Source organism: Candidatus Peribacteraceae bacterium (assembly GCA_041661065.1).
GTDB lineage: Bacteria > Patescibacteriota > Gracilibacteria > Peribacterales > Peribacteraceae > CAIKAD01.
Window position 1 is genome coordinate 628,330 of the sequence record JBAZVD010000001.1, and the last position, 225,780, is coordinate 854,109.

A 225,780-nucleotide genomic window follows, 5' to 3' on the forward strand; every position below is an offset into this window, starting at 1 on the left:
CAGGTATGTCCACAACAGACGATTTGAATGGTTTTCGCTGTATCGCGGTGCAGACGGAAGGAGCCACCATTATCATCACCTTCACGAAGCAATACTGTATCGAAGAGGAATGGATCAAGATGTTGGGGGAAGAGCTGGCTCGATTGCCAATCCCCACCGACTACAGCGTCATCGTCAACTTCGAAAGGGTCAGCACCTTCGCCTCCGCCGCCATTGGCAAGCTCATCCGCTTCACATCGCACATGAAGAACTTGGGCAGCACGATCCGCTTCTGCGCTGTCAACCCTGCCCTCACCGAGGTCTTCAGAATCATGCGATTGAATGTACTCTTCCTTACCTATCCATGTGTGGAGAAGGCACTGGTGTCGCTGACATGTGACCCCGAATGGTCATGAGCGTCCTGATCCCCTCCCCTTCCGCCGTTGCGCGTGAAGGGGATTTTTAGTCCAACGCCGCCTTCGCCGCGCTGAGTTCGGAGAGTTCAGCAGTGATTTTCTCCTGCCGCGTCTGGTTGTACGTCAGCGTGAGGTCGTCGAGGATCGAGGTGGCGTTATCGGTGGCGCTGCGCATGGCGACCATGCGCGCGGAGTGCTCCGAGGCGGCGGCTTCCAGCACCCCCTGGTACACCTGCATCTCGGTGAGCTGCGGCAAAATGGTGCGCAACACTTCCTCCCGGGAAGGCTCGAACTTGTATTCCGCAATGCCGTTCAATTCTTCCGTCGCGGCTTTCCCGCGGTGGCGCATCCCCAGGGAATCGATCATGTCCTTGAGCGCGGTCTGCGTGAAGGGCAGGAGGAGTTTGACCGTGGGGTCCTGCACCAGGGGCGAAACAAAATCGGGATAGAGGAGGACCACGTGGTCATACGTGCCGTTGAGGAAACCCTCCGTGGCCATGCGTGCGATGGGCAGCACGTCCTTGAACGTGGGGTGGTTGCTGAGCGCGGGGAACGCTGCGATCACGTTCTGCCCCGCGCGGGTGAGGAACTGGTGACCCCGCCTTCCCGTGACCACGAAATCCACCTTGGAGAAGCCGCTGACTGACTTCAAGCCGTCCAAGTAGGCGCCGACTGCGCGGAAGAGCTGCGCGTTAAGGCTGCCCGAAAGGCCGCGGTCGGAGGAGAAGAGGATGGCGAGGACGTTTGAGACGGGACGTTCCTCCAGGAAGGGATGCATGCCCGGGCTCGCGACGGCGATGCGTTGGAGAATGCGCCAGGACGTCACTGCATACTGGCGCAGCATGTGCGCGGCCCCCACGGCGCGGCGCATCTTGGATGCCGAGACCAATTCCATGGCCTTGGTCACCTGCCGCGTGGAGCGGATGGCGGTCATCTTGCGCCGGAGGTCGCGGAGGCTGCGGGCCATGTGGGATGAAGGGAGAACTTGTGTCGTATTTCGTATGATGTATTACGTATTTCGTATCAACTCGGCACTCATCATACGTAATACGTAATACGCAATACTGAATACTACTTCGTAGAAGAATATCCTTTCTCTTCCTTGAAAGAACTCAGCAGCCTCTTCAGCGTCTCCTCGGCATCGGGCGTGATCTCCTTGCTGAGCTGCTCGAGGACGTTCGCGTGCTGGGCGGCGAGGAAGGCGAGGAATTCCGTCTGGAACTTCTTCACCTGGTCCACGGGTATCTCGTCCAAGTAGCCGTTCGTGCCGGCGTAGATGACGGCGACCTGTTCGCCGACGGGTACGGGCTCGTACTGCTTCTGCTTGAGGATCTCGGTGAGGCGCGCGCCGCGGTCCAGCTGCGCCTTGGTTGCGGCGTCCAGGTCGCTGCCGAACTGCGAGAAGGCCGAGAGTTCGCGGTACTGCGCCAGGTCCAGGCGGAGCTTGCCGGCCACTTTCTTCATGGACTTCCGCTGGGCGGCGGATCCCACGCGGGAGACGGAGATGCCGATGTTGAGTGCGGGGCGGATCCCCTTGTAGAAGAGGTCGCTCTCCAGGTAGATCTGCCCGTCCGTAATGGAGATGACATTGGTGGGGATGTAGGCGGAAACGTCGCCCGCCTGCGTCTCGATGATGGGCAGGGAGGTGAGCGTTCCGCCGCCGCGTTCCTCGCTCAAGCACACCGCGCGCTCCAAAAGGCGGGAGTGGAGGTAGAACACGTCGCCGGGGTAGGCCTCGCGTCCCGGGGGACGGCGCAGCAGCAGCGAAATTTGACGGTAGGCCCAAGCGTGCTTGCTGAGGTCGTCGTAGATGCAGAGCACGTCCTTCCCCTTGTCCAGGAAGTACTCGCCCATCGCCGTGCCGGCGAAGGGGGCGATGTAGGAGAGCGAGGCGGGTTCGGCGGCGCCGGCGGTGACCACGATGGTGTACTCCATGGCGCCGTGCTTGCGGAGCGTATCCACGATCTTCGCCACCTTGGATTCCTTCTGCCCGATGGCGACGTAGATGCAGATCACGGGACGGTCGGTCTTCTGCGTGGACTTCTGGTTGATGATGGCGTCGATGGCAACGGCCGTCTTCCCCGTCTGGCGGTCGCCGATGATCAGCTCGCGCTGGCCGCGGCCGATGGGGATCATGGAATCGATGGCCATGAGCCCGGTCTGGAGCGGCGTGTTGACCCCCTTCCGCTCTATGACGCGGGGGGCTATCTTCTCCACGGGGTACATCTGGGCACGGGAGAAGGCCGGGCCGCCATCCTTGGGTTCGCCGAGCGGGTTCACCACACGCCCGATGAGCTCGTCGCCCACCGGAACGGAGAGGATCTGCCCCGTGGCTTTGACGGTGTCCCCTTCGTTGATCTTCTTGAAGTCCCCCAGGACGATGGCTCCCACGATGTCCTCCTCCAGGTTGAGAGCGCTTCCCAGCACCCCATTGCCGAAGTCCAGCATTTCCGCCGCCCCCACGCGGGAGAGGCCGTGGATCTTTGCGATCCCGTCACCCACCTCCACCACGGTGCCTACGTGTTCGTGCGCCACGTCCTTCTTGTAGGCGCCGATGCGCTCCTCGAGCGTCTTGATCAATGATTGGCTGAGCGTCATAGGGGTGGGGGGATAATCGGAGCGGCGGATCAACATGCGCCGTTACATGGTGGAGGAAAGGGATTGTTGGAAACGGTTCAGGGACCCGCGCACCGAGGCATCGAAGCGTTCGTCACCGATGCTCAGGAGCGCTCCGCCCAGGAGGGAGGGGTCCGCCTTGTGCGTGAGGGAAACCTTCTTCTTCATGGCGGCTTCGATGGCGGAGGCGATGTGCCCCGCCCCGCCGTCCTCGGCGGGCGTGACGATCTCCGCGAACACCATCCCCCGCTTCTCCAGCATGCGGCGGACGGTATGGGGGAACGTGCGCACTTCCCGGGAGAGGCCGTGGCTGCGCAGCGCGTCGAGCGCGGCATCCGCCGCCTCGGCATGTTGCGCTTGAGGGAGGGACGTGAAGGTTTCGATGAGCCAACGCGCGATGTCTTCCGCTGTGATCTTCATCGGAAAGCCGTGGAAAGTTCTTGGGTGAGGTCGGCGATGCGCTTCTTTTGGTCCGCAGGCGACCATTCGCGTTCCAGGATCTTCTCCGTCATGCGGACGATGATGGCGGCCACGTTGCCCTGCACTTCGCCCAGCACGCGCGCGCGCTCCTCCTTGAGTTGCTGTTCGCCTTTCTGGAGGATGCGGTTCGCCTCTTCCTGCGCGGTGCCCAGGATCTGCTGGCGCATTTCCTCCGCTTCCTTCTTGGAACGCTCGAAGAACGCCCCCACTTCCGCGTCGATCTTCTTCATCTGCTCCACGCGGAACGCATCCATCTCCTTCTTCTGGTCCTCGATCTTCTTCGCGTCCTCCATGGCCTTGCGGATGCGTTCACTCCGCTGGTCGATGAGATTGAGAACCGGCTTGTACACCAGGTACGTGAGCACACCCGCGACGATGGCGAAGTTCACCACCTGCGCGATGAGCAAGCCCCAGTTGATGCCTAATTTTTCAAGGAGTTCCATGAAAGGATGATGAGAAGCGGGTCAGGAATGATCTAGCACGTAGCTGCGCCCCATCGGGGCGCGGAGCGCGGCCTAGCCGCGAAAACACGTCAGAGAGATCAGACGAATTTAATGATCAGTGCTACCACCAACGAATAGATGGCGATCGCTTCCGCGAAGGCGACCGTGAGCACCAGGGCCGTCTGGATCTTGGAAGCGGCCTCCGGGTTGCGTCCGATGGCCTCCATCGCTTTGCTGGAGATCCAGCCGATCGCGAGGGCGGGCATCATGGATCCGAACACCATCGTCATGGCGACGAAGAAGTTCTTGTCGGAGAACATACCGCCTGCTGCTTGCGCCGCGACCTGCGCGACCTCTGTGGGTTCCATAGAATGATAGGGAAAAGGTAGGGGAAAATTGAGCGGGAAGAGTGTAATGATATGTCAAGAAGCAAGCAAGGGTCTAAGAAGGCACTCCTATGCACATTATTTGCTCAGGAACGCGCACCTTATCCCTTTACCGCCGCAGGCGCCAACTCCCCGTGGCCGTGCCCCTCATGCTCCTCATGTCCCCCGTGCGCCGTCACGGCCATCTTGAGGAAGACGAGTGTGAGCATGGAAAAGACCAGTGCTTGGATGAACCCTACGAAAATTTCCAAACCCAAAAACGGAATGGGCGCCACGTAGGGCATGAGGAAAGAGATGACGACGAGGAGCACTTCCCCGGCGAAGATATTGCCGAAGAGACGGAAGGAGAAGGAGATCACTTTTGCGATTTCCGCCAGAAGCTCCAGGATGCCGATGAACGTGCCGATGGGGTCCTTCCACGGCGGCACGAAGAACTTGCCCGCGTACGGGAGGATGCCGAGCATCACCACGCCGAACACCTGGGTCATAATGACGGAGATGAGCGCCACGGCGAGCGTCATGTTCACGTCCGCGTTCATGGAGCGGAAGATGGGCATGTCCACCAGGTGCCCGTTGTGCATGCCCTCGATAGTGATGGAACCCACGCCCGGGAAGATGCCCATCCAGTTGGCCGTGGCGAGGAAGATGAAGATGGTGGTGACGAGCGGGAAGAACAGCCGCGTCTGCTTCCTATCCCCCACCACGGAATCCCAGAAGTTGAAGAACCCCTCCACGATCATCTCCATCAGGCTCTGGAACCGTCCGGGCACCTCCTTGTACTTGGTGGCGCGCGTGAACAATGCGACGATGATCAGCACCGCCATCGCCAGCCACGCCATGATGAGCGTATTGCGGATCTCGAACGACCCGAGGTGAGCGATGGTTTCGGAGGCCAGTGTGGGGGCTTCGACGGATGCCATGAGTAGGCCGATTGTAATGCAAAATGCAAAATAGGAAATGCGAAATATGGTCTATCCCTCCCCATTGCGCATTTGGCATTTCAAATTTCTCATTTCCTTAAAACCTCTTCTCCAGTATCTCCTTCAATTTCCTCTTCACGCCGAGGAAGGAGAGGGCGAGCGCCAAGGCGAGGCCGAGGAGAATGAAAATTGGCGAGGTCCCCAGCCACCGATCCACATACGCCCCGAAGAAACCCAAAAGGACGGCCGGAATGGCGATGATCCACCCCATGTCCCACACCAGGCGCACCGCGAGCCAAAGGGCGTCGCGGAGGCGTTCTTCCTTCATTCTCGGCGTTTCCGGCGGTTGATCGGGCATGGAAACAGTGTACTCTATTCTCTTCGATCTTTGTCACCCCCGCGTAGGGAGCCACCTGATCCTTCTTCTTTTCTCGGAGGGGTCAGATCCCCTCCCTACTCTCACAGTGGAGAATTTGTGATGGAACATCTCGAGCTTTCGTGGGAATCGATGCCCCACCATCTCTCGTTCACGGAAACGAGAGAACGTGTCCTTGGAACGCTTATCATCAGGAAACCGGAGGGTGAACAAATCATTGATTTCGTTTGCCCCCCCGACGTCACCCTCAAGATCATCGAAGATTCATGGAAGAGCCAACGTACGCACAAGAGCCCCGATGGAAATTGGATTGAATTGACACGACAGTCCATTCCGGATGACAACGGAGGACTCTTCACGGCGACGCGCATGATCGTGCTCGGCAAAACCGGATTGGCAGTAGTGTGGTCTGTCTTCCACTATCACAACGCACCTCTTGACCAGTGCTCTGTCCTGATTTTGTCACCGGAGTTCAAGGCATTGGTGGAATCCAAGCGCATGAGCATCCCTGTGTGAGGGAAGGTGGACAGGGGCAGGACACGGATGTCCTGCTCCTTTTTTTCCGTTGCGTGAAGATTGGAGGAACATGCGTCGCTTGTCAGAGCGACGCTCCTCAGTGTGATCAGCGGCTTCGCTACTGCTCGATGCGCGGCTGCTTGCCCCGCGCCTTCTTCCTGCGCAGCGCCGCCAGCTTGGCAATCTCCCGCTCCATGATGGCCGTGGCTTCCGCGAACCCTTCCGCGTCGTCGCGCTTCTCCTTCTGCAGCCGCACGGCTTCCTTCTTGGCCTGCTCGATCGCCTCTTCCTGCAGCTCATCCGCGCGGTCCGCCGTATCCGCCAGCACGCGCAGGGAAGCGCCGTCAATCTCCACTACGCCGCGTGTGACCGCGAAGATGTGCTCCTCCCCTTTTCCGCGCACGAGGACGGTGCCGGGCACCACGATGGAAATGAGCGGGATGTGGTGCGGCAGCACCGTGATCTCGCCCTGGGGTGTGGGGAGCGAAACGGACTCGGCGTCGCCCTCGTAGAGGACGCGGTCCGGTGTAATGAGCTGGAAGCGAAGCATAATCGTGATGGTGGGATGGGCAGGACGCGGCATGCCGCGTCCATACGACGGGGACGCCTTACGCTTTCACTTCATCAATGCCACCCTTCATATAGAAGGCCTGCTCCGGCACGTCGTCCAGCTCCCCGTCGAGGATGGCCTTGAACGAGCGGACGGTCTCCTTCATGGGCACGTACTTGCCGGGGAAGCCCGTAAAGACCTCGGCGACGAAGAAGGGCTGCGAGAGGAAGCGCTGGATTTTGCGCGCGCGGTGCACGGCGCGCTTGTCTTCCTCCGAGAGCTCCTCCATGCCGAGGATCGCGATGATGTCCTGCAGTTCGCGGTAACGCTGGAGGACGCGCTGGACGGCGCGAGCCGTATCGTAGTGCTCCTGCCCCACGGTCTCGGGCGCCAGGATGGTGGAGGTGGAATCCAGGGGATCCACGGCGGGGTAGATACCGAGTTCGGCGAGGGAGCGGGTCAACACGATGGTGGAGTCCAAGTGGCCGAACGTGGTGGCGGGGGCCGGGTCCGTGAGGTCGTCCGCGGGGACGTAGATGGCCTGCACGGACGTGATGGAGCCTTTCTTGGTGGAAGTGATGCGCTCCTGCACCTGGCCCATTTCCGTGGCGAGCGTCGGTTGGTAGCCGACGGCGGAGGGCACGCGCCCGAGGAGGGCGGAGACTTCCGAGCCCGCCTGCGTGAAGCGGAAGATGTTGTCGATGAAGAGGAGGACGTCCTTCTGCTCCTCGTCACGGAAGTACTCGGCGATGGAGAGCCCGGCGAGCGCCACGCGCAGGCGCGGTCCCGGCGGCTCGTTCATTTGTCCGAACACGAGGGACGTCTTCTCCAGCACGCCTGACTCCTTCATTTCCCCGTAGAGGTCGTTCCCCTCGCGCGAGCGCTCCCCCACCCCGGCGAACACGGAAAGGCCGCTGTGCTCCTCCGCGATGTTGCGGATGAGCTCTTTGACGACCACGGTCTTGCCCACGCCCGCCCCGCCGAACAATCCCACTTTCCCACCCTTGAGGATGGGACAGATGAGGTCAATGACCTTGATCCCCGTCTCCAAGATTTCCGTCTCCGTGGACTGCTCCACGAAGGAGGGCGGATCGCGATGGATGGGGTAATACTTCTTTGCTTTCACGGGGGGGAGGCCGTCGATGGGTTCGCCGAGGACGTTGAACATGCGCCCCAGCGTCTCCTTGCCGACCGGCACGGATATGGGGGCGCCGGTGTTCTCCACTGGCGTGCCGCGCTGCAGGCCGTCCGTGGCGCCCATGGCGACGGTGCGGACCATGCCGCCTCCGAGGTGGTTCTGCACCTCCAGGATCAGCACTTCCTTCCCGACCGCCGTCTTGAGAGCCGTGAAGAGGGGCGGGAGGGTCTCTCCCTGGGGGAACGTGCAGTCGACGACTGCACCGATGACCTGAGAAACGTTACCTGGCATACGGATGTGGGAATGCGAAACAGCCGAACCATGTTAGGGGAGGATATTTTCCTTGCCAAGGGTCAAATCGAAATTGTGTAAGGACCCTTCCCTGCCAATCGTCTCCGCAGGCGACTTCCTTCTTCCTTCTCTCTCTTATGTTCACTGTTCCATCAGGCGGAAACGGGAGGGGTGCCATGCGGGGATTCCGGCGCGCTGCGGCCTCCATGACCCTTGGACTCCTCTTCCTCTCCTCCTCCATCACCACCGGCATGGCTGCGGCCCCCCTGGGCATGTCCGTCCACGCGGGACCGGCATCGCTCCGTACCTGGGAACTTTCCCTCTTCGCACTGCTCGTACAGAGGCCGCAAGCGCTCCTGCGCCCCTCGACGCAGCTCCTGGCCCAAGCGGGGGAAACGACCGACCGCGATGCCCGGGCTTTTCCTCCCACCGAGTTCGGCAGGGATTGGGACGTTTTTGCTTCGGACCCCGCGCCTCAGCCGACGTATGCCGCGTTGCCCGGTGTGAATCAGGAAGTACTTGCGCCGTCCTACCCCGCCTCGGGCGACGGCATGCCACGCACGCCTGCGGCGCCCGCCGGCGCGCTCCATGAGATTGTGCAGGCCACGGAGAACAACTATGCATGGTACGGTCCGTACATCGATTTCGACGCCGTTTCGAACACCGTCGTCAACGCCGTGCAGAATATCACCAACAACAACACGGTCACCGTCATCCAGAACTGCGGCAGCAATTGTACCCAGAACGCCGCCGCTTCCGCGCACGCCGCCACCGACGCCTCGCAGGCCATCAACGCCCTCTCGCAGAACAACGCCGCCCTGCTGCAGGTCGGCGCGCAGACGGGTTCCGGCTCCGCGGCGCCCGGCGCCTCGGTGGGGGCAAACGCCGACACCGTCGTAAACGCAACCGTGAACGCCCTCACGCAGAACCTGACCTCCATTGAGCAGAATGCCGCGGACGCCGGAGGTTCCCCGCAAACGGCCGACGTCGTTGCGGATGCCGCTGCGGACGTTACCTCACGCATCAATGCCGGCAGCCTGAACACCTCCGTCATCCTGCAACAATGATGTGATCTCTCCCCCGCATCCATCCCCTCCCCCTTTCCCCCACCTCGTATGTTCCCCGCCCCGCATGCCGCTTCCCGACGCCGGGATGCGCACATCCTCTCCCTCGCCCTCATCCGCAACACGCCTTTCTCGGTCCTGGGTGTCCTCGCCTTCATGACGCTCTTCCTCCTCAGCGCCGCCGTCGCCAAGGCCGCTCCGCTCGCCATCACCGATTTCCGCCTCCATGACTTCGATGCCGACGTGGCGGAGGCGCTCGGGTATGACCGCGCTTCGACGGTGTACTTCAGCGAGATGGGTTCGGTGACGGAGGGGGAAGCGTCCGCCAGGACGAAGTATGAGGGCATCGGCTGCTACCCCTTCTACGTCATGCGCGAAGGGGAAGTTCAGGAGGTGGGCTACAACTGCGGCACGTTCTTCTGCACGGGCTTCGTCAACGGACCCAAGCAATGCCATGACCGCGGGGGCGCTTCCTACGGCGGCGTTGCGGAGATGAACAGGCGGCTGGGCCTCACCTACATCACGGACGACCGCGCCTTCTTCGATTCCTACACCGCCGCGGACCTCACGCCGGCCATGCAGCGGCGCATGGAAGAACTGAAAGGAGTGCAGTGCCGGCCGTTTTATCTGCAGCGCTTCGACATGACGGTGGGCGAAGGGTACGAGTGCGATGAAATCGGGCGGTATCCCTACTACTCCGGCCACAACGTGTGCACCAACGACTGGCGGACCGGCAACGGCCTCCAATGCGCCATCGCCTACCGGGAGAACGAGATGGAGATCCGCCGCGAAGCGTACGGGCGCATGCAGAGCAGCGTCTCGTCCGCGGGAGGGAGGAGCAGTGCATCTGCCGCAAGCCCAAGCCCTTTCCCGGACGTGGTGCCGGGACGGTACGGCTACACGGCCATCCTGGCGCTGGCGGAACAGGGCATGGTGAAGGGGTACCCCGACGGTACCTACAAGCCTCTGCGTGCGCTCAGCCGCGCGGAGTTCACCACGCTCCTCTTTCGAAGCCTCGGCGAAGTTCCGAGCGAAGCGAGGAACGAAGCCGGGTGTTTTCCGGACGTGCGCGAAGGCCAGTGGTTCTCCGACGCCGTGTGCGCCGCCAAGGAGTTGGGATGGGTGAAGGGATACGACGATGCTCGTTTCCGTCCGCATGCGCAGATCACGCGCGCCGAAGCGATGAAGATCTTGGTCGCGGCGCTTGAACTGCCGACGAATTCCACGGCCACCTTGCCGCCGGATGTTGCGGAGGACGTGTGGTATGCGGCATCCGTGAGGACCGCCTCCGCCAACGGTCTGATCCTGGAACCCACCTTCATGCCCGGGCTCCCCTCCACGCGCGCCGACGCGGCCGTGTGGCTGTACCGCACCCTGAATCTGCTGACGAAGGGGGCGGATGCGGTTGCATCGCGATGATAATAGAAGAGTCCGAGGACTCCGACGATACCGAGGAATGTCAGGGAGAATCTCTGACACTCCAGCAACACAGTGCGTCGGAATCATCGGACTCTTCGGAATCTCCCCTGTCATCCGCTCCATCACTGCATGAACAACGGCCCGTCCTTCTGCTTATCTATTATATCCTTCGCCAGAGGCACCGCGATGGAGGAACGGTAGAAAGAGTAATCCTGTGGGGGATTGAGGACCGGGAAGATGAGCGCGGGGACGAACAGTTCCCTGCTGCTCACGCCATCCTGCTGGTACACAAGCGTGTACCCCATGTGCGGCTCGCCCAGTGTCACCGTGGTGATCTTGGCTTCCTGGGTGCCCTGCTCCGCAAGGACGCGGTACGGCAGCTTCTCCATGTTCTTCAGGTACGTCTTCACCGACTCCGCATCCTGCACGCCTGCATAGGAGGAGCTCTTGTACGTCTGGTTCTGGAGGCCCCAGACGTCGGAGACGCGGTTGTGCTTGAGGTGCACGCTCACGCCAATGCCCGACTTGGTGCCTCCCATGTCATACACGGGCTTGCCCTCCACGAGGAGCGGGTAGAGCACGCGGACGGAATCGGGGATGAAGGCATCGCTCTTCACGGCGGCGCGCTCGTACTCTTGCCGCCAGTTCATATCCACCTCCGGCTCGCCGTAATGGGAGAGGTCCACTTGATGCTCCGCAAGGAACGCGGCGGCCGTACTGATGAGCCGGTCGTCGGAGGGGACGTCGTCGATGGTGGGGCGATAGCGCTTGTAGCAGGCTTCATCCTTGCACACCGCCTCGGGGTGCGGCCAGCGTTCCCAATCCTGCGCAATGCCGATCTGCCCGTCGCGCAAGAGGAGGTTGACCATGTACCCGAAGTCCGTTCCCTGGGAGAACGTCATGCTGTCCAGGGCGGCATTGGGGAAACTCCCCAGGTCCACCATCCCCATGTTGAATCCCTTCAGAAGGGAGGTGATGGCGGGACCCGCTATGCGCCTCTCGCGCTGGAGCACGTCCACCGCCTGCGGGAGCGTAGGCAGTTCGCCCTCGTACACGTACTCGTACTGCGTGTACGCGGGGAGGATGCCATCCGGTGCGATCATGGCCGCGTCTCCCCCGCCGCCTCCTCCCCGTCCCTGGGCGGCCGAAGGGGATGCAATGGCGGGAAGATCGCCGAACGCCTGGGGCGCGGCTTCCTTGGTAATGGAGTAACTGAAGAGCGGGCTCCCCGTTTTTTCATTGAGGGGAAGAGCTCCCGGTCGAAGGACGTAGTACGTCGCGGGTGCGGCGAGGAGCGCGCCGAGCACGAGGCCGGCGAGGATGGGTGTGGTGCGTTGCATGGTGAAGAAGGAAAAGAATGGAGAGCGGGTGTTCTGGCCCGCGAGAGAATCCTCCCGCGCAAGGGCAAGGAGTCGGCTGCGCAATTCCCTCACGAACGTCTCATCCGGTTTGACGTCGGGACGGTGTTTGATCAGTTTCTCGAGCAAGGGGATGAGTTCCGTTTCATGCTCGCGCAGGGTCGGATCGATCCTGTAGAGATCATCGAGAATGTCGGAGATGGAGGAGAGCATAAAGGGGGAGGGAACGTTACTTCGTTACTTCGTTACTTCGCTATTTCGAAACATGAAAGATGGGGAAAGCGAGGAGCAGGAACAGGAGCGTGGGACCGAGTTGGGAACGGAGTGACTCGAGAGTCCTGCAGAAGATCACCTTGCAGTTGTTCTCGGTCTTGCCCGTGATCTCCGCGATCTCGCGGTAGCTGAGCCCGTCCCACAGGCGCATGAGGATGATGTCGCGCTTGAGGGGGTCCAGCTTGTCGAGTTCCTTGCGGACGTGCGCGAGCGAGACATCAATGGACGCTTCCTTGGCGGTGTCATCATCCGCAGGGACGTCGAAGGTCTCGTCGATGACGTCCGTGGGCTTGTGCGCGCGGAAGTGGTCCGTGAGCGTGTTGCGGGCGATGCGGTAGAGCCAGGCCCCGAAGTTCCCCTTGTGCGCATTGAAGGTGCGTATGCCCTCCATGGCCTTGAGGAACGACTGGCTTGTCACATCTTCCGCGAGCTGCTTGTCGAACGTGCGAAAGTGCACGTAGCGGTAGATGGGCGTGACGTACGCGTCGTAGAGGGGCGCGAACGCCTCCAAATCGCCCTGCTGGCAGGTGTGAATGAGCGCGGCCTCGTCCGCAACGGAGAGCGGGCGGGAAGGATCGGTAGCGGGAGTACTCATGGCGCCGGGAATAGAGAGGAACGTTCCTGGATCTGCAGTTCCGCCGTGTACTACGGGGAACGCGGCGATATGTTACACCATGGGGAAGATGATGCCGATTCTTCGTCCGTGAGAGGATTCCGCTTGCCCTGTACCGGAGTCCCAAAGGGACGACTGGTACAGGGAAGATTCCGACGACTTCGACTATTCCATTGTGCACGAAAACGGCGCAACTCTTTGGAGCTGCGCCGTCGGTTCAACGTTGAGAAATCTCAACCTTGAACTTCCGATGGCAAGGATAGTGCAGGTAGAATCAATCGGGAAGCGGCCAGGAACACATTGCAGTAGCGGCCGCCATCCCAGTAGCCGCCGACGCGGACGCTACCTTTGTCGACGTGCAGTTCGACGCGGAACCCGGACTCAAGCTGCTCGACACACCGGATGATATTGCCGGAGAGAGGATCCTTCCCCGTTTCCGCGTATTCCGCAAGAAGTGCGGTACCGGCTACCGGCGCGGGCGCAGGTTCGAAGCCAGGATAGGTATGGTGAAGGTACTCCACCTCCTCTCCGGTTGGCCTGTTGTTCGAATACGGAACCGGTAGGAGTACCTCGTAGTAGCCTGGGTCCGCCTTCCAGGCGAATGTGTCGTACCAGCCCTGGTGGTTGTGTTCCTGCCACATCTTCTCCAGGCCCGCCTTGGAACAGCGAAGATCCTTGAGCGTCCATCCGTCGTAGTACACGATGATGCTTCTGTACCTCGCCCTGGGAACAGGCCCATTGGCCTTTATCGGTATTCCCAATATCCTCGACATTGCTTCGGCGCCGTAGACGATTCCGGGAATAAATCCCGGCCATGCCGCCCTGAGACGCTCCATCGCCACATCATCAGCGCTGAGCATGTGATTCCATAACTCAATGTCGATCCCCGCTCGCCACAATTTTCGGATCCCCAAGTCCAACTGCCTCTCCGCGATGTTTCGGAGACTCTTCATACATCACCTCATCGGAAACAGAGAATAGCCGGATACCGCCGGTTCGGACTGCCAAACAGATGCGTAAGGCAAGCGCTCAAGACAGCATCCTGTCCTCAGTGCTTGCCTCATGTATCCAAAATCCTTGCCGATGTTCTCAAGGAACACCAACTATCATTGTATTTCTATTTATGAGTATGTCAATCTTTCTGTTTATCGCTTCAGCATAAGAAAAGAACCTCCATACCAGTGATAGCATGGAGGTTCTCTACTCGGGAATCTATGACTCCCAAGGGCAAGGTTAGGACTTCCGGGAGGCGGCATGAGCGACGTCCGGCCTGCCACGGCCATTCCAGCTGTAGCCGATCTGGATCCCATCAACATCGAAGTAGCCAACGCAGACGTAATAGCCGCCCGAGAACATGTCGGCGGTGCACACGTAGCATTCCGGTAAGAGGCGCTCACGCTCACCCGTCGCCAAAGCGTTGATCACCAGGAAGGCGACTACGCTGCGTGTGGACGGGCGTTCCTGGTCGGAGTGGAGGAGCTCTCCCCCTTTCAAGAAAGACTCTCCGAACGAACCTTCGATCACGCGGAACGTCCGCTCCTGCGGAGCATCCGCCCGCTTCGCCCAGTCATACCCCTTGAACAAATTGTGAGGGTTCACAAGATGCTTCTCACGGACCACCGGCATGGAAGACAGAACGTTAAGCGGCGTACCGGGATCGAAGAAGCGGAAGACCCCGTTCTCGAACGTAACCCCTCTCGCGGCGGCGTCTAACAGAGCCTGTTGATCCACCAGAAGAGGGTCTTGCGAGACAAACTCGACGACGCGGCGAAAGAGATTCTCATTGTGCGCGAGTGCTACATAGAATGCACGCCCGGCGCCCACCTTGCGCCCCGTCACGATCACCTCATGGATCAGTCCAATACCCCTCCCAAACTCCTCGACCTGACGCACCATGTCTTGATTTGACATGACACACCAACCTTTCTGAAAATCGGAAACCGAAGCCCGGAACGCCGGGCGCGGCCCATCTCGTAATGAGACAAGCATCCAAAGCACGCGGAATGTCCTGGATGCTTGCCTCATGTATCCAAAATCCTTGCCGATGCTCTCAAGGAACATCAACTATCATAGTATTTCTATTTACGAGTATGTCAATCTCTCTCTTTATCGCTTCTGCATAAGAAAAGAACCTCCATACCGGTGACAGCATGGAGGTTCTCTACTCGGGAATCTATGACTCCCAAGGACAAGGTTTAGGACTTCCGGGCAGCAACCAGCCGGACGATGACGCCGCCGCGTCTACCCCAACGATAGACGCGCACGCGACCCCTGCTGACGGCAAGCTCGACACGGAGCCCACCGCGGAGTGCTTCTGCGCAGCGTCCCCAGCCGTAGCCAAGGAGATCCTTTCCTGTCTGCTTGAGATGGCAGAGGAGCACGGCAGCCGCCAGTGCGACCGGTGCGACTTCCTCGCCCGAGAGCAAGAGCTTCTTCTGCTCGGCGAAGTCTTTGCAGTTGCTGTACGGCACCGGCATGCGCACGCGGTAGACGCCGGGGTTCAACTTCTCGCGGGAGAACGGGTACTCGTTGTACCAGTCCTCATCCCACATGAGGTTATGCCGCACGACGGTTTCGCACGCGCGAAGGTCGAGGAGCGACCATGCTCCGACGCGGATCACCACCTCGCCCGGGGCGGGCTCTGGCAGCGGTTCACCGCCACCCTCGCCGAAGCCGAGGAGGGCGACGGCGTCGTAGCTGAAGGACGGGAGCAAAATTGGCCACGCTTCCTCCTCCAGCCGCTTGAGACTGATACACATGACCAACACTCCTTTCGGGAGCTAGAGGTACCATTTGAATCGTCCGCATTTGGAGGACTCGCGTATAGTGAACCAGCGTGACCGCTGGCTTCGGGCTGCCTGGGTATGAGACAAGCATCCAAAGCACGCGGAATGTCCTGGATGCTTGCCTCATGAAACCAAAATCCTTGCCGATGCTCTCAAGGAACATCTTCATATATTCAATCATCTTTAACATGATTGTCAATCTTTATAAACGGCTTCCTCCTCACATAAACCATTGTCCTTTCATTGCTGCCCATTCTTCGCTGATCGTTTGCCCAGCCACTGCCTCGTCACCTCCAGCACCGCAGGGAGGAAGGACACCACGATGATCGCCAGAATCATGAGGGAGAAGTTCTTCTCCACCGCAGGGATGTTGCCGAAGAGGAACCCCGCCAGGGTGAAGAGCGAGACCCATGCGATGCCGCCGACCACGTTGTACGTGGCAAAGTCCCGGTATGTCATGTTCGCCATCCCCGCCACGAAGGGAACCACGGTGCGGAAGATGGGGAGAAACCGCGCGAACACGATGGCCTTGCCGCCGTACTTCTCGTAGAACGCATGGGCGCGGTCCAGGTGCTCCTGCCTGAGCAAATGCAGCTTCCGCATGAAGAGCTTGGGCCCAACGTACGCGCCGATGGCGTAATTTGTCGCATCGCCCAGGATGGCGGCGGCAGCGAGGAGGATGAGGAGCACGGCGACGGAGAAGGACCCGCGCGCCGCAAAGGCCCCCGCCGCGAAGAGCAGGGAATCGCCGGGGAGGAATGGCGCCACCACCAGCCCCGTCTCGCAGAAGATGATGACGAAGAGGAGCAGGTACGTGAGCGTGCCGTACTGGTCAATGAGGGTGGCGAGGTACTCATCCAGGTGGATGAAGATGTCCAGGAATTGGGAGAGGATTTCCATGACAATGAGAAATTGGAAATGGGAAATTGGAAATGCAAAATTATAAATGCAAAATGGAAGGAAACCATTTCTCATTTCAAATTTTGCATTTCACATTGTCAGTTTACCTTCGTCCGTAGGAAGAACACAGAGAAAACCGATGCGAAGAATCAGCGGAGAAGGTCCAATGCACGCGAGAGCGCAGCATCGCGGCTGGCGTCCGCCACCACTTGGATATCCGGCTTCACCCCCACGCCGTCGATTTTGTTCCCCTTGGGCGTCTTCCATTCGGCTATGGTCATCTTCAGGCTGGAGCCGTCCGTGAATTCCAGGAGCTGCTGCACCGTCCCCTTGCCGAAGGTCGGCTCCCCCACGATGGTGGCGCGTCCCAAATCCTGCAGGGCTCCCGCCACGATCTCCGCGGCGCTCGCGGAACCCTTGTTCACCAGAACCGCCATGCGCATGGTTTCCGGGAAGATCGGCTCCTCGCGCGTCTTCTCCTCGATCACTTCGTTCGACGAATGGATCTGCACGTACGCCGTCTTGAGGGGGACGAACGCGCTCACCACCCTGCCCGCCGCGTCCATGAGCCCGCCGGGGTTGTTGCGCAGGTCCAGAATGAGGGCGCGGGGGTTCTTGGCCGCCGCTTCCTTCATCGCGTCGCGGAATTCCCGGTCGGCGGTCTGCCCGAACTGGTGCAGCGTGACCACGGCGATATCGCCCTGGAATGCCGTCGTGAGCTCCTCGATCTTCACCACGTCGCGCGTGACGGCCACGTCCAATTCCATGCCGTTCCTGCGCAGGTGCAGGTTGGCCACCGTCCCCTTGGGACCGCGCACCTTGTTCACTCCGTCCTCATAGGAGAGGCCCGCGAGCGATTCGCCGTTGACGCTGAGAATCTCGTCACCCGGCTGCAGGTTCGCCTTCTCCGCGGGCGACCCCTTGAGCGGCGCCACGATGATGAGCACGCCGGCTTTCTGCTCCACTTGCGCCCCGATGCCGATCACCTCGCCCCGCAGCTGCGTCTGGAACTCCTGCGCGGAGCTGGGGCGGTAGAACACGGTGTAGGGGTCGTCCAGGCTGTTCACCATGCCCTCCACGCTCTCGAACCCCATCTCATCGGGCTTGATGCGGTCCTTGTAGAGGTACTGCTGCTCCAGCAGGTCCCACACCGTCTCCATGATCTCCTTCTTGGGCAGCTCCCGGCGAATGGCATCCACGTTGATCCGGATCGTCTGCTTGTCGGGGGAGAGAACGTTGACGCCCTTCTTGTCCATCGCTTTCTTGAGGAGAACGCGCTCTTCCGCGCGTGTGAGGAACCGGTCGAAGCCGAAGAGTGTCGCGCGGATGGGGCGCATCCACTTGCGCTCCAGCGCCACGGCCGCGGCTTCCTTCTCATCGTCGGTCGTCACGTCCCTGAACGTTTTGGTGAGCGGTTCCTTGGGATTCACCTTCGCCAGCGCCGTGAGCACCTGCAGCGCCTCGCCGCGCGTGATGGCGCGCCGGAAATCAACGGCATCCCCCGATCCCGTGAGCGCATGCAGGGCCCCGTACTTCTCGGCCGTACGCACGTACGGCAGGAATTGCGCTTGCACCCCCCGGTAGGTCCGGCTGTCCTCTCCGCCCGTCTTCTCCAACTTCAACCGCAGCTGGCTGATGGCCGCACGGAGGAAATCCGCGCGCGTCACGGTCTCCTGCACCGTGCCCGCGGCGGCGGCGCCCGAAACATTGGCGCCTCCCAGCAGGGTGACGAGGAGGAGGATGGTGACGGCGTGGCGGAAGACGCGCGTACGCTGCAAAGAACGTGTGTGGGGAAGCCGTGAAGTCGTCATGACTGCGGGAGGGGACGGGAGTGGGATGGAGGGCATCGTAGAGGGGACCTCCTGCAGAATGCAATTGGATGACCTGGAAAAACCTGCCGTGTGGTTGCGGGTTGCGTTGCGAGGCCGGAGAAGGAAGTTGGTGAGCGTGTCCATGGGCGGGTATCGGTGCGGCGGGGAGGTTCAGTCTTCCATCACGAACATTTCGGTGGAAATCACGTGCCCCCGTTCCTGCATGTTCTGCTTGCTGAGGAAGAGGGTGGTGAGCAGCCAGAAGCCTCCCACGACGTAGAAGAGGGAGGGGAGGAGCAGGAGCGCCACGTAGTGGAGCGGCGACCCCGGGGGGGAGTGCAGCAGGTCCCCGAACGTGCGCGGATTGCCCGGCAGCACGTCCGGCAGCGTGACGAGGAAATTGCTCACGGCATGGAGCACAACCGCGAGCGCGAAGCCCGTGGCGATCATCTCGCTGCGGAAGTGGAATTGCTTCTGGATCCCCACCAGATAGTGGCTGCCGTCACCCGTCCAGAACTTGCGTCCCGTCTGATGCGCCGCTTTGAGGCTGGGATCCAGGAAGAGGGCGACGCCGAAGAAGTATCCCAGCAAGCCCGTGGAAACGATGTGCACCATGCTCGTGAGGATGGACCGTCCCGCGATGTTCCCCATGAAGCCCGCCCAATCGGGCTGGCCGGCCTGCTGGAGGAATTCCTTCACGAAGGTGTAGAAGTAGCCGGTGGTGGTGATGTTCTCGGCGAACGCGAAGCCCACGGCCACCATGATGGCCAGTTGCATGGCATCGTCGATGCTGGAGAAGAACATCTGGCCGTTGCGGCGGAGGACCCAGTACTTGCTGCCTTCCTCCAGCACGCCCACGAAGATGAACGTGAGGAAGAGCGAGAGGAGCATGGCCTGCAGCGGGGGGGCTTCGCTGGCCGCGGCGATGGCGCTGTGCACCGCCACGTTGAAGCTCTCGGGAATGACGCGGAACACGAAGAACTGCAGCTCCATCTCCCGCTTCACCAGCGCGTCGTAGAACAGGATGGGCGCCGTGGAGACCATACCCGAGAAGAACATGAGGAAGACCACGCTCAACCGCTCCCGGTGGTAGCGGAGGAAGAGGGCGCACCAGATCCCCGCCGGGATCGCCGCGATGCCGATGGCCAGCCCGTGCGCCAGCCTCTCATCCGCCGTTTCCTGGAAGAGCGTGTGGAACGCGATCCAGAACAGGAACGTCCCCAGCACCGTCGCCTTCACGTTGGCGTCCCACGGGCCGAAGAGGAATTTCCACACGAGCGCAATGGCGATGACGCTGAGCGTGATGATGAAAGGGTCCTGCGGGGCGTCGCCCGTTTCCAGGAGCGCGCGCGTGAAGGCGATGAGGATGAAGCTCACGAGCGTACCGGAGATGACGGCGAACACGTACTCCTTGCCTTCCTTGAGGACGAACAGCACGATCCCCAGCACCACCGCCATGCCCCCCAGCACCAGCATGGCACGGACCTTCCCCTCGGGCCCCGCGAACGGCGCGATGGCGCCCAGCGTGCGCAGGGAAACCATGACGAGCAATACGGTGCCCACGAGGCCGAAGATGATCGTACGCAGGGAGGGAAGGTACGGCTGCCGCTTCTCTATGCTCGCCAGCGATTCCACGTCGATGAACGACACGTTGACGATGCCGATCCACACACGCGTGAGGAATCCGCTCAGGATCAGGAATCCCACGAAGATCCCCACCAGCGTCAACGCCGAAATACCGCTCCCCGCATTCGAACCGTCCAGCGATGTGGTAAACACCGGAGAAACAGTTCCCCAGACAGCTTCCGCTATCGAGCCGGCCCGCCGGAGGAATTCCAGAAGATGCATGGTGTGTTTTGTATAATTATAGCATAATTTGACATTTCTTAGTAGTCCTTTTAATGTACCCTAAATGGCGATTAGTAGCGGTTTTTGGCTTCTCCTGATAGGATCCGAGCCATGCCCACTGCCTCCCTCGACACCCTCGTTTCCCTCTGCAAGCGGAGGGGCTTTATCTTCCCCGGATCGGAGATCTACGGTGGTTTAGCCAATACGTGGGACTACGGACCCCTGGGAGTGGAGCTCAAGAACCGGGTGAAGCGGGAATGGTGGAAGGCGTTCGTCCACAGGCGGCCGGACATGGTGGGGTTGGACGCTTCCATCCTCATGAACCGGAACGTGTGGGAAGCGAGCGGCCACGTGAGCAATTTCAACGACCCGATGGTGGATTGCAAAGCCTGCAAGAGCCGGTTCCGCGGCGACAAGCTGATCGAGGAAAAGCTGGGCGTGGAAGCGGCAACGTCCCTCACGCTCGAGGAAGTGCAGCCGAAAATGATGGAGGAGAAGATCCCCTGCCCCTCATGCGGCAAGGTGCAGTGGACCCCCGCCAAGAAGTTCAACATGATGTTCAAGACGCACCAGGGCGTGCTGGAAGACGAAGCTACGCTCGTGTACTTGCGGCCGGAAACCGCCCAGGGGATCTTCGTGAATTTCCGGAATATCACGGATACCATGAGGATGCGTTTACCTTTTGGGGTAGCGCAAATCGGCAAGGCGTTCCGCAACGAGATCACACCGGGGAACTTCACGTTCCGTACGCGCGAATTCGAGCAGATGGAGATCGAGTACTTCGTGGAGCCGGGCACGGAGGCGCCCGCGTTCGAGGAGTGGAAGGACACCGTGTGGGGCTGGTACCTGGGGCTCGGCATCGGCAAGGAGCGACTGCGCATCCGCGAGCATACCAAGGAAGAAATGGCCTTCTACAGCTCGCGGACCATCGACATCGAGTACGCTTTCCCCTGGGGCTGGGGGGAACTCTTCGGCCTCGCCAACCGCTCCGATTACGACCTCTCGCAACACGAAAAAACGAGCGGCCAGGACCTCAAGTACACCGACCCGGATGACGCCACCAAGAAATTCCTCCCCTTCGTCATCGAACCCAGCTTCGGGTGCGACCGCTCCGTGCTCACGTTCCTGCTTGAGGCGTACACGGAGGAGACGCTGCCCAACGGCGATACCAGGATCGTGATGAAATTCGATCCGCGCCTCGCGCCCGTCGACCTGGCTATTCTTCCGCTTTCGAAGAAGGAACACCTGATCGGTAAAGCAAAAGAACTGTATAACAAAATTGCTCATGAAACGGACCTCGTCTGCGATTTCGACGTCACCGGTTCCATCGGCAAGCGCTACCGCAGGCAGGATGAAATCGGCACGCCGCGCGCCGTGACGGTGGACTTCGGGACGCTGGGGGAGGATGGGAAGCAGGGCGAGAAGGACACCGTGACGATTCGGGACCGGGATTCCCTCAAGCAGGAGCGACTCACGATCGGGGAGTTGATGATGAAGTTGAATGTTGTGTCGTAGTTGGATTTAAAAGTTCAACCATCCGATCGAAGTAGGAGCAGTTTCTCTCCCCGCGAAGCAAAGTCTATACGTCTCTATTTAGTCTTCAGCTCGTGGTACTGGAAACTTTGAGAATATGGGCTTAATGAATATGTGATGCAACAGGTTACTCCAACCAAGAAGTTTCTTCCGATATTCCCATGCAATCAATTTGAACTTGAACGGCATGATGTAACGCAACCACCACTGCCACTTCAGTTCCTTCATCATCCAGTGCATCCTTGTCTGCCACGGCAATCCTTTCGACAACCGAAGTTCCGTACGCATAGTACCGATCCAATGAGAGGGTACTTTCTTCAATCTGTCTTTTCTGGGCAGTGATCGCAGTACCATATTCAAGAATAGACGAAATTCATTTTCTCCAGTCTCACGATGCGCCGTTCATGGTCCTTCCGTGCATCCTTGAGAACTTCTACCTCGTCTTTGTGTGCACCCAGGTAATCGTGGCGAAGCTGTTCCGTCTTAACATCAAAATGCCTCTTTGTTTCTTCAAAATATTTCCTTGTCTCTTCCCCAGAGCGCTGAATCTCATTCGTGAGATCTACAATGTTACGTTCAAGCCCCTTCATATCCTTCTTCGTCGCCCATTGCTGGCTACGCGATCGTCTAGCCGATGATGCCTTCTTCTTCATCATGGGCCGATCATGCTACCGCAGGAAGGAGACGGGAAGACAGCTGAGATGATTTCCTTTCCGTCACCTCGATTTAACCTGATCCAGAAGCCACGAAAGACGTTCCATCACCCCATGGAACTCCCCCGATTTCTCCAAATGGGATTGCGTGATGACCGCTTTTCCCCTATAAACTCCGTGCAACCCCGACCGATCGCCGTGGTCCTGTCCTCTCCGGAGGAACCCTCCACATCCGCGCGAGAAGACGTCGAGGCCAAGCCCCAAGGATCCCCCATCACCGGTGCATGATCAGGAGCACTCCGCTCCCCTTCCCTCATCCCGAATATTCTCATCTCCATTCAATCCCCCCCTCACCCCTTTCCCCTCTCCCCCATGGCCATTCCTTCCGAGAAAGAATTGCTCGCGAGCGCCGTCCACTTCGGCCACCGCAAAGAGAAATGGAATCCCAAGATGAAGCCGTACCTGTACGGCACGCGGAAGGGCATCCACATCTTCGACCTGGAGAAGACGCGCCTGCACCTGCAGCGCATGCTCGACGCACTCAAGAAGCTCCAAGTGGAGGGGAAAACGATCCTGTTCGTTTCCACCAAGCAACAGAGCATCCCCTTCATCGAGCACTTGGCGACCGTGCTCAACCAACCGATGGTCACCAAGAAGTGGATCCCGGGACTCCTCACAAACTGGCCCACCATCAAGCGCCGCCTGAAGTACTACCTGGACCTCCAGCGCTCCTTCCAGACGGGCGAGGTGGAGAAGTACACGAAGAAGGAGCAGACCGCCCTCCGCAAAAAACTGGCGAAGTTGGATAACGCGCTCGCCGGCGTTTCCCGCATGGCGGGCCTCCCCGATGCCGTGTTCATCTTGGACGCCCTGCGCGACCGCGTGGCCGTGCTGGAAGCAGCCAAGCTGAAGATCCCCGTCTTCGGCATCTGCGATTCCAACGCCGATCCGGACCATTTCGCCGCACTCGTCCCGGCCAACGATGACGCCGTCAAATCCATCGCCCTCCTCCTGCAGGCCGTGGAATCCGAACTCGCGGAGGCGACGCACGCCAAGAAACAGGCCATGGATGCGTCGGCGGAACTCCTTGCGAAAGGGGCCCCCGCGGCCGCGGCTCCCGCTGCCGTCCTCGCCACCGAGATGCGCGAGAAGCAGGCTTAACGTATCATTATTGTAAGGACGCGGCATGCAGCGTCCCTCCCTCTCTACCCCCCCACCGTATGTCCCCCATCACCGCAGCCGACGTCGCCGAACTCCGCGCCCGCACGGGCGTCTCCATGCTGGCCTGCAAGGAAGCACTGGAAGAGGCCAAGGGCGACCAGGAGAAAGCCATTGAGATCCTCCGTAAGCGCGGCATCGCCCAAGCCGTGAAGAAGGCGGACCGCACGCAGAACGAAGGCGCGCTTTTCGTGGCGCAAGGCCAAGGGAAAGCCGCGCTCGTCTCCCTCAAGTGCGAAACGGACTTCGTGGCGCGCAACGCGGATTTCCTCTCGTTCGGGCAGGGCATCGCCGAAACCCTCCTGGAGAAGGACCTGGACGCCGCAAAGGCCGATGCCGAGAAGCGCATGCCGGAGTTCGTCCAGAAGTTGGGTGAGAACATCACCCTGGGGGAGATGCAGGAAATCACCGCCCCCGCCATCGGGAGCTACGTGCACAGCAACCGCAAGATCGCCGTGGTCATCGGCCTAGACCTGAGCGGGGCGGAGAGCCGCGCCAAGGACGTTGCCATGCACGCCGCCGCCATGAATCCCGCCTACGTGTATCCGGACGACGTGCCGCAGGAGACGCTGGAGAAGGAACGGGAAATTTGGAAGGAGCAGCTGAAGAACGAGAAGAAACCCGAGAACATCCTGGACAAGATCATGCTGGGAAAGGAGAAGAAGTTCCGGGAAGAGAACGCTCTCATCAAACAGCCCTTCGTCAAGGACCAGAACATGACCGTGGAGAAGTATCTCGACGGCGCGCGCGTGGAGAGTTACGTGCGGGTGGTGATCTGATCAGCCCTTTCTCCCCGGATATTCGATATCCGAAAGGGGAATATCCTCCAGCGTCGCAGGGGACTTCCTGCGTACGACGCTCGCGATGACGTCGAACAGCCTCTTGCGGAAGACGTACCCCACCGTGCCTGCGGCGGCCGCGGCCACTGCGGTGCCCGCCAGGACATTCCGCGCGGCAGGGCTGAGGCCGAGGAAAGTCATTTGTTTGCAGGTGTTGGTGCAGTACTTGGTGCCGTCGCACTCCTCGCCCGCATCCGTCATACCGTCGCCGCAGCGGGGCAGCGTGCAATTGGAGCGGCACGTATCCGGCCGCAAGTCCGAGTTCACATTGTATCCCTGATCACACTGCTCGGTGCGCTGCACGATGCCGTCGCCGCAGGAGGGCACCATGCACCTGTTCGTACAGTCGTCCTCGGCAACGGTGTTGGCATCGTCGCACTGCTCGGCTTTTCTCCTCTGTAGGATCCCGTCGCCGCACGCCGGCAACAGGCACTTGGAGGTGCATTCGTCGTCATCGTTCATATTGCCGTCGTCGCATGCTTCCCCCGTCTCCCGCTGCACGAAGCCGTCGCCGCACTTGGGGCTCTGGCAGGTTTCCGTGCAGGAATCGCCATCGACGGTGTTCCCGTCATCGCACCCTTCCCCCGCATCCACCACGCCGTCCCCGCAGCGGGAAGCCTTGCATGAACGCCTGCAGGCGTTCGCCTGGGTATCGGAATTCGCGGGTCCGTAGTCGCATTCCTCGTTGCGCATCTCATCCGTATCCCGCACGCCGTCGCCGCAGTACGCCATCACGCAGTTGAGACGGCAAGCGTCGGCCGCCACGTTGGAATTCTGCGGCCCGTTATCGCAATCTTCGCCGCGGCTCTTCTGTACGATGCCGTCGCCGCAACGCGGTTGCGTACAACCCATGGTGCACTCGTCGTCGTCGTTGTCGTTGCCGTCGTCGCAGCTCTCGCTGTCCTGCTTGATACCGTCCCCGCAGGAAGGCAAACGGCAGTCGTTGCTGCAGGTATCGTCGTTCACCACGTTCCCGTCATCACACTGCTCCTTGCCCGTCTGCACAACGCCGTCGCCGCACCTCGCGATCTTGCAGGCATTGGTGCAGTTGTCTTCGTTGGCGTTGTTCTCGTCATCACACTCTTCCCGCTGCGCAGTGCGGTAGTCCTTTACGCCGTCGCCGCAAAAGGGCAGGAGGCAATCCAACCGGCAGGCATCCGGGCGGGTGGCGGAATTCCTCTGGCCGTCGTCGCACTGCTCGCCCTTCTCCACGATACCGTTACCGCACATGGTGGCGAGGGGCGGGGGGACGGAAGAGGCCGCACTGCTCTTGGAGCTCGCGGAAGAGGCTTTTGCGGAAGATGCGGCGGAAGAGGATTTGGCGGAAGAAGCCGCCGCGTGCAGCGAGGAGCTGCTGGTGGACGAAGCCGCCTTGGCGGTGGAGGATGACGAGGATTTGGGAGAGGAGGATGTGGAGGAACAAGCAGGCAGTATGCGTTTCTTGCAGCCCCCGATGCACCTGCCGTCCTCATCGCACACCGGCGTGGTGCAGGAGATGCCGCAGGCGGGTGCGGAGTAGCGTGTCTCCTCGCGCCACAGCCCCGTTTGCATGTCATAGACCATCGCCTTCTGCACGATGGGTTCGCACTGTTCCCCCAGGTGCGCGGAAATGATGCTGTCACCGCATGTGAGGTACTGGCATGTGGTGGAGCAATTGTTCGTCCCGTTGAAAGACGCCGTATCACACTGCTCTCCCGCGTCCAACCTCCCGTTCCCGCATGTGGCGATCGTCTTCGCCGTACTGCTGCCGGATGCTTGTGAGGAAACGGACGATGTGACCTGCGCCAAATACGTCGCCCCCGCTTCCGTGAGGAACGCGCGGGTGTTGCGGGTTTCCAGGGTGAGCGCACCCGACGCGACGAGGAATCCGACAACGGCCAAGGCCAGAGCGCTTGATGTGCGTTTCATGTTTTCTGTTCATTATAGCAAAAATCACGCTTTGCTTCCAGGAGTGTTTCGGGTTTTGGGCTCGCACCCAAGCCCCCCCCCGCGGCTCCGGAAGGTGAGCCGGATAGGGCGGGAAGGCATGCAGATGGAGCGGTATATTCCCATTGCAACGCCGCGCACGGCGTTTTCTAGGGGTTCCTCGCCAAAAAGGCACTGGCGAAGGACACCGGATTCGTGTATACTGAGAGTTGACTTATGGCAAAAGCAACCATCCTGTTCGCGGAAGATGACACGCTCCTCCGCAACATCTACACCAAGAAATTCACCATGGCAGGGTACGATGTCCGCCCCGCGGCGGACGGAGAAGAGGCCATACAACTCCTCTCCCAACTGAATCCCGACTTGCTCGTTCTGGACATCAGTATGCCGAAAGTGGACGGTTTCCAGGTATTGGAGCGCTTCCCCAAGGAACAGCGGAAATACCCCGTGGTGATGCTCACGAACTTCGACTTGGAAGAGTACCGCAAGCGCGGCAAGGAACTGGGCGCCGATGACTTCTTCGTGAAGAAGGACATGACCATCCGGTCGTTGCTGGAGATGGTGGAACGGTTGCTGGCGGAGAGGAAGCAACAGAAGTGATGCCGAGGTTGCCGACGATTCCGAGGAATGTCTTCGATGTACTCCGCAACCTCCCCACGACAGTTCCTCGGACTCTTCGGAATCCTCGGACTCTTCGGCATCCTCTTTACAAGTTCATCCACGCCAAGATCCTCCGCAGCCAGAGGAACGCCGGCGGCCCTTGGAGGGGTCGGCATTTGAGGATATCCGCACGCAGGACGTCGCGCAGCCTCACCACTGCGCGGCTGTAGCGGCCGGAGATGAGCACGTTCGTCTCGCCCATTTCGTCCAGGGAAGACTCCATCATGTTCGTAGATCCCACGAACGCCCGCTCGCGGTCCACCAACATCACCTTGCCGTGGATGATGCCGGGGTACAGGAACACACGGACGTGCTGGGGCGATCCTTCGTTGAGCAGCCGCCCCATGCTCTGCATATTGCTGTGGTGGTGCACGTCCACTTCCGCGGGCAGGATGACCGTGACGTGGATGCCTTCGCGGCTGCGTTGGGCGAGCGCACCCACCACCTTCGCATCGCTCAAGTAGCACTGCTCCAATACGATGCTCTCCCGCGCGGAGGCCACGAGGGACATCACTGTTCTCCGCATCTCCTTGCGGTTTTCCGTATTCATCACCAGGCGCACGGCATCGGAGGGCGCCTGGTCCCTGTTGCCGAGGTAGCGTGCCACCCCCAACCCGCCCTTGAGTTCCACCATGTAATCATGCCACCGCTCGTTGTACTCGTCGGCGATGTTCATGCCCGTCACGAGCATGGTGTGTTCGTCAATGATGAACACCTTGGAATGGTCATTGTGCGTCTGGTGCGAAATGCGGATGTGCGGATGGTTCCAGAAACGATGCCAGACGCCCTCACGTTGCCGCTTGGTGGAAAGAAAATCGCGTTCCAATTCGAACACGTCCCCCACCGCTTCCTTGTTGATGAACACCTTCACGCCGCGGTCGGCCACCTCCAACAGCACTTCCGCCATCTTCCGTCCGATGGTGTCATCCTTCCAGATGAAGGTCTGGATGATCACGGTGTGGTGAGCGCGCCGCAGGAGCACGATGGTGCGCGGAAACACCTCGCCGTCCACCCACAGGCGCGCGCGCGTCATGCGCGAAGTGGCCTGGGCCGCCTGCCGCGAGAAGAGCGACACCATGGTACGCAGGCGGAAGTACATGCGAAAACTTGCCACGCGACGCTGCCCGCGCTTGCCGAACATGTAGCGCGTGGCGCCGCGCCACATGGCGCGAATGGACCGCCGTCGGAGGATACGCGACCACTGCATCTTGGGAGAGATGATAGGACGGGGCGGGAGAGAGCGGAAGGCGAAGGAAAAGGATGCCGATCCCGAGGATGCCGAGGATCCCGAGGATGCCGAAGATTCCGACGAACTTTTGCAGAGTTGGAGCTTCTTCCCGACTTTCCTCGGAATCGTCGGAATCCTCGGAATCGTCTTAATAATCCCCTCTCAAAAGAGCTACAAACCTGCTATAATGGTACGATAGTCCTGTGACCCCTTCTCTCGTCGCCTTCGGCGTACTGCTCGCGCTGATCCTGGGTGTGTGGATCGGGCTCTTCGTGCTCCGCTTCTTTGCGGACCGGAGGCGGGAACACGAACTGGTGTTCATGCAGCTCCTCGTCCCCAAGAAGGAGAGCAAAGAGGACAAGGAAGTGGAATCCGAGCAATTCAGCACCGGCAAGGACTTCCGCGAGGTGTTGGGGGTGATGGACCACCTCTTCCAATCGCTGCACGGCATCCGTTCCAGCCGGTTCTCCCGCTTCTACAAAGGCCAGCCTTTCCTCTCGGTGGAGTACGCGGCGCTGGCGGGGGAAATTCTCTTCTTCATCGTCTGCCCGCGGAAGATCGCGCACCTGGTGGAGAAGCAGATCACGTCCTTCTACCCGGATACCATCGTGGACATTGTGGAGGACTATAACATCTTCACGGAACAGTCCGTGGCCACCGCGGACATCCTCCTCCCCGGCAAACCCTGGACATCCGTGTTCAAGACGTACCAGCAGCTGAAGAGCGACCCGCTCAACAACATCACGAACGCGTTCTCCAAACTGAAAGTGGAGGAGGGCGCAGCCGTGCAGTTTGTCATCCGTCCCCTGGCGCAGGGATGGCAGAGGAAGCTGCATGACGAGGCGCAGAAGCTCATCAACCCCAAGCGCCTCTCCCGCAACTGGTGGAACCCCCTTACGTGGATCGTGGCGGTCGTCGACCTGTTCACCCCCGGAGGGGAGAAGGACGAAGCCAAGGAGAACACCCCCACGGGCGAACGCGTCTCGCAGATGGTGGAGGAGTACAGCAAGGCGATCGACGACAAGGCGTCGGATCCCGGCTACCGCGTCGTCGTCCGCATTATCGCCTCGGCGCAAACGGCGCCCCGCGCCCAGCAGATCTTGGACGACGTGGCTGCGGGCTTCTCCCAATTCAACGCCGTCCTGGGCAACAGCTTCCGCCGCCCCCACTTCCGGGACCGCAAGGCGGTGGTGGAGCGGTTCATCCGACGCTGCCCCCGCCATACGCCCTGGTTCACGCTTACGGCCCACCGGATGCTCCTGGGCACCACGGAACTGGCCAGCTTTTTCCACCTGCCGAACATCAAGTACAACAAAGTGGAGACCATCAAGTGGCAGAACTTCAAGATGGCTCCCGGCCCCAAGAACGCCCCCAATGAGGGCCTCTTCCTCGGCTGGAATAACTTCCGCGGCGAACGCCGGAAGATCTACATGAAGAACGAGGACCGCTTCCGCCACTTCTACATCATCGGCCAAACGGGCACCGGCAAATCCTCCGTCATCCAGCTCATGGCGCGGCAGGACTTCAACACGCCGGGACGCGGCGTGGCTGTGGTGGACCCGCACGGCTCGCTCATCGAGGACCTGCTCCCCTACATTCCCCGCTCCCGCGCGGACGACGTGATCTACTTCAACCCGGCGGACACCGAACGCCCCATGGGATTGAACCTGCTGGAAGGAAGGACGCCGGAGGAGAGGGACCTCATCGCGCTGGACGCCATGAACATGATGGTGAAAATGTTCGGGGAAGAGATCTTCGGGCCGCGCATCCAGGACTACTTCCGCAACGGTTGCCTGACGCTGATGGAAGACGAGGAGGAGGGTGGCGCGATCACGGACCTCGTGCGGCTCTTCACCGACGACGAATGGCAGCGCTTCAAGGTGTCGCGGGTGAAGAATCCCATCGTGAAATCGTTCTGGGACAAGCAAATGGCCGCCACGGGCCAGCGCGAGAAGCAGGAGATGATCCCCTACTTCGCCGCCAAGTTCGGGCAGTTCACCACGAACACGTTGATCCGCAACATCGTGGGCCAGACGAAGAGCGCCTTCGACATCGCGGACGTGATGCAGAGCGGCAAGATCCTCCTCATGAACCTCTCGAAGGGGCTCATCGGCGACATCAACTCCACCCTCCTCGGCCTCATCGTGGTGAACAAGATACAAGTGGCCGCCATGCGCCGGCAGCGGCAGGATTCCGCCGCCCGCAAGGATTTCTTCCTCTACATCGACGAGTTCCAGAACTTCGTCACGCCGTCCATCGAATCCATCCTCTCCGAGGCACGGAAGTACCGCCTGGGGCTTATCCTCGCGCACCAGTACCTGGACCAGTTGGAAAAGGACAGCAAGCTGAGCGGCAACGTGAGCCTCAAGGGCGCCGTGTTCGGCAACGTGGGCACCATGATGTTCTACAAGATCGGCCCGCAGGACGCGGAAGTGTGCGCCAAGGAAATGGCGCCGGTGTTCAGCGAGCAGGACCTGGTAAACATGGACGCCTTTAAGGGCGCCATGAAGCTGAGCATCGAGGGCCAGCCTTCGCGCCCCTTCAGCATCGAAATCCCCCGCCCTTGGCTGGACCACACCTACACCAAGGACGCGCAGGCGGGCGAAGCCTTCAAGCAGCTCTCACGGCTCAAGTACGGGAGGGCGAGAGAATTCGTCGACAGGGAGATCCTGAGAAGGATAGGGGGGTGATACAATGGAAAAATGCAACAGCTCTCCGTCATCGTTTTTCGTACTACCGAAGGGAAGATCCTCCTCCAATTCCGTGACAGTGCGGCGCCCACGTCGCCGCTCGGATGGAGTTTCTTCGGCGGCATGGCGGAAGGCGAAGAAACCCCTGCCCAAGCCGTGATACGTGAAGTGAAGGAGGAACTGGAGAAAGAATTGTCCCCCGGGGACTTCCGCCTCATCGTCGAACGCGTATGGGACGACGAGAGCTCCGGGCAAAAGATCAACGTCCATCTCTACGAGGGGCTCCAACCCATGCAATGGGGTGATTTCGTCGTCCACGAAGGCGCGGGAGCGGCGTTCCTTACGAAGGACGAGATCGAACAACTGCCCGGCGTCTCGCTCCTGGCGAAGACATGGGTGAGGGATTATTGCTGAACGGCTTTCTTCCGTTGCGAGCGCGGACAGGGAGCGGGCCTCTCAGGCCGCCTTCCCCAACGGGAAAGGGAACGGGAATTGATCTTCATTTTTCCTGAACTCCTCCTCCAGCTGCTCGTGCGCGCGCAGGGAGAGTTCCGCGAGGTGCGCCGCGGACTGCGCCGTGGGATGGAGCAGGTGGGAACCGCAGGCGGACCACGCTTCGCGCGACGAGAGGTGGGATCCGTCATCGCTGGGCAGACGCCCGCCGTCCTTGCCGTAGAGCCCGAACCGCATCTTCATGCCGTACTGCCACTCGAAGTTGTCGGTGAGCGTCCAGAGCAGGGCGCCGGTGACGGGGACGTCCCCGTTCGCCGCCCGGATGATGGATGCCACGGAATCGAGGATCCACGCCGGACGCTTGCGGTCGGTGCGGTCGGCGAAGCCGAACTCGGAAATCCACAGTGGCATCCCCGGAAACATATGGGAGGCGCGCCGGAGGATATCCTCCAAGCCCCGGGGGTAGACCTCCGTATCGGGGAAATCGCTCCACGTGTGCGGGTTCAAGCCGCGAAGGGTGAGGAACGGCCAGTGCAAGCGGAAGTTCAAGCGGCTGCGGCAATAGTACTGGAGACCGACGAAATCGCTCGCCACCCCCCACTGCATCCGCTCCACCAGTCCCCACCCCGCGAAGTCATTGAGGAAGGGGACCATGGACCCCGCCACGTTGTGGGTCATCCCCACGTGCACCGTCCGCTCATCGGGGAAACCCGCTGCGCGCGCGGCTTCGTGGAGGGCCTCGTAGGCGATGCGATGCATGGCCTTCAGTTTCCCCTCCAGCTTCAAGGCCTTGAGGAAGCGGTGACGCCGGTAGGGCGGAAAATCGCCCACGACGTAGGGCGTCACCGTCATGCAGACGGGTTCATTGAGGGTGATGAAATGGGTGACGAGCGGCAGTTCGCTCCAGAGCGCCGTATCCACGCCCGGTTCCCCCGCCAGCGCTTCGCGTATGGCGACGCGGTCGAAGAGGGAGGCGGCGACGTTCTGCACGTAGAAGCGGAAGTGCGCCACGATGTCCGGGTGCTCCAGAGCGCCGCGGCGCATGCCGCCGCGGGAGTCGTACGCCGCGAAGCGCTTGGGGTACGTCCAGTGGTGGAGCGTGACGATGGGTGTGAGCCCCAATATGCGGCAGCGGACGATGGTGCGGATGGAGCGCGCCATCACGTCCGGGAGGAACAATCCCGGCTCGGGGCAGAGTTCCGCAAAGTCCAGGGAGATGCGGATGGCGTTCCCCCCCAGCTCCGCCGCGGCATCCAGGATCTTCCGCTCGTGGAGGTACGAGGACGGCAGCTCTTCGCGCATCACGGGCACTTGGATCCCCGTCTCCTCCCCGCGCAATGCGCGCTTGACCTCCTCGCCCCACTCGCTCTGGTCATGCGACGGGTTCATCTGCCAATCGCTCGTTGCGGTGCCCACGAACCTCAGAGGACGCTGCAGGAGGAAGGATGATCCCGACGCCTGATTTTTGTGATCTGTTTGCGACATTCGTCTAATACATATTATATCACTGATTTCTTTACCTGTCTATCTCCTGCCTATCGCTCTCCTTCACTTCTTCGCCACGCTGTTCACCGGCACCGCGTGCACCAGGTAGCGCTCTTTGATGCTGTCCGGCGGCCAGCAGGTGTAGAGAATGAGCTCTTCGCCCTGGCCGGAGAAGTACTGCAGATCGTTCACCGGGACGGAATGCTTGTAGGTCACCTCATACACGTGCATCACCCCTTGATGCGTCACGTACACGCGGTCGCCCTTGTTGAGCTTGTTGATCTGGCGGAAGGCTTTGGTGAACTTGGAGACGTCCCAGGAGTATCCGCTGGAGTGCCCGTAGATCATGATCTTCCCCTCGCCGCCCGGATAACTGAAGAGGTGCCCCACGCCGTTCGCCAGCACGGCGAGGAGGCCTTTCTGCGTGGTGGGGTCGGCGGGGTGCGTGATGGAGAGGTCGTTGATCTCGAGCGTGGGGATGGTGATGGCGAAAGGCTTGGCCGAAAGCGACACGGTTTCCGCCCGCGGCACGGGCTGCGCCACGGACGTGTTGGGGGGGCGGGGAAGCGACGGGACGGTGACCACGGCTGCGACGGGAGGAGGGGTGATGGTGGCGACGGAGGGCTGGCGGATCACCGGTGATGCCGGGGCGGGGACGGCGGCAACGCGTGGGGAAGCGGGCGACGTCCAAACCGGTTCCGTGAAGGCCGTGAGCTTGCGTGTGGTGACCTCATCCTGACGGTACGCCATGTCGATGAACTGCCCACGCGTGAGCGCCGAACCCAGACGAAGCTTCTCGGACGAAGCAACCACATTGCGGGAGAACGCCTTGGCCACCGCATTGGCGTACCAAGCCTTGCCCCCAAAGGGAGCCTCTTCGGGGCCGGCGTTAAGCCGGGGCGTGTCCTCCCCGTACGCACGCTGAAGCATGACGATGCCCTCCTCGGCACGCACGGTGGCCGTGGGGCGGAAGGAACGGTCGGGGTACCCGGTGATGATGCCCGCCTCGAAGGCCGCCTCCACGTAGGGAGCGTACCACGCATGCTGGTCGAGGTCGGGGAAGAGCGGGAGGGGCGGCAGGTTGTTTGCGAACCACTGCGCGCGGTTCTTCAAGTGCGGCCTCAAGGCGACGATCACCTTCAGCGCTTCCACCCGTGTGATGCGGTCGTACGGCCGTCCCGTGTTCCCCAGGGCACCTTTCTCCTGCAGGGCGGCATACGCCTGCGCGTAGCGCGTCCCCTGCGTGTCACCCGGCGCGGCCGCAGAAACGGTTGCCTGCCCAATCCAAGAGAGCGCGAGTATGGCGATGAGGAGGGCTGCGGGGTGATTCTTCATGAGCGACAAATACTTACACATAATTCACTAACTGTCAATGTTCGCTTCCCAGGCCTCCTCTACGCTATTCTCCACCCACGATGCCATTAAGGATTGGAATAGTCGGCCTGCCCAATGTGGGAAAATCCACCCTGTTCAATGCGCTCACAAAGACCCGCGCCGCGCCCGCGGCGAACTACCCCTTCTGCACCATCGATCCCAACGTGGGCATGGTGGAGGTGCCGGATGAGAGGCTCGCCAAACTCACGGACCTCGTGAAGCCGGAGAAGACCGTGCCCGCCACGGTGGAGTTCGTGGACATCGCGGGGCTGGTGAAGGGGGCGAGCAAAGGGGAAGGGTTGGGGAACGCCTTCCTCAGCCACATCCGCGAGGTGCACGCCATCTGCCATGTGGTCCGCCTCTTCGAAGGGGGCGACATCATCCACGTGGAGGGGACGGTGGATCCCAAGCGCGACCGGGAGACGATCGAGACGGAACTGGCGCTGAGCGACCTGGCCACCATCAACAAGCGCATCGATAAGCTGGAACCGAAAGCGAGGATGGGAGACAAGCAGGGGGTGCTGGAGCTTTCCGCCGCCCACAAGATCAAGGAATTGCTCGAGCAGGGGAAAGCGGCGTCGAAGGCGGCGCTGGCGCCGGAGGAGGAAGCCCTGGCGCTCCCCTTCCAGCTCCTCACGCAGAAACCCGTGATCTACGCCGTGAACGCGTCGGAGGAGCAGGTGAAGGGCGTCACGGAAGCGCAGGCGCGCGAACGGCTGGCGCTCCCCCCGGATGCCGACGTGGTGACCATCTGCGCCAAGATCGAGGAAGACTTGCAGGAACTGGGGGAAGACGAGGCCAGGGAATACCTGAAGGAATTGCAGATGGAATCGTCGGGCTTGGACCGCCTCATCCGCGCCGCCTACCACGCGCTCGGCTACATCACGTTCTTCACGGCGGGGCCGAAGGAAGCGAAAGCTTGGACCATCACGCGGGGGATGACGGCGCCCCAAGCGGCGGGAACGATCCACACCGACTTCCAGAAGGGCTTCATCGCGGCGGAAACCATCGCGTATGACGATTACGTGACGCTGGGAGGGGAACAGAAAGCCAAAGCGGCCGGCAAAATGCGCGCGGAAGGGAAGGGGTACGTGGTGAAGGACGGGGATGTGATGCTGTTCCGCTTCAATGTCTGACGCTTCACAACGCCCCTTGACGCACCTATCATTCCCTTGATGGATGCTCATGCTACACCCCCTCTCAGCGACATCGAGCTTGCCGATATCGCCCCTTCCCTTCATGGCCTTCCGCAGGAAGACCTTGAGCGGGTGGTGCAGGAACTGCATCAAAGGACTGCGGATCCCCACAAGTCTCCTGAGAAACGGCTCAAATGCCTCCGCCGATTCCGCCGGCTGAGCTCGAGGCAACAGGAAGAGGAAAACATCCTCCATTCGACCGCCCAGCGCATCCATCAACTCACTAAACTTCCGGGGAGCGGTTGCCCTTCGTTCCACTTCCACAACCGCGCTGTTCGATCCTCCATCGCTCATCTGCTTTCCCCTTCGTGGAAAGGACCCCTCCGCGGAGGATTAAACGGATTGGATCATACGACGCTCATTCCTCCTGAACTCTACGAACAAACATTACTGGCTGAGGAGACCGAAGAGGATTTGATACGGAGAGCGGAGAATCTCCTTCATGAACTGGGCCTGGACGATCCAGCGTATCCCTACATGAACCGACTGCATCTGTTTGAACAAGCCACCATCTCATCATGCCATTCATAGCCCGTCAAGAACCGTTCACCTGCGGGCACTGCAGTGCCGTCGTCACTCCCCTGCCGCACGGAACCTACCGCAACCACTGCCCGCTGTGCCTGTGGAGCAAGCATGTGGATGACCAAGGGCCGGGTGACCGTTCGTCGCTCTGCCAAGAGCTCATGGAACCGGTCGCCCTGGACCAGGACGGCAAGAAGGGATGGATGGTCTTGCACCGCTGCACGGCATGCGGAAAAGAGATACGCAACAAATGCGCACCCGATGACGATATCTCCGCCTTCACTTACCGCTAACCTGTATACGCTCTAGAAATGTGATCAGTTTCTCCTCCTCTTCGTGCATGGATGATACGTAATACGTAATACGTGATACGAAATACGCCTCAACTACAACCAGAAGTGGCGCCACAATCCAAACACACCTCACATGACCCGTTCCGCTTCATCCGCATGCTTCCGCAACCCGAACACATGGTCCCCGTGAAGCCCTGGAGCTTGGCATGGACGGTCTTCCCCTCGCTCGCTTCCACCTTGGACACCACTTCGGTGATCTCCTTGTGCGTCTTCTCCTCCACGAGAGTGCCTAAATCCCGCTGCTCCGTGTGCGTGCCCTCATCCACCACCGGCAGGCGCATGGCGAAGGCGGACTTGCTCATGCTGCCCTCCGCGTACGCGCGCTCCACCAGCTCCGCATTGTGGAACTTCCTGGCCTTCTCCTTGGTGAGGAACTTGAGCGCCAGCCACCGGCCGAGGTAATCCATGATGGATTTGACCATGGGGATCTCCTTGTTGGCCGTCATGCCCATGGGCTCGAAGCGGGTGTTGACGAGCTTCTCGCACAGCACCTCCAGCGGCACGCCGTACTGCAGGTTCATGGAGAGACTGAGCGCCAAGCCGTCCATGACGCCGGAAAGCATGGAGCCCTCCTTGGCCATCTTGATGAAGATTTCGCCGGGTGTGCCGTCGTCGTACATGCCCACGTGGACGTAGCCCTCATGGCCCGCCACGGAGAACTTGTGGGCGATGGCTTGCCGCTCCTCGGGCAGTTTGCGCCTGCGCGGGACTTCCTTGATCACCAACTTCTCAATGATCTTGGTTTCCACGATTTTCTCCACCGTTTTTTCGTCTTTCTTGTCCGAGGAATTGGAGAGCGGCTGCGAGAGCTTGGAACCGTCGCGGTAGAGGGCGTTGGCCTTGAGCCCCAATTTCCAACCGATGAAGTAGGCGTTCTTGATGTCCTCCACGGTGGCCTCGTTGGGGAGGTTGATGGTCTTGCTGATGGCCCCCGTGATGAAGGGCTGCGCCGCCGCCATCATGCGGATGTGGCCTTCGGCGGAAATGAAGCGCCTCCCCAGCTTGCCGCACTTGCTGGCACAATCGAACACGGGCAGGTGCTCCTCTTTGAGGAGCGGCGCGCCCTCAACGGTCATGCGGCCGCACACGGCCACGTTGGCTTCCTCAATCTGCGCCGCCGTGAACCCCAGTTTGCGCAACACGTCCAGCGCGGGGTCGGCGAGGTCGGCATCCGTAAACCCGATGCGCTTGAGCGTCTCTTCCCCCAGCACCCACTTGTTGAACGTGAACGTGATGTCGAACACCTGCGGCAAGGTCTTCTCCACATTGGCGATGTCCTGGTCCGTGAAACCCTTGTCCAGGAGCGCCTTGCGGTTCACGTGGGGGGCGCCCTCCAGCGTGAGCGTCCCCATGACGTACGTCATGATGTCCCGCACCTCGCCCTCCGTGTACCCCAGGGCGTGCAGCGCCGGCCCCACCGACTGGTTGGCGATCTTCATGTAGCCGCCCCCCGCCAGCTTCTTGAATTTCACGAGCGCGAAATCCGGTTCCACGCCGGTGGTGTCGCAATCCATGAGGAGCCCGATGGTCCCCGTGGGGGCGATGACGGTGACTTGCGCGTTGCGGTACCCCTCCTTCTCCCCCGCCCGGTACGCGCGGTCCCATGCGTCCTTGGCGGCATGGAGGAGCTCCGGCGGGCAGGCGTTCTGGTCCAGACCCACGGGCACCACGCGCAAACCTTCGTACTCCTTGGCCGGCGCGTCGTACGCGGCGCGGCGGTGGTTGCGGATGACGCGGAGCATGTTGTCGCGGTTGCGCGCGAAGCCGGCGAACGCGCCGAGCACCGACGCCATCTCCCCGCTCTCGGCGTACGACTCGCCCGTCATGATGGCCGTAAGGGCGCCCGCGATGGCGCGCCCCTTGGGGGAATCGTACGGGATCCCCATGCGCATGAGCATGGCGCCCAAGTTGGCGTACCCCAGCCCCAGCGTGCGGAACGCGTAGCTGAGGCGCGCAATCTCCTTGCTCGGGAACTGCGCCATAAGGACGGAGATCTCCAGCACGATCGTCCACAGGCGCACCGCATGCTGGAACTTCTCCACGTCGAAGGAACGGTGCTCCTCATCGAAGAACTTCAGGAGATTGAGCGAGGCGAGATTGCACGCCGTGTCATCCAGGAACATGTACTCGCTGCAGGGATTACTGGCGTTGATGCGCCCGTCGGCGGGGCAGGTGTGCCAGTCGTTGATGGTGGTGTCGTACTGCAAACCGGGATCCGCGCACGCCCACGCCGCGTATCCGATCTGGTCCCACAGATCCCGGGCCTTGAGTGTCTTGCTGGGCTTGGGGGGACGGGTTTCCTCCGCCGCCTTGCGCAACTCCGTGCGCCAGTACAGGTTCCAATCGCCGTCCTTCTCCACCGCTTCGAAGAAGTCATGGGCCACGCGGATGGAATTGTTGCTGTTCTGGCCGGAGACCGTGAGGTACGCCTCTCCGTTGAAATCGGTGTCGTAGCCGAATTTCGCCAGGGCAGCCACCTTCTTCTCCTCATTCACCTTCCAGTTGATGAAGTCCTCGATATCCGGGTGGTCCAGGTCCAAACAGACCATCTTGGCGGCACGGCGCGTGGTGCCGCCGGACTTGATGGCCCCCGCCGCGCGGTCCCCGATCTTGAGGAAGCTCATGAGCCCGGAGCTCTTCCCGCCGCCGGAGAGTGGTTCCCCCATGCCCCGCAGCTGCGAGAAGTTGGTGCCCGTGCCCGAACCGAACTTGAAGAGGCGGGCCTCCCGGGTCCACAGGTCCATGATGCCGCCTTCGTTGACCATGTCGTCCCGCACGGACTGGATGAAGCACGCGTGCGGCTGGGGATGGGTGTAGGCGTCTGCGCTCTTCTTGATGTCCCCCGTCTTGGAATCGGCGTAGAAGTGCCCCTGCGCGGGCCCCGTGATGCCGTAGGCCGTTTGGAGCCCCGTATTGAACCACTGGGGGCTGTTGGGCGCCGCCATCTGGTGCACCAGCATGTAGCTCAGCTCGTCCTCAAAGGCTTGCGCGTCCTGCGCCGTCTCGAAGTACCCCTCCTGCTCCCCCCAGTGCCGCCAACAACCGACCAATCGGCGGACCACCTGCTTCACGCTCCGCTCCGGCCCCTTGACCACGCTGCCGCCCGCATCCATGAGCACGTTGCCCTTGTCGTCGTACTGCGGTACGCCCGCCTTGCGGAAGTATTTGCTCACCATGATGTCCGTGGCCACCTGGCTCCAGGCGGCGGGTACCTCCGCGCCCTGCATTTCGAACACCGTGGAACCGTCGGTATTGACGATGCGGCTCGTCCGCTTCTCGTAGCGCACTTCCTCCAGGGGGTCGTTCCCGGGCGTGGTGAACACGCGGGAAATGGAGAGTCCCTTGCGAGCTCGTTGGCCCAGCATCTGTTCCTGCTCGACGGCGGAAGCGGGGGGGATCGCCCCCTCTTTCTTCGCGGAACGGGATGACGCGGAAGAGACTTGGGAACGTGAGGAAGGCACTGGGCCGGAGGAGCCCCGAAGGGACGACGAAGGATTCATAGGGCTGTGGAATGAAACACAATCTGTAGGAGTCTTTTATGAACAACTACACAAGATATTGTGTCACGCGGGTGCGGTCAAGCATTCCGCGCGCTAAGGATCGGGATCGTACCCCACCCTCTCGGCGGAGGGGAAACTGAATGCGTTGACGGCTCTTGGGAACTCCCGCGCCGTGTTCACTTACCAACCATCACCACTTCCTCATCCACCATTCCCGCCTCCCGAAAAACCTCCCAGGTCCGCGCTCCTCCTTCCACGAGGATGCTCGTGATCCCGTGGAATGCCCCTTCCGGACGGGAGAGGACACCCCAAAGCTCGGGGAAGTCGAAGGAGCCGTTGAAAACGGGGACGTCCCAAACCTGCACTCCCCTCCCCTGCAGTTCCTTGCGGCGGTCTTCCTTGCCCGCCTCCAAGGTGGGCGACGTGATGATGACGGTTCGCGCGCGGTTGTCGTCACTCACGACACGCGCCGTAAGGGGCGTACGGAGATGCGAGTCGAGGATGATGCGCCATGGCTGATACCGTTGTAGCCCTGCCCTGCCCGCCGCATTCTGACTCCATCTCGTATCCAACCTCGGATCATCACTGATCACCGTCTGTACCCCCACAAGGATGGCGTCCACCCGTGACCGTAAGGACGTATGCGCCCACCGGTCCTGTTCCTCACCCGTGATCTTGAGGGGGGAACCGTCCTCCGCCGCACTGCGCCCCTCCGGAGTCCTCGCGCTCTTGAGGATGATCCAGGGACGGTGGCGCTTCCGCAGGCTGGCGAAACCGCGGTTGAAGTACTCGCATGATGGACGGGCAACGGGACCGATGACCTGCACCCCTTGCCCGCGGAGCAACGCCTCCCCCCGGCTGCAGACCCTCTCATCCGGATCCCGCATGCCGAAGCAGAGGCGCTTCACCCCCTTGCCCAGAATGATGTCCGTGCAGGGTGGTGTCTTGCCCACATGGCAACACGGTTCCAGGTTCACGTAGAGGATGGCGTCTCGAGGAACGGTGCCGGGAAAGTGCAGAAGAAGATCGCGTTCCGCATGCGCCTTGCCGAATCCCTTGTGCAATCCTTGCGCAATTATCTTGTTCTCCAATACGAGTAGAGCCCCTACCATAGCCCCGTTTCCCACTTCACCTCTCCCCTCCTCCGCCAACAGAAGACACTCCCCCATAAAGTGATCATGGCGCGGATCATCGCCGGTGCGGATATCATTTGCGATCAAGGTACTTCTGAAGGACGGAGACGGGATGTGGCCGCGCTCCTTTCGACGCCGGTGTGGATTGGGGGGAGCCGGATGGGACGTTTCTCGTTTGCTCGTCTATTCGTTTTTCGTTTGGGTCATTGGTGCTTGGCACTTGGTTGTTGCTCTGTTCATTCACCAATCGATGGTGTCGATGGGCATGCAGCACTTTGCGGTACCCTCCCGTGCCGTTTTCGATGAACCGCGCCACGCGGGTGACCGTGGTGGTGCTGGCCCCCGTGACGGCCGCCACCTGGCGGTAGCTCAGCCCCCGGACGAGATTCTTGGCCACTTCCAGCCGTTCGCTCCACGCCTGCAACTCACTCAACGTGCCGATGTCCCGGAACAGGTTCGCCGCATCCTCCTCCGACCGGCAGGTGAGGAATGCCTGGCACAATGCCTTGAACCACGGCTCACGCCGGAAGGAATCATCGGTGAAGCGCTTCTTGGGGGGCATGGAGAAAAAGTTACAATGTTGTACTACAATGGTACAAGAGAAAAAGTATCAAGTATCAACAATCAAGTGTCAAACAAGACTGCATATTTTCAGACGCGAGTTCAACCGCCAAGCGCGACACCTGAGAGTTCCCTACTCTCCGTATGCGCACTTACCATCATCTTTCTCCCGTGGAAAAGTGCGGCGCAATGAAGGCCTGAGTGGGTACCGTGCCTGCTCGGCAGGACGACGTGCCTGGCGGCGCACGCTCATTCCTCGCCAGGAGCCTGCCACGGTGCTCCGTCCTGCCTTCTGGCAAATCGTGCAGGACACGCTCAAACAGATCGCCCGCGAGTTCTTCGCGTTTGACCGCAGGTGCATGAAGCACTTGCGGGAGCAATACTTTCAATGTTTGAAAATTACATAGTTATACGATCAGCCCTATTTGTAGATTCTTTAGTAGAACTATATTAGTGTTCAAGGAATGATGAGGCACCAACGTCCGTTTCACAACATTCTTCTGCTCTGCTTAAGCCGGATACTCCGCAATCTTTCCTCATTGGTCTCAATTTTCCATTCCCTATGACCATGAAGAATTCAGGCGGGTCGGCAAGTGCATTTTCCTCCCATTCGGAAAATACTATGCGTATGGCAAGACCAAAGACCTCCCGCAAGAAACGTACGACGATGCTCATCACCAGCCTTGTGCTCTTCGTCATTACAGCCGTAACGCTGGGCATCACTACCACGCGACGAACGAACGATGCCGATGTGGCGCGCACGTTTGAAGCGGAGAATCTGGAGATCGCCCTCATGCAGTACCTCTTGGACCACTGATCACCCCTCTCGCTTCCCCGCTATCCCCCCCTTCCATGCGACGTACGAAACCCGGTTTCACCGTCATCGAACTCCTCCTCGCCGTGAGCATTCTCAGTACGCTCAGCAGCGTGGTGATCATGGCCATAGCTCCACGCACGCAAATCCTCAAGACACGGGATGTGGAGCGGTCGGAGCTCTCCCAACAGCTCAGTAACTCCATGGAGAGCAGGATGCTCGACGAGCAGACGATCGCCGAATGGAACGCCATCCCCGAATGCACGGAAGAGAACAGGCTCACCTGCGCCAAGCGGATCTGCAAGGCGGGAGCAGGTTGCCCTCTGGACGAAGCGTTGAGCCTAGAATCGCTCGTTCCCGCGTACATCACGCACCTTCCGGTGGATATCGTGATGGATATGGACGACGTCTGCACCGGCTTCATGGTGTACAAGCAGCGCGGGCGCCCCCGCGTGTTCTCGCCCAACCACGGCAAGCTTCCTGGGGAAACGCCTCGGGGGGGATGCAAGCCGCAAGTTGCGTACCATCACATTTTCTACAACAATTCTTCCTACGACGGCTACGATGCTTCGCCTTCCCCGGAGGACGATGCCGCCATTGCGCCGGACAAGGTTGTCCTTTTGCCCGGGGAAACCTCCTCCTTTGTCAATTACACCAATTACGAAAAAGGCCTCAACGGCATCATGGTGGACCTGGCCTTCTCGCCGAATCCCGCCGGGATCACAGCCGCGGACTTCACGTTCCAGCAGTCGTTTACTTGGGCTGTGACTATGGCCCCTTCGAGCGTGACCGTGAGGGAAGGAGCGGGCGTGGGAGGCTCCGATCGGGTCACCATCATTTGGCCGGACAATGTTCTTCAGAGGAAATGGGTGCGAGTGACCGTCCTCGCCACGCCGAACACCGGCCTGGAAGAAAACGAGGTCCACTACTGGGGGAATGCCATCGGGGAAGCGGATGTGGGGAATGAACCCTTGCGCTATAACGTAAACTATCTTGATGAAGAAGAACTGCGGGCCCGTGTGACGAGCTCCGCATCCATCACCAACAAGTACGACGTGAACCGGGACGGCGTCGTGGATGCCGTGGACGAGCTCATCGCGCACAACAACCCCGCCGGTTACGCCCCCGGTTCAACTAATCCCGGAGGACCGTACAGGACTCTCAGGGTCCTGACAGCGACAGAGGAAGAGCCCGAATTTGTCTACGAATAATTGCACTCCTGCCGGTTCGCGGACCTTTGCAGCGGATATCGGATGGATGATTGCATCGCGAGGGCGTTATGGGGACGTTCCGTGTTACACCGGACGAGTCACTCCAGGAGGATGACGCGGGATTCCTTGAAGACCGGCTGGATGGCGCGGGAGCACGGCAGGCTTACTTGCCTCCGCTGCGCGCCGCGATCACTTCTTCCGCCTTATTCTTGGGGACCTTGGCGTAGTGGCTGGGCTCCATGGAGTAGCTGGCGCGTCCTTGCGTCATGGAGCGCATGTCCGTGGCGTAGCCGAACATCTCGGCCAGCGGCACGTGCGCGTCGATCACCTTGGCCGTGCCGCGCTCGCTGGTGCCGAGGATGGTTCCGCGCCGGGAGTTGAGGTCGCCCATGATGTCGCCGAAGAACTCCTCGGGAGTGACCACCTCCACCTTCATCACCGGCTCCAGGATCACGGGGTCCGCTTTCCGGGCGGCCGCCTGCAAGCCGATGGACGCCGCCATCTTGAAGGCGAATTCGTTGGAGTCCACGTCGTGGTACGAGCCGTCCGTAAGGTCCACCAGGATATCCACGAGCGGGTAGCCCGCCAGCACGCCGCGGCTCATGCCTTCCTGGAAACCCTTGTCGCAGGCGGGGATGAACTCGCGCGGGATGCGGCCGGAAACGATGTTGTTCTCGAAGGTGTAGCCCTTGCCCGGCTCCTGGGGCTTGAGATTAAAGACCACGTGGCCGTACTGCCCGCGCCCGCCCGTCTGCTTGATGTACTTCTCCTCGTGCTCCACTTCCTTCTGGATCGTCTCGCGATAAGCCACCTGCGGGTTGCCGACGTTGGTTTCCACCTTGAATTCGCGTCGCATGCGGTCGACGATGATATCCAGGTGGAGCTCGCCCATGCCGTGCAGGACGGTCTGGCCCGTCTCATCGTCGGTGCGGACACGCAGGGTGGGATCCTCTTCCGCCAGTTTCTGCAACGCCACGCCCATCTTCTCCTGGTCCGCCTTGGTCTTGGGCTCCACGGCGAGGGAGATGACGGGTTCCGCGAAGGTGATGGATTCGAGCTGGACGGGATGCGCCTCTTCGCAGATGGTATCGCCCGTACGCGTGTCCTTGAGGCCGATCACCGCGCCGATGTCGCCCGCCTCGATCTGTTCGATCTCCTGCCGCGAGTTTGCATGCAGGCGTACGATGCGCCCGATGCGCTCCTTGTTGCCCGTGCGGGAGTTGGTGACGTAACTGCCGGACTTGAGGACGCCGGAGTACACGCGAACGAAGATGAGCCTCCCCACGAAGGGGTCCGTGGCGATCTTGAACGCGAGCGAGGTCATGGGCTCGTCATTGCTTGGCTTGCGCAGCACCGGTTCCCCCGTCTTGGCGTCCGTCCCCTTCACGGGAGGCAGTTCGATGGGGGAAGGCAGGTACGCCACCACGGCGTCCAGCATGGGTTGCACGCCCATGTTCTTCAGCGAGGACCCGCAGAGGACGGGATAGAGCCTGTTGGCAACGGTGGCGATGCGCAGCCCCGTGCGGATCTGGTCATCCGTGAGTGCGCTGTTCTGCAGGAATGCGTCCATGAGCTCGTCGTTGCTGTTCTCCGCCACCTTCTCCATGAGGATGAGACGGTACTCCTGCACTTGGTTCTTCATGTCCTCCGGGACGGGGATCTCCTTGAGCAATTCCCCGTTCTTCCCCTCGAACGCGTACGCCTTCTGCGCGATGATATCGATGAGGCCGGAGAATTCGGCTTCCGCGCCGATGGGCAGTTGGATGGCCACCGCATTCTTGCTCAGGCGGTCGAAGATGCTGTCGAGCGACATGAAGAAGTTGCCGCCGGTCTTGTCCATCTTGTTGATGAACGCGAGGCGCGGCACGTGGTACTTGTCGGCCTGGCGCCATACGGTCTCGCTCTGCGGCTCCACGCCTTGGGAACCGTCGAACACCACCACGCCGCCGTCCAAAACGCGGAGCGATCGCTCCACCTCGGCGGTGAAGTCCACGTGTCCCGGGGTGTCGATGAGGTTGATGACCGTGTCCAACTCGGAGCCGTCCGGCTGCTTGGTCTTCCAATGCGCCTGCGTGGCGGCGGAAGTGATGGTGATGCCTCGCTCGCGCTCCTGCTCCATCCAGTCCATGGTGGCTTCCCCCTCGTGCACCTCGCCGATCTTATGCGTGCGGCCGGTGTAGTACAGGATGCGCTCCGACGTGGTGGTTTTTCCCGCATCTATGTGCGCGATGATCCCGATGTTGCGTACGTTCTTGAGGTCCATAACTCTCAGGTGAAAAGAATGGGAAGGTGCGGCGGGAAGCGTTGCGAAACAACACATCCGGAGGGGATGCTGGCGACTCTGTCCTTTCCGCATCCTAAGCCCGCAGACTATAGAGGAATTCAGGCTTCACCGCAAACGGGATTCGCCTCCAAATCCCTCATGGTAAGAGGAATTCCCTCATCCCCGGGATGTTCGAAGCCGCGCGGAAGACTCCCGCGGCGTTCCGCCTCCGTTTGTTCACATACCTCGCCGCCGACGATGAGCAGCCGCAGTTTGTCCTCCATCACCGAGCACAGGCACCGGCATACCGTCACGTCCACCACTGCACGGCCTTGCCGCACTTCCACGGTTTCCCCGTTCTCCAGCACCTCCAGCAGCGCTTCGCAGAGGATCTCTTCCCGCGCTTGCGCAAACACCGACGTATCGGGGATGGGGAGGGCGGCCGCCACCAGGAGCACGGCTTCGTGATACGCCTCTTCCGCAGCTTCACGGAGGCATCCGCGCTCAAAGAGGGAAAGACTCAGGGAATCGAGTGTGAGGGAGAAGGTGTGCATGTGTGTGTGGAAGGAAAAATGGGTGCGAATATTATACTTATTTTGTATAGTTTGTCAATGGTCAGAAGCCCCCTGCCCCTCACTCCCCTCGAAGGTTCAGGTTGGCTTAGGACTTGGCCAAATGCGCAAAAGCCTTGTTCGCCTGGGCCATCTTCAGCACATCTTGCTTCTTTTTGATGGCTGCGCCTTGGTCGGCGGAGGCGTCCAGGAGTTCCATAGCCAATTTCTGCGCCATGGGCACCCCCTTGCGGGCGCGCGCGGCGGTGAGGATCCAGCGGATGCTCAACGCCACCTGGCGCTTGGGGGTCACTTCCACGGGAACCTGGTACACGGAACCGGCGATGCGCTTGGGGCGCACTTCCACGAGGGGTGTGGCATTGAGGAGCGCCTTGGAGAACACCTCCATGGGGGCGTCTTTGGTGCGCGTCTTGATGACCTCCAGCGTGTCCGCGAAGATGCGGCGCGCCGTGGACTTCTTCCCCCGCAGCATGAGGCAGTTGATGAACTTCTCCAGCAAGGGGTCGGAGTTGGCGGGGATGTAGGACTTGATGGGCTTGGCCATGGGAGGAGGAGGTTACGTGGGACGGGTAGGGACGTCCCAGCGGGACGTCCTTACGACATGTTATTTAGGACGCTTGGCGCCGTAGAGGGAGCGTCCCTGCTTACGGTCGCGGACGCCTTCGGTATCCAGGATGCCGCGGACGATGTGGTAGCGGACCCCCGGAAGGTCTTTTACGCGGCCGCCGCGGACGAGGACCGTGGAGTGCTCCTGCAAGTTATGCCCCTCCCCCATGATGTACGCCTTCACCTCGTACCCGTTCGACAGGCGCACGCGCGCGATCTTGCGGAGGGCGGAGTTGGGCTTCTTGGGCGTCATGGTGGTGACCTTCACGCACACCCCGCGCTTGAACGGCGCGCCGTGGGGCAGGTCGATATCGCGCATGTTGAGGGCGTTCCAGGCGGTCTGGAGCGCGGGCGCCTTGGACTTGCGGCGCTTGTCCTTGCGCGATTTTCGGATGAGCTGGTTGATGGTAGGCATAGGGACGATGGGAGGGGATGGTAGGGACGTCCCAGCGGGACGTCCTTACGACAATACGTTTGACGAGGCGGGGAGATAGTACGGAAGAGCAGGAAAGATGTAAAGGAGTCGGATGCGGCGGTTATGCCGGTTCGGCCTCTTCACCGTCACCGCGGCCGGGGACGGCGGGAGACTCCGCTTCGTCCTCGCTTACACCCTCTTGCTTTTCCGGCTCGAGACCCCTCTCCCGCAGGTAGCGGACGCGGTACACCTCGCCGGTGGGGATGAGGCGGCCGATGATGACGTTCTCCTTGAGGCCTTCGAGCATATCGATCTTGCGGGTGGTGGCGGCCTCCACGAGCACGCGGATGGTCTCCTGGAAGGATGCGCCGGCCAGCCAGCTGTCCGTGGCGAGCGCCACGCGCGTGATACCGAGCAGCAGCTGCTCCACGGTGGCTTCCTTGCCGCCGTCCTTCATCACCTTCTCGTTCTCAAACTGCAGGTCGCCCACATCCACCGTCTCGCCCGGTAGGAATTCCGTGTCCCCGGCGTCGATGACGCGCATCTTGCTGAACATCTTCTTCACGATGATCTCCAGGTGCTTATCGTTGATGGTCTGCCCCTGGGAAGCGTAGATGTGCTGCACTTCGGAGACGATGTACGTCTGCACCGCGTACGCCCCCTTCTTCTCCAGAAGTTCCTGCAGGTTGTAGTGGCCCACGTTGAGCGCTTGCCCGGCCTCGATGGGCTGGCCCGTCTTGACGAGCATGGATTCGCGCGGCCCGAACTCGTACGTGCGCTCCTGGCTCTCCTCGTGGCGCAGCTTGAGGATGCCGCGGTCCACGGAGACGATCTCGCCGGGGATCTTGACCTTGATGGTCGTCTTGTCCGAGAGGGATTTGGCCAGCACCGCGCGCTCCTTCATGCGATCCCCTTTCTTGGCGATGACCTCGTACCCCGACGGGACGTAGTAGGTATCCTCCCCCGGCGTCTCGGCGATCACCTGCACGGTGGTCTTGCCGCCCTGGTGCGTGACCTTCACGCGGCCGGCGATATCCGAGAGGGAGGCGGGTGTGCGGGGGTTGCGTGCCTCGAAGAGTTCCTCCACGCGGGTGAGACCCTGCGTGATGTCCGCGGTGTCGGCGACGCCTCCCATGTGGAAGGTGCGCATGGTGAGCTGCGTGCCCGGTTCCCCGATGGATTGGGCGGCGATGATGCCCACGGGGGTGCCCACCTTCACGGTCTTGTTGTCGCCCAGGTCCCGCCCGTAGCACTTCTGGCAAATGCCGTTACGCGTGCGGCACGTCATCACGGAGCGAAGCTCCACCTCGTTCACGCGGTGCTCCTTGAAGGTTTGGATGAGGCGGTTGTCGATCTCGTCGTCGCGGCGGGCGAGCACGTCGCCGTCCGCTTCCACATCGCGGGAAAGGGTGCGGCCGAAGATGCGCACCTCAAACTTCTCGCCGATCTTCTCGCTCTCCTCGCGGGTCACCTTGTGCCCCTGTTCGCCGGTGCAGTCATCCTCCCGGATGATCACGTCCTGCACGGCATCCACGAGGCGGCGCGTGAGGTACCCGGCCTCCGCCGTCTTGAGGGCGGTATCGGATTTCCCCTTGCGTCCCCCGTGCGTGGCGATGAAGTACTCCAGGACGGAGAAGCCGTCGCGGAGGTTGCTCTGCACCGGAAGCTCGATGGTGCGGCCGGAGGGGTTGGCCACCAGCCCTTTCATACCGGCGAGCTGCGTGACTTGTCCCCAGTTGCCGCGGGCGCCGGAGTCGATGACGTACGTGATGTCGTTCTCCTCCACCTTGAGGAACTCGCGGATCATGACGTTCGTGACTTCGTTCTTCGTCTGGCTCCAGATGCGGATGGCGTGGTTGTAGCGCTCGTCCGCGGTGACCATCCCCTTCCAGAAGAAGTTGTTGATGAGGCGGATCTTCTCGTTGGCTTCCTCGAGCAGCTTCTTCCGTTCCTGCGGGACGACGATGTCCGAGGCGGAAATGGAGATACCGGATATGGTGGCGAACTCGAAGCCCAGGTCCTTGACGCGGTCTGCGAACGCCACCGTCTCTTCCCTGCCCACCGTCTCCAGTGCGATGGAGATGAGGTCGGAGAGGTCCTTCTTCTTCATGGTCTTGTTGATGATGCCCAGCCCCTTGGGGACCACTTCCTGGAACTTCAGGCGCCCGACGGAGGTTTCGATGACCTCCCGTGCGGGAGCAGCCTCCTCCCCGTCCCCCTCGGGTACGGGCATGCGCACCTTGATCTTAGCCTGCAGGTGCACCACGCCGTGGTCGTACGCCATGAGGGCCTCCTCGGGGGAGCTGAAGAGCATCCCATCCCCTTTCTTGCCGTCGTGGATGCGCGTGAGGAAGTAGCACCCCAGCACCATGTCCTGGATGGGGTTGATGATCGGTTCGCCCGCGGACGGCTTGAGGACGTTATTGCCCGCGGCCATGAGGCTCGCAGCCTCCTGCTGGGCCTTGACGGAGAGCGGCACGTGCACGGCCATCTGGTCGCCGTCGAAGTCGGCGTTGAAGGCGGCACACACGAGCGGATGGAGCTGGATGGCCAGCCCTTCCACGAGCTGCGGTTGGAACGCTTGGATCCCCAGGCGGTGCAGCGTGGGCGCGCGGTTGAGGAGCACGTACTTGTCCTTGATCACCTCCTCCAGGATGTCCCACACCTCCTTCCCCCCGTCCTGCACCAGGCGCTCCGCGGATTTGACGTTGTGCGCCAGCTCGCGGCGGATGATGGAGCCGATGACGAAGGGCTTGAAGAGTTTCATGGCCATCTCCTTGGGAAGCCCGCACTGGTTCATCTTGAGGTGCGGCCCCACCACGATCACCGAGCGGCCGGAGTAGTCCACGCGCTTGCCGAGCAGGTTCTGGCGGAAGCGCCCCTGCTTCCCCTTGAGCATGTCCGAGAGGGAGCGGAGCTTGCGGCGGTCGCCCGCGGTGAAGAGCGTCTTGCCCGCGCGGGCGGAGTTGTTGAGGAGCGTGTCCACGGCTTCCTGCAGCATGCGTTTCTCGTTGCGGCAGATGACCTCGGGGGCGCCGATGGACATGAGCTTCTTGAGGCGGTTGTTTCGGTTGATGACGCGGCGGTAGAGGTCGTTCAAGTCGGAAGCCGCGAAACGCCCTCCGTCCAGCTGGACCATGGGACGCAGGTCGGGCGGGATGATGGGGAGGCGCGTGAGGATGGTCCACTCCGGCTTGATGTTGGACTGGATGAGGGAGCTGGCCAGCTTGATGCGCTTCATGAGCTTCTTGAGCTTCTGGCCGCTGGATTGCTCGCGGTCCTTCCCCAGCTGCACCAGCAGCTCCTGCAAATTGACCGCGGCGATGATCTCGCGCAGGGACTCCGCACCGGTGCCGGCGCGGAACACGTGCCCGAACTTCATATTCATCTCGCGGAACTTGAGCTCCGAGAGCACGCCCCCCATGCGGAGGTTCTTGAGGTCGTCCAGCGCGTCCTTGTGGTTCTGCTTCAGTGAATCCATGCGGTCCGCCACTTCCTTCTCCAGCGCGTCCATCTGTTCGCGCGAGGCCTTGCTCTCCTGCAGCTTCTTCTTGGCTTCCTCGTAATCGCGCTTCACCTGGTTCTTGCGCGCCTCCATCCCCTGGCTCACTTCCTTCTCCGCCTCCCCCTTGGCCGCGTCATCCACCTGGATGACGATGTACGCGGCGAAGTAGACGATCTGCTCGAGCGTCTTGATGGGAAGGTCGAGGAGCAGGCCGAGGCGGGACGGGGACGAACGGAGGAACCAGATGTGGGTGACGGGGACGGCGAGGTTGATATGTCCCATCCGCTCGCGGCGAACGATGGAGCGCGTGACCTCAACGCCGCACTTCTCACAGACAACGCCCGAGTAGCGCACTCCTTTATACTTGCCGCAGAAGCACTGGAAGTTCTTCGTCGGCCCGAAGATGCGTTCGCAGAAGAGGCCGTCGGGTTCGGCGCGCTGCGTGCGGTAGTTGACGGTTTCCGCCTTGGTCACTTCTCCGCGCGACCACGCGAGCATGTCTTCGGGGCTCGCGATGCTGAGCGCAACGGCATCGAAGGAATCGGTGGCGGATTGCTTCTGCTGGAACGGCGAGGGCATGGTGGAGGGAGAAAAGAGGGTGGGAGACTTGAACGCACGAAAGTCCGCCGCTCCCCCTCTCTGGGCGTCTGAACCAGTGGGGGAACGTCGGTGATTTCGGGAATATTGTATATCAATGCTTCTTCCTGGCAAGAGATTTCTTTGCTGTTTTAGACGGAAGAATCCGATGAAACCGAGGAATCCGAAGAAACCGAAGAGATGATACAACATCCTCCTCTGACCCCTCTGCATCTTCTGCATCTTCTGCTTCCTTCCTCCCGTCACCGCACATTCCCCGACCCCGCAGCGGCCTCCTTCAACAGCCGACTCCCCTCCTCCACCCGCGCCCATCCCTCCTGCGCCTTCCGCATCCGTTCCTTCGCGTCTTCGGCGGTCTCCGCCGCCGCCCTCAACCCCTCCTGTGTCTGCTCAATGACGACGGGCAAGTTCTCCTTCGCCCGTTCCACGCCGATTTTCCCCAGCTCCACCACACTCTTCGTCTGTTCCACCGCTCCCTTGATGGAGCCGCTTGCAGTTCTGATCGCACGCCCGATGTCTTCGGGAATGCTTCCTTGGAGGCGGCAGGAAGAGAGGGGTATGAGAACAATAACGAGCAGCACAAAACGGCGCATAGAATAACTGTAGCGGTTATCACCTTTCATTTTCCATTTTCCATTTTCAATTTTGCATTGTCATACGATCCTCGTATCCGCCCGTGAGGCTCCCTCGTCCTTCCCGCCGTACTTCTTGAAGAGCTGCTCGAAGGACCCGTCGGATTGCGAAATTGCCTCGCGCAGCATCTTAAGCTCGTGGTCCTTGAGGTGGAGCTCGGAAGACGCGTTGACGGTGGAATCAAGCTTGTGCGCCAGCCGCTCGCCGCCCTGGAGCGTGGCATGGAGGACAATGAAGGCGTCGCAGGTATCGCACTTGAGCTGGAGCAGAAGGAAATCGTCGCCCATGAGCCGCACGGACGTGAAATCCACGGGTACGCGCTTGCCGCACTGCGGGCAGCGCATCTGCTGCTCAATCCTGCGGATGATCTGCTGCAACGTATGGGGATCGAGATCCATGGTTGAAGTATAGCGTTTCCCTGTTGGGTTGGCGCAAGGAAATGATTGTTTTGAGAAAGGACGAAGGACCTAGGACTGAGGAGCGCACATATTTCTTCCGGACATCGATCAGACCTGCCCTAAGTCCTCTGTCCTAAGTCCTAACCTGTGGAGCTCCGCCGGCTTCCACAGTACTATACTGCTCCTGTGTCCAAGATCTTCCCCCCCCTCGCCTTCTCCGCCATCGTGGCGGCCATGGTGCTGGCACTCGCTTCCGCCGGAGGGACGGGCGGTGCGGATGCCAAAGGAACCGTGGACATCGGCGTGGAGCACGGTGCCTCCGCCCGCCTGATGCTCACGATGAGCATGGGGACGGAACCGGGATTCCTGGAAGTGTCGCAGGAAGGGGAGGAGGCACTCCGCTTCAGCGTGCCGCAGGAATGGCAGCGCCGCGAGGTGCGCAACGCCTCGATCAAAGACGTAACGGCGGATTCCCCCGCCTTCGGCTTCGTCCGGTGGAAGCTGCCCCCCGGAGCCGTCCTCTCGCTCACGGTGCCCCGTATGCCCGCGGGCCTCGTGGTCCACAACCCCTCCCGCACACCCCTCAGCATACGGCTCAAGAGGGTCAACGTGGAGACGGGTGACGTGCAGACGGACGTGTTCCTCCTCACGCAGGAGAGTCTGCGCCTTTTTTAACAGGACGCCATGCCATGGCGTCCTTACACTATGCCCATCATGCAGCTGATCCCCATCCACACGCCGGTCCTCAAGCGCGGTGACGACATTGCGGCCATCCTCGCGCAGTCCGAACGGATCCGCCCGGGCGATATCGTCGTCGTCTCCTCCAAAGCCGTGGCGACAGTGGAAGGCGCGGCGACGGATTTGGGCGCGCGCTCCCCTTCCCCCGACGCCGAGCGATATGCGAAAACGACGGGACGGACAGCACCCTTCATGCAGGCCGTGTTGGACGAGACCGCGCGGCTCAACGGATCCGTGCGCGGGACGTGCCCGGGCGCGCTCCTCACGGAAGTGACACCACAGGGCTTCCCGCACGGGACCATCCTCACCGCCAACGCGGGCATGGACCAGTCGAACATTGAAGACGGCTTCGCCATCGGCTGGCCGAGGGATCCCGTGGCTTCTGCGCGAAAGCTGAAAGAGCACCTCGAAGCACTCATCACTCCCACTTCTTCGGCATCGTCGGAATCCTCGGACTCTTCGGACTCTTCCCAACACAACCCTCAACCCCCACCCGCTCTCGCCGTAATCCTCACCGACTCCGCCTGCCGTCCCCGCCGCTGGGGCGTGACCGCCTTCGCCCTCGTGAGCGCGGGCTTGGATCCCCTCCTCCCGCAGAAGGGCGCACGCGACCTCTTCGACAAAGAGCTGCGCATCACCACCGAAGCCGTCGCCGACCAGCTCGCCACCGCTGCGAACATGGTGATGGGCAACGCCGGCCAGCGGATCCCCGCCGTGATCATCCGTGACCACGGGTATCCCCTCAGCGGTTTCGAAGGATGGGTGCCGGGGATTGAGCCGGAGGAGGATTTGTTTCGAGGGGTGATTTGATGTTTTCCCTCTCCCCTAGCCCCTCTCCCGAAGGGAGAGGGGGATGTTTTGTTTGTTTCTTCGTATTGCGTACTCGAAGTGAGAAACAACCACAAAACAGAAACATGCCCCTCCCCCCGTGGGGGAGGGGTTAGGGGAGAGGGAAGGAACAAGAACAACGAACATCGCACATTCCTGCTACCATACCTCCATGCATTTCATTGTATTAAGTTCTTCGAGGGGAACCACGTTCCAGGCGATCCTCGACCGCATCGCAGAAGGCGCCCTGACCATGCAGTGCCTTGGCTTGATCACGGACCGCGCGGATCGCGGATGCATCCAACAGGCGCAGGCGGCGAACGTTCCCGTCCGCATCGTGGAGAAGGAAGCCGACACAACCAAAGAGGACTATGAGCGGCGGCTCACTCAAGCCGTCGCAGAACTCCAAGGTGACGTCCCCGCCGCTGAGATCATCCTCGCCGCAGCGGGCTGGATGTGGATCCTCACGCCCGCTTTCGCGAAGGAGTGGCGCATCATCAACGTGCATCCCGCCCTCCTCCCCAAATACGGCGGCAAGGGGATGTACGGCCACCACGTGCACGAGGCGGTGCTCGCTTCCGGCGACCAGGAGAGCGGCGTGACGATTCACCTGATGGATGGCGGCGTGGATACGGGGAAGATCCTCCTGCAAAAGACCTGCCCCGTCCTTCCGGAAGACACGCCCGCAACCCTCCAGGCGCGGGTGCAGGAGCTGGAGAAGAAGTGGTACCCGGAGGTGTTGGCGATGATTGAGCGGGGAGAGATGAGGCTTTGAGAGGACGGGAGGAATGTGAAATGGAAGAAATGGGAAATGCAAAATGAAAGCCGCATAACGTACACGTACGAGTGTCACTCCCAACATTTTTCATTTTGCATTTCTAATTTCTTCATTACTTCATCTCCTTCCTCAACATCCCCACAAACTCATCGAACAGGTATCCCGCATCCTCCGGTCCCGGTGTTGCTTCCGGATGGAACTGGACGGAGAAGAAGCGGCCGCTTTCGTGCCGGATGCCTTCCACCGTCCCGTCGTTGCCGTTCGTGAACCACACGCTCCACCCCTTGGGGAGCGTCTTCTCATCCACCGCGAACCCGTGGTTCTGGGAGGTGATAATGCATCGTTTACTCATTTCCCATTTCCCATTCTCCATTTTCCATTCCAAACACGGTTGATTAACCCCCCGGTGCCCGTACTTCAACTTGTACGTATCCCCACCCACGGCGAGCGCAAGGAGCTGGTTGCCCAGGCAGATGCCGAACGTGAGGATGTCCTTCTCCAACGCGTACCGGATGCTCTCGATCGTCGCCTTGCACATCTTGGGGTCCCCGGGGCCGTTACTGATAAACACGCCGTGGTACGGCTTGTCGTACGCGCTCAGGTCAAAGTTCCACGGCACGCGCACCACGCGCACGCCCCTCTTGAGCAGGCTGCGGAGAATGTTCCTCTTTATGCCGCAGTCGTAGGCGATGAGCGTGGGGATCTTATCAATGGCGCCCTTGGGGTCGTACGTGATGGGTTCCGTACAACTCACCTCCGCAACGAGATTCGTACGATTCGGATCGGGAATAGGAACCAATGTGTGCGCCCCTCTCCCCTCGGGGGAGGGGGTGGGGGTGGGGGTTTGGACGATTCGGCCAAGCATCACCCCATGCTCCCTCAGCTTCTTCGTGAGCGCCCGCGTATCGATCCCCGTGATCCCCGGAATCTTGTGCTTCTCCATCCAATGCTGGAGCGAACTCACCGCCGCGTGATGGCTGAACCCCTCGCTCACCTGCGCCACAATGACCCCGCGCACGTGGATGTTCTCGCTCTCGAAGTTCTCGCTGAACCCCCAGGCGTTGAGCTTCTCCGTGGGCACGCCGTAATTGCCGATGAGCGGGTACGTGAACGTGAGGATCTGCCCGCGGTAACTGGGATCCGTTAGGCTCTCGTTGTACCCCGCCATCCCGGTGTTAAAGACGACTTCGCCGTCGGCATCAACGGTTGCACCAAAAGATTCCCCCTGGAACACCGTGCCATCTTGCAGGATCAAGGAGGCCATAAGCGTGGGAAGGAAGCCACTTGCCCGGCGAAGCTCCGAACGGAATGAGGAACGAAGTCGGGTCGGACGGGATACTAAAGGAGGAAGGTGCGAGAAACAAGGAAGGAACGGTACGGCATACCGTCATAGATCGGTATCCCTTGACGTCTATCGTATATTTGACATACTGTATTCTTTTGTTCTTTTACATCATCACAAACCCCCACACATCCTGTCTCTCTGGTGAGGATAGGTCCCAACCGCGGACTGCTTTCGAAAGCCGCTCAGGGGACCTTGGAGCGGAAGACGGAGGCAGGTCAGTGGGGGGACAACAGTGTTTCTCTCAAACGAAAGGACAGAGGAACCATGCGATACTGCATCATTTGGATCGTCCTGCTGCTCGCGCCCGCATGGGCTGCGGCGGAAGAAATCAGCGTCACCATCACCGTAGGTGGGGTGAAGATTACGTACGAAGGATGTGATGGAACGTTCCTGGAATCTTCCAGGCAATCGGAGTCCGTGAGCATCACGGGCAAAGGCATGGAAGACGGCTTTACGCGGATTACGCGCGAGGCGCGGAAGATTGCGAAGGGCAAGGAAGAAACGCGCGACGCGTTCGTGAAGGATACGTACGCAAAGTTCTGCATCCCTCCGAGGGTCGTTACGGTGCGTGAGCCGTACCTGGTGGATAGGCCGGTGTATGTGGACCGTCCCGTGGTTACGGAGCGCGTGGTATATGTGGACCGGCCGGTGCCGGCATGTCCCGCACCGATGGCGATGTCACCCTGCCCCTACGGTCCCATTCCGTGCCCGGTGCCTTCGGGAATCCACGTCCGCCGATGGATCTCCAACCGCTCGTTCATTTGCACGGGTGGCCATACATGGACATGGGATCCTGTCCGCTGCCTCTGGTTCGATCCTTAGTTTTGGCTCTCTTAAGGGCTAAACCGCAGTTGTCCCCCTGCGGTTTATACATATTGACTTCAATCCATTTTATTCTATATTACATATTAGCTCCTTGACATAGATTACAGGGTGTACCTGTAGTCAATGATGTACGTTTGGCTCATCTGAGAAAGGAAGTGTCATGAACCCGCTCGTTCTTCTATGTCTGTCGATTGCTTTTGGTGTCGTCTCTGGAATCGGAATCTTCATATCTGTCACGAAGAAAAAATACGGATGGACGGCATTATGTTCTGTCTTGTTCGTCTTGTTCTTCGCGTGTGTGCCTACGTTCTACGACCTTTTGGGGCGCAACATCCCCGTACTTGACGCAGTGGTACAAGCAATGAAGTACCTCAGGCCTTGGGGCTGGCTCATCCTTGCCCCTTGGCTTGGGTACATTGCATACCATGCATATGGAAACAAGAAGGTCGTTGATGGAAGCGGCATACATGATCCGGCGACCGGTACAACGGCTAAGTCGCAGCCAGTACTTGCCGGATTGATAGGCCTTGTCGCAATGATCAGCCTAGTCATCGGTATTGTCTTGCTCAGCAAGGACTACGAAAGCACTCCCCATCCCGAGGCCGCTCTCCGAGAGCTTTCGAAAGTTGCAAACAAGGCTGATCGAAAGATTGGGAAACCGGTGTACCGAGCGAGAATGGAACCTGAATTCGGTATATCGATACCAGCGGATCAAATTGATGCCACAGCCTTGCAAAAAATTAAGGGGGATGTAATGAAAGAATTGACTACTTTAACTGATTTTGCGGGACTGAAGGACATCCAGATCGTCGTCGTACGACATGAGAGTTCTACAAGCCATTGGAATCTCACGGACGCTATAGTGGACTTTCAGAGAGACAATCCGGATAAGCCTGGCGAATTCTTGCCAGGTATCGAATGGTTTGAGCTTGAATGCGTCCTTTCGGAACAAGAAACAGTGGAATGGGCTGAAAACGCCAAACACTACATCGTTAATCAGTACTTCGGGGATGAATTACAACAACCCGAAGAAATCGCTACAAGTTCCTATACTGCAACTTCTAGAGGTCAACTATCTAGCCCTGCAGTATTCAGTAGAACAGGACATCGTGATTAACTGTTCACGCTTGTGGCAGAACCCGGGACACAGGAGCATCCCGGGTTTTTTTATGGATGCAAAGGATCTGTACTGGTAGCAGGACGTCCCACATTGCTTACCCACGCTTTATATTTTTGCAGTATTTCATTACTACGTAGCTGGATGAATTCGTATATCGATGATCGTCCTACGCTGCCTGATCCTCCTGCACCTCCTGGTCTTCCATACTCAACCCATTCTTGTCCGGCTGGCAATGAAATTGTGAAATCTGGATACGAAGGTACTGCTAATGGTAGTAATTCCGAAGACTTCTTTACGATTGCCGTTTGCCTCCAATTTTCTACCCATTCATCCAACTTCGCCGCATTAGCTGATGCAAATTCGGAAGCGGGAACCGTAATGCTGGTTTTATTTCCCCGGAGGTACGTATCACCCGGCACATAATCCAGCGGCGTGAATTGGCCGATCACCACTTCCTTCGTGCCAAGGATAGACGCCCTCAGGCCTGCATTCGTCCCATTGTATTCAAGCCCTTCAATATGCTGCACATTCAGTACGTACTGTTCGTACTTCTCTTTCGGCACGCCATGGAGGGCATAGATCTCTTTTACTGCATCCGTGTATGTATCAACGGTGAAGGTGCCAATTGCCGCACCTGCAGAATTAAGGACCTCAACCACATACTTACCGGCTTGCCCCGTCACTCTCACTATCGTACCGGGCAAATCCTTGAGCGCAGGCCCCACTTTATCAATGAGCTTTTGAATGAGGGCATCGGTTGCATTGATGGTATTCGCAATGAGGATGCGTCCGTATCCGGCGGCCTCAACTGCGCGGTACTTTAACTGCTCCAACATCGTCGCGGGCGTGGCAGCCTCGCGGCCCATTTTGCGCAGTGTTGCCGGATCCGCTTCCAGCAGGAAGATATTCCACATCGGCCAATGCGCCATGTCCTGCTCCTGCTCTTGAGCCGTATACTCTTCCATGCGGTTCTCCGTGACGCTCCCCGGTACAAGAGTGGTAGTTCTGCGTGTCCCACTCGTCAAATTTTCTCTCACCTCTGTAATCGGCTCTATCTCGTTTTTGTAACGGAGCGATCCTGCGATAGAAGTAACAATGCGGCGGGTGATGTACTTTTCGTAAATGTAGTGGTAACCGAGGGTGGCGGGGTCGGTGAGCTTCTCGCGGTCCGCCAGCGGCCCGCCTTCCTTCTTCACGGCCTCGCCGCGGTTCTTGAAGAACTCCTTGAGCGTCGTGTAGAAGAGGAGCGCGATCTCCGTGTTGCTCTTCTGCCCGAACACGCGTTCCTTTGTGGTGGAATCCAAGCGGAAGGGCAGTTGAAGATCCGCGGGAAGGGATGCGTTGTTCCGCACCTTCCCCGCCAGTAACGCCTGGTCCATGCGCCCGTACCAATCGAGCGTTTGCTTGCTGTCCTGCTCCTCTATGAGCAGCATGCAATCGCGCTTCTGCGGGTCGGTGATCTTACACTCGGCGGACCAGTAGCGGGGAAGCATTTGGTCCTCGGGCTTCAGGGCGCGCTCCTTGCCCCTCCACTGTTCCACCTTGTTCCACGCGCCCTCCCACCACGCCTTGCCGGTGGTGTTCTTCTGGTAGAGACCGATGGCAAGGCCCAGGAGGCCGCCGCGCACCGCCCATTTGACGAAGTTGTTGTGCTCGTTCTTGAAGAGAAACTTGTAGATGGCGCGCAATGCGACGAACGCCGCCCCGGCGACCAGCGCGGAGCCCAGGGGATGGTCGCGGTACTCCTTGATGTATTCCCAAACGCCCCGCGCCTGGCCTTCGATCTTCTCCCCTATGTTCTCCCGCAGCTTGATCTCCGTCCTCTGCCGCGCGCTGTTGCCGAGCATGCGCTCGTACTCCAGCAGGCTGAGGACGATGAGGTTAAGGATGGCCTTGGTGGCCTCCTCGGAGATCTCCGGCTCGGTCTGCCTGTCGCCGCGGCTCTCGGGGTCGTTCCAGTACTGCAGGGCATCCAGGAACTTTTTGTTCTCCGGCTTGCTGATGAAACCCGTTGCGGGATCTTTGAGGAATTCCCACGCCAGCATGGGGTTATCCAGCCAGGCTGCCGCGGATTCCCCCGGCCTCAACACCGGCGCTGCGGCATCCGCCGCCTGCGGCGCTTCTCCAGGCTTGACCCAAGCCCCGTCGGTTCCGCTGCGCAGCTTCCAGTAGGCGTTGCGGACGGCCGGGCCGGGGACGAAGCCGTACATATTGAGCGTCTCGGTGCTGCCCAGTTCTTGGGGGACCAATTCCTCATACACGCGGCTCGCCCTCCCTAGCCTGCCTGCTTCGCCGGTAAGGAGCGCGCGCAAGCCTTCCAACCCGCCCTGCGCGGATTTTTGGACGTCCTCAGCCTTCCCTTGCGATACCAGGACGAGGAGACGGAAGTATTCCTCGCGGAGCAGATCGTCCTTCGCCCACGGCGTGTCTTGGGATTGCTTCCGCGGCACGCGGATCCCCTTCTCCCCCAGCACGGCATCCAACTGTGCGCGCCACGCCAGGTATTGATCCGCCGTCTTCTCCATCAACGTATTGTCCAGGACGCCCTCCATAACCCACTTCTCCTGCGCCCCGGCCACCGCATCACGGTCCGCATCCGCTTGATTCATCCGATCCTTTGCCTGCGCAAGCGCCTCATCCGCTACGATCGCCGCACGCTGCGCCGCTTCCGCCGCTTGCCGCATCCGCATGATGTCCTGTTGGCTCTCTTGCCGCTGCTCCGCTTCGTCCTTCTGCCGCGTAAGAAGCTCGGACCGCTGTTTGGCCGCCTCCGCCTCCGCCGTCAGTTTCTCCACCTCCTCTTGCATGTTCTGCCGGTTGAGGAGATCGAAGGGATCCGCCGCGCGGATGTTCTCACGACGGTAGGAGCCGTAATCAATGCGCCCCTTTTCCGGCCACAACGCCTGTTGATCGCGCTGTTCCCACGCGGGGAGGAGCATTTCGTTGGTGACCATGGCCAAAAAGTACGTGCGGTCCGGCTGGTCCAGAAGCTCCGGGCGCTTGATGCGCAGGAACGCCTCGTAGGCTTCCTTCGCCTGCATCACATCCGGGTTCTTCACCATCTCCTGCTCCGCGCGCATGGCATCGGGGAGCTGTGAGGGCGAGGATTGGTTTTGATAACACAAGCGCGCCTCGGAGAGGGAGAAGGATGCCGCCGGGAAGGTGTTGTGTGTATTCATAGATGTGATCAGATGATTCTGCCTTTCTGGTGGAAGAGGTAGTTCCATGCTTTGCCAAAGCCGGCACGCGCTTTGTTCACGCCCCTCTTCCCCAGATTGTACGTTCCACGGACGGCCTTCCCCGGCCACGTGACCGGGTTATATGCCGCACCGTTGCCGATGGTCCAACCGCCCGCGCGCTGTATGCCCCGTCCCACCGCCCTGCGCTTCCATGCGGTTTGGGAAACGGCGTAGGAGATGGCGCCGTTCACATCGCCGGCGTAGGTAGAAGGGACATCACCGGCCAGGAAAAGGCGGATCTGTTGGCGGGTACGTGCAGTGTCATCAACGGACAATTCCAATTCCCGGCGCCTCTCCTCCTCCCGCTTCTTTTCATCACTCGCATCCGAGCGGTCAAAATCACGCACCATGTTCTCCGTATGGCGCGAGAGGAGAAGCCTGCTTACTTCGTTGAGTTGGTCCCGTATATAACCGGTATTCCTCAAGTATCCCTGCCGCTCAGCCTCACGGATGGCGAAATATGCTGTTACGAGGCGCGGATAATCGTGGGCAATCATGCCCCAGGGCGGTCTCGCTCCCCACTTGCGGTGCAGAACCCACAATCTCCGTCCCGATTCCGGCAAGGCAAGAACGGGGCTCTCCGCAATATGACAGAGGAAGTCCTCCTGCGATCCCGTTGCGAATCCTTTCAAAGCGCGCCACTCCTCCTCGAACCATGACTGCGATTTGTCCGGCAACACTTTCCTGCTCTCCCCCACCATGTACTTCTGCAACCGTATTTCCTGGCGACCCAACGCATTCCTGCCATACAGCTCTTCGGCTGCTTTCCGCGCTTGGTCAGGGGAGAGCTTCTGTTCCAGTTCAAAGTATTTGGCATACACCGCCAATACCGCCTCCTTTCCTGTCTTGGTTTTTTGATTCTTCTTTTCCTCACGCAGCTTCACTATCTGGGTGTTATATTCCTCTTTTGAGCTCAGTCCTGCATCCTTCAACAGCGACGCAGCAATAACTTTCGGATCATCTGTCGCCTTGAATTTGTTCCAATCAACCTTGCCGTTTTCGATGAAGTTCGCCAGTATTCCCGGATGATCTGTTTTCAAGAAGTCATAGATACGATCGAGTTGATTTGCCAATTTCTTATACTGAATAACCATCTTACGTATCTCCACTTGTCGATCCCTGATCTTATTCTTCATATTTTTCACGTCATCAGCACTCCATGTGGATTGGCTCCCGTACACGCTCTTGAGCCATTCAGATAGCGCTTGCCCCGGACGCAGTTCATATTCGTTTTGTCTATTTTTAACAGCAACCAAATTATGTACTGTCTTCTCGTCCTGAGAAAGTGTTTGTTCTTCCGTATCTATATCCTTTGCGTCTAGTTCTGGTTTGTTATGGGGAAGATTTCCGACATCCTCGATGAGTTGGACAATGTCGAATTTATCCTTTGCATCGGCCATTTTATTGTCTATCTCCTTCGCCTTACTGCTCAATTCTTGAATGGCTGCCTCAGGAATATTTTTCGTAATCTCCAGTGCTGTTCGCACATTGGCGGCATTCACTCCATTCGCTTCAAAAGCCTTCCTGAGGACGTCACTATTGTTGCCTTCATATATCTTTTTTTTCTCAATAAATATTTCAGCAATTCGTTGCGCTTCATTCTCTTTGATGCTTTCAACCATTGGATCTACTCTAATACCATTCTTTGTCCAGTAATCTCTATCGGTCACCTTTTCTTTGATGGAATTTGCAGAGTTCTCTTTCTGTAAAACATCGCTATCTTGAACACGAAACTCAATTTCTATATCGACTAGGGTGGTTGTTCCTGCTTGATTCTTTCTCTCTCCTTTTCCTTTCACTTTGATGGAAGAGGGCCAAAAGATTTCCCTTGGATGCTTACGTAATTCGAGTTCGTCCGTGGTAGTACGAATAACCGTAGCTTCCACCGCTGTCTGAGGAAGTTCCCGTGGATTTTCACGTGCTTCCCTTCTCACTTCTTTCCTCATGTCTTTCTCTTCCCTATGGAGCTTCTGTGCCTGGAGCGGATGCACCACTTTCCACAATCTTCCGCGTGTACTTTGTACCTGGGAATCAATGGCATCCCATACTTGCTTCTCCACCGTGGATACCGCATGAATCCGGCGCACGTCAGGCGCTTCGTAATCGGAAGCGGTATCGGGATTCAATATTGGCATATTTCTCTATATTGTAGCAGATAATGCATTTTCTGTCTAAGGCAAAGAATGCACGCATTCCTTCAATAGAAAGCCATATCTTAGGTTCATCATTTCTTTTCTGCCGGGGTCTTTTCCCCCTTTTTCTTCTCCGCTTGCTTGTCTGTTGCCGGTGCCTCCTCCGGTTTCGTATCTGCAGGTTTTTCCGGTTGAGGTGCAACGACCGGTTTCTCTTCGCTGGAGATACCGTATACCGCTTTTAAAGTCTGTGCCCGCAGTCCTTTACCAAGCCATCGCACATATTCCTTGGACCGCTGAAACTGTGGCAGCGGGATGGTAGAGGGAGTGTTGTTCGCAGATTCTGAAGCCATACGTATAATGATATTGTACTTCTTACCATATGTTTTGGCAACTGCTGGATATTGATCATTTCCTTCACTCTGCACCCCTGTTCTCGCTCTTTCCTCTTCTCTCTCCCGCTCCCCTTCCTCCCCCTCCATCAACCTCACCATCCCCCTGTAGATTGCGGGGACGATCACGCGCTCGCTCCTTGTTCTTAATAAGTGTTCATAGTTCTCCCCTTCCCGTAGGGCTCCTGCCTTTTTCAATGCCTCTCGTAGTAGCGACGCGTTATCCCTCTCTTCAGAAAGACCAAACTGCATACGCAGCCATCCCACCCACTGCTCGTACTGCGGCTCATCCGCATACATCCTTCCCCGCCATGCCGTGTACGTCTGCAACGCTTCTCGCGCCGTAAGGTCATCCACGTCCGCATAATCATCGCCCTCGTAGTTCCAGCGGAGCACGGCGGAGACCAGCTGGCGGCTGAGCACCGCGCGCGTTTGCGCCGTGCGGGCAGCGATGTTGGAGCGCACGTGTTCTTGCGCTTGATCGCGGAGGAGAAGGAGCCGGCGCCCGTATTCTTCAAGCGCCCGCCCCTCCTTCATCCTCATCCCGGTCGATGAACAAGGTTCGCTGGTCAATGTATTTGCCCGGATGGGCGGCAAGTTCCTGGGGATCGGGCGCGGTTCCCGGCATTTCCGCGGTATACGCCAGCTGCCCTTCGTGCTTCGTGAGCAGCACTTCCTCCATCCTGTCCCCGACGCACATCTTCACTTTGATCCTTGCCCCGTCCGGCGTGGATTCCAGCGCCCTCTTCATCTCCTTCTCGTCATAGAGGTGCGCCCGGAGCGGGGCGGAGGTGGCGTGGCGAACGTCATCGGGATCCGCCTCCGCTGCCAGCGCATCTTCCAGGGATAGATCGCCGTAGGACGAGGGGAGGCGGACTTCCAGTTTCGTGAATGTTCCTTCCTCCGATACGTAGAACACTCCCGCGGTTCCCGTATCCGTTGCAAAGTCCACCATCTTACCCTTCGCCTGCTCGCGGAGGGATTCCAACCAACGTGTTTCCGGAAGATCGGCTTTGGAGGGCGTCGCCGCCTTCACCATCACGATCCCCAAATGGTCCGAACGAATTTCGGAAAAGTACTGCTCAAAGCGGAAGAGATTGGCATGCGCATCATCCAGGAAGGAGAGGATTTGCTTGCGTCTCTCCGTTGCCTCCAATGCTGCCGCCAATGCCGCGCGGGCGCTTCGGCTGTCGCGGAAAAGATAGTTGCGCACGTCTTCCTCGCTGATCTGCGCGCCACGATCCGCAGCCGCAATCACCGATTTTGACACCAAATCCTGCAGCTCCTCCGACTGTTGCACGGGCTGCAGGTGCCCTTCCCTCCGCACCCGGAACGATTCCGAGAGGTGCTGCTGCAGCTTGAGAAGCCAGTCATTGAGTTCCCGCAGGGTCGCGTTCTCCGCATAGCGAGTCGCCCTTCGGTCCTCTCCAAATCCTTTCAGCGCATCCTCCGCCTCGGGCTGTCCTTCCTCCGCTTTCCTCCGGAGGTATTTGATCAGCGTTTGCTCCGCATCCATGAGCGACCTGTTCTGCCCCTCCGCGGTCATCACGACCGTACGCAGGCTGTCCCGCGTGGCGATTGTCGCTTTCAGAATCGCGCGCGCTTTCTCCTTCACTTCCTCGAGCGGAACTTCAGCCTGCGACAACTGCGTCCGTGTTTCATCAATCAATGCAACAATGCGCCTCTCCGCCTCGCTCGCCGCATCCTGCGCCTCGGCTGTGGACACGTACTCCCTCTGCAGGATATCCAACTGTTCTTGAATGGCACTCGGCATACGCAAGGGGGGGAAAGTACCCGTGTTCATCTTCCGAAGACGCGCAGCGGGAAAGCGGCTTACGAAAATCCCTCCCTACCCTCCTCTCTTCGTCTTCCACCAGATGCCCGCGCCGATGAGGAGGGCATTGAGCAGTATGGATGTGGCTTCCACGGGCGAGGTGTTTCCCAGCACACCGCCGCCCTCCTCCCCCTCCAACCCCGCCAGAAGCGGCGCTCCTTCCCGGAGGTTTGACTTGGATGATGCCGAACTCTTCTTGCTCGTGGATGCAGTCGTTTTCTTCTGCGATTTTTTTGACGAAGAGCTGGAGCTTTTCTTGGTTGTTTTCTTCGCAGTCGTTTTCGTCTTCAGCCCTTCCTCTTGCTCTTCCTCTTGTTCTCCTTTTGTACTCTCCTCTACTCCTTCACCGAAGGTGTTCGCCGTTCCCGGCGTCATCTGATCCGTCCAGATGTAGGTGCCGTTTTCCTGCCTTGCATACGATTTCCCTACTTTCGCCTTTGGATACGTCACTTCGTGCACCGCCTTCGTCGCCCCCGATGAACCGACAACGGAAAGCTTCAACGTCTCCCCGCCGTTGCGCAGCGCCATTTTGCTCACGGAGTAGGGAAGGAGAAGGTATCCCCCGGCATCCAGCGTAAAGGGTGAGAGAGGAACCACCCGGGGGGACGATGCGCCGCCCAGGGACCACCCGCAGAGCGATAGGGCATCCTCTGACATGTTCCGCAGTTCCATCCATTCCCCCTCCGTATCCTTCCCCTCGGGATCCGGGAGGAACTCGTTGATCACCACGCCTTCGGACGTGACGGGCGTACAGGAACTTGCCGGCTCCGCCCGTGACAACAGGCCGACACTGGATGAAGTTGAATACATTTGTTGATCAGATTGCCGTACGGATGAAGCCGCTCCTCCACCCCCACCCTGTGAGAGACTCGTGGAACCTGCCGACGGCTTTGCGTACACCTCAATCGTCAGCTCCTGTGTTGATGTGTTACCACAGTAACTCACCATGTCTGCGCGCAGTATGTAGCGTCCCACGCGGTCATACACATGGGAAGAGGGGTTGCAGTTCTCGGATCCGAAACCGTCCCCAAAATCGAAGCTGCACCGCGGCTCGCCGGCGAAGGTGGCGGGAATGTTTGCCTCCACGTTGATGGTCACCCGCTCCTCGCCGCGCACGTTCCCCGACTGGATGACCAGGGAAGGATTCCACGGGAACTCCCTGTTCGCCGCCGCCTCCGTTGGCACACAGAACTGCAGCAGCCACGTGGGATCATCCACGCCCCTTCCGTAGCTCACGCCCTCTTCCGCCGTGGGATACGTGAGGGTGTCCACCGTCACAGCATCGCGGAGTAAGGTGACGCTGCCGCCGGCATTGGGGAGGGAGAGCTTGCTTTCCAGGGAACGGAACGCCACGTGCCCTCCCGGCGCCAAAAGGAAGCCTGATGCGGAGGATGCTGGAATGACGTACTGCCTGGTGCCTGTCCTAAGCTTCCAGCCGGCAACGTCCACGCTCTCCGTTCCCCTGTTCCCGATCTCCACCCATTCCGCATCGTCGCTCCCAACGGCATCGGCGAGCACTTCGGTGATGATGATGGATGAGTCTGAGGATTCCGAAGAGTCCGACGATTCCGACGAAGATGATCCGTCTCCGTTTTCTGGCTTGTGGTAGGGCTGTATCGTAATCGCCACTCCCACGGACACATTCCCTTTGTCATCTTCAGACTGCAACGTGACCGTGTAGCCGCTCCCTTCGGGGATGGATGGAAAAGCGAAGGACATCTCTGCGGGCGGAAGGTCAACCGCAGAACGCCCATCCGGTAGGGCAGGATCGAAATTCAGGCGCTGTGCCGCAAGGTCCGTGGAGACGCTGGGGATCCAGGAGAGAGAAAGGTCAGCGCCTGACGCAGCCGGTATCCATGCCCCCGTGAACGCCATCGCCTCAATGGGAGGGTCCGTATCCGGCGGAACAGGACGTGCCGATCCCGGCGTCCCCAGTAGGTTTGCCCCCTCGTCGAAACCGGAAGAGAGGAATGCCGTCGCCCAATTCTCCTGAACGGTCCCCGGCATAAGGAGATCGATGCGCTCCATGCTCGCTTTGGTGCCACCGGAGGGGTTCTCCCCCGCAAAGGGAATGCCGACGCCGTCATCCACTTCATCGATGATGACGCCATACGCGTCACGCAGGCGCAACAGGAGCTTGGTATTGGGCAGGCTCACCGCTTCCGAGACGAACCGCGGCTCCAAAAGCAAACGTGACTCTTCCGCGCCGAAGTTGCTCACCGTAAGGTACTCGCCGGAACCGATCGTATCCCCTTCCCCGAAGCGGTAGAGGACCACTTCTTCCCCGGAAGAATTGAGCGACGTGAGCGTCCATCCCGAAAGGGTGCCGCTCCCCGTTCCGGCCATTTCCACCCACTCATCCGCCGTGGAGAGATCGGACCCCATCCACAGCACCTCGCTGATGACGGCGTGGGCGAGGGCGATGGTGGGGAAGAGGATGAAGGGAAGGGCGAGGAGGAAGAGGGCTGTTCCCGTTTTGTTTCTGTTTGCTGTTTTTTCCCTCTCCCCTAGCCCCTCCCCCGAAGGGGGAGGGGTATGTTTTTGTAGGTGTTCTTGGATCGTCGATAACACGTATCTCAACCTGTGATGAACGTCAGAGTTTCGAAAACGCAGAATGGTGATCCCATAGACCTCAGCAATTCCTTCCGTACGTTCTTTATCCATCTTTTGTTGCCGTTGCGAATCATGCACTCCCCCATCGAGTTCAATGCCCAGTTTTGCGCTATCACAATAGAAATCGAGGATATAGTTCATCCGAAGCGGGTGTTGCCTCCTGAAAAGCGCTCCCATACTTTTTCTGCGCAAATGCTTCCACAGATTTTCCTCAGCTTTCGTTGGCTTGCGACGCATATGCCGAGCAAATGAAAGCACCAGTTTGTTCATAGGTTTCTTACAAACACATACACTCCCCTCCCCCCGTGGGGGAGGGGTGGGGGGAGAGGGAAGAGAAGCTTCGGCAGGGGGAAGGCCTGGGGAAGGAAGAGGAGAGGAGTTCTTTTGCATACCCATACCTAACCATCTCCCAAGGGGTGCCGGGAGAGTCTTTTTGAGGGATTGGTCGGCTGCATCCCCGATTCTCCGCTACATGTACAGTAAAATAGACGTTCCATAAGGGTGTAGAACGGTTTGTTACACCAGAGTTGTGATTTCGTGTTCAGCCCTTCTGTAAGCCAATATCAAAAATTCCTCGATTCCCCGCAAGAAAGACTGTACACTGTGTTCATCCCACCTGTTTCACCCCACTTTGATCTCATCTCTTGATTGAAACTCCCCATGGCACCATCCCTATCCATGTGTCGGCGGAAGAGAGAATGACCTTTTAGTGCGGGCAGCAGGGTCTCTTACCTGCCCCCATGTATTATGGAAAACATCATCACGTTTCTCGGAGTCCTCGGCGGAGGACTGATCGGCTTGCTCGCCGGTTGGTTCTGGTTCAGCAAAGGGAAGAAAATCTCCTCGCGGCTGCAGGCGGAAATCAATGAGAAGGAACGCGCGCTTGATAAGTTGGAGACGCGTTTGGCGGAAGTGAAGAGTCAAATCCGCACCGCGGAAGCGGAGGCCAAAGTGGCGGCCAAGGAAATCGTCAGCGAAGCCAGGCTGCAGGCGACGGAAATGGAAGCGCAAATCAAAAAGGAACAGGGCCGCATTGAGGAGAAGGAGAAAGGAGTGGAACAGAAGATCAAGGAAGCGGATGATAAATCCGCGAGGCTCACCAAGGATTTGGAAGAGGTCCGCGCGCTCAAGGAAGAGCTCTCGGTTTCTTCCCAGAAGCATCGGGAAGCCCTGCAGAGCGTCGCCAAGCTCAGCGAGGAGCAGGCCAAGCAGCAGCTCCTGGAGGAACTGGAGAAGGAATTCGCGGATTACTACGCGAAGCAGCTGAAGCTGAAAAAGCAGGAGATGGAGAACGAGGTGGAAGAGAAGGCCAAGAACCTCCTCGCCGAGGCCATGCAGCGCTACGCCTCCGAGGTGGCCGCCGAATCCACCGCTACGGTGGTGCAGCTCCCCAGCGACGACATCAAGGGGAAGATCATCGGAAAGGAAGGGAGGAACATCACGGCGTTCGAGGCCGCCACGGGCGTGGACGTGATCATTGACGACACGCCGGGCGCCATCATCCTCTCCGGCTTCGACCTCGTGCGCCGCTATGTGGCCAAGCTGGCCATGGAGAAGCTCATCCAGGACGGACGCATCCAGCCCGCGCGCATCGAGGAGGTGGTGGGGAAGATGAAGGAGCAAGTGGGCAAGATGATGCTGGAGTTCGGCAAGCGCGCCACGGAGGAGCTGGGCATCACCGGTTACCCGCAGGACCTCTTGAAGATCATCGGCCGCCTGCGCTTCCGCACCAGCTACGGGCAGAACGTACTCAAGCACAGCGTGGAAATGGCCCAAGTGGGCAAGATGCTCGCCGAGGAAATCGGCGCGGACCCCATGGTGGTGGCCGAGGGCTGCCTGCTCCACGATATCGGCAAGGCGCTGGACCACGAGGTGGCCGGCACGCACGTGGAGATCGGCGTGGAGATCTGCAAACGCTTCAAGGTGCGTCCCGAGGTAGTCCATTGCGTGGCGGCACACCATGAGGACAGCCCCATCGAATCCCCCGAAGCATTCGTGGTCGCCGCCGCCGACGCCATCTCCGGTGCCAGGCCCGGGGCGCGGCGCGAGAGCATTGAGGAGTACTTCAAGCGGCTCAAGGCGCTGGAGGACGTGGCCAAGAGCTTCGAGGGCGTGCAGCGCGCGTTCGCCGTCTCGGCCGGCCGCGAGATCCGCATCTACGTGGACACGAAGAAAATCGATGACCTGCGTCAGGTGGAACTGGCCAAGGACATCGCCAAGAAGGTGGAGGCGGAACTGACGTATCCCGGTGTTATCAAAGTGAATGTCATTCGGGAGCGGCGGATTGAGGAAGTGGCTAAATGAAACATTCACCATGACAAAGAAGAGGCGCTCCCCCAGGGGCGTCTTTTCAGGTGAGCGTATACGTGCCTCGCACGCTCCTGATCATCCCGTCACGAGCAAGCTTCACGAGGATGCCCGTAAGCCACTCGCGGTGTTCCTCCACATCCCAATCGATGCACACGTGGGCGCCGATGTCGCTGATGGAAGCGCCGTGACGGTCACGCAGGTACTCCACCACTCTCCCGCGGATGATGCGGTTGGGGACAAACTTTCCCGCGATTTCGCGGCCGGGTTCTTTCGCTTTCCTCACATCCCGCGTGATCTTGATCCTTCCTGTGCTCCTGCAAAGGTTGTTCCTCCCCAGAGGACAACTGCCGCACTTGGGTAACCTCTTCGTGCACACGAGCGAACCGAAGTCCATGAGCGCGGCATGCCATTGGGAAGAGGCTGAGGAAACAGAAGAAGCAGCAGAGGAGTCGGAAGCAAGAAGCAAATCCGAAGCCAGTGCCAGCAAGAGGTGATCCTTCTTTTCGAACGTCCCATCCCTCCTCTCCGGACCGTAAAACACGCGATGGATGATCCTTCTGATATTCGTATCGAGGCAGGGCGTGGGGATGTTAAAGGCGAAGTTGAGGATGGCAGCGGCCGTGTAAGGTCCAATACCGGGGATGCCGGTCAGTTCTTTCATTGTTCTGGGGAAGACGTTTTTCGACTGAACGTTATTCGTTTTTCGTTCGGCTGCTTGTGATCGAGAGACGAGAAATGGTCGAACAACGAGAAACGAATCCATGATCAAACGCGCAGCGTCCCGCAGCCTCAGAGCCCTGGAGTTATAACCTAAGCCTCTCCACGCGAGGATCACCTCACGGTTCGTCGCCTTCGCCAGGTCATGGATCGTCGGGAACTCCCGCAGGAACCGCCGGAAGATGATTTCCACGCGCGGCACTTGCGTCTGCTGCAGCATCACTTCGGAAACCAGGACCATATACGCGCGCTGCGTCTGATCTTTGACCTTCAAATCGCGCCAGGGAAGTGTCCGCTTGTGACGCTTGAACCATCCCCATAGCTGCCGGCAGAATTCGTCCCTGCGGTCCGCACGGTTCATGGTGGGGATCGTAGCAGAATAGCAGCGGCGCATACGTGCCTTCCTCCTGCGCTAGTTCTTGAACTCATTTATTGTTCATACAGTTCAGGCATCCTGCCGCCACTTCCCGCGGAATATGAGAGTGAGACGGAAAGACATCTGGGAAACAACGATTAATTCTTGAATACTTGAATTTGATATCAGCCCTTCGTACTAAGGAATTATCTGAGTAACAGATTTATTTTTACACTCGCTCTTCCCCTCTCAAACAGACTTGCGAACAATTATTTTGATCATAATGGAAACTGAGACTACAATGCCTTCTCCGGCCTTCCTGACGCTTCCACCGCAGACAGGAACGGCTGCAACCTGAACCAAAAGCATGAAGCTCATCCTGCATCTCCTCTGGCAATACACCCGTCGCTATCCCTGGCGATCGGCCGTGGCGCTGGCGCTCACGCTCGTCATCTCCGCGCTGTGGGTCATCGAGCCGCTGTACTCCGCCTTCGCCATCGATGCGCTCCTCAAGATCCGGGAGGGGCAACAGGTGAATATCGCCTCGATCTTCCTCCTCTGGGGCGCCCTCTTCGTTTTCATCTCCGTGGTGCAGTCGCTCCAAAAGCTTGCCTCGTGGGAACTGCAGAACCGCGTCTTCCTGGCGCGGAGGGAGGAGACGTACGAGCACCTGCTCCGGTTGGACATCGTCTACCACACGGGGAAGAAATCCGGCGAGACCATAAAGATCCTGGATGAGGGCGCGGATAACTTCGTGGATTTGCACCGGTTCTTCTTCTCGGAGATCGGGCCTTCCATGCTCTCCTCGCTGGCGTTCTTCGCCATCAGCTTCACCATTCAACCGCTCCTCGCGGGCATCTTGGTGACGGTGATCCTGGGGTACCTGCTCATCGTGGTCTTCGGCGTCAAGAAGACCATGCAGCTGCAGCTGGACATCAACAAGCTGTGGGTGGAGGCCATCGGCCGCGCCTACGACGCCGCCGCCAACGTGTTCTCCGTCAAATCGAACGCGCAGGAGGGGTACGAGATGCGCCTCATGGAACGTTCGGACGGCAAGGCGCACGGCAAGCAGAAGCAGGTGAACCTCCGGTGGGCGCTGGTGGAAGCCATCAATTTCTTCATGCTCGCGCGCCTGCTGCTCATCGGCGTCGGCATCCTGCTCTACGTGCGCAATGCGCTCACGCTGGGCCAGCTCTACTTCTTCCAGTTCTCCTTCTACCGCGTCCTCACGCCCTTCGAGATTTTGGCCAACATGCTGCCGCTGTGGAACCGGGTGGTGGGGAAGGTGCGGCTGTCGCAGGACATCCTGGACACGCCCGTGTCCATCAAGAACGCGGACCATCCGGCGGTGCTGCGGGGCTTGAAGGGGGACATCGGATTCGAGGAAGTGTGCTTCGCGTACGGTGCCGCCGCATCGCACAGGAAACCGGAGGACGTCCGGGAACCGCCGGCGCCGGCGCTCCAGCCTTCCCTCGGATCCGCGGAGGAAGAGGAGACCGCGCGCTCCCCCAACCCCATCGAGAATCTGGTGGAGACGGAAGAGGCGCAGATCCCCGACGGGCACGCGGATGACGCCGAGCAGGAGAAGGAGATCCTCCGCCTGCAGAACCCGCCCCATGGCAGGGAAGTGCTGCACGACATCCTGTTGGATATCCGCGCGGGCGAGCACATCGCCTTCGTGGGCCACTCGGGGGCGGGCAAGACCACCATCGCCATGCTCCTCAACCGCTTCTACGATGTCACACACGGGCGCATCACCGTGGACGGCACCGACCTGCGGCAGCTGGACCTGGGATGGTGGAGGAGCCAGATCGGGCTGGTGCTCCAGGAGAACATCATGTTCAACGATTCCATAGAGGAGAACATCCGCTATTCCCGGCGGGAAGCCACGACGGAGGAGGTGCGGGAGGCGGCCGGGCGCGCGGCGGCCGGGGAGTTCATCGAGAACCTGCCGGAAGGGTACAAGACGCTCATCGGCGAGCGCGGCATCCGCCTCTCCGGCGGCCAGCGCCAGCGCATCGCCATCGCGCGGGCGATCCTCAAGAATCCGAAAATCGTCATCCTGGATGAAGCCACGAGCGCGCTCGATTCCGTGACGGAGCGGAAGGTGCAGGAAGGGATCCGGGAATTGGTGACGGGGCGCACCGCCGTGATCATCGCGCACCGGCTTTCGACGGTGAGGTCCGTCAACCGCATCGCCGTCCTGGATAAGGGAAGACTGGTGGCCGCCGCCCCGCACGAGGAGCTGGTGAAGACGTGCGGCATCTATAGGGAGATGGTGGAACTGCAAAGCCAGGGGATGCTTGCGGAGTAATGGGAAATGCAAAATGAGAAATGTGAAATAATGGGATTGTGTCCTGCGCGACTGGAATCATGCAATTTTGCATTTCCAATTGTGCATTTTGCATTACTCCCATACTTCATTCGCTTCCTCATTCCCCTACTCCACGCTATACTCCCCCGTCCCATGAAGGTCGATTACCACGTCCATCCGAACCTCCCTACGAGGCATCCGGAGAAGAAGCTTGCGAAGCTGTGGCAAGCGGTGGAGCGGCACCGTTTGGACGCCTTCATCTGCGCCGAGCACTCCTTTAAGGATGCGCCCGGGGCGTACCGCGCATTGGTGGCTGCCAAGCCCAAGCACGTGCGGTGCCAGGTGTTCCCCGGCGCGGAACTCGCCACCAGCGACGGGGGCGGGGGCGTTGATGTGGTGGCCTTCGCGAGGGAGGACTGGTACGACGAACACCCGCGCCTCCTGGAACCGTTCTCCATGACGTTGGCGGAAACGGTGCGCACCCTGGAAGCGTCCGGCCTCCGGTGGTTCATCCCCCACCCCACCATCATGGGCACCGCGCTGCGCCGGCAGTTCCCCGGGCAAGGGGAGATGAGGGAATTCCTGGCCTCGGTGCCCGCCTTCGAGGCGCGCAACGGCACGCACCTGCTCATCGAACACCTCTGCACACACCCCCTCGCGCGCCCCTTCCTGCGCGGCGTGCGGGACCGCCTGCGCGCCAGCGCCGAACCGCGGCTGGATCTCTACTTCCGGGAACATGCGTTCCTGGCCGTGGGGAGCGACGCGCACCACCCGCGTGACTTGGGGTACTGCGTGGAATTCCCGGGACGCGCCGCCGGCCGCCGCCACGTCTTCGAGCGCCTCACGCGCAACACCGACATCCAAACCCTCCACCTCCCCGCCTTCTCCTACGCCCTCCCCCGCCTCCTGGCCACGGCGGGCACCGCCTTCCATGAATGGTGCATGCGGAAAGCGGGTCGTTCGGAGACGGTGCAGGAACTGCGGACGATGTGGAAGGCGGAGGCGGAAAGCTGAGAATCTCCTGTTGACGACCATGCCGTTTATTCCGTAGACTGCTTGGGCTTTTGAAGCGTGCGCTTTTCCGCGCCTTTCCTTCCTCCCTCATTTCCCCTCCTCTGTATGGCAGACCAGAAGAAGTTTGACCGCTCGAAGGTCCACGTGAACGTCGGGACCATCGGACACGTCGACCACGGCAAGACGACGCTCACCGCAGCGCTGTCCATCAACTTCTCCCCTGAAGGCGAAAAGAAGACCTACGCCGACATCGACAATGCCCCCGAGGAGAAGGAGCGCGGCATCACCATCAACACTGCGCACGTGGAGTATGAGACGGCCAAGCGCCACTACGCGCACGTCGACTGTCCGGGACACGCCGACTACGTGAAGAACATGATTACGGGCGCCGCCCAGATGGACGGAGCCATCCTCGTGGTCTCCGCCGCCGACGGCCCCATGCCGCAGACCCGCGAGCACATCCTGCTCGCCCGCCAGGTGAACGTGCCGTACATCTTGGTGTTCCTCAACAAGTGCGACATGGTGAAGGATCCCGAGCTCATCGATCTCGTGGAGACGGAAATCCGCGAGCTCCTCACCAAGTACGAATTCCCCGGCGACAAGACGCCCATCATCCGCGGTTCCGCCCTCAAGGCCGTGGAAGGGGACGCCGGCGAGCTGGAGAACATCAAGAAGCTCCTCGATGCCCTGGACACCTACATCCCGGATCCCAAGCGCGAAATCGACAAGCCCCTCCTCATGTCCGTGGAGGACGTGTTCTCCATCAAGGGACGCGGCACCGTGGCTACGGGCCGCATCGATACGGGCAAGGTGAATGTCAACGACGAAGTGGAACTCGTGGGTATCCGCCCCACCCGCAAGACGGTGGTGACGGGCGTGGAGATGTTCCACAAGCTCCTGGACTCCGGCATGGCCGGGGACAACGTCGGCCTGCTCCTCCGCGGCATTGAGCGCGAGGACATCGAGCGCGGCCAGGTGATCGCCAAGCCGGGCTCCATCACCCCCCACACGCAATTCGAAGGGGAGATCTACGTCCTCACGAAGGAGGAAGGCGGCCGCCACACGCCGTTCTTCAAGGGGTACAAGCCCCAGTTCTACATCCGCACCACGGACGTGACGGGCGCGGTGGAACTCCCCGCCAACGTGGAAATGGTGATGCCGGGCGACCACTTGAAGGTGAACGTGGAACTCGGCGCCCCCATCGCATTGGAACAGGGCACACGCTTCGCCATGCGCGAAGGCGGACGCACCGTCGGCTCCGGTGTTGTTACCAAGATCATCAAATAATGTCATGGTCGTTGTAAGGACGTCCCGACCGGACGTCCTTACAACACCCCCCTCCCCCTGCTCTTTCCCCCACAGCTATGAATCCCTCCGCCAAGAAAATGTCCGCCCCCAGGAAGACCCACAAGTCTCCGGCCCCCGCGAAGGGATCCAAAGCTGCTTCGGCGAAGGCCAAGGACGCCGCTGCGGTCAAGGAACCGTCGGTGCACGCCGCCAAGGAGAAAACAACACCCAAGATGTCCCTCATCCGCATCCGCCTCTCCGCCTTCGACCATACGGTGCTCGACGAGGCCGCGCTCAAGATCGTGGAGACCGCGGAACGCAGCGGCGCCATTGTCCACGGCCCCATTCCCCTCCCCACCCGCATCCGCAAGTTCACGGTGAACCGCTCCACGTTCGTCCACAAGGACGCGCGGGACCAGTTCGAAATGCGCATCCACCGGCGCCTGATCGACCTCACGGAAACGACGTTCAAGACGGTGGAGAGCCTGCAGTCGCTCAGCCTCCCCTCGGGCGTGGACATTGAGATTAAAATGGGTTAGTTCGTATACCGTATTACGTATTACGTATTTCGTATACTATTGAAGCAAGGTCCATACGTAATACGTCATACGTGATACGTAATACATTTTATGTTATAATATACACGTGAACAAATACAACCACCTGCTACTGCTCCTGGTTGCCTGTATGGCGGCGTATCTCCTGTATATCACGGGAATACTGGATCTTCTGCACTTCTTCAAAGGATACGGATACATCTCCGTGGTGATCGGCGGAATGCTCTACACGTTCGGATTCACGGCGCCCTTCGGGGCAGTCATCCTGTGGGAAATTTCGCCGGATGTGAACCCCATCACCGCAGCCGTGGTTGCGGGGACGGGCGCGCTCGTCACCGACCTCCTCATTTTCCGCATCATCCGCAAGCCGTTCTTTGAAGAGGAGCTCCGGCGCTTCCGCACGAGCCGGCTGATCCGCGCGATCCACCGCCTGTTCCACCATGAAACCGTTTCCGAACACCTCCGCCTCTACGCAACCTGGCTCTTCGTCGCCTTCGTGATCGCCTCGCCTCTCCCCGACGAATTCGGCGTCTCGCTCATCGGCGGGCTCACCGCCATCAAGGAACGGTCCTTCGCATTCCTCAGCTTCATCTTCAACACGTTGGGCATCCTCGCGCTGCTGCTGCTGGCGAGACTGTAGCCTTCCCCCTTCGTTGACACAAAAGGGAAAGCGGAATAGCTTACGCTCCTTTCCCCTTCACCCCATGGCATCGGCACATATCTTCGTCCGCATTCCGGACGGTCAAGATCCGCAATCGTTCTGTCTAGAGCTCATCGCAAATGGCATCGACATCGTCAGTTCAACGCCAGATCCGACCGTTGCGGAAATCGACTGTCAATGGAATGCGGCTGCTGTGCGCAAACAACTGCAAGAAATCGGTATAGAGACGGTAGATGATCCGCAGACTTCCGAAGAGGAGCGCAACGGGAAGTTATGACTTCTTGAACCGCTCCATCACCTCCTTCTGCCGCTCGATGACCTCTTGACCGGGCTTGTGGACCTGTTCACCGAGCTTCCGGAACTTCCGCTGGTGGTAGGCGAGGGGCGGATTCTCGGGGAAGACGTTCACCGCAAGCACCTCGCCGATGAAGATGGTGCGGTTGCCGGGCTGGAGCTGCTGCAGGAGCTTGCATTCGAATTGGATGGAGGCGCCGTCCACGAGCGGCGGCCGGATGTGCTTGGAAGGGACGAACGTGAAGCCGATCTCCTTGAGGAAATCGATCTTCCGGATCTGCCGCCCCTTGGTATTTCCCGCCAGGCTCGCCAGGACATTCTGGCCTTCCGAGGCCAGGCTGACGCCGAACTCCTTCGTGGCCTGCAGGTTCTCATGGTTCGCGTCGACCAGGTCGATGCACACGGCGATGAGGCCGGGCGTGTAGGAGACGAGATGCGTCCACTCGATGGTGGAAACGTTGGGGCCCAGCGGGCCGTCGGTGGTGACGAGGCCGAGGTTCGTCACGAAGCTGCCAGCTTCGGGAGTGCCAAAAAGGAGATCCATAACACTCGTGATGACGATGTTGATGTGCAATGATGTCGCCTCTTTGCCTTGTCGTATTTCGTATTAAGTATGTCGTATTTCGTATGACACACGTAAAGATACGCGATACGGAATACTCAATACTTCTACTGGATTCACTTCCACCCTTTCACTTTCAAAGCCGCTTTCGCCGCGGCTTGTTCCGCCTTCTGCTTGGAATTCCCCTGCCCTTCCGCGATCTTCTCCTTCTCGATGTACACCGCGCTCGTGAAGAGCTTCTCGTGGTCCGGGCCGATCTCCTCCAGCACCTCGTAGTGCGGCGTGATGCCGCTCTTCTCCTGCGCCATTTCCTGAAAGAGGCTCTTCTCATCCTTGTGCTTCCCCTGCGCCAGGAGCTTCTGGAGATCCTGCAAAATGAACTTCTCGCAGAAGGTGCGCGCCGCCTCGTAGCCGCAGGCCAGGTAGACGGCCCCGATGAGTGCTTCCACGGCATTGGCCAGCGTGGAAGGCTTGTTGCGCCCGTCGCTCGCCTCCTCCCCGCGGCTCATGAAGAGGTACTCCCCAAGCTTGATGCTCTTCGCCACTTCCGCCAGGTGGTCACCCTGTACCAATGCTGAACGCCAGTTGGTCAGCTCGCCCTCCGCGCGCCCCGAAAGGTGGTAGAGGTATTCCGTGGTGGCCATCTCCAGCACCGCATCCCCCAGGAATTCCAGCCTCTCATTGTGCCCGTGCCGGTTGGACTCGCGCACGGCGGAACGGTGCGTGAGGGACTGGAGGAGCAATTCCTTGTCCTTGAAGCGGACACCGATCGTTTTCTCCAGGAGGACGTGGGACTGGGGCATAGGGGAAGTGTAGGGTGAAGTGAGGGGAGGTGGAAGAACAGAAAATGCGGAGGAATGATAAATGAGAAATGCAAAATGCAAAATGCAGTCCGAACTGGTCGTATCGGCGATTTCTGACATGTATCATTTTGCATTTCAAATTTCCAATTTGGTCACTTCCTATGGGCAATCGCATTCAACACCCCATTCACGAACTTCCCCCCTTCGTCGGTCCCGTACTCCTTGGCGATCTCGATGGCCTCGTTCATCACCACGGCGGGCGGGGCATCTTTGGCGAAGAGGATCTCGTAGGCGCCGATGAGCAGGATGCAGCGTGAGATGGGGTCCATGCGCTCCATGGGCCACTGCGGCGCATGCTCCTGGACGGCGGCCTTCACTTCGCTCTCGCGGGATACGACCCCCTCCAGCAACACGCCGGCGAATTCCATATCCGCTTCCCCCAGTTCCTCCGCATTCTTTTGGAGCGCTTCGGGTTCCGGCAACATTCCCGCATGCTTCTCGCGCTCAAAGAGCACTTGCATGACGGCAATGCGCGAAAGGTGTCGGCGGCGAGCCATATTACGCCTTAATACGCGTGATGCCTTCCAACGCCTTCTTCGCCTTGTTCTTCCCGCTTGCGGGGGAACCGAAAGGCGAGTTCTGGCGGTTGCGCAGCCTGCGGACTTCCTGGAGGATGAACACGCTGTGTTGCGTGCGGCCGGCACTCTTTGCCTTGCGCTTCTTTGGGGTGGGACGCTTTGCCATGGACTGGGAGATTATGCGATTTTCTGAGCCTTGTAAAGCGATACTTGACACACTGAGCGTTTTTTTGTTATTTCGTTAGTTTGTTATTTCGTGGAATACGTCTCTTCTTGACCTTCGAAAGAAGGAAGTAACGAATCCACGCATCTCTCAACCTTCAAGAAATGATCATAAACCGCTATAATAACACGATTTGAAGAAAACACTCTTCCTGCTCGGCTTGCTCCTTGCCCCTGCGGCTGCATGGGCTTTGGAGGTGACGCCTCCCGCCGGCGGGATGGGCGGCGGTTTTGCGGGATTAGTCGCCTACATCTGGTTTCATGTAGTCCCCATGTTGCAGGGGGTATTCGTGGCGTTCGCGTTCTTCTTCCTGTTCCTCTACGCCGCCACCATGGTGCTCTTCAGCCACGACGAGAGCGCCATGACGGAGGCCAAGTCGGCCTACACCTACGCCATCGTGGGCATGCTCATCGTGGGGGCTTCGACCCTGATTGCGCAGGCCATCATGCCGGGGTCGGCGGAATTCATCCATGCCGAGCCCCTCACGCCCGTCCTCGACAACATCATCGCCTACGGCAAAGGCGCGGTGGCCGTGGTGCTGGTGGTCAACGTGGTGATACAGGGGTTCCGGCTCGTCATCTCCCACGGGGAACAGGAGTACGTGGACCGCGCGCGCAAGCGCCTCTTCATGAGCTTCGTGGGGACGATCCTCGTGATCCTCGCACAGGCGATCGTGGTGGCCGTCAACCCGGGCATGGGCGCCAACCTCAACTTGCTCAACGAGGAAGCGGTGGGCCTTGCGAATTTCCTCCTGGCATTCATCGGCGCGGGCGTGGTGATCGCCATTATCGTCGCGGGCATCTACCTGGTGGTCTCCGTGGACGAATCCCTCAAGGACCGCGCCAAGGGCATCATCAAGACGAGCATCATCACCCTCATCGTCGTGCTCCTCTCCTACGCGCTCGTCAACACTTTCATCCACATCGCCAGCAACGCCTGACCATGCACCTCCTCTCTTCCCTCCTCGGCTTCCTCCTCCCCCGGGCGCATGCCATTACCGCTGGCGAAATCTACGGGATTATCGGCAGCGTGGGGAGCGCGCTCCCCGGCATGGGGGATTTTCCCGTGAGTGTCAACGGCATCACATCGGAGTACGGCATCGGTTCCATCATGGTCTCCCTCGCGCTCCAGATGCGGCCGTTCCTGGCGTACGCCGCCATCTTCACCATCATGTACGCGGGGTACCGCATGGTGATCGGGCAGGATGACAATGCACGAGAGAAGGCGAAGACCATCCTCACCATGAGCATCGCCGGCCTCATCCTCGCCTACCTCATCGAGCCCATCATCCTGGCGTTCTACGGGGCGACGGGCGAAGTGGCGCTGGGCGGGGGGGCGTGCGAGGGGGTGACGGTGCTCGCCACCACGGTCACGGAATTCATCGATTGGGCGCTCACCATCCTGGCCGTGGCGGCCATGCTCACCATCATCTTCGTGGCGCTCAAGTCCGTCTACACCTACACGAGCGACGAGGGGGTCACACAGCTGCGCAAGACCGTCATCAGCATCGCGTTCGGCATTGCGGTGCTGGTGTTGCGCCTGGCCATTTCCGCAACGCTCACGGGCAACATGCTCTGCGCCCCCGCCGCGCCTTCCGCCGGCATCCTCATCGCCAAGGCGGTGAACATCGTGGCGGCCGTCCTCACGTTCGTCGGCCTCGCCGCCGTGGCCGTGGTGATCTACGCGGGCATCCTGTACCTCACCAGCTTCGGCAACGAAGCGCAGGCCGAGAAGGGCAAGTCGCTCCTCATCCGCTCGCTCATCGGCCTCGTGGTGATCCTCCTCAGCTACGGGTTGGTGGTGTTCGTGATCGGCGCGGTGGGAGGAACGTAAATCCTCTACCGGTTCACCCATGCCTTCGCCTGGTACTCCTCCACGGCGCGTTGGGACGTGAAGGTCCCCATGAGGCCTATGGCGCGCTTCATACGCCGGATCCACCGCTCGCGCCCGGGGTATTCGTACTCGGGGATCACTTCGTACTGGATCTGGGTATACAGGTCTTCGGCATCGGTCTTGCGCGTGTCGTCGGTCCCCACGGCCTCCGCCAGCGGCCCGATGCGCCAACCCGCCTCGGGGTCCATTTCGTATCCCTCCGCCCACCACCCGTCGAGCGTGGAAAGGTTGAGGGCGCCGTTGAGGCACGCCTTCATGCCGGAGGTGCCCGACGCCTCGTGGAGGCGTGTGGGCGTGTTGAGCCACACGTCCGCCCCCGCGACGAGGAGCTTGGCGAGGTCCGGGTTGTAGTTGGGGAGGTACGCGATGTCCACGGCCCCCTTGAGCTGGCGCGACCGCTCGATGATGTGGCGGATGACGTCCTGCGAGAAGGGATCGTGCGGGTGAGCGTTGCCCGCGTGGATGATCTGGAGCTTGCCCTGCGCCACCTCCCGCAGACGCTCGAGGTTCTCGTACAGGAGCTCCGGCCGTTTGTAGGGGACGATGCGCCGTGCGCTCACGATGGTCAGACGGTCCTCGCGGAATCCGCCGCCGCCCTGCGCGTTCACCGCTTGGATGAGGCGCCGCTTGGCCGCCTGGTGCGCCGACCACAGTTCCTGATCCGGTACTTCCCTGCAATGCGCGGCAAGGAGGGCGGGATGCCCGCGCCACCCCGGGATGCGCGCGTCGAAGAGCGCCTGGATCTCCGGCCCCGCCCACTCCGCGTGGTGCACGCCGTTGGTGATGTAGTCCACGTCGGGATTCCCCAAGAGCTTGCGCGAGACCGAGGCGTGGATGCGCGAGACGCCCAGCGTCTTGTGGCTGAGGTGCATGGCCAGCTTCGTCATGGAGAGCGCATCCTCACCCGCGAGCAGCTTGATGTGCCACGGGAGCTGGTCCCCCGCGATGCGCCACGCCAGGTCGTAGGGGAAGACGTCGTGCCCCGCCTGCACGGGCGTATGCGTGGTGAAGGTGCAGGAACGCCGGACCGCGTCGTCCTTGAAATCGCGTTCGCGCAGCAGTTCCAGCGTGAGAAAGGCGCAGTGCCCTTCGTTGAGGTGGAAGTTATCCACCGTCGCATATCCCAGCGCCCGCAGCATCTTCACCCCGCCGATCCCCAGCACGATCTCCTGCTTGATGCGCATCGCCTGGTCTCCCCCATAGAGCCCCTTGGTGATGTCCCGTTCCACAGCACCGTTCTGCGGAAGGTTGGTATCCAGGAAGTAGATGGGGACAACGCCGTGCCTGCCCTTGAGGAGGAGCTCCCAACATCCCACCAGGACGTCCTTCCCCTCAACCTTCACCGTGACGGTTTCCGGCCGCTTCTTCAATTTTGCCGCGGGATCCCAGGACACTTCACCGTACTTTTGCGTGCCATCGGCATGGAGTTCCTGGTGCAGGTACCCGTATCGCCAGCAGCCCGTCACACATGCGGCGCTCACGCCCGTATCCGCGCAGGAACGCATCAAATCGGCCGCCAGTACGCCCAATCCCCCCGCGAACGTGGGAATACCGCTCTCGAGGCCGATTTCCATGGTGAAGTACGCGACGGAGAGCTTGGAGGGCATGGGGTGGATATTTATTGTTATTATAACACATTTCTTAGTAACTTACCACACCTGAAAGCGCCTGCAATCGGCTATGGATGCGATCGAGCACTGCGGGAAGACCGCACCGCACATCCGCATTCTTCACGCGGACAACTGTGAAACCACGCTCCCGTAAGTATGCATCTCTTCCGGCATCGTGCTCCCGCTGTTCCCTGGATTCATGGATGCCTCCATCCACTTCCACGATGAGACGATGTGCCCTGCACAGAAAATCCGCGATGTAGGGGCCGATGTTCACCTGCCGGCAGAACTTCTCTCCCCGTGATCGCCTTCCGCGCAAAACATTCCAGAGGATGCTCTCTTCTTCCGTCATATTCCGGCGCAGCCGCTTGTTGAAGAGCATCTTGTGCTTCCTGTAGAGTTTATCGCGTATGTCGTCTTTCATAGGATGGGAGACTGTAGCACCGTTGAAGGCCTCCATCCATACACGGGCTTATTCTTCGTAGTTCGTGTTTTGACTTCACGTCCCTTTTTTTGTGTGCTGTTTTTTTTGACCTCATCCCCTGCCCTTCTCCTCTGCGGAGGAGAAGGGAGCTGTATGTTATTTGTGTGTTTCCAATCAAACAAACAACAAACAACTACAATTCCCCTCTCCTTTGCGAAGGAGAGGGGTTGGGGGTGAGGTCAACAAAACACAAACAAACAAGAACACATGAACTTTATACATACAACCGAAAGGGCGAAACTTTATAATGTTTGACTTCCTCTGCGACGCGGTGACGGAGGGGTGGAAGACCGTGGAGCGGGAGTGATCCTGCTGCTAAGCTCTCCCCATGACTTCCCTCAACCCCCTCATCTTCCGCGCTTACGACATCCGCGGAAAGGCCGGCACGGACATCACGCCGGAAGGGGCGCGCCTCATCGGCCAAGCGTTCGGCACCGTCCTGCGGGAGAAGTACCAGAAGGACCGTCCGGACGTCGTGATCGGCTGGGACGCGCGGACGCACAGTCCGGAGATCGCGGAAGGGGCCATTGCGGGGCTGATGGCGGCGGGATGCCATGTGCTCGTGATGGGCAGCACCCCCAGCCCCCTCAACTACTTCACCATCGTCCGCATGGGGCTCGATGGCGGCGTCCAGATCACCGCGAGCCACAACCCCAAGGAGGATAACGGCCTCAAGCTGCAAATCCGTGATGCGGAAGCCTACAGCGGGGAAGACCTGCAGGATTTGCGGGAGAGGATCGCGGGGGGGACGTTCACGGAGGGGACGGGATCGCGGGAGGAGATCGACGCCGCAACGCCCTACCTGGACCATCTTGCAGAGGTCTTCAAGGGGAGCGCTGAGGGGCTCTCCGTGGTGGTGGACACCGGCAACGGTGTGGCGGGACCCGTGTACGCGGAAGCCTTGAAGCGGGCGGGCGCCGACGTGGAGGGACTCTACCTGGAACCCGACGGTACGTTCCCCCACCATGCCGCGGACCCCAGCAAGCGCGAGACGCTCGCGGACCTGCAGAAGACGGTGGCGGAGAAGAAGGCGGCGATCGGACTGGCATTCGACGGGGACGGCGACCGCATCGGCATCGTGGACGAGCGGGGCGAGATCCGCAGTTGCGATGAGACGCTGCTCCTGCTGGCGCGGGAGGAACTCCGGCGCGTGCCGGGCGCCGCGGTCATCTTCACGGTGAGCATGTCCTCCGCGCTGGAGACGGAGATCACCAAGTGGAGCGGCAAGCCCGTGATGGTGGCGGTGGGGCATTCCGTGGTGGAGCACGCCATGCGCGAGCACAAGGCCCCCCTGGGCGGCGAGCAATCCGGCCACTTCTTCCTGGAGGAGCTGGCGCACGGCTACGACGACGCGCTGGTCGCGGGCTTGCAGGTGCTCAAGATCCTCAAGGCGTCGGGGAAGCCGTTCTCCGCCCTCCTCGCGGCGTTCCCCAAGGTCTACCTCGCCCCGGAGCGCCGGCCGCATTGCCCGGACGAGGCGAAGTTCGGGGTGGTGGCGACTGTGGTGGAACGGTTCCGCAAGGACTATCCGGTGGTGACGCTGGACGGCGCGCGCATCGACTTCGGCGAGGGCGCATGGGCGAACATCCGCGCCAGCAACACCAGCCCCAGGCTTTCGGTGTGCATGGAAGCGCGAACGACGGAGAAGCTGAAGGAGGTGGAGAAGATTGTCATGGGTGAGATGAAGAAGTATCCGGAGATCAGGTGGTAGGTTGTAGGTGGTAGGCAGTAGGTGGTACCAAAATGGTGCCATTGCTCAATTGTTCGTAAACGGATGTACTACAACCTACTCCCTACCACCGATGATCTTTGGGGTTCTTTACCTCCCCAACCCCCCAATTTGATGCTAGCATTCCCTCCGATGTGGCCTTTCCGACGCCGTAAAAAGCAAGAGGAGGAAAAGAACAAGAAAGGGCACCTCGCCCGGCGGGTGATCGTAGGGCTCGTGATCGGCGGGGCGATCAGCTCCATCATCGGGGCGAAGTTGCTGGAAAAGAAGGAGAAGGAGGAAGAGGATGATGAAAAGGAAAAATGACCAACAAGCAAGTATCAAGATTCAAACAAGCACCAAGTGCCAAGAAACACATTGTTCCTTGTGTCTTCATGCTTGAAACTTCTTTGATACTTGATTCTGGAGACGTGGTCTTTCCCCTACTCATCCAACTCCCCCACCAAGCTCCGTTCCATCAATTCCCTCAACCGCAGCGGCGTCCTCGCCTGCGTGAGCGCCCACATCAGTTTGACCGTGGCGCACTCGAAGCTCATGTTCTTGCCGGAGATCACCCCCAGCTCCTCCAGCGTGAGCTGCTTGCGGAAGCGGTGAAGGTCGATGGCTCCGCGCAACGTCTGCGAGACAATGACCACGGGGATGCCTGCGCTCTTCACCTCCCGCAGCCAGGGAAAAAGCCTCTCCGGCAGCATGCCCGGACCGTACGCCCGCAGGACGATGCCGCCGGGTTTGGCGACGATCGCCGCCGCCAGATAGGCATCGGTGATGCCGGGAGTGAGGGTGAGGATGACCACGTTGCCGTCGAACGAGGGGCGAGCGAGGAGAGTGCGCTTACGCCGCACCTGCCGCCAGGGATGGAGGCGTATCCCCGTGCCGAATTCCGCGAGCGCAGGGAAGCGCGGGCTGTCGAACGTCTGCAGGAGCGAATCCTCCACCTTCTTGGCGCGCGTGCCGCGAAGGACCTTGGGCCCCAGCGCGACGCACACCTCCGCCAGGTCCAGCTGCGCCGCGCGGATGGCGAAGATGAGGTTCATGCGCCCGTCCCCCGCGAGCTCGTTGAGGGGCAGCAACGCGCCCGTGAGAATAACGGGCTTACTGAGGTTCTGGAGCGCGAAGCTGAGTGCGGCCGCCGTGTAGGACATGGTGTTGGTGCCATGGATGACCACGAATCCGTCGAACTGATGGTAGAGCGCCTTGATCTTCTCCGCGATCTCCACCCAGTGGTCCGGTGTCACCTCGGACGACCCCACGTTGCTCAGCGAGTAGAAGTGTAGCGACACTTCCCGCTGCATCTCCGGTATGGAGCGGTGGATCATCCCCAGGGACTCCATGGGCTCGATGCGCCCGGTCTTCTGGTTCATCACCATGCCTATGGATCCGCCGACGTAGAGGATGGCGATCTTTGCTCTGGGCATGGCTGTAGGGTACAGGATGCTTCACAGTGACAACAACCGAACACAAACATCCCCCTCTCCCGCTGGGAGAGGGGCTAGGGGAGAGGGAAACAAAAAAAACCCCGCACCGTCCTGATCTCCAGAGGTTGGTCCGAAGACCAGGATGGTGCGGGGTGTCGCACACTCTGAGGCCCGAAGGCCATCAAAAAGTGAGCAGTTTGCAGTGCGACTTTCACTGCATACTCCCTACCCTTCGCACAATGGGGAGTGTGCGGCTCGTGTGTATGTGTGTAGTTGCCCTTTGCCGGGCAGGCCTCCCGTTGCCCCGGGAGAAGGGTTTGTGTGTTTGTGTACCTTCTGCTGCTCCGATGGGAGAGAGAAGAGTTAGAGAGAGATCCCTCAGTGAGGGAGCCTCTCGTGCGCGGTAGTCGTGTTGCCGCGCTTGCTCCGCATCATCCCGAGCGGAGCAAGGGATGTTGCGGGGGCAGAGGCAGGGAGGGTGGAAGGGTGAGGGTTATGAGCGCTTTCGTGCGTCTGCGAGCGCATCACCCCTTCACTCTCCCTGCCTAAAGGGTAGGCGAGTTTTCAAAGAGCAAATCCGATAATTGTAGCATGTTTAAGCGAGAAAGACAAGTATCCTTGCCATGCCTGGATTGCAGTGTTATCGCCTTCCTGTAGCATTTACGGTATGCCTCGTCCTTCCACTCCGCACAGGCACAAACACCCCCCCCGCGGCAAATTGGTCCTCATTATCGGGCCGAGCGGTGTGGGGAAGAGCGTCATTCTCCAGCAGCTCCGCGCGCAGCATCCGGAACTGGTGTTCCCCAAATCCGCCACCACGCGGGAGAAGCGCAAAGGCGAGGGAAACGACCTCTACCGGTTCCTCACGGAGGAGGAGTTTGACCGCTCGCTGGAACAGGGCGCCTTCATCGAATGGGCGCGGGTCCACGGCGGCGCGCGCTACGGAACGTTGAAGGAGGAGATCATCCCCGCCATCGAGCAGGGGAAAACGGTGGTGCGCGAGGTGGACGTGCAGGGGTTCCAGAGCATCCGCATGAATCCCCTCTTCACCGGCGACAGGGCGCCCTACCGCTTGGTCTCGGTGTTCATTCTCCCCGAGGACCGCGAACGCTTGATCAAGCGCATCAAAGACCGCGCACCCATGGCGGAAGACGAACTCGCCCGCCGCCTCGCCAGCATGGACCACGAACTGAGCCTCGCCCCCCTCTGCGATATCCAAGTGTTGAACAGGGAGGGGAAGTTGGAAGAAACCCTGAGAGACGTAGAGGAGGCGCTGTCGAAGTGATGGTGGAGATGAGGGGACTTGAACCCCTGACCTTCTGCATGCCATGCAGACGCTCTAGCCAGCTGAGCTACATCCCCACGATGGTGCGCCCGGCAGGATTTGAACCTACGACTTCCAGATCCGCAATCTGGCGTTCTATCCAGGCTGAACTACGGGCGCACGAGAGTGAAGAAAATGAACAATAGAACCCGTAACAGGGTATCAGCCTGGAAGGCTGCCTGTCCCGCCGAAGCCCGAACGGAGTGAGGGCGAAGGGGGAAACTACGGGCGCACGGGAGAAGGGAAAAGACCAACGAGAAGGAACGATCCGGGGAAACTACTTGTCCACCGTAGCTCCGAGCGGAATGAGGAGCGAAGGTGGACGGGCGCACGGGAGAAAAGAGCGGCGTTCGCTGCAGACAGCGTACCATTGCCCCTTTCCCGAAACAAACAAGAAATCGCTCTTCCTTCCTCTGTTTCTTCGGTTTCCTCGGTTTCTTCGGTCTCCTCCGTTATACTCTTCCCATGCACGTCACCCTCCTCCTCGGCAGCAAGTCGGACATGGAAACGGCGGATAAAGTCGCCGCAGTCCTCCGGGAATTCGACATTCCTTCGGAGACCGTGGTGGCCTCCGCGCACAAAGTGCCGGAAAAGGTGGTGGAGTTGGTGCGGAATTTGAACGAGGACCCCGAGCCGCGCGTGATCATCACGGTGGTGGGGATGAGCAACGGCCTTGCCGGTGTGGTGGCCGGAAGCTCCGTGCACCCGGTGATCAACTGCCCGCCCTTCAAGAACCTGGAGGAGTACATGGTGGATTTGAACTCCAGCCTCCGCATGCCTTCGGACGTCCCCGTGATGACGGTGCTGCACCCCAAGAACGCCGCCCTTGCCGCCGTGAGGATTTTTGCGGAGAGGAACAGCGACCTGCGCGAGAAGCTGGTGAAGAGGATCGCGAAGATCAAAGCATCGTATTAAGTATTGCGTATTGCGTATATCGTATCTTTACACTCCACGCCTCTTTGAATACGTCATACGAAATACGTACTGCGAGATACGACTATGGTACTATGCACTCCATGACCGATCCGATCACGCTGGACATGCTCCGGGCAAAATTGAAGGAGTGGAAAGGCTGTGAGCTGCATACGACCGCCAATCCGGTGCTCGGCGAAGGGAACCCCAAGGCCCGCGTGATGTTCATCGGGGAGGCGCCGGGGCAGAGGGAGGACGAACTGGGCAGGCCGTTCGTGGGAGCGGCGGGACAGTTCTTGGACGAACTCTTGGGGACGATCGGGCTTGAGCGCTCGGACGTGTACATCACGAACGTGGTCAAGTACCGCCCGCCCGCCAACCGCGACCCCACGCCGGAAGAGAAAGAGCAGTGCATGCCCTGGCTCATGCTGGAGATCGCCGTCATCAAGCCGCGGGTCGTGGTACCGCTCGGCCGCCATGCGCTGGGCCACTTCTTCACCAAGCTGAGCATCACCACCGCGCACGGCAAGCCCCAGACCCTCACCGATACGGTGACCGCTTTCCCCATCTTCCATCCGGCCGCCGCCCTCCACAACGGCAACCTGCGCCAATCCCTGTACGATGACTTCAAGGCGCTGGGCGCGTTCCTCAAGAAGGAGAAGATTTCCTGACCCATGCATAGCGGCGTAGCGGCATCGCCCTCCCCGCTTTAACTTCTTCCGCACCTTACTCTGAAGCTCTCTCACTGCGAAGCCGTATGAACTCACTCGTCTTCGGCATCATCGTCTCGGCCCTCCTCTCCACCACCTCCCTCCTCGTGGTGGTCTTTCGCGTGAGTCCCCTCACCTCCCCCGTGCAGGCGCTCACCGCTTTCTTCGCCGCACTCTTCCTCTCCGTGAGCTCCGTGGGCGCCCTGCTCTTCCTCGCCCTCTGGCGCCTGATCCCCCTCCACACCTGGGACGGCGGCAAAGTGCTGGGGATTTCCGTACGGCAGGGCATTTTGCTCGCGCTAGGGACCGTTGCCCTTGTGGGCTTCCACATACTGGGCGTCCTCACGTGGTGGATTGCGGTGATCATCTACCTGGTGTTCGTATTGGTGGAAGTGGCTTTGAATGCATAAGGAGGAAGCCGAGGAAACCAAAGAAACCAAGGAAACCGAGGGGCGAATACTGAAACACACTTCGGTTTCTTCGGTTTCCTCGGTTTCGTCGGTTTCTTATCTCCAAACCTCCATCAACGTGCAATACGCCCACAACAGCGCTATCCTTCCCGTATGACCTCTTCCCCCACCTTCGACAACCTGAAGGCAGCCATTGCCAACGCCTCTTCCCTCGCCGAGCTCGAACGCGTGGAGCAGGAGCTCTACTCGCGCAAGCACGGCGCCATCACGCAAGCCATGAAGCGCCTGGGGACGCTCTCCCCGGAGGAGCGCGCAAAGGAAGGCAAGGCGCTCAACGCCGTTAAGCAGGATTTCACGCGGCTGCTGGAGGAACGGAAGGGGGCGCTGGGCGCCGCCGCGCTGGGGTCGCTGGCGGAGACGGACGGGATTGACGTGACCTTGACGTTGCCGGAGCGCGAGCACGGACACCTGCACCTGATCCCCGAATTCATCCGGCAGGTGGAGGAAGTGTTCGGCCGCATGGGGTTCGAGGTGGCGGAGGGGCCGGAAGTGGAGACCGAGGACAACAACTTCAACCTGTTGAACGTCCCGGAAACGCACCCCGCGCGCGACGCGCAGGATACCTTTTGGATCGCGGAGGATTCCCTTCCTGCCCACCGTAGTCCCGCAACGCGGGACGAAGGCGAGCCGCCGGGAGGCCGGTACGTTCTGCGGACCCATACTTCCCCCGTGCAGGTGCGCTACATGCAGGACCACAAGCCCCCGCTGCGCATCATTTGCCCGGGCAAGGTGTACCGCAAGGATGCCGACGCCACACACTCCCCCATGTTCCACCAGTTCGAGGGGCTGATGATCGGCAAGGACGTGTCGCTCGCCAACATGAAGGCCGTGATGGTCACCGCCATACGCGAATTGATCTCCCCCAAAGCGGAGTTCCGGTTCCGCACGGGCTTCTTCCCCTTCGTGGAGCCGGGGCTGGAAGTGGACATGAAGTGGCAGGGGGAAGAAGGCCAAAGCCGCGAGGGCAAGTGGCTGGAGATTGTGGGTTGCGGACTGGTGCACCCCAACGTGCTCCGGAACTGCGGCATAGACCCTAAAGAGTGGCAGGGCTTCGCCTTCGGCTTCGGCATCGAACGGATGATCATGATCAAACACCAGATACCGGATATCCGCGCGCTCTATAACGGAGACTTGAGGTTCTTGCGACAGTTCTAAAAAACCGCCTGTCCGTATGGGCAGGCGGCTTCCCTTGGTCAGCGGAGATGGTTTTCCTTGATCTCCTCTTTCTTGGCCTCCCGAATGATCCGATCTCCTTCTTTCATCTGACCGGTATTTCGGAAGTGGAGATTTCCTTTTCGATCTCGTACCAGCACCGGCTTGTCATTCTGTTCAGGCTTGCCCATAGATTTCTCCCACGTCCAAAGACAGTAAAGAACCAAGGTAACCAGCGCATGCTGACATTATCAATCTATACTAATTTTATGTATTGTCAATATCACTTCTTCATCCAACTCTCCGGTTCCGTAACGAATTCGTGGACCATCCGCGATTCCTCGTCCGTGATCCTCCCGTCGCCCATCGCCACATGCAGGAGCGTGGAAATGGTGGTGAGGGGGTGGAAGGAGACGTTCTCGCACAGGGCGTTCTCACGCGCGGCCAGGAACTCGTAGCTGAAGATGGAGACGATATCGGAAACCGTCCCTTGTCCCTCGTTGCGCAGCGCCTCCACCGTAGAGAGGGAGGATCCGCCCGTGGAGATGAGGTCCTCGATCACCACGATGTGCTTGCCCGGTTTCATATCCCCCTCGATCCGCTTCTTGGCGCCGTGGTCCTTGGCCTTGGCGCGCACGTACACGAAAGGCAGCTTCATCCTGTCCGCCACGAGCGCCGCCCAGCCGATGGCGGCGGTAGCCGTGCCGGCAATGACGTCCGCGGGGACGTGCAGCCCCTTCACGCGGGAAGCGAGCGACTGCACGATGTAATCCCGCGCGTCCGGATGACTGTAGATCATCCGATTGTCGCAGTAGATGGGACTCTTGATGCCGCTCGCCCAGGTGAACGGTTCCCGGGGGCGGAGCTTGACGGCTCCGATGGAGAGCAGGAACTGCGCGATGCGTTCACCGTAGGGCATGGATACGCGGGAGGAGTGATTGGAGAATAGCGCCTCTCCCGGGAGGAAACAAACGAGAGGCTCAGGAAAGGGATTTCTCCGCAGGCACGTCACACATTTCAAGAATTTCATCCATGGCGCGCCGTAATTCCCGACTTGCCGCCCCGGGGGGAAGATAATCCAGCATGGGCTCCAGTGCGCCGCACTCGCTCCGTACGTCGTGCCTCTTCATCGTGCAGAGAGCATCCCTCAAGACCGTCCCATGATGGCCGTTGCTGGTGACAAATCCGAATATCGCCGCGTACTCATCATGCATACGGGAACTGAGGAACGTCTCCAACGTTCCCCGCATCACCTGTGCGTTGTCTTCGCTGCCAAGGACCTTCCCCACATCCTCCAAGAACGAACGTCCGAAGGAAACGTACGTGGGGTCGCTCGTAATCGCGTAATAATCGGCAGTATCAATCGTCCCTTTCTGCAGCATGAAGCACTATTCTACTCCTCTCTGTTTCCCATGCAGGGAAACCGTTGCCCTTCTCACTTTTCCTTATAGGGAAGCCATAAAGTCATTGCTTCCGCCGCTTGTTCTTTGACCAATCCCCTCCCCCGATTGCCCTATCCGCAGTCACCATCGGCTGATGGCGGAACAGACGCGCTCCGCGCTCGCAGCCCATGGTCCGGAAGTGCAACTGGCGGCGCGGCAGGAGGGCGAAAATGCTCTATGATGTCCCCATGGTGCCTCCCGCGTTCGAACCCCTCCTTCGCCCCTTCGGGGACTTCGGAGGGCAGGCGCAGCTCCGGCAACTCGTCTCCGCCTTCCTGGAGGAGAATGCGAAGGTGAACCTCTCCGCGTTCCGCACGGAGGAGCAATGCTGGATAGGGAACGTGTTGGATTCGCTCGCGGCGCTGGAATTGCCGCAGGTGACCGAGGCGAAGACCATCCTCGATCTCGGGACCGGCGGCGGCTTCCCCCTCCTCCCCCTCGCCATCACGCTCCCCGGTACGCAGTGCACGGGTCTCGATTCCGTGCAGAAGAAAACGGATGCCGTGGGGCGCATCGCGGCTTCCCTCGACCTGCCCAACGTCCGTCTCGTGACCGGACGCGCGGAGGAATTCGGACGGAACACGGAATATCGCGAGCAGTTCGATGTGGTCACCTCCCGCGCCGTGGCGGAACTTAACGTGCTCCTGGAGTTCGCGGCGCCGTTCGTGAAGCCCCAAGGACACATCGTCCTGTGGAAGAGCGTGACCATCGAGCGGGAACTGCAGGATTCGCTCCTTGCGCGGGCGGAACTCTCCACGCATTTGATCAAACAGCACGTGTACGACCTGGGGGAGACATGGGGCAAACGGCAGTTGCTGGTGTTCCAAAAGACGGCACCCCTGAGCGGAAAGTACCCGAGGGAGGTGGGCGTGCCGGGGAAGAAGCCCTTGGAGTGAGGAAACCGAAGAAGCCGATGAAACCGAGGAAACCAAGGGGTACACTGAGCTTCTCTTCGGATTCTTCGGATTCCTCGGTTTCTTCGGACTCCTCTCCCATGCCCAAGCCCTACACCCCCAACGACAAGTGGAGCCAGAAAGCGGCGGCCGAAGGCTTCCGTGCCCGCTCCGTCTACAAGCTCATGGAGCTGGACCGGCGCTTCACGCTCCTCGCCCCCGGCATGACCGTGCTGGACCTGGGCGCCGCGCCGGGGAGCTGGCTGCAGTACGCCTCCCGCCAGGTGGGGGAAGGCGGGAAGGTGATCGGGGTGGACCTGCAGGCGATTGAGGAAGTGGCGCCCAACGTCTCCGTGCACCGCTTCGACATCACGAACGACAAGAAATTGGAGGAGATGCTGGAGGAAGAGGAGACGGGTTTCGTGGACCTGGTGCTCTCCGACATCGCACCCAATACCAGCGGCGTGAAGGACATCGACCAGTGGCGTTCCGTGGAACTGGCCCACACCGTGCTGGCCGTGGCGGTGCGGCACCTGAAGAAGGGGGGTTTCTGCGTGATCAAGGTGTTCCGCGGCGGGGATTTCGACGAACTGCTGCGCGATATGAAAGTCACCGGGCACTGGCGCGACATCCGCGTCTCTAAAGTCCAGGCAAGCCGCGACAGGAGCAGGGAGGTCTACCTCGTGATGAGGAAAGCATAGTATTGCACCTAATAAACGAAGATACGCGATACGCAATACGCGCCCTCCTGTGAAGTTCCTTGTAGCAGCTTTTTCCGCTACATTCTCTCCCGATGCTTTCGCTGCAGCAAGTGACGGTGCGCCACGGGAAGAATACGGTCCTTTCGGACCTCTCGTTCTCCATCGAGCCCGGGGAGTTCGTGTGCATCGTGGGCGACGGCGGTTCGGGGAAAACCTCGCTCCTCTCCCTCTTCATCGGCGCGGAGAACCCCTCGGCCGGCACGGTGGAAGTGGACGGCGTGGACCTGCGCGTCATTCCCCCGCCCGCCATGCAGCTCTACCGCCGCCGGGTGGGCATGGTCTTCCAGGACCGCAAGCTCCTCCCCCACCGCACGGTGGCGGAGAACGTGGCGTTCCCGTTGGAAGCGGGAGAAATGAACGACCGCACCATCCGCAAGCGCGTCCCCGCCGTGCTCACCTACCTCGGTCTGGAGGGGAAGGCGCGCGCGTTCCCGCAGGAGCTCTCCGCGGGAGAACAGGCGCGCGTCGCGCTGGCGCGCGCCATCATCCACAAGCCCGCCATCCTCCTGGCCGATGAGCCTCTCGCGGACCTGGACCCGGTGCAGGCGAAACTGGTCCTCAAGGTCCTGCGCGACCTACACACGCTCGGCTCCACGGTGGTCCTGGCCACGCACGATGCCGCACTCGCCGCTGCGCTCAAAGCGCGCACCATCACCCTCAAGGACGGCCGCGCGTTCGACAGCGCGCGGAGGCAGGATCCCCCGGCCCAAGCTTCCGCCCCCGCGGAACCCACGACGGAAGAGGAAGTGACAAAGGCGCAGCGGAAGGCCGTCTCCCGGATCCACCCGGAGCCCGGCCGCAGGGTGAAGATCACGTCGATAGGGGCGCTGTGATGTCTTCCCTCTACCCCAGCCCTTCCCCCAAAGGGGGAAGGGTGTGTTTCTGTTTGTGGTTGTGCGTTTTAGGTGCATCTTTCGGTAAGAACAAACAATACACATTCCCCTCCCCCCGTGGGGGAGGGGCTAGGGGAGAGGGGAAAAACCCGCTACACTCTTCCCATGAAGAAGCCCCCCCAGCTCTCATATAAGGAGGCCGGCGTGGACATCGACGCCGCCAATGCGACGAAGAAGGAGATGGCAAATGCGATGCAGAGTGACGACCCCCGCGTGATGAACAAGGTGGGGGCTTTCGCCTCGCTCTTCGAAGCGTCCTTCCCCGGCTACAAGCATCCCGTCCTCGTCTTCAAGACGGAAGAGCCGGGGAGCAAGCAGCTCCTCTCCATTAAGCACGGGAAGGTGCGGGAAATCTGCGAGGACATGCTCCACCATCTCTTCAACGACATCGCGGTGATGGGCGCCGTCCCTCTCACGGTGCAGGACCTCATCGTCTGCGGAAAAATGGAACGCGATGTGGTGTCCACCATGGTGAAGTCCATGGCGGAGATCTGCCGCAAGAACGGGTGCACCCTTACGGGCGGCGAGACCTCGGAGCAGCCGGGGACCCTGGCGGCGGGAACGTACGTGCTCGGTTCCAGCGTGGTGGGGATCGTGGAGAAGAGCGGGATCATCGACGGGTCCAAGATCAAGAAAGGCGACCGGGTGATCGCCGTTGCTTCCAACGGCCTCCACACCAACGGCTACTCGCTGGTACGCAGACTGATGGAGGAGAAACCGGAGATCGTGAAGGAGACCATCAACGACGGCGCCACGTCGGTCGCGACCGACCGTGGCGGCGAGAGCTTCCTGGACGCCATCCTCAAGCCGCACACCAATTACCTTCCGGGCATCCGCGACCTGTTCGACCTCCCCGAGCTCCACGGCATGGCGCACATCACGGGCGGGGGGATCGCGGAGAACCTCGACCGCGTGCTCCCCGCGGACCTCGACGCCGCCTTCGACCTCTCCGCCCTCCGCATCCTTCCCATTTTCCGCGTGATCCGCGAAGCGGGGAACGTGTCCGATGCCGACATGCTCCGCACCTTCAACATGGGGGCGGGACTCGTGATGGTCGCCGACCCCAAGAGCGCACAACTGATCCGCAGCCATTTGGACGGGAAGGGGCTGGAAAGCGCCGTGATTGGGGAGATTGTGGACGGGAAGAAGAACGTACGTTTCACCGGGAACCTCGTCTGGTGAAGGAGCGGGACGCGTCGCTGTTATTGAATACTATTTTTATACATATTTCTTGCCTTTCCTCCCTCACCGTTCCATTCTGCTCCGTCCCTATGGGAACCGCGATCCAACTCAACGTCCCCCTCCCCAACGCGCCGGGCAACCTGGCCGCCCTCAGCGACCTGCTGCGCACGGCGGAAGTGAACATCAACGCCATCAGCCTGTCCGAAGGAAAAGTGTCGAGCATGGCGCACCTCATCGTGGATGACCCCGAAACGGCCAAGATGACGCTGCAGCCGCAGTACAAGGTGACCGTCACGCCGGTGCTCTCCTTCCGCATGAAGAACAAGCCCGGCGCCATCGCCCTCATTGCGCGCGCGTGCGCGGCGGCCAAGCTCACCATTCGCACCATCTACGCCACGGCGTACGGCAAGGAGGCGGCGGTGTACGTGGCGGTGGATGACATCGTCAAGGCGCAGGAGCTGCTGAAGACGTGGCAGAAGAGCTTCGGCAACATACTGGCGAGGAAGTGACGGGGAATTTTCTCATAAAAAGAACATATCCCCCACGATGCCGAAGAGGAATACGTACGCCACCACGACATGCAGCGCGGCCATCCCGTATTCCACGGTGCGCGGGTACCGTTCGCGGAAGAGGAGGAAGAGCGTGAAGGGGATGAAGTAGTACCGCTGTTCCACCAGCCACGACGGCACCAGGAAGAGGAGCGTGACGGGGTAGAGGAGCAGGAAGACCGGCTGCCGCATGCGCGTGACGGCGAGCGAGAGGATGGAGAGGACGGCGGGGAGGAGGTAGAGCGCGCGGTTCATCGGAGACGATGCGGCGAAGAGGAGGACGCGGTTGCGCAGGAAGAACGCGTGGGATTCCTGGTTGTAGGGATGGTCGTTGGCGAAGGTGAGATAGAAGAAGAGGAAGAGGAGCGAGAGGAGGGGAATGACCCAGGCCTTGCGGCTTACGAGACGGAGGATGCGCGGAATATTGGCGATATGGAGCGGGAGCAGGAAGAAGAACGTCAGGAACAGCGCGAAGGTGACGTTGCCCAAGTGGAACGAGGGGAAGGGATGCGCGCCCTGGTCGCCCAATGCCACGCCGCCATTGAGGAGCACGAAGGCGCCGAACGCCGCAAAACCGAAGACGTACGGTGCGCTGACGGTAAGCCATGAGCGGACGTTGCGTGAAAGGCGCAGAAGAATGAACAGACTATGATGCGCAGATACCACGCTCTTCTTGTCCCGGAGTGTGCCCCCTCTCCAAGCTGGCAGGCGGAGGGGCTGGAGAGGGGGATAGGGGATGAGGCTAAGAAGCCCCTCGCGCCACAAGGCGAGGAGGAATAGGAACGCCAGCCACGGGATATCCGTCTGCCGCACAAGCACCGCGCCCACGCCGGCGATGCCGCCCCACACGGGGTGCCGCCTCCACACGAGGAGGAACCCCAGCACCACGAGGAGGAGAGAGAGCAGGTCGGTGTAGAGGAGAAAGAAGAATGGGAGAAGGATGGGAAAGAAAACGAATTGGACCGTTCGCACGAGCGCGCTTTGCTCATCCAATGCGCGGGCGGTGAGGTACACGATGGGGAGCGCGGACAGGCTGAGGAGGAACGTGAGGAGGCGCAGCAACGGAAGGTCCTGCACACCGAACAGCCGCCCCGGCAGCGCGATCACCGCATGGTACCCGGGCAACTGCGTGATGTAAGGATTGAGCCCGAAATCGCCTCGGATGAAGCGTTGGATCTGGTCCGCGTGGAGCGGCTCATCGCCGAAGAGCCCGTGGCGCGCCACGACGAGGAACGTGAGGAAGAGCGCGATGGGAATGGCGAGCACCACCCCTTCCCGTCCTGCTCTCCGTATCCAATGTGCGTGTTCCATGACCCTCAAGTATCCACAGGAGACCCCCCTGCGTCGAGGAGAAGGGGGACTTTCCTCCTATTATTGTTAGGATAGTTGTTTTATGTTATAATTACATTAAACACATGATACGCGTTGATACCCACTTCCACCCGAATTTCTCGTTCTGGCTGCCGGAATCTTGTATCCGTCGCCGGGCGCGCAACATTTGGGAAACATTCCGCAAGCGGAAGCTGGACATGGTCTTCGTGTCCGAGCACGCCTTCAAGCATCCCCGGCGCTCGTACGAGGCGTTGATGCGGTACCGTCCGCGCAACGCGCGCACGCACCTGGTCCCCGCGGTGGAGGCGCTCACCAAGGAAGGGATAGACGTGGTGGTCTTCTCGCGGGATACCTACGTCTACGGGAAGAAGGACATCCTCACCCCCTACCGGCTCACGCTCGAAAAGCTCGTGGCGCGCGTGCAGAAGGACGGCCGGCTCTACGGCGTGATCGCGCACCCCTACGTCCCCAGCGATTCCGGCATCCTCCACCACCGCTCCGAGCGCACGGCGCGCAAGGAGGAACGGGAGCTGCACTTCGTGGAGAAGTACAACTCCTCCCTGGTCGCCCTGCGGACCGTGGTGTCCCTGCTCCACCTGAGGGGGCTCTTCAAGCGCCTCACGTTCCAGATGAACCGGACCATCCGCCTGCCGGGCGCACTCATCCCCCGCGGCGTCATCTGGCTCGGCGGCAGCGACGCCCACCACCTGTGGGACATCGGCAATTGCCTGTTGGTGCACGCCCCCCGCCCGCGCGATTCCCGCCGCCTGTTCGACCGCATCCTCTCCCCGCGGTACCGCCGCACGTTCTTCTGGCAACCGCCCCGCCACCCGTTCTGCTCCATCGCCGCCGACGCGGTGACCGATTACCGGGAACACCTCATGCGCAAACTGCGCCTGTACGGCGTGGACGGCATACCCCGGACGGAGGCGTTGCGCGGCTGACCGGAAGGGGATCAGCGGGCGAGGCCGAGCTTCTTGAGCAGTGAATCCGGTGCGGTGAGCAGGAGGGTCGCCAAGCAAGCGCCCAGCAGGCCGAAGTTCGTGGCGAGCGCGCCGGAAGCACCGGTGACAACAAGTGCAGCCGTGAGCACCACCACCCCCACTGTCGCGGCGATCCAGGAGCCCAGGTTGAGGATCAACGCCGCACCCACCAGGATGTCCAGCACCGCAACGGCTTGGAGGACGGGCTTCAGGGAGCCGCCGACCGTAAGGAGCCGCTTCGCCCACGGGAGAATGGGGTACGCCCACATGCTCGTGTCGCGCAGGATCAGGACGCCGACCCAGATGAACGTGATGGCGAGGCCGGTCCGAAGGAGAAGGAGAGCGTTGCGCTGCATAGAAGAAGGGGAAGAGTGCGCTGGTACAGTAGCACAGACAGGGCGTATTGCGTATTGCGTATTACGTATTGCGTATACTTCGTTCTGCATACGTAATACGTCATACGTCATACGTACTACGTCATACGTACTACGTCCTACGCCTCCCGTTTACCATCCCCTCCAACCGTTTTACCCTCTCTTCCACGGGCGGATGGGTGGAGAAGAGCGAGAGGAGGAACGAAGGCTTGAAGGGATTCATGATGAAGAGGTGCGCCGTCGCCTCGTAGCGGGGCTGCGGGATGAGCGGCCGCGCGCGCGTGGAGGCATGGATCTTGCGCAGCGCACTCGCCAGCGCCAGCGGGTCGCCGCTTATCTTGGCGCCGCTCTCGTCCGCCAAATATTCGCGCGAACGGCTGACCGCCAAATGCAGCAGCGTGGCGATGAGCGGAGAGAGGAGGATGAGGACGATGGCGCCCGCTCCCCCGCCCCGGTCCCTGTTGTTGCCCCAGCCCCCGCCGCCCCCGAGCCCGCCCCAGTACGCCATCTGCGCCAGATACGAGAGCGCCCCCGCGAGCGTTGCGGCTATGGTGGAAACCAGCATGTCGCGGTTCTTCACGTGCGAAAGCTCGTGCGCCAGCACCGCGCGCAGCTCCTTCTCTTCCAAGACTTCCAGAATGCCGCTGGTGACGGCCAGCGCCGCATGGCGCTCGTTGCGTCCGGTGGCGAAGGCGTTGGGGACGGGCAGATTGACCAGGTAGAGGCGCGGCATGGGGAGCCCCGCATGCTGCGCCAGTTCGCGCACCATGGCGTGGAGGCGGGGATTGCCCGAAGAGGAAATTTCCTTCGCCCCGTACATGGCCAGCACGATGCGGTCGGAGAACCAGTAGGAGCCGATATTCATCACGGCGGCCAGCCCCAGCGCCAAGAATGCCCCCTGTCGGCCGCCGAAGGAGTAGCCGATGAAGAGGAAGAGCCCGGTAAGGGCGGCGAGGAGGAGGGTGGTCTTGAGTCGTGCCATGGGGGAGAAGTGTAGGAGAGAGGAGAGGGTTGTGCGAGTATTCTGTTGAGTTGGAAGGATGCAGAAGAAACAGGAGAAGCAAAGGAAAGGTATGCATGCCCGCACAGCCTGAATGTTTCATCTCTTCTGCATCTTCTGCATCCTCTGCATCTTTTCACCTTTATTTGAAAGACAAACATACTATCTCCGTCACTGAATACGCACCTACCCTCTGAGGCCACTGTACCGAAAGGTACACACCTCATGAGGATAGGCGCAATGCTCCCCTCTCCCATGGCCACCCGAACGCGCATCGCCGCGGAGGACGCACGGAGGAAGCTGGAAGCCCGCATCGAGCTGATGCTGGAGGAAGCGCAGGACCGGTGGAACGCGCTGGAGACAGTCCCCACGGAACGCGCGGAAGGCCGCGAGGAATTCCGCATGAAGGTGGAAGAGCTGCACGAGCACCTGGCGAGCGTGCAGGAGGATTTGCAGCATCTCCACGAACTGAACAGCGAAGAGGCGTTGTCGGAGGAATAACCCCGGAGGAAATGCGGCGCGTGGGTCATCATGCGCGCAGCCGAGGGATCGTGCGGGCGGGCCGAGAAGGATGGAACGCGCAGGATCAAGCCGCAGTGGAACGAGCAGGCTGCCGGAAAGAAGACTATTGACTGTGCATTGCCTGCAGAGTATCATTTAGACATCTTTCGAATTATCGAAATGTCCGATTCTGTCTTCAAAGCCCTCTCCGACCCGCAGCGGCGCCAGATCCTCAAGCTCCTCAAGAAGCGGGACCTCAACGTCTCGGAGCTCCGGCAGTACTTCCGCTTCACCGGCCCCACGCTCAGCCACCATCTGGACATCCTCAAGCGCGCCGGCTTGGTGGCTACCGAGCGCCGCGGCAAGTTCATCTACTACTCCCTCAACACCTCCGTCCTGGAGGACGTCCTCGTTTCCTTCTCATCCTTCTTCTCCCGCTGACCATGGCGCACTCCCCTCTCCAAGGCTCCCCTCTCGGCTCCGCACCCCTCTCCGGCGCACGGGATATCCGGCAGGACATGCGGTGGGGCCGCCGGCCTCTGGTCATCATCCGATGGCTCCTCGTCGCCGGGCTGTTCGCGCTCGCGGCCTATCTCTACCCCGGCCTCCCCGAACACATCCCCACGCACTGGAACTTGGAAGGACAAGCCGACCAGTTCTCCCCCAAGACGTACGGTACGTGGCTGATCCCGGGGATCACGCTCGTCATGGCGATCCTCTTCCCCGTCTTCCAACGCTTCGACCCCAAGAGCGCGAACTACGCGGAGTTCCTGCACGCGTGGGACGTGCTGCAGACCGCCATCGTGGCGTTCATGGCCTACATCTTCTGCATCACCATGCTCGCGACGCTGGACCCCGCCCAATCCCCCCTCGTGGGACGCTACGTGGTGTTCGGCGTCGGTGCGCTGTTCGTGGTGATTGGCAATTACATGGGCAAGATCCGACAGAACTGGTTCGTGGGGCTGCGCACGCCCTGGACGCTCTCGGATCCCGAAACATGGAACAGAAGCCAGCGGTTCGGCGGCTGGACATTCGTGCTCGGCGGCTTGGCCGTGATGGGGGAAGCGTTCTTCTGGTTCCATCCGGGCTGGGTGTTCTTCTCCATCCTGCTGCTCATCACGCTCCTCCCCATCGCCTACTCCTTCCTCATCTTCCCGCGCACAAACGCCCTCGCCACGCGCGGGGGGAAGAAATCCTTCCTCCTCCTCATCGTCTTCTGCGCCGCGGTGGCGTTCGCCGTGGCCGTAGGCCTCCGCCTCCTCTCCTCGGAAGACGATTGGCTCTGCAACAACGGCCAATGGATAAAGCACGGGAACCCGCAAGTTCCCCAACCGACCGTCCCCTGCCTATGATCCCTGGAAGAAAGCAGGAAACAGGTAGAAGAGAGGTGACCGGGACCACAGGATCTGTCTGCCTTCCTTCATCCTGAAATCTCTCTGTACTTCTGCAACCTGAATTCTTCTACCTTTACGCAAGGGCTAGCCAAATATACCCTCCTCTCTCCACGTCCCATCCTCTAGACATGACGTGACATCCATAGTGAAAAAGGACTAGTATGACCGTCCGCATGGAACAGCTCTTCGACGAGTACCCCGGCAATTTTGAAGCGCAGGTCCCCGCGTTGCCGGATGACCCGGAAGACCTGCCTCTCCCGGGGGACATGGGGAGGGAGTACGATGATGCGGAGTTTGAGGAATACCTCAAAGACCTAACCGATGAGGGAATGGAGCCTGACGAAGAAGAAGAGGAGAAGAAGGAGGAGGGCCCGCTTGCGGAGGAGGACGATAATGACTTCATCGATGATCCCTTGCGCATGTATTTGAAGCAAATGGGGAAAATCCCCCTCCTCCGCAAACAGGAAGAGATTTCTTTGTCAATGACCATGGAAGAGAACCGCGCTCATTTCCGCAGAGAGGTACTGGCGAGTCCGTACGTCATGCGAGAGGCAATGAGGATTCTGAAAAGAATGGAAAGCGGCAAGGGGCCGTTGGACCGCTCCATGCAGGTCAGTAATAAGGATGAAAAGGGAAAACACCGGCTGAGAAAGCGCCTTCCCCTGAATGTGCGTACGATCACGGACCTCCTGCAGAGGAACAAGACGCTGTTCGCAGAAGCAATACGCAACAGAGAAAGGAAGGAGGAACGACGCAAGGCTTGGAAAGCCGCAAAGCGCGGCCGCCGCAAGGTGGTTCGGTTAATGGAGGAGCTGAGCCTCCGCACGAACCGGATCGAGCAATGGGCGAAGCAGCTGGAAGAGTTCAGCCGGCGTGTGGATAACCATCGGCGGCGCATCAAGCACTTTGACCAGAAGAGGGATAATCCCGCGGACCGCGAAGAGTGGATACGGGAAGTCCAATGGATCTTGCAGCAATGCCAGGAGACACCCACGCAACTCCGTGACCGTGTTGCGCGTATGGCCCCTCGTTACGCGGAATATATCGGCGCGAGGAATAAGCTCATAACGGGGAACTTGCGCCTCGTCGTCTCCATCGCCAAGACGTACTGCAACCGCGGCTTGAGCTTCCTGGACCTCGTCCAGGAAGGGAATTCCGGCCTCATGCGTGCGGCGGAAAAGTTTGAGTACCGCAGAGGCTTCAAATTCTGTACCTACGCCACATGGTGGATACGACAAGCGATAACACGCGCCATCTCCGACCAGAGTCATTCCGCGAACCTTGCCGCCAATCCAACGCAATTGCGCACAGTCATCAACCGCCTCTGGCATCAATACGAACGCGAACCGACGACGGAGGAGGTGGCCGAAGCCGGCGGATTCGCCCTGAAAGATGTGGAGAAGTACATGCGCAGGAAAAGAACTCCTCTGAGCCTCGATTACCCCGTCGGATCCAAACAAGAGGATACCATCGGTTCGATGGAGGAAGATTTGCGGTATGAACCGCCCAGTACCCGCGCCGTGCAATCGGAACAGGGAGCGCGTATCGCGGAGGTGCTGGAGAGTTGTTCCATACGGGAACGGGCAATCATCCAAATGCGTTACGGTTTGAAGGACGGAATTGACTATACCCTCAAAGAGGTGGGTCAAATCTTCGGCGTGACCCGCGAACGGATACGACAGATTGAAGCGAAAACCATCCGGAAGATGCAAGGTCCATCCCGGAGTAATCAGTTGAAGGGCTTGATGGACGATGGGGGCGAGGGACGCGAGGCGCTCTCCTACAAGTTCAATTCCCTCCAGCAAAACATCCTGCGCACCGTGCATGAACTTGAAGGTAAACCACCTGTCGCTCGCAAGCGAGGGGAGGAACCCCCTGCGGACGAGAAGATCATCCGTAGGCACATCCAACAATTGATCCAAGAAGGTTTCCTTAGGGAGAGACACCTCAAGGGTGAGTATCCTCCCCTCATGAGCGTTTGCCTCACGCGGAAAGGAAAGGCTGAGTACTTCAAACTCCCTGCCGAATCACCTGGGAATGCGTGAGGAACGCGAACCGCGCCCCCTTCCCCTCACCCCTCGAACAGGAACACGTCGTCCAAGGAAGCGTGAAGCGCCTTGGCCACGTCGTGCGCGAGGCGGAGTGACGGATTGTATTTCCCCTGTTCCAAGTAGAGGACCGTTTCCCTCCGCACGCCCACGCGCCGCGCCAGCTCTTCCTGCGTCAGGTTTGCCTTCGCCCGGAGCTCTTTGATGCGGTTCTTCATGGGAGATCCGGAACACGGGAGTAGTGCCAGCGAAAGCCGACCATGAGCAGCGCCATGCCCACCACCATACACAGGATGAACTGGCCGACGGTCAGCGGGAGCGGGCGAAGGTAATCCACCCACCACAGGAGCAGCAAGGCGAAAAGCATCATTTGGAACGACGCGGCCAGCGACGTGTATGCGATCTTCCGCGTGCGCTCATCGCGCTCCACGGGCTCCTTCTTCAGGTGGAGAAAGCGCACGAGGCTGACGAGGACCATCACCATGCCCGCGTTGAGCATCACCGTGGTCCCCATGCCGGAGCCGCCGGTGAAGACCAAAATGAGGCCGCCCAGGATCAGGAGAACGCCGCCCAATAGGCCGGCGCGGTAGCGGTACTGCATTGGAGAAGGGGGAAGTGTGATATTTCTAACGTTACATATTTCTCATATGGAACGCAAGGAATCTCGGGGAATCCCCCTCACCGCCCCGGACAGAAGTTGCGGAAGTGATTCACGTCCCTACGGTCCGTGCCCACCTTGCGGAACGCGGCCATGGTGGGGAACGGCGTGCGCACCGCGCGGTAATCCTTGCGGTTGGTGCGGATGAACGACGTGACCATCCGCATGGAGCGTAGCCACAAGTCATGGAACACAATGAAGCCGCCCTCTTCCAAGAGCAGGTCCGTGTAGAACCAGTCGATGAAGATCTCGTCGTAGCGGTGGCCGCCGTCCAGGAAGGCGAAATCGAACGTCGCCCCATGCACGTAGATTTCCGGCAGCGCCGTCTGCGAGGGCTCGTTGATCCATCGCAGGTATGTGTCAAAACCCAGCTTGCGCATGTTCCGCACTCCTCCTTTGCGGTAGTACTCCTGGTACGGGTCGATGGCAACGTGCATGGACCGCGTCGCCGCGATGATGTGGGCGGTGGAATTGCCGTACCCGAAGCCCGTCTCCATGGTGCGGGAGAGGCCGTGTTTGATGAGGAAACGGTAGAGGTATTCCGCCTCCTCCTGCGGGATGGCGGTGTTGCGGTCCTTGGGAGGAATATCGAGTTGGGCGTAGAGATCCATACCCTTGTTGAACATCTTGCGGGCGTACTCTTACCCGGAATCCTGCCAATGTCCGCGCCCAAGGGTCTGCATGGCACTTCTGAACAAAATTATTGTTCGATTCTCACCTCCCGTACCTGCGGAACATCCACCCGCATACGGGGATGGAGACGAGCGTGATGGCGGTCCACCACGTGAGGGCGATCCATCCGTGCGCGCCGATGGGGGTGCCCACCGTGAGCGCGCGCAGCGCCTCGATGGTGTGCGTCACGGGCTGGTTCTCCGCGAAGATCCGGAGCACCCAGGGCATCCCCGCCGTGGGGACGAACGCGCTGCTGGCGAAGGTGATGGGGAAGATGAGCATGAAGCTGATCCACATCACCGCCTCCACCGACCGCGCGAGCAAGCCCAGGATGGCGGAGACCCAGGAGATGGCGAACGTGAACGAGAGGAGCAGCCCCGCCGCCAGCAGCCATTCGCGCACACCCGCCGTGGGGCGGAAGCCCACGAGGAGGCCCACGAGGATCATGACGACGGTGGAGATGAGGTTGCGCGCCAGGTCCGCCGTCACGTGGCCCACGAGCACCGTGGAGTTGGACATGGGGAGGGAGCGGAACCGGTCCACGATCCCGCGCTTCAAATCCAGCGCGACGTTCATGGAGGTGGTGGTGGCGCCGAACGCCGCCGTCTGCACGATGATCCCCGCCATGAGGTAATTGACGTACGTCACGGGCCCCGTGTCTATGGCGCCCCCGAACACGTAGCGGAAGAGCAGCATGAACATGAGCGGCTGCATGACGAGCGAGAGCAGCTGGTCGATGTTCTTGAAGATGTGCTTCCAGCTGCGCACGATGAGCACCGAAGAATCGCTCAGGTACCAGTAGGCCGTGGAGTGCTTGGAAGAGGCGTTCATGGGCGGGAGGGGGGAACAGCCGCTTCTTCCTTCACTTCTTCCGCAGGACGGTTTGCCGTGTTGCCTTGCGGTTCACGGCCGGTCAATTGCAGGAAGACGTCATCGAGTGTCGGCTTATGCAACGACAGGCTTTCCACGGCGATCGCCGCTTGCTCCAGGCGGTCCAGGAGGTGTTTGACCTCCCGCACGTCATCCATGGGCAGGCTCACCGTGCGCTCCTCCTTGCGTACGGTCATGTCTTCCCTTCCCAGATTCCGTACGGCTTTCTCGATGTCGCGCTCTTCCTTGAACACCAGTTCCAACCGGTCCTTCCCCACCTTCCCCTTGAGCTCCGACGCCGTCCCCTCCGCGATCACCTTGCCGCGATCGATCATCAGTATGCGGTCCGCCAGCTTATCCGCTTCCTCCAAGTACTGCGTGGTGAGGAGTATGGTGGCGCCCCCGCGCAGGAGCTTCTCGATCACGTCCCACATGGCCAAACGGCTGCGGGGATCCAGCCCCGTGGTGGGCTCGTCCAGGAAGAGGATGGGAGGCGCCGCCACAAGGCTCACGGCCAGGTCCAAACGCCGCCGCATACCGCCCGAGTACGTCTTCGCCGCGCGCTTGGCGGCATCCGTAAGCTCAAACTGCTCCAACAGCGCCTGCGCCCGCCTCTTGCTCTCTTCTCTGCTCAAGTGATACAGCCGCCCCATCATCACCAGGTTCTCCCAGCCCGTGAGGGCATCGTCGATCGCAGCGTACTGCCCCGTGAGGCCGATGGTGTGGCGCACCTCATCCGCATTTCGCACCACGTCGTACCCGTTCACCCGCGCCTCGCCGCCATCGGGCAGAAGGAGCGTGCTGAGGATGCGTATGATGGTGGTCTTCCCCGCGCCGTTGGGCCCCAGCAGCGCCAGCATGGTGCCGCGCGGGACGGTGAAGCTGATCCCCTCCAGCACTTTGAGCTTCTTAAAGGACTTGGTGAGGTTCCGTACGGTGATGGCGTCTGTTTCTGGCATGAGCGGCCAGAATACGGTAAAGACGAGAGGGGTTCAATTCTTTAGACGGGGACTTGAGAAGGAGGAGATGCACCTACGCAGCTACGGAGAATGTGACGCACCCAGAATAACCCTGCAAAGCTTGCGTAGCAGGAAGGCTGGGCGTACGGGACTGACCCTAACCCGAGCATTTTTTCGATGCCAGTTTGGAGTTTTGTGATGGGGTGTTTTCGAGGTTGAGGACAAACGGGTCAATCGGAAGAAACTGAGACAAATGAGACAGTCGAACCTAGAAGGTGTACAAATTAATTGCTCATCTAAAGCCAAGGGACGTTCCACGTACGTATGGAACGTTTTTTGTGTCTTCCTGAAGCGGAAAAGCCGAGAAGGTTCGGAGAATATCGATAGACACGGATGTCTCGCTTGCCCCCATTCTGGCACAATACCGGAGTTTCCCTTCTTTACACCCTTATGAAGCCTTTCTTCCCCATTCTCTGCATAAGCACGGTCCTGCTTCTTTCTTCTTGCGCCAACCGAGTCGTAGTTTCACCTGTTCCTTCGCCTTCGACTTCCTCCTCGTCCAGCGCAAGTGTCGAGCCTGAGGTGTCTGTGTCATTCTTTATCCCGCCGGACTACAAGTATGCCCGTGGCGTTTCCCGCGGCGTCTTGCAATTCCGCGATCAGCCCATCCAGTTTCATTCTGTGGGTGTCACGCAGGACAGGGGCGGCGAGACCGCGATGATCACTGCAATGTGGACGCGCGATCCACGAATTTTGGAGTACGCGGTGGCGTACTCCCCGTTGGAAAGCGTGACGGTTGATGGCATACAGATGCAGCGGTACAAATTCGTCGGCATGGGGGATGTCGTGGGATACATACGGCGAGAAGGGAAGACCTTCGTTCTCGTGCAATTCACGTTTCCTCCGTCTGAGGACGTGATGCGCCAGGTCGTTACGTCGGTGGAAACGATGGGAGACGAATGACCTCGCATCGCCTGCTCAGTGACAGAAGCAGATCCCGCTCGGCTTTCGTGAGCTTCGCAGACCACTAGTTGCATGGCTTCGGGCGGGGAAGTTTGAGGTTTGAGAATTCTGGCCCGTGCTGGTGGATGATCTGCGAAATCACCATCTAAGATCTCTGATTGTAAGTTGCTCTGGCTTTGTATTCCCAAAAACAAGATGATATATGCCAGTAGCATTGGGTATTTCAAAAGTCGTGTAGCCATTTTTTACCTTAAAATCGTACCAAGCTCTATCGCCTGTTACTGTGTCATTAAATAGAGCAAAGGGTTCTTCCGGTCTCCATACTGAATCGGGAACCTTCACTGTGAGGAAGAACTTTGCGATCGGATTTGGTGTTATGATTTCTAATTCATATTCTGAATCATGTCCGATTTCTGGATTTGAATTCTGACTGTTTATTTTCACTGGCCTAAGTTCAACTCTTGGCTTGTTAAAATAATTATCGCCTTTTAAATTGATGAAAATACCTTGAATGTTTTTTATATATGAATAGATAGTAGGCTCCCGTCGGATAAATGAGAAGGTGAGTCCTGTTAACAGGACGATAATTCCAGCTATTTGAAGAACAAGACCCAAATTCATACTTGTATTATATACAATGGCTGGGATTTGTGGATGACTTAAGAATAATGAAATGGTTTTAGTATTTGATGTTTTCTGCTTTGCTCATTCAAGAATGAATCTCATTATCTGATTCCAAACCAAAGAAGTCCGTGCCCTGCAGATTTAAAACAGACTACAATTAATTTGATCGAGCAGGCTTTAATGCCCCTTCCTTACTCATTATTCGGCAGCGCAGAAAAGTGTATCTTGCCTCGGTCACCTCTTATTGTTATTAGTTGTATTCAACTGATCATCAATTTTATCCAAGGGTTGCAAATACTCACTATTAACTATGTAGAAGACATACCCCAGAAGAATCAAACAACCCAAAAATACAACTAACCGTATATGCGGATAATTTATTCCAGTCCACTCTTTTAAAAATTCATGAAAAATAGTTACTGCCTCGGACAGAATCGCACTCGTAGTCATACCGAGCAAAAACATTATAAATGGCATTGCTGCTTTATGTAACCTCTTCTGCTCTGCCCTCAGTTTTCTCTGATTACTCATAATTTTCTGAATGTGGCTGGGGAGGAGGGATTCGAACCCCCGAATGCCTGCTCCAGAGGCAGGTGCCTTACCACTTGGCTACTCCCCAACACGATGATACGAGTGAAATCTGCAGGGCACGGATTGTACCGCAGCCCGCAAGATTGTACCAGCTTCCCGGCTTTTCCATCACCATTTTTCACCCGGCCAATCCCGGGCAAAGCGGCCGTTCCTCTGCTAGAATCGCCTTCCCATGAACCGCGGCATACGTTCCGTACAAATCGGCCTCGTGATCAACGCGCTCATGGCTGCGGTCAAATTTGCGGCGGGCTTTTTTGGGCACTCCTACGCCCTCATTGCGGACGGCATCGAATCCACCACGGACATCGCCTCCTCCCTCGTCATCTGGGGCGGCTTGCGCATTTCCGCCGTACCTCCGGACAAGGAACACCCGTACGGGCATGGGAGGGCGGAAGCCATCGCCGCCTCGGTGGTGGCGCTCACGCTCCTCGCGGCGGCGGCCGTCAACGCCTACGCGGCGGTGCGGGAGATCCTCACGCCGCACTCCACGCCCGCCCCCTTTACGCTCGTCGTCCTCGCCCTGGTTGTGATCACCAAGGAGACGCTTTTCAAGAACGTTTACAAGGTGGGCAGCGAGACGGGCAGCCACGCCGTAAAGACGGACGCCTGGCACCACCGCAGCGATGCCATCACGTCCGCGGCGGCGTTCGTGGGCATCACCATTTCCCTCATCGGCGGCCCGGGATGGGAGGGGGCGGATGACTGGGCGGCGCTCGCCGTCACCGTGGTCATCGCCATCAACGCGTTCCAATTGCTGCGGCCTTCCGTGCATGAGCTGATGGATAAGGTCCACGCCGGCCCGGAAAGCGAAGCGCTCATCGCAGCGGCGCTCGCAGTGGAGGGCGTGCGTGCGGTGGAGAAGATAAGGGTACGCAAGCTGGGTACGCAGTACCACGTGGACGCCCACGTGCATGCGGACGGCTCGCTCTCTCTCCGTGACGCCCACATCATCAGCGGCAAGGTGAAATCCGCCTTCCGCGTATTCCTGCCCAACATGGTGGACGCCTCCGTCCACATGGAACCGTACGGGGAGTAAAAGGCCGAACAGGAAGCGACCATCATTGCCCGTCCTCCAATTCCTTGAGACGCTTGGCCATCTTGCCCAGTATCTCCTGGGTGCGGGCAGGATCGTTCTCCACCTGCGCGCCAAAAGCCGCCAGCTGCTCCTCGGTAACACCGAAACTCGCGAAGAAGCGCTCGCGCCCGCCCCCCACGCCCCACGCCTGCAGATCCGTCTGGCCATGGTAAATGTCCTGGGCGGCGATCTCCACCCACACGTCTTCCGTCACCTTTCCAACGTCCCCCGCCTGCGAAGGGGTTGGCGCCGCCACCGTTGGCGCGCTTGCGGCCGGGAGCTCTCCCGTGGTCTCGGGGGATGAGGGTGGCGTGGACGGCGCGCAGCCGGCAAGCAGCAACAGTGCGCCTGCTGCGAGCGCAACGCGGAGGGTCTTACTCTTCATAGAAAGGAGGGGAGGGATAGGGAAATTAATTGCCTTACAACATCACCTCCAGCTTCCCCACCATGGAGTTATTGACGGAGAACGTCATACGCAGCGACCGGCCGACTTTGGAAACATTGAGCACCCCGCCCTCCGCCTCATCCACCTTGTATCCCAGCGCCACATACTCCTTCTGCATCGCCTCCCTGTCCGCCACGGTTGCCTGGCGGGGGAAGTAGTAGGTGAGCCACAGGCCGCCGGTGTTATCGGTCATCTTCACCCGGTCCCCGACGACCTTCTTGAGGATGGGGAGCAGCTCCTCGTGGATTTGGCGGCTCTTCTCCGTTTCGATCTTGGCCTCCTTGACGCTCTCGTACCGGATCTGCGGATACGTGGAGGCTTGCGGCACGGCTCCCCGCCCGGCTGATGCCGTGCCGGCGGTGCCGGCATTGAGGAGGGAACACAGGGGGGTTACGGACTTGTTGGCGTGGGGCACGATGGTGCGCTGCTTATCCTCGATATTCGTCACCGCGGGCTTCACGGTTTTCTTGACCGGCAGCTGCATATCCGCCGTCGCCCCCACGCTCATCGTCTGCATAATGAGCAGGGAACTCTGGTCCGCCACCTCCGCCTGCGCGCTCTCCGTCACCACCCTGGCGCCGCTCACGTTGCCGTTGGCGTCCGTTTTGACGAGGAGCGCCTCTTGGTACGGCTCCAAGCTGCCCATGACCATGTGCTGCTCTTCCGTAATCACCCTGCCCGCCAGCACTGCGCCGCCGTCGCGGGTGGCGCGAAGGTGGTACCCTGCGGCGTCCCGCTCGATGTCGATCTTCCGCACCCACCGCGGGTTGAAGTTGGCGTCCACTTTCATCAGCTCCACAGTGCTTGCCATGTCGCTGATGTTCGTGAAGTTCGCCTTCCGCGCGACATTACGGGAGAGGATGAATTCCTTGTCAGCCGTCTGCACGGCCTGGAGATCGAGGTCCAGGGCACCGAACGCGGTCTTGACGCTCTTCGCCCACAGGTACGTCCCCTGCGCATCCACCTTCACCGCCACGGAGGGGATGGGATCCGTGGGGCTCTTGATCACTGCGTTCGCGTTACCGCCCACAAATTGTGCGGCGTTGAAGTAACGTCCGAAGGCGATGAAGCCCCCGTCCGGCGCCTGTTCCACCGACGTAAAATCACCGCCGGGCACGCGGATCTTCGCCTTCCGAATCCGCATCGTCTCGCGGGTGGTTCCGGTGGGCACGGCGTACTCCAAGGACGGGGCCTCAATGCTCTTCGCCCACAGCACCGTGAGCGCGCCGTCCATTCTGATAATCGTCGGGATTGCACTCGTCGCCCCTTCCGCGCCGGCAGTCGTCTGGCTCGAAATGCGCGTATCGATGGCGGCCAACGCCACGAAGCCGCCGTCGGGCAGATACTCCATGTCAACCACGGTCCAACCCAACTTCTTGCTCCACTGCACGCTCCCCTTGGCATCGAACTTGATGGCTACGCTGTACTCCGACACGGCGTCGAAATCCGCGATCTCCCCTTCGTAACCGGTATTTTTGAATTTTGCGAGGAGGATGGTTCCGCCGTCCGGGGTCGCCCACAACCTCTGCGGAAAATCCATGCTGTAGTCGCCGACCATGGTGGACCACATCCAGTTCCCGCTTGCGTTCAGCTTCGTCACCATCACGTCGCCCCAGAGTTCCTTCCTCTCCTCGTAGGCCGCATCGTAGAAATCGATCATGTCCCCCGCCACCACGTAGTTCCCGTCACTCGTCTGCGCGGAGAGGCGCTCCGTCTCCGTCTGCACGCCCTGCGCCGCGCTCATGGGGCCGAACTGTTTGCTCCATGCGGCGACGCCCTTAGCATCGGTCTTGATGACGAAGGCGTTCCACACCCCCATGCCGGAGCTCCACGTGGTGTCGCCGGTGAGGAGGTACCCGCCGTCCTTAGTGGGCAGCATGCCGAACCCCAGCGCGCGATCGCGCATGCGGTACGTTTTGATGAACGTGTCCGTTTGCACCGGCGCACCGGCGCATCTCCCCGTGAGTTGCGCACGGTATAAGGAAGCGGTGCCGGCAACGATGCACACCAGCCCCGCCAACGCCAAAGTGGCAATACCCAAAATATTCCGTGAGATTCCGTCGAATTTCATTCGTCCAGTATAGCACGCCCCGTCACGGTGAAAGAGAAGGCGTTCCATGCGGGTGTGGAACGCCGTTCTGGAAGCGGCTTGATCACACCTCCCCTTTTTGATTCCTCAGACCGTCGTTCGTTGCCTTCATGGGTTGAGGCGGCAGCTTCCAATCCACGGGCACCGACAGTATGCGAACGGTTCCGCGCCGTATCGCCGAACGCATCTTCTCTATCGCCCGCGCTTCAATGGTCCGTACCATCGTCTCGCACACCCCCATCCGAGAGCCGATCTCCTCGCGGGTGGGCATGTTGCCATCGTGAGCGAACCGCCACCGTATGATGCGTTGCTCCCTCTCGTTGAGCTGGGCAAACAATGCCGCCACCTCCCGGCGCCTCCCACCAACGGTAGCTTCGATATCCAAAGAATCGTTCCGGGAAGGATGGCTGCGGGATCCGACCGCCGGGAGCTCCTCTTCCGGAAGAGGCAGGTGTGCCTGACGCCATTCGGCAATCTCCAATCGTATGAACGCACGCGCAACGGCGCTCCCGAGATAGGTGGAAAACTTCGTTCCTCTCCCGTAATCAAACATACGGACGGACCTGCAGAGTGTCACCGTGCCTTCGCTCAACAAGGATGCGAAATCCAGGGTACGGGACTGCCGCTTGCCGGCGAAGGTGTAGACAAGCCGGAGGTTGGCAAGGACGATGGTCTGCAGGATGTCATCCCCTCTGCTTTTCCACCGTGCGATGGTATGGAGAGACGCGGTGCGGGGATTCCCTCTGCGGGCACGGAGCGCAAGGCGGAGTTGCTCCGCGCGGTACAAGCAGTAATGCGCCTGGCGGAACAGATGGTGCTCCTGCTCCGCCGTGAGGGTCCGATATTCGTTGAGCGCCGCCCGGAACGGATCCGAGCCGTCGGCCCTCTCTGTGGGAGCGCGACGAATGTCCTCCCGGAGCGGAGCGAGTATGTGCTCTTCCGGCACATCGTCGAACTCACGGTTGTACACGTACGCAATCGGATCCCGGAGGAGGGAAGGTTGTGCGGGTGACGCATGTGCTTCGGCACCCGTAGGGGTGAGCGCCACCGGCGTCTCTTGCCTGCGCGCGGATACGACACCCTGGGGGAAGATCTCATCTTCCTCCGGGCTTCGCTCACTAAAGCTGATCGTAGTGGACATGATTATTTCAAAGCGTGTTGGTATATATGTATGGACTGCACGGAGCAAGGAATTCTCCCGGAAATCCACGGCGAGAGCTTCCACAAGCCCGGAGAAGGATCCCCTATCTGCCGTGGTGGGAGCCAAACTTCCTGCGGGACCCGAAGGATCTGCGTTGCCCCGTGGAACTCGATTGGCCGGGGCGGGTATGCCGGCGGGGGCCCGTGTGTTGATGGTGATGGTGTGTGTTCCGCTCTTCCCGCGCGTCCCGTTCGTACGGTTGCTGTTGCGGAGGGAGCGAGAGCTTCGCGGATGCGAGGGACGGGAGCTGGCGGCGGCGGAGGGTGCCGCGGATGAGCTGCTCGATGGAGCGGATGTCCTTGGCTTGCTCCGGGCCCGCAAAGGAGATGGCCAGGCCTTCCCTGCCCGCCCGCGCCGTGCGCCCGATGCGGTGCACGTAGTCGGAGGGATCGTCCGGGAGGTCATAGTTGACCACTACTTCGATGCCCGTCACATCAATGCCGCGGGATGCGATGTCCGTGGCGATGAGCACGCGGTACCTGCCGGTCTTGAACCCTTGCAGGGCTTCCTTGCGCTGGGCGAGGGAACGGTTGGCGTGGATCTCGGCGGCGGTGTGCCCCATGGCGCGCAGCTGCCTGGTGATCTTCTTGGCGCCGTACTTGGTGCGGGAGAAGACGAGGATGGTGCCGGAGTGTTCCTGGAGGAGCGAGACGAGGAGCGGAAGCTTCTCTTCCCGCCGCACGATGAAGAGCTCCTGTTCCACGTTCGCCGCGGCGGTGCCGGTGGGCGCCACTTCGATGCGGAGGGGGGAGGTCATGTGCGCCGAGGCGAGGCGCAAAATTTCCGGCGGCATGGTGGCGGAGAAGAGCATGGTCTGCCTCTCGCGCGGCACGTGACGCAAAATACGCTCGATTTGCGGCTTGAAGCCCATGTCCAGCATGCGGTCGGCTTCGTCCAGCACGAGGATCTTCACCTCACGCAGCGTGATCGTGCCTTGCTCAAGATGGTCGTTGAGACGTCCGGGCGTGGCGATGAGCACGCGGGGATTCCGACGCAGCATCTCCCGCTGGCGGTGCATGGAGGCACCCCCGATGAAGACCGCCGTGCCGATGCCGAGCGTCTGCGCGAAAGGGAGGAGCGCCTCCTCCACCTGCGCGGCAAGCTCGCGCGTGGGCAGCACGATGAGCGCCCGCCCGCCGTGTTGCGAGAGTCGCTGGAGGAGCGGGATGCCAAACGCCCAGGTTTTGCCCGTGCCGGTCTGTGCGATGCCCACCACGTCCTTGCCTTCCATGGCCACCGGTATCGCCCGGTGTTGGATGGGCGTAGGTACGGAAATTCCCCTCCCATCCAGCACCTGTAGGATCTTCGGATGGATTTGCAGGTCGTTGAAGGTGCTGGAGTGGGGAGAGGAATTTGGAGACATGTTGGTTATTACGCCACCAGGGTCACACTGTCGGCCTTCGGACCCTTGGGGCCGCTGCCTTCCGTGTATTCCACGGTCTGCCCTTCGCGCAATTGGTCGAACGGAACGCCCTGCACAGCCGAGTGGTGGAAGAACAGGTCGCCGTTGGGGGCGGAAATAAAGCCAAAGCCCTTGTCTGTAATGATTTTCTTAATAGTTCCTTGCGGCATGAAAAAGAAAAGAAAGAAATGAAAAGAAAGAACGAAGACATCTACAATACTCTTCCCACCGCCAAATACCAAGCAAGATCCCTCCGCTCTTACGCCCTCTCACAGCCATTTCTCGAAAATGGGGTGTGGAAGGAATGGAGATGGGGACGAAACGTATTGCATCGGTGATGGATTCCGTTTGCCATGGCAGAACGTGAAGCTCCCCGGCCTGATGGGGGCATCTCCTGATACGCTTCGCTGTTCCTTTCGTGCGGAACCCCGCACCGGAGGCCCTGACCATTCCTCCCCGGCCTGATCCGACTCCGCCAAGCCTTCGCCGGACAAGCGGCCGGGGCCTCCTGGTGCGTGGGTGACTATCCACGTCGAATAGTGGACGCCCCGCACGGGAAGAGGGACAATGCTCCCCTTCCCCTCCCTCCAAAATGCCGCAAGCAAAAGTGAGCGACTGCTACCTCTTGGATACGTACAGAACGGGGAACGGGACCTACAGCCCGGGCGCCATCACCTTCTGCGGGCGCAAGAGGATGGAAGTGCTGCGCTGGAAGGAAGCGGAATTCGAAACGGAAGAGGAGGCGAACGCGTACGTACGCCGCAAGCTTGCCGGTTCCGACATGCGGGAATTGGGCAACGAGGGGGAGCTGAGGGCGAAGGAGTGAGCCCTCCCGCCTTCACGGATGTGTCATCAATCTGCTGCGCTCCACGCCTTGGCGTATCTTTTCAATCAGTTGCAAGATATTCATCCACGCATTGGACCCTTCCGCCGTGCAAGGGAGCGCGCGGGTGAGCTCCTCCAACACCGCCTCCCCCACGTAAACGGCTTGCGCAGGATCATAGCCGGCACAACCTTTACTCGCTTCAAATACGCCTCGACAGGCATGATAGAGCAGATAGGCCAATGTATCCTCTCCCACCGTTCTCGTCCGCTGTTTGGTTTCCCGCAGCTGACCCACCCACCAAGAGAGGTCGTTGCAATACTGCGGTGATTCAGGGTCGCACGCTTCTTCTATGAAATGGGTGGTCCGGGGGTCTTCCATAAGGGTGACAAAGGGTACCTTCCCATCCGCTCCGCTGCCACCCCTTTCCCAATCCCCTCTTTTCCTGTAAAGTATATGGGATTCCGGCATCGCGGCGTTCAAGTCCACTCGTGTCTCCCTGACCTTCTTGAACCGCAACATCGCCACCGCTCCGCCGAGACCTTTTCTTTCGTTCTGAATGTCCATCAGGAATATCGCCATCACCCGGCTTCGCCCGGCCTCACTCCGTTCGGTCGAGGCTACGCCGCGGTGATCTTTCCCTCCTCCTTCTCATTCCCTCCCCGTCCCAAGAACCCTTTTCGCCCTCATAATGTCCATCAGGAATATTGCGATCATCGCGCACGTAGACCACGGCAAGACCACGCTCGTGGACGCGCTCTTGAAGCAAGGCGGCGCGTTTGCCGCGCATGAGCAGGTGGGCGAACTGATGATGGACAGCAACGCGCAGGAGAAGGAGCGCGGCATCACCATTTACGCCAAGAACACCTCCATTAAGTACAAGGACTGCAAAGTGAACATCGTAGATACGCCGGGACACGCGGACTTCGGTTCCGAAGTGGAGCGCATCCTGCGCACGGTGGACAGTGTCCTGCTGCTCGTGGACGCACAGGAAGGCCCCATGCCGCAGACAAAATTTGTTCTAAAAAAGTCGCTTGAACTGGGGCTCCGTCCGATTGTGATCATCAATAAAATTGATAAGCCCGCCGCCCGTTCGCTGGAAGTGGTGGATGAGGTGTTCGACCTCTTCGTGGCGCTCGGCGCAAACGACAAGCAAACGGATTTCCCGTACCTCTTCACCGCGGCGCGGGAAGGCATCGCCAAGCGGAAGTTGGAAGACGACTCCAAGGACCTCACGCCGCTCTTCGAGGTGATCATGAAGCACGTGCCCGAGGCTGAACAAAAAATTGATACGGCCTTCCGCATGCAGCCGAGCTCTTTGGCCTACGACAACTACTTGGGAAGGTTGGCCATCGGGCGCGTGTATGAAGGCATCGCACGGCCGGGGGACGCGGTGTTCGTGAAGACGCCGGACGGGAGCATGCGCAAGGGGAAGATCAGCAAGGTGTTCGTGTCGCAGGGGCTCAAGCGCGCGGAAGTGGCCGAGGCGCACGCGGGCGACATCGTCACGTTGGCGGGCATCCCGGACATCTACGTGGGGGAGACGATCACTACGGATGAGAATGCCGAGCTGCTGCCGGCCATCAAGATCGACCCCCCGACGATCACCATGAACTTCCTGGTGAATAATTCGCCGTTCGCGGGCAAGGAAGGGACGCTCGTCACCACCCGCCATATCAAGGCGCGGCTGGAGAAGGAGAAGGAAACCAACGTGGGGCTGCAGGTGGAGGAAATCCCGGGTACCGATTCCTACAAGGTCTCCGGCCGGGGCGAGCTGCACCTCTCCGTCTTGATCGAGGACATGCGCCGCGAGGGTTTCGAGCTGCAGGTCTCCCGCCCGCAGGTGATCCTCCGCGAGGAGGACGGCGTGCAGAAGGAACCCATCGAGCACGCCATCATTGATGTGCCGGACGAGTTCACGGGAACGGTGATCGAAATGCTGGCGAAGCGGAAGGGCGAGATGCTGGATATGAAATCGCAGGAGGGGCACACCCGCCTGGAGTTCAAGGTCCCCACGCGCGGGCTCCTGGGCTTCCGCGGCGACTTCATCATCGAGACGCGCGGCGAGGGCATCCTCACCCATTCGTTTTTGACCTATGAGCCGTACAAGGGGGACCTCTCCGGGCAGATGCACGGTTCCATCATTTCCATGGTGAGCGGCGTGGCCGTGGCGTTTGCGCTGTGGGGCTTGCAGGAGCGCGGCAGGCTCTTCATCACACCGCAGACGAAGGTGTACGAGGGGATGGTGATCGGGGAGAGCGCCAAGGATGAGGAGATGGCGGTGAACCCGTGCAAGGAGAAGAAATTGACGAACATGCGCGCGTCGGGTTCTGACGAGGCGATCGTGCTGACGCCCGTGCAGCCCATGACGCTGGAGCAGGCGCTGGAGTACATCGGGGACGACGAGTTGGTGGAGGTGACGCCGGAGAGCATCCGCCTGCGGAAGAAGTTTTTGACGGACAACGATCGGAGGAGGGCGAGGAGATGAGGAGGACTTAGGACTTAGGAATTAAGAATTATGAATTAAGAATTTAGAATGAGGACCAATGGCCAAGGGCTGCACAACCACCCCCTATTCCCCGCCCTTCTTCGTGACAGCATTCTTGCGTGTACGTAGCATGGGAGTTTCTGTCACCTCCAGACCTCCATGCGTACCTTTTTCGCTCTCATCGCCATCGTTGCCGCGGGGATCATCGTCGCATGGACCCGGCAGTCCTGGTCCCCTTCCCCGCAGCCAAACGGTAATGACGGCGGGGAGCTTGCGGTGGCATCGTCTTCGACGGAGGGGGATCCTCCCCGTGTGGGGACGAACGAAACGGGCTTGCCGCTCTCGCTCCCCGCGGGCTTCTCCATCGCCGTATTCGCGGAGGACCTCTCCGACGCGCGGGTGTTGGCGTTGGACCGCAGCGGAAACGTGTGGGTGAGCCGGCCTTCGGAGGGAACCGTGAGCGTGCTGGAAATGGAGAACGGGACGGTGCGGAGAATTGTTGCGGCGCTGAGCGGCCTCAACCGCCCGCACGGCTTGGCCTTCGACCCGCGGGATAACCGCACCCTCTTCATCGCGGAAGAAACGCGGATCATCGCCGTTGATACGGAGGATCCCGCGCAGCGCCGGATGATCCATGCGCTCCCCGCCGGCGGCCGCCACCGGACGCGGTCGCTGGCATTCGGCGCGGACGGCAGGCTCTACGTTTCCATCGGCTCCACGTGCGATACTTGCGTGGAGGCCGACGATCGGCACGGGAGCGTCCTCTCCCTTGAGCCGGACGGGAGCGACGCAAAGACCGTAGCCGCGGGACTGCGCAACGCCGTGTTCATCACGCGAGGTCCGGACGGAAACATATGGGCCACCGAGATGGGGCGGGATTTTTTGGGCGATGCGCTTCCGCCGGACGAGGTGAACGTGATCGCGGAGGGGGGACGGTACGGCTGGCCGTTCTGCTACGGCAACCGCGTGCGTGACGGTACGTTCCGTCCGCAGGAAGCGTTCGATTGCGCGCAAACCGTGCCGCCCGCGGCGGAGTTGCCCGCGCACGGCGCCCCCTTGGGGCTGGCGTTCATACCGGACTCCTGGCCCGCTGCGATGCGCGGTGACCTATTGGTGGCGCTCCACGGTTCCTGGAACAGCTCGCAACCCGTGGGTTACACCATCGTGCGCATTCCTCTGGACGCGAACGGCAAGCAGGAGGGGCCGGTGCAGGATTTCGTCTCGGGGTGGCTGCAGCCGAACGGGACCATCCTCGGCAGGCCCGCGGGCTTGCTCTTCCTCCCGGACGGGAGCTTGCTCGTGACGGATGACCGGGAAGGGACGGTCTTCCGCATCACCCCTCCCTGAGTTCCGCCCCTCTTCCCCCCTCTGCTATACTCCGCACACACTTCCTACACCCGCCATGCATCCGCATACCGCCAAATCCAAGGGAACCAAGAACTACCTCCTCCTCGTCCTCTTCCTGCTGCTCCTGGGCCTCGTAGGATTGAGTTTGCGCCAAACGGCCATTACACGGCAGCATTTGGACGCCCTCACGGTCCGGCTGGACCAGGCGTACGGCGTGGGGAGCGCGCAGGAGAAGATGGTGAGGGAGATCGTTGCGAAGGTGAGCAAGCACGTAGCCATCCCCGGCGATGTGCAAGTGACGGTTGCCACCATCACCAACGCGGAAGAGCTGAAGAAGGACAACCCGTTCTACGCCTCCGCGCAGAACGGCGACAACATCATCATCACCCCCGACCGCGCCATCATTTACCGGCCCTCCGAGGACCGCGTGGTGGATATGGTCAACGTATCGGCGCCGCAGGGCTCATCGGCCGCGCCGGGCATCCGCTGAGGGAAGAACGCACGCCCGGCTGCAGCATTGCACGTGAATTCCGGGGAAGTACCAGGTGCCAGGGACGCGGATGTCGTGTAGAATCTTCGAAGCTGGGACACGTGCGTTTGTCGTGTCTCCCGCTGCACACCCAACGTCCGCCCCACCTCCTCCACTCCCCATGGATATCAGCGTCGTCATCCCCGCCTACAATGAGGAGAAGTACATCGGCGGCTGTATTGAGAGTATCCTGGCGCACAAGCCCGCGAACCTGAAGGAGATCGTGGTGGTGGATAACGCCAGCACGGACGGGACGGCGCGCGTCGCCTCCTCTTATCCGATGGTGCGCGTGGTCCGCGAGACGCAGAAAGGCCTCACCAAAGCGCGGCAACGGGGATTCATGGAGTCCCACGGCGACGTACTCGCGTACGTGGACGCCGATTCCCGCGTAGCGGAAGACTGGTTCGCGGTCATGAACCGGGAATTCTCCCGGCACCCGGACATGGCGTGCCTCAGCGGCCCGTGCGATTACTACGACCTCTCCAAAGGGAAGCGTTTTCTCGCGCGCGCGTACTGGAAGTTCCTGGCCATGCCGGCGTACTACGTTACGCGCGCCATGGTGCTGGGGAGCAACTTCGTGGCAAGGCGCACCGCCCTAGAGCGCATCGGCGGCTTCGACACCACCATCAGCTTCTACGGGGAAGACACCGACATCGCGCGGCGGCTCAAGACGCAGGGCAAGGTGAGGTTCATTCCCGCATTCACCCAGTGGACGTCCGCGCGGCGCTTCGCCGGCGACGGCATGATGAAGACGGGCGTCGTGTACGTGGCGAACTTCCTCAGCGCATTCCTCCTCCACCGCCCCGTCACCACGCAGTACCGCGATATCCGTTGATGACGGGATGTTTTCGTTTTTTCTCTTATGACCATCAGCGTCGTCATCCCCGCGCACAATGAAGAGAAGTACCTTGGCACTTGCCTGGAGAACATCCTGGCGCACCGGTCCCCGAACGTCATCGAAGTGATCGTGGTGGACAACGCGAGCAAGGACAAAACGGTGCAGGTGGCCGGTTCACGCCCCGGAGTCACGGTGCTCCACGAAGCGCGGAAGGGGGCGCAGTACGCCCGCGAGCGCGGATTCCGTGCGTCGCGGGGGGAACTGGTTGCATGCATCGACGCCGACGTGTTGGTGCCGGAGGGATGGTTTGAGAAGGCGGAGCAGGCCTTTGCGGAGGATCCGGAGGTGGTGGGCGTCACCGGACCCTACCACTACCACGACTTGCCGCCCTTCAGCCGTTACTGCACCAACGCGGTCTGCGACATGAGCGGCCTGGTCCATTCCGTCACGGGCGCGCAGCTGTGGGGAGGGAACTGCGTCATCCGGCGCGCCGCACTGGAACGCATCGGCGGCTTCGACACCACCATCGCCTTCTACGGCGACGACGTGAACACGGGGAGGCGCCTGAGCGACGTGGGGACGGTGCTCCACCTGCCGGCGCTCACCGTGAGCTCCTCGGCGCGGCGACTCAAAGGCCAAGGCATGATGAAGACGGGGATCGCCTACATCATGAACTCCCTTTCGGAACTGATCCTCCACCGCCCCGCGACAAAGGAATACCGCGACATCCGTTAATGACACCATCCCTCACTCCTAATCCCTAAGTCCTAATCCCTAAGTCCTCAGTCCTCATGCCCATCCGCCTCCGCCGCCTCCTCGGCCCCCTCCTGAGCGTCATCTTCCTCCTCGCCGCGCTCGTGAGCATGCGCGACGTCATCCGGGAAGTCAGCCTGGGGCAGGTGCGCGACGCCATCCTCAACACCCCCACCTCCCGCCTGCTCCTCGCCCTCCTGTGCACGGCGGCGGTCTACGGCATCTTGAGCGTGTACGACGTGCTCGCCTTCCGCTACTTCCGCATCCGCCTCCCCCTCCGGCGCATCATGTTCGCGTCCTTCGCGGGAAACACCTTCGGCATGACGCTGGGTTTCGCCCTCCTCACGGGCGGCTCGCTGCGGTACCGGCTCTACTCCGAGTGGGGCTTCAATCTGTCGCACGTGGCAAAAGTGACCGCCTTCAGCGTGGCCACCTTCATCCTGCTGCTCCTGCTCACCTCGGGCATCGGCCTTACGTTGAACGCACATGACCTGAGCCTGTTCCTGCCCCTTCCCTCCGCCACGCTCCGCCTCATCGGCATCCTCCTGCTCACCCCCGTTTTCCTCTATTTGCTCTCCAGCGTCGTTTTGCCCCACCGCACCTTCATCTTCCGCTCGTGGGAACTCCGCGTCCCCAACTTCCCCATCGCGCTGGGCCAGCTGCTGCTCACGGGCGTGGAAGTGGCGCTCACGGGAAGCCTCCTCTACCTGCTCCTGCCGGAATCTTCCATCCCCCTTCAGCTGTTCCTCAGCCTCTACGTGCTCTCGCAGCTCATGAGTTTCGTGAGCCAGGTGCCCAGCGGCCTCGGCGTGTTCGACGCCACCATGATGCTCCTCCTGCGCCAATACTACGGGACAAGCGTCATCTTGGGCGCTCTCGTGATGTTCCGTCTCCTCTTCTACGCGCTCCCCCTGCTGCTGGCGTTGCTCTCGCTGTTCTCCTACGAGGTGCGGCAGTACGTGCGGGAAACGGGAAACGGGAACACCGTCCCCGCCGTCCCCCCGCAGGAAGGGTGATGCGGCCGCGGCCCGCTCACTCCAGGAGCAGCATCAATCCCATGGCGCCCATCCCGCCCACCATGCAGAGGAGCTGGAAGAAGGACTGCCGCAGGCGCTGTTCCTTGTGGAGTTCGGGGATGAGGTCCGTACCGGCGATGTAGAGCAGGTTGCCGGCGGCGAAGGGCAGCAGGTAGGTGTTAAGCGGAGCGAACGCCTGGTTGCCCAGGAGGACGAACAACGCCCCCGCCACGGCCACGAGCGCGGAGAGGAAGTTGAAGAGAAGCGCCTTCTTCCGCGTATACCCGCTGTGGAGGAGCACCGCGAAGTTCCCCATTTCGTCGGGGATCTCGTGGAAGACCACCGCGATGGTGGTGGAAATCCCCACGGGGACGCTCACGAGGAAGCTGGAAGCGATGGCGAGGCCGTCGATGAAGTTGTGGATGGAATCCCCCACCAGGCTCATGGCGCCCACGTTGTGGGAGTGTTCATGCTCCTGTTCGTCTTCGGGCAGAAGGTGGCAGTGCCGCCAGTGCACCAGCTTCTCGACAATGAAGGAGAAGACGATCCCGCCGAGCACCACCACGAGTCCCGGCGCCAGGCTCCCCCCCTCCGCCACCTCCGGGAGCATGTGGATGAACACGTCGCCCAGAAGCGCCCCCGAGGAAAAGCTGACGAGGTAGAGGAGCATCCCCCGCAGCACTTTCTCGCGCAGAAGCAGGAACGCCGCTCCCACCAACGAGATTGCGCTCACCAGAAAGACGCTGCCGAGGGTGTAGAGGATTGTTCCCATGTGAAGGTATCATAGCGATACTTGACGGGAAGATGGAATGCCAAATGGGAAATGCAAAATGAAAAATGAGGCATCACAATCCTCTCCGCGTCATCATTTTGCATTTTTTCATTTCCAATTTCGCATTGTTTCATGCCGTTTGGTCTTTCCCCTGCTCATACTGCGCCTGCTCCTCCACCTTCTTCTCCTGCTCCTCCTTCTTCATGAGAGCCTCGGGGCCGGTCTTGGTATGCACGGTATCGGTGGCCTGCCTCATCTCCTCTTCCCGCGTCCGCGTCTTGATCCCCTCCCCCTTCCCGTCCCCCCCCTTCTCCTCCGGCTTCAGCGGCGCCATCCCTTGCCGCAGCACCTGGAGCTTGAGTATGGAGAGCTCCTTCTGTTCCTGCGCCTGTTTCTTGGCATCCTCCTTCTCCCGCTTGCCGTGGTCGGCCCTCTCCAGCGCCTTACGGCCGCTGAGGGGCTCATCCAAATCATCATCATCAAAACCCATGGAAGAAGTATACACTTTTGTCACGCCCCCGTAGCTCAGCTGGCTATGGGACGCTTGCGGACCATGCAGAAAACAACTCGCCTGGCGCGGTAGTTCGTGTACCCTATGCAGAGCAACACTGCCCCCGTAGCTCAGCTGGCTATGGGACGCTTGCGGACCATGCAGAAAACAACTCGCCTGGCGCGGTAGTTCGTGTACCCTATGCAGAGCAACACTGCCCCCGTAGCTCAGCTGGATAGAGCGCCTGGCTTCGGACCAGGAGGTCGTGGGTTCAACTCCTGCCGGGGGTACCAGAATATCCGAACAGACAATAAGAACGCCTGAAGCCCACTTCTTCCTCCGAGGCCCTGCGTAGCCGCCCTCCGATGAGCCCGAGAGGAGCAAGCTATCAAACGGTCATTGTATAGAGGGCGAAGCACGGGCCGGGGGTACCGCTCTTCTTTGATGATGTCCGGCTCGGAAAACCGGCCTCTAAGACCCTTGATTTTTCGGGGAATATTCGTACTCTATTTTGCAACGTTTTCCCCCCTCCCTCCATGTCCGAAACGCCCCGAGAGCAGCCAGAATCCTTCCCCCGTGCTTCGCACGAAATGACCCGGCGTGAATTCCTGGAAACCGCCGCCGTGTCCACAGCCGCCGCAACAATCCTCACAGCGGACGGCGCCGCCGCGGAGGGAAAGTTGCCCGCAGGGGAAGAGCATGGTAAAGAAGGGCATATGGACCACCACAACATTGAGGAAATCGCACAGCCCTACCTCGAGAGGGACGGAAAACTCTTCGCCGCCATCAAGGAAGCCGGCGGCTGGAAACAGTTTGTGGAACAGAACGCAGATCGCATCCGAGAGGACGCATTCTATCCCGCAGGGATGGAAAAAGCCGTGGCTTGCATGGATGAAGGGGATGATGAGACGGAGGTGAATGGGAAGGCAGTCCATCTCATCCGCCTGGCGGGCTCCGGTATCCTGGATATGGACTTGGAGGACTTGCTGGAGAACAACCCGCTCTCCTCCGCGCACATCGAAAAAATGGCCGATGCGTTCATCGCGGAGAACATCACGGTCATCCAATCCCATGGCGGATGCGGTGCCGGAGGGATCGCGCTTGAGAAGCTCTGGGAGAAGAAGCTGGGCAGGAAACTGACGCCGGAGGAGAAGAAACTCCATGTCGCACCCGAAGCCGTTGACGAGCTGGTGCAAACATACTCGGAGGCCATCGTGGCCGCCATGCAGCGGAAGCTCAAGGCTGCCGGAAAGGAAGATGATGCCAGAAAGGTCCGTGCGCACTTCAAGCCTCTGGAGCAGATGTCCCGCCCCGCAGCAGCCCACATTGCGCAAGTGATCTACTACGACGGGACGAATGCCTTCAAGACGTCCGGCGATATGTTGCCGGCGGGCTTCCTCGTGAGCGCGCGGAATATCCTGAGCGTCGTTTCCGGCAACAGGACCGTCGACCTTGCCAAACAAATCAGTTTCGGAGGACACGGCCTCGGTGAGCTCCTCACGGAAGAGCGTCCGTTGCACATCGTCGTCATCGGCAATCCCGCTGACCCGGAATTCAGCGAGCAAGCGCTTCTCCGGCGCGCGAACGAATGGAAAGCCTCGCTGCCGGAAGACATGCAGAAGCGCGTGGTGATCGAGAGCTTCACAGCACCGCTCGCCGCGTAGCGTTCTCCCGGCAAAACACTGGACGCCATTTTTCTCGCGGATATGATGAGGCCGATGCGCCTCACGTTCCGCCCCACGGCCTTCCTCAGGAACTGGAAACAGAACAGGGACGCCGCCGCGGAAAAGCGCACGGTGGGGAGCGTGCGCAAGAAGCGCGACTGGTTTGCGCTGCTCACGGAGGAACGATGGGATGCGTCCGGGGAGTATGCGGAGGAAGAGGAATAGATGGTTGTTTGTTCCTTGCCCCCTTTGCACTCTCGCGACAAAGAAGGTGGATGTGAAGAGCTGTATATCGTTTTCGTATTACGTAGTACGTAGTACGTATTACGTATGACCTTCGCAGATACGCACTACGCGTTCAATCCGCTTCCACCTCCTCCGCTTTCTTTTTCGCGAACCCGAGGACGAATCCCAACACGGTAGACACGATGATGATGGCGAACGGCAGGATCTGGTCCAAGCTGAACATAGACCGGGGGGGAAAGGACGTGAGAGGCGAACCTATGGAAGGGCGGCTGCCGGAGCAAGGGTGAATGCAAACTTTTTGCGAGAAACTCAAACAATGTCGGAGAACAATTATCCCATCAGATGCGCCGAATGCATGCCATAAAACTGGCGGAGGGAAGCGCCTGCGCCTACAATTCCTTTTAACTTCACCACCACTCCATGAAACATTCGTTCTTCCTCGCTCTCGCCCTCTCCCTCGTGTTGGCCGTACCCGCTTCCGCGGCCACCTTCCGCGGCGGCGATGTGGTGGCCCTCACGGCCCCCGTGATGGACGACCTCTACGTCTCGGGCGGCCAAGTGAACATCGAGCGCGAAGTGAACGGCGACCTCTTCGTGGTCGGCGGCAGGGCGGATGTGCAGGCGCCGGTGAGCGGCGGCCTCCACATTGCGGCGGGCAACGTGACCGTGACGAGCAACGTGGGGAATGACGTGCGCATCGCGGGCGGAGAGGTGGTGGTCCGCGGCATGATCTCCGGAGACCTGCTCATCGTGGGCGGCAACATCACCGTGGGGAGCGACGCCGTGGTGCTGGGGGACGTGTTCGTGACGGGCGGCAACGTGACGTTGCGCGGGCCCGTGGGGAAGAATGTGACCGTACGGGGCGGGACGGTTCTGCTCGAGGGGATCTTCCACGGCAATGTGGATATCCGCACCGGCCACGCGGTGGTGGCGGGGCCTGTGGAAGGCAATGCCATCCTCATCTCCGAGAACCTGGAGATCGGGCAGGACGCTTCCTTCCGCGGCGGCGTGGACTACTGGTCCCGCTCGCGCGAAGTGGACTTCGGCGACTCCCTCGTCACGGGGCAAACAGCCTCCTTCCATCCGGAATACGAGCGCGAACTGCAGAAAGACCGGCCGCCCCTCGCTTCCGCCATCGGAGGCTTCGTAGTGTTCTCCCTCCTCTCGGGCTTGGTCACCATCCTCTTCTTCTCGCTCGTCACCAAGACCTTCTTCACGGATGCGGCGAAGGCGCTCCTGCGCAAGCCGTGGTGGAGCCTACTGTGGGGGACGATCTTCGTCATCCTCACGCCCGTCGTCACGCTCATTCTCTTCCTCACGGTGCTCGGCATCCCCCTCGCGGTGCTGCTGCTCTCCTCCTATCTCCTCACGTTGCTCTTCGCCACGCCTCTCACCGCCTTGGTGACGGCACGTTGGATTGAAGTCACGCGCAAGGCACACTTCAATCGGTGGACGTTCTTCGGGGTGAGCATGGCGGCATTCGTCGCACTCAAGCTCCTCAACTTCGTCCCTCTCATCGGATGGTCGGTGAAGGCGGTGATCATCCTCTTCGCCCTCGGCGCCCTCATCATCACCAAGGTCGCGAAGTGGAAGAAGGTGCGGTGATCGGAGTCGGTTTATGTTTTCCCGCAGCTAAAAAAGCGCCATCCCGTTTCACAGGACGGCGCAGGCTTTGAAAGACTATCTCCTCTTCTTGGTCTTCTTCGTCTTCTTCACCTTCCTCTTCGCTGCCTTCTTTTTCTTGACCATACGAACTGGGGGAAAAAACTAATGTACTAAATTTTACTTCAATGTGTGCAATTGTGAAGATGCGAAAATAAAAATGGGATGACGCATCGCGTAATGTCATTCTTGTTATGTTTTCAGTTTTTTGAAGTTGTAAGTACGTGTTGTATAGACAATGTATATACATTCACTCACAGGTGCCTCAACAAATGCCCCAACTTCTCCTTCTTCGCGCGCAGGTAGAGGCGCTGCCGCTGCGAGGGCGTGGTGATCTCCACCGCCACCTGTTCCGTCACGTCCAAGCCGTAGCCGCGCAGGCCGGCGATCTTCTTGGGGTTGTTGGTGAGAAGGCGGATCTTCCCCACGCCCAGGGCCTTGAGGATTTGCGCTCCAATGCCGTATTCCCGCAGATCCACGGGCAGGCCAAGGCGCTCGTTCGCCTGCACGGTATCCAGCCCCTCGTTCTGCTGCAGCGAGTAGGCGCGGATCTTGTTGGTGAGCCCGATGCCGCGGCCTTCCTGCCGCAGGTAGAGGACGGCGCCGCTCCCCTCCTCCGCAATACGCTCCATGGAAAGCGCCAGCTGTTCGCCGCAATCGCAGTGGCGCGAGTGGAAGACGTCGCCCGTGAGGCATTCGGAGTGCACGCGCACGAGCGTGGGAACCTCCGGCACAATGACCCCTTTGACGAGCGCCACGTGCTCGCGCTTGTGCAGCGCGTCCTCGAACACCTTGATGCTCCACAGGCCCGTCTCCGTTTCCAACGGGCTCTCCGCTTCCAGCCGCACGAAGGTTTCGCGCGTGCGGCGCCACGCGATGAGGTCCGCGATGGAGACCATGGCGATGTCGTGCTCTTCCGCGAACGCATTGAGGTCCAGCAGGCGCATCATGGTGCCGTCGTCGCGCATGAGTTCGGAGAGGAGCCCGCCGTGTTGCAGGCCGGCCAGGCGGCACAAATCCACCGTCGCCTCCGTGTGCCCGGCGCGCACGAGCACGCCCCCGTCTTCCGCGCGCAGCGGGAACACGTGGCCTGGGCGCCGCAGGTCTTCCGGCGCGGCGTCGGGACGGATGGCGGCGAGGACGGTTGCGGCGCGGTCCTGCGCGGAAATGCCGGTCGTCACGCCCTCCGCGGCCTCAATGCTTACCGTGAACGGCGTGCCGTGCAGCGACGTGTTGCGCGCCACCATGGGGGGAAGTTCCAGCCGGTCCGCGATAGCGTTGTCCACAGCCAGGCATACCACGCCGCCCGTGTGTCGGATCATGAACGCCAGCTTCTCCCCGGTGGCGTGTTCCGCCGCCAGCACCACATCGCCCTCGTTCTCGCGGTTCTCATCATCCACCACGATGAGGAAACGGCCCTCACGAAGACGGTCAAGCGCTTGGGGAATGGGGGTGAATGCCATGGAAGAGGCAGTATAGGGAGAAAGTGATGTTTGTGGAAGTAGTTGATCGTTTGGATGGATTCCGACGAGTCCGACGATTCCGATGAGTGTCTACGAGTGGTTCCTCGGTATCATCGGAATCCTCGGAAACCCTCGCAGGAAAATCATCAGTGATTCCCCTACCCGGACCTACTTCAATTCCAAGGTATACGTCTGCTTGAGCTCCCGGGGGATGGCGTGGCCGATGCCCACGTAGTACGTGCCCACGGGATACGCGTAGGCGGTGCCGCAGGAAGGGCCTTCGAACCCGAAGAGGTCCACGTCGCTCGAGGGGTAGATGAGGCAACGGAGGCTCTCGTTGCTGGAGAGGTCGAGCGTCATCTCCTCCTCCTGATGGACGGTGAACGTGAACCAATCTTCCAGGTCGTTCGCCTCCAGCATGTCCACGCGCGTCTTGCCGAAGAGGAGCACCGGCGCCTGGATGAAGCCGTCGTTCCCGTCGCCGGATCCCACGCCCGACTCCACGAGGTACGAGGTGTCCGCCACCGTCGGCTGCAACTGCAACTGGTAATCACCCGGCCGCACGGCGACCTTGAGGCGGCACGCCCCCTTCTCTTGATACCCCAGGTAGTACTCCGTGGAGAAGCCTTCCTTCTCCATGCGGAACAGCGTGCAGGAGACGTCACCCTGCCCCCCGTCGCGCAAACCGACCGTGAACTCCGCCACTTTGGAACTGTCGACGGTGAAGCGGTAGGAGAAGGGCTTCTTCCCGTGGAAACGCTGCGTGTCCTCGAAGGGAAACGTGGGGCTGAGCATGTCCGCCGTGGCGCCCGTATCGTCGAACTCCGCCTGCGTGCGGGAAGAGGCCTGGCCGGAGGAAGCGGCGCTCGATGCGCCGTCACTGCTCCCCGCGGAAGCGGCGGAAGAAGAACTCCCCTGCAGCGCGTTCCAAATGAGGGCGGCGGCTTCCGCGCGGTCGATGGGTTCCGCGGGAGCAAGCGCGTTGTCTTCCTCTTTTCCGGTGAGGGGGAGGATGCCCGCCTGCAGCGCTTGGGAAACGTACGGAAGGAACCATGCGTCCGCGGGGACGTCGGTGTAGGGGACGGAACCCCCCGCCGCGGAAGCGTTGCCCCGCACCACCAGGACCATCTTCAGCGCTTCCGAGCGCGTGACGGGGCGGGACGGCTTGAAGGTGTTATCCGCCGCATACCCCATCACGTATCCCTTGGCCGCCGCATCGCACACGAACTGTTCGTACCAACTCCCCTTCTGCACATCGGGAAAGCATCCCGTGGAACTTGCGGCCGGCGTCTTCCGGAACGCCAGGTAGAGCATCTTGAGCATGGCCGCCCGGTTGACGGGGTCGCCCGGCCGGAACGTGCCGTCGGGGTTCCCGCTGATCACGTTGAGGCGCACCAATCCCTCGATGGCCGGACGGAACACATGCGTCGCCGCAACATCGGGAAACACTCCCGCCTCCGCCAAGGCTGCGGTGGGCAAACCCGCCTGCGCGAGGGAAGAAACGATGAGGAAGGAAGCGAACAGGACGGAAGAGAGCCGGGGGCGGCGCATAAGGGACAGGGTAAGTGCCTGCACTGTAATTTGAACACGAAGTTTGTTCAATGAGTCAAGAATGCATCCGCGTACCTAACGCAAGGGAATGTTAGAGGCGCTCGATCAGCGCGAGGGAATGCAGGACGCATCGTGCGGCTTCCTCCCCCTTCTCCAAGCGCGCACGCGCCAAGGCAAGGTCCTGCACATAGAGCACCTCGAAAGCGAAGGGGACGCCGGAGCGCACCTGCACGTCCATCATCCCCCGCGCCGCCTGCTCGGCGATGAGGCGCGCATGGTGCGTCTCTCCCTCCACAATCACCCCGATGCCGATGAGGGCGTCCACTTCCTGCTTCCGCGCCAGTTCCGCGCCCACGAGGGGGATTTCGAAGGAGCCGGGAACGGCGTACGTCTTGATGTTGGCGGGGGGGATGCCCGCATCGCGGAGGGCCTGCGCCGCGCCGGAAACGAGCGCCCCCACTTCCTCCTTATAGTAGGAAGAGTGGACGATGCCGATGCGCCAGCCGCGGTTGATGCGGGAAGGGAGGCCGGTGGGTGTGTCCTGTTTCATGGGTGGGGGAGGAACCGACGGACGTACCGTCCCAGGAGATCCGTCTCGATGTTCACGCGGTCCCCTGCCCGGAGCGCACCGAGCGTTGTCACGCGGAGGGTGGTGGGGACGAGCGCCCCGGAAAAGGATTCTTCGGACACATCCGCGACGGTGAGCGAGACGCCGTCAATGGTGACGGAGCCTTTGGGAAGGATGAAGGGTACGAATACCGTGGGAAGCTCAATCGCGAGTTGGACATCGCTGTCCGCTGAAAGCTGTCCGCTGATCGCTTTCACCTTCCCCACCCCTTCAACATGCCCCTGGACGATATGCCCCTCGAACCTGCCATCCGCGCGCATCGCCCGCTCCAGGTTCACGCGGTCGCCCGCCTTCAAAGCGCCGAGCGTCGTTTTGCGGAGCGTCTCGGGGACCACGTCGAACGCCATTTCCGCCACCGCCAGCGCGGTGACGGTCAAGCAGGCGCCCGCAACACATACGCTCGATCCGGGCGTGAGGTCATGGAACGGCGCCGGGCGCCGCAGGACCAGCTTCCCGTCTTCGTTCTTCAGCACGTCCGCCGTTGCCTCGACGATTCCCGTGAACATGGAGGAACAGTGTATCACGAGATCCCCCAAACCCTAGACAGGAAGCTATATTTGTGATAAGCTCAGGGCTCAGCCCTCGCGCACGCGCGGGCATTGTTTTCGTATGTTCCCACGGGGGTGGCTCCCCCCGCTTCCGTCCGACCTGCCATCTCTCCCCCCCCTTCCCGCCATGCAGAATACGGATAACATCGTCATCCGCGGCGCACGGATGCACAACCTGAAGGGCATCAATGTGACCATTCCGCGCAACAAGCTGACGGTGATCACCGGGCTCTCGGGCTCGGGGAAATCTTCCCTGGCTTTCGACACCATCTTCGCCGAAGGACAGCGCCGGTACGTGGAGAGCCTCTCCGCCTACGCACGGCAGTTCATCGCGCAGATGGAGAAGCCGGAGGTGGAGAGCATCGAGGGATTGAGCCCCGCGATTTCCATCGATCAGAAGACGGCCCCCCGCAACCCCCGATCAACGGTGGGGACCGTGACGGAAATCTACGACTACATGCGCCTCCTGTGGGCCAAGGCGGGCAAGGTGCACTGCAGCGTGTGCGGCAAGGAACTGAGCAAGCAATCGGCGAGCCAGATCGTGGAGACCGTTGCGCGGATGCCGGAGGGGAGGAAGATCTACCTGCTGGCGCCCATCGTGGAGGGGCGCAAGGGCGAGCACGTGAAGATCGTGGATTCCATCCGCCGCGAAGGCTTCGTGCGCATGCGGATCGACGGCGGCATCGTGACGGTGGACGAGGACATCAAGCTGGACCCCAAGAAAGCCCACACGATCCACATCGTGGTGGACCGGTTGGTCATACGGGATTTGCAGTCTTCCCCTCCTCCGACGGCGGAGGGGGCGGGGAGTGGAGGGAAAAACACACCCAACATCAACCCCAACCGGACGCGCCTGGCGGACTCCGTGGAGCTGTGTCTGAAGAAAGGGGAAGGATCGCTCATCGTGCTGGATGCCGACAGCGGCAAGGAAACGCGCTTTGCTGAATCGTTCGTCTGCCCCGACCACCCCGAACAGGACATCCCGGAAATCGAGCCCCGCAGCTTCTCCTTCAACTCGCCGCACGGCGCGTGTGAGGAGTGCCACGGCCTGGGGTCCATCCTTCAAGTGGATGAGCATGCGGTGGTGCCCAATCCCCGCCTCTCCTTGTCCGAAGGCGCCGTCCATCCCTGGGCCACATCCGCCAGCCGCAGCGGGTTTACGGGACAGCTCCTGGAAGCGCTGTCCGAGGAAGTGGGCTTCAGCATGGATACGCCGTGGGAGGAACTCACGCCCGAACACCGGAAGATCGTACTGTGGGGACATGAGAAGCAATTGCACCTGAGCTTCAACACCGCCAAGTTCGGCGGCACGTACCAGACGACGTACGAGGGCGTGATCCCCAACCTCCGGCGCCGCCATTCCGAAACCGACAGCAGCTACATCCGCATGCAGATCGAGGAGTACATGGAGGAGCTCCCCTGCGCGTCCTGCGGGGGGAAGCGACTCAAGCGCGAAATCCTGGGCGTGACGGTGGGGGGGAAGAACGTCGTGGAAGGGACGGATATGGACGTGGAAAGTGCCGAACGTTTCTTCAAGAGTTTGATCCCACAGACGGACGGTCAGCCTTCAGCGGAGAGCGGCCAGAAAGACGTACCGCTAAAAATCGTAGAGACGTCCCGTCGGGACGTCTCTACAGCGTTAACAGCCTATGAATATACCATTGTGAAGAAGGTCCTCCACGAGATCATCGCGCGCCTCTCCTTCCTGGAGAACGTGGGCTTGAAGTACCTCACCCTCTCGCGCTCCGCCAACACGCTCAGCGGCGGGGAGGCGCAGCGCATCCGCCTGGCCACGCAGATCGGCTCCGCCCTGCAGGGCGTGCTGTACGTGCTGGACGAACCTTCCATCGGCCTCCACCAGCGCGACAATGCCCGCCTGATCGCCACGCTCAAGAAGCTCCGCGACCTGGGGAACACCGTGATCGTGGTGGAGCACGACGAGGAGACCATCGCCTCCGCGGATTACCTGCTGGAGATCGGGCCGGGCGCCGGCAAGTACGGCGGGGAGATCGTGGCGGTGGGGACGCCCGCGGAGCTCACGGGCAACGCGGCTTCCATCACGGGGCAGTACCTGAGCGGCAAGAAGAGCATCGCGGTGCCCAAGGAGCGGCGCGGGGGAAACGGCCAGCGCATCCGCATCCGCGACGCATACCACCACAACCTGCAGCACGTGGACGTGGAGCTGCCGCTCGGGACCTTCATCGGCATCGCGGGCGTTTCCGGCTCCGGCAAGTCCAGCCTCATCCACGGCATCCTTGCCCCCGAGCTCCTGCACGTTCTCAATAAGGCGCACACCAAGCCGCAGGACGTGGGGAGCATCGAGGGATTGGAGCACTTGGACAAGGCGATCGTCATCGACCAATCCCCCATCGGCCGTACCCCGCGCAGCAACCCCGCCACCTACACTGGCGTCTTCACGGACGTCCGCGACATCTTCGCCACCACGCCGGAAGCGAAGCTGCGCGGATACAAGCCCGGCCGCTTCAGCTTCAACGTGAAGGGCGGCCGCTGCGAAGAGTGCGAGGGGGACGGGCTCAAGCGGATCGAGATGCATTTTCTCCCCGATGTGTTCGTCACGTGCGAGCTCTGCCACGGCGAGCGCTACAACCGGGAGACGTTGGAAGTGACCTACAAGGGGAAGCAGATCGCGGAAGTGCTGGACATGACCATCAGTGAAGCGTTGAACTTCTTCGGCGCCATCCCCGCCATCAAAAACAAGCTCCAGACGCTGGAGGACGTGGGGCTGGGTTACATCCACTTGGGACAGAGCGCCACCACGCTCTCCGGCGGGGAAGCGCAGCGCGTGAAGCTGGCCACGGAACTCACGAAGCGCGCCACGGGCAGGACGTTCTACATCCTGGACGAACCGACCACCGGCCTCCATTTCGATGACATCAGCCGCCTCTTGGAAGTGCTCCAGCGCCTGGTGGAGAAGGGCAACACGGTGCTCGTGATCGAGCACAACCTGGACGTGCTCAAGAGCGTGGACCACATCATCGACTTGGGGCCGGACGGGGGCGGGGGCGGGGGCCGCGTGATCGCCAAGGGCTCGCCGGAAGAGGTGGCGAAGGCGAAGGAGAGCTACACGGGGCAGTATTTGAAGAAGGTGCTCGGCAAGAAGAAATCGTGAGCGTGCGGCGGTTCTTCCCTCGGACAATGGGAAATTGGAAATGCGAAATGCAAAATGATGAAGCATAGAGCGTGTTGAGGATTCATTTCTCATTTTGCATTTCCAATTTTGCATTTTTCATACGTCACTCCCTGCTTCATACTGCTCACCACATGTTCCAACCGAGCACCTTCCCCTGGGATTTCGCCATCCTCCTCCTCATCACCGGACCCCTCTGCTTGCTCTTCACGGTGGCCGTTGCCCTGCGGCGTCCGCGCGGGCGGTTCGCCAAAGCCTTCCTCTACGGCACGGGTCTCCTCTCCTTCGCCGTCTCCATGGCCGTTCTGTACGGCTCCTTCCTGGAACCGCGGATCATCACGGTCACGGAGCGGAGCGTGCCCTTCCCCTATCCGGAGCAACTCACCATCGCCGTCTTCAGCGACCTCCACGCGGGGCCGTATAAAGGGGAAGCGTTCCTGTGGAGGGTGGTGGACAAGATCAACGCGCTGCGCCCCGATCTGGTGCTCTTCGCCGGAGATTTCCTCTTCGACGGCAATTCCTCGCCGGAGGACCTGGCGCCGCTCGCCGAACTCTCTCCCTCCATCGGCACTGTGGCGGTGTTCGGCAACCACGACATGGGACGCATGCGGGATTTTTTGGGACAGCGCTTCAACATGAAGGACCGGTCGCGGGACCTGCGGCAGTATTTGCAGGAACGCGGCGTATTGGTGTTGGAGAACGAGAACGTGCTCTACCGCACGTCCAAAGGCTCCTTCGTGGTGGCGGGGACCGGGGATCTGTGGGCGGCGGACGTGGATTGGGAGAAGAGCTTTGCGAAGGTTCCGGAGGACATCCCCGTCCTCCTCCTCGCGCACAACCCCGACGTCACCCTGGAACCGCAGAGTTTGCAAGCCGATGTGATCGTCTCCGGGCACACGCATGGCGGCCAGTTCCGCTTGCCTTTCTTCGGCCCCATCGCGCCCATCCCCCTGAAAATCGGGAGGGACTACAGCCAGGGAATCTTCACGCTGACGGGCGGGACGACGCTCGCGGTCACGCGGGGCATCGGCGAAACGCGCGCCCGTGCTCGCCTCTTCGCATGGCCGGAAATTTTGCTCTTGAAGACGGCACCCCGTTGAGGAATGATGCGGAACCGTATGGTGCCGAGCCTCGAGGAGACCATGGAACGGTTCGTGGAAAACACGTTTCGTGCCGAATCGTCGCAGTCTTTTCCCGAACACGTGAGACAGGCTGCAATGATGCAAGGTTTGCGCGTGGCTATCCGCAGTGGAACCGTGAGCAACTATGAACAGGACTTGACCGAGGAACAGCTGCGCACCGCCCAAGAACTGTCACAGCTCTTCAGGAAGGAACAATCTTGGCGGCCGGCTCATTCCCCTTCTTCCACTTGATGGAACAGCCGATGGCGTCCGCCTGTTTGACGGGGGGCGCCTTGCCGGCGAGGAGCGCCGTCATGGCGTCGTGGAGCTCGCGCTTCTTCACCTTCCCCGGTTCCTTCCAGTTGTCATCCACACGCCCCTTGTAGCGGAGGCGGCGTTCCGCATCAAACACGAAACAGTGGGGCGTGCAGAGCGCCCCGTACGCCTTGGCAACTTCCTGCGTCTTATCGTAACAGTAGGGGAAAGGGAATTCCTTCTGCCGCGCATGGGTGCGCATGTGCTCGAACGAGTCCTCGGGGTAATCCGCGGGGTCGTTGCTGCTGATGAGGACAAAGAATGCGCCCTTCGGTTGCAATTCGCGCGCGAGTTCCAGAATCCGCCCCTCGTACGCCTGGGCGTAGGGGCAATGGTTGCACGTGAAGATCACCGCCAGGACGGGATCCTTTATTGCCGCACTGTCCACCGTGGAACCGTCCGTCGCCGGAAGCTCAAATGCGGGAAGCTTGCTCCCGATCTTGAGCACGCGGGAGTTGTCGACCACGAGGACCATACGGCTGCCATTGTATCCCTTCTCCGTTCCCGCCGAAAGGAAACCGACGGCACCGGAACCGTCCGAGCCGGCAGACGCACATCCTTCGGGTGTTGGGCGCATGAATGCAAGCGGCCTGCTCACGCGTGTCCTTCGCTCCTCAGTGACTCCTCATAGGACTCCGGTTTCTGGAGGCGCGCTGAAAGGACGTTGACGGTATGGTGGTGAGCGGGTTCATCCTTCCAAACCCACGGTTTTACATCGAGATTCCTCGAGACCAAGATGCCTTCTTCCTCAAGATTGCCGATGAGTTCATCCACAATCAGCCGAGGCAACTCCCCCACATTCAACCGCTCATCATCATACGTCGTGGAAACATCCGTTACGGCAAGGAGAGTGGCGCGGGGATTATCCACAAGTATCTTCTTGAAGATGCGTTCGGCAACGGCGGTGTTGTAGGCCGCAATGATGCCGTGGATACGGCGCAGCACCCGCCGACGGCTGATGAGCGTTGCTTCGCTCGGTTCGCCTTCCTTCGAATCGTTGGACATGATGGTGTCCTCATAGACGCCCCAAACACGCTTCTCCCCGGGCACGCCGGTACCCGCGATCACCATGGGAAGGTAGACGAGATCGAGCGGCATGCGCTTTCCGCCTTCGCTGAGAATCATGCGCCGGTCCCTGTTCAACGGCTCCTCGAACGTCCGTTCCCCCGCGAGCGCACACGTATCTTGCCTGGCTGCCGCTGCTACGGCATCCGAAACGCGTGCATCAAGCTCCATGACAATATCGGCTTTGTGCAAAACATCCATTGTCTCGCAGAGCTCTTCCTCCGTATTGATGCTTCCCAATTTCTCCTCCCAGTACTGGTCATACACGGTGCTCAATCCTGAGGAAATGTCGAACCGCATTTCATACATTTTCTCTTTTGATACGCCTCCCTCCAGAAGAGCGGTCATGGCCGCACGACGAATCCTGGTTGCGAAATCGATGGTGACCACGGCCTGGTACCGTTTCACCAGCGTGTCGATGATGCGTTGGTCATGGTCAAACGGCCCGCGCCCGATATCCGCCGTGAACATACCTTCGCGTTTCTTGCCCGATTCCAACAGACGCAGAACTGTGGCTTCGTAGGCGGTCCTCATCTGCTCATAATGGGCGTTCCATTCTGCGGCAAAGCGCATTCGATTGGTTTCGTATTCTCTCTCGAGATACGTATCATACGATTCTGCCGTCTGCTCGTAGAGCGGCTCCCAAGGATCCCGAAACTGATCGACATAGTTGAGCTTCATCTCTTCTGCGGATGGAAGCATTGTGGAGAATATCTTTGACTTTGACAAGTGCATTATTTATTTTCTTCGTCTAATTTTTTTCACGCCGGAGACCTGAAGGAGAGCATCGTACAATTCGCTGAATTCATGAAAATCCTTCACTTCCAGGCGGATTTGATAGAGGGCGTCTTTGGGGGGAACCGCGTAGACCGCGAACTTCGAAATGTTGATTTTTCGGTCCGCAATGGATTTGGAAAGGTTGTAGATCATCCCCGGCTGATCCACGCTGTAGACGTCGATATCAATGACGGAAGCTTCCCGATTCAGGACGCGTGAACGGGGCAGCAAGCGCAGCATCATGAGGAGACGCTGCAGAAACGCGGGCTTGTTGAGCAGCGCCCTATACGCATCGATGACCTTCCCCACCGCCAATTGCCCGCTGCCCACTTTCTCCAGGAGGGTATCGAACGATTCTTCTCCGAGCGCCTGCGTCAGCCTGACCTGCGTCTTCGCCCAATGGAAAAGCCACCAGAGGGGAAGGCGCCACTTCTGCGCCTCATACTCCAGCATCACGCGACCCTGGCTGCGTTTCTCCAAGGGCGGCTGTTCTTCCAGTGATTGCTGGAGCATGGCTCGTGCCTCGATGGATTTCACCTTATTCAGCCAGAGGGCGCTCCGCTCCGGACGACCGCCCGTTTCCAGAAGCATGAGCTCAACGGTATCGCCATCCCGCAACTGCGTGGTGGTCTCCCGTTCCTCGCCGTTCACACGCACGCCTGCCAGGGAAGAGAGGGTATTGGGATTGATGAAGAAAGCAAAATCCACGCCCGTGGCGCCACGGGGCAGCGAGATCACTTCGCCGGCGGTCGTGAAGACGTTCATGCGGTCAAGAACCACCTGCTTGAGGTCCGTCACGTACCGATCCTGGTCAAACGTCGGCTTGTGGAGGGAAGAGAGGGCAGTGGTCACATCGGAATGCCCCGCACTGATCCAATTCCCCACTTTCCGCTTCGTGGCGAAATCGAACATCTCCTGCGTCTGGATGCGCAGGCGGACCTCGTGATCGCGGGAGAGGAAAATGGTGGTATGGAGGGCTTGGTAACCATTCGGCTGCGGAGCGTTGATGAAATCACGGAAGGAGAGAGACCGCACCGGATGACGCGTATGCACTGCGCCGAGGATTTGGTAGCAGTCGGCGACCGTGGAGGAGTTGCTGATGACCAGTTGAACGTAATCCCAACGGCTCGTATCCCTGAGGCGCGAGAGGTCATGGAAGAGACGCTGGTAGATTTCGAAGTCCGTCATGTGCACGAGCGTGGGATGGACGCGCTTCGGAGTGAAGTTGTTGGCGCTTTCCACGAACGCGAGCCGCTCCTGTTCCAGCTCCGCCCGCTTCTGCTGGATGGCCGCGTGCCATACGGCGCTCTCTTCCGGCAGGGCGATGGGGAAACAGTGCTCTTCCAGCTTCCTGCTCCATGACCGGAGCCCCACGATGCGCGCAAAGGGAATGTAGATATCCAATGTCTCCTGCGCGATGCGCTGCTGTTTCTCCGGCCGGAGCACCGAGAGCGTTTCGACGTTATGGAGCCGATCCGCCAGCTTGATGAGGATGACGCGGATATCTTCACTCGCAAGGAGGAGGAGCTTGCGCAGCGATGCGACCTGGCGGAAAGAGGGATTCCCTTCCTGACGTATCTTGCTCAATTTCGTAAGACCTTCCACCAGACGCACGACATCATCCCCGAATTCCTTGCGGATCTGTTCGCGATCCGCCCGTTCATCTTCCACCACGTCATGGAGGAGGGCTGCAACGAGCATGTCCTTGCCGGCATCCAGTTCCACCAAGTACAGGGCGGCGGAGAGGGGGTGGATGATGAAGGGATCTCCCGATTCCCGCTTCTGCCCCTCATGCCAACGCTCCGCAAATTGAAGCGCACGCAGAACCGCTGAACGCTCCTGTGGCGGCAGATAGGCCAAGGACGCCGAGAAGCGGGACCGTAAGTCCTCCATGAGCACCTATGCTACCACATCTCCCCGTCCTTCTACCTCTCTGAAGCCGGTTTCGCATGATCGCGAGAAAAGCCCGACGTGGAGAGGAGGCGCGAAAGGATGATGCGGATGAATGTGACGATGTGAGAAGACTCTTGCCGCACCGTTTCTCCCCGCTCCTGGTGCTGTGCACGGAGTGCTTGCACCTGGCTGCGTACATTCGCAACGGCTTCGTGGTGCGAAGTTATGCCGTGCCCCAATGCCCCATATCCCACGCCCATCCGATGCAATTCCGACTGGAGAATATCGTCAAATTGCCCTGAATCGTACAGGGAATGTGAATCATGGGGTTCCCCTTCCGCAGGATGTTCTCTTGCAGCTCGGGTGCCTTTGCGGGATTCCTGATTCTTAGGCATAGAAAGCCAAGGCATTATCAGTATGGCGCATTGAATGTCAATAGAGAAGAGAAATATGCATTTTCTCATCTGCAGGATTCCTCTCTCCGGCCGGTACTCGTGGAGTGCCGAACGGCGCTTCCGAGACGTGCCTACACAGCACAGTCAACAAAAACTATGCTATTCTGCTCTGCGATACGTCTTTCCATTCTCCCCCCTCAACCATCTCGCCTTTGCCCGGATGCGCTCCGGGTAGCACCGCTTCCCCTTGACCTATGTTCGATCCCGTCGACCCCAAACAATCGTTCCCGGCTCTCGAGCGCGCCATCCTCCGGTATTGGAAGGAGGAGGATACGTTCAAACGGAGCATCGCCAAGCGGCGCGGCGTGAGCGAAAAGGCGGGGAAGAGGAAGAAGAAGGAGAGGAATGATTTCAGCTTCTACGACGGCCCGCCCTTCGCCACGGGGCTCCCCCACTACGGCCACCTTCTTGCGGGCACCATCAAGGACGTCATCCCCCGCTACCAGACCATGCGGGGCAAGACGGTGCAGCGCCGGTTCGGGTGGGATTGCCACGGGCTCCCCGTGGAGTATGAGATCGAGAAGGAGCACGGCATCCAGACCAAGAAGCAGATCGAGGAGATGGGCGTGAAGGCGTTCAACGACCTCTGCCGCGAGGCGGTGCAGCGCTACGCAAAGGAATGGCGCACGGCCGTGGAACGCATGGGCCGGTGGGTGGACATGGACTGGGACTACCGGACCATGGACCCCGATTACATGGAAAGCATTTGGTGGGTGTTCAAGAGCCTGCACGACAAGGGTCTCCTCTATGAGGGCGCCAAGCCCATGCACGTCTGCCCCCGCTGCGAAACGCCCCTCTCCAACTTTGAAGTGACGCAGGGATATAAGGAGGTGACGGATATCTCGGTGACGGCGATGTTCGAACTGACGGAGAAGCCCGGGACGTACGTGCTGGCCTGGACCACCACGCCCTGGACGCTTCCGGGGAACCTGCTGCTCGCCGTGAACCCCGCCATCCGGTACGTCTCCTTCCCACGAGGGAACGCAACTTTCATCGCCTCGGAACAGTTCGCGCAGTCCCTGGGGCTGGCACCCTCCGCGGATACGCCCAGCGAAGCGACCCCGGGCGCCCCGCCGCTCAAGACCATCCCGGTGGAATGGCTGCTCGGCCAGAAGTACAAGCCGCTCTTCCCGTACTTCGCCGCCGCGTACGCGGAGAAGGGTTTCCGCATCGTGGAGGGATCCTTCGTGACCACGGAGGAAGGGACGGGTGTGGTGCACATTGCGCCGGGGTTCGGGGAGGACGACTACAACGTGGGCAAGCGCGAGGGGCTGCCGCTCCTGCAGCACGTCACCCTGTCCGGCCGCTTCACCCCCGAGGTGAAGGACTTCAAGGGCGCGGACGTGAAGCCGGCGGATGACCCCGCCAAGACCGACCGCAAGGTGGCGGAATGGCTGAAAGGGAAAGGCCTTCTGTTCGGCGAACCGCAACCCTACCGGCACTCCTACCCGCACTGCTGGCGCTGTGATTCCCCCCTCCTCAACTACGCCACCTCCTCCTGGTTCGTTTCCGTGGAGAAGATCAAGGAGCAGATGCTGCAGGTGAACAAGGAGACGGAGTGGGTGCCCGGGCACATCCGCGACGGGAGGTTCGGCAAGTGGCTGGAAGGGGCGCGTGACTGGGCCGTTTCCCGCAACCGCTACTGGGGGACGCCGCTCCCCATCTGGCGCAACGAGGAGAGCGGGGAGATCGAGGTGTTGGGCAGCAGGGACGACCTGATGCGGAAGGTGACCGACCGCTTCACCAAGGTGACGGCGCTGCGGCACGGCGAGAGCGAGGGGAACATCGCCCCCGTCTACCAGGGCGAAGTGCCGGGGACGGACCTCACGGCCGCGGGCAAGAAGCAGGCGAAGGAAGCGGGTTTGTTCCTCAAGGAACAGGACGTCGCCGTCATCTACTGCTCCCCCCTGGCACGCACCCGGCAGACCGCAAAGATCATCGCCAAGGCCACGGGGGCGCCCATCGTGGTGGACGAGCGGTTGAAGGAAGTCTGCTTCGGGGAGTACGAGGGCAAGCACATCGACTTCAGCGACCTCGCCTTCGTCAAAGCGCGCCGCGCGCACCGCATGCAGACGAACCAGGTGGAGAGCATCTACCACTTCCCCGGCATGGAGACGTGGAAGCAAGTGCACGAGCGTCTGCAGGGCTTCCTCAACGACACGCTCCCCAAGCACCGCGGCAAGCACGTGGTGGTGGTGACGCACGCGGACCTGATGTTGAACATGAAGCACTTCTTCACGCAGGAGGATCCCGCCAAGCTCACGCACCAGCCGTACCCGGAGTACGCGGATACCGAACAATTCTTCTGGGACCACCGGACGGGGACGCAGCTCGACCTCCACAAGGAGACGATTGACCCCATCACGTGGCCGGCGTCCGGCGACGGCAAAGGCGCTCCCCTCTTCCGCCGCATCCCCGACGTGCTGGACTGCTGGTTCGAGAGCGGCGCCATGCCCTACGCGCAATCGCACTTCCCCTTCGACAAGGAGCACATCACCAAGAAGGGGACGGCGGAATTCCCTCCGGGCTTCCCCGCCGACTTCATCGCGGAGGGAATCGACCAGACCCGCGGATGGTTCTACACGCTCACCGTCCTCTCCGCCGCCCTCTTCAACCGCCCCGCCTTCTTCCATTGCATCGTCAACGGGACGGTGCTGGCCGAGGACGGGAAGAAGATGAGCAAGAGGCTGAAGAACTACCCGGAGCCGCTGGAAGTGGTGGAGAAGTACGGCGCCGACGCCATCCGCCTCATGCTCATGGGCTCCCCCGCCGTGCGAGGCGAGGACATGCGCTTCTCGGAGAAGGGCGTGGAGGAAGTGTTGCGTTCGGTGCTGCTCCCCCTGTGGAACGCCTACGTGTTCCTGGTGACCTACGCCAACGCGGCGGGATGGGAGCCCAAGGAGACGCGGACCACCTCCGGTCACCCGCTGGACACCTGGATCCGCGCGGAAGTGCAGGACCTTGCGAACCGCATGACGGCGCAACTGGAGAAGTACGACCTCTCCGCCACGTGCGGCGAGCTCTCTGCTTCCATCGATGCGCTCACCAACTGGTACGTGCGCCTCTCCCGCCGCCGCTTCGCGGGGAAAGGAAGCATGCATGAGCGGGAGGAGATGGGTGCCGGCCAGGAGGAGGACCGTGCGGCGGCCTGTGCCACGCTCTACGACGTGCTCCTCACCATCAGCCAGCTCCTGGCGCCCTTCGCGCCGTTCATCGCCGAGTCCATGTACCTCAACCTCGTGGGGGAGGAGCACGGCTCGGTCCACCTGACGGATTGGCCCGCCGAGCGGGAACTGACGGAGGAGGAACAGGCGCTGCTCAAGAAGACGCGGCTGCTGCGCACCATCGTCTCGCTGGGGTTGAAACTGCGCGCCGAAGCCAAGGTGAAGCTGCGCCAACCGCTCGCCAAGGCCACCATCGCCATTCCCGCCTCCCTCCGCAAAGACCCGCTCACGGACGAGGAGTTGCGGCTGCTGCAGGAGGAGCTGAACGTGAAGGAGGTCGCGCTCATCGATGATCCGGGAGCACTGGGGACACCCGTGGCGCAGGTGGACGCCCGCAAGGTGGGGCCCCGTTTGGGCGCGCGCGTGCAGGAGCTGATCCAAGCGGGCAAGCGCGGGGAGTTCACGCAGGGGAAGGACGGGTCCGTGGTCATCGGGGAAGAGCGGTTGGCCCCCGACGAAGTGACGGTGGTGTACGTGGGCAAGGAAGGACAGAACGTGGCGGGCGACCGCGGCGTGGTGGTGGGCTTGGATACGGCGATCTCCGACCAACTGGTGCTGGAAGGCTGCGGCCGCGATTTGATCCGGGCGGTGCAGCGCGAGCGGAAGGAAGCGGGGTTGAACCTCCACGACCGCATCAAGCTGCAAGTGGAAGGCGCGGACGACGTGCTCAAGGAGTGCGGGAAGATGATCGAGGAAGAGACGAACGCCACGCTGACTCATGTAAAGGGGGACGACCACGAGACGGAAATGAGCGGGAAGAAGGTGGTTTTCCGCTTTGAAAAGCTTTGAGCTACCAGCCTCCAGCTTTCAGCTTTCAGTTCTGCCACTGACCGCTGTCCGCTGAAAGCTGACAGCTGACCGCTGAGAACTGACCGCTCTCCCGGTTATGCTATACTCCCTCCAAACATGTCACTCCCTCTTCGACTCACCCTCCGCTTCGCACTGAACATCGCCCTGGTATGGGCGCTGGTGGCGTTCGTGCCGCAGGCGTTCGTGATGGACGGCGGGTTCCCGGCCTCCATCATCATCGGCGCGCTCCTCACGCTCATGAACTTGGTGGTGCGGCCGCTCCTGGACGTGGTGACGCTGCCGCTCAAGCTGGTCGCCACCCTTTTGGCCTTCATCCTGGTGAACGGCCTCTTCGTGTGGCTCACGGTCTGGGCCGCCCAGCGGTTGGATCCCTCCCTCGTCTCCCTCCAAATCGACGGCGGCCTCCCCGGCTGGCTCTCCGTGATCCTCGTGTTCGGCATCGGGAACTGGCTGATGAAGATGTTATTGAGGTGAAGGAGTGTTTGAGGGAAAGAGAGAATTGGAGAAGTATTGCGTATTTCGTATTGTGTATCGAGTATGACAGCCAAGGACGCTTGGGAGCACATACGCGATACGTAATACGCAATACTAAATACGTAAACCAGTCCACTATCAACCTTTGCCCGTTCCGCTGAAGAATAATACAGTTCCCACCATGCGACGTATGGGCCGCACCGGGGTATTGCTCACCGCGCTCGTTGCGGTTGCGCTGATTGTGCCTGCACTCTCCTTCGGCACCTGGAAAGCGTTCGTCGGCCAGACCGCCCCTTCGGACATCACGTGGAAACTTCTCTCGGAACAATCCCTGGGCAGGCTGCAGGGGGTCGCCGTCGCCACGGACGGGACCCAACTCTACGCCATCGGCGGGGCGCGCATCGGCGCTTCGTTGGCCGAGAAGGCGGCGCACGTGACGGCGAACGGAACGGAGTGGAAGGTGCAGCAGCTCTCCTTCCCCATCCGGGACACCGTACCGGTGGTCCACAACGGCGAAATCCTGCTGTTGGGAGGACGCTATTGCAACGCACAATCCTCCTGCGCACCCACGCAGAACATCTTCCGCTTGAAAGGGATCGCCAAGGATTTCCCCGCTCTTCCCCTCAACCTGGAACGCATGGCGGCCGTCTCCTTCGGGGGGACGCTCTGGCTCCTGGGCGGCACCGAATACGACAAGGGGGCCTCCGGCTACACGTACAAACTGCAGCAGAATGAGTGGCGAAAGGTGGGGCCGCTCTTCGCGCAGACGTCGCGCGGCTTGGCGACGGCGTTCGGCGACCGCATGTACTACATCGAGGACGCCAAATCCCAGGGGGAACGCCGGGTGTTCTCCTCGGCGGACGGCGCCACCTGGACGCAGGCTTCTTCCTTGCCCGCTTCCTTCTCATCGCTCGAAGACCTCCACATCGTCGTCTTCCGGAGCAGCCTCTGGGTCATCGACGGCGCCTCGGGCAACGTTGCCCAATCCCGGAACGGCGTGCAGTGGCAACTCGTTCCCGCGGCCCAACCCCTCTCTTCCGACGCGCAGGAATGGGACACCTTGGGAGCCGTGGCTTGGAAAGGAAAGGTTGTGCTGGTGGGGGACGGTCCGCTCACCGGGGAAACGATGCGCAAGGTCTTCGCGTACCCCCCCTCCGTCTGCGGCAACGGAGTGGCGGAAGTGGGAGAGGAGTGCAACGAGCCGGGCTTGTCGTGCACAACGGCGGAAACCTGCGCCCCCGCCGCCTGCCTCTGCAATCCCGCCGCCGATCCCTGCGGCAACGGCGCCCTTGACGCGGAAGAGGCCTGTGATGACGGGAACGCGGGGAACGGCGACGGCTGCAACGAGATCTGCCGGGTGGAGGACGGGTGGGCGTGCACCGGAACCCCTTCCGATTGCCTCCAGTCGCGGGGGGACGTGCGCCTGGAATTCACCGGCCCCTCTACCGTGCAACCGGCGCAACCGAAAACGTTCTCCGCACAGGTGACCAATGCGCGGGATGTCTCCGCCGCCCTGGTGCTGGCGTTGTACTTCCCCCCCGGCCTCACGGTGACGCAGCAGGAACAGGACCTCCCCTGCACCACCGCGGAAGTACAGGGGACCATTTGCCAGGGCAGGATACAGCTTGAAGCGGGCTGGAGCAGGACGTTCGGCATCGCCGCACAGCCGGCTCCCGCAGAAACGTGCGAAGACGGCCTCTCCCTGTCCGTGTCGGCGATGATCTCCACCGACGAGGCGGATGCGGACGCTTCGAACAATACGCAGAGCTTGGAAGTGAAGGTTTCCTGTGATGCCCCCTTGTCCGTCTCCTCTGCATCCTCTGCATCCTCTGCTTCCTCTGCTTCCTCTGCTTCCTCTGCTTCCTCTGCTTCCTCTGTCTCCTCTGCTTCCTCTGTCTCCTCTGTCTCCTCTGCTTCCTCTGCATCTTCTGCATCTTCTGCATCTTCTATCTCCTCTGCATCTTCCCTGTCCTCCGTAGCTCCGTCAGGAGCGGAGGAGGATGCTTCCTCTGTCTCTTCCTCCTCTTCGCGCAGGAGCAGTGCATCCTCGTCTTCATCCTCTTTTTCTTCCGCCCCCTCCGTTATCACCGCGCCCGCAACGTCCTCCTGCAACGGCGCCATGAGCTCGCTCTTCTGCACCGTGGAGAACGGCAAGAGGAGTTGCAAGCGCCTGTGCATCAACCTCCCCTCCACGCCGACCATGAACGCCTTTCTCTGCCCCGCCGGGGAACGGCTCCGCTCCTTCGAGTGTACCTTGCGCGGCACTCCCTCCTGCACGTACGACTGCGTACGGCGCGACTCGTAACTTTTTCCCGATGTCTTCCCCCCTCCCGCCTTCCCGGCTTCCCTCCCGCCGCCTCACCGCGACGGTCCTCGGCACAGCCATGCTGTTCACCTGCGGCTTGCTCTGGTCTGCGCACACGGGCCGTCTTCCGCAAGAACCCCGCACACCCGCACAGCTGAGCGCCACCACCCTCGCCACCGGTGCATCGCAGGATATCACCATCCACATCGGCATCCCCTCCGCACAACAGGGCGGCTTGCTGTCGCTCCTGGTGATGGTGGTCAACCGCAGCCAGACGCCGGTGGAGGACATCGTGGTTTCCCACCGGATGCCGGCGGGCTTGCAATTCCTGCAGGAACAATCTGACGAGCGTTGCATGCAAGTGGACGGTGAAATCCTCTGCTCGTTGGCGGGTGAGGGGAACGGTTTCTCCTTGCACGGAAGCCAATCCATCACCTTCGACCTCGTGTTCCGGGTGGAAGAGTGCGTCACGCCCTCCCAGCATTCCACGTCCGTCCGGAGAGTGGGAGGGGAGGAATACACCCGCCGCTCCACGAACATCGCCTTCTCCTGTGAGGAAATGATGAAGCCGGACCCCGCTGCATCTTCTTCCCGCGCCTCCTCCCTCCCCGCTTCCCTCCCCGCTTCCCTCCCCTCTTCTTCCTCCGTCCGCTCCTCACTCCGCTCCGCCGCTTCTTCCCGAGTGGCCAGCCAACCCCAAGCCTCGCAGGAGGAACCGTGCGTCTCGTTCTGCACCACACGCGACGGCGCCCCCGCCTGCAAGCTCATCTGCGCTTCCCTGGACACGCAACCCTCCCTCCCGGACTACTTCTGCAACGGACGGAAGGTGGCCTCCTTCCGCTGCACGGTGTTCCCCCCGACGGAACGGGACGGGGCCTTCCCCCGCTCAACCTGCGAGTACGAATGCAACTGAGACGTGACCGGTTTGCCGGGCTCCCCCCTCCCCCATGACGTCCTCCACCGCGTACCTCACCATGGACGTCCCCGCGCGCCGGGGCTTTGTGAACATCACGCCCCGGGTAGAAGAGGCGGTGCAGAAGAGCGGGATCCGGGAAGGCCTGTGCCTGGTGAACGCCATGCACATCACCGCGTCGGTGTTCATCAATGACGATGAAGCGGGTCTCCACCGGGACTTCGAGCGGTGGCTCGAGGAACTGGCGCCCTTCAACGCATCGCCCGAACACTACCGCCACAATCGGACGGGCGAGGACAACGCCGACGCGCACCTCAAGCGCCAGATCATGGGGAGGGAAACGGTGGTGGCCGTGACGGACGGGAAGCTGGACTTGGGGCCGTGGGAGCAGATCTGCTACGGGGAGTTCGACGGGATGAGGAAGAAGCGTGTCCTGGTCAAAATCATCGGGGAATAACCGGTGCGGACATGCGAGGAAGAATTGACTACAAGCTACCTTGCTAAGCAAGGTACCATGCGCTACATTGTACACGCTTATGACCCGCGACCTCCCCACCGAGAACGCCCAAGCGCAGATGCGCAAAGGCATCCTGGAGTTCTGCACCCTCCTCATCATCTCGCGCGGTTCCGTGTACGCCACGGACATCCTGCAAACATTGCAAGCATCGGACTTGCTCGTGGTGGAAGGCACGCTCTATCCCCTCTTGAGCCGGCTCCGCGCGGACGGGCTCGTGGCCTACGAGTGGCGCGAGTCCAAGAACGGCCCCCCGCGCAAGTACTACACGCTCACGGCCAAGGGCAAGACGGTGCTGCGCGAACTCACCCGTACATGGAAGTCCCTCAGCGATTCCATCCATTCCCTCCTCTCCCATGCATAAGACGGTCACCATCACCCTCGGCGGCATCCTCTTCCACGTCGAAGACGACGCGTTCGCCGCACTGGACTCCTACCTCTCCTCCATCCGCGCCCACTTCCGCTCCTACCCGGACAACGACGAGATCGTGGCGGACATCGAGAACCGCATCGCGGAGGAGTTCGGCGAGAAGCTGAAAGGCAAGCGGAAGGCCGTGACGCTCGCGGACGTGGAGGAACTTACGGCGCGCATGGGGACCGTGGAGGACTTCAAGAAGTTCGATGCCGGGCGCGCCGATGAGACGGAAACGAAGGACCAAGCCCCGAAGGGGCCCTCGGGGGAGCCGCTCTTCAAAGGCCGCCTGTACCGCTCCGCGGATGACCAGATCCTGGGCGGCGTGAGCGCCGGCATCGCCCACTACTTCGCCATCGACCCCGCCATCGTGCGCCTGGTGTTCGCCGCCACCATCATCTTCGGCGGCATGGGCATGATCGTCTACATCCTCCTCTGGATCATTCTGCCGGAAGCCAAGACCACCACCGAGAAGCTGGAGATGGAGCAGAAGCGCGTGACACTCTCCGCCATACAGGAGCGTGTGCAGGAGAAGGTGCGCAACCCCGCCACGCGCAACGCGGCGCGCAAGATGGTGGCGGTTCCCGTGCTCATCCTCCGCCGCCTCATCGAGGCGTTGGGCAAGGTGCTGCGTATGGCGGTGCCGCTGTTCATGCGCGCCGCGGGCTTTTTCATCATCCTCGGCATCGCGCTGGCCATTGCGGGCCTTACTTCCGCGCTCGTGTACTTCATGCTCAACCCTTCCTCCGCCTTCGCCGATTTTCCGCTCCAATCCGTGGTGGGACGGCCGGGCTTCCTCACCCTCATGCTCTCGGGCTACGCCCTCGCCTTCCTGCCCCTCATCTTCTTCCTGATGGCGGGCTCGAGCCTGATGGACATGAAGAACACCTTCTCCGTGCGGAGCGTCTCCACGCTCATCGCCCTGTGGGTAGTCGCCCTCGTGGCGTTCACGGTGACGGGCTTCTCCCACGCGCCCGCGCTGGAAGCGGCGGCCCGCAGGATCCAGAGCGAGCGGGTGGAGACGGTGACGCGCCAAGCGGACCTGAAGGATTTCCGCAGCGTGGAAGTGGGCGGTTCGGCGTTCCTCACCGTGCACCGGGGCGATACCTACGCCGTGACCATGGAAGCGGCGCCGCAGGACTTGGACCGCGCAAAGGTGCGCGTGGAAAACGGCACGCTGAAGATGGACTATGAGGGATGGCGTTCATCCTGCTTCTTCTTCTGCGGCAACCGGCGGGTGAAGCTGGATATCCGCATGCCCACGTTGGACGGAGTGGATCTCGACGGTGCCTCGCACGGCGAAGTGAGCGGCTTCGAGGGCGACAGGATGACGCTCAAGGCCTCCGGCGCCTCTTCCATCACCGGAACGCTCACCGCAAAGAACCTCACGCTCGACCTCAGCGGCGCCTCCCGCGCCGTCCTCCAAGGCTCCGCGGACGCACTCGGCTTGATGCTGAGCGGCGCCTCCCGCGTGGACGCCGTCCGCTTTCCCGCGAAGAACGCCACGGTGGACCTGAGCGGCGCCAGCGCCGCGCAACTGGACGTGAGCGAATCATTGAAAGGCGACATCTCCGGCACCAGCAGCGTGACGTACAAACAGCGCCCGCCCGCGGTGGACGTTTCCACCTCCGGCGCCAGCCGCGTGGAGCAGATGGAAATGGAACCGGAAGAGCAGGAATTCCAGGAGTTTGACGAATGGCAATGAGCCCTAAAGGCTCTTGAAAAGTCTGTTCTAATTATTTGTTCAAAGTACAAAACAGAAACACCAACATGGCCGGAGCCGTTCGCCGCAGGCTGACTGCAAATCTATCTTCAAGAAACAGCGGGAGAGGTACCGCCGCCGCGGGGGGTGAAGGGGAAGGCCCTGCTTCGACATGGCCTGCCGACGAGTCAGCCCCGAATCCTTGGAGGGGCTGAAGAGGAGGCACAGGGCCGGGCGGGGGGGCTTCGGCGGCGGAGCGCTTTTCTTTGCCCCTTTCTTTTGTCGCCCTGACAAAAGAAAGGGGGGATTTCCTCAATCAGAACTGCACCGGCACCTGAACGCTCGCGTCATTCTCCGGCAATCCCGAGGGATTATCCCGCTCCAGTACGAGCGTTCCGGCGGATGTTGCGGGCGGGTCGAAGGTGAGGGTGGCCATGAACGGCACGAAGTCCGCGGTCATCCAATCCCCCTGCGCTTCCGCAATCCCCTGCGCGATGATGGCGCCGTCGCCATCGAGGAGCTTTACGGGGAAGCTGGCCTCAAAGAACCAGCGTCCGCGCGCTTCGCCGCTCACCGTGAGCGGGCTCGAGACGGTATCGCCGGGCTGCGGCTGCGTGAGGGTGACGTCCGTGGAAGCGACGCTGGAGACGCTCGAAACGGAGGCCTCCGATGCCGCGGAGGACGAGGAGACCGGCGGCACAGGGTCGCCGTCGTTCGGCGCCGCGGAACAGGCTGCGAGGAGCGTGAGGGAGAGGACCGAGGTGACGAGGAATGTGGTACGCATAGACCCCTATGATCGCGAATGACGCGGTCTTTGTCAAAGACATGGGCTGCTTCGCAAGCCGCACTGCTTGTGTGTCGACTCTCCCCCTTTATGATGGGAGCCTCCTCTCCCTCTCCCCATGGAAATCCGACCCCGCTCCCTCCTCTGCATTCCCCTCCTCCTTCTCCTCGCTTCCTGTGCGCCAAGCGAGAGGAGCATACGTGCGGAACTGGCGCAGGCGAACCGCTGCGAACGGGCGGAGGACTGCGTGATGATCGGGAGCAAGTGCCCCTTCGGCTGCGACATCTACGTGCATGCGGACGAGGCGGTACGGATGCGGGCGATGGTGGAGGCATACCGATCCGACTGCATGTACGGCTGCGCGCAGAGTTATGGCGTGGAGTGCGTGGAAAGCGCCTGCCGGCCAGTTCTGCAGCAGCCCCGGGAGGAGACGGACGGGAACGTGGGCGCAGCCTGCACGCGGGATGACGAGTGCCAAACCCCCATGAGCTATTTGATTCGTTCCAACTGCCCCTTCGGCTCCAAGTGCGTCGAGGGGAGCTGCGCCGTGGTGTGCCCCCAGTGGACGCACGCGCAAGACCCCGCCGTCAGCGAGAGCCTCCCGACCGCCTGCACGCAGGACAGTGATTGCGATTGCGGAAGCTACGTGGCGCAGGATGTGAACGAATGCCGCTGCATCGGGAACGCGTGCTTCGCGGTGATGAAGAAGTAGGAAATATGCTTCAATGCACAGTATCACCGACTGTTTTTCGTTTCCGCGGATGCGGCCAGTCGCTCAGCTTGCCCATCCTCCGTTCGATGGGATCCGCGCGCCGCAAACGCGCAATCTGCGCCCGGGTGAGGATGGGGTAATGGCGGACGGCGTCGATGTGCGCGTAGATATCCCAGATCTCCCCCTCCCGCGCCATCCAGCCGACGGCATCGAAGCGCGAGAGGTCGATGGCGCCGGAATAGGAGCGCAGGGTCTTTTCCCCGTTGTCCAGGAAGTACTCGTGGAAGAACGAGAGCGCCAGCTCGCGGACGCTCCGGTAGACGGCCTCGCGGTACCGCAGCACCCCGTGGTTCGTCTTGCTGATGGCGCCCCAGCACCCGTCGATGCGGAAGAGGGCAATGACGTGGTCGAAATCGTGTCCCACCGCGCGCAGATCCATGACGAGCGGGCGCCATCCGGCCACGCGCAGCATGGCGGCCGCGAGCGCCGCTCCCTCCACGCAGTGCGCGCGACGCTCCCGCAGCACCTGCCGCGGGGAGAGGCACGTGTGCTTCCCGTGCTCGAAGTTATGCGGGATCGTGCACAGGAAATCCTGGATCTTCCGCGGTGTATTGCAGGGACGGATGATGGCGAGCTCTTCGCGCGAGAAGCCGTGGTTCATGGGGAGGAGTATAGCGCGGTCCACGGCCCAGACGTTGCATTTCGTGCTATCATGCACCCATGGAGACTTACACGTGGTACCAACAGCTGATCAAGCCCTCATGGGCTCCTCCATCAACCGTGTTCGGGCCGGTGTGGACCGTGCTTTACATCGGCATCATCATTTCCTTCGGCGCCGTCTTTGTGATGGCGGCACAGAAGAAGATCGTGATGATGATTGCACTGCCGTTTGTGCTGAATCTCCTCTTCAATTTCGCATTCACGCCACTGCAGTTCGGGCTCAAAAGTAACGTCCTTGCGAGTATGATATCCTCCTCGTCCTCGGGACGCTGATCTGGGCGATGCGAAGTATTTTTCCGTATGCTCCATGGGTTACGTACGCCCAGATTCCGTACCTGTTGTGGGTGACGTTTGCCACATGCTTACAGCTCACGATTACGTATTTGAATTTCCACTGAACCTCTGATCATCCAACTCTACGCCATAGAGCAGACATTCGCATGACCCGCCGCCGCCACGATGACATGGCAAAGAATACTGTCGTCACGGTGAACGATCTTCTGCAGCAAAACTGTCGATACATCCTTACAGAAGCCGAAGGCTCTCACTTCGATCCTCGCTTCAAGCCCCAGCTCACGCCGAAGCAGATGCTCGAGCTCGGCGTCTTCGGCGGGAAGTACATGACGGACTGCATAGATGAGTTTCCTGCCGATTGGTTTACAAAAGCGAAGCTCTGCCACGAGCGACACGATGCCGCTCTCAATTTCTTCGGCGTGAATGCAAGCCAGGCGCTATCGGTGTGGAAGAGGAAGGGATGGATTCATCCCGCCGATCCGCGAGGGTGGTTTCAGTGGTACTGTCGCTACTATCTCGGTCGTCGTATGCCCGAGGAAGATGATCGGCAGATTCGCAGGTGGCTTGCGATGAAGCGACACATCACGCAGGTGAAACATAACTGTGATCGCGGCGATCTCTCCTGCAGGCGAAGGCAGCGGCAGGCTTTGCTGCACTGGGCGTATGACAGCAGACAAATATGATGTCGATATCGCTGCACTGGGCGTAATTGTTATACACTTGAATTGATGAACAAACATGTCCATTGCCCTTCAACCTTTTTTCGCTTTCGGTCCGCGATGCGGACAACCCCGCCAGCAACACGGTCGGCGCTTGCCTTCAAGAAGTTCCGCTTGCAGCCGCTCAATATGATTTTTTCTTGTTTCCGGCTGCTTCACGATAGTAGTCCAGCAAATCCACTCGTTACGTGCCAGAGAGGTGAGTCCATTCCATTTTTCCAACAGATCCGGATTGAGAACCAAAGCTTCTTTTACATCGGTCGGGACACGATGGACTACGCCAGTGGCAACCCTGTTATCTGCCAAATATGCGCTATGAAGAGAATCCTCATCATACAAGCGTTGTGCAGGACTTCAATTATTTGGGAGTGAATAATGGTGGACACTATACGAAATAATTGGAATCGCTTGGAGGAGTTGATTTTCCAGTGGTACGAGATTCTGAAAAATGCCAAGGTACAAGCACTTGGTGGGCTTTCAGAAGCGTAAGTTCCTTGTTTAGTTACTCACTGGAAGAGAGTGGAAGCACAAACAATAAGCATCTAGATATCTATATCATCATGAAGAAGCACTAGTATGGCCCGGTATTCCTCTCTTCGTAAGGCATGAGTAGGCATATTTGCCACTCTCGTTTCAGTCTTCAGTTGTTCCAGATCTTCTTCACGGAGCTCTCCAACCTGAAATATATTCTTGTTTTCAAAAGCGGATTTGAACATTTGAAAGGGGAGAAATTGAAGAAAGGTTAAATTCAGATAAGTCTTTTTACGAAAACAATCGTAATTGATTAATTCTATGCAATGATCGTGTTTCCCATGATCCGTCTGCGTTGTTGTTATTGCCACGGGTACTCTTTGTCTTGCATGGTCTAAATCTGTTAAGCAGATAATATATTTATCGTTAATTAAATCTCTGTCCTCGGGACTTTTGTATTTTAATCCTAGACACAAAAATATTGCCCCTTTCCTAATTGAAACTGCGAGCCACTCATCAGGAATTTGAAGGGCCAAGGGTCTTTTGTGTAATTGTTGAAAAATCTAATAATTGCTTGTTGGCATTCCCGTTTGGCTTAGCCCCAATTTTTTTCATAGGCTCTGTGCTATATGCAACTTTAGTTAATTCATTAAAATCAATGTTATATATCTTGTTAACAACTTTTTTTACGAAAGCAGCTTCAATATCTGAAAGAAGATCGATTTTTACATAAGCCACGCATTTATGACCATGCTTCGAATCAGCAACTTCTTGAGAATCAAGAAAACCGGAATAGGAGCAGTCCTTTCTATAGTCATAAACCGAAGGATCAAAAGGGCCGTTAGGCCACCATCTCCACTGAATGTTGGAAATTTTTTTACCAGTATATCTGTAGCAAGCTACATCAGCTAAATACATTGCTTTTGCTAATTGGAACGTATCACACGTTGCGTTGTTTTCAGTAAATTGAATGTAAATGTAACGAGCAAGATCCCGCGTTTTTGCATCCAATGTTGGCCACCCAAACATTGAATAAAACCTATCAAATACTTTACTCATAGCTGAAGAGTATCACATACATCGACTATGGCTGGTAGCATATCCCAATGATTTGTAGGGATAGGCCATCAAAATACTGCAACAAAGAACTCATATTTGGTTAACCGCAATTTGAGAAAATGCAGGCAAATGGCCAAATCCCTTTCATTAAAGAGTAGCAATTCTGTTTTGTTTCTCTTATTTCCTCGTTTTTGCTGATTTAGCATTGAGCATTTTCGCACCTTGTAAATTGCACCTACTGCTTCTCGTATACCTTCACTGCGATATTCCCATGCACACGATATCCTGCTTGTCTGTGGCCTCTCTTCAGCAGAGGCAGATTTTCTTCTTGCTGATTGAATGGTCTCAGGACACCAAAAGAAAAGGAACATTCATTGAGAACGGCAATAGCATCTGTAAGTGCAAGTAAATATCTGCCAACACCTTTTCCGCGCTGAGATTCTGCTACTGCCCTTTCTGCAATGAAAAGAATATTTCTGACTTTCTTTCGTATTCTTGTTTTGACTAACAACAGATTCAAATTGCATTGAAGGCCTATATCATTACTGCAAATCCACCACCCCTGACACTTGCCCTCTTCATTTCTTATCAACTGAGATAGTTCCAATTTCTGATAGAGAGATTTTTCGAAGTCCCGAAGTTTCAGCAAATGAGACAGCGGAAATACGTCTCCATCATTCGAAATATGAGGAAGCAGTACTAACAAACGGTCGGGAGTGGCAAATATGTAATTATCCCCACTAAGAGCCATCTGCAAATCAGCTCCATTGGAAGAAACCGTTTCTGATTTCTTTTCGAGCTGTTTCACTATGGCTTGGTATTGTCCTTTTTGCTGCTTCGAGATGCCGTAAATCATCTTCATTGAGAATTGCAACAACAAGTCATGTCGTATCCGAGGCGGCAAAGAAGACAGTTCCTCAAAGTGATCTTCGCACCATTGTATTGATGCCTCTTCGCCGCCGTGATGCTGTTGGATGCCAAACATAAGGGAATAGTTTGGCAGAAATGGCTTTGATTTCAAATTCGTATTTGTTACACAAGGATAGCCCCTTCCATGTACTACTGGAGACAAGTTCTACTGTTCTCGCTTAATCCTTGGATCAGTCTCTGCTTTCTTCTCCCGTTCCCTCTTGAATGCGAGAACATCTTCTTCAAGAAAGATCTTTCCTGAAGATGTCTGCTGGTATGGCAGCTTTCCTTCCTTCGCAATACGATCAAGATACTGATAAGAGATCCCAAGAAGCTTGGCGACGTCTCCAGCCGCCATTACCTTAAGGGGTTTCTGCTTGGACTTGCGCATAAGCGTGACAACTCACGCTAATGCCTCCCTATTAGCAGATATAGTTGAAACATTACAACCATGGATCTATGCTGAGCTTGCTTTCCCCCTTCTTGTATGCGGCGACTCTTTGCGTCGGCAGCTTTACTGAGTGCAGTATATTCTCTGCAACTTCTCACTCTTCCGAAAGCCAACGCGGAGAGCGTTGTTGACCGTGTGTGTGTCCGTGTTGTGAAAAATTACGCTAGCGATACAAAGATGTGGGATAGAGTGAATGACCGTGTGGAGAAAAGATTTGGAGTTCGTTGTCAGATGATAAATGTACAAGACCTACCTTCTTCTTCGACTTCATCTCAAAGCAGCCTTGCACAGAAACAAGATGACTCCCATGTAAGCAGAAGAGTATTACGAGATAAGACAGTATCTTGCGATTTGGCGGGGTGTAACAGTCGAAGGACTATCAATACCGTTAGTCAGACAAGCAATAATGCGTTTCTCAATCTAATTGCAAATCAGAAGTGGAAGATCCGCCTTGTTAGTGATCCTGAGGTGGTATTAGGAAATACTTTCAATGATGGCTATACAATTGATGTCAGTAGGAATGGAGATAAGATGACTGTGAAGGGTTATAACAACGATGGGAAGACGGGTGAAATCAAGTGGGATAGCAGCGCGGATTGGTCTGTGTATTTTTCCAAAGCTTGTGCTAAAGATCAGAAAGAATGTCTCACATTATCTCGAACAACATATAAATATTATGACTATAAGCTTGGTAACTATACGGATATGTTCTTTTTCCCTATTGATCTCACTCCCACAACGACAGCCCAGCAATATAGCTCCACCTACTATACCGTTGGAGAAGGAAATTATTCAGATAGAGAATTTAAAGTGAATATCCTATCGAAAGATGCATCTGATATTTCTTGTGTTGTGCGTGGTGAGACGCATGACGGACAACTCATTTACTACACCCCCGATAGTCAGTATTTCAATGACCTATATAAGTTCAAGTGCTTTCCAAGTGAGGAGGAGGCAAATAAAGCTGGCTACAAGAAGAGTCTGAATTAGCTCTTATCATGGGCTATTGAGAGTTAGGGCGTATGATATGCATATGAAAGGGAAAGTCGGTAGACCCACTAAATACGGTTCGGACATTGTCGCGAGCGCAAGGCGCTACGTGGAGAATTGTGCACGTACTAAAGAGATTCCTTTTATCGAAGAACTGGCACTTCAATTAGGGGTGGATGATGACACAATTGTGGAATGGGCAAAGAAGCATGATGAATTTTCCGCCACTATAAAACAGTTGCGACTTCTTCAGAGGCTGTATCTCCAAAAGGACTCTCTTTCGCGTAAAATCCACCCTACAAGCGCGATTTTCCTCCTCAAGGCCAATCATGGCTTCATGGAAGCCGAGAAGCGACAGGAGGCCAATACTGTCACAACATACGAGGATCTTATAACGGCTGCGGAGAAGGATGGTGAGTATGCAGAATGGGATATTGCCGAAGCCATAAATAATCAGTCGCTACACTCTGTTCCAGACGCCCTACAAAAGAAGATCAGATAAGTGAATAATAGTGAACGAATGGCATTCAATGAGAAGCTTCTTCGCGTGGTCAATCTGCTCCTTGAAGAGGAGGAAATGGCCGATGGAAAAGAATTGGTCGCAATCTCCTATGAGCGGTTCAACCATGATGCAGATATGACGGAAGACGAGGCAAAAAAACTTCTGAAGATCCTGCACAAACATGGCTGTATTGAGAATGACAAAGCAGCATGGGGTGACTATATGGCCGAGATTATCCCTGCCAGATTGCCACCCTATTCCACTGTTGTTAGATTTCTTCCGGGAAAACTACTGGAAGAACGGGCTTGCCTTCTCCGCGCAGAACAAGGGATGGCTCACCCTGAGAAGAAATCGTCCGGCTCACGTTTTCACTTTCATGGTGGAGTGTTACACATGGATGGTATCGATACAGTGCTTAAGTTTCGAGAGCGGGAAAAACAATACAGTCTTCTCGCAGCCGCCTTTGCACTTCCTCTACATACGAGAATTGACGGAGGAACGGAGGGTATCGATCTGAGAGATCGCCAGCTTTATGATGCTGCACGGTTAATCAATGAGAAGGTGCGAAACAAATTTGGATATCAGGGCGTACTATTCCGTTGTAACTATGCAGATAGGTATGTGGAAAGAATCGTATGAGTAAGCCAAAGTCACCGTTGAGTCAATGAGCGAAGAGCAAGCTTGCCTGCGATGCTCAGCGCTGACGATTGCAGGCGCATACTCAAGAGGCCTCAACTTACTGATGAAGAGGCAATGGAGCTGCTCACGCTTGCCCGTGCATGGGTCAACCGCGCTCTTGATGAATACTTCAAAGATGAGTTCACGTAACAAGCCTTGTAAACGAAAGTTCATCTTAGTATATTCCAGTCAATTACCATGATTTCCTCTCAATCATCAACTCGTGAGTTCTACACATTGGCAGAAGTCGCAGAAAAATTGCATGTCAGCAAGATGACAGTGTATCGCAATGTGAAATCGAAGCATCTCCCTGCGTACAAAATGGGAAGAGATTATCGGATTAAGAGTGAGGACTTGGACAGTTTCATTTCTTCGCTCAAAGTTACTTGAATTCATCACATGGTTGAACCATCCGAACAACGGCACGATCTAACGCAAGTCCTTACTCAATTTGCTGACAAATTGATGGAGATATTTGATGAGTTTGCCCGTGCCAACACTGAGAATAAAAATGAATATCTCCGTGAGCAAACATATCGTCCGACCAACTTCTTTATTACGCTCAATGTAGCAATACTGTCTGCTTCTTCCTTTTTCTTTTCCCGTACCGATCAAATCAATTTGCTCTCGAAGCTTCTGTATATTGGTATTTCTCTTGCATTCGTTTCCATCATACTCGAAATATTTAATCGGAAAGATTATCTGCGGATTATTGATCTTGATGCTACAAAGCGCGTCATCAACGCTGATTCTCGAAGAAAAGAGCTTGGAGAGATCATGAAGCAGTTTCATGCGAAAGGATTTCTTGAGACCTACAATGCACTGATGCCATTGACTCAAACTCTAGATGATACAAACAAACTGATCGAGACAGAGACAACAAAAATGCTTTTGCCCGTTCACAGGAGAAGAAACGTCGCAATGGTTTGTATGATTGCTGCTTTAATTTCCCTATTTTCAGTAGGCCTTTCTCAGCTTGGCGTTTTCAGATGGATTCTTCAGCAACTACTACGCACAACTTGAAGCCATGAACCAAAAAGCAGTCATCTATTGCCGGGTATCTTCCGAGAAACAAGTGAGAGAAGGGAACGGCATCAAGAGCCAAGAACAACGATGCAGGCAGTATGCAAAGGCGCAGGAATACAGTGTATTACGCGTCTTCAAGGATGAGGCGATTTCCGGAGGGCTGTTAGAGAGACCGGGGATGCAGGAGATGCTCGTGTTCCTTGAAGAACAGCCCTTCGATGCTCCCACTATCGTTATTGTGGATGACATCAAGAGATGGGCGCGTGATGTGCAGGCTCATTTTGCATTGAAGACCGCGATTTATACGCGCAATGCAAAGCTTGAAAGTCCGAGCTATAAATTTGAGGATTCTGCGGAAGGAAAATTTGTGGAAACCGTGCTCGCAGGAGCTGCGGAGCTTGAGAGAAACCAGAATAAGAGACAGGTGTGTAACCGCATGAAGGCACGTCTCGAAAGCGGCTATTGGTGCTTCGATAATCCCCCCGGCTACATATTCAAGAACATACCGGGGCACGGAAAAATGCTCGTTCCTGATGAGTCAAAGGCAGGAGTTATCAAGGAGGCATTGGAGGGTTTTGCTTCAGGGAGATTCCTTGAACAGATGGACGTACAGCATTTCTTGGACTCCAAGAATTTCCATCATCGTAAGCAATGCGGGAAGGTGCATTTGGAGCAAGTGAAGCGCCTTCTCACGCGCATTCTCTATGCGGGATACGTGGAATATCCCAAGTGGAAGGTGGAACGCAGGAAAGGCCACCATGATGCGCTGATCAGCCTTGAAACATACGAGCGCATACAAGACCGCCTCGGATTGAGGCAGGGAGTATCCGAGCGCAAAGACTCTGATCCTGATTTCCCTCTGCGTGGTTTTGTTCTCTGTAATGGGTGTGGGAAGCGATTGACGGCAAGTTGGACACAGAGCCGGGGCAACCTGTTTCCTTACTACCGATGCAAAACGCGAGTCTGCGCGTTCGGGCAAAAAAGCGTGAAACGGAAAGTAATGGAGGATGCTTTTAAGAAAATCCTCAGCGATGTTCGTTCAACGGAGGAGGTATTGGAATTTATAAAAGCAGTAATGACGCAAGAATGGAACTCCCGGATGGCGGATGTACAGAGCGCCAGGAGAGAGCGTGGGAACCGCTTGGAGGCGGTTAAGAGCGAGATTAAGGCACTCACCAAGAGAATCTCGCAGACGGAGAGGGAATCGCTTGTAGGGGCATATGAGGAGCAAATTGAGGAGCTACAACAAGAGCGGCGAAATTTGGAAAAGAAGGTGGGCAAGTCCAAGAGAGACTCAGATGAGTTTGGAACCGCCTTGGATCATATGCTCGGATACATCAAAGATCCCTATGGGATGTGGCAAACTCGAATCTTTGAAGATCAGCGGCTTGTGTTGAAGCTCCTTTTCGATGAGCCGCTACGCTTCGATAAGGAACGCGGATTTGGAACCGCTCGTTTTTCGCTTCCCGTAACCATTTCTGAGGAAGGAAAACGCTCAAAAAGTCAAATGGTGGAGATGCCGGGAGTCGAACCCGGGTCCAACGTGTCGACTGGTTGTCTGTACCGTCATGTTCCTTCTGGTTCTTCCGGATTCTCAAGAAGGAACGAGAATGAACCCGGAAGGGTTGACGCGGAAAGGTCAGATCACCGTTGCGTCAGGCGATGACCTGTCTCGCTGATGACGCCTCTTCCTCCCAGCGAGAATCAAAGGAGAGACGTGTTCCCGCAAAGGGGAACTTATTACGCATAGGCCGGAACGAACGCAAACACGGGCTTCAGAGAAGCCGCGAAGCGACGTCCGGTTACGCGGAACGTGTCAGATAGTCTGGCACTTATGGTTTGCAACGTTGGGTGCGGGAACCGTTGCCATCCCGGACGGAGACGAAGCCAGACGAGTATCACGCTGTCGAAAGCCTGTCATCCCCAGTGGTGTTAATGAACGCGAGCACTGGAGGAAGAAATACTACCTCCTCCCGCCTCGGCGCAGTCCCGCAGGACAAAGCCGGGTCATCCCCTTTCACGGTACTGCAAGAAGATGCACGAAGAAGTATACCTGTTTCCCGCAGCCATTCCATCAACTTTTATCCTTTCCTAAGCGATTTTCCTCATGCGTTACACCCACACCGACCCCCTGTAGAATCCCCCCATGCATTTGGAGAAAGGCAAAAAGCGCCGATGGTTTGAGACGGCATTCGTGGTCCTGATCGGCTGGATGTTCGTGCGGCCCTCCAACGACCGGGACTGGTCCCCCGACCAGGCGGTTCTGCCTTCCGCGGAAGTGCGGGGCGACACGGTGCACATCCGCAACATCCGCAATTTCACCTACCGCACTGTGACGGAGTATGACATCGCCTACGAGGACAAGGATTGCCGCCTCAGCGACCTGGAATCCCTGTGGTACGTGGTGGAGCCGTTCTCGCACTGGAAGGGGGCGGCGCATGCGTTCCTCAGCTTCGGCTTCCGGGGGGGCGGTTTCATGGGGATCTCCATCGAGATCCGCAAAGAGAAGGGCGAAAAGTTCTCTTCCTTGCGCGGGTTGTTCAGGCAGTACGAGCTCATGTACGTGATCGGCGACGAGCGGGACCTGGTGAAGCTGCGGTCCAATTATCGGAAAGACTCCGTGTACGTGTATCCGGTCCGGGCCCCCCGCGAGGTCATCCGGCGCCTGTTCCTCTCCATGGTGGAGCGCGCCAACACGCTCCGCGAGAAGCCGGAGTTCTACAACACGTTGACCAACACCTGCACCACCAACATCGTGCGGCACATCCATGAATTCTCGCCGCGGCGGATACCGTTCAGCTTCAAGGTGCTCCTCCCCGCCTATTCCGACCGCCTGGCGTATGACCTGGGTCTGATCGATACGGATTTGACGTTTGAAGGGGCGCGCGCGCGGCACCGCATCAACGACGCGGCGCTCCTGTACGCCGAACACCCCGATTTCTCCCTGAAGATCCGCGAGGGTTTCGGTACCATGCGCCCATGAAGCGGAAGAAAGCGCCTGCATCGCAGCGGCCGTTCGTGGAACGCGTCCGGGAACTGGAAGAGCGGCTCTTCGCGGGGAAGCTGCGTGAGGACGAACCCGGCATGATGCAGGAGGAACGGAAATTCTGGCGCTTCCGCCCCAGCCACCACGCGGCTACGGGATTGCTGACGCAGGAGGACGTGGCGCTCCTCTCACAACCCGGAAAGCGCCTGTTGAGCGTGGGCGCGATGCCGGCGTACCTCGAGCGGCTCCTGCCGGAGCTCGGCGTTCCGGCGGAGAACATCCTCGTGACGGATACGGACCCCGACATTACGGACGCGGCGGCGCCCCTCCCCGCACTGGCGTTCGACATGCACGGGACCTGGCCGGAGACGGGGACGTTCGACCGCATCATCTTCCCGGAGAGCCTGTGCATCGCCATCAGGGACCGCTTACCGAAGGAAGAGAACGATGACCATCACCTTGATGAGCGTGAAGCGGAACTCCTCACCGCCATCCTCAAGCAAGCGCTCATGAGACTGCGTCCCGCGGGGATCCTCCGCGCCAACGGCCCCATGAGCCACCCCAACGTGATGCACGCCGTCGCCGCAACGCTGCAGGAAGAGGGTCTCGCGCCCGTGATGGACTGTAAGCGGTTCTTCCTCACCGTGCAGAGGCAAGACGAAACACAGGGAACTCCCGCGTGACGATGTTCCCGCTGCCTCACGCCATCTTCACCTCCCGCTTCACCTCCTCCGGCTCCACCGGCAGTTCGAACGTGAAGGTGGTCCCCTGCTCCGCGTCCGACTCCAGCCAAATGCGCCCGCCCATGCAGCGCAGGATCCCCTGCACGATGAAGAGCCCCAGGCCGTTGCCGTCCGGCCGGTGGAGGCGCGCGTTGGTGCCCCGCACGAACTTGGTAAAGAGGCGCGGGAGATCGGCGGGGGGGATGCCGTACCCGTGGTCGCGCACGGCGATGCGCACGCGGTTCCGCAGGCGCTCCGCCTTGACGGTGATGAGCGTCCCCTTGGGGGAGTAGCCCATGGCATTGTCCAGGAGTTCCATGAGGATGCTCGTGACGAGGTGGCTGTCGGTCCACGCGCGCATGTCGCCCTCCACCGCGATGTCCATGGTCTGTTCCCGGCGGCGCAGGTACGGCTCGCACGCCACCCGCACGTCGCGGATGAGCGCATCCATGTAGAACCACGCTGGGTGCACCTCCACCCCCTGCTCCTCTATCTTCGCCGCCTGCTTCATGACGTTGAGGATGTTGTTCATGCGATACACGCCCTCGTTCAATGAGGCGATGTGGTCTTTCACCGCATCCTTGAGCTGGGAGGAGCCCAATTCATCCTGCAACGCTTCCGCGGAGTACTTGAAGATGGTGAGCGGCTCGCCCAGCTGGTGCGAGGCGAGGAGCAGGAGCCCCATGCGCTCGCGCTCCAGTTGCTGGTACATGGTCATCTTGCGCTCGAGCAGGAGCAGCGCGATGCCCCCCGCTATGGACGTGGCGCCCACGAGGAGGAGCAAGAACAGGAACGAGGAGAACACGCTGCCCGAGAGGCGCACGTAATCATCGGCGTTCATGTCGATGCCCAGTATGGCCTTCGCTTCCCCCTTGGCGTCGCGGATGGGGGCGTAGCCGGAAATCACCGTCCCCCACTGGTCCGAGTTGATCCCCTCGTCCACGGCGGGCCCCAGGAAGGAGAGTTCGCGCAGTTCGGGGAGCGCGCTCACGTCGTAGGGGTCGCCGGGTTGAGGCGCCTCTTCATCCGGCTGCAAGACTCCGTCGCCGTTGGTGTCCAGTTCACGGAAGGAATCGAGGGAAATGGCGTCCGCCACGAAAGCGAGGGTATTGGGGTCCTCCGTCTTCCGCATGATGTACACGGAACTCACGTCCACGGCGTTCTTCATGATGCCCTTCATCCGCTGCACCACCTCCCGGAACGCCGGGCCGGTGGTATCGGCGCGCGTGTTGATGCGCGCCACGTCTTCCGCGTCAATTTGCGACGCCGCCACGGCCGCCACCGAGCGGAGCCTCTGCTTGAGCTCGAATTCCATGAATTCCCGCCCGCGCATGAAGAGCAGCATCAGCGTGGTGACCGTGATGACGGCGGCCAACACAAGGAGGATCACCGTGATGCTCTGTGCACGGTTTCCCCGGGCGTTAAAGGAGACTGGCGGATTGGGCATGTGTCTTTTGAGATAATTATAGCAGAATTGCGTCTTTTTCGCTACTCTTGATTCACCCGATGTACGGGAGAAATAGCCCCGGTAAGGCTTTTCGCTCTACACTCTCCCCCGCGTATGCGCCCCCTCCTCACCGACCAGCTCCGGCAGGCGTACCTCGACTTCTTCCGGTCCCACGGACACGCCGTCATCCCCGGCGCGCCGCTGGTGCCCGAGAATGACCCCACCGTCCTCTTCACCACGGCCGGCATGCACCCGCTCGTCCCCTACCTCCTGGGGGAACCGCACCCGGCGGGCAAGAGGCTCACGGATGTGCAGCGCTGCGTGCGGACGCAGGATATTGATGAGGTGGGCGACGCTTCCCACCTGACGTTCTTTGAGATGCTGGGGAACTGGAGCCTGGGCGATTACTTCAAGGAAGAAGCGATACGGATGAGCTTCACGTTCCTCACGGAAGCGTTGGGGATCCCCGTGGAAATGCTCGCCGTCACCTGTTTCGAGGGGGATGAGGATGCGCCCAAGGATGAAGAATCTGCCGCGGTTTGGAAGAAACTCGGCATCCCCGAAGAGCGCATCGCCTTCCTGCCCAAAGCGAACAATTGGTGGGGCCCCGCCGGCCTCACGGGACCCTGCGGGCCGGATACCGAGATGTTCTACTGGGTGGGCGTGGGCGAACCGCAGGGGAACCCGAAGACGCACGAGAAGGAGTGGATGGAGATTTGGAACGACGTCTTCATGCAGTACGAGAAGAACGCCGATGGGACCTTCACCCCTCTCAAGCAGCGGAACGTGGATACGGGAATGGGATTGGAACGGACGGCTGCCGTGCTCCAGGGCGTGAAGAGCGCGTACGAGACGGACAGGTTGAAGCCGATCTTGGAAGCAGTCAGCCTTCAGCTTCCAGCCGCCGGCGGCAAGGCGGACCTCCGTCACCAGCGGATCATCGTGGACCACCTGCGCTCCGCCACCTTTATCATCGCCGACGGCGTGAAACCCTCAAACGTGGACCAGGGATATATCCTGCGCAGACTCATCCGCCGCGCCATCCGCTCGGCGCGGAGCGTAGGCATAGAGCATGGTGGAACGTTCACGCCGCGCATCGCTGCGGAAGTGATCAACCAGTACGGCCACGTGTACACGCACCTCAAGCAGAAGGAGGCGGAGATCAAGGACACCCTCCAAAAGGAGGAGGAGCAATTCGGCAAGACGCTCCAGGACGGATTGAAAATTGTGAGTAAATTTATTGCTCAGGCTTCAGCTGTTCCATCAGGGCTCCGCACAATTCCCGGTGATGCTGCGTTCCACTTCTACGACACCTACGGATTCCCGCTGGAACTCACGAAGGAGATCGTAGGGGAACAGGGATTCTCGGTGGATGAAGAAGGTTTCCGGAAAGCGTTTGAAGCGCACCAATCCCTCTCGCGCGCCGGTGCGGAGAAGAAGTTCAAGGGCGGCCTGCAGGACCACTCGTCGGCGACCACCAAGCTCCACACCGCCACGCACCTCTTGAACGCCGCGCTGCGGAAGGTGCTGGGCGACCACGTTTCCCAGAAGGGATCGAACATCACGGCGGAGCGCCTGCGGTTCGATTTCAACCACTCGGAGAAGATGACGCCCGAGCAGGTGAAGGAAGTGGAGGAGCTGGTGAACCGGGCGATTAAGGATGACCTTCCCGTCTCCTTCCACGTGACCACGGTGGAGGGCGCCAAGGAGGAAGGGGCCATGGGAGTCTTCGACGCCCGCTATGGCGCCGAAGTGAAGGTGTATGTGGTGGGGAATGACGCCCAGGGGATCTTCAGCAAGGAAATCTGCGGCGGCCCGCACGTGGCGCGCACGTCCATGCTCGGCGGCTTCAAGATCCGCAAGGAAGAGAGCTCCTCGGCGGGAGTACGGAGGATCAAGGCGGTGCTGACCGGGGGACCGGAGGAGATCGGGGTGGCGGGGGAAGAGTAGAGCAAGGGGAAATTTGAAATGGGAAATGCAAAATGAACGTTACGGCAATTTCCAATTTTGCATTTCGCATTTTGCATTACAATCCCTTCGTGATCCGCCGCTTCCTCCCCGTCACACTCCTTCTGCTGGCCCTCCCTGTATCCGCGGTCGCCATGCAATCGAGCCTGTGGGATTTTTCCGGCGGAAGCATGCCCGGGCAATGGCAGATGAAGGGATGGACGGGTGCGCAGCCGACGGAACAAGGCATCCGCATCAACACCGCCGCCGAGGGGAGCATGGCGCGGCTCACGGATTTTCCGCATCCCGTGGACATCATCCAAATCCGAACCAGCGCCCCGCGGGAAGTGAGCGGCCTCCTGCTGTGGCATGAGCCCGGCACACCGGAAAACAACGTGTACCAGCTCCCCCTCGCGTTCCAGGCAGGCTCCTCGACGGTGAACCACGTGGACCTCACGATCTACCCCGCCTGGAAGCGCCACCCCGACCTGCTGGGCTTCGCCTTCCCCGCCGGTACGGACATCACCGTGGAGACGATGGATTTCTACGGGTACAACGCGTTCGAGAGGATGGGGAACGCCTGGAAATCCTTCTGGACCTTCGATACGTTCAACGCTTCCGCCATCAACTTCCTCTGGGGTCCCATCCTGCGTTCCGCGCCGGTTTCCCGCGCCGCGCTCTTCGATGCCCCTCCGCCCCAAGGCTGGTCCGCCAACCGTTTGTTCTACGGCGTTCTCCTCATCGGAGGATTGCTCCTGTGGCTCTGGCAATGGCGTTCCAAGCGGGAGAATGCCCGCCGACGCGCTTTACTGCTCTTCCTCGCCCTCGCCGGAAGCCTGTGGCTCTTCTACGACGTGCGCATGGGGGCGGAATTCCTGAGCTACGCCAAGTGGGATTACGATACGTACTTCACGCGCGCTCCGGAGGAACGCGAATTCCGGCGGTTCGAGAACTTCTACCGCGCGGTGGATCTCAGCCTTCCCGCGCTCACCGCCTCGTCCACGTACGGTTTCCTGTGCCCGCCCGGATTCCCCTTTCCGAGCCGCGTACGGTACTTCACGTACCCCAGCATCCCGGTGGAAACCGATGCGCTCCCCCGCCCCGCCACGTGGCTGGTCTTTCGCCGCAACGACGTGCGCGTGGATGGCCAAGGCCGCCTTCTCGAAGGTGACAAAGTGATCGCCGAGGGAGGGGGCATTCTGCAGCAGTTTGACGAAACGTCTTTCCTCTACGGGACAACCCCATGATCATCCTCACCACCGCCTTCCTCATCGGCATCATCCTCCCGGCGCTCAACGGCTGCCTGTTGCTGCGGTTCCTGGAGGGGAGGACGCCCGTCCTCCTGCGCTTGGAGCGCTGGACGCTGGGCTTCCTCGCCGGCCTCACGCTCACCATGACGCTCACGTTCTTCCTGGCGGTGCTTGCGGACCTCCCCTTCACGCTCCCCGGGTTCCTGGCCGTGCAGCTGGGTTGTCTGCTCCTCCTCACGGCACTCGTGCTGTGGTGCTGCGGCAAGGAATTCTGGCGTACCCCCGCGGTACCGCTCCCTTCCTCGCCCCGCCTGCGGCCGTGGCTGCTTGCCGCGCTCGTCCTCCTGGGAATATGGACGGCGGGGAAGGCGGCCACCGGCGGCTTCCTCCTCCTCACACTGCCCCCCGCCTTCGACGACACCGTGAAGAACTGGAACTTCCGCGGCAAGATCTTCTACGAGATGAAGACGGTGAGCAACACGGCGCCCGGCCGCACGGAGGACCTTCTGGGGCAGCTCAACGCGTACCCTCCCGCGGTCTCCCTCAGCAAGGCGTGGCTCGCAACCCTGGCGGGACGCTGGAACGAGGGGCTGGTGGACAGCGTCCACCTGGTGTGGTTCCTGGCGCTCCTTGTGCTGCTGTACGCCACCGTACGGCGGATGGCTTCGGCGCCCTGGGCCTTCCTCAGCGTATACGTCGCCGTCAGCGTGCCGCTCCTCCTCGTGCACGGTACGCAGGCGTACGCGGAGGTGTTCCTGGCCACCCACATCTTCGCCGCGCTCACCATGCTCCTCCATGCCGCGCGCACGGATGATCCCGCGGAGCGCCGCTCCTTCCTGCGCCTCTGCGCTCTGCTCACCGCCCTCCTTCCCCTCACGAAGAACGAGGGGCTCGTGCTGTACCTTCCCCTCGCCCTCCTCACCGTCGCGGGGACCCTGATGACGTTCCGGCGCCTCGAACGCCTGTACCGGCGCGACCTGCACGTGGCGGCCGCCTGGTTCCTCGGCTCCCTCATCGTCACGGCCTTCCCCCTCCTCCTCTATAAGTGGAGCCACAACATGACGTTCGGCAACGCGCATGCTTTGAGCGAATTCACGCTCCAATGGCAGCCGGAAGCCTTGCAGGCGATGGCGATCATGCTCTTCTTCGAGGGAAGTTGGCTCCTCCTCTTCCCCCTGCTCATCGTCCTCATCGTCCTCGCCCGCCGCACGGCGTTCTTCTCCCCCCTCGCCGTCCTCACGGGTTTCCTGCTCCTGGCTTTCGTCCTGCAGGCGACCCTGTTCTCCCTCACCGCCCTCTCCTCGGAAGCGCTCAACCAGACGGGGTTCGGACGAGGCCTCGTCCACCTCCTGCCGGTCGCCCTGACGTTGGGGATACTGTTGGCGCACAGGCTTGTTTCTCAGGATGAGAGAACGTGAGAAATGCAAAATGAAGAAATGCGAAATTGGAAATGCCTCTCCAACTTGCTTTTCCGCCCGTATTTTGCATTTTGCATTTTGCCTTCCCTTTCTGGGCTATGATCCGCTGTCCAAGAACGATATGCTAGCGCCATGCCTTCCTACGCCGCCTTCCTCGGCCACCAACCCCATATCAGCATCGCGGAACTGAGCGCTTCCATCCGCGACTTCGAGCTTCAGCGCGTGCTGGGGAGCGAAGTGGTGATCTTCGGGAGCACGCTGGACTTGGACGCCACGTATCTGCAGACGCTCGGCGGCACCGTGGCCATTGCCCGCAAGGCGCACGACAAGCCCGTGACGCTGGAAGACGTGCCGGGACTCCTGCGTGGCGAAGTGAAAGGCGTGGCCGGCAAGGTGACCTTCAGCCTCCGCGGCTTCGGCCTCCCCCCCAAGCAGATCCGCGACCTGTACCGCACGTGCAAGAATGAACTCCGCAGCCACGGACGTCCCGCGCGCTACGTGGGAACGGAGCGGACTCCCGCCGTCTCCGTACTCCTCCACGACGAGGGACTTTTGGACGGCTCCCACGGGTGCGAGCTGGTGCTGATCAAAGAGGGGGATGACCTGTGGGTGGGCCGCACGGTGGCCGCGCAGGACGTGAACGCCTACGCCAAGCGGGACATGGAGAAGCCGGCGCGGGATACGCGCGTGGGGCTGCTGCCCCCCAAACTGGCGCAGATCCTCCTCAACTTCGGCGCATGGCTGGTGCACGGGACGGTGGGAGGCAACGCCGAGAAGGAGCTCACGGTGTTCGACCCTTTCTGCGGCACGGGCGTGGTGCCCATCGAGGCCATGCTCCGCGGCTGGAACGTGCTCGCCTCCGACGACTCCCTCAAGGCGGTCCATGCCTGTGAGCGGAACTTGCAATGGCTCCGCAAGGAGCACGGCATCCCCAAGAAGGAGGTGACGAGCAAGGTGTGGAAGCAGGACGCGCGGAAGCCGTTCGAACTTAAAGCGCCCCCGGACGTGATTGTGACGGAGACCACGCTGGGACCGCCGCTGGAGAAGAAGGCGCCGCTCAAGGAAGCGAGCAGGCTGAAGACGGCCATGGAGGACCTGCAGGAGGAATTCCTCCGCAACGTCGCCGCCACCCTCCCCGGCGTGTCCGTGGTGGCCACGTGGCCGGTGTGGTACACGAGTAAAGGCCAGGTGCGCCTGGAGAAGGTGTGGGACAAGCTCCACGACATGGGCTTCCGCGTGGCCATCCCCGCCGCGGTGGACCTCGAAATTACCGGCCGCCCGACGCTCGTCTACCGCCGCCCCGGTCAGTACGTGGGGAGGGAGATCGTCATGCTCCAGAGCACAAGGAAAGCTTCCTAACGCCTCGAGAGGATAACCATGGGGAACGCGATCGCGGCGTAGTCTCGTCCGCCACGGCGGACGGACGCAGCCGGATGCTCCAGAGCACGAGGAAAGCCTGAGGGAAATTGCCCGACGCCTCACGAAGGGATACACTGCCCTCCATGATGAACACGTTCAACACGCAAGACCCTTCATTCTGGATGCTGTGGATGGTGCCGCTCATCGCCATCTTTGTCCTCCTCGTCATCACGGACGCGGTGTTCAAGGCATGGGGCATGTGGCGGGCGGCGCGCATGGGGAAAATGGGGTGGTTCATCGCGCTCCTCCTCGTCAACTCGCTCGGCATTCTGCCCGGCATCTTCTTCCTGCTGACCAAGGAGGAATACCGGAAGGGCAAACACCACAAGAGATAGAGGGAAAGGGATGGGGCGCGAAGCAGCAGAAATCAACGTACGTTGGCATTACTTCGTGAACGCTTTCGCCAACTGTTCGATGTCGTACAGCTCCACGTACGCCTTGAGGTGCCGGCAGAGGTCTTCCCGCATGTCCAGGTCCATCTCTTTGCCCTGGTATAGGGAGAGCTCCCGCTGGAGCCCCTCCAGCCCCCGTGCCAACTCGTTGAATGCGCCGCTGTACCGTTTCAATTCGTGGTCCGGGAACACCTGGTACGTGGTGAAGAGCTGGTACAGCGCGTCCACGAATGCGCGGATGTTGCGTACGGAAACTTTGCGGGCATCCACCATGTCCTCCTTCAGCTTCTCAAACCAGCTCCGCACCGCTTGGAACTTGCCGAACACGTGCATGCGGACGGCGGTATCAATCACCCCCGCCCGGTCGCCCCGTTCCAGGGACGCATCCAGGCTCCGGTGCATGGCGGTCAGGTGTTCGCTGTAGAAGCGGAGAGGCTGCAGGGTCACGCGTTCCAGGCTCTGCGGATGCGCCGCCGCGAGAGGTTGCGCATTCCCTTGGGCGAGTTCCTTGCTCCCCGCTTCCAAAGACTTGCGGTACTGGAACAGGCTGTCCTGCTGCTGCTTGATCTGCCTCCCCAGCGTCATGCGGTCCTGTGCGTTGAACCCTCCTTTGGGGGTGGCATCCGCATAGCGTTTGTTGAAGCGGTTGATGATGGCCACCATTTTGCTCATGGCGGCGGAGATGTTCTCGCGTCCGAGGCCGTCCCGCAGCCCCTGCGCCTGCCGCGCGAAGTCACGGGCTTCCACTTTGTACTTGTTTGAGCAGCGCTCCAGCGCGGTGATGCACTCGCCAACGATGGCACCCGCCTTCGCGCGGAGGTCCTCGCGCTGTTCGGGATGCTTCCACATGGCATCGCACTCCTGGATAAAGTCTTCCAGTTTGGTCTGCAAAGCGGTGAGGTCTTCCAGCTCCTTTTTGTAGAGGCGTTCCTCATGGAGCGTCTTGCGGTAGGCGCCGTAGGCGGATGAAAAGTGTTGCGCCGTGCGGGGGTGCGCGGCGTCCCCGTTGCCGTTCTCGCGGACGTAGAGGATGGTGCCGAGCGCATCCGGATGCGGGCCCTCCACACCTGTATACCGTTGCGCCACTTCTTCCGAAGGGGAAGAAATGACGAGGATGCGATGGTGCTTGGGCTGCAGCGGTTCGGCGGCTTCCCACATCATCTTCAACCGCTCCACCGCCGCATGCTTCTTCCGCAGCCGCAGCTCGGGTCGGCGGTATTCCTCCTCCGTGAACTCGCACAAGCGCATGTTCTGCGCCAAGTCATCCGGAATCCTGTCCGGGCTCACCAGGCACCCCCGCAGGCTCATGGCGTGGAAGTCGGTGCCGCGCCCGTAGGAGACGACATTCTTCCCCACGAAGCGGAACGGGGGAACCACGTACTCCTCGGGCTTGCAGAAAAGTTCCTGGAACCGCTTGAAGCGGGAGTTGGGCACCTTGCTCCACAGGAATTCCCGCAGTTCCCGGCCTTCCTTCTCCGTCCCCTCGCAGCGCTCCACGTCCCCCAACCGCATAAAGTCCTGCTCCCACTGCTCCGCGCCGTACGCCTGCCGCTGGTTCCGGGTGGAGGCGAGGACGACCAGCTCCTCCCGCTTCGAAAAGAGATCCAACACTTTGCGGCGCTGCCGCCCCGTGAGGCCTTCGATCGTTTCCCAGATATTCTTCAAGGTTTCGGGGTCCACTCCCTTCTTCTCCAATAATTTCCCGTTGCGTTCCAACAGTGTCTCGAAGGTGATGGTGGTGAGTGCCATGGTAGGATTATGAAATGCACCGTGGGAGGGCGCAAGAATGAAGCTGCCGTATGTTTGCGCAATTTCTTTGTTCATCGTTCATCGCTCCCCGATTGCCTTTCCCTCCTTCTAGAACTCCGCATTCCCCGGCGTCCTTGGGAACGGAATCACATCGCGGATGTTACCCATGCCGGTGATGAACTGCACGAGGCGCTCCAGGCCGAGGCCAAACCCCGCATGCGGCACTGTTCCGTACCGGCGCAGGTCCAGGTACCACCAGTAATCCTTGGGGTTGAGCCCCTGCTCCACCATGCGCTTTTCGAGAACCTCCAGCCGCTCCTCGCGCTGGCTGCCGCCGATGATCTCCCCCACCTTGGGGGCGAGCACATCCATGGCGCGCACCGTCTTGCCGTCCTCATTGAGACGCATGTAGAACGCCTTGAGGGCGCGTGGGTAATCGTAGAGGATCACGGGCTTCTTGCAGTGCTCCTCCGCCAGGTACCGCTCGTGCTCGGATTGGAGGTCCGTCCCCCACTCTACCGGGAACTCGAAACTCTTCCCGCTCTTCTGCAGGACCTCGATGGCCTCCGTGTAGGACATACGCGCGAACGAGGACGTGCTCATGGCCTTCAACGTCTCCAGCACGGTGGTATCGATGCGCTCATTGAAGAACGCCACATCCTCCGCGCACTGCGCCAGCACGTCGCCGCAGATTCTGCGAAGGAACCGCTCGGCCAAGTCCATATCCCCCTCCAAATCGCAGAACGCCATCTCCGGCTCTATCATCCAGAACTCCGCCAGGTGCCGCGTGGTATTGCTGTTCTCCGCACGGAACGTGGGGCCGAACGTGTAGATCTTCCCCATGGCCGTGGCGCACGCCTCCCCTTCCAGCTGGCCGCTGACCGTGAGGAAAGCCTGCTTGCCGAAAAAATCTTGCGCGTGATCCACCCCACCTTCCTCCGTCCGCGGCGGCTTTTCCGCATCCAGCGTGGTCACACGGAACATCTGCCCCGCCCCCTCGCAGTCGCTGGTGCTGATGATGGGCGTGTGCACGTACAGGAACCCCTCCTCCTGGAAGAAGTTGTGGATGGACCGGCACACGCAGTTGCGAACTCGCAGGAGTGCGCCGAAGGTGTTGGTGCGGGGGCGCAGGTGCGCCCACTCGCGCAGCACCTCGAAGCTGTGGCGCTTCTTTTGGAGCGGGAACGTTTCGTCCGCCCATCCGTGCACCGTGAGCTTCTCGGCCTTGAGCTCCGTGGCTTGCTCACCTCCCACGGACTTCGTCACCGTCCCCTCCACCGAAACGCTGCAGCCGGTCATCAGCTTGAGCACTTCGGACTCATAATCGGGGAGCGACTTCTCCGCTATCACCTGCAGACCGTGGAGCGAGGAGCCGTCGTTGATGTCCAAAAAGCTAAAGCCTCCTTTACTGTCCCGCCGCGTGCGGACCCATCCTTGGATAAGGACATGCTGGCCGATGGATTCGGGCTTGCGGGCTGAGGAGACGGATATTTTGGTAGCTTGCATGAGGGGAGGATAGCATATAGTGCCTCCACTATCGGTTTGTAACTTTGTAGATGCTGAAGCACTAACAGTAAGTGATGCCTTACAAATGCTATGTCAAATCAATGGATAGATCGGGCCTGATAAGTAACAATATCGCTTGCCACTCTTCTCGACGCTTTGAATCGGTAGGAATTGGATATATTTTTGTGGCATTGATAATGGCTTCGATATCTTTCTGATCAATATCACCATATTTTTCAACTTCTCGAGCCAGCGCTCTATTCTTGAAAAATTCAAAATTCATCATTTGCACAAAACGTAAATTCACAAAGGTTGCCTTTGGGAAAAGGGTGCTACTCAAAGTTATACAATACTTTTCACCCTTGTGGTCATCTTGCGATGTACAAATTGCTATGGGAACTTTCTGGAGATTCAAATCAAAATCAGAAAGACAAATGAAAAATTTATTCTTTACCTGCGAAATTGAATTTGGAAGAAGATACTCCAAATTGTTGCAATGAAAGCAGGCACCTCTCGCCAAGGCTTGTGCCAAGAGAGGATCAGGAAATTTGTGTAGTAAGCCCAATCTCCTTGCGGGTAATTGTATTAAAATCTAATTTGGCTTTCACTCCAGGCTTCAGTCCTTTTTGTTGTGCAGCCTCTATCGGCGGTGTCTTATACGCTAAATTCTTCAAGCCATTGAAATCTAAATCCTTAACTTGTAACACGACCTTCTTAGTAATTGCGGCTTCTAAATCCGAGAGTTTTTGGATATGAACGTAAGCAACCGATTGATGTTTTATTTTACTTTCAATGTCATTAGGACCTAGAACACCTCTATGTATTAGATCCTTTCTGTAATCATAAATTTTAGTATCAAAAGGACCATAATCCCACCACTCCCAACTTAGATTAGTAATTTGCCTACCTGTATATCGATATGTTGCAACGTCACAGAGATATAAAGTCTTTGTTAGAAAAAAAATGTCACACTTCACTCCATTCTCTGTAAGTAAGGCATAAATATAGGTCGCTAGATCCCTAGTTTTTTCGTCCAACCGTTGACCGAAAAATCTTTCAAACATGTTACGTAGAATAGACATAAATTTACGTGATAAAACTCTGATAGACAACACCAAATATTGAAGACGCCTATGTACTTCTTGAATTACTTCAATTTACGTTTCTAAGTGATATTATATCGTCTGCTCTCAATAATGACTTTATTAGAAACAGCCAAACAATGCTATTGTGTGTATGAATCATTCTGACCCCTCTCCATGTTTGAACAGGCCTTCAAGAACATTGACGATATCCTGCGGGAAGATGCTGGCGTGGGAACGGAACTGGATTACATCGAACAAACGTCATGGATACTCTTCCTGAAGTACCTCGACGATTTGGAAGAGACGAAAAGGAAAGAAGCGGAGCTGGCAGGAAAAAACTACAGCAACATCATAGAGTCGCAGTATCGCTGGGAAAAATGGGCAGTACCCAAGACGAAGGATGGGAAGATTGACCACCAAAAGGCACTCACGGGCGACGACCTGAAGGACTTCGTTGATAACAAGCTGTTTCCGTACCTCAAGAAGTTTAAGCATGAGGCCGAGAGTCCCGATACGATTGAGTATAAGATTGGCGAAATATTCAGCGAACTGAAGAATAAAATCCAAAGCGGCTATACCCTGAGAGGCATCCTGGACACCGTGGACAGCCTGCACTTCCAGACGAGCAAAGAGAAGCACGAATTGTCACACCTCTACGAAAGCAAAATACAGAAGATGGGGAACGCAGGAAGGAACGGAGGCGAGTATTACACCCCCCGCCCGTTGATTAAGACCATTGTGAAGGTAGTTGCCCCTCAAATCGGGGAAACTATTTATGACGGCGCGGTGGGGTCAGCGGGATTCTTGGTGGAGGCGTATGAATACCTGAAGCACAGCAAGAAACTCTCCACCAAAGACGTGGAGACGCTGCAGAAGAAAACCTTCTACGCCAAAGAGAAGAAATCCCTCGCGTACATCATCGGGATTATGAACATGATTCTGCACGGTATAGAAGCCCCCAATATCCGCCATACCAATACGCTTGCCGAAAACATCTCCGATATACAGGAGAAAGACCGCTACGACGTGGTGCTGGCGAACCCCCCCTTTGGAGGGAACGAACGTGCGGAGGTGCAACAGAACTTCCCCATAAAAACGGGGGAAACGGCGTTCCTGTTTCTCCAGCACTTCATTAAGATTCTGAAAGCGGGCGGCAAGGCGGGCATCGTCATCAAGAACACCTTCCTCTCCAATACGGACAATGCCGCAGTGTCTTTACGCAAGCACCTTCTAGAAACGTGCAATCTGCACACGGTATTGGATTTGCCTGGCGGGACATTCACGGGGGCAGGGGTGAAAACCGTCATTCTTTTCTTTGAAAAAGGGAAGTCTACGAAGAAAGTGTGGTACTACCAACTCAACCTAAAACGCAATTTAGGTAAGACGAATCCCCTTAATGAAATAGATTTAGAGGAGTTTGTGCAGCTACAGAAAACCAAAGCGGATTCTGCAAACTCATGGAGCGTGGATGTTGCTGATATAGACCAGAGTACTTTTGACCTTTCCGCGAAGAACCCGAATGGGGGTGGGGAGGCTGTATTGCGGGACCCAAAAGAGATTTTGGAGGAGATGAAACATTTGGATATGGAAAGTGCAAATCTATTACAAGTAATCAGTAACAGTGTTATTCACTGAAGTTTCATATGAATCATTTTGTTAGGAAAGAAATTAAGGCAAAAAAAATATGTGAGAAGGCGCATTTCAAAGTTTCATTGGTTGAGATACAAAAGAACAAATATTTGATTGCATCAGAAGCAATTGGCAACCCCCCACAGGGAAACATAATTGAAATGCAGAGTAGTTATAAAGAAGGAGAGGCATGGAAACACACTGTTTGGGTCAGGGAAGACATGCACGAAAATTTCCTCAAGGCGTATTTAGATATGGTGCAAGCAGCTTCTTGGCAACTGCCAAATCATGAACTGATTACTCAGCTTGTGAATGCTGAAAAAGATTCTGAAGGCGGGAGTAGCGTCATAATAATTACTGACAAAAATAAAAAGGATATAATAGAAAAACTGTTGTTGCTAGGCTATTCCGAAGACTTCTGGGCCTCTCTTAGCGAATCGGACCCTGATTTAGCAGATAAAATAGTTGCTGGTCAATTAGTGCTTCAGCGGAAGAAAGTTATTGATAATCTTAAGCAACGCCTTACGCAGAGCTATCCCGAAACGGATGGTTCTGATTCTTGGCAGAATTGGATATATGCAAATAATTGGCTTTTTGGTGCCAACTACAAAAAACCTATTGAGAAACAAAAAATCAACATTAATGGAATAATGCCTGATTATTTATTTCCAACACTCGATAACTTTGTTGATATTCTCGAGATAAAACTACCCTCTTTTGAAGTGCTTGAAGAAGATAAAAGTCATCGAGGGTCATGGGCTTGGTCAAGAAATTCGAACATTGCTATCGGTCAAGTAGCAAATTATTTATGTGAGATTGATAGGCAAGTATTAGAAATTGAAAAACAAATTAAGAAATCTTACGGCATCGAGGTTTCATTACTAAAACCAAGAGCCTTTATCCTCATTGGAAATAGCAGTACATGGAAGGTAGAAAAAAAAGAGGGATTGAGAAGGCTTAACCATACCTTACATGGTATAGAAATATTAACTTATGCAGAGCTTATTAGACGAGGTGAAAGCTTTGTTAGTGTTCCTTCTGACCATCTATGAAATCAGAGTGGCAAACCCAAAAACTCGGCGAAGTTTGTAAGATTATTAAAGGTCGCAAGCCTCTAATATTAAAAGAGAGAAAAGAAGGTTGTCTTCCATATCTCACTGCAAAGTTTCTTCGAGGTACAAGTAATGCTGAATATGTCTCGATAAAGGATAGGAATTCAGTGCAGGTGAATACAGATGAAATGATTATTATTTGTGACGGTTCCAATTCTGGTGAAATGTTTCAAGGATTTAATGGAGTATTGGCTTCGACAATGGGGAAGATTAAACATAATAATGAATTAGATTCACGTTTCTTACATACTTTCTTGGATTTTCAATTTTATTTATTCAATTCTAAAAAAACTGGCGCTGCAATTCCGCATTTAGACCAAAGCCTTCTGTATTCTCTAGAAATCCCCCTTCCCCCACTTCCCGAACAAAAACGCATTGTCTCCATTCTCGATAAATCCTTTGAAGCGATAGAAAAGGCAAAGGAGAATGCTGAAAAGAATCTTCAAAATTCTAAAGAACTTATTGAAAGCTATCTAAATGCGGCCTTCACCGAAGGCAGAGGAGAATGGCCGAAAAAGTCGTTAAAGGAAGTTTGTGCATTTGAGAACGGAGACCGAGGAAAAAACTACCCGAATCGAAAGGAGTATGTGTCTTCTGGAATACCGTGGATTAACACAGGACACATTCAACCAGATGGGACTCTATCCCAGAACGAGATGAATTATATCTCACGGAAAAAATTCGACACGCTACGAAGTGGAAAGATCCGGGAGGGAGACTTGGTCTATTGTTTGCGTGGTGCAACGCTTGGAAAAACTGCTTTAGTTGAACCATTCACTCAGGGCGCGGTAGCATCCTCTTTGGTCATAATTCGTCCTTGCGAATCGCTAAATCGCCATTTTCTTTTCTACTTTCTTATCAGCCCACACGGTCAAGGAAAAATTAAGGAGTATCAAAATGGCGCTGCCCAACCGAACCTTGGGGCGAAAAGTGTTGCAAAATTTGTAATTACGCTGCCACCGCTTTCCGAACAGGAAGTCATAATCAATAGAATCAAACATTATTTCGAGACGACCCGCTGTCTCGAATCCATTTATCTGAAAAAAATAGTTGCACTTGATGAGCTGAAGCAATCCCTTCTTTCTAAAGCCTTTGCTGGTGAGCTATAGTCCTTCCAAAATATGAACGAATCAGAAACACGCGCCGAACTGATAGACCCTAAACTCCGCGAAAGCGGCTGGGGGGAAGTGGATGGTTCAAGAATCCGTCGTGAGTTCCATATTAACGATGGAAGAATCCAAGTGGGAGGGACGCGCGGCAAGCGCGATATTGCCGATTACATCCTTGTGTTCAACAACCAAAAGGTGGCGGTGGTGGAAGCCAAGAGCGACAGGGAAGAGGCATCGGAAGGCGTAGCCCAGGCAAAGGCCTACGCGGAGAAACTGCACATTGATTACACCTATGCCACCAACGGAAAGGAGATTTATGAGATATGCATGAAAACAGGAAAGGAAGGGACGGTGAAGGCATTCCCGACCCCCCAAGAGCTTTGGACGAGGCTGTACCCGCATGAGAATAACTGGAGAGACCGATTTGCCGCCGTGCCGTTTGAGAACTTATTTGGGGACGCAAACATGCGGTTTTACCAAGAAATCGCAGTGGAGAAGACGCTGAACGCCATAGCCAACAATAAACAGCGGATGCTGCTGACGCTTGCCACGGGGACGGGTAAAACGGCAATCGCCTTCCAAATTGTATGGAAGCTGTTCCAATCCCGCTGGAACCTGAAACGGGACGCGGAAAGGCGGCCAAGAATCCTCTTCCTTGCAGACAGGAACATCCTTGCAGACCAAGCGTTCAACACCTTCTCAAAATTCCCTGAAGACGCGCTGGTACGCATCAGCCCGCTTGATATACGCAAGAAGGGAGGCGTCCCGACGAACGGTAGCATCTTCTTCACCATCTTCCAGACCTTCATGAGTGGGCCGAAAGGGACGCCGTATTTCGGTTCCTATCCTTCTGACTTCTTTGACTTCATCATCGTGGATGAGTGCCATCGTGGAGGGGCGAATGACGAAAGCAACTGGCGGGGGATATTGGAATACTTTTCCCCTGCCGTACAACTCGGCCTCACGGCGACCCCGAAGCGGAAGGACAACGTGGATACCTACAGGTACTTCGGCGAACCCCTCTATGTCTATTCCCTGAAAGAAGGCATCAACGACGGCTTCCTTACACCATTCAAGGTGAAGCGCATCAAGACCACCCTGGACGAGTACGTGTACACCTCGGACGACCAGATTATTGAAGGGGAGGTTGAGGAAGGGAAGATATATGAGGAGGAAGACTTCAACCGCATCATCGAGATAAAGGAACGCGAAGCAATGCGGGTGCGTCTTGCACTTGCCGAAATAAACCAGAAGGAGAAGGCCATCGTCTTCTGCGCAACCCAATCGCATGCGGCGGCCGTGCGCGACTTGATTAACCAATACAAGACCAGCACCGACCCCCGCTACTGCGTGCGCGTGACGGCAAATGACGGAGCAAGGGGAGAACAGTATCTACGGGAGTTCCAGGATAACGAGAAGACCATCCCTACCATCCTCACGACCTCGCAAAAACTCTCTACGGGGGTGGATGCCCGAAACATCCGTACCATCGTTCTCATGCGCCCCGTGCACTCCATGATTGAGTTTAAGCAGATTATCGGACGCGGGACGAGACTCTTCGAAGGAAAGGAGTACTTCACCATTTTGGACTTCGTGGATGCTTACAAGCATTTTGCCGACCCCACTTGGGACGGTGAGCCGATAGACGAGACGACTGAAAAACCGCCAAAGGAGCCTGAACCGCTTGAGCCGCCGATGGATGATGGGGGAGGACAAGATGACGATGAGGAACCGCCTCCGAGAAGAATCCTGAAAATAAAATTGCGCGATGGAAAAGAGCGGGAGATTCAGCACATGGTTGCCACCTCCTTCTGGAGCGCGGACGGCAAGCCCATTTCCATTGAAGAGTTTTTGCAGAATCTCTTTGGTTCCCTGCCTGATTTCTTTTCCAGCGAAGAGGAGCTACGAAAAATTTGGTCAAACCCAAGCACACGAAAGGCGTTTCTGGAGAAAATTGCTGAACTGGGATACGGCAAGGACGAACTGGAAACGTTGCAGAAGCTGATTTCTGCGGAAGATAGTGACCTCTTCGATGTCCTGTCCTACGTGTCCTTTGCCATCAAGCCGATTACCAGAGAAAAGAGGGTGGAGGGCGCAAGCGAAGCCATTTACAAGGGACTCGACGACAAGCAGCAGGAATTCCTGGAATTTGTATTGAGTAAGTACATAGATAGTGGCGTGGAAGAGTTAGACGAAGAGAAGCTGCCAAAACTCCTGAACCTGAAGTACCACGCCATCGCAGACGCCGAAAATGCCCTCGGAAGCGTTGCGAAGATTCGTTCGGTATTCATTGGATTTCAGAAGTTATTGTATGGTCGTCAGCTAGCGAAACTATCCTGAAACAAACGAACAACACAAGTAGAGGAAACTGCTTGTGCTAATTTAATAGTCCTCTCCCACTCTCCCCTACCCCACCGAGAGAACACTATTGAACCCGCCGAAGGCGTTGGGTTCGCGATCTGCGCAGGAGGGATCCTCCCGCCAATCGCTGCCATCCACCACAAACCGGTAGGCGTGGCGGCCGGGGGGAAGCACAAGAACCGCCGTCCACTGCCCGTCCTTGCCGCGCTTGAGCGGCTTGGCCGCGGGGTTCCACTCGTTAAAGCTGCCCGCCACGCTCACGGACGAGGCGTGGGGATGGGACTGGTTAGGCTCACGTAATTGCCTTTCTCTCAACCTGCTGAACGGCATGGTAATCATTGAGTGGGTAACTTGCCATTCCAGAATTGAAACGCAGAAAGTCATTTGCCAACGCCTGTACAGAAATACGCTGACATCTACGGGCGGTTCCAGATGCAATATACATGCCTGCCAGGCGATCGGTACCGCAAGGAACCGCATGCTCTCGTAACGGCATTTCATATCTTTCAAAGATAAATTGATAATCGCTTTTGATTTCCGAGGCGGTATCTCGCATGCATTGACGGACACTCTGCAATAAGAAAGCGGCGCTGGCATTAACGTCTTGATAGAGTTGTTTTGGCTTTTCCACTACCGCTAAATTAGTGAAAAATGGACTAGGCGCTTTACCAACACGACTCAAATACTTGTACTTTTCTAAAGCCGTAATTTGACGGAGTCCTATATGTGAACACAAAGCGAGAGCATCCCAACTGTAATACAACTCACTGTCTCCTAAAAGTTTCCCTGCGTGCAGCCATGCTTCAACGCGGTGAATATCTGGACCGAATATTTTCGTGCACGCCCTAGAAAGTATAACGTATTTATTCATTGAGTCCGTCCGACCTTCAGCAACATCAGTTGGATGAAATGGGAAAGGCGTAAACATATTGTTGAACTTCCACTGCTGTTCATTCAAAGCTCCGGCGTGACGCATGGCGGACCAAAGGGTGACATCTCTTACTTCCTCGGATACAGGTTCAAATTTTTCTGAGATAGCTCGATCTGTCTGCCGCCTTGTCTCCTCAGCCAAATGAAGAAGATGTGCGTCCGTCGCATTCTGAAGAGTTGTTGAGCGTTCAGTCGTTACTGATGGTCTGCGTAACAGTTCTTTCTGTATGCGAGACTGCTCACTTCTATGAGTACCATCATATTGCATCTTCAATTGGCTTAATTCCTCTTGAATTTCAGCACTTTCTCTCTTTGCCAGCATATTAAGGGAAATAATCGCTCTGTCCTTCAGTGGAAGTGTATGTAAAACGCGAAGGTTTGCTTTACAGAGCTGTCCAAGGAAATCAATACAGACAATATCAAAAGGAACCTGATGAGGAAGAATCTCTTGAAGGTCTCCAAATACCGGACGTATTCCAACAGAACGACAATTTGATTCAAATTCTCCCCAGGCAGCCTTCTCGCGCTCGACAGCCAAAATGTTTTCAGGCCGAATACCTTTACTCAACAAATGTTGAACTTCTTTGTAGCATTTAATGCCGGGCGTACAGAGCACTCTCATTTGTGCCCTCTTGGCAGGATCTTTGTCAATATGCCTGTCGATAAAGTCCGCTTCGACTTGTCTCCATTGTTCTTTTATCTCACTATTTTCAAAATCGACCCAAGCACCACTGAGAGGTGATACTTTTATTTGATGAGATTTTGAGGAGTTTACTTTCGTGCCACCTTGCTCCGAGGAAGCCTCTTTATTACACACTCTCTGAGCCCAAATTTTCGTCCAAGCGGTAATCGCGGCAATAGTTTGCCGCGAAACCTGGAACCGTTCTGACATTTCTGTCCTCCTTTTCATTTTGTCTTGATCGGATTCAGCGGCGGAAACATAGTCACGTATAAGCCGCTTGTCCTCAAGAGTCAGATTAGATGACATACAATAGTATTTTATACTAGTTATAATTTATTTTGTCAACTAACTCAGAATGTGAAGCTCAAACTAACAAAAAAGCAGTATTTTGGCTTACAGAAAAAAATATCTGGATGATCTCCGAAATCGTCTTCCTTTCCAATCTGGCTCCCCCACCCAGCTTTAACCAGCAGCCCCCACCCATTCTCCCCTACCCCACCGAGAGAACACTATTGAACCCGCCGAAGGCGTTGGGTTCCCGCTCCGTGCAAGAGGGATCCTCCCGCCAATCGTTGCCATCCACCACAAACCGGTAGGCGTGGCGGCCGGGGGGAAGCGCAAGGACCGCCGTCCACTGCCCGTCCTTGCCCCGCTTGAGCGGCTTGGCCGCGGGGTTCCACTCGTTAAAGCTGCCCGCCACGCTCACGGACGAGGCCTGGGGATGGGTAAAGGAAAGGCGGACGCGCTTCTTGCCACCCTTCCGGAAGGATGAAAGGACCATAGTAATGGTAAGTTCTACTCCCCCCACCTTCCCGCGCAAGCCATCCTCCCCCGGTGCGCTTGCCAGAATCACCAACTCATCCAAAACAACCAAGCGCCCGGGAGGAAGATGACGAACCCCCACAGCGTCTGCTGCTTTTTGAACATTTGCGCTTTCTTGTGGACGTGTTCGGGAAACGCGACCTTGGTGATGCCCTTCAAGAGTGTGACCCAACCCAAGATCGTCACGGCCACCCTCCAATCGGCGACCCAGATGTTGTGCAGAATCACCGTAACGAGCCCCAACAGGAAGGTGATGTACCCGGTGGAGATCGTGATGGTTTTATCTTTAGTGTAGTCGATCACCCTGCCCAACAAATGCGCCCCCATGGAGGCCAGACCGAGGATGGCAAACAGGCTGCCCCAGAACCGCGCGAAGAAGACGGTGACGTCCATCAAAGAGGAACTCTACCCAATCACCGATCCATACGGCAACCGCATGCATCCGTGTCAATCGTTATACGATATGTATTTATTGATATTCGATAAATGGTGTGCTTCAATACGCCGTACCACCATCCACTCCTTCTATGCATACTACACCCGTCAAGCGCGCCTCCACGTTGTTCTTAAAAGCAGTCATCATCCTTATCGGTGGCGTCGTACTCGTCCTCTGCGCGGTGGTGTTCCCGCAGATCTACACGGCACTCCGGAACGTACCGGAAGCCGCGGCGGTGATGTATCCCGCACTCATCGGTTTGTATGCCACTCCCCTGCCGTTCTTCTTCGCCCTGTACCAGGCCTTCCGATTGCTGCAGTACATTGATGCGAACAACGCCTTCTCCGTCTCGTCCGTGCAGGCGTTGATGCTGATCAAGTACTGCGCCATTGCCATGAGCCTGCTGTACGCAGCCGGAATGCCGCTGGTTGCCGTCCTCGCCGAACTCGATGACGCGCCGGGGGCCATACTCATCGGCGCTGCCATTGTGGCCGCCCCGCTGGTCGTTGCGACGTTCGCAGCCGTTCTGCAGAAGCTGGTCCGGAATGCCGTGGACATGAAATTGGAACATGACTTAACCGTGTAACCCGAGCCTATGCCCATCCTCGTCAACCTCGATGTCATGCTGGCCAAACGGAAAATGAGCGTCACCGAACTTTCGGAGAGGGTGGGCATCACCATGGCCAATATTTCCATCTTAAAAAACGGGAAAGCCAAAGCGATCCGGTTCCCCACGCTGGACGCGATCTGCAAGGCGTTGGACTGCCAGCCGGGAGATATTTTGGAATACACGAAATGACGCTTCCCTCCCTTCCCTCCTCTCTGATGAAATTTCTCACGACGACAAAGGGCAAGCTCGCCGCGCTGTTCGTTGCGTATATTCCGTTCTTCTGCGCGCTCTTCTTCCTCTTCTTTGAAGGCAAAACGTATGAGTCGCCGATCGGCGGTTGTTGCATACCGATGGAGGGAGTGGTCGCCGCGGGATACGCCCTGTTTTCCGTTTGGATCCTTGCGCCGCTCCTGTTGATCTACTCCGTCTATTTGATCTACATACTATTCTCCAAGAAGGGAAGGAGATGAGGCACCCCCTCCTTACTTCTTCTTTGACCTGCTTTTGACAATCCACGATCCCCCGACAACGCAAGCTATCAGCGCAATCCAAAAACCTATTTCAGCGTCACTCATACACGTATGGTATCACATGCTCCGTCGTATCAGCTCTACGAACGCCCAAAGGGCGCTTGCGGTTGACTGGTTCATGGCTCCCCCGGCTGGATTCGAACCAGCGACCTTGGCGTTAACAGCGCCCTGCTCTACCGCTGAGCTACAGGGGAAGAAGAATGACCGATATGTAAGGAACGAGTGTAGAGGAGAACTCTCGCCCTCCGTAGCCTCCACCTGATTCTTCTCTCACATCTGTTAACTGTGGAGAAGTGTAACCAGGGGCGAAGGTGGGAGCTACAGGGGAACGGGAACGATGGAAAGTATAACCAATATTTGCCCTGTGACCAGTGCTGAAGACGAGTCATCTGCTCCTTTCTTTCAATCCCCTTCCCTTCCGCTTCCCTCCTCTTCTATACTCCCTCTCCTGTCCAGCCTACGGTTGATGGTGCCGTCAGTCGAAGGCTGCACAGCGCTTCGGTGGCTTACGGCTGTCAGCAGGGGGATCTCGCGATGGACTTGCGGGATCCCCCGCCCCTTTTACCCCAGCGTACCCGCTGGTAGAGGGCAGTTCCACTCACCCCCCCAACTGCCCCGGAGAGGAAGTCCGTCATCGCATGGACTTCCTCTTTTTTCTTTGCGCGAGCGTTTCCATTCCGTCATTCTCTTGCCCTCTCCTCCCTTTTCCTTATACTCCCCTCCCTGTCCAACCTCCGGTTGAGGGATCCGTCAGTCGGAGGCTGGACAGCCAGTGCGTGACTGTCCAGTAGGAGGTCTATATCACCCTATAGACCTCCATTTTTTGTGCCCTCCCCCGCCGCCTCGGCTCCCCCGCCCCTGTTCACTCCAACGTACCCGCTGGAAGAGAGCAGCCCCTCGATGATAACGGACACTCTCCTTGCATCGGACTTCTCACGCGTTCTACACTGCCCTATTCGCCCGTCGGATTGGTTGGTCTGGTGGCACGACGCGGGCGCGGCTCCCTGTCTTCACGGGCAGGGAGCCCTTTTTGAACCGCAGCCCCCATGTTCCTCCCGCCTCCGAACAGGTGGAGCTGTCCTTGGAAATGATCGTGAAAAGGGACTAGAGTAGGGGCCGGTACGCGAGCCGGACGCGCCATTCCGGAATTCTCCCCTCCCCATGCCCGTATCTACGCTGGATAGCGAACGCAACCTGGCCGTCTTCATCGATCTCGAGAACCTCGCCCTGGGGTTCCAGCACCAGAAGAAAGGGCAGTTCCAGATCCAGAAGGTGCTGGAGCGGCTCCTGGAGAAGGGCAAGCTGATCGTCAAGAAGTCCTATGCGGATTGGAGCCGGTTCCCGGAATACACCAAGCCGTTCCACGAAGCCGCCATCGAACTGATCGAGATCCCCGTGCGCGCCATGACGGGCAAGAACTCCGCGGACATCCGCATGGTGGTGGACGCCATGGACCTGGCGTGGAGCAAGCCGCACATCGACACGTTCGTCATCGTCTCCGGCGACAGCGACTTCTCGCCGCTCGTCTCCAAGCTGAAGGAGAACGGCAAGCACGTGATCGGCATCGGCATGCGCGGCTCCACCTCGGAACTGCTTTCCGATAACTGCGACGAATTCATCTACTACCAGGACTTGGAACGCCAGGAGGAGGAACACGAGGTGGTGTCGCAGCTGGAGGCGCAGCTGCCGGAGAAGAAGCGCGAGGCGTTCGCGCTGCTCCTGGACGCGGCCGCGGCCTTGCGCCGGGAGAACCACGAGGTGCTGTACGCCTCCATGATCAAGGACACCATGAAGCGCAAGAAGCCATCGTTCGACGAGAGCTACTACGGCTACCGCAGCTTCACCCACCTGCTGCAGGACGCGGCGAAGCTGGGCGTGGTGAGCGTGGAGCGGGACCCCAAGAGCCGCAGCTTCGTGGTCACGGGCTTCGGCGCACAGGAGGAAGCAACCCCTCCCGCAAAAACACCGCAGACGCGGCGGCAGAGGAGATGAGTGAAGGGTGTGGGGATCAGTCCCGCAGCTGCGCCATGAGGATGGCCATGTGCGTGTGCCAGCAGCAGGCGGCCTTGCACTTGATGCAGTACTGCTTGCCGTACTCGTGCCGGTCGCCGTCAATGACGGGCGCATTGCAGCAATCCGAACGCATCCGCGCGCGCTGCTCCACGGAAATCACCACCGTCTTCCCCTTGTTCTTGTTGTGCGCGTGGCAGTAGGTCTTGCCGTGCGTCTGGGCGGAACAACCTTCCACGAGGCAAGACTTGTGCAACGGATGGTGCATGGGAAAACGGGGGGAAAGGCGCGCGCAACGCACTCTGTGATGACGGTAGGCGCATTGGACGCGAAGTACAATGAGAAAGGGGGGATTCTTCCCATGCGATCGATGCCGGAGAGGACGGAACGGCGCGGGTGTGGTACACTGCCCGTCTTATGTTCCTCTCCACATACACTCCGCAACTCGTCACCGCCCTCGCCGTCCTCACGGTTGCGGGCCAAGCGATATCCCTCGCGCTCCTCGCGCTGCTCCTCCAACGCGTGCTGAAGAAAGGGGAAACGGGGGAAGCGTTCCTCCAACGCCATGGATTGCTGTTGATGTTCATCGTGGCGCTCATCGCCACGGGCGGCAGCCTCTTCTTTTCCGAAGTTGCGGGATGGTCCCCCTGCAAGCTGTGCTGGTTCCAGCGTATCTTCCTGTACCCGCAGGCGCTGCTGTTGGCGGTCGCCCTGTGGCGCAAGGACCGCAACGTCGCGTGGTACGTGCTCTTCTTGAGCGAAATAGGGCTGCTGTTTTCCGTCGCCCACTACGTGGAGCAGGTGCAGGCTTCGCTGCTGCCGTTTACGGGCGATCCGCTCAAGCCCTGCGACGCCAGCGGCATCTCCTGCGCACGCACGGAGATCACGTTCGCCTTCGGGTACATCACGCTCCCCCTCATGGCCCTCACGGCATCCCTCATGAACATCCTCACGTCCGTCCTGGTCCTCTGGAAGAAGAGATAGGGGGAGGGGTATTGATAGAAAACAGCGATTCTGCTGTGAATTTTGATGTACAGTACCCACTTGCTAATATAGGGTGGGGGGTATATGATTCCCCTGTCTATTCCCTCTCCCGACCCATGCCGAAGAAGACACTTGCACGCCCCTGCGCCCGTCTCATCGGGCACCTGAACCGCATCCAAGGGCAGATCGACGCGCTCAAAACGTACCTGGAAGACGGCCGCCCCTGCGAGGAGGTGTCGCACCTCACGCACTCCATCTCCACCTCGTTCGCCTCCGCGCGCGCAAGCATCGTGGAAAAGATGCTGCGGGACGAGTTCCCGGGCACCCATCTGCCGCGCAAGAGCGCGCGCCTCAAATCCATCGTCGCCCTCGCTAAATCATAATTCTTCATTCTTACTTCTTCATTCTCCATCCCTTATGCCTACCGCAGTGACCGACGCAACCTTCGAGCAAGAAGTGATCAAGTCTTCCCTCCCCGTCCTCGTGGACTTCTGGGCGCCGTGGTGCGGCCCGTGCAAGGTCATGGGGCCCGTGGTGGACGAACTCTCCGCCGAGTACGAGGGCAAGGTGAAATTCGCCAAGGTGAACGTGGACGAAAACGGGGCCGTCTCCGGATCGCTCAACATCATGAGCATCCCCACCTTCGTGCTCTTCAAGGAGGGCAAGCCCGTGAAGGGCTTCATGGGCGCCATGCCCAAGGACACCGTCAAGCAGTTCCTGGAGGAACACACGGCTGCCTGAGCGTTCCCCTGCCGCGCGATACGAAAGAAGCCGCTTCCCGCGGCTTCTTCCTTGTATTCCGAACTCCGGATCATGCCCGTACGTGAAGGGTTCAGTTGCTTCCGGCGCTTGTGTCCTGGCCGGATTGGAAGGAACCGAAGTGCATGCGCATGCCGCGGCCGGCCTTCTCCGGCAAGGTGACGCCGTGCTCTTCTGCGATTTGCTGGATGGTCTTGCCGCTCTCGAGCGCCGCCTGGAGCTCATCGGCCGTGAGGCCGAGCTTCTCGGCGAGATCGGCGGGAGCGTTTCCGCGCATCTGGAACTGGCCTTTCTCGCCACCCCCGAACATGCCCATGCCCATGCCCATGCCGCCGCGCTTGAAGCCGAAGCCTTCACCGCCGCAGGATTCCTGCATGGCTTCCATTGCCGTCTTCATGGCATCGGACTGTTGGACGGATTCCATCGCGGAGCGGAAAGTTTCCTGCGCCTTTTGTACCGCTTCCTGACGCGCCGTGTCATCCGCAAGGGAAGCAGCGGCATCGAGCGCATCCTTGCGCGCTTGCAGCGCTGTCTTGTGGGCGGCTGTCATGGCATCCATGACCGCGAGGTGCGCCCCGTCGACGCCGGACATCGCCTCCACGCACGCTTGCGTGGAGACGGGGGGCGTCCAATCCGCCCGTGCGGACGTGCTGCTGCTGGACGCCGCACCCGCCATTTGGGCGAGGAGGGGGACGGCGATGGCGAGGGACGATACGCCTGCAACCATTCCTAAGGTGAACTTCTTCATAGTGAGAGAGGGGAAAGAAATACGGTCGCGACAGTGCGAGTATAGGAGGGGGGCGTTAAGAGGAGATTAAGGGGGATGGAGGATGCCGACAAAGAGGATGCCGAGGTTGCCGAGGATTCCGACGAACTGCTTCCCATGGAAAGACCGAGCGTATTTCTGACTTTCCTCGGAATCCTCGGAATCTTCGGACTCTTCCCCTCTTCCTACTTCCCGAACTCCACCACGAACTCCGTCCCTTCATGCACCTTGCTCTTCACGCCGATCTTCCACCCGTGCAGCTCCACGATGCGCTTGGCCAACGCCAGCCCCAGCCCGTACCCTTCGCCCGCACGGGAGGAATTGGCCTGGTAGAAGCGGTTGAAGATGTGCGGGAGTTCCTTCTTGGCGATGCCCACGCCCGTATCCTGCACGGTGAACGCGTGCTTGGTGAGGCGGACCGTGACGGACCCGCCCTTCTCCTTATTGAACTTGATGGCGTTGGAGAGGAGGTTGCCCAGGACCTGGCGGAGCAGGGGCACGTCACCCGTGACGGAGACGCCCGGCGTAACGTCGCCCTCCAGCGCAATCCCCTTCTCCTTCGCCAGCGGACGGAACTTCTTCACTGCATCGGACACAAGCGCGGAGAGGTCTACGGGGGCGGGTCGGAGGACGAACCGGTCGAGGCGCGCCAGTTCCAGGAGCCTGTCGACGAGCACGGTGACTTCCTTCACGTCCTCCTTGGCCGAGACGATGCCCTCGCGGTACTTGCCGTTGTGCAGCGCCAAGTCCAGGGAGGAACGGAGCGCGGCGAGCGGCGTGCGCAACTCGTGGCTGGCGTCCTGCGTGAACTGCTCCAGCCGCTCCACCATCTGTTCGGCGGGCTTCAGGCTGCGCCGCGCGAAGAAGAGCCCCACCAGGAACGTGAGGGCGGAGACGGCAACGCTCACAAGGAGATAGAGGGTGATGCGTCCTCCCCAGTCCTTGCGGGGATACTGCAGCACATCAGCGATCTGCACGAACCCCGCCCTCCGGCCGTCGCGCAGGAAGGGGTCCGTGAGGATCACGTACGCCCGGTCCCCCACCGTCACTTCCGCCCAGGGATGGTGGGCATCCACCGGTACGTCCTCGAAGAATGTGCCCGCAAAGAGCGTCTTCCCCTCCGCATCCAGCACGCGTACCTGCTCGCGCAGGTTGGGTGGCATGCCCATCACCTTGAACGGCATGCCCTCCAGCTCGAAGCGCACCGCGACGGTCTGCGCCATCCTCTCCAGCCGGAAGCGCATCTGGCGGTGTGTGCTGAGTACGTCCGCGGCCAGGAACAGCGCGCCGTTGACGAGGAACAGGAGGAAGACAAAGGCGGTGAACTGGAGCGCGATCTTGTAGCTGATTCTGCGGAACATAGAATGAGAGCGTATGACGTATGACGTATTACGTATAACGTATGCTAGCGCTGGATGGGGAGATACGTACTACGCAATACGTCATACGCGATACGGGAGAAGAAAGATGCATGGTATTAAGCGGGAACAAGGTATCCCTTCCCCGGAACGGTCTTGATCGCGTCCTTCCCCAGCTTACGCCGCAAGTACGCCACGTGCACATCCACGGTCTGCGAGAACATGAGCTCGTCCCTGCCGCCCCACACGTGCTCGATGATGCGCGGGCGGTCCTGCACCTGCCCCTTGTTGCGCAGGAGGAACTCGAAGAGCGCGTACTCCTTGGGGGAGAGCTCCACTTTCTTCTTCCCCTTCCATACTTCCTGCGTGTTGGTGTCCACCGTGACGCCGGCGGCGGAGAGCCGCGCCTGCTTCTCGGGCGCCTGGCGGCGCAGGAGGGCGCGGACGCGCGCCAGGAGCTCGTCCAAATCGAACGGCTTCACCAAGTAATCGTCCGCCCCGATGTTGAGCCCATGCACCACCTCCTGCTGCTTGCCGCGCGCCGTGAGCATGAGGATGGGCATGGTCTTCTTATTCTGGCGCAGCATGTGGCAGATGAGGTACCCGTCCATGCCGGGAAGGTTGATGTCGAGGATGAGGAGGTCGGGTTCCTGCGTCATGGCTTTCTCGAAACCCTCCTTGCCGTCGTGCGCCACGGTTACGGCATAGTGCTCCAGTTCCAGGAACTGCCTGATGTTCCCCGCCAGCTTCTTCTGGTCTTCAATGAGGAGGATGTGCATAGGGAGAGGGATAGTATAGGATAAACCGACGAGATTAAGGAGAGATTAAGAAGCAATCTCCGGCCCATGCGGTTCCGGATACCAACAGGTGAGACAGGCCTTCCGTGTCACCGCGCCGGCGTGACGGTCAACAGGTAGAGGTACCCTTCCACGCCGTCGCTCAGGCGCACCCGCAGCCAGGGCTTGCCGGGGATGGAGGAGAGCAGGAGGACTTCGGTGTCTTTGGTGAGCGTGGCGAGCACGCGCCCTTCGGAATCGGGGGAGGCGCGGAGCATGGTGGAGTGCACGGAGATCTTGTAGCGCAGGGCGGCCGTGGGCACTTCCCCGGTGGAAGAGGAGGATGCGGAGGAGGCGGGTGCCGAGGAAGCCGATGAGGAGGGCGACTGGAGCGCGATGAGGAGGGCGAGGATCTTGCTCGTTTCCGCACGGTTGATGGGCTGGGTGGGACGCACCGTCCACGTGGGGTTCCCCTTGTCATCCTTGTCCCCCGAAACGATGCCGAGGCGGGTGGCCGTAAGGATGGCGGGGGCGCACGTATGGGTGACGGGGAGATCCGTGTACGGGGAGGCCGTGGGCGTATCCAGGTTGTAGCCGAACGCCTCCAGGAAGGTGAGGACCACGGCGCAGCGCGGCGCGGGAATATCCAGGGTGATGGGGATGCTGTACGCCGTGAAGTGCAGTTCCTCCGCCTGCGCAACGTAGCGCTCCGACCAGTGCCCCCTCGCATGGGGGTTATCGACCGACAGCGGTTCCACGGAGGCCGGTGCCGCCTGCCCCGAAGCCTGGATGGCCATCTTCGCTATCTCCGCGTACGTCACTTGGTTGGCGGGACGGAACAGGGAGAGGAGGTTCCCCATGCTGTCGGCGTACCCGGAGACGATCTGCCGGGTGACGAGCGCGAAGACGTGGGGGGCGTACCACTCGGTGACGAGCACATCCGTGAAGGAGAGGGTCTCCCCTCCCACGACGACGCGCAGGTAGCCGCGGTACGAGGGGAGTTCCGATGCGGGATGGGTGGCTTCCTCCTCCGAAGAGCTGGAACCGGCCGAGGAAACGGAACTCGCCGGAACATACCTGCCCCCTCCGCCTCCTCCGCCACCGCCCCCGCCTCCACCCCCGTCCTCGGAGGAAGATGAGGAAGAGGACGCCGCGGGCGCGGCAATGGTGAAGGTGATGGAGTAATCATCCGTATTCGCATTTCCCGCCCCGTCCTCGCAGCGGACGTAGTACGTACGGGATCCGGCGGTGAGGCCGGTGAGGGCGCCCGTGTGCGTCAAAGCGGAGCCGGAGAGGGTGCGAGTGAGGGCGGCGAACGCGGTGGCCGCGACCGTGCCGTACTTGCACGTGGCGTTCTCGTTCGTGGTCACGGAGAGGGTGGCGGCGGTCGTCCCTGCGGCCAACGTTCCGGAAGGCGAGCCGGCGGAGAGGACGGGAGGAGTGGATTCCTGGTAGCGGGTGAGGGACACGGAACCGCTGCCCACGTTCCCCGCTAGATCCGTGTCGCGCACGGTGAGCGTGAAGGTGGAACCGGACGCCACGGAATTCCAACCGGTGATGTTTCCGAGCGTCGTCGTATTGGAGACGCAATTGGTCCACGTGGCGCCGTCCACCGAACACTCGGGGTCCAGGGGATCGCTGTTCGTGAAGCTGATGACAGTGCCACCCGTGGCGGTGGATGCACCCGCGGGCGCCGTGATGGCGACATTCGAAGCCGCGGTATCCACCGTAAAGAGCGTTACCGCCAAGGCATTACTGGGATTTTCCGAACCGTCGGTGACGGTGATGGTACAGAGGGCGTAGGTGGCATCGGGAAGGGTGGAGAATGCGATGGTGTTGGAACCGGTTGCGGCGGCGGCGGTGAGCGAGGTGCAACCGCTCCCGTACGTGATGGCACCGGCTTCGCTGGTGGTGAAGGTGTAACTGGGAGTGTTGTCACGGGTGGGGTTGGTGACGGGGGTCACTTCCTGGAGGATGGGCGGGATGATGTCGGGAACGGCGATGGAAAAGGAGACAGTGTAGTCGGAGCCGTTGCTGTTCCCCGCGGCGTCCTGGCACCGCACGTGGTAGCTGTACGACAAGCCGTCAAGAAGGCCGGTGAGTGCGCCCGTGTGTGTGAGGGCAGAACCGGAGAGGGTTCCGGGAATCGCGACGTAGGCGGTACCGGGGACAGTGCCGTACTTGCACGTGGCGTTCTCGTTGGTAGTCACGGAGAGGGTGGCGCCCGTGGTCCCCGCGGGGAGCGTGCCGGAGGGAGCGCCCGCGGAACGGACGGGGGCGGCGGTATCCACCGTGAAGCTCGTGAGGGTGAGGATGTTGGAGGGGTTTGTGCCCGCGTCCGTAACCGTGATGGTGCAGGCGGCGTAGGTGCCGTCCGCAAGCGTGGCGAAGGTGATGACGTTGCTCCCGCTCGCCGCCTCCTCGGTGAGGGACGTGCAGCCTCCCCCGTAGGTGATGGTGCCGGGTTCGTTGCTGGTGAAGGTGTAGGTGGGAGTGTTATCCAAGGTCGGCGTGGGCACCGGCACCGCCTCCTGGATCACGGGCGGTGTGCTGTCCGCGCTCACGCTGAAGGTGACGGTGTAGTCGGAGCCGTTGCTATTCCCCGTGGCGTCCTGGCACCGCACGTAGTAGGTATAGGTGATGTCGTTCGCCAGGCCCGTCAACGCGCCCGTATGGGTGAGGAGCGTGCCGGAAAGGGTGTTGGGGAGCGCGGCATAGGCTGTCTCCGCGACCGTGCCATACTTGCAGGTGGCGTTCTCGTTGGTGGTCACGGAGAGGGTGGCGCCCGTGGTCCCCGTCGGGAGCGTGCCGGAGGGAGCGCCCGCGGAACGGATCGGAGCAGTGGTATCCACCGTGAAGCTCGTAAGCGTGAGGAGGTTGGAGGGGTTGTCCCCCGCGTCCGTGACCGTGATGGTGCAGGCGCCGTACGTGGCGTCCGCAAGCAATGAGAAGGTGATGGTATTGCTGCCGCTCACTGCATTCGGCGTCACGGATGTACAGCCTCCCCCGTACGTGATGGTACCGGCCTCGGTGCTGGTGAAAGTGTAGCTCGGGGTGTTATCCAGAGTGGGTGTGGGAACGGAAACGGCCTCCGCGATCACGGGGGCGGTGCTATCCGCGCTCACGCTGAAGGTGACGGTGTAGTCGGAGCCGTTGCTGTTCCCCGCGGTATCCTGGCACCGCACGTAGTACGTGTATGTCGTATCGTTGACCAAGCCCGTCAGTGCGCCCGTATGGGTGAGGAGCGTGCCGGAGAGGGTGTTGGGGAGCGCGGCATAGGCTGTCTCCGCGACCGTGCCATACTTGCAGGTGGCGTTCTCGTTGGTGGTCACGGAGAGGGTGGCGGTGGTGGTATACGCAGCCAGGGACCCCGTCGGCGACCCGCCGGATAGGATGGGTGCAGCCACATCGATCGTAAAAGACGGCACGCCGAGGGCAAGGCTCGCATTCCCCGCCGTATCCGTTACGGTGACCGTACAATCGGCATACGTCCCCGCCCCCAGTACTGAAAAACTGATGGCATTATTCGCCGCAACGGCGTTGGTGGAGGCGGACGTGCAGGAACCCCCGTACGTGATGGTGCCCGCTTCGGTGGAGGAGAATGTGAAGCTTGGCGTGGTGTCGTAGGTGGGAGTGGTGACGGGCGAGACCACGGCGAGCACGGGAAGAGTGAGGTCAACGGTAAAGGTGGAAACCGCCAGCCAGCTGGAAGGATTAGTGGCGCCATCGGTCACCCGGATGGTGCAACCGGAGTACGTCCCTTCCCCCAAAGCACTGAAAGTGATGGTGTTGTTGCCGGGCACGCCTGCCGTGGTAGGGGATGTGCAGGAGCCCGCGTAGGAGATGGTGCCCGATTCGGTGCTGCTGAAGGTGTAGTCGGGCGTGGTGTCCTTGGTGCGCGTGGGCACGGGTGTCACCTGCGCGAGGGTGGGAGGAGTGGTATCCGCGCTCGTGCGGAACTCCAGCGACCCCTGTGCACTGTCGTTCCCTGCCGGATCCCGGCAGACGATATAGTAGGTATATGTGGTGTTTGGCGTGAAGCTGGTGAAGGTGTGGCTGTGCGACATGGTTCCCGTGGTTTCGAAGGGGGTCATGCTGGCGTACGGCGTGCCGGAAACGACGGAGAAACGGCAGGAAGCGTTCTCCGTTGTGGTGACGCCTATCGTTGCGGTGGTGGCGGTGGTGGTGCTGCTGAACGAATCGATCACCGGTGCCGACAAGTCCACGGTAAAGGAAGTGACGGGCAAGGCATCGGACGTATTGCTTGAACCGTCCTGCACGGTGATGGTGCAACCGGCATACGTCCCCGCCCCCAACGCATTGAACGTAATGGTGTTGCTGCCGCTCTCGGCCAGCGTCGTTACGGAATTGCAGGAACCACCGTAGAAAATCGTCCCCGTTTCGGTGCTGTTGAACACGTACGAGGGCGTGGGGTCGTTCGTGGGGGTGGTGACGGGGGTCAATTCCGTGAGGACGGGGGGCGTGGCATCCGCGGCGGCGTGGGGGATCCAATGGAACTCTATCGTCCAAGAAAGGACGATCAGGATGGCCAGGAGGGAGAGGAATCGCTTGATGCGCATGGGACTGTTCTTGAGCCTTGGGGAAGCCGAAATCAGAGCATTCGTATCCATCATCACTCTAAGCATTCCATCCCTCTCCCGCAAACCGCGCGCTGCTATGCGGCCATGATGCCGCCCCCTCCACAACCCGATCCTTCCGCCGCGGATTATCGCTTCCGCGGGAGGCGTCCCTTAATCTCACCTTAATCTCTTCACCCTACAATGGTAGTATTCTCCCTTTTCTATGAAAACCTTCCATCCCCTCTCCTTCGCCCTCGGCCTCGCCTCGGGCTTGCTCGTCCTCCTGATCCTCGCGGGAAGCTGGCGGCTCATCCGCCCCGCGCCAAACCCCGGCTCCTTTCCGATGGGTGGCAACTTCCAGGAAGGCGGAGCCGGCCTCTCGCGTATGGCGGAGCGGTTGGGGATGACGGAAGCGGATCTGCAGAAGGAACTCGACAGCGGCAAGACGTTGCAGGAAATCGCCGCCGAGCGCGGCGTGGAAATGCCTGCCGGCGGAAGGGGGATGCGCACCGGGCGCCCTTCCTCCGCGAGCGGAACCGTCCTGGGGACGGGAACCGGCACCGCATCACTCCCTTCCGCGGATGACGGTAGAGCAGTGTCTAGTCCCCCCTCCCAACAGCAATGATGACCCGTGACGTCCTCCTCCGACGTTTGGCGCCACTGGTGACAGTGCTGCGCGGCGTGATGCAACGCATCGTACTGCGGAGCTACCTCCTGGGATGCGGCGTCGCCGTGGTGCTGGGCGCGGCATACCTCGCCTTCGGCGGCGGGAACGGGCAGGAACAAGCGTCGGCGGAGACGCTGGCGCAGGTGGGGCGTCGCACCATCTCCTCCTCGGTGAAAGCGACCGGCACGGTGACGTTCGCGAGCGAGCAGGAACTGCGCTTCAACCAGAAGGGCAAAGTGGCGAACGTGTACGTGAAGGAGGGTGACCGCGTGCAGAAGGGGCAACTCATCGCCCAATTGGACGCATCGACGGTGACAGCGGACATCCGCCAGGCGCAGCTCTCGGTGGCCGCCAGCGCGCTCCAACTGCAGCAGTTGCACACGGAGAAGGAGAAGTCCCTCATCGATGCGGAGAACGCCCTGCGGGAAACCGAGCGCCAGGCGCTGGAAGCGCAGAACTCGCTCGCCGTTGCACTGGAGAAGCTTCCCACCGATATCGCCGGCGCCGAGCGCGCCGTGAAGGAGAAGGAGGCCGCCCTGGAACAGGCGCAAGCGGCGCTGGAGCAGGCGAGGACCACCACGCTCCAGGACTTGGGCTCCACGGCGCAGTCCGTCCTCTCCGACAGCGAGGATTTGCTGGACACCATCTACGGCATCCTGGTGAACGACACCGTTGCACGGCGCATGTCCGGGACCCCAAGCATCGAGATCTACCACCGCATCGCGAACGACGTGTCGCTCAAGAACCGGACGGAACAGACATACTATGCCGCATTGGAAGCCGTTGCGCAGATGCGCAGCGCGTACGGCAGCACCCTTCCCACGCTGCGGGACACCACCGCGTTGGGCCTTGCGCTCTCCCACGCGCAGGCCGTGGCACGGGCGCTCTACGACGTTGCGGACAGCACGTACCAAATCCTCCAGGGCGCCGTGAGCGACCCCAATGACTTCACCGTGGCGGACATCAACGGCCTCAAGCAGGCGGCCATGGCCGCGCGCACGTCCGCGACGACCCTCATGGACCAAGCGGAAACGGCGCAGGCAAGCCTGACGGGCGGGCAAGACGGCCTCACGAGCATCACCATCCAGCAGAAGCAGGATGCGCTGGATACCGCGCAGCACGCGCTCCTCTCCGCGCAGGAGAACCTAAGCTTGCTCAAGACGCAGACGCCGGGCGACCTGCAGAAACAGGAGGCGTCCCTCCAGAAGATCCGGGACGACGCCCGCTCGAAGCAAGCCGCCTTGAACGTGACCACGAAGAGCGTGGACGTGAACGTGAAGCTGAAACAGAACGACCTGGCGCAGAAATCCACCTCGCTCCAGAAGACCCAGAAGACGATGGAGGACTACCGGCTCGTGGCGCCCTTCGAAGGTGTGATCCGCCGGCTGGATTACCAGGTGGGGGATAACCTTCTCGACACGGGAGAGGAGAAATACGTCACGCTGGAGAATCCCGACTTCCTCATCGTCACCGTCCTCCTGGATCAGGTGGACGTGGTACGCGTGAAGAAGGACATGGCGGCGACGATCGCCTTCGACGCGCTGCCCGGGCAGGAGTTCACGGGGACCATTGACGAGATCAACTCCACGCCCGTGGAGGAATCCGGCGTTGTCTCGTACGAAGTGGCCATCCGCCTCGCGACGCCCGCCGACCTCACCATTCTCTCCGGCATGACCGCGACGGTGGAGATTGAGACGACGCGCAAGGAGAGCGTGCTCGCCGTGCCCAACCTGGCGCTCAGCCGCACGAACGGCGTCGCTTCGGTGCGGACATCGGACGGCCGCACATTGAGAGTGGAGCCGGGGGCGACGGACGGGCAGTACACGGAAATTCTCTCCGGCCTGGAGGAAGGCCAGAGCATCATCTCCCTCAACGTAATCACCACCCAATCCCAGACGAGCAACGCGAACGCCGCACAGATCTTCCGCATGGGGGGAGGCATGGGGGGACCCATGGAAGTGCGGACGGGCGGCGGAACCAGGAACACTTCCCGTTAGCCCGCATGATCGCGCTCCGCAACATCATCAAGGCATACCCGCTGGGGAAGGAGCGGCTCACGGTGCTCAAGGGCGTATCGCTGCACATCAAGAGGGGAGAGTTCGTGGCGGTGATGGGGCCTTCAGGCTCCGGCAAATCCACGCTCATGAACATCATCGGCCTGCTGGATACCCCCACGGACGGCTCGTACTTGCTGGAGGGGAAGGAGGTGGGGAGCCTGCCGGAGAACAGCCAGGCGGACGTACGCAGCAAGCGCATCGGCTTTGTGTTCCAGTCCTTCAACCTCCTCCCGCGCATGGACGCGTTGCGCCAGGTGATGCAACCCCTCCTCTACCAGGGGATCCACCGCACAGAAGCGGAGCGACAGGCGCGCACGGCGCTCCATGCGGTGGGGCTCACGGAACGTTTGGCGCACAATCCCAACGAGCTTTCGGGAGGGCAGCAGCAGCGCGTGGCTATGGCGCGGGCACTGGTGACGGATCCCGCCATCATCCTGGCAGACGAACCCACCGGCGCGCTGGATACGCAGACCGGCGAGGAGGTGATGGGCCTCTTCACGCAACTCAACCGCAACGGGAAGACGATCGTGATGGTGACACACGAACCCACGGTTGCGGCGTTCGCCCATCGGACGATCCACATCCGCGACGGGTTGATCTCCCCGCTCCGCACATGATCATCCTCCAGAGGACGCGGCATGCCGCGTCCTGCCCCTGACCCACACTCCGCCCCTCCTCCCATGAATATTCTAGAAAACATGAGGAACGCCCTCGGCGCCATCGGCAGCAACAAGCTGCGGTCCGCGCTCACCATGCTCGGCATCATCATCGGCGTGGCGTCGGTGACGCTCATGATCGCCATCGGGCAGGGCGCGCAGCGCAGCGTGACCTCGCGCATCCAGGGGTTGGGGACGAACCTCCTCACCGTCTCGCCGGGCAGCCCCACGCAGACCAACGTGCGCTTGGGCGGCGGGAGCTCCACGCTCACGAACGACGACGTCACCGCCCTGCGGAACACCCTCGCCGGGCTCAACGGCATCTCGCCGGAAACGAGCAGCCGCGTGCAGGCCATCGCGGGATCCCTCAATATGTCCACAACCATGATGGGTGCGGCGCCGGACTACCTCACGGTGCGCAACGCCGTCCTCGCGTACGGGAGCTTTGTGACGGAGGAAGACCTGGCGGGGATGGCGAAGGTGGCGGTGTTGGGGCCGGAGGTGACGGCCACGCTCTTCCCAAACGAACCGAATCCGCTGGGGCGGGATATCCGGATCGGGAACATGATCGTCACCGTCATCGGCGTCCTGCAGTCCAAAGGGCAGCAGGGATTCCAGAACCAGGATGACATGATCATCCTCCCCCTCTCCACCATGCAGCAGCGCGTGACGGGGTCGGACACCGTGAGCTCCATCAACGTATCGGTGGAGGACCAGGGGGAGATGGAACGGAAGCAGGCGGAGATCACGGCCGTGCTCCTCAACGTGCATGGGATCACGGACACGGCGGACCAGGACTTCACCGTGATGAACCAGGCGGACGCGGTGGAGACGCTCAACGAGGTGACGGGCATCTTCACGCTCCTCCTCGGCGGCATCGCGGCCATCTCGCTCCTCGTGGGCGGCATCGGCGTGATGAACATCATGCTCGTCTCGGTGACGGAGCGGACGCGCGAAATCGGCATCCGCAAGGCCATCGGCGCCAAGCGCCGGGACATCATGCTGCAGTTCCTGGTGGAATCCGTCGTGCTGAGCGTGCTGGGCGGCCTCATCGGCATCCTCATGAGCTGGGGGGGATCGGCGCTGGTCAAAACGTACGCCAGCCTGGACGCCAGCCTCAACCTCTCCTCGGTGCTCCTCGCCTTCTTTTTCTCCGCATGCGTGGGCATCTTCTTCGGCATGCTGCCCGCGTACAAAGCTTCCAAGCTGCGGCCCATAGAGGCGTTGCGCTACGAATAGACTGTGCGTGCCCACCGCAGCCTCACCGCCCTCACGCATCCAGTTCCTCCATCAAGCCGCTCTCCGACAACTCGAAGCCCCGTGCCGCCGCCTCATCACGCAAGCGGCTCAATGCGCGCTGCTCCAGCTGGCGGATACGTTCCCTGGAGACGCCCAGCAGATTGCCGGTTTGCTCGAGCGTGAGCGGTTCATCTCCGGGCTCCAGCGCATAGCGATAGCGGATAATCTTTTGTTCGCGCTCATTCAAGCGCCCCATGAGACGGGCGATCGTACGTGCCACACGTTCCTGATACGCCTCTCCGGCCCTGGGGCCGGAACGGTGGTCCGGAACGGATGCGTTCACGATAGCCTCCTCCGCCGATACGAATGAGATGATGCCAAGCCTCTGTTTCCGTCTCTTTCTATTCCTAGAATAATCATGTTGGATCGCATGGATAGCATAGGTGGAGAATTTGTTCCCTGTCCGGATGTCAAATCCTTCCACGGCTCTCATCAGTGAGAACAAGCCATCACTGATGCACTCTGGCAGATCCCCTCCTCGTTGCACGAATCCTTGTACACTGAACGTCGTGAGCCGAAGGTTCGCCATAATGATCGTATTACGCACGTCCTGGGCTTGCGCGAGCAAATTCTGGACGGTATCCATGAGGCGTGGATCCGGTTGGGACAGATCGATGGAGTTTCGCATCCTCGCCGCTCTGTACTTGAGGTAATTCATGTCCAGAAACAGCTGCGCTTCCTGCGCCGGCTCCAGCAAGTCATGTTCGTACGGTGTTGCCGGAGAGTCGGGGAGCCTCGCAGGTTGAGGGCCCGGCTCTCCTTGGCGTGGCAGCCCGGTGCCGGGAGGAAGCGCTCTCTCCTCCCCTTCCTCTCCTTCTTCCATCGCTGCAAAGGATGCATGGGGCATGTACCTGATGGGCAATGCGAGGATGTGCTCCATCCGCACGCGCACAATGCCGCCGCGGATCTTCGGGACGGTTGTACCGAAACGTTCCGCAAGGTCCTGTTCCGCGGCCCCTTCCGCTGCGGCGGCGGCAATCGCTTTTTCTTCTTCCGTACAGGGAAGCCAGAGACGCCGTTGGCGCTCCGCATCCGATTCCCGCTCCTCCTTCTCCCTCCGTCGTTTCAACTTGTCGGACACAAGATCAACCCGCCTCCGTATGCCGTTCGACGTGCAAAATGCCGCAACCTCTCGCGGTCGGTAGAAGAGCCGCTCGGGGCTGCTATCCGGCAATGGACGCGGAAAAGATGCTTTCTTCGCCCAGAGGAGAATGGTCGACACGCTCATCCCCAAACACTGTGCGATTTGCGACCGGGTGATGGATTCCCCGTGTTCCAAGATCCGCCGCACCCTTTCCTCAAACGCCCGCGTCTCCGGAGAGGTGAGATCCCCTTCGCCAGCCGGCTCCCCGTCCCCCACCGGGAGTACGGGTTCTTCCTCAGGCCGATACGCGGGCGAAACCATGGTCATGGAACCAGCCAGTCAATAGCTCCCGCCCGCTCTTGTCAATGCAGAGATGCCACGGGCCATGCCCAAAGCTTCTACTAGCCGCATTTTCGCCTCCTACGGCCTCTCCTGCAGAAATACCGGAAGTGCGCTAGCATGAGGGCATGCGCCTCTCCCTCCGGTTCCTGGTGCCGCTCGCGGCCATACTGGCGCTCATCGCGTACGCCGTGGTGCCGCTCGTGGACGGGATGATGGTGCAGTGGTTCGTGAAGGACCTGGACTTGCGGTCCAAGCTCATCGGCACCGCTGTGGATGATTCGTTGTTCGAGGTGTACGACAACGACCGCACCAAGACCAAGAAGAAGGTGCAGGCCTACTTCGACCGCATGATGCAGGACGAGCGCCTGTTCGCGCTGGGTTTCTGCGACACCGAGGCCGCGCTCACCTACAAGACGGAGAAGTTCCCGGAGACGGTGGCGTGCCCCGCGCGCACCGCGGAGACGGCCGTGGAAGGGACGGAGGGGACCGCGGAGGGCACGGAGGAGGAGCCGAGCGACGTGGTGGAACTGCCCAAGGGCCCGGTGCACGTGGCGTACCATACGGTGCAGGGCTCCGGCCGCACGCTGGGAAACATGATCCTGGTGCACGACATGAGTTTCGTGCGGAACCGCAGCGAGGAGACGCGTCGGTACATCATGCTGTTCATCGCGGGGGTGGGCGCCCTCATCGCCTTCATCACCGTCATCATCGCGCAGCTCAGCTGGCGGGGATGGGTCTCCGGCATGCGGGGGCTCCTCCACGGGGAAGGGCTGCTGCGCCCGCTCCTGCCGCCCTCCACCCCGCCCGAGCTCCAGCCCGTGGCGCGGGACCTGCGCAACCTGCTGCGGGATTTGGAGACGGACCGGCGCCTGCGGGACGACATCCAGACTGCCTGGACCCCGCGCACCCTCAAGGACCTCCTGCAGAAGGAATTGGCGGGGGACGAGGTGGTGGTGGTGAGCAACCGCGAACCCTACCTCCACGTGCGCCGCGAGGGGAAGGTGCTGCTGCGGACACCGGCGAGCGGCGTGGTAACGGCGCTGGAACCGGTGATGCGCGCGTGCTCCGGCACGTGGATCGCCCACGGCTCCGGCGACGCGGACCGGGAAACCGTGGACAGCCATGACCACATCGCCGTGCCGCCCGACCACCCCCGGTACCGCCTGCGGCGCGTGTGGCTGACCAAGGAAGAGGAGGAGGGATACTACTACGGATTCTCCAACGAGGGACTGTGGCCGCTCTGCCACATTGCGCACGTGCGGCCGTCGTTCCACAGCGGGGACTGGGAGCAGTACAAGAAGGTGAATGAGAAGTTCGCCAAGGCCGTCCTGGAGGAAGTGAAGACGGACGATCCCGTGATCCTCATCCAGGATTACCACTTCGCGCTGCTGCCGCGCCTCCTCCACGAGAAGCTCCCCAAGGCTTCCATCATCACGTTCTGGCACATCCCCTGGCCCAACCCGGAGGCGTTCGGCATCTGCCCGTGGACGGAGGAGATCCTGCGCGGACTCCTGGGGAGCAGCGTGGTGGGGTTCCACACGCGCTCCCACTGCAACAACTTCATCGACACCGTGGAGCACTTTTTGGAGTGCCGTATCGACCGCGAGCACTGGACCGTGTCGTACGGCGGGGAAGCCACCGGCGTCCAGCGCTACCCCATTTCCATCGAGTTCCCGGGGCGTCTGCTGCGGCAGGCGAAGCCCGTGCAGGAAGCCCGCGCGGACGTGCGGGAAAAGTTCGGGTTTCCGGCGGACCGGCTCTTGGGGCTGGGCGTGGACCGCTTCGACTACACCAAGGGCATTTTGGAGAAGTTCCGCGCCGTGGAACGGCTGCTGGAATTGCACCCGGAGTGGATCGGCCGCTTCTCCTTTGTGCAGATCGCCGCGCCCACGCGCGGGAAGATCGAGCAGTACCAGCGGTTCCGGGAGGAGGCCACCGTGCTCGCCAACCGCATCAACAAGCGCTTTGGAAAGAACGGTTACGAGCCGATCATCTTGCGCGCGGAACATGCCGAGCAGCCGGAGGTGCTGGAACTCTACCGCTCCGCGGACCTGTGCTTCGTGGGGAGCCTCCACGACGGCATGAACCTGGTGTCCAAGGAGTTCGTGGCCGCGCGGGATGACGCGCGCGGCGTGCTGCTCCTGAGCCAGTTCACGGGCGCCGCGCGCGAGCTGCCGGAGGCGCTGCTCGTGAATCCCTACTACGCCGACCAGTGCGCGGAGGCGCTCCACGTGGCGCTCACCATGCCCCCCGCCGAACAGCGCGACCGCATGCGCAACATGCGCGGCATCCTCCACGACTTCAACGTGTACCGTTGGGCGGGACGCATGCTCCTGGATGCGGCACGCATGCGACAGCGCCACCGCATCCCCCGGCGCATCTTCGGGAAGGTGTTCTCCCCGCCGCCCGCCTCGGCATGATCCCCCTCTTCTCCGCCCAAGGCGCCGCCGCCTTGCGGAAGCTGGCCGCGGGACGGCCGCTCCTCGCGTTCGATTTCGACGGCACCCTGGCGCCGCTCGCCGCGCACCCGGAGGACGTACGGTTCCCCGAACGCACGCGGCTCCTCCTGGAACGCCTCAACGCCCTCACCCCCGTCGCCATCGTCTCGGGGCGCTCCCGCGCCGCCGTCCTGGCGTTCTTCCCGCGTCCCCCCGCATTCGTCATCGGGAACCACGGGATGGAAGGACTGCCCTCCGACGTCGCAGGCAAGGATGCCGTCGGCACATGCACGGTTTGGAAAACCCGCCTCACCCCCTTGCTGCAAGGGACGGACGCCTGGATGGAAGACAAAACCCTCAGTTTCTCCGTCCACAGCCGCGATGCCGGCTTCCTCTCCCGCATAGGCGCAACGGTAACGGAGAACGCCTCGTCCCTCCCGCCGCTGCGCGTGCTGCCCGGCAAAGCCTGCGTGAACCTTCTCCCGCGCGGCGCCCCGTCCAAGGCCGACGCCGTCCTTACTCTACGGAAGCTGACGGGATGCGGCTGCGTCCTCTTCGTGGGGGATGACCTGACCGATGAGGATGTCTTCGCACTGGAAGACCCGCGGATCCTCACCGTCCGCGTGGGACCCGGACCCTCGCGCGCCGCGTATGCGCTGGGGAAACAGGAGGACGTGGAGCAATTGCTGGAGACGCTCGTGACCCTCCTGCAGGGGACCGGACACCGGGCGTGACGGGGAACGGGGCTCTTACCGGACCTTCCGCATCCCCCACTTGGCGATTTCCAGCACGGGTGTGACCGTGAAGGCGAGGAGCGTGACCAGGAGCACGTCATCCAGGGGGAGCGCCATGGTACCGAAGGGCTTGTGCAGGACGGGGACGTAGAGGATGAGTGCCAGCAGGGGCAGTTCCAGCAGGATGGCCACGTTGAGCCACATGTTCGCGAACGGCTTGCGGAGGATGGAGACGCGGTCGGAGCGGAAGTTGTACGCCTTGAAGAACTGGATGAGCGCCAGGGAAAGGAAGGTCATGGTCATGGCCTCCGTGAGGCTCCTCCCGTCCCGCAACGCCCACGTGAAGATGCCTAAGTTGACGATCATGGACCACACGCCACCCGTCATCATCAGCGCCACCACGCGGCGGCCGAAGATGCTGCGGCGGGGATCGCGGGGCGGGCGCTGCATGAGGTCCGCATCGGGGGGATCGAAGGCCAGCGCCAGCGCGGGCAGGCCGTCCGTGACCAGGTTCACCACCAAAATCTGCACGGCGGTGAGGGGGAGCGGCTGGCCGATGACGGTGGCGCCCACCACCAGGAACATTTCGCCCACGTTGGAAGAGAGCAGGTACGTGAGGTACTTGCGGATGTTGCCGAAGATCGCCCTCCCCTCCTCCACCGCCGCGACGATGGAGGCGAAGTTGTCGTCCGTGAGCGTCATGGCGGAGGCTTCCCGCGTGACGTCGGTCCCCGTGATGCCCATCGCTATGCCGATGTCCGCCTTCTTGAGCGAGGGCGCGTCGTTGACGCCGTCCCCCGTCATGGCCACCACGTGGCCGCGCTTCTGCAGGGCGGTGACCACCTGCAGTTTGTGCGCCGGGGACACCCGCGCGAACACCGCGATGTCGTCGAGTTCCTGCTCCAGCGTCGCGTCGCTCATGTTCTCCAACTCGGTACCCGTGACCACGGCATGATCGCCCATGATACCCAGCTCCTGCGCGATCGCTTGCGCCGTTACGGGATGGTCCCCCGTGATCATGATCACGCGGATGCCCGCCCGCCGGCACTTCTCCACGGCCGCGCGCGCCTCCGGCCGCAGCGGATCCATCATCCCCAGGAGGCCGAGGAACACCATCCCCTCCTCCGCATCCGCCAGGCGCGCGTCCTCCTTGGAAGCCACGGCCAGCACGCGCAGGGAGGATTCGGCCATGTGCTTGGCCACCCGCAGGATTTCCGCCCGGCCTTCCTTGGTGAGCGCTTCCACGCCCCCTTTCGTCCGCACGCGGTCGCAGCTTTGCACCAGCACTTCCGGGGCGCCCTTGGCGCAGGCCATTTCCCCTTCCTTCGTGCGGTGGAGCGTGGTCATGCGCTTCGTCTCCGACGTGAAGGGGATCTCCGCGATGCGCGGCTGCTCCTCGTCCAGCACGTCCTTCTGCAGCTTGGCCTTGGCCGCCGCCACGATGAGCGCGCCCTCGGTGGGATCGCCCTTGATGTCCCAACCGTCATGCTCATGGTGGATGAGCCGCGCGTCCGAAGCGAGGCAAGCGGCGCGGAGGAGATCGAGGAGGGGCGCGTCCGCGTCGATGCGCTTGGCCCCGTCAGGATCCTGCACCGAGAAGATGCCGTGGGGCTCGTAGCCTGCGCCGGAGACGGTGATGGTCCTTCCGGCGGAGAGGATCCGGCACACGGTCATCTCGTCCTTGGTGAGCGTGCCGGTCTTGTCGGAGCAGATGACGGACGTGGATCCCAGCGTCTCCACGGCGGAGAGGCGCCGCACCAGCGCGTGGCGCTTGACCATGCGCTGCACACCGATGGCGAGGGAAATGGTGACCACGGCGGGGAGCGCTTCCGGCACCACGGCCACGGCCAGCGAGACGCCGAATACGAACATGTCCAGGAGCGGCTGGCCGCGGAAAAGGGCGATGATGACCACCACGAAGACGATGCCCAGCGCCACGTAGGCCAGGGTCTTCCCCAGCTGGTGCAGGTTGCGCTGGAGGGGCGTCTCCCCCGCTTCCACGCCCTGCAGCATCCCCGCGATCTTCCCGAATTCGGTATGCATGCCCGTGGCGGTGATCACCGCCATCCCCCGCCCATAGGTGACCGCCGTCCCCCCGTACACCATGCTTTTGCGGTCCCCCAGCGGAGCATCGTGCTCCTCAATGGGTTCGGTCTGCTTCTCCACCGGGAGCGACTCCCCCGTGAGCACCGCTTCATCCGCCTGGAGGCGGACGGATTCGATGAGCCGTCCGTCGGCCGGGATGCGGTCGCCCGTGGAGAGGATCACCACGTCGCCGGGGACCAGTTCGCGCGCGGCGATCTCCATTTCCTCCCCGTCCCGCAGCACGGTGGCCGTGGGCGCCGCCATCTTCCGCAGCGCATCAATGGCTTTCTCCGCGCGGTACTCCTGCAGGAACCCGAGGAGCGCCGCGAAGAGGACGATGACCGCGATGGCGCCGGATTCCAGCCCGTGCCCGAGCACGGCGGAAAGCACGGCGGCGATGAGCAAAATGATGATGAGGACGTTCTTGAACTGCGCCAGGAGCAGCACCCAGGGGGACGCCCGCTCGACGGACTTGAGCTCGTTCACCCCGTACTCCGTCAGCCGGCTGCGCGCTTCGGCGGTGGAGAGCCCCGTTTCACTGTTGGTGCGGAGGGCGGAGAGAAGGTGCGGTATGGCATAGGTATGCGCCATGACCGAGAGGGAGGGGTGCTGGTTCATGGGGAACATTGTCGCTGATTTCCCGGGGAGGGGAAAGGAGAGCTTTTTAGGCTTGTGGAAGCCGGAATGAATCTGGAGATTGACATAGAGATCTACCATGTCATCATATCCGCATGAAAACCACACTTTCCCTCATCACCTCTCTCCTCCTTATTATAACGGGCATCGTGCCGGGCAACGCCTTCGCGTACTACAGCGACGTTCCCTCCCAGTACGCCGACGCCGTTTCCTACCTGGAAGAGGAAGGGATGGTGAGCGGGTACCCGGACGGTTCCTTCCGCCCCGGAAACTCCGTGAACCGCGTGGAGTTCCTCAAGCTCTCGCTCCGCGCCACCTTCACCGATTGGGATATCCGTTCGTGCCCCCCCTACGACACCTACGACTTCACCGATACCAGCAGGGAGAACTGGTACGCCCCCTACCTCTGCATGGCCGTGCGCCACGGCATCGTGAGCGGGTACCCGGACGGCTCCTTCCGCCCCGCGCAGACCATCACGCTCGCGGAGGCCGCCAAGATCCTCGCCACGCTCGACTACGACTACGTGGACGGTGTCCGCACCGCCCGCGACCCCCTCCCGTTCGAAGCGGGCGATGAGTGGTACGGCCCCGCGGTGCGGTACCTCGCCTCCCGGGGCGCCCTCCCCCGCAGCATCTCCTCCGTCCACGCCCCCCTCACGCGCGGCCAGGTGGCGGAAATCATCTACCGCCTCCACAGCAACCGCACCGATCTCGCCTCCTCCACGTACGAGGACCTCATCGAGGGACGCAGCGGCAACTCTTCCTCCTCGCGCTGGCGCAGGAACGACGAGCGCCCCGCCGGCTTCACTCCGCTCTACCTCAACACGGACATCGCCATCCTGCTCCCCGCCGGCTGGGTGGGCGTGATGATCAAGAAGGAGAACAGCCACATCTTCCGCATCGACACGGACACCGTGGTGGAAGCGCGCTGCCCCATCCGCTCCATCGGCCATGACCTGGTGAACACCGAGGTGGAACGCCGCATCGACACCGTGGGCGAGTACCGCTACGACTACACCTTCACGGTGGGCACGCCCAAGTCCATCGCCGGCAACGCCCGCGCCGCCGTGATCTCCATCAAGCGCTACGGCGGCACCCGCGACGAAGACGCCGCCGCCACCTGCGAACTGTGGGGCCCCGTGAACGGAGCGGTCCCCCTGGACGTGTGGGAAGCCATTTGGGACTGGGCGGACGTGCCCTCCACGATGGGGATTGAGTGAGGAAAGAACCGTCAGAGTTCGAACTTCTCGTAGTGCAGCTGCTCCGGGGGAAGACCTAGTGACCGCAGCGCCGCGATGACGGCTTCCATCATGGGGAGGGGGCCGCAGAGGTACACTTCGCGCTCCGGGACGTCGGGGACGAGCATGCGGATCTTCTCCGCGTCCAGCTTGCCCTTCTCCCCGGGGAAGGCGGGTTCGTTGCTGACGATGGGGATGAAGCGCGCATGGGACGCTTCCGCAACCGCCTTGAGCTCCTCCGCGAACACAATGTCCGCCGCCGTGCGGTTGGCGTAGAGCAGCACCGCCTTCCTCCCTTGCCCCAGCACCTGCTCGAAGAGGGGGCGGATGGGCGTGATGCCGATGCCTCCGGCGATGCACAGCACATTGCGCGTGACGTCCCCCCGGTCCGTGAAGATGCCGTACGGGCCGTCAATGACCACGGACGTTCCGACGGGGATCTCCCCCGCGCGCTGCGTGAAATCCCCCAGGGCTTTGATGGTCACGCGGAGGTGCCGGTCGTTGGGGAGGCAGGAGAGCGAGAAGGGATGCGCCTGCCACCACAGCCCCCGATGGAGGAACCGCAGGACCATGAACTGGCCGGGGAGGATGCGGAACCGGGAGAGGCGGCTCCCGGTGATGGTGACTGACACCGTGTTGTGGTTCTCCCGCACCACGCGCTCCACCGTGAAGCGGTGGCGGGCGAAGAGGAGGAGGGGACGCGCGAAGCGGAAGAAGAGGTGGCTGCCCAGGATAGCGGCGTAGAGGGCGATCCAGTACGCGTAGAACGCCTGTTGCCGCAGGTCGGAGCCGAACCGGATTTGGTGGAAGAAGGCGAAGAGGAGCGCCGCGTACGCCATGAGGTGCACCAGGTACCAGTGCTCGTAGCGCACATTGCGGCGCACGAAGACGATGGACGTGACGATGAGGACCGTGAAGAGCGCCAGCGCGAACGCCGCGAAGGCGATTTCCCGCACGCCGAGGAGGAGGGCGGCCTGCGCAAGGAATCCCGTGCGGGAAGACAAGGCGCCGCCCAGGAGAAGGAGGAGCGGATGGAAGAGGAGGAGCGCGTACCCTAGCGTCCCCGCGCGGTGGTGGATGCGCGTGAGCCGGTCCAACCCGAACGCGCGCTCCAGCCACGGCATGCGCCCTATGGTGAAGAACTGGATGAGGATGAAGTACGCGGCAAGGAGCCCCGTCATGCGTCCCAAGCCCGTGAGCACGGAGGGCGCATCGGCGAGGGAGGATCCCGTACCCCGCCACCAGAAGGCGAGGATGAGGATCACGTTCGCCGTGTGGAGGATCTGCCAGAACCCTCTCCACAGGCGCAACGAGCGTTCGGTGGGGGCAACCTGCATGGGGACATGATGAACTCGGGTGCCGCAGGAAAACAACCCCCGATCCGCAGAACGCGAAACGGGGGTCGTTGATGAGTCTTCAACGTTCGAGGTCGATATCCCAGGCAACCCGGGTATCGACGTTCTGCGGCGGCAGGTAATGGACGATTTGCACTTGTCCTCGCACGTTCATATTCAGGCGTGATCGGAACGTGCAACCCGTGAGCAGTACGCAAGCCGCCAACAACAGAATCATCCGTGAACGCTTCATCTTTTTGCCTCCCTGAGATGAACAAAGACCCGACCTTCCTCCTCCGTACATCGTTGGAGGAAGTATAGTATTGTATACTTCTTTACCATCTTGTAAATACCATTGATTTTCTCTTCTACAAGCCAATATTTGATGATTCATATCTTCATGAAGTACACAAAAGATTCCACAGATCCCCGCAATATTCTGAAAGTGCCGGGGGGAGTGTTCCGTCACGTATGGTGTTCCCTTTCCCCCTTTTTCTATGCAACTGACGTGGAAATCCTTTGTGGCCGCGATGGGCGCCGCGGTATTGCTGCTCGCGCTCCTCGGCTCCTTCAACCTTGCCTTTGCGCAAGACACGACCACGGACACAACCGCGAGCGACGGCCTGTTCGAAACGACGAGCGTGGGCGGCGGCGCGAGCTCCGTAAGCGTTTCGAGCAACGGGACCGTTGTGCCTACGGAATTGCCGGAGACGGGCGGCGGCTTCCGCGCTTCCCTGTGACGGGACCATGACAGCGCCAAGAGGCCTCCGCTGGATGTGAGGCCTCTTTCGGATCCCCTTCCTCCCATGCCACTCCGGACCATCATCGCCGTGCTTCTCTTGGCGCCCCTCGGCTTCCTGGCGCTCGTGGGCGTTTGGTCAACCGAAGGAGGCAGCGCCTCATCCCTCCCCTTCCCCGCCGTCCGCAATGAATTGCGTGGGGGGGCACAACCCGCGGCGGGCGATCCGGTGCGCCTGCGCATCCCGGCGCTCAACGTGGATGCGGCGGTGGAGGACGTGGGGCTCACGGCGAGCGGTGGAATGGACGTGCCCAAAAATTGGAACCATGCGGGATGGTTCCGGTTCGGCGCGCGACCTGGTGAAGCGGGGAACGCCGTGTTGGCGGGCCACCTGGATTCCCCGTCCGCACCGGCGATCTTCTGGGACCTAGCCAAGCTCCGGCCCGGGGACGCGGTGACGGTGGAGGACGCACTCGGCCGAATCCACACCTTCACCGTCACGAATTCCGTCCGCTACACCGGCGGTGATGCACCGATGGAAGAGCTCTTCGGCCCCACCCCCCGCTCCCTCCTGCGCCTCATCACTTGCGAGGGAGAGTGGGATAAGGAAAAAGAGACGTACGGGGAAAGGTTGGTGGTAACGGCGAGAATGAAGACATAACCCTCGTAATGTGTATGTGTATTGTTTCCTCCACCCCTAACCCCTCCTCCGAAGGAGGAGGGGAATGTTTGTTGTTTGTGCTCCTTCTATTCTCCCCTTTCTCCTCCGGAGAAAGGGGTAGGGGGATAGAGGATAAAAAAAACACAAACATCTACTCCACCACCTCAATCCTCCTCACTTCATGCAACCCCCCTCCCCTCGCCTCGATCGTGAACTGACCTATGCGCGGCGGCCAATCGAAGCGGAACGCAGGAGCCGTCCCTTGGCCCACCTCTTTCCCGTTCACGTACCACGTGACGGTACGGACGGAAGGATGCGCTTCGGCGCGGAAGATGATCTTCTCGTTCGCATCAGGGACGAGCGGATCCAACCGGAAACTGTCTCCCTGCTGCGGCTTGAGGATGGTGAGCCAGGGGGAGGCGGAATCCTGCGTTGACGGATCTCCCGCTTCGCCGCCGCCGTCGGCCGCGACCGACGCGGTGCCGCAGAGCGGTGAAAGTTCCCGGGGAGGCGCGGTATAGCCGTTCTCCCGCGCCCATGCGGTGAGTTCCGGCGGGAACACGGTGAAGACGCGGGACTCCGTGACAGCCGGAGGACAGGATGTATCGGCCCCTCCGGGGGCGAGGAGCCCGTTGCGCGTATCGATCACGATGCGTTGATACACGTCATCATCTTCCGTCGGTTCCGTTCCCGCAATGAACCACTCCTCGATGGTATGGGGGCAATCCTGCGTGGGGAGTTTGCCGGAGAGTCTGCAGACTGATTTTTTGATCAGCCCTTGTGGTCGTGGAAATTCTTGAATCACTTTGTTACTCGTAACGGCGAGCATCACATCGTGGAAGATCGGCCCCGCTCCGGTGACGCCGGAGGTGCCGCGCATGGGGGAATTATCCGCGTTCCCCACCCACACACCGACGATAACATCGGGCGTATACCCCATGGTCCAGTTATCGCGCGAGTTGCGCGTAGTGCCGGTCTTGGCGGCAACGGGACGGCCAATGGAGAGGGGGGAATCGGCCCCGAACTCCGGGAGCCGCGCGCTCTCGTCGCTCAGGATGTCGGTGATGAGCCAGGCGACGCGTTCATCCAGCACCCGCTCGCCGGGGAGGACGGGATCTTCCGGCGCCAGCCGCGGCGTGAGCGTAACTCCTCCGCGCGCGAGCATGCCGTACGCGCGGGTGAGGTCGAGGAGCGTGACTTCCGCATCGCCCAGTGTGAGCGCCAGGCCGTAGTGCTCCGGCTTCTCCGTGAGCGTGCCGATGCCGATGCTCCGCAGGAAATCCAGGAGCTCCGGAACGCCGACCTTCTCCAGGACACGCACCGCCGCGATGTTGTAGGAGTTTGCCAGCGCCTCGCGGTAGCGGACGAGGCCGTGGTAGCCGTAGTCGTAGTTGCGGGGGACGTAGGGGTTCCCCTCCTGCGTATAGAACTGCGTTTCAATATCCCCCACCGTGGTGGCCGCCGTCTCCCCGCGCGCCAGCGCCAGCGCGTAGGTGAAGGGCTTGAGGGCGGATCCCGGCTGGCGGGGGGAGAGAGCCACGTTCACGGCACCATCATGCTCGGCATCGAAGTAATCCGCGGAGCCCACCATGGCAAGGATGTCCCCCTGCCGGGCGTCGAGGACCACCACAGCCGCGGAAGTGACGTTGAGGTCATGCAGTTCCGCGAGTTTCCGCGTGACGATCTCCTCCACCTCGCGCTGGAGGGAGAGATCGAGCGTCGTGCGGACTTCTCCCCCCTCCTCGAACGCACGGGGACGTTCCTCCTGCACCCAGAACGCGAAGTGCGGCGCTTGGATGAGGACCTTCCCATGCGCGTACCGCAAGGGCTCCGCCAGCGCTTCCCCTTCCTGCGCGGCGCCGATCACCCCCGCCTCCCGCATGGCGGCGAGCACCATCTTTTGCCGCTCCTTGGCGCGCGCGGGGTTCTTGTACGGGTCCAGGCTGCTGGGTGATTGGACGAGCCCGGCCAGAAGCGCGCTCTCCGCAGTAGAGAGTTCCTGCGGGGCCTTGTCGAAGTAAATGCGCGACGCTGCGGCGATACCGTACGCCTGGTGCCCGAAGGGAACGGTGTTGAGGTACGCCTCCAAAATCTGTTCCTTGCTCCGCATCCATTCCAGTTTCCAGGCCAGGAGCGCCTCGCGCGCCTTGTAGGGGAAGGTGCGGCGCCGGGGATGGAGGATATTCCGTACGAGCTGCTGCGTGAGCGTACTCCCGCCGGAGATGATCTCCCCCGCGGCGATGTTCTGCCACGCCGCGCGGGCGATCGCCCTGTAATCGACGCCGCCGTGCTCGTAGAACCGCCGGTCCTCGATGGCGAGGAAGGCGGACGTGAGGGAGGGAGGCAGGTCCGCAAGCGGAATGAACCGGAAGGAGCCGCTCTCCGCCCCGCGCGCCTCGTAGAGGAGGCGTCCCTCGCGGTCCAGTATCTGCACCGCCTGCTGCGGGACGGGATGGAGGAGGGCGGGAGGGAGGGGCCAGGCAAGAATGGCGATGGCTGCCGCTACAAGAACCCCGGAGAGAATCCGAAGAGTCCGACGATTCCGAGGAGTCGCTTTGACTGACTCCTCGGTTTCTTCGGTTTCCTCGGTTTCCTTTCTCAAACGAGCCAGTAAGGACCGCAGACTCTTCATTCACTGATTGTTACCAATTTCCCCTCCGTCTGCCCGAACGTCTCCGGGAAGTACATCTCGTACGCGCGGGCGGGACGCTCATGGAAGGTGCCCGGTGTGGTGGCGCGCACGAGGTAGTGGTACTGGTACGCGCCGGGGGGCAGGTTCTCCGCGAAGAGGAAGAGCTGGTCGTCGCGCACTTCCCGATGCGTGAAGTTCCACAGGCCGCTCTCCCAGTAGCTCTCGCTCCACCACTCCTGCTCGCCGTCATCCGCTTGGGAGAGGAGGTTCTTCTGCGCGGTGGCCAAGGTGAGGTCGATCACCTCCATGCCGGCGGGGACGGGGCTCTCCACGGCTACGAAGTGGCGCTCCTGCGGCACCGTCACCGTGAGGGTGACCACGTAGGTCTCGCCGATCCGTGGCTTCTCTCCCGTGCCCTTGGCATCTTGGGAAAAAGGCTTCACTTCGCGCAACACGCCGATCCCCTCCTCCGCGGGCTCAATGCGCTCGCCCGTGAAGAAGTAGGAAAGGAGGAGGTCGTAGTAGAGCCGCCCAGAGCCGTTGATCCCCACACGCACCTCATTCTCCTTGCCGCGCTTGAGCTCATCCAAGGTCTTGGTGAGTTCCCTCCGTTCCAGGACTTGCGCCTTCCCCACCTCCCAATCGAGGATGCGTTCCCCGTCGAGGAAGACCCCGGCGTTGAAGGACGCATTGAGCTCACCCGTCTGCTGCAGGAACTGCGAGAGCGCCAGCAGGGACTGCACCGTGGATTGCGTAGTATCCCAGTGACCGTCCTTGCGGACCGAGAGGAGGTAGCGGGTGACGTTGGGGAGGAGGGCGTTGCCGGAATCGCTGCGCAGGAACGCCTGCAGAACCAGCGCGGTGGTGCGCTGCGCCGTGTTCATGTAGGGGCCCCACGCCGAGGCGTCTTCTTCCTCAAAGTGCGTGCCGCGCGCGTCCACCCGCGTGTAGGCCGTGATCTCCTTGAGGAGGTCTTTGGCGCGCGGGGAATTGGGCGCCGCCCTCCCGTACGCCAGCGCCAGCTTGGCCTTGGCAAAGAGGGGGAGTTCGGTGCGCTTGTCGTACAGGTTGTTGAGGAGGCTCACATCCCCGCGCCCCGCTTCGGCGAGCGCGTGGAGGATCTCCGCGCGGGTGGTGAGATGGAGCGTCTGCTCCCCGTCTCCGTTGCGCAGGACCCCCCGCAGGTACTCCGCCGCACGGTCGATGGAACCCTGGTCCACCGTAAAGCCGCTCTCCTTGGTGAGCGTGAGCCCGTAGAGGACGTAGGCGGTGAGTTCGGGGTAGCTCCGGCGGCTCTCGGGGAAGTACCCGAACCCGCCGTCACCGCGCTGCAGCGTGTACAGGCGCTGGAGGCCGACGGTCACGGTGTCGCGGAGCTTTGCGCGGTCCATCCCCACCACACCCTGCTCCCCCAGCCGCGTGAGGACCACGCTGGGGAGGAAGCTGCTCACAATCTGCTCCGCGCAGCCGAAGGGATACTCCACCAAGTAATCGAGCGCCTTGGGGAGGTAGGCCGCCAGGGAGGGCGAGACCGTCACGCTGAGCGTCCCCTCGGGGGCCTCGCGCGCCGGCGGCGGAATCACTTTCTCCAGCGCCACCTTTTCCGTGAAGCCCGTAGTGGCGACGGATTGCGGCGTGCCGAAGCGCAGGACGGGGATACTCTCCGTGATGTCGTCCACGGCGCCATCCGCTTCCGCGCGGAACCGGATGGACATCCTGTCCGTGATGCCGGCCGTGACGGGGAAGGCGAGTTTCACCTGCCCTCCGCTCGCCACGGTGGCGATGCGTGTCGCGGGTCCGTCCAGTGTGAAGCCGGAGCCGCTGAGGGTGACGGTGAAGGTTTTCTGCTCCGGAAGGAAATTATGGACGATGGCGGCGAGGCCGATGCGGTCGCCGTGCACGGCGAAGCGCGGGCGCACCGGCCGCACAATCACCTTCTTGGTCTCCAGGACCGTGACAGCCTTGGAGCCGAAGCGGTGGTCCTTCGTGGAGCCGATGGCCAGGAGCTGCCACGTAGTGAGGTTATCCGGCAGCGTGAAGGAGAGCGTGGCTTCCCCCTTGCCGTCGGTGACGACGGCGGGCATCCAGTACGCCGTATCCCGGAACGTGCCGCGCGCGCGGCTCTCCGGATCCACGCCGCCTCCGCCTCCCTTGGAGCCTGGCTTGAAGCGCTCCAGGAGCTGCGTGAGCATCTGCGCCGTATAGACGCCGAGTCCCCGCTCCCCGTAGAAAAGACGGGTGAGATCGGGCGTCTCGAAGCTGCTCAACGCGAGCAGGCTCATATCCACCACGCCCAAGGACACTTCCGCGGATACGGGTTTACCGTCGGCGCCCGTGGTGCGGAGGGTGACGGCGACCTTTTCGCCGGGGCCGTACCGCTGCTTGTCCGTGTGTACCTCCACTCCGAGCCTCTTGGAAGAGACGTCCACCGCCAGCTTGGCGTAGCCGATCTTAAAAGCCGGCGCGCCGGTATCCAGACCGTTCTCGTTGAACGTCTCGCCCATGCGGGGCTTGAGGACCACCACGGAGACGTAGGCGTTGGGGATGAACTTCTCCGTGACGGGAATGCGAATGGTCTGGGCGTTGCTCTCGATGTCCACTACCTGCTTGCTGATGATCCCCTCCCGCTCCACGGTGACGAGCGCTTTGACGCCCTTGCCCTGGTAGGGGGACTTGAGGAGAAGGGAGGCGGTGTCGCCCGGCTTGTACTCGGGCTTGTCGGCGATCACGTCGAAGCGGTCGTTATTGGAGCGCGGCCAGTTGACGTAGCTGCTGGAGTACCCGTACACGCTCACGGCCGCCTTCGCCTCGCGCCCCTCGCCATCGCGCGCGGTCACCAGGATCCGGTACTCCCCTCCCGCGGGCACGGCCAACGTCGCCTTCCCCTTACCCTGCCCGTCGGTGGAGACGGTGATATCCCGCAGGAACGTGTCCTTAGGCTCGTTGTCGTAGTAGTACTCGCCGTCCACGTTTTTCTTGCGGACGGTGTTCCACATACGCGAGTACAGCGCCGCTTTGACCGACTGGTTGGGCAGGGGGGAGCCGTCCGGCTTGACGGTGATGATACTCACCGTGGCGCTCTTGCCCGGTGTGACCACGTACTCCTCCGTCTTCACGCCCACGTACACGGCGGCCTTGTGGACCAGCGCCGAACCGCGGCTGCTCACCACCTGGTTGTTGGCATCGGTGATGTCCGCCTCGATCGTTAGCACCTGGCTCAGCGCCTTGGTACGGAGGTCCACGGGGACGGAGAGGGTGAAGTTGCCCGCCGCGTCCAGCGTCCCCTCCCCCTGTGCTATGGATTCCGTCTCGCGCTCGCATCCCCACCAGCACCATGTATCCTCCGCGGAGAAGGAATACCACCCGTCCGTAACCTTATTGAAGAAGTAGTCGGTGGTCACCGCGCGCCAGGCCACCTTGGCGCCGCCCATGGGCGCGCCGAAGTAGTATGCGCCGCCCACCGTGGCTTTCACGTTCTGCCCGGAGAACACATCCTCCCTCTCGGGAGTGACCTCCACCTTGTATTCGGGCTTGCGGTACGCCAGCACGGAGAACATGCCCCCGGCGGTGGGGTTCTCCACCTCCGTCTCCGGCGTGAGCGCGGCATTGAGGGAGTACTGGCCAAGGGACGCCTTGGCGTCGATGGGCAGCGTGCCGTGGAAGCTCCCGAATGCGCTGATGGGGAGAATCTCCTTGTACACCTCCTTCCCCTCGGGGTCGTTCACCGTCACCTGCACCTTGCGGTCAGCGGGGATGGTGAAGCGGCCGTCCCAATCGCGCAGGCGCACCATTCCCTTGAAGGAGACGGTATCCCCTCCCTTATAGAGGGGGCGCTCCGTGTACACGTAGGCGTCGAGGCGGAACGTCTTGGCGGAAGCGCCGCGGAACTCCACGGGATAATCGAAATTGTAGGGGCGGATACCGTCGTTCCAGTCGTTGCCCACGAAGGCGAAGTCCGCGTCCGTCTGCGCCGTGACCCAGAACTCCGGCTCCCAGTCGTACGTCTCCCTCTTCATGTCCGGGAGGGGCAGGTCGGATTCGAAGAAGCCCTGCGCGTCGCTGGTACCGCTCTTCACTTCCCTCCCGTCCAGCGCATGTATGGCCACACGCGCCCCTTTGACGGGTTGGCCCGTCTGCATGTCGGTGACCCACACCAGCGCCCTGCTCCCCGAGTACTTGAGCGTAAGCGCCATGTTGGTGACGGCGAAGTACTGCTGCTCCACCGCCTGTTCGGTTTCCTTCCAGTAGAGCCGGTGTTCGGGGGCGCGCAGGTGGAGCGCGTAGATGCCGGGGGGAAGCTCCTCGCCGAACATCTCCCGCACGTCGAATTCCTGCACGCTCCACGTGTCCTTCTTCTGCGGAGGCGTGACGGTCCATGTACGGTACAACTCTGAAGCGGAGAGGACGGGCACAAAATCACCCGCCTGGCGGCGCGTGCTGCGGATGGTGAGGAACTCCGGGAGCGAGAGCTTGGCGAACGCCACGTCCATGCGGCTCACGTTCACCGCGTTGAGATAGTAGACGGGCGGTTTGCCCTTCTCGAACACCCCGAACTCCCCAGGAGCATGGATGAAGACGCGGGGACGGATGGGCGGCGTGGTGAAGGTGAAGGTGTAAGGCCGGGGGAGCGCTTGCCCGTACGTGTCTTTGACCTCGGTGCCCACCGTCACGGTGTAGGTGGTGCTCGGCCGGAGTTCCGGATAGGCGCGCACCTCGCGGCCGTCGGTCCAATCGAGCGCAGACCACACGGGCCCCTCGGTCTTGGGGAGCGGCGGGCTTACGGTGATCCCCTTCTCCAACGTCTCTGCATCGATGGGATTGGAGAACCGGATGAGGATGGACCCTTCATCTTTTGGGAAGGAGGCGGCATTGATGCCGAGCGCTCCCACCGTCTTGAACCGGAGGAGGAAGCCGCTCTGTGTCCCCAAGTCCCCTTCCAGCCCTTTGATGCCCGCCGCGCCCTGCACGGCGTACCGGCTGTTGAAGGTGAGCGGAACACCCGGGACAAGGACGAGCTGCCGCTTGTTGGTCGTTTCCTTCTCCGTCTTCTCATCCTTGGTGACGCCGTAGCGCACGTCCTTCCAGCCGATCTTCTCCCCCCGGGGTGCGGCGGTTCCTTGGGCACTCTTCGCAACGCCCGAAACGGAGGATGCGGATGGGCCCTCCCGATAGAGCGAGAGAAGTTCCCGCGCGCTCTTGAGCTCCATCTCCCGGTTGAAGGTGAGGGTGATGCGCGTGGAAGGCCCCGCCGTGTCGCCCCCCTCCGCCGGTTCCGTCGTGACGATCTCGGGCCGCAGCGTCTCGAAGCTCCACGTGAACTCCTGTTCCGTCCGATCGCCGATCACCGAGGTGATCCCCGTGGGGACCGTGACGGTGTACCGCGTCCCCTCGGTGAGGGATGTTGCGGGGATGAACTCACGCGCCACCGTGCTGATCCAGCGCCAGCGCCCTTCCGTCGCGGGCGTGACGGTCACCGGCCATTCGCGGAGGGCATCCTTAGCGAATGACCCCTGTACTTGAGACAGGGGAACCATGGGGCGGTCGAAGATGAGAGTGATGCGGGAAGATTTGCCGATGCGGGAAGCGCCCGCCGGCGGTACCTGCGTGACGACCCTGGGCGGCCCGGCCACCATGAACGCAAACTCGATGTCGCGCCCGATCCCCCTGCCCTCCGCCGTCTTCGCGAGGGCGGGGAGGAGGAACGTATACGTGGCGCCCGCCGCCAGGGGCTGTGCGGGGCGGTACACGAGCACGTCATCTTCCCATCCCATCTCCCCCGTGATCCCCTCCGGCACGGAGAGGGATTCCTCCACGCTCCCGTGGTCCATCCGTTCCGGGAAGCTCATGTACAGCGCGCTCCTGCTCGTCACGTTCTGGCGCTGCGCGAAATGCTGGCTGCTCCCCCCTTGCAGTGTGAGGGAGACGAGGGCGGCAAGAATGACGGCAATGAGGGCGACGGCCCCGATGAGCAGAGGTACCCGGATGGTCACGGCTTTCTTGAGCCATGCAACCGCGCGCTTGTGTGTGGACATGGACGGGGAGAGGGAAGTACAGGGAGTGTACGAGCAAGGGCTTTTAAGAACAAATACGATAGACCGTGCCATTCGTTACATCAGGAAAAAACGGGACCCGCCGAACAGCACTTGCCGCAGAAACGGATTGTGCACTGATACATGATCCATGCGTTACACTGAACCGCACATTCCCCCCGGTCCCATGCCGTCGACTCCCCGTTCCCGTTTCGTCCCCGCACGTCTCCGGAGGGGTTTCACGACCATCGAGCTTCTGGTGGTCCTTGCCATCATCGCCGTCCTCGCCGGCCTCACCTTCCCGTTCGCGCGCAGTCTCTTCTTCAAGAATGACCTCTCCCTCTCCGCGGACCAGGTGAACACCGCGCTGAACCGCGCGCGCACGCTTGCGCTGGAAGGGATGCGCGGCGACTCGTGGGGATACTCGGTGGAACACGGCGTGATCTTCAAGGGGGCATCGTACGCCATGCGCGAGCCCGCATTCGACGAGAGCTTGGGCATCGTGGGGGGCGTGGCGGTGAGCGGCATCCCGGAGGTGACGTTCCGGCACATCGAAGGGGCGCCCAGCGCGACCGGCAGCATCATCCTCACCAACCTGCAAGGGGACACGGTGGTGGTGGAGATCCTGGGTTCCGGCATCGCGTATGACCCCTCGGACGGCGTGGAAGTGTGCACCACGGATGACGCCGGCCAGCCCCAAACGCTCCTCATCGCCCAATCGCTCCTCCAAATCCACCTGGCGCAGGGAGATACGCTGGGGCCGTGTCCCACGTCGGAAGAGAGCAGCGTCAGCGGAGGGTCGAGCGCGAGCGGCGGAGGGGGAAGTTCGGGAGGGGGAGGCGGAGGGGGAAGCTCCTCCGTTCCCTACACATCCCTGCTGGGGATGGTGTTGCTCAGCTCCTCGACCCCCGGAAGCCTTACGCTCTCGGGCAACGCACGCCTTACGGTGTCGCCCGGCGGCGGTGCGCAGATCAACTCCGCCAACGCTGCAGCGGTCAAGTTGAGCGGGAATGCGGTGCTCACCATCCCGACGCTGAATGTGGGAGGCACCCCGGGCACCAGCGTCTCCGGGAACGCCGTCCTCAACGGGACGGTCCTGAACGGCGCCTCTCCCGTCCCCGATCCCCTCGCCTCCGTTCCCGTTCCCACCCCCAGCGCCACCCCCTTCCCCAAAGCAACGGTGAACGGAAACAATGTACGCACACTGGACCCGGGAACGTATAACGGCGGCATTGCGGTGAGCGGCAACGCGCAGGTGACCCTCAACCCCGGCGTCTACTACCTGGACGGCGGGCTCTCCGTTTCCGGCAACGGGAGGCTCACGGGGAGCGACGTGATGATCTACTGCACCGACGGCGTCTTCAAGCTGAGCGGCAACGGCATCGTCTCCCTCTCCAACCGGACCGTGGGGCCGTACGCGGGCGTCACGTTCTTCCAGGAACGCACCTCCACGCAGAACGTGCAGATCACGGGCAACGGCAACCTGGACTTGCACGGCATCTTCTACGCGCGGGACGCGGGCTTCACCCTCTCGGGCAACGGCACCTCGGACGTGGTGGGCACCGCGCTCGTGGGGAGCTCCCTCACGATGTCGGGGAACGGGGCGTTCACCGTACAATGATCAAAAGCGGGAGAGTTTCCTCTCCCGCTTGGGACAGAGGGTCATACGTTACAGGGGTGCCCCCTCGCACCCGTTGGCGTCATTGCCGTCCAGGTTCCTCCACCCCTCCATGCATCCGCCCAGGACGCACGTAGCGTTGCTGCAGATCCCGTAGGCATGGTTGGGATGGGGGCAGATAGTGCCGCAGCTGCCGCAGTGGTACCTGTTCGTGTTCAAGTTCACCTCACTGCCGCCGCAGGTGGAGATGTTGGCG

Annotated in this window: 204 protein-coding genes, 5 tRNA genes and 1 other RNA gene; 106 read left to right on the forward strand and 104 right to left on the reverse strand. The window is 60.0% G+C overall.

Going from position 1 to position 225,780, the window contains the following annotated elements:
• Window positions 1-5 precede the first annotated feature (5 nt).
• Window positions 6-395 carry an STAS domain-containing protein gene (locus tag WC698_02875; GenBank protein MFA6039179.1) on the forward strand — a complete coding sequence of 130 codons (390 nt, stop codon included), beginning with the start codon at window positions 6-8 and terminating at the stop codon, window positions 393-395.
• Between the two features lie 46 nt (window positions 396-441).
• Here WC698_02875 and atpG read toward each other — a convergent pair whose 3' ends face one another.
• The 7 genes from atpG to WC698_02910 form a co-directional block, all read right to left on the reverse strand.
• Window positions 442-1,362, reverse strand: a complete 921-nt coding sequence (gene atpG, locus WC698_02880) for an ATP synthase F1 subunit gamma (GenBank protein MFA6039180.1) — start codon at window positions 1,360-1,362, stop codon at window positions 442-444.
• A 104-nt stretch (window positions 1,363-1,466) separates the two neighbouring features.
• The gene (atpA, locus tag WC698_02885; protein ID MFA6039181.1) at window positions 1,467-3,029 is read right to left on the reverse strand and encodes a F0F1 ATP synthase subunit alpha; all 1,563 of its coding nucleotides are present in this window, start codon (window positions 3,027-3,029) and stop codon (window positions 1,467-1,469) included.
• A 6-nt stretch (window positions 3,030-3,035) separates the two neighbouring features.
• A complete protein-coding gene (locus WC698_02890; protein MFA6039182.1) occupies window positions 3,036-3,431 on the reverse strand; it encodes a F0F1 ATP synthase subunit delta in 396 nt (131 codons plus the stop codon).
• Window positions 3,428-3,934, reverse strand: coding sequence for a F0F1 ATP synthase subunit B (atpF, locus tag WC698_02895; GenBank protein MFA6039183.1), 507 nt, complete (start codon window positions 3,932-3,934; stop codon window positions 3,428-3,430). Before atpF ends, WC698_02890 begins: the two co-directional genes overlap by 4 nt.
• Before the next feature lie 98 nt (window positions 3,935-4,032).
• On the reverse strand, window positions 4,033-4,302 hold the full coding sequence (gene atpE, locus WC698_02900; protein MFA6039184.1) for an ATP synthase F0 subunit C: 270 nt from the start codon (window positions 4,300-4,302) through the stop codon (window positions 4,033-4,035).
• A gap of 119 nt (window positions 4,303-4,421) precedes the next feature.
• A complete protein-coding gene (atpB, locus tag WC698_02905; GenBank protein MFA6039185.1) occupies window positions 4,422-5,240 on the reverse strand; it encodes a F0F1 ATP synthase subunit A in 819 nt (272 codons plus the stop codon).
• A 97-nt stretch (window positions 5,241-5,337) separates the two neighbouring features.
• Window positions 5,338-5,598, reverse strand: a complete 261-nt coding sequence (locus tag WC698_02910; GenBank protein ID MFA6039186.1) for an AtpZ/AtpI family protein — start codon at window positions 5,596-5,598, stop codon at window positions 5,338-5,340.
• Window positions 5,599-5,748: 150 nt separating this feature from the next.
• Here WC698_02910 and WC698_02915 point away from each other — a divergent pair, with 150 nt between their 5' ends.
• Window positions 5,749-6,132, forward strand: coding sequence for a hypothetical protein (locus tag WC698_02915; GenBank protein MFA6039187.1), 384 nt, complete (start codon window positions 5,749-5,751; stop codon window positions 6,130-6,132).
• Between the two features lie 118 nt (window positions 6,133-6,250).
• Here the strand turns inward: WC698_02915 and atpC are convergent, their stop codons facing one another.
• The gene (gene atpC, locus WC698_02920; protein MFA6039188.1) at window positions 6,251-6,682 is read right to left on the reverse strand and encodes an ATP synthase F1 subunit epsilon; all 432 of its coding nucleotides are present in this window, start codon (window positions 6,680-6,682) and stop codon (window positions 6,251-6,253) included.
• 58 nt (window positions 6,683-6,740) lie between these two features.
• On the reverse strand, window positions 6,741-8,111 hold the full coding sequence (gene atpD, locus WC698_02925) for a F0F1 ATP synthase subunit beta (protein MFA6039189.1): 1,371 nt from the start codon (window positions 8,109-8,111) through the stop codon (window positions 6,741-6,743).
• 206 nt (window positions 8,112-8,317) lie between these two features.
• Here atpD and WC698_02930 point away from each other — a divergent pair, with 206 nt between their 5' ends.
• Both WC698_02930 and WC698_02935 read left to right on the forward strand, forming a co-directional pair.
• Window positions 8,318-9,178, forward strand: coding sequence for a hypothetical protein (locus WC698_02930; GenBank protein MFA6039190.1), 861 nt, complete (start codon window positions 8,318-8,320; stop codon window positions 9,176-9,178).
• A gap of 48 nt (window positions 9,179-9,226) precedes the next feature.
• Window positions 9,227-10,594: an S-layer homology domain-containing protein gene (locus WC698_02935; GenBank protein ID MFA6039191.1), complete on the forward strand. Its 1,368-nt coding sequence runs from the start codon at window positions 9,227-9,229 to the stop codon at window positions 10,592-10,594.
• A gap of 122 nt (window positions 10,595-10,716) precedes the next feature.
• Here the strand turns inward: WC698_02935 and WC698_02940 are convergent, their stop codons facing one another.
• From WC698_02940 to WC698_02975, 8 genes are all read right to left on the reverse strand, one after another.
• The gene (locus WC698_02940) at window positions 10,717-12,165 is read right to left on the reverse strand and encodes a hypothetical protein (protein MFA6039192.1); all 1,449 of its coding nucleotides are present in this window, start codon (window positions 12,163-12,165) and stop codon (window positions 10,717-10,719) included.
• A gap of 40 nt (window positions 12,166-12,205) precedes the next feature.
• Window positions 12,206-12,820: a sigma-70 family RNA polymerase sigma factor gene (locus tag WC698_02945; GenBank protein MFA6039193.1), complete on the reverse strand. Its 615-nt coding sequence runs from the start codon at window positions 12,818-12,820 to the stop codon at window positions 12,206-12,208.
• Window positions 12,821-13,071: 251 nt separating this feature from the next.
• Window positions 13,072-13,791: a hypothetical protein gene (locus WC698_02950; GenBank protein ID MFA6039194.1), complete on the reverse strand. Its 720-nt coding sequence runs from the start codon at window positions 13,789-13,791 to the stop codon at window positions 13,072-13,074.
• A gap of 280 nt (window positions 13,792-14,071) precedes the next feature.
• On the reverse strand, window positions 14,072-14,734 hold the full coding sequence (locus tag WC698_02955) for a hypothetical protein (GenBank protein ID MFA6039195.1): 663 nt from the start codon (window positions 14,732-14,734) through the stop codon (window positions 14,072-14,074).
• Window positions 14,735-15,033: 299 nt separating this feature from the next.
• On the reverse strand, window positions 15,034-15,597 hold the full coding sequence (locus WC698_02960; GenBank protein MFA6039196.1) for a hypothetical protein: 564 nt from the start codon (window positions 15,595-15,597) through the stop codon (window positions 15,034-15,036).
• A gap of 267 nt (window positions 15,598-15,864) precedes the next feature.
• Entirely contained in the window at window positions 15,865-16,524 is a 660-nt protein-coding gene (locus WC698_02965) for a DedA family protein (protein MFA6039197.1), read from the reverse strand.
• A 149-nt stretch (window positions 16,525-16,673) separates the two neighbouring features.
• Complete coding sequence (locus tag WC698_02970; protein MFA6039198.1) at window positions 16,674-18,335, reverse strand: S41 family peptidase; 1,662 nt, start codon at window positions 18,333-18,335, stop codon at window positions 16,674-16,676.
• Window positions 18,336-18,506: 171 nt separating this feature from the next.
• A complete protein-coding gene (locus WC698_02975; protein ID MFA6039199.1) occupies window positions 18,507-20,183 on the reverse strand; it encodes a PrsW family glutamic-type intramembrane protease in 1,677 nt (558 codons plus the stop codon).
• A gap of 111 nt (window positions 20,184-20,294) precedes the next feature.
• Between WC698_02975 and WC698_02980 the strand changes: the two genes are divergently transcribed.
• Window positions 20,295-21,698 carry a glycine--tRNA ligase gene (locus tag WC698_02980; protein MFA6039200.1) on the forward strand — a complete coding sequence of 468 codons (1,404 nt, stop codon included), beginning with the start codon at window positions 20,295-20,297 and terminating at the stop codon, window positions 21,696-21,698.
• Window positions 21,699-22,072: 374 nt separating this feature from the next.
• Here the strand turns inward: WC698_02980 and WC698_02985 are convergent, their stop codons facing one another.
• Entirely contained in the window at window positions 22,073-22,372 is a 300-nt protein-coding gene (locus WC698_02985; GenBank protein ID MFA6039201.1) for a hypothetical protein, read from the reverse strand.
• A 111-nt stretch (window positions 22,373-22,483) separates the two neighbouring features.
• On the opposite strand from WC698_02985, the gene WC698_02990 reads away from it, so the two are divergent.
• From WC698_02990 to tsf, 3 genes are all read left to right on the forward strand, one after another.
• Window positions 22,484-22,657, forward strand: coding sequence for a hypothetical protein (locus WC698_02990; protein MFA6039202.1), 174 nt, complete (start codon window positions 22,484-22,486; stop codon window positions 22,655-22,657).
• Between the two features lie 84 nt (window positions 22,658-22,741).
• Window positions 22,742-23,530 carry a 30S ribosomal protein S2 gene (gene rpsB / locus WC698_02995; GenBank protein MFA6039203.1) on the forward strand — a complete coding sequence of 263 codons (789 nt, stop codon included), beginning with the start codon at window positions 22,742-22,744 and terminating at the stop codon, window positions 23,528-23,530.
• 59 nt (window positions 23,531-23,589) lie between these two features.
• Window positions 23,590-24,366 (forward strand): translation elongation factor Ts, encoded by a 777-nt coding sequence (gene tsf / locus WC698_03000; protein ID MFA6039204.1) that lies wholly within the window; start codon window positions 23,590-23,592, stop codon window positions 24,364-24,366.
• Here the strand turns inward: tsf and WC698_03005 are convergent, their stop codons facing one another.
• Window positions 24,367-26,334, reverse strand: a complete 1,968-nt coding sequence (locus WC698_03005) for a DUF4215 domain-containing protein (protein ID MFA6039205.1) — start codon at window positions 26,332-26,334, stop codon at window positions 24,367-24,369.
• Between the two features lie 234 nt (window positions 26,335-26,568).
• Here WC698_03005 and WC698_03010 point away from each other — a divergent pair, with 234 nt between their 5' ends.
• Window positions 26,569-26,952 (forward strand): response regulator, encoded by a 384-nt coding sequence (locus WC698_03010; protein MFA6039206.1) that lies wholly within the window; start codon window positions 26,569-26,571, stop codon window positions 26,950-26,952.
• Between the two features lie 106 nt (window positions 26,953-27,058).
• Here the strand turns inward: WC698_03010 and WC698_03015 are convergent, their stop codons facing one another.
• Complete coding sequence (locus WC698_03015) at window positions 27,059-28,177, reverse strand: phosphatidylserine/phosphatidylglycerophosphate/cardiolipin synthase family protein (protein ID MFA6039207.1); 1,119 nt, start codon at window positions 28,175-28,177, stop codon at window positions 27,059-27,061.
• A 7-nt stretch (window positions 28,178-28,184) separates the two neighbouring features.
• On the opposite strand from WC698_03015, the gene WC698_03020 reads away from it, so the two are divergent.
• The 3 genes from WC698_03020 to WC698_03030 are packed head-to-tail and all read left to right on the forward strand — an operon-like array spanning window position 28,185 to window position 31,344.
• The gene (locus tag WC698_03020; GenBank protein MFA6039208.1) at window positions 28,185-28,439 is read left to right on the forward strand and encodes a hypothetical protein; all 255 of its coding nucleotides are present in this window, start codon (window positions 28,185-28,187) and stop codon (window positions 28,437-28,439) included.
• A gap of 4 nt (window positions 28,440-28,443) precedes the next feature.
• Window positions 28,444-30,930 carry a type IV secretion system DNA-binding domain-containing protein gene (locus tag WC698_03025; protein MFA6039209.1) on the forward strand — a complete coding sequence of 829 codons (2,487 nt, stop codon included), beginning with the start codon at window positions 28,444-28,446 and terminating at the stop codon, window positions 30,928-30,930.
• 12 nt (window positions 30,931-30,942) lie between these two features.
• Window positions 30,943-31,344: an NUDIX domain-containing protein gene (locus WC698_03030; GenBank protein MFA6039210.1), complete on the forward strand. Its 402-nt coding sequence runs from the start codon at window positions 30,943-30,945 to the stop codon at window positions 31,342-31,344.
• 42 nt (window positions 31,345-31,386) lie between these two features.
• Here the strand turns inward: WC698_03030 and WC698_03035 are convergent, their stop codons facing one another.
• Window positions 31,387-32,868, reverse strand: a complete 1,482-nt coding sequence (locus WC698_03035) for a family 1 glycosylhydrolase (protein ID MFA6039211.1) — start codon at window positions 32,866-32,868, stop codon at window positions 31,387-31,389.
• Window positions 32,869-32,931: 63 nt separating this feature from the next.
• On the reverse strand, window positions 32,932-34,203 hold the full coding sequence (locus WC698_03040) for a sortase (GenBank protein ID MFA6039212.1): 1,272 nt from the start codon (window positions 34,201-34,203) through the stop codon (window positions 32,932-32,934).
• An 80-nt stretch (window positions 34,204-34,283) separates the two neighbouring features.
• Between WC698_03040 and ychF the strand changes: the two genes are divergently transcribed.
• The 3 genes from ychF to WC698_03055 are packed head-to-tail and all read left to right on the forward strand — an operon-like array spanning window position 34,284 to window position 36,253.
• Window positions 34,284-35,378, forward strand: a complete 1,095-nt coding sequence (gene ychF, locus WC698_03045) for a redox-regulated ATPase YchF (GenBank protein MFA6039213.1) — start codon at window positions 34,284-34,286, stop codon at window positions 35,376-35,378.
• A 39-nt stretch (window positions 35,379-35,417) separates the two neighbouring features.
• Window positions 35,418-35,969: a hypothetical protein gene (locus WC698_03050; protein ID MFA6039214.1), complete on the forward strand. Its 552-nt coding sequence runs from the start codon at window positions 35,418-35,420 to the stop codon at window positions 35,967-35,969.
• Window positions 35,957-36,253: an RNHCP domain-containing protein gene (locus WC698_03055; GenBank protein MFA6039215.1), complete on the forward strand. Its 297-nt coding sequence runs from the start codon at window positions 35,957-35,959 to the stop codon at window positions 36,251-36,253. Before WC698_03050 ends, WC698_03055 begins: the two co-directional genes overlap by 13 nt.
• A gap of 89 nt (window positions 36,254-36,342) precedes the next feature.
• Here the strand turns inward: WC698_03055 and WC698_03060 are convergent, their stop codons facing one another.
• The 3 genes from WC698_03060 to WC698_03070 all read right to left on the reverse strand — a co-directional run bounded on the left by WC698_03060 (window position 36,343) and on the right by WC698_03070 (window position 41,508).
• Window positions 36,343-39,774 (reverse strand): vitamin B12-dependent ribonucleotide reductase, encoded by a 3,432-nt coding sequence (locus tag WC698_03060; protein MFA6039216.1) that lies wholly within the window; start codon window positions 39,772-39,774, stop codon window positions 36,343-36,345.
• A 215-nt stretch (window positions 39,775-39,989) separates the two neighbouring features.
• A complete protein-coding gene (gene ribD / locus WC698_03065) occupies window positions 39,990-41,033 on the reverse strand; it encodes a bifunctional diaminohydroxyphosphoribosylaminopyrimidine deaminase/5-amino-6-(5-phosphoribosylamino)uracil reductase RibD (protein MFA6039217.1) in 1,044 nt (347 codons plus the stop codon).
• Window positions 41,020-41,508 (reverse strand): YerC/YecD family TrpR-related protein, encoded by a 489-nt coding sequence (locus WC698_03070; protein ID MFA6039218.1) that lies wholly within the window; start codon window positions 41,506-41,508, stop codon window positions 41,020-41,022. The genes ribD and WC698_03070 overlap by 14 nt, the downstream gene beginning before the upstream one ends.
• A 627-nt stretch (window positions 41,509-42,135) precedes the next feature.
• On the opposite strand from WC698_03070, the gene WC698_03075 reads away from it, so the two are divergent.
• A complete protein-coding gene (locus tag WC698_03075; GenBank protein ID MFA6039219.1) occupies window positions 42,136-42,324 on the forward strand; it encodes a hypothetical protein in 189 nt (62 codons plus the stop codon).
• 35 nt (window positions 42,325-42,359) lie between these two features.
• Window positions 42,360-43,532 carry a type II secretion system protein gene (locus tag WC698_03080; protein ID MFA6039220.1) on the forward strand — a complete coding sequence of 391 codons (1,173 nt, stop codon included), beginning with the start codon at window positions 42,360-42,362 and terminating at the stop codon, window positions 43,530-43,532.
• Window positions 43,533-43,695: 163 nt separating this feature from the next.
• On the opposite strand, the gene fusA is transcribed toward WC698_03080, so the two are convergent.
• The 7 genes from fusA to WC698_03115 all read right to left on the reverse strand — a co-directional run bounded on the left by fusA (window position 43,696) and on the right by WC698_03115 (window position 52,521).
• Window positions 43,696-45,795 (reverse strand): elongation factor G, encoded by a 2,100-nt coding sequence (fusA, locus tag WC698_03085; GenBank protein ID MFA6039221.1) that lies wholly within the window; start codon window positions 45,793-45,795, stop codon window positions 43,696-43,698.
• Between the two features lie 119 nt (window positions 45,796-45,914).
• Window positions 45,915-46,349 carry a hypothetical protein gene (locus WC698_03090; GenBank protein MFA6039222.1) on the reverse strand — a complete coding sequence of 145 codons (435 nt, stop codon included), beginning with the start codon at window positions 46,347-46,349 and terminating at the stop codon, window positions 45,915-45,917.
• A gap of 106 nt (window positions 46,350-46,455) precedes the next feature.
• Window positions 46,456-46,911: a 30S ribosomal protein S7 gene (gene rpsG / locus WC698_03095; GenBank protein ID MFA6039223.1), complete on the reverse strand. Its 456-nt coding sequence runs from the start codon at window positions 46,909-46,911 to the stop codon at window positions 46,456-46,458.
• Window positions 46,912-46,971: 60 nt separating this feature from the next.
• Window positions 46,972-47,388 carry a 30S ribosomal protein S12 gene (rpsL, locus tag WC698_03100; GenBank protein MFA6039224.1) on the reverse strand — a complete coding sequence of 139 codons (417 nt, stop codon included), beginning with the start codon at window positions 47,386-47,388 and terminating at the stop codon, window positions 46,972-46,974.
• A 121-nt stretch (window positions 47,389-47,509) separates the two neighbouring features.
• Window positions 47,510-51,472 (reverse strand): DNA-directed RNA polymerase subunit beta', encoded by a 3,963-nt coding sequence (gene rpoC, locus WC698_03105; GenBank protein MFA6039225.1) that lies wholly within the window; start codon window positions 51,470-51,472, stop codon window positions 47,510-47,512.
• Window positions 51,473-51,732: 260 nt separating this feature from the next.
• Window positions 51,733-52,083: a hypothetical protein gene (locus tag WC698_03110; GenBank protein MFA6039226.1), complete on the reverse strand. Its 351-nt coding sequence runs from the start codon at window positions 52,081-52,083 to the stop codon at window positions 51,733-51,735.
• A 60-nt stretch (window positions 52,084-52,143) separates the two neighbouring features.
• On the reverse strand, window positions 52,144-52,521 hold the full coding sequence (locus WC698_03115) for a hypothetical protein (GenBank protein MFA6039227.1): 378 nt from the start codon (window positions 52,519-52,521) through the stop codon (window positions 52,144-52,146).
• A gap of 186 nt (window positions 52,522-52,707) precedes the next feature.
• Between WC698_03115 and WC698_03120 the strand changes: the two genes are divergently transcribed.
• The 3 genes from WC698_03120 to purN all read left to right on the forward strand — a co-directional run bounded on the left by WC698_03120 (window position 52,708) and on the right by purN (window position 54,862).
• Complete coding sequence (locus WC698_03120; GenBank protein MFA6039228.1) at window positions 52,708-53,196, forward strand: hypothetical protein; 489 nt, start codon at window positions 52,708-52,710, stop codon at window positions 53,194-53,196.
• A 39-nt stretch (window positions 53,197-53,235) separates the two neighbouring features.
• Complete coding sequence (locus WC698_03125; GenBank protein ID MFA6039229.1) at window positions 53,236-54,069, forward strand: coenzyme F420-0:L-glutamate ligase; 834 nt, start codon at window positions 53,236-53,238, stop codon at window positions 54,067-54,069.
• Window positions 54,070-54,259: 190 nt separating this feature from the next.
• A complete protein-coding gene (purN, locus tag WC698_03130) occupies window positions 54,260-54,862 on the forward strand; it encodes a phosphoribosylglycinamide formyltransferase (protein ID MFA6039230.1) in 603 nt (200 codons plus the stop codon).
• 115 nt (window positions 54,863-54,977) lie between these two features.
• Here purN and carA read toward each other — a convergent pair whose 3' ends face one another.
• The gene (gene carA / locus WC698_03135; protein ID MFA6039231.1) at window positions 54,978-56,129 is read right to left on the reverse strand and encodes a glutamine-hydrolyzing carbamoyl-phosphate synthase small subunit; all 1,152 of its coding nucleotides are present in this window, start codon (window positions 56,127-56,129) and stop codon (window positions 54,978-54,980) included.
• Between the two features lie 345 nt (window positions 56,130-56,474).
• Here carA and WC698_03140 point away from each other — a divergent pair, with 345 nt between their 5' ends.
• Entirely contained in the window at window positions 56,475-57,032 is a 558-nt protein-coding gene (locus tag WC698_03140) for a hypothetical protein (GenBank protein ID MFA6039232.1), read from the forward strand.
• A gap of 163 nt (window positions 57,033-57,195) precedes the next feature.
• Window positions 57,196-58,152 (forward strand): hypothetical protein, encoded by a 957-nt coding sequence (locus tag WC698_03145; protein ID MFA6039233.1) that lies wholly within the window; start codon window positions 57,196-57,198, stop codon window positions 58,150-58,152.
• Window positions 58,153-58,202: 50 nt separating this feature from the next.
• Here the strand turns inward: WC698_03145 and WC698_03150 are convergent, their stop codons facing one another.
• From WC698_03150 to WC698_03170, 5 genes are all read right to left on the reverse strand, one after another.
• Window positions 58,203-61,334 carry a hypothetical protein gene (locus WC698_03150; protein MFA6039234.1) on the reverse strand — a complete coding sequence of 1,044 codons (3,132 nt, stop codon included), beginning with the start codon at window positions 61,332-61,334 and terminating at the stop codon, window positions 58,203-58,205.
• A gap of 8 nt (window positions 61,335-61,342) precedes the next feature.
• Window positions 61,343-63,529 (reverse strand): hypothetical protein, encoded by a 2,187-nt coding sequence (locus tag WC698_03155; protein ID MFA6039235.1) that lies wholly within the window; start codon window positions 63,527-63,529, stop codon window positions 61,343-61,345.
• An 89-nt stretch (window positions 63,530-63,618) separates the two neighbouring features.
• Window positions 63,619-64,461, reverse strand: a complete 843-nt coding sequence (locus tag WC698_03160) for a hypothetical protein (GenBank protein MFA6039236.1) — start codon at window positions 64,459-64,461, stop codon at window positions 63,619-63,621.
• A complete protein-coding gene (locus WC698_03165; GenBank protein ID MFA6039237.1) occupies window positions 64,433-65,692 on the reverse strand; it encodes a hypothetical protein in 1,260 nt (419 codons plus the stop codon). Before WC698_03165 ends, WC698_03160 begins: the two co-directional genes overlap by 29 nt.
• 75 nt (window positions 65,693-65,767) lie before the next feature.
• Window positions 65,768-68,761, reverse strand: coding sequence for a lamin tail domain-containing protein (locus WC698_03170; GenBank protein MFA6039238.1), 2,994 nt, complete (start codon window positions 68,759-68,761; stop codon window positions 65,768-65,770).
• A gap of 351 nt (window positions 68,762-69,112) precedes the next feature.
• On the opposite strand from WC698_03170, the gene rny reads away from it, so the two are divergent.
• On the forward strand, window positions 69,113-70,669 hold the full coding sequence (gene rny / locus WC698_03175; protein MFA6039239.1) for a ribonuclease Y: 1,557 nt from the start codon (window positions 69,113-69,115) through the stop codon (window positions 70,667-70,669).
• 46 nt (window positions 70,670-70,715) lie between these two features.
• Here rny and WC698_03180 read toward each other — a convergent pair whose 3' ends face one another.
• Entirely contained in the window at window positions 70,716-71,753 is a 1,038-nt protein-coding gene (locus WC698_03180) for a hypothetical protein (GenBank protein ID MFA6039240.1), read from the reverse strand.
• 361 nt (window positions 71,754-72,114) lie between these two features.
• On the opposite strand from WC698_03180, the gene WC698_03185 reads away from it, so the two are divergent.
• From WC698_03185 to WC698_03210, 6 genes are all read left to right on the forward strand, one after another.
• Window positions 72,115-74,061 (forward strand): ABC transporter ATP-binding protein, encoded by a 1,947-nt coding sequence (locus WC698_03185; GenBank protein ID MFA6039241.1) that lies wholly within the window; start codon window positions 72,115-72,117, stop codon window positions 74,059-74,061.
• A 153-nt stretch (window positions 74,062-74,214) separates the two neighbouring features.
• The gene (locus WC698_03190) at window positions 74,215-75,075 is read left to right on the forward strand and encodes a hypothetical protein (GenBank protein MFA6039242.1); all 861 of its coding nucleotides are present in this window, start codon (window positions 74,215-74,217) and stop codon (window positions 75,073-75,075) included.
• A 105-nt stretch (window positions 75,076-75,180) separates the two neighbouring features.
• The gene (gene tuf / locus WC698_03195) at window positions 75,181-76,362 is read left to right on the forward strand and encodes an elongation factor Tu (GenBank protein ID MFA6039243.1); all 1,182 of its coding nucleotides are present in this window, start codon (window positions 75,181-75,183) and stop codon (window positions 76,360-76,362) included.
• A gap of 233 nt (window positions 76,363-76,595) precedes the next feature.
• Window positions 76,596-76,901, forward strand: coding sequence for a 30S ribosomal protein S10 (gene rpsJ, locus WC698_03200; protein ID MFA6039244.1), 306 nt, complete (start codon window positions 76,596-76,598; stop codon window positions 76,899-76,901).
• Between the two features lie 106 nt (window positions 76,902-77,007).
• Window positions 77,008-77,559: a hypothetical protein gene (locus WC698_03205; GenBank protein MFA6039245.1), complete on the forward strand. Its 552-nt coding sequence runs from the start codon at window positions 77,008-77,010 to the stop codon at window positions 77,557-77,559.
• Window positions 77,560-77,623: 64 nt separating this feature from the next.
• Entirely contained in the window at window positions 77,624-77,857 is a 234-nt protein-coding gene (locus WC698_03210; GenBank protein ID MFA6039246.1) for a hypothetical protein, read from the forward strand.
• Here WC698_03210 and WC698_03215 read toward each other — a convergent pair.
• The 4 genes from WC698_03215 to WC698_03230 all read right to left on the reverse strand — a co-directional run bounded on the left by WC698_03215 (window position 77,852) and on the right by WC698_03230 (window position 79,983).
• Window positions 77,852-78,418 carry a flavin reductase family protein gene (locus WC698_03215; protein MFA6039247.1) on the reverse strand — a complete coding sequence of 189 codons (567 nt, stop codon included), beginning with the start codon at window positions 78,416-78,418 and terminating at the stop codon, window positions 77,852-77,854. The two genes, WC698_03210 and WC698_03215, sit on opposite strands and share 6 nt — an antisense overlap.
• A gap of 134 nt (window positions 78,419-78,552) precedes the next feature.
• Window positions 78,553-79,239 carry a ribonuclease III gene (gene rnc, locus WC698_03220; GenBank protein MFA6039248.1) on the reverse strand — a complete coding sequence of 229 codons (687 nt, stop codon included), beginning with the start codon at window positions 79,237-79,239 and terminating at the stop codon, window positions 78,553-78,555.
• A 152-nt stretch (window positions 79,240-79,391) separates the two neighbouring features.
• Window positions 79,392-79,796: a transcription antitermination factor NusB gene (nusB, locus tag WC698_03225; protein MFA6039249.1), complete on the reverse strand. Its 405-nt coding sequence runs from the start codon at window positions 79,794-79,796 to the stop codon at window positions 79,392-79,394.
• Window position 79,797: 1 nt separating this feature from the next.
• Window positions 79,798-79,983, reverse strand: coding sequence for a hypothetical protein (locus WC698_03230; protein MFA6039250.1), 186 nt, complete (start codon window positions 79,981-79,983; stop codon window positions 79,798-79,800).
• Window positions 79,984-80,173: 190 nt separating this feature from the next.
• On the opposite strand from WC698_03230, the gene WC698_03235 reads away from it, so the two are divergent.
• Together WC698_03235 and WC698_03240 are read left to right on the forward strand one after the other, a co-directional pair.
• Window positions 80,174-80,980 (forward strand): hypothetical protein, encoded by an 807-nt coding sequence (locus WC698_03235; GenBank protein MFA6039251.1) that lies wholly within the window; start codon window positions 80,174-80,176, stop codon window positions 80,978-80,980.
• Window positions 80,981-80,982: 2 nt separating this feature from the next.
• Complete coding sequence (locus tag WC698_03240) at window positions 80,983-81,873, forward strand: hypothetical protein (GenBank protein MFA6039252.1); 891 nt, start codon at window positions 80,983-80,985, stop codon at window positions 81,871-81,873.
• 5 nt (window positions 81,874-81,878) lie between these two features.
• Here WC698_03240 and glgP read toward each other — a convergent pair whose 3' ends face one another.
• Together glgP and WC698_03250 are read right to left on the reverse strand one after the other, a co-directional pair.
• Window positions 81,879-83,540 carry an alpha-glucan family phosphorylase gene (gene glgP / locus WC698_03245; protein MFA6039253.1) on the reverse strand — a complete coding sequence of 554 codons (1,662 nt, stop codon included), beginning with the start codon at window positions 83,538-83,540 and terminating at the stop codon, window positions 81,879-81,881.
• A gap of 34 nt (window positions 83,541-83,574) precedes the next feature.
• Complete coding sequence (locus WC698_03250) at window positions 83,575-83,967, reverse strand: DUF559 domain-containing protein (GenBank protein MFA6039254.1); 393 nt, start codon at window positions 83,965-83,967, stop codon at window positions 83,575-83,577.
• Between the two features lie 388 nt (window positions 83,968-84,355).
• On the opposite strand from WC698_03250, the gene WC698_03255 reads away from it, so the two are divergent.
• Both WC698_03255 and WC698_03260 read left to right on the forward strand, forming a co-directional pair.
• A complete protein-coding gene (locus WC698_03255) occupies window positions 84,356-85,738 on the forward strand; it encodes a phosphomannomutase/phosphoglucomutase (GenBank protein ID MFA6039255.1) in 1,383 nt (460 codons plus the stop codon).
• Between the two features lie 150 nt (window positions 85,739-85,888).
• A complete protein-coding gene (locus WC698_03260) occupies window positions 85,889-86,062 on the forward strand; it encodes a hypothetical protein (protein MFA6039256.1) in 174 nt (57 codons plus the stop codon).
• Window positions 86,063-86,178: 116 nt separating this feature from the next.
• Here WC698_03260 and WC698_03265 read toward each other — a convergent pair whose 3' ends face one another.
• Window positions 86,179-87,171: an asparaginase gene (locus tag WC698_03265; GenBank protein MFA6039257.1), complete on the reverse strand. Its 993-nt coding sequence runs from the start codon at window positions 87,169-87,171 to the stop codon at window positions 86,179-86,181.
• A gap of 667 nt (window positions 87,172-87,838) precedes the next feature.
• Between WC698_03265 and WC698_03270 the strand changes: the two genes are divergently transcribed.
• Window positions 87,839-88,456, forward strand: coding sequence for a hypothetical protein (locus WC698_03270; GenBank protein MFA6039258.1), 618 nt, complete (start codon window positions 87,839-87,841; stop codon window positions 88,454-88,456).
• On the opposite strand, the gene WC698_03275 is transcribed toward WC698_03270, so the two are convergent.
• A tRNA-Ala gene (locus WC698_03275) sits at window positions 88,457-88,533 on the reverse strand.
• Between the two features lie 4 nt (window positions 88,534-88,537).
• Window positions 88,538-88,615, reverse strand: a tRNA-Arg gene (locus WC698_03280).
• Between the two features lie 345 nt (window positions 88,616-88,960).
• On the opposite strand from WC698_03280, the gene WC698_03285 reads away from it, so the two are divergent.
• The 4 genes from WC698_03285 to pheS all read left to right on the forward strand — a co-directional run bounded on the left by WC698_03285 (window position 88,961) and on the right by pheS (window position 91,742).
• Window positions 88,961-89,410, forward strand: a complete 450-nt coding sequence (locus WC698_03285; protein MFA6039259.1) for an AIR carboxylase family protein — start codon at window positions 88,961-88,963, stop codon at window positions 89,408-89,410.
• 101 nt (window positions 89,411-89,511) lie between these two features.
• On the forward strand, window positions 89,512-90,078 hold the full coding sequence (locus WC698_03290; GenBank protein ID MFA6039260.1) for a uracil-DNA glycosylase: 567 nt from the start codon (window positions 89,512-89,514) through the stop codon (window positions 90,076-90,078).
• An 86-nt stretch (window positions 90,079-90,164) separates the two neighbouring features.
• Window positions 90,165-90,527 carry a hypothetical protein gene (locus tag WC698_03295; protein MFA6039261.1) on the forward strand — a complete coding sequence of 121 codons (363 nt, stop codon included), beginning with the start codon at window positions 90,165-90,167 and terminating at the stop codon, window positions 90,525-90,527.
• Between the two features lie 153 nt (window positions 90,528-90,680).
• Entirely contained in the window at window positions 90,681-91,742 is a 1,062-nt protein-coding gene (gene pheS / locus WC698_03300) for a phenylalanine--tRNA ligase subunit alpha (protein MFA6039262.1), read from the forward strand.
• Window positions 91,743-92,022: 280 nt separating this feature from the next.
• Here pheS and pyrE read toward each other — a convergent pair whose 3' ends face one another.
• Complete coding sequence (pyrE, locus tag WC698_03305; protein ID MFA6039263.1) at window positions 92,023-92,658, reverse strand: orotate phosphoribosyltransferase; 636 nt, start codon at window positions 92,656-92,658, stop codon at window positions 92,023-92,025.
• A gap of 61 nt (window positions 92,659-92,719) precedes the next feature.
• Window positions 92,720-93,121: a hypothetical protein gene (locus tag WC698_03310; protein MFA6039264.1), complete on the reverse strand. Its 402-nt coding sequence runs from the start codon at window positions 93,119-93,121 to the stop codon at window positions 92,720-92,722.
• A 248-nt stretch (window positions 93,122-93,369) separates the two neighbouring features.
• Here WC698_03310 and rsmG point away from each other — a divergent pair, with 248 nt between their 5' ends.
• From rsmG to WC698_03335, 5 genes are all read left to right on the forward strand, one after another.
• Complete coding sequence (rsmG, locus tag WC698_03315; protein ID MFA6039265.1) at window positions 93,370-94,077, forward strand: 16S rRNA (guanine(527)-N(7))-methyltransferase RsmG; 708 nt, start codon at window positions 93,370-93,372, stop codon at window positions 94,075-94,077.
• Between the two features lie 98 nt (window positions 94,078-94,175).
• Entirely contained in the window at window positions 94,176-94,775 is a 600-nt protein-coding gene (locus WC698_03320; GenBank protein MFA6039266.1) for an RlmE family RNA methyltransferase, read from the forward strand.
• Window positions 94,776-94,867: 92 nt separating this feature from the next.
• Window positions 94,868-95,668, forward strand: a complete 801-nt coding sequence (locus WC698_03325; protein MFA6039267.1) for an ATP-binding cassette domain-containing protein — start codon at window positions 94,868-94,870, stop codon at window positions 95,666-95,668.
• A gap of 165 nt (window positions 95,669-95,833) precedes the next feature.
• Complete coding sequence (gene purM / locus WC698_03330) at window positions 95,834-96,910, forward strand: phosphoribosylformylglycinamidine cyclo-ligase (GenBank protein MFA6039268.1); 1,077 nt, start codon at window positions 95,834-95,836, stop codon at window positions 96,908-96,910.
• 89 nt (window positions 96,911-96,999) lie between these two features.
• A complete protein-coding gene (locus WC698_03335; protein MFA6039269.1) occupies window positions 97,000-97,419 on the forward strand; it encodes a hypothetical protein in 420 nt (139 codons plus the stop codon).
• A 12-nt stretch (window positions 97,420-97,431) separates the two neighbouring features.
• Here the strand turns inward: WC698_03335 and WC698_03340 are convergent, their stop codons facing one another.
• Window positions 97,432-98,769 carry a hypothetical protein gene (locus WC698_03340; protein ID MFA6039270.1) on the reverse strand — a complete coding sequence of 446 codons (1,338 nt, stop codon included), beginning with the start codon at window positions 98,767-98,769 and terminating at the stop codon, window positions 97,432-97,434.
• 104 nt (window positions 98,770-98,873) lie between these two features.
• On the opposite strand from WC698_03340, the gene WC698_03345 reads away from it, so the two are divergent.
• Window positions 98,874-99,734, forward strand: coding sequence for a hypothetical protein (locus WC698_03345; protein MFA6039271.1), 861 nt, complete (start codon window positions 98,874-98,876; stop codon window positions 99,732-99,734).
• An 11-nt stretch (window positions 99,735-99,745) separates the two neighbouring features.
• On the opposite strand, the gene WC698_03350 is transcribed toward WC698_03345, so the two are convergent.
• Complete coding sequence (locus WC698_03350; protein MFA6039272.1) at window positions 99,746-100,129, reverse strand: hypothetical protein; 384 nt, start codon at window positions 100,127-100,129, stop codon at window positions 99,746-99,748.
• A gap of 130 nt (window positions 100,130-100,259) precedes the next feature.
• The gene (locus tag WC698_03355; protein ID MFA6039273.1) at window positions 100,260-101,129 is read right to left on the reverse strand and encodes a zinc metalloprotease HtpX; all 870 of its coding nucleotides are present in this window, start codon (window positions 101,127-101,129) and stop codon (window positions 100,260-100,262) included.
• A gap of 273 nt (window positions 101,130-101,402) precedes the next feature.
• On the opposite strand from WC698_03355, the gene WC698_03360 reads away from it, so the two are divergent.
• From WC698_03360 to WC698_03375, 4 genes are all read left to right on the forward strand, one after another.
• Complete coding sequence (locus tag WC698_03360) at window positions 101,403-101,648, forward strand: hypothetical protein (protein MFA6039274.1); 246 nt, start codon at window positions 101,403-101,405, stop codon at window positions 101,646-101,648.
• Between the two features lie 180 nt (window positions 101,649-101,828).
• Window positions 101,829-102,089, forward strand: coding sequence for an autorepressor SdpR family transcription factor (locus WC698_03365; protein ID MFA6039275.1), 261 nt, complete (start codon window positions 101,829-101,831; stop codon window positions 102,087-102,089).
• 2 nt (window positions 102,090-102,091) lie between these two features.
• Window positions 102,092-103,000 (forward strand): SdpI family protein, encoded by a 909-nt coding sequence (locus WC698_03370; GenBank protein MFA6039276.1) that lies wholly within the window; start codon window positions 102,092-102,094, stop codon window positions 102,998-103,000.
• A 203-nt stretch (window positions 103,001-103,203) separates the two neighbouring features.
• Window positions 103,204-105,087, forward strand: a complete 1,884-nt coding sequence (locus WC698_03375; GenBank protein MFA6039277.1) for a sigma-70 family RNA polymerase sigma factor — start codon at window positions 103,204-103,206, stop codon at window positions 105,085-105,087.
• Window positions 105,088-105,113: 26 nt separating this feature from the next.
• Here the strand turns inward: WC698_03375 and WC698_03380 are convergent, their stop codons facing one another.
• From WC698_03380 to WC698_03400, 5 genes are all read right to left on the reverse strand, one after another.
• Window positions 105,114-105,308, reverse strand: coding sequence for a helix-turn-helix transcriptional regulator (locus tag WC698_03380; protein MFA6039278.1), 195 nt, complete (start codon window positions 105,306-105,308; stop codon window positions 105,114-105,116).
• The gene (locus WC698_03385) at window positions 105,305-105,691 is read right to left on the reverse strand and encodes a hypothetical protein (protein MFA6039279.1); all 387 of its coding nucleotides are present in this window, start codon (window positions 105,689-105,691) and stop codon (window positions 105,305-105,307) included. Before WC698_03385 ends, WC698_03380 begins: the two co-directional genes overlap by 4 nt.
• Before the next feature lie 77 nt (window positions 105,692-105,768).
• Entirely contained in the window at window positions 105,769-106,359 is a 591-nt protein-coding gene (locus tag WC698_03390; protein MFA6039280.1) for a class I SAM-dependent methyltransferase, read from the reverse strand.
• Window positions 106,360-106,462: 103 nt separating this feature from the next.
• Window positions 106,463-107,251 (reverse strand): ABC transporter permease, encoded by a 789-nt coding sequence (locus tag WC698_03395; GenBank protein ID MFA6039281.1) that lies wholly within the window; start codon window positions 107,249-107,251, stop codon window positions 106,463-106,465.
• Window positions 107,248-108,249 carry an ATP-binding cassette domain-containing protein gene (locus WC698_03400; GenBank protein ID MFA6039282.1) on the reverse strand — a complete coding sequence of 334 codons (1,002 nt, stop codon included), beginning with the start codon at window positions 108,247-108,249 and terminating at the stop codon, window positions 107,248-107,250. The genes WC698_03395 and WC698_03400 overlap by 4 nt, the downstream gene beginning before the upstream one ends.
• Before the next feature lie 588 nt (window positions 108,250-108,837).
• Here WC698_03400 and WC698_03405 point away from each other — a divergent pair.
• Window positions 108,838-109,212 (forward strand): hypothetical protein, encoded by a 375-nt coding sequence (locus WC698_03405; protein MFA6039283.1) that lies wholly within the window; start codon window positions 108,838-108,840, stop codon window positions 109,210-109,212.
• A gap of 138 nt (window positions 109,213-109,350) precedes the next feature.
• Here the strand turns inward: WC698_03405 and WC698_03410 are convergent, their stop codons facing one another.
• A complete protein-coding gene (locus tag WC698_03410) occupies window positions 109,351-109,833 on the reverse strand; it encodes a hypothetical protein (protein ID MFA6039284.1) in 483 nt (160 codons plus the stop codon).
• Window positions 109,834-110,380: 547 nt separating this feature from the next.
• Window positions 110,381-110,455, reverse strand: a tRNA-Gln gene (locus tag WC698_03415).
• Between the two features lie 144 nt (window positions 110,456-110,599).
• Between WC698_03415 and WC698_03420 the strand changes: the two genes are divergently transcribed.
• Window positions 110,600-111,463, forward strand: coding sequence for a cation diffusion facilitator family transporter (locus WC698_03420; GenBank protein MFA6039285.1), 864 nt, complete (start codon window positions 110,600-110,602; stop codon window positions 111,461-111,463).
• Window positions 111,464-111,485: 22 nt separating this feature from the next.
• Here WC698_03420 and WC698_03425 read toward each other — a convergent pair whose 3' ends face one another.
• The 5 genes from WC698_03425 to WC698_03445 all read right to left on the reverse strand — a co-directional run bounded on the left by WC698_03425 (window position 111,486) and on the right by WC698_03445 (window position 116,809).
• The gene (locus tag WC698_03425; GenBank protein MFA6039286.1) at window positions 111,486-111,887 is read right to left on the reverse strand and encodes a hypothetical protein; all 402 of its coding nucleotides are present in this window, start codon (window positions 111,885-111,887) and stop codon (window positions 111,486-111,488) included.
• A gap of 34 nt (window positions 111,888-111,921) precedes the next feature.
• Window positions 111,922-114,018 carry a hypothetical protein gene (locus WC698_03430; GenBank protein MFA6039287.1) on the reverse strand — a complete coding sequence of 699 codons (2,097 nt, stop codon included), beginning with the start codon at window positions 114,016-114,018 and terminating at the stop codon, window positions 111,922-111,924.
• 82 nt (window positions 114,019-114,100) lie between these two features.
• On the reverse strand, window positions 114,101-115,177 hold the full coding sequence (locus WC698_03435; GenBank protein ID MFA6039288.1) for a sigma-70 family RNA polymerase sigma factor: 1,077 nt from the start codon (window positions 115,175-115,177) through the stop codon (window positions 114,101-114,103).
• Between the two features lie 103 nt (window positions 115,178-115,280).
• Window positions 115,281-116,600: a DEAD/DEAH box helicase gene (locus WC698_03440; protein MFA6039289.1), complete on the reverse strand. Its 1,320-nt coding sequence runs from the start codon at window positions 116,598-116,600 to the stop codon at window positions 115,281-115,283.
• Between the two features lie 8 nt (window positions 116,601-116,608).
• Complete coding sequence (locus tag WC698_03445) at window positions 116,609-116,809, reverse strand: cold shock domain-containing protein (GenBank protein ID MFA6039290.1); 201 nt, start codon at window positions 116,807-116,809, stop codon at window positions 116,609-116,611.
• Window positions 116,810-117,231: 422 nt separating this feature from the next.
• Between WC698_03445 and WC698_03450 the strand changes: the two genes are divergently transcribed.
• Window positions 117,232-117,465, forward strand: a complete 234-nt coding sequence (locus tag WC698_03450; GenBank protein ID MFA6039291.1) for a hypothetical protein — start codon at window positions 117,232-117,234, stop codon at window positions 117,463-117,465.
• Between the two features lie 12 nt (window positions 117,466-117,477).
• Here WC698_03450 and WC698_03455 read toward each other — a convergent pair whose 3' ends face one another.
• The gene (locus WC698_03455; protein ID MFA6039292.1) at window positions 117,478-117,843 is read right to left on the reverse strand and encodes a hypothetical protein; all 366 of its coding nucleotides are present in this window, start codon (window positions 117,841-117,843) and stop codon (window positions 117,478-117,480) included.
• 310 nt (window positions 117,844-118,153) lie between these two features.
• Here WC698_03455 and typA point away from each other — a divergent pair, with 310 nt between their 5' ends.
• The 6 genes from typA to WC698_03485 all read left to right on the forward strand — a co-directional run bounded on the left by typA (window position 118,154) and on the right by WC698_03485 (window position 124,433).
• Window positions 118,154-119,950, forward strand: coding sequence for a translational GTPase TypA (typA, locus tag WC698_03460; protein ID MFA6039293.1), 1,797 nt, complete (start codon window positions 118,154-118,156; stop codon window positions 119,948-119,950).
• Between the two features lie 159 nt (window positions 119,951-120,109).
• Window positions 120,110-121,297 carry a PQQ-dependent sugar dehydrogenase gene (locus WC698_03465; GenBank protein ID MFA6039294.1) on the forward strand — a complete coding sequence of 396 codons (1,188 nt, stop codon included), beginning with the start codon at window positions 120,110-120,112 and terminating at the stop codon, window positions 121,295-121,297.
• Window positions 121,298-121,352: 55 nt separating this feature from the next.
• Window positions 121,353-121,787, forward strand: a complete 435-nt coding sequence (locus WC698_03470) for a hypothetical protein (GenBank protein ID MFA6039295.1) — start codon at window positions 121,353-121,355, stop codon at window positions 121,785-121,787.
• Between the two features lie 160 nt (window positions 121,788-121,947).
• The gene (locus WC698_03475) at window positions 121,948-122,661 is read left to right on the forward strand and encodes a glycosyltransferase family A protein (protein MFA6039296.1); all 714 of its coding nucleotides are present in this window, start codon (window positions 121,948-121,950) and stop codon (window positions 122,659-122,661) included.
• Between the two features lie 27 nt (window positions 122,662-122,688).
• Window positions 122,689-123,399, forward strand: a complete 711-nt coding sequence (locus WC698_03480; GenBank protein ID MFA6039297.1) for a glycosyltransferase family A protein — start codon at window positions 122,689-122,691, stop codon at window positions 123,397-123,399.
• A 56-nt stretch (window positions 123,400-123,455) separates the two neighbouring features.
• Complete coding sequence (locus WC698_03485) at window positions 123,456-124,433, forward strand: lysylphosphatidylglycerol synthase domain-containing protein (GenBank protein ID MFA6039298.1); 978 nt, start codon at window positions 123,456-123,458, stop codon at window positions 124,431-124,433.
• 16 nt (window positions 124,434-124,449) lie between these two features.
• Here the strand turns inward: WC698_03485 and WC698_03490 are convergent, their stop codons facing one another.
• Window positions 124,450-125,205, reverse strand: a complete 756-nt coding sequence (locus WC698_03490) for a ZIP family metal transporter (protein MFA6039299.1) — start codon at window positions 125,203-125,205, stop codon at window positions 124,450-124,452.
• Between the two features lie 130 nt (window positions 125,206-125,335).
• A complete protein-coding gene (locus WC698_03495; protein MFA6039300.1) occupies window positions 125,336-125,695 on the reverse strand; it encodes a hypothetical protein in 360 nt (119 codons plus the stop codon).
• A 216-nt stretch (window positions 125,696-125,911) separates the two neighbouring features.
• On the opposite strand from WC698_03495, the gene WC698_03500 reads away from it, so the two are divergent.
• The 4 genes from WC698_03500 to WC698_03515 all read left to right on the forward strand — a co-directional run bounded on the left by WC698_03500 (window position 125,912) and on the right by WC698_03515 (window position 129,210).
• Window positions 125,912-125,988 (forward strand) — tRNA-Arg (locus WC698_03500).
• Between the two features lie 297 nt (window positions 125,989-126,285).
• The gene (locus WC698_03505; GenBank protein MFA6039301.1) at window positions 126,286-127,359 is read left to right on the forward strand and encodes a hypothetical protein; all 1,074 of its coding nucleotides are present in this window, start codon (window positions 126,286-126,288) and stop codon (window positions 127,357-127,359) included.
• 54 nt (window positions 127,360-127,413) lie between these two features.
• Window positions 127,414-127,584, forward strand: a complete 171-nt coding sequence (locus WC698_03510; GenBank protein MFA6039302.1) for a hypothetical protein — start codon at window positions 127,414-127,416, stop codon at window positions 127,582-127,584.
• Window positions 127,585-128,025: 441 nt separating this feature from the next.
• Window positions 128,026-129,210, forward strand: coding sequence for a polymer-forming cytoskeletal protein (locus WC698_03515; GenBank protein MFA6039303.1), 1,185 nt, complete (start codon window positions 128,026-128,028; stop codon window positions 129,208-129,210).
• Here the strand turns inward: WC698_03515 and WC698_03520 are convergent.
• From WC698_03520 to WC698_03540, 5 genes are all read right to left on the reverse strand, one after another.
• On the reverse strand, window positions 129,176-129,454 hold the full coding sequence (locus WC698_03520; protein MFA6039304.1) for a hypothetical protein: 279 nt from the start codon (window positions 129,452-129,454) through the stop codon (window positions 129,176-129,178). The genes WC698_03515 and WC698_03520 overlap by 35 nt on opposite strands.
• A 67-nt stretch (window positions 129,455-129,521) precedes the next feature.
• Complete coding sequence (gene ribB, locus WC698_03525; GenBank protein ID MFA6039305.1) at window positions 129,522-130,730, reverse strand: 3,4-dihydroxy-2-butanone-4-phosphate synthase; 1,209 nt, start codon at window positions 130,728-130,730, stop codon at window positions 129,522-129,524.
• A gap of 168 nt (window positions 130,731-130,898) precedes the next feature.
• Window positions 130,899-132,281, reverse strand: coding sequence for an S-layer homology domain-containing protein (locus WC698_03530; protein MFA6039306.1), 1,383 nt, complete (start codon window positions 132,279-132,281; stop codon window positions 130,899-130,901).
• 91 nt (window positions 132,282-132,372) lie between these two features.
• Window positions 132,373-132,831, reverse strand: coding sequence for a 6,7-dimethyl-8-ribityllumazine synthase (gene ribH, locus WC698_03535; protein MFA6039307.1), 459 nt, complete (start codon window positions 132,829-132,831; stop codon window positions 132,373-132,375).
• Window positions 132,828-133,415, reverse strand: a complete 588-nt coding sequence (locus WC698_03540; protein ID MFA6039308.1) for a riboflavin synthase — start codon at window positions 133,413-133,415, stop codon at window positions 132,828-132,830. The genes ribH and WC698_03540 overlap by 4 nt, the downstream gene beginning before the upstream one ends.
• Window positions 133,416-133,584: 169 nt before the next feature.
• Between WC698_03540 and uvrA the strand changes: the two genes are divergently transcribed.
• Together uvrA and WC698_03550 are read left to right on the forward strand one after the other, a co-directional pair.
• Window positions 133,585-136,587, forward strand: a complete 3,003-nt coding sequence (uvrA, locus tag WC698_03545) for an excinuclease ABC subunit UvrA (GenBank protein ID MFA6039309.1) — start codon at window positions 133,585-133,587, stop codon at window positions 136,585-136,587.
• 152 nt (window positions 136,588-136,739) lie between these two features.
• Window positions 136,740-137,705, forward strand: coding sequence for a metallophosphoesterase (locus tag WC698_03550; GenBank protein ID MFA6039310.1), 966 nt, complete (start codon window positions 136,740-136,742; stop codon window positions 137,703-137,705).
• A gap of 223 nt (window positions 137,706-137,928) precedes the next feature.
• On the opposite strand, the gene WC698_03555 is transcribed toward WC698_03550, so the two are convergent.
• The 3 genes from WC698_03555 to WC698_03565 form a co-directional block, all read right to left on the reverse strand.
• Window positions 137,929-138,516 carry a thioredoxin family protein gene (locus WC698_03555; protein ID MFA6039311.1) on the reverse strand — a complete coding sequence of 196 codons (588 nt, stop codon included), beginning with the start codon at window positions 138,514-138,516 and terminating at the stop codon, window positions 137,929-137,931.
• A 119-nt stretch (window positions 138,517-138,635) separates the two neighbouring features.
• Window positions 138,636-139,640, reverse strand: a complete 1,005-nt coding sequence (locus WC698_03560) for a hypothetical protein (GenBank protein ID MFA6039312.1) — start codon at window positions 139,638-139,640, stop codon at window positions 138,636-138,638.
• A gap of 204 nt (window positions 139,641-139,844) precedes the next feature.
• Window positions 139,845-141,776 (reverse strand): HD domain-containing protein, encoded by a 1,932-nt coding sequence (locus WC698_03565; GenBank protein ID MFA6039313.1) that lies wholly within the window; start codon window positions 141,774-141,776, stop codon window positions 139,845-139,847.
• 56 nt (window positions 141,777-141,832) lie between these two features.
• Here WC698_03565 and WC698_03570 point away from each other — a divergent pair, with 56 nt between their 5' ends.
• The 8 genes from WC698_03570 to WC698_03605 all read left to right on the forward strand — a co-directional run bounded on the left by WC698_03570 (window position 141,833) and on the right by WC698_03605 (window position 152,588).
• Window positions 141,833-142,078 (forward strand): hypothetical protein, encoded by a 246-nt coding sequence (locus WC698_03570; GenBank protein ID MFA6039314.1) that lies wholly within the window; start codon window positions 141,833-141,835, stop codon window positions 142,076-142,078.
• A 347-nt stretch (window positions 142,079-142,425) separates the two neighbouring features.
• A complete protein-coding gene (locus WC698_03575; GenBank protein MFA6039315.1) occupies window positions 142,426-146,244 on the forward strand; it encodes a class I tRNA ligase family protein in 3,819 nt (1,272 codons plus the stop codon).
• 117 nt (window positions 146,245-146,361) lie between these two features.
• Complete coding sequence (locus tag WC698_03580) at window positions 146,362-146,739, forward strand: phage holin family protein (protein MFA6039316.1); 378 nt, start codon at window positions 146,362-146,364, stop codon at window positions 146,737-146,739.
• 190 nt (window positions 146,740-146,929) lie between these two features.
• A complete protein-coding gene (locus WC698_03585; protein MFA6039317.1) occupies window positions 146,930-149,044 on the forward strand; it encodes a hypothetical protein in 2,115 nt (704 codons plus the stop codon).
• 10 nt (window positions 149,045-149,054) lie between these two features.
• Window positions 149,055-149,957 (forward strand): hypothetical protein, encoded by a 903-nt coding sequence (locus WC698_03590; protein ID MFA6039318.1) that lies wholly within the window; start codon window positions 149,055-149,057, stop codon window positions 149,955-149,957.
• A 34-nt stretch (window positions 149,958-149,991) separates the two neighbouring features.
• Window positions 149,992-150,414 (forward strand): secondary thiamine-phosphate synthase enzyme YjbQ, encoded by a 423-nt coding sequence (locus WC698_03595; protein MFA6039319.1) that lies wholly within the window; start codon window positions 149,992-149,994, stop codon window positions 150,412-150,414.
• Window positions 150,415-150,493: 79 nt separating this feature from the next.
• The gene (locus tag WC698_03600; protein MFA6039320.1) at window positions 150,494-150,835 is read left to right on the forward strand and encodes a PadR family transcriptional regulator; all 342 of its coding nucleotides are present in this window, start codon (window positions 150,494-150,496) and stop codon (window positions 150,833-150,835) included.
• Window positions 150,828-152,588, forward strand: coding sequence for a DUF2807 domain-containing protein (locus WC698_03605; protein MFA6039321.1), 1,761 nt, complete (start codon window positions 150,828-150,830; stop codon window positions 152,586-152,588). Before WC698_03600 ends, WC698_03605 begins: the two co-directional genes overlap by 8 nt.
• A gap of 313 nt (window positions 152,589-152,901) precedes the next feature.
• Here the strand turns inward: WC698_03605 and WC698_03610 are convergent, their stop codons facing one another.
• Window positions 152,902-153,369: a Gmad2 immunoglobulin-like domain-containing protein gene (locus tag WC698_03610; protein ID MFA6039322.1), complete on the reverse strand. Its 468-nt coding sequence runs from the start codon at window positions 153,367-153,369 to the stop codon at window positions 152,902-152,904.
• Window positions 153,370-153,487: 118 nt separating this feature from the next.
• Between WC698_03610 and WC698_03615 the strand changes: the two genes are divergently transcribed.
• Window positions 153,488-154,081, forward strand: a complete 594-nt coding sequence (locus WC698_03615; GenBank protein MFA6039323.1) for a hypothetical protein — start codon at window positions 153,488-153,490, stop codon at window positions 154,079-154,081.
• Between the two features lie 10 nt (window positions 154,082-154,091).
• Here the strand turns inward: WC698_03615 and WC698_03620 are convergent, their stop codons facing one another.
• On the reverse strand, window positions 154,092-154,742 hold the full coding sequence (locus WC698_03620) for a hypothetical protein (GenBank protein MFA6039324.1): 651 nt from the start codon (window positions 154,740-154,742) through the stop codon (window positions 154,092-154,094).
• A gap of 59 nt (window positions 154,743-154,801) precedes the next feature.
• Between WC698_03620 and WC698_03625 the strand changes: the two genes are divergently transcribed.
• Window positions 154,802-155,074 carry a TspO/MBR family protein gene (locus WC698_03625; protein MFA6039325.1) on the forward strand — a complete coding sequence of 91 codons (273 nt, stop codon included), beginning with the start codon at window positions 154,802-154,804 and terminating at the stop codon, window positions 155,072-155,074.
• Between the two features lie 167 nt (window positions 155,075-155,241).
• Window positions 155,242-155,778, forward strand: coding sequence for a hypothetical protein (locus WC698_03630; protein MFA6039326.1), 537 nt, complete (start codon window positions 155,242-155,244; stop codon window positions 155,776-155,778).
• A gap of 578 nt (window positions 155,779-156,356) precedes the next feature.
• On the opposite strand, the gene WC698_03635 is transcribed toward WC698_03630, so the two are convergent.
• The 4 genes from WC698_03635 to WC698_03650 form a co-directional block, all read right to left on the reverse strand.
• Window positions 156,357-156,821: a hypothetical protein gene (locus WC698_03635; protein MFA6039327.1), complete on the reverse strand. Its 465-nt coding sequence runs from the start codon at window positions 156,819-156,821 to the stop codon at window positions 156,357-156,359.
• Entirely contained in the window at window positions 156,802-157,344 is a 543-nt protein-coding gene (locus WC698_03640) for a Panacea domain-containing protein (protein ID MFA6039328.1), read from the reverse strand. Before WC698_03640 ends, WC698_03635 begins: the two co-directional genes overlap by 20 nt.
• Window positions 157,345-157,579: 235 nt before the next feature.
• Window positions 157,580-158,329: a hypothetical protein gene (locus WC698_03645; protein ID MFA6039329.1), complete on the reverse strand. Its 750-nt coding sequence runs from the start codon at window positions 158,327-158,329 to the stop codon at window positions 157,580-157,582.
• 90 nt (window positions 158,330-158,419) lie between these two features.
• Window positions 158,420-158,644 carry a hypothetical protein gene (locus WC698_03650; protein MFA6039330.1) on the reverse strand — a complete coding sequence of 75 codons (225 nt, stop codon included), beginning with the start codon at window positions 158,642-158,644 and terminating at the stop codon, window positions 158,420-158,422.
• A gap of 96 nt (window positions 158,645-158,740) precedes the next feature.
• Here WC698_03650 and WC698_03655 point away from each other — a divergent pair, with 96 nt between their 5' ends.
• From WC698_03655 to WC698_03670, 4 genes are all read left to right on the forward strand, one after another.
• Window positions 158,741-159,694, forward strand: a complete 954-nt coding sequence (locus tag WC698_03655; GenBank protein ID MFA6039331.1) for a hypothetical protein — start codon at window positions 158,741-158,743, stop codon at window positions 159,692-159,694.
• 43 nt (window positions 159,695-159,737) lie between these two features.
• Complete coding sequence (locus WC698_03660; protein ID MFA6039332.1) at window positions 159,738-160,196, forward strand: terminase small subunit; 459 nt, start codon at window positions 159,738-159,740, stop codon at window positions 160,194-160,196.
• Window positions 160,197-160,214: 18 nt separating this feature from the next.
• Window positions 160,215-160,835 carry a hypothetical protein gene (locus WC698_03665; protein MFA6039333.1) on the forward strand — a complete coding sequence of 207 codons (621 nt, stop codon included), beginning with the start codon at window positions 160,215-160,217 and terminating at the stop codon, window positions 160,833-160,835.
• A gap of 438 nt (window positions 160,836-161,273) precedes the next feature.
• Window positions 161,274-161,897: a hypothetical protein gene (locus tag WC698_03670; GenBank protein MFA6039334.1), complete on the forward strand. Its 624-nt coding sequence runs from the start codon at window positions 161,274-161,276 to the stop codon at window positions 161,895-161,897.
• 1,511 nt (window positions 161,898-163,408) lie between these two features.
• Here WC698_03670 and ssrA read toward each other — a convergent pair.
• Window positions 163,409-163,825: a transfer-messenger RNA gene (gene ssrA / locus WC698_03675) on the reverse strand.
• A 221-nt stretch (window positions 163,826-164,046) separates the two neighbouring features.
• Here ssrA and WC698_03680 point away from each other — a divergent pair.
• Together WC698_03680 and WC698_03685 are read left to right on the forward strand one after the other, a co-directional pair.
• Complete coding sequence (locus tag WC698_03680; GenBank protein MFA6039335.1) at window positions 164,047-164,883, forward strand: DUF4105 domain-containing protein; 837 nt, start codon at window positions 164,047-164,049, stop codon at window positions 164,881-164,883.
• The gene (locus WC698_03685; protein ID MFA6039336.1) at window positions 164,880-165,569 is read left to right on the forward strand and encodes a hypothetical protein; all 690 of its coding nucleotides are present in this window, start codon (window positions 164,880-164,882) and stop codon (window positions 165,567-165,569) included. The genes WC698_03680 and WC698_03685 overlap by 4 nt, the downstream gene beginning before the upstream one ends.
• A 16-nt stretch (window positions 165,570-165,585) precedes the next feature.
• On the opposite strand, the gene WC698_03690 is transcribed toward WC698_03685, so the two are convergent.
• Entirely contained in the window at window positions 165,586-167,055 is a 1,470-nt protein-coding gene (locus tag WC698_03690) for a HAMP domain-containing sensor histidine kinase (protein MFA6039337.1), read from the reverse strand.
• Window positions 167,056-167,169: 114 nt separating this feature from the next.
• Here WC698_03690 and WC698_03695 point away from each other — a divergent pair, with 114 nt between their 5' ends.
• The 5 genes from WC698_03695 to WC698_03715 all read left to right on the forward strand — a co-directional run bounded on the left by WC698_03695 (window position 167,170) and on the right by WC698_03715 (window position 173,424).
• Entirely contained in the window at window positions 167,170-169,005 is a 1,836-nt protein-coding gene (locus WC698_03695; protein ID MFA6039338.1) for an alanine--tRNA ligase, read from the forward strand.
• 89 nt (window positions 169,006-169,094) lie between these two features.
• Window positions 169,095-170,249, forward strand: coding sequence for a hypothetical protein (locus WC698_03700; GenBank protein MFA6039339.1), 1,155 nt, complete (start codon window positions 169,095-169,097; stop codon window positions 170,247-170,249).
• Window positions 170,246-171,670, forward strand: coding sequence for a hypothetical protein (locus tag WC698_03705; GenBank protein ID MFA6039340.1), 1,425 nt, complete (start codon window positions 170,246-170,248; stop codon window positions 171,668-171,670). Before WC698_03700 ends, WC698_03705 begins: the two co-directional genes overlap by 4 nt.
• A gap of 132 nt (window positions 171,671-171,802) precedes the next feature.
• Window positions 171,803-173,029: an RsmD family RNA methyltransferase gene (locus tag WC698_03710; GenBank protein ID MFA6039341.1), complete on the forward strand. Its 1,227-nt coding sequence runs from the start codon at window positions 171,803-171,805 to the stop codon at window positions 173,027-173,029.
• A gap of 143 nt (window positions 173,030-173,172) precedes the next feature.
• A complete protein-coding gene (locus tag WC698_03715; protein ID MFA6039342.1) occupies window positions 173,173-173,424 on the forward strand; it encodes a DUF5652 family protein in 252 nt (83 codons plus the stop codon).
• A gap of 48 nt (window positions 173,425-173,472) precedes the next feature.
• Here WC698_03715 and WC698_03720 read toward each other — a convergent pair whose 3' ends face one another.
• The 4 genes from WC698_03720 to WC698_03735 form a co-directional block, all read right to left on the reverse strand.
• Window positions 173,473-175,230, reverse strand: coding sequence for a hypothetical protein (locus WC698_03720; GenBank protein ID MFA6039343.1), 1,758 nt, complete (start codon window positions 175,228-175,230; stop codon window positions 173,473-173,475).
• A 108-nt stretch (window positions 175,231-175,338) separates the two neighbouring features.
• Window positions 175,339-176,736, reverse strand: coding sequence for an asparagine--tRNA ligase (asnS, locus tag WC698_03725; protein MFA6039344.1), 1,398 nt, complete (start codon window positions 176,734-176,736; stop codon window positions 175,339-175,341).
• Between the two features lie 88 nt (window positions 176,737-176,824).
• The gene (locus tag WC698_03730; GenBank protein ID MFA6039345.1) at window positions 176,825-177,268 is read right to left on the reverse strand and encodes a hypothetical protein; all 444 of its coding nucleotides are present in this window, start codon (window positions 177,266-177,268) and stop codon (window positions 176,825-176,827) included.
• A gap of 7 nt (window positions 177,269-177,275) precedes the next feature.
• Window positions 177,276-177,800, reverse strand: a complete 525-nt coding sequence (locus tag WC698_03735; protein ID MFA6039346.1) for a type II toxin-antitoxin system antitoxin SocA domain-containing protein — start codon at window positions 177,798-177,800, stop codon at window positions 177,276-177,278.
• Window positions 177,801-177,995: 195 nt separating this feature from the next.
• Between WC698_03735 and WC698_03740 the strand changes: the two genes are divergently transcribed.
• From WC698_03740 to WC698_03755, 4 genes are read left to right on the forward strand one after another with little or no spacing between them, the layout of a single operon-like run.
• On the forward strand, window positions 177,996-179,456 hold the full coding sequence (locus WC698_03740; GenBank protein MFA6039347.1) for an N-6 DNA methylase: 1,461 nt from the start codon (window positions 177,996-177,998) through the stop codon (window positions 179,454-179,456).
• An 8-nt stretch (window positions 179,457-179,464) separates the two neighbouring features.
• On the forward strand, window positions 179,465-180,502 hold the full coding sequence (locus WC698_03745) for a Shedu anti-phage system protein SduA domain-containing protein (GenBank protein ID MFA6039348.1): 1,038 nt from the start codon (window positions 179,465-179,467) through the stop codon (window positions 180,500-180,502).
• Complete coding sequence (locus WC698_03750; GenBank protein MFA6039349.1) at window positions 180,499-181,671, forward strand: restriction endonuclease subunit S; 1,173 nt, start codon at window positions 180,499-180,501, stop codon at window positions 181,669-181,671. Before WC698_03745 ends, WC698_03750 begins: the two co-directional genes overlap by 4 nt.
• A gap of 12 nt (window positions 181,672-181,683) precedes the next feature.
• Window positions 181,684-184,011, forward strand: coding sequence for a DEAD/DEAH box helicase family protein (locus WC698_03755; GenBank protein MFA6039350.1), 2,328 nt, complete (start codon window positions 181,684-181,686; stop codon window positions 184,009-184,011).
• 66 nt (window positions 184,012-184,077) lie between these two features.
• On the opposite strand, the gene WC698_03760 is transcribed toward WC698_03755, so the two are convergent.
• The 4 genes from WC698_03760 to WC698_03775 all read right to left on the reverse strand — a co-directional run bounded on the left by WC698_03760 (window position 184,078) and on the right by WC698_03775 (window position 186,859).
• Window positions 184,078-184,362 (reverse strand): isoamylase early set domain-containing protein, encoded by a 285-nt coding sequence (locus WC698_03760; GenBank protein ID MFA6039351.1) that lies wholly within the window; start codon window positions 184,360-184,362, stop codon window positions 184,078-184,080.
• Entirely contained in the window at window positions 184,325-185,950 is a 1,626-nt protein-coding gene (locus WC698_03765) for a hypothetical protein (GenBank protein ID MFA6039352.1), read from the reverse strand. The genes WC698_03760 and WC698_03765 overlap by 38 nt, the downstream gene beginning before the upstream one ends.
• A 184-nt stretch (window positions 185,951-186,134) precedes the next feature.
• Window positions 186,135-186,425, reverse strand: a complete 291-nt coding sequence (locus WC698_03770; protein MFA6039353.1) for an isoamylase early set domain-containing protein — start codon at window positions 186,423-186,425, stop codon at window positions 186,135-186,137.
• Between the two features lie 68 nt (window positions 186,426-186,493).
• Window positions 186,494-186,859, reverse strand: coding sequence for a hypothetical protein (locus WC698_03775; protein MFA6039354.1), 366 nt, complete (start codon window positions 186,857-186,859; stop codon window positions 186,494-186,496).
• A 134-nt stretch (window positions 186,860-186,993) separates the two neighbouring features.
• Between WC698_03775 and WC698_03780 the strand changes: the two genes are divergently transcribed.
• Genes WC698_03780 through WC698_03790 form a run of 3 tightly spaced genes read left to right on the forward strand, consistent with a single transcriptional unit; the run spans window position 186,994 to window position 187,982 of the window.
• Window positions 186,994-187,488, forward strand: coding sequence for a DUF2975 domain-containing protein (locus tag WC698_03780; GenBank protein MFA6039355.1), 495 nt, complete (start codon window positions 186,994-186,996; stop codon window positions 187,486-187,488).
• 9 nt (window positions 187,489-187,497) lie between these two features.
• Window positions 187,498-187,701 carry a helix-turn-helix transcriptional regulator gene (locus tag WC698_03785; GenBank protein MFA6039356.1) on the forward strand — a complete coding sequence of 68 codons (204 nt, stop codon included), beginning with the start codon at window positions 187,498-187,500 and terminating at the stop codon, window positions 187,699-187,701.
• Window positions 187,702-187,727: 26 nt separating this feature from the next.
• Window positions 187,728-187,982, forward strand: a complete 255-nt coding sequence (locus WC698_03790; GenBank protein ID MFA6039357.1) for a hypothetical protein — start codon at window positions 187,728-187,730, stop codon at window positions 187,980-187,982.
• 179 nt (window positions 187,983-188,161) lie between these two features.
• Here WC698_03790 and WC698_03795 read toward each other — a convergent pair.
• Window positions 188,162-188,236: transfer RNA gene (locus WC698_03795), tRNA-Asn, on the reverse strand.
• Between the two features lie 967 nt (window positions 188,237-189,203).
• On the opposite strand from WC698_03795, the gene WC698_03800 reads away from it, so the two are divergent.
• Entirely contained in the window at window positions 189,204-190,034 is an 831-nt protein-coding gene (locus tag WC698_03800) for an NYN domain-containing protein (protein MFA6039358.1), read from the forward strand.
• Between the two features lie 16 nt (window positions 190,035-190,050).
• Here WC698_03800 and WC698_03805 read toward each other — a convergent pair whose 3' ends face one another.
• Window positions 190,051-190,320 (reverse strand): hypothetical protein, encoded by a 270-nt coding sequence (locus WC698_03805; protein ID MFA6039359.1) that lies wholly within the window; start codon window positions 190,318-190,320, stop codon window positions 190,051-190,053.
• Window positions 190,321-190,469: 149 nt separating this feature from the next.
• On the opposite strand from WC698_03805, the gene WC698_03810 reads away from it, so the two are divergent.
• The 3 genes from WC698_03810 (at window position 190,470) to trxA (ending at window position 191,777) form a co-directional block, all read left to right on the forward strand.
• Window positions 190,470-191,036, forward strand: a complete 567-nt coding sequence (locus WC698_03810) for a disulfide bond formation protein B (protein ID MFA6039360.1) — start codon at window positions 190,470-190,472, stop codon at window positions 191,034-191,036.
• A gap of 116 nt (window positions 191,037-191,152) precedes the next feature.
• Window positions 191,153-191,419, forward strand: a complete 267-nt coding sequence (locus tag WC698_03815; GenBank protein ID MFA6039361.1) for a metal-sensing transcriptional repressor — start codon at window positions 191,153-191,155, stop codon at window positions 191,417-191,419.
• A gap of 34 nt (window positions 191,420-191,453) precedes the next feature.
• Window positions 191,454-191,777 (forward strand): thioredoxin, encoded by a 324-nt coding sequence (gene trxA, locus WC698_03820; GenBank protein ID MFA6039362.1) that lies wholly within the window; start codon window positions 191,454-191,456, stop codon window positions 191,775-191,777.
• A gap of 91 nt (window positions 191,778-191,868) precedes the next feature.
• Here trxA and WC698_03825 read toward each other — a convergent pair whose 3' ends face one another.
• The 4 genes from WC698_03825 to WC698_03840 all read right to left on the reverse strand — a co-directional run bounded on the left by WC698_03825 (window position 191,869) and on the right by WC698_03840 (window position 199,275).
• The gene (locus WC698_03825) at window positions 191,869-192,543 is read right to left on the reverse strand and encodes a hypothetical protein (protein ID MFA6039363.1); all 675 of its coding nucleotides are present in this window, start codon (window positions 192,541-192,543) and stop codon (window positions 191,869-191,871) included.
• Window positions 192,544-192,746: 203 nt separating this feature from the next.
• Window positions 192,747-193,922 (reverse strand): HAMP domain-containing sensor histidine kinase, encoded by a 1,176-nt coding sequence (locus WC698_03830; protein ID MFA6039364.1) that lies wholly within the window; start codon window positions 193,920-193,922, stop codon window positions 192,747-192,749.
• Between the two features lie 116 nt (window positions 193,923-194,038).
• Window positions 194,039-194,698, reverse strand: a complete 660-nt coding sequence (locus WC698_03835) for a response regulator transcription factor (GenBank protein MFA6039365.1) — start codon at window positions 194,696-194,698, stop codon at window positions 194,039-194,041.
• A 107-nt stretch (window positions 194,699-194,805) separates the two neighbouring features.
• Window positions 194,806-199,275 carry an S-layer homology domain-containing protein gene (locus WC698_03840; GenBank protein ID MFA6039366.1) on the reverse strand — a complete coding sequence of 1,490 codons (4,470 nt, stop codon included), beginning with the start codon at window positions 199,273-199,275 and terminating at the stop codon, window positions 194,806-194,808.
• Between the two features lie 223 nt (window positions 199,276-199,498).
• On the opposite strand from WC698_03840, the gene WC698_03845 reads away from it, so the two are divergent.
• From WC698_03845 to WC698_03860, 4 genes are all read left to right on the forward strand, one after another.
• On the forward strand, window positions 199,499-199,900 hold the full coding sequence (locus WC698_03845; protein MFA6039367.1) for a hypothetical protein: 402 nt from the start codon (window positions 199,499-199,501) through the stop codon (window positions 199,898-199,900).
• Window positions 199,897-201,939, forward strand: coding sequence for an HlyD family efflux transporter periplasmic adaptor subunit (locus tag WC698_03850; GenBank protein MFA6039368.1), 2,043 nt, complete (start codon window positions 199,897-199,899; stop codon window positions 201,937-201,939). Before WC698_03845 ends, WC698_03850 begins: the two co-directional genes overlap by 4 nt.
• A gap of 5 nt (window positions 201,940-201,944) precedes the next feature.
• Window positions 201,945-202,616 carry an ABC transporter ATP-binding protein gene (locus WC698_03855; protein MFA6039369.1) on the forward strand — a complete coding sequence of 224 codons (672 nt, stop codon included), beginning with the start codon at window positions 201,945-201,947 and terminating at the stop codon, window positions 202,614-202,616.
• A gap of 81 nt (window positions 202,617-202,697) precedes the next feature.
• Window positions 202,698-203,894 (forward strand): ABC transporter permease, encoded by a 1,197-nt coding sequence (locus WC698_03860; protein ID MFA6039370.1) that lies wholly within the window; start codon window positions 202,698-202,700, stop codon window positions 203,892-203,894.
• Window positions 203,895-203,925: 31 nt separating this feature from the next.
• Here the strand turns inward: WC698_03860 and WC698_03865 are convergent, their stop codons facing one another.
• A complete protein-coding gene (locus WC698_03865; protein ID MFA6039371.1) occupies window positions 203,926-205,365 on the reverse strand; it encodes a sigma-70 family RNA polymerase sigma factor in 1,440 nt (479 codons plus the stop codon).
• Window positions 205,366-205,505: 140 nt separating this feature from the next.
• Here WC698_03865 and WC698_03870 point away from each other — a divergent pair, with 140 nt between their 5' ends.
• Together WC698_03870 and otsB are read left to right on the forward strand one after the other, a co-directional pair.
• Window positions 205,506-207,800 carry a trehalose-6-phosphate synthase gene (locus WC698_03870; GenBank protein MFA6039372.1) on the forward strand — a complete coding sequence of 765 codons (2,295 nt, stop codon included), beginning with the start codon at window positions 205,506-205,508 and terminating at the stop codon, window positions 207,798-207,800.
• The gene (gene otsB, locus WC698_03875; GenBank protein MFA6039373.1) at window positions 207,797-208,552 is read left to right on the forward strand and encodes a trehalose-phosphatase; all 756 of its coding nucleotides are present in this window, start codon (window positions 207,797-207,799) and stop codon (window positions 208,550-208,552) included. The genes WC698_03870 and otsB overlap by 4 nt, the downstream gene beginning before the upstream one ends.
• Window positions 208,553-208,567: 15 nt before the next feature.
• Here the strand turns inward: otsB and WC698_03880 are convergent, their stop codons facing one another.
• Window positions 208,568-211,255 carry a cation-translocating P-type ATPase gene (locus tag WC698_03880; GenBank protein ID MFA6039374.1) on the reverse strand — a complete coding sequence of 896 codons (2,688 nt, stop codon included), beginning with the start codon at window positions 211,253-211,255 and terminating at the stop codon, window positions 208,568-208,570.
• Between the two features lie 113 nt (window positions 211,256-211,368).
• On the opposite strand from WC698_03880, the gene WC698_03885 reads away from it, so the two are divergent.
• Complete coding sequence (locus WC698_03885; protein MFA6039375.1) at window positions 211,369-212,493, forward strand: S-layer homology domain-containing protein; 1,125 nt, start codon at window positions 211,369-211,371, stop codon at window positions 212,491-212,493.
• Window positions 212,494-212,504: 11 nt separating this feature from the next.
• Here WC698_03885 and WC698_03890 read toward each other — a convergent pair whose 3' ends face one another.
• Window positions 212,505-213,848 carry a ferric reductase-like transmembrane domain-containing protein gene (locus tag WC698_03890; GenBank protein MFA6039376.1) on the reverse strand — a complete coding sequence of 448 codons (1,344 nt, stop codon included), beginning with the start codon at window positions 213,846-213,848 and terminating at the stop codon, window positions 212,505-212,507.
• A gap of 494 nt (window positions 213,849-214,342) precedes the next feature.
• On the opposite strand from WC698_03890, the gene WC698_03895 reads away from it, so the two are divergent.
• Window positions 214,343-214,585: a hypothetical protein gene (locus WC698_03895; protein MFA6039377.1), complete on the forward strand. Its 243-nt coding sequence runs from the start codon at window positions 214,343-214,345 to the stop codon at window positions 214,583-214,585.
• Between the two features lie 66 nt (window positions 214,586-214,651).
• Entirely contained in the window at window positions 214,652-215,245 is a 594-nt protein-coding gene (locus WC698_03900; GenBank protein MFA6039378.1) for a class F sortase, read from the forward strand.
• 151 nt (window positions 215,246-215,396) lie between these two features.
• On the opposite strand, the gene pbpC is transcribed toward WC698_03900, so the two are convergent.
• Complete coding sequence (gene pbpC / locus WC698_03905) at window positions 215,397-217,877, reverse strand: penicillin-binding protein 1C (GenBank protein ID MFA6039379.1); 2,481 nt, start codon at window positions 217,875-217,877, stop codon at window positions 215,397-215,399.
• A complete protein-coding gene (locus WC698_03910; GenBank protein MFA6039380.1) occupies window positions 217,874-223,909 on the reverse strand; it encodes an Ig-like domain-containing protein in 6,036 nt (2,011 codons plus the stop codon). Before WC698_03910 ends, pbpC begins: the two co-directional genes overlap by 4 nt.
• 184 nt (window positions 223,910-224,093) lie before the next feature.
• On the opposite strand from WC698_03910, the gene WC698_03915 reads away from it, so the two are divergent.
• Window positions 224,094-225,527, forward strand: a complete 1,434-nt coding sequence (locus tag WC698_03915; protein MFA6039381.1) for a prepilin-type N-terminal cleavage/methylation domain-containing protein — start codon at window positions 224,094-224,096, stop codon at window positions 225,525-225,527.
• Window positions 225,528-225,575: 48 nt separating this feature from the next.
• Here WC698_03915 and WC698_03920 read toward each other — a convergent pair.
• Window positions 225,576-225,780, reverse strand: a 205-nt coding sequence (locus WC698_03920; protein MFA6039382.1) for a hypothetical protein, incomplete at its 5' end; no start/stop codon positions are given.

Excerpts from the sequence above, each read along its gene's own strand:
- WC698_03155 (MFA6039235.1), bottom strand. The coding sequence starts at position 63,529 with ATGCCAATATTGAATCCCGATACCGCTTCCGATTACGAAGCGCCTGAC.
- WC698_03030 (MFA6039210.1), top strand. The coding sequence starts at position 30,943 with ATGCAACAGCTCTCCGTCATCGTTTTTCGTACTACCGAAGGGAAGATC.
- WC698_03560 (MFA6039312.1), bottom strand. The coding sequence starts at position 139,640 with ATGAGGACCGCCTACGAAGCCACAGTTCTGCGTCTGTTGGAATCGGGC.
- WC698_02910 (MFA6039186.1), bottom strand. The coding sequence starts at position 5,598 with ATGCCCGATCAACCGCCGGAAACGCCGAGAATGAAGGAAGAACGCCTC.
- WC698_03325 (MFA6039267.1), top strand. The coding sequence starts at position 94,868 with ATGCTTTCGCTGCAGCAAGTGACGGTGCGCCACGGGAAGAATACGGTC.
- atpC (MFA6039188.1), bottom strand. The coding sequence starts at position 6,682 with ATGCTTCGCTTCCAGCTCATTACACCGGACCGCGTCCTCTACGAGGGC.
- WC698_03860 (MFA6039370.1), top strand. The coding sequence starts at position 202,698 with ATGAGGAACGCCCTCGGCGCCATCGGCAGCAACAAGCTGCGGTCCGCG.
- WC698_03855 (MFA6039369.1), top strand. The coding sequence starts at position 201,945 with ATGATCGCGCTCCGCAACATCATCAAGGCATACCCGCTGGGGAAGGAG.
- WC698_03520 (MFA6039304.1), bottom strand. The coding sequence starts at position 129,454 with ATGACATTACGCGATGCGTCATCCCATTTTTATTTTCGCATCTTCACA.
- purN (MFA6039230.1), top strand. The coding sequence starts at position 54,260 with ATGCATTTCATTGTATTAAGTTCTTCGAGGGGAACCACGTTCCAGGCG.
- WC698_03110 (MFA6039226.1), bottom strand. The coding sequence starts at position 52,083 with ATGCGCCGTTTTGTGCTGCTCGTTATTGTTCTCATACCCCTCTCTTCC.
- WC698_03745 (MFA6039348.1), top strand. The coding sequence starts at position 179,465 with ATGAATCATTTTGTTAGGAAAGAAATTAAGGCAAAAAAAATATGTGAG.
- WC698_03150 (MFA6039234.1), bottom strand. The coding sequence starts at position 61,334 with ATGAATACACACAACACCTTCCCGGCGGCATCCTTCTCCCTCTCCGAG.
- WC698_02980 (MFA6039200.1), top strand. The coding sequence starts at position 20,295 with ATGCCCACTGCCTCCCTCGACACCCTCGTTTCCCTCTGCAAGCGGAGG.
- glgP (MFA6039253.1), bottom strand. The coding sequence starts at position 83,540 with ATGCCCTCCAAGCTCTCCGTCGCGTACTTCACCATGGAAATCGGCCTC.
- WC698_02935 (MFA6039191.1), top strand. The coding sequence starts at position 9,227 with ATGTTCCCCGCCCCGCATGCCGCTTCCCGACGCCGGGATGCGCACATC.
- WC698_03515 (MFA6039303.1), top strand. The coding sequence starts at position 128,026 with ATGAAACATTCGTTCTTCCTCGCTCTCGCCCTCTCCCTCGTGTTGGCC.
- WC698_03830 (MFA6039364.1), bottom strand. The coding sequence starts at position 193,922 with ATGTTCCGCAGAATCAGCTACAAGATCGCGCTCCAGTTCACCGCCTTT.
- WC698_03425 (MFA6039286.1), bottom strand. The coding sequence starts at position 111,887 with ATGAAGAGTAAGACCCTCCGCGTTGCGCTCGCAGCAGGCGCACTGTTG.
- WC698_03385 (MFA6039279.1), bottom strand. The coding sequence starts at position 105,691 with ATGCAGTACCGCTACCGCGCCGGCCTATTGGGCGGCGTTCTCCTGATC.
- WC698_03665 (MFA6039333.1), top strand. The coding sequence starts at position 160,215 with ATGGCATTCAATGAGAAGCTTCTTCGCGTGGTCAATCTGCTCCTTGAA.
- rpsB (MFA6039203.1), top strand. The coding sequence starts at position 22,742 with ATGGCCATTCCTTCCGAGAAAGAATTGCTCGCGAGCGCCGTCCACTTC.
- WC698_03265 (MFA6039257.1), bottom strand. The coding sequence starts at position 87,171 with ATGCCCAGAGCAAAGATCGCCATCCTCTACGTCGGCGGATCCATAGGC.
- WC698_03010 (MFA6039206.1), top strand. The coding sequence starts at position 26,569 with ATGGCAAAAGCAACCATCCTGTTCGCGGAAGATGACACGCTCCTCCGC.
- atpE (MFA6039184.1), bottom strand. The coding sequence starts at position 4,302 with ATGGAACCCACAGAGGTCGCGCAGGTCGCGGCGCAAGCAGCAGGCGGT.
- WC698_03180 (MFA6039240.1), bottom strand. The coding sequence starts at position 71,753 with ATGAACCGTGCGGACCGCAGGGACGAATTCTGCCGGCAGCTATGGGGA.
- WC698_03555 (MFA6039311.1), bottom strand. The coding sequence starts at position 138,516 with ATGGTCCTCGTGGTCGACAACTCCCGCGTGCTCAAGATCGGGAGCAAG.
- WC698_03890 (MFA6039376.1), bottom strand. The coding sequence starts at position 213,848 with ATGCAGGTTGCCCCCACCGAACGCTCGTTGCGCCTGTGGAGAGGGTTC.
- atpD (MFA6039189.1), bottom strand. The coding sequence starts at position 8,111 with ATGCCAGGTAACGTTTCTCAGGTCATCGGTGCAGTCGTCGACTGCACG.
- WC698_03365 (MFA6039275.1), top strand. The coding sequence starts at position 101,829 with ATGTCCGATTCTGTCTTCAAAGCCCTCTCCGACCCGCAGCGGCGCCAG.
- WC698_03630 (MFA6039326.1), top strand. The coding sequence starts at position 155,242 with ATGACCCGCCGCCGCCACGATGACATGGCAAAGAATACTGTCGTCACG.
- WC698_03430 (MFA6039287.1), bottom strand. The coding sequence starts at position 114,018 with ATGAAATTCGACGGAATCTCACGGAATATTTTGGGTATTGCCACTTTG.
- WC698_03615 (MFA6039323.1), top strand. The coding sequence starts at position 153,488 with ATGGAAATCCGACCCCGCTCCCTCCTCTGCATTCCCCTCCTCCTTCTC.
- WC698_03765 (MFA6039352.1), bottom strand. The coding sequence starts at position 185,950 with ATGTCATCTAATCTGACTCTTGAGGACAAGCGGCTTATACGTGACTAT.
- nusB (MFA6039249.1), bottom strand. The coding sequence starts at position 79,796 with ATGGCTCGCCGCCGACACCTTTCGCGCATTGCCGTCATGCAAGTGCTC.
- WC698_02945 (MFA6039193.1), bottom strand. The coding sequence starts at position 12,820 with ATGAGTACTCCCGCTACCGATCCTTCCCGCCCGCTCTCCGTTGCGGAC.
- WC698_03785 (MFA6039356.1), top strand. The coding sequence starts at position 187,498 with ATGCCCATCCTCGTCAACCTCGATGTCATGCTGGCCAAACGGAAAATG.
- WC698_03485 (MFA6039298.1), top strand. The coding sequence starts at position 123,456 with ATGCCCATCCGCCTCCGCCGCCTCCTCGGCCCCCTCCTGAGCGTCATC.
- WC698_02970 (MFA6039198.1), bottom strand. The coding sequence starts at position 18,335 with ATGACGACTTCACGGCTTCCCCACACACGTTCTTTGCAGCGTACGCGC.
- atpB (MFA6039185.1), bottom strand. The coding sequence starts at position 5,240 with ATGGCATCCGTCGAAGCCCCCACACTGGCCTCCGAAACCATCGCTCAC.
- atpG (MFA6039180.1), bottom strand. The coding sequence starts at position 1,362 with ATGGCCCGCAGCCTCCGCGACCTCCGGCGCAAGATGACCGCCATCCGC.
- WC698_03715 (MFA6039342.1), top strand. The coding sequence starts at position 173,173 with ATGATGAACACGTTCAACACGCAAGACCCTTCATTCTGGATGCTGTGG.
- rpsJ (MFA6039244.1), top strand. The coding sequence starts at position 76,596 with ATGTCCCTCATCCGCATCCGCCTCTCCGCCTTCGACCATACGGTGCTC.
- WC698_03880 (MFA6039374.1), bottom strand. The coding sequence starts at position 211,255 with ATGAACCAGCACCCCTCCCTCTCGGTCATGGCGCATACCTATGCCATA.
- WC698_02875 (MFA6039179.1), top strand. The coding sequence starts at position 6 with ATGTCCACAACAGACGATTTGAATGGTTTTCGCTGTATCGCGGTGCAG.
- purM (MFA6039268.1), top strand. The coding sequence starts at position 95,834 with ATGAAGAAGCCCCCCCAGCTCTCATATAAGGAGGCCGGCGTGGACATC.
- otsB (MFA6039373.1), top strand. The coding sequence starts at position 207,797 with ATGATCCCCCTCTTCTCCGCCCAAGGCGCCGCCGCCTTGCGGAAGCTG.
- WC698_03835 (MFA6039365.1), bottom strand. The coding sequence starts at position 194,698 with ATGCACATCCTCCTCATTGAAGACCAGAAGAAGCTGGCGGGGAACATC.
- WC698_03645 (MFA6039329.1), bottom strand. The coding sequence starts at position 158,329 with ATGTTTGGCATCCAACAGCATCACGGCGGCGAAGAGGCATCAATACAA.
- WC698_03810 (MFA6039360.1), top strand. The coding sequence starts at position 190,470 with ATGTTCCTCTCCACATACACTCCGCAACTCGTCACCGCCCTCGCCGTC.
- WC698_03375 (MFA6039277.1), top strand. The coding sequence starts at position 103,204 with ATGACCGTCCGCATGGAACAGCTCTTCGACGAGTACCCCGGCAATTTT.
- WC698_02915 (MFA6039187.1), top strand. The coding sequence starts at position 5,749 with ATGCCCCACCATCTCTCGTTCACGGAAACGAGAGAACGTGTCCTTGGA.
- WC698_03350 (MFA6039272.1), bottom strand. The coding sequence starts at position 100,129 with ATGCAGCGCAACGCTCTCCTTCTCCTTCGGACCGGCCTCGCCATCACG.
- WC698_03190 (MFA6039242.1), top strand. The coding sequence starts at position 74,215 with ATGAAGGTCGATTACCACGTCCATCCGAACCTCCCTACGAGGCATCCG.
- WC698_03705 (MFA6039340.1), top strand. The coding sequence starts at position 170,246 with ATGATCATCCTCACCACCGCCTTCCTCATCGGCATCATCCTCCCGGCG.
- WC698_03210 (MFA6039246.1), top strand. The coding sequence starts at position 77,624 with ATGGCATCGGCACATATCTTCGTCCGCATTCCGGACGGTCAAGATCCG.
- WC698_03255 (MFA6039255.1), top strand. The coding sequence starts at position 84,356 with ATGACTTCCCTCAACCCCCTCATCTTCCGCGCTTACGACATCCGCGGA.
- WC698_03625 (MFA6039325.1), top strand. The coding sequence starts at position 154,802 with ATGGAGACTTACACGTGGTACCAACAGCTGATCAAGCCCTCATGGGCT.
- WC698_03125 (MFA6039229.1), top strand. The coding sequence starts at position 53,236 with ATGCAGCTGATCCCCATCCACACGCCGGTCCTCAAGCGCGGTGACGAC.
- rpsL (MFA6039224.1), bottom strand. The coding sequence starts at position 47,388 with ATGCCTACCATCAACCAGCTCATCCGAAAATCGCGCAAGGACAAGCGC.
- WC698_03475 (MFA6039296.1), top strand. The coding sequence starts at position 121,948 with ATGGATATCAGCGTCGTCATCCCCGCCTACAATGAGGAGAAGTACATC.
- WC698_03355 (MFA6039273.1), bottom strand. The coding sequence starts at position 101,129 with ATGGCACGACTCAAGACCACCCTCCTCCTCGCCGCCCTTACCGGGCTC.
- WC698_03445 (MFA6039290.1), bottom strand. The coding sequence starts at position 116,809 with ATGCCGCAAGGAACTATTAAGAAAATCATTACAGACAAGGGCTTTGGC.
- WC698_03285 (MFA6039259.1), top strand. The coding sequence starts at position 88,961 with ATGCACGTCACCCTCCTCCTCGGCAGCAAGTCGGACATGGAAACGGCG.
- WC698_03510 (MFA6039302.1), top strand. The coding sequence starts at position 127,414 with ATGCGCCTCACGTTCCGCCCCACGGCCTTCCTCAGGAACTGGAAACAG.
- WC698_03750 (MFA6039349.1), top strand. The coding sequence starts at position 180,499 with ATGAAATCAGAGTGGCAAACCCAAAAACTCGGCGAAGTTTGTAAGATT.
- WC698_03600 (MFA6039320.1), top strand. The coding sequence starts at position 150,494 with ATGACCCGCGACCTCCCCACCGAGAACGCCCAAGCGCAGATGCGCAAA.
- WC698_03310 (MFA6039264.1), bottom strand. The coding sequence starts at position 93,121 with ATGCTGCAGAAAGGGACGATTGATACTGCCGATTATTACGCGATTACG.
- WC698_03530 (MFA6039306.1), bottom strand. The coding sequence starts at position 132,281 with ATGCGCCGCCCCCGGCTCTCTTCCGTCCTGTTCGCTTCCTTCCTCATC.
- WC698_03565 (MFA6039313.1), bottom strand. The coding sequence starts at position 141,776 with ATGGAGGACTTACGGTCCCGCTTCTCGGCGTCCTTGGCCTATCTGCCG.
- WC698_03185 (MFA6039241.1), top strand. The coding sequence starts at position 72,115 with ATGAAGCTCATCCTGCATCTCCTCTGGCAATACACCCGTCGCTATCCC.
- WC698_03160 (MFA6039236.1), bottom strand. The coding sequence starts at position 64,461 with ATGAGGATGAAGGAGGGGCGGGCGCTTGAAGAATACGGGCGCCGGCTC.
- rny (MFA6039239.1), top strand. The coding sequence starts at position 69,113 with ATGGAAAACATCATCACGTTTCTCGGAGTCCTCGGCGGAGGACTGATC.
- WC698_03680 (MFA6039335.1), top strand. The coding sequence starts at position 164,047 with ATGCATTTGGAGAAAGGCAAAAAGCGCCGATGGTTTGAGACGGCATTC.
- WC698_03440 (MFA6039289.1), bottom strand. The coding sequence starts at position 116,600 with ATGTCTCCAAATTCCTCTCCCCACTCCAGCACCTTCAACGACCTGCAA.
- WC698_03080 (MFA6039220.1), top strand. The coding sequence starts at position 42,360 with ATGCGACGTACGAAACCCGGTTTCACCGTCATCGAACTCCTCCTCGCC.
- WC698_03550 (MFA6039310.1), top strand. The coding sequence starts at position 136,740 with ATGTTCCAACCGAGCACCTTCCCCTGGGATTTCGCCATCCTCCTCCTC.
- WC698_03465 (MFA6039294.1), top strand. The coding sequence starts at position 120,110 with ATGCGTACCTTTTTCGCTCTCATCGCCATCGTTGCCGCGGGGATCATC.
- WC698_03035 (MFA6039211.1), bottom strand. The coding sequence starts at position 32,868 with ATGTCGCAAACAGATCACAAAAATCAGGCGTCGGGATCATCCTTCCTC.
- WC698_03295 (MFA6039261.1), top strand. The coding sequence starts at position 90,165 with ATGAACTCACTCGTCTTCGGCATCATCGTCTCGGCCCTCCTCTCCACC.
- pyrE (MFA6039263.1), bottom strand. The coding sequence starts at position 92,658 with ATGCCCTACGGTGAACGCATCGCGCAGTTCCTGCTCTCCATCGGAGCC.
- WC698_02930 (MFA6039190.1), top strand. The coding sequence starts at position 8,318 with ATGACCCTTGGACTCCTCTTCCTCTCCTCCTCCATCACCACCGGCATG.
- WC698_03695 (MFA6039338.1), top strand. The coding sequence starts at position 167,170 with ATGCGCCCCCTCCTCACCGACCAGCTCCGGCAGGCGTACCTCGACTTC.
- WC698_02940 (MFA6039192.1), bottom strand. The coding sequence starts at position 12,165 with ATGCTCTCCTCCATCTCCGACATTCTCGATGATCTCTACAGGATCGAT.
- WC698_03470 (MFA6039295.1), top strand. The coding sequence starts at position 121,353 with ATGCATCCGCATACCGCCAAATCCAAGGGAACCAAGAACTACCTCCTC.
- WC698_03015 (MFA6039207.1), bottom strand. The coding sequence starts at position 28,177 with ATGTGGCGCGGCGCCACGCGCTACATGTTCGGCAAGCGCGGGCAGCGT.
- WC698_03250 (MFA6039254.1), bottom strand. The coding sequence starts at position 83,967 with ATGAAAGACGACATACGCGATAAACTCTACAGGAAGCACAAGATGCTC.
- pbpC (MFA6039379.1), bottom strand. The coding sequence starts at position 217,877 with ATGAAGAGTCTGCGGTCCTTACTGGCTCGTTTGAGAAAGGAAACCGAG.
- WC698_03900 (MFA6039378.1), top strand. The coding sequence starts at position 214,652 with ATGCCACTCCGGACCATCATCGCCGTGCTTCTCTTGGCGCCCCTCGGC.
- WC698_03685 (MFA6039336.1), top strand. The coding sequence starts at position 164,880 with ATGAAGCGGAAGAAAGCGCCTGCATCGCAGCGGCCGTTCGTGGAACGC.
- WC698_03215 (MFA6039247.1), bottom strand. The coding sequence starts at position 78,418 with ATGGATCTCCTTTTTGGCACTCCCGAAGCTGGCAGCTTCGTGACGAAC.
- WC698_03610 (MFA6039322.1), bottom strand. The coding sequence starts at position 153,369 with ATGCGTACCACATTCCTCGTCACCTCGGTCCTCTCCCTCACGCTCCTC.
- WC698_03435 (MFA6039288.1), bottom strand. The coding sequence starts at position 115,177 with ATGTCCACTACGATCAGCTTTAGTGAGCGAAGCCCGGAGGAAGATGAG.
- WC698_03455 (MFA6039292.1), bottom strand. The coding sequence starts at position 117,843 with ATGGAAGACCCCCGGACCACCCATTTCATAGAAGAAGCGTGCGACCCT.
- WC698_03845 (MFA6039367.1), top strand. The coding sequence starts at position 199,499 with ATGAAAACCTTCCATCCCCTCTCCTTCGCCCTCGGCCTCGCCTCGGGC.
- WC698_03090 (MFA6039222.1), bottom strand. The coding sequence starts at position 46,349 with ATGCACACCTTCTCCCTCACACTCGATTCCCTGAGTCTTTCCCTCTTT.
- WC698_02950 (MFA6039194.1), bottom strand. The coding sequence starts at position 13,791 with ATGAAGAGTCTCCGAAACATCGCGGAGAGGCAGTTGGACTTGGGGATC.
- WC698_03170 (MFA6039238.1), bottom strand. The coding sequence starts at position 68,761 with ATGGGTATGCAAAAGAACTCCTCTCCTCTTCCTTCCCCAGGCCTTCCC.
- WC698_03055 (MFA6039215.1), top strand. The coding sequence starts at position 35,957 with ATGCCATTCATAGCCCGTCAAGAACCGTTCACCTGCGGGCACTGCAGT.
- WC698_03735 (MFA6039346.1), bottom strand. The coding sequence starts at position 177,800 with ATGTTTGAAAGATTTTTCGGTCAACGGTTGGACGAAAAAACTAGGGAT.
- fusA (MFA6039221.1), bottom strand. The coding sequence starts at position 45,795 with ATGGACCTCAAGAACGTACGCAACATCGGGATCATCGCGCACATAGAT.
- WC698_03870 (MFA6039372.1), top strand. The coding sequence starts at position 205,506 with ATGCGCCTCTCCCTCCGGTTCCTGGTGCCGCTCGCGGCCATACTGGCG.
- WC698_03775 (MFA6039354.1), bottom strand. The coding sequence starts at position 186,859 with ATGGACGTCACCGTCTTCTTCGCGCGGTTCTGGGGCAGCCTGTTTGCC.
- WC698_03230 (MFA6039250.1), bottom strand. The coding sequence starts at position 79,983 with ATGGCAAAGCGTCCCACCCCAAAGAAGCGCAAGGCAAAGAGTGCCGGC.
- WC698_03240 (MFA6039252.1), top strand. The coding sequence starts at position 80,983 with ATGCACCTCCTCTCTTCCCTCCTCGGCTTCCTCCTCCCCCGGGCGCAT.
- WC698_03540 (MFA6039308.1), bottom strand. The coding sequence starts at position 133,415 with ATGTTCACGGGAATCGTCGAGGCAACGGCGGACGTGCTGAAGAACGAA.
- asnS (MFA6039344.1), bottom strand. The coding sequence starts at position 176,736 with ATGCAAGCTACCAAAATATCCGTCTCCTCAGCCCGCAAGCCCGAATCC.
- tsf (MFA6039204.1), top strand. The coding sequence starts at position 23,590 with ATGTCCCCCATCACCGCAGCCGACGTCGCCGAACTCCGCGCCCGCACG.
- tuf (MFA6039243.1), top strand. The coding sequence starts at position 75,181 with ATGGCAGACCAGAAGAAGTTTGACCGCTCGAAGGTCCACGTGAACGTC.
- WC698_03620 (MFA6039324.1), bottom strand. The coding sequence starts at position 154,742 with ATGAACCACGGCTTCTCGCGCGAAGAGCTCGCCATCATCCGTCCCTGC.
- WC698_03020 (MFA6039208.1), top strand. The coding sequence starts at position 28,185 with ATGGACCGCCGTCGGAGGATACGCGACCACTGCATCTTGGGAGAGATG.
- WC698_03595 (MFA6039319.1), top strand. The coding sequence starts at position 149,992 with ATGACGTCCTCCACCGCGTACCTCACCATGGACGTCCCCGCGCGCCGG.
- WC698_03115 (MFA6039227.1), bottom strand. The coding sequence starts at position 52,521 with ATGGATCTCGATCCCCATACGTTGCAGCAGATCATCCGCAGGATTGAG.
- WC698_03850 (MFA6039368.1), top strand. The coding sequence starts at position 199,897 with ATGATGACCCGTGACGTCCTCCTCCGACGTTTGGCGCCACTGGTGACA.
- WC698_03140 (MFA6039232.1), top strand. The coding sequence starts at position 56,475 with ATGCGATACTGCATCATTTGGATCGTCCTGCTGCTCGCGCCCGCATGG.
- WC698_03420 (MFA6039285.1), top strand. The coding sequence starts at position 110,600 with ATGAACCGCGGCATACGTTCCGTACAAATCGGCCTCGTGATCAACGCG.
- WC698_03490 (MFA6039299.1), bottom strand. The coding sequence starts at position 125,205 with ATGGGAACAATCCTCTACACCCTCGGCAGCGTCTTTCTGGTGAGCGCA.
- WC698_03270 (MFA6039258.1), top strand. The coding sequence starts at position 87,839 with ATGCCTCGTCCTTCCACTCCGCACAGGCACAAACACCCCCCCCGCGGC.
- WC698_03825 (MFA6039363.1), bottom strand. The coding sequence starts at position 192,543 with ATGAAGAAGTTCACCTTAGGAATGGTTGCAGGCGTATCGTCCCTCGCC.
- rpoC (MFA6039225.1), bottom strand. The coding sequence starts at position 51,472 with ATGCCCTCGCCGTTCCAGCAGAAGCAATCCGCCACCGATTCCTTCGAT.
- WC698_03640 (MFA6039328.1), bottom strand. The coding sequence starts at position 157,344 with ATGAGTAAAGTATTTGATAGGTTTTATTCAATGTTTGGGTGGCCAACA.
- WC698_02975 (MFA6039199.1), bottom strand. The coding sequence starts at position 20,183 with ATGCATCTTCTGGAATTCCTCCGGCGGGCCGGCTCGATAGCGGAAGCT.
- WC698_03050 (MFA6039214.1), top strand. The coding sequence starts at position 35,418 with ATGGATGCTCATGCTACACCCCCTCTCAGCGACATCGAGCTTGCCGAT.
- rnc (MFA6039248.1), bottom strand. The coding sequence starts at position 79,239 with ATGCCCCAGTCCCACGTCCTCCTGGAGAAAACGATCGGTGTCCGCTTC.
- WC698_03770 (MFA6039353.1), bottom strand. The coding sequence starts at position 186,425 with ATGGTCCTTTCATCCTTCCGGAAGGGTGGCAAGAAGCGCGTCCGCCTT.
- WC698_03335 (MFA6039269.1), top strand. The coding sequence starts at position 97,000 with ATGGGAACCGCGATCCAACTCAACGTCCCCCTCCCCAACGCGCCGGGC.
- WC698_02890 (MFA6039182.1), bottom strand. The coding sequence starts at position 3,431 with ATGAAGATCACAGCGGAAGACATCGCGCGTTGGCTCATCGAAACCTTC.
- WC698_02955 (MFA6039195.1), bottom strand. The coding sequence starts at position 14,734 with ATGGTGCGTCAGGTCGAGGAGTTTGGGAGGGGTATTGGACTGATCCAT.
- WC698_03720 (MFA6039343.1), bottom strand. The coding sequence starts at position 175,230 with ATGGCACTCACCACCATCACCTTCGAGACACTGTTGGAACGCAACGGG.
- WC698_03575 (MFA6039315.1), top strand. The coding sequence starts at position 142,426 with ATGTTCGATCCCGTCGACCCCAAACAATCGTTCCCGGCTCTCGAGCGC.
- WC698_03570 (MFA6039314.1), top strand. The coding sequence starts at position 141,833 with ATGATCGCGAGAAAAGCCCGACGTGGAGAGGAGGCGCGAAAGGATGAT.
- WC698_03480 (MFA6039297.1), top strand. The coding sequence starts at position 122,689 with ATGACCATCAGCGTCGTCATCCCCGCGCACAATGAAGAGAAGTACCTT.
- ribH (MFA6039307.1), bottom strand. The coding sequence starts at position 132,831 with ATGAAACAGGACACACCCACCGGCCTCCCTTCCCGCATCAACCGCGGC.
- ychF (MFA6039213.1), top strand. The coding sequence starts at position 34,284 with ATGCCATTAAGGATTGGAATAGTCGGCCTGCCCAATGTGGGAAAATCC.
- WC698_03800 (MFA6039358.1), top strand. The coding sequence starts at position 189,204 with ATGCCCGTATCTACGCTGGATAGCGAACGCAACCTGGCCGTCTTCATC.
- atpF (MFA6039183.1), bottom strand. The coding sequence starts at position 3,934 with ATGGAACTCCTTGAAAAATTAGGCATCAACTGGGGCTTGCTCATCGCG.
- WC698_03660 (MFA6039332.1), top strand. The coding sequence starts at position 159,738 with ATGAAAGGGAAAGTCGGTAGACCCACTAAATACGGTTCGGACATTGTC.
- WC698_03915 (MFA6039381.1), top strand. The coding sequence starts at position 224,094 with ATGCCGTCGACTCCCCGTTCCCGTTTCGTCCCCGCACGTCTCCGGAGG.
- WC698_03910 (MFA6039380.1), bottom strand. The coding sequence starts at position 223,909 with ATGTCCACACACAAGCGCGCGGTTGCATGGCTCAAGAAAGCCGTGACC.
- WC698_02990 (MFA6039202.1), top strand. The coding sequence starts at position 22,484 with ATGGAACTCCCCCGATTTCTCCAAATGGGATTGCGTGATGACCGCTTT.
- WC698_03360 (MFA6039274.1), top strand. The coding sequence starts at position 101,403 with ATGGCCACCCGAACGCGCATCGCCGCGGAGGACGCACGGAGGAAGCTG.
- rpsG (MFA6039223.1), bottom strand. The coding sequence starts at position 46,911 with ATGGCCAAGCCCATCAAGTCCTACATCCCCGCCAACTCCGACCCCTTG.
- WC698_03710 (MFA6039341.1), top strand. The coding sequence starts at position 171,803 with ATGCCTTCCTACGCCGCCTTCCTCGGCCACCAACCCCATATCAGCATC.
- WC698_03260 (MFA6039256.1), top strand. The coding sequence starts at position 85,889 with ATGTGGCCTTTCCGACGCCGTAAAAAGCAAGAGGAGGAAAAGAACAAG.
- WC698_03740 (MFA6039347.1), top strand. The coding sequence starts at position 177,996 with ATGTTTGAACAGGCCTTCAAGAACATTGACGATATCCTGCGGGAAGAT.
- WC698_03400 (MFA6039282.1), bottom strand. The coding sequence starts at position 108,249 with ATGCCAGAAACAGACGCCATCACCGTACGGAACCTCACCAAGTCCTTT.
- WC698_03345 (MFA6039271.1), top strand. The coding sequence starts at position 98,874 with ATGATACGCGTTGATACCCACTTCCACCCGAATTTCTCGTTCTGGCTG.
- WC698_03580 (MFA6039316.1), top strand. The coding sequence starts at position 146,362 with ATGTCACTCCCTCTTCGACTCACCCTCCGCTTCGCACTGAACATCGCC.
- WC698_02960 (MFA6039196.1), bottom strand. The coding sequence starts at position 15,597 with ATGTGTATCAGTCTCAAGCGGCTGGAGGAGGAAGCGTGGCCAATTTTG.
- pheS (MFA6039262.1), top strand. The coding sequence starts at position 90,681 with ATGACCTCTTCCCCCACCTTCGACAACCTGAAGGCAGCCATTGCCAAC.
- WC698_03585 (MFA6039317.1), top strand. The coding sequence starts at position 146,930 with ATGGGCCGCACCGGGGTATTGCTCACCGCGCTCGTTGCGGTTGCGCTG.
- WC698_03790 (MFA6039357.1), top strand. The coding sequence starts at position 187,728 with ATGAAATTTCTCACGACGACAAAGGGCAAGCTCGCCGCGCTGTTCGTT.
- ribB (MFA6039305.1), bottom strand. The coding sequence starts at position 130,730 with ATGGCATTCACCCCCATTCCCCAAGCGCTTGACCGTCTTCGTGAGGGC.
- WC698_03290 (MFA6039260.1), top strand. The coding sequence starts at position 89,512 with ATGACCGATCCGATCACGCTGGACATGCTCCGGGCAAAATTGAAGGAG.
- WC698_03815 (MFA6039361.1), top strand. The coding sequence starts at position 191,153 with ATGCCGAAGAAGACACTTGCACGCCCCTGCGCCCGTCTCATCGGGCAC.
- WC698_03780 (MFA6039355.1), top strand. The coding sequence starts at position 186,994 with ATGCATACTACACCCGTCAAGCGCGCCTCCACGTTGTTCTTAAAAGCA.
- WC698_02985 (MFA6039201.1), bottom strand. The coding sequence starts at position 22,372 with ATGATGAAGAAGAAGGCATCATCGGCTAGACGATCGCGTAGCCAGCAA.
- WC698_03070 (MFA6039218.1), bottom strand. The coding sequence starts at position 41,508 with ATGCCCCCCAAGAAGCGCTTCACCGATGATTCCTTCCGGCGTGAGCCG.
- WC698_03755 (MFA6039350.1), top strand. The coding sequence starts at position 181,684 with ATGAACGAATCAGAAACACGCGCCGAACTGATAGACCCTAAACTCCGC.
- WC698_03370 (MFA6039276.1), top strand. The coding sequence starts at position 102,092 with ATGGCGCACTCCCCTCTCCAAGGCTCCCCTCTCGGCTCCGCACCCCTC.
- uvrA (MFA6039309.1), top strand. The coding sequence starts at position 133,585 with ATGCAGAATACGGATAACATCGTCATCCGCGGCGCACGGATGCACAAC.
- WC698_03605 (MFA6039321.1), top strand. The coding sequence starts at position 150,828 with ATGCATAAGACGGTCACCATCACCCTCGGCGGCATCCTCTTCCACGTC.
- WC698_03145 (MFA6039233.1), top strand. The coding sequence starts at position 57,196 with ATGAACCCGCTCGTTCTTCTATGTCTGTCGATTGCTTTTGGTGTCGTC.
- WC698_03495 (MFA6039300.1), bottom strand. The coding sequence starts at position 125,695 with ATGGGTTTTGATGATGATGATTTGGATGAGCCCCTCAGCGGCCGTAAG.
- carA (MFA6039231.1), bottom strand. The coding sequence starts at position 56,129 with ATGGCCTCCTTGATCCTGCAAGATGGCACGGTGTTCCAGGGGGAATCT.
- trxA (MFA6039362.1), top strand. The coding sequence starts at position 191,454 with ATGCCTACCGCAGTGACCGACGCAACCTTCGAGCAAGAAGTGATCAAG.
- WC698_03165 (MFA6039237.1), bottom strand. The coding sequence starts at position 65,692 with ATGCCGAGTGCCATTCAAGAACAGTTGGATATCCTGCAGAGGGAGTAC.
- typA (MFA6039293.1), top strand. The coding sequence starts at position 118,154 with ATGTCCATCAGGAATATTGCGATCATCGCGCACGTAGACCACGGCAAG.
- WC698_03885 (MFA6039375.1), top strand. The coding sequence starts at position 211,369 with ATGAAAACCACACTTTCCCTCATCACCTCTCTCCTCCTTATTATAACG.
- WC698_03655 (MFA6039331.1), top strand. The coding sequence starts at position 158,741 with ATGCGGCGACTCTTTGCGTCGGCAGCTTTACTGAGTGCAGTATATTCT.
- WC698_03590 (MFA6039318.1), top strand. The coding sequence starts at position 149,055 with ATGTCTTCCCCCCTCCCGCCTTCCCGGCTTCCCTCCCGCCGCCTCACC.
- WC698_03690 (MFA6039337.1), bottom strand. The coding sequence starts at position 167,055 with ATGCCCAATCCGCCAGTCTCCTTTAACGCCCGGGGAAACCGTGCACAG.
- WC698_03865 (MFA6039371.1), bottom strand. The coding sequence starts at position 205,365 with ATGACCATGGTTTCGCCCGCGTATCGGCCTGAGGAAGAACCCGTACTC.
- WC698_03670 (MFA6039334.1), top strand. The coding sequence starts at position 161,274 with ATGGTTGAACCATCCGAACAACGGCACGATCTAACGCAAGTCCTTACT.
- WC698_03320 (MFA6039266.1), top strand. The coding sequence starts at position 94,176 with ATGCCCAAGCCCTACACCCCCAACGACAAGTGGAGCCAGAAAGCGGCG.
- atpA (MFA6039181.1), bottom strand. The coding sequence starts at position 3,029 with ATGTTGATCCGCCGCTCCGATTATCCCCCCACCCCTATGACGCTCAGC.
- WC698_03380 (MFA6039278.1), bottom strand. The coding sequence starts at position 105,308 with ATGAAGAACCGCATCAAAGAGCTCCGGGCGAAGGCAAACCTGACGCAG.
- WC698_03650 (MFA6039330.1), bottom strand. The coding sequence starts at position 158,644 with ATGCGCAAGTCCAAGCAGAAACCCCTTAAGGTAATGGCGGCTGGAGAC.
- WC698_03040 (MFA6039212.1), bottom strand. The coding sequence starts at position 34,203 with ATGAAGAATCACCCCGCAGCCCTCCTCATCGCCATACTCGCGCTCTCT.
- WC698_03760 (MFA6039351.1), bottom strand. The coding sequence starts at position 184,362 with ATGCCGTTCAGCAGGTTGAGAGAAAGGCAATTACGTGAGCCTAACCAG.
- WC698_03410 (MFA6039284.1), bottom strand. The coding sequence starts at position 109,833 with ATGAATTTGGGTCTTGTTCTTCAAATAGCTGGAATTATCGTCCTGTTA.
- WC698_02965 (MFA6039197.1), bottom strand. The coding sequence starts at position 16,524 with ATGGAAATCCTCTCCCAATTCCTGGACATCTTCATCCACCTGGATGAG.
- WC698_03840 (MFA6039366.1), bottom strand. The coding sequence starts at position 199,275 with ATGCGCATCAAGCGATTCCTCTCCCTCCTGGCCATCCTGATCGTCCTT.
- rsmG (MFA6039265.1), top strand. The coding sequence starts at position 93,370 with ATGGTGCCTCCCGCGTTCGAACCCCTCCTTCGCCCCTTCGGGGACTTC.
- WC698_03340 (MFA6039270.1), bottom strand. The coding sequence starts at position 98,769 with ATGGAACACGCACATTGGATACGGAGAGCAGGACGGGAAGGGGTGGTG.
- WC698_03390 (MFA6039280.1), bottom strand. The coding sequence starts at position 106,359 with ATGGATCTCTACGCCCAACTCGATATTCCTCCCAAGGACCGCAACACC.
- WC698_03005 (MFA6039205.1), bottom strand. The coding sequence starts at position 26,334 with ATGAAACGCACATCAAGCGCTCTGGCCTTGGCCGTTGTCGGATTCCTC.
- WC698_03805 (MFA6039359.1), bottom strand. The coding sequence starts at position 190,320 with ATGCACCATCCGTTGCACAAGTCTTGCCTCGTGGAAGGTTGTTCCGCC.
- WC698_03450 (MFA6039291.1), top strand. The coding sequence starts at position 117,232 with ATGCCGCAAGCAAAAGTGAGCGACTGCTACCTCTTGGATACGTACAGA.
- WC698_03505 (MFA6039301.1), top strand. The coding sequence starts at position 126,286 with ATGACCCGGCGTGAATTCCTGGAAACCGCCGCCGTGTCCACAGCCGCC.
- WC698_03075 (MFA6039219.1), top strand. The coding sequence starts at position 42,136 with ATGGCAAGACCAAAGACCTCCCGCAAGAAACGTACGACGATGCTCATC.
- WC698_03395 (MFA6039281.1), bottom strand. The coding sequence starts at position 107,251 with ATGAACGCCTCTTCCAAGCACTCCACGGCCTACTGGTACCTGAGCGAT.
- WC698_03895 (MFA6039377.1), top strand. The coding sequence starts at position 214,343 with ATGCAACTGACGTGGAAATCCTTTGTGGCCGCGATGGGCGCCGCGGTA.